Consider the following 228,923-nt stretch of genomic DNA (forward strand, 5'->3'; position numbering starts at 1 on the left):
ATAGACTTTCGCCATCTGGTACCCGGCGTGAGCAACCTGAGCGATGTCTTTTTCCTCCTGAAGCTGGCCCGCAATATTTATCTGCCAGGTGTCCGCAATACTCCCGCAGCCATTTCGCAGGGGCGGCGTTAATCCATGGATATCTCAACGCTTCTGGCACGATCGTGGCAAACTGCGACAACGGGTGACGATTCAGTTCGCTCTGCCAGGGATATCGTCGAACGCTGGTATGACAAAGGCGGTGACCTGACCCGACGGACCCGGCGATTTATGCTGCGGGAATGCCTGTGGATAGCCGCACATTACCGGGATACCGAAGCGGTACTCACCCGACAGTTCCGGCTGCTGGCCGTGTTACTGTATCTGGGCGGTTATTTTCCGAAAGGGAATGCCGGTGGCATGCTCCCGGAGAAATGTTTCATTTTACTGAACGCTCCGGAATTAAGCCCCATCCTGACAGACGATACGGCCCCTGATGTTCTGGCGGCGTCCTGCCACACCCTCTTCTACCTCAGACGGATATCTCCGTTAAGGTGTTACCGCCATACGCGCTGTCTGAGCGAACATCTGTTTCAACTAATGGAGATCTGATAAAAGCGCCAGTCTTTGTACTGGCACCTGAGGGGCTGATCGTTGACGGTGTCGGCGTCAACGATCAGGGCTAACGTCATTATTTCCCTCCGCTGAATCTGCCACCTGTGATGTCAGTAACGGTTTTATATCCCTTGCGGGTCATCTGCCCGGTAGCCTTCCGGGCGCGGAGCATATCAATGCTACCGATAAACGGAGACTGCTCTTTCACGCTGAAGCCGTGACGGTCAGTACGCACCAGATCGTACTTTTCCACGATAAAATTCACCGCGTCACACAGTGAGATACCCGCATCAATGTGCTTCTGGATCACACTGTCGTTGCCAAACGGTGTGTCGTTGAGGGTAAGGCCGTAGTGTTGCTCCAGCAGATACTCCAGTAATTTTTGCCAGATTTCGACTGATGACAGACGTGACGATGCCGCCCGTTGAGGGGACAGGGATTGTATTTGCATGGTTTGCACTCTTTGTTGGCTGGTTTGACGAAGGAAAAGCGTCCGGGATTTATGCGGTTGTTGCAGTTGTCGGGTAAATTACGATGTACAAATAGCCACAGGAACCGAGCGTATCGGCCTCACATATCAGCCCTTTTGCGTGGAGCGTAATGCAGCGCTGAATGCGGGGCGTGAGTTCGCTACTGGTCAGCATGAGCTTCATCTGTTTCATCAGTACCGGAAATGCCTGGTCCAGATGGCGTAAATCTGCGTCATTAAATGTCCCGGCAATGCTGGCGCGGTCAGCAAGGTAATGCAGGTGGTTACCCTCCTGTACCAACCGGGCACCAAAACACGGTGTGATGTTGCGTTTGAGGCCCCACCAGGGTTCCGCGATATTATGGTTGATTACACGGGTTGCTTTCTTCATGTAAGTACTCCTTAACGGTGAGTTAATTCAGGGTGACGCTGCGCAGGATCACATACGGACCGTTGCGGTCCTGTCGGCGTTCAGCAAACACGGCCAGCACACCCCGGATATCCTGCACTTCCCTGCCTTGGTAATGGCAGATATTGCCGGACCACTTTTATTTCCCGGTACAGAAGCGAAACAGCCGGGACTCAGAATGCTGGCGGTATATCGCCATTGCCTGACGTTTGCTGATGATTTTCATCGTTATTCTCTCCCTAAAGCCAGCCACGCTCGGCAAACGAGACGATGTCAATGCCTCCCACGACCAGGTGGTCCAGCAGGCAGATATCCACGAGTTTAAGTGCCTGCTTCAGATGGTCAGTGAGCAGCCGGTCGGCATTGCCGGGTTCCGCATAACCTGACGGATGATTGTGTGAAAGCACTATGGCAGCCGCGTTGTGTTTCAGTGCTGCCTTTATCACTTCACGGGGATGTACCTGTGTATGGTTGATGGTGCCGGTAAAGAGCGTTTCATGAGCAATAAGACGATGCTGGTTATCGAGGAAGAGCGCCATGAATACTTCGCGCTCCAGCGTGGCGAGCTGCAGACGAAGCCAGTCGCGGACCGCCTGGCTGGAGGTAAATGCAACGCCGGGCTCGCGTAACTGGCGTTCCAGTAAGGTCAGTGCACGTCTGATGGTGCGCTGTGTAGTGGGAGATATTTCCCCGCTGCCGGGGGGACACGTGGTGGTATTCATTTGCTTTTCCTGTCTGTTGACGTGTCGGGAGGGGATGTGTTGTACAGTTTCACGGCAACGACGAACCCGTCGTGCAGGGATTCAAACCATGACCAGATATGGAAGAGAGGGGTACCCGTCGGGAAATGCAGGAAGGGTTCGTCGGTCACAACCTCTCCGTCCTCCTCCCTGACCGTTGTTTTCCCCAGCGCATCCCACAGGGCATTAAGGCGAGACAGTTCATACGGCATGGCGGGAGGCTCAGTCGATAATGCGCATGATGGCGCTGCATTCCGGGTGATGCAGCGCATAGTCACGCAGGCGCCAGTAATGTTCCGTCATGGCGTCGCATTCCGTGCGGCATGCGTGATGACTGTAAGCGATAAGACAGACCGCAATCCCTGCAGCTTCGGCGCTCATACATGCGGCGTTGCCATTCATGGCGTTGAACAGCGACCAGAAGGCATCGTTGTCCGTTTCCGGAGCCATGAAGGCCCCGCCGTTGCTGAGAGAATAAAAACTCCAGATACCGCCGCTGTAGTCAGCGCAGAACCGGTCCATCCACGCAAAGACCTGCGGTTCAAGGGTTATCCACTGCGGGATGTTGCCAAAGTGCTGCGGCCAGAATCCCACACGCTGTTCGTCCGCTACGGGCGTGGCTGTCAGAGCAGGTGCAGAACCGTTATCGCCAGCCTGCAGAAGTCGCTGATTGTTATCGTTAATATTAATAATGTCGGTCATGTTAATTTTCCTTATGCATGGAGATGTTGAATGGAAGTGTCGGGCCGGGGGTTATTGCTGTGGCGTGTTGAGGGTGATTACCTGCCCAACAGGTCCATCATGTTTTCCGCCATCACCCAGAGCGCACGGTTTAACTTAACGTCGCCATCAATCCCGTTTACTGCGCGGGTATGGGTACGTTTACCCTGCGCGGTACGGCCACTTAGCCCGCCTTTCAGCAGGTTTTCCTGAATGCGCTGGTAAGTGGTCCACAGGTCATCGCTCTCGTCCTGCCTGCGGCGGGGTGCAAGAATTTGCGCTTCGGTTACTGGCTGGTAATCCTCCCCAAAACGATATGCCAGCGCCGCTTTAGCCAGCACATGCTGTGCGGGTGACGGGAGTTGCAGGGACTGCATGGCATCGCGTTTCTCTTCCACCCGGTCAAAGACGCAGAGAACCTCATAGGCCCCCTCAATCACCTTCCCGACAACATCCCCCCGGTGTGGCACGCGGATCTCGCCAAACGACTGTCCGCAGACGAGCGAATTGGTGCAGACACTCCGGAATATCCCCGGCAGTAACTGAAAACTTGATGCGCCATCGTGCGAATTCAGAATGATGATTTCCGGCACCTGCTGGCCGTTTATCTGACCGGCACGACGCAGGCGCAGCATATGCTTTGTATGTTCCCGTCGGCTCTGGTCGCGCACTCGTGACTGACAGGCAAAGAATGGCTGGAACCCTTCGCGTTTAAGGTTCTCCAGCAGGGTGATTGTGGGTATGTAGGTGTACTTCTCGCTTCTGGAGTCGTGCTTGTCTTCCCCGAAGACGCTGGGGACATGCTGCATCAGTTCTTCGCGGGTTAAGGGACGGTCACGGCGAATCTGGTTCACCCGACCAAAACGGCTGGCTAATCGCATGGTTGATTCCTCATCTGATTACTCTGATGGCATAAAAGCAAAAGCCCCTGCTCCGTGAGGAGGCAGGGGCTGGATGTGTTGTTCTCAATGAACGGATAGGTCGGGCGGGACTACAGCGTATCCAGAATCTTCAGTATCTGCGCCATCAGGGCGGTGATAAGTGCAGTGACCAGCAACGTGACCGCTTCCCGGGCTGTATCAATACTGCTGTCATCGTAGCCTGCCTGACGCAGGCGAATTTCAATATACTGCCGGGCCTGATGTCCGCCGCACCAGGTCAGTGTCTGGCTCAGGGCCGTCACCAGCATTTTCAGAAAGGTCATAGGGTTTGCTCCGGACTGCCTGGCGGCAGCCCTCTGGTGGAGTGAAGATTTCTTTGAGGAAACTGATACAGGAAAGTGGCTCAGTGGTAGGTGTAACGCCATCCCCCCTTATCCGTGGTGACGACGACTTCAGAAGCCACGCAGTTATTATAAAAATTCACTCTGACGGACTGCCCGTAGCGCAGGGCAGCAGGCAGAATGGTTTCCTTATTTTTTGAAGACAGGTACTTCTGGTTATCGATACGACAGTTACCGCGGTTCACGTCTATGTTTTCAACGTTGATACTGTCATCCAGGGAAGTGACCACAACAGTGACGTAGCGTGTTCCGGCAGGGTGAATATTGTTACTGGTTTCGACTTTAATCGGCGGGGCTGATGCAGCCATGACAGGGATGGAGAAGCAAAACAATACGGGCAATAAGCTCAGGTTGATTTTCATATCGGGTTCCTTGTTCTAACAGAAAGATGCGGGAGAGAATGTATGGGGGACAGTAAAGAACAGTATCTGCCGCGGTCAGAGTGACGCTTTCGAGACGCAGCCATGAGTGCCGAATTCTGGCAGGACGTTGCCTGCACCTTTTAGTGTGAACAGCGCGGGCAGGACGCCATTCCCGGTGATCTGCATCTGCTTACCGGTTCTCAGGGCATTCCAGGCCTGGGCCAGATTGTTATCCCCGCCCCGACTGTCGGACTCACTGATATCAATGGTTTCACTATCGTCAATCCGAACCTGAAGCGTTTTGCCGCTGTCCATGCTGACCTGATGTCCAGTGGTATCTGTGAAGATGATGGTGGCAGGTTGCGTGCCATCGTCCTCACAGGCCAGATAAAGCTGAGACTGGCCTTTCCCCTTGATAACAAACTCAGACACACCCTGAGCCCAGCCCCGGGTCCAGGTGGTTTGATTTCCGAAGGCCATTGCCACTGCTGGCACCAGCGCACAGGTCAGCAGTAAAGGGTGAATCATTTTTCTGTTCATTTTTAAGCACCTCTGGTTTTCATATAACGCCACCCCGAAAGGGTATGTGCATGATTTTTAATAGAAGACTGACAGCCATAAGCATCCCATTGGGATTTTATAGCTGCAAAAATGAAGGGGATAACGATGAAATTCGATCGAACCGATCGACAAAATAGATCGTGGTTCAGCAAAGATATTTACCGTAAACCTCGTCCGAGTTTATCGATGGTCGGTTTCACTTCAGGAGGGTGATATATACCTGAAAATTCATTGAAAAGGAGCTGATTGCATGCGTGGTGTTGGAGGGCGATCGCGGGTTATCGGGGGAGAGCGGCTGGCAGGATTCAGGCCATTTAACACGTGGTCAGATACGGTCATTTTGAATGACTTTTAGCACTGATTATTATATGAGTAATTAGGATTAACTTGAGAGTGGAATAATCGGTTTATTTACCCTGCGAACAGCCTAAATTAATATTTCTTTCTTCTATTGTGATTTTAATGTCATTAAGTCTTTGCTTGTCGGATTGGTAATATAACTATATAGAAGAATATTATTGCAAAGGTATTATTAGCAAGCTATTGCCATTGGGATAAGAAGTGTAATTGAGAGAGTGTTATTCTAAAGTTTCTGTTAGAGAATTATTCTTCTCATTGAGTATGATAGCACGCTGTTTGCCAGGTTCAATTGAAGGGTATTACATTCATAGTATACTCAGGCCTATACGCTCGACAGTCATACAGTGCTCCAGGTGGCCTGGTCACAAATCACCCTCGGATTACCTGCCACATACTCTCATTATTACTTAAAAGTAATTTATTACTCCAGACTTACATTTTATTGAACATAACTAACATCAGGACATCACTCATGAGTTTCAATACGCACAACCACTATCCATTGAATCGGAACCATGTTAAACGGATTCAGGATACCCTTAATAAATCACTTAATGAATATTCCCGTACATTAGTCCTGCGGGTCGATTTACGCTTACCTGAATTCAATGCCGTCTATTACAATGCCGACTCATCGCTAATTACACGGTTCATATCCTCCCTTAAGGCTCAGATTGAAGTAAATTTACTGAAAAGACAGAATGAGGGTAAACGGATTCATCCTTGTCGGATTCGTTATATCTGGACGCGTGAGTTCAGTGACTGTGGTAAGAAACACTATCATGTTGCATTACTCCTTAATCGTGAAAACTATGCGTATCCGGGTAATTACCGGCCAGTGAACGGTGAGTATTCACATAACCTAGCTTTAATGATTATGGAAGCCTGGGTACGGGCACTGGAGCTTAACCATTCGCAGTATTACTCACTGGTGGAATTTCCGGTAAATGGTTATTACCACCTCAGTAAAAACAGTGCTGATTTTACTACGCAGTACGAAGTGGTGACGAATCGTATTAATTACCTTGCTAAAGAGTACAGCAAGGACTATTCAGACGGACAGCGTAACTTTGGGTGCAGTCAAGACTGATTGCGTGTAAGTATTTTTTTACCAGTACAGCAGATGTTATGACAGAGTACCGGTGTGAAATTTGACACATTAACTCCGGTGCTCCTGTCTTCCCTTTCAATCAAGACAGAGAATTCCGTTATGACAATGCTGAATAATACTGGCCTGCTGAGCGACAAAATGGTCGATATGGTCTTTATCACTGAATTCACCGGGCTGAGTGATAAATGGTTTTATAAACTGATTTCACTGGGTGAGTTTCCTAAACCGATTAAACTGGGGCGTAGGTCACGCTGGCTTAAAAGTGAAATCGAAGCCTGGGTGCTGGAGCGTATTGCAAACTCTCGTGGTCATGAGGGTTAACATCAGCTTTATAAAATAATGTGTATTTGTCCTTAAATATAACATTTCTGTAGAGTCAGTATCGTCTGACGAATGAAAATATTTTCATTTAAGGCTTTCGATTAGACTTCACACATCCATTTCCCCTGGTTTGCTGCCACAGCCTGCGCCCTCGCATCTGCATACTTTTTAATCTAAACCTGCATTGAGTTAATAAATTAATGATTAAAAATCCGCTAAAGAAGGTGTTTTAGCGGATTTCATAAAATTAATTTACAGGTTTTTAATGAAAAATGGCCATTTTATGTACTGACACTATGCGGCGCACGGATCTTTCATATGAAGTAGCTACGCTTTCGTTTTTTAATTCGTGTTTAACCTGATATCATCAAGGTCAATGTAAAAGCTCGGGGTTACAGGCGTAGAGTCCGCTTCTATAATATTGGCAGACATCTTGTTTCCAGGCATGGGGTAAATGTCTTCATGGTTTCTCGCAACGAGCATGATTGTTCCATTAAGTGTATCCATACGGATTTTTACATCGCCCTGGCCGATTAAATGATTTAACACTGGCGTGAGTTTTTCTGTTCTGCGGAGATTATTAGGGCCTAATTGTTCAATCTCACTGAATGTGATAAAGCGGCTATTCTCGCTTTTAATGCAGCCATTTAAAATAAATCGGTATAACTTTTTAACGTCCTGAATGAAACGAAGGCGTTCTGGCGTGTAAAAGAAGATCCGGTTAATCATACTCAGGTACCAGTCGATAATTTCCGTGCAGTTTTGAATGATGTCTTCATTGATTTCGTCCGCGCATTCGTTACTCAGATGCTGGAGAATAGCGGCCAATCGTAATACGTTAGCGCTGGCTTTTGCCGCGAAATCACGAATATAATAAAACTCTCCTGTTGGTACCATTTTTAGCAATAATTGCTCCCGGTGTTTTTCCCAGAGTGTCGTTGCTGCAGGGGAGAGTCTCAGTTGTTTTCTGGTTGTAGTTTGTTCATCAATTCTGGTTTTCTTCTTATCCAGAAGGTCATTCAATAGATGGTAGAAGTTATTTATCGCAGGCCAGGTAATTTCAGTGGGAATAGTACCTTCAGCAAAGTGTTTCAGATCGTCAATTCTGGAAAACAAAAATCGCGACAGAAAACCGCTCTCTTTGAAAACGTCGCCGTGGGCTTCCATAAAACCATCAAAGATCGCCGTTTGTGTCATCAGAGAGGCGGTTAAGCAGGGCGTAAAATGACAGTCTGTTTTACCTGCACGTCGAAAATGGTAGGGGCTGCCGTCCCAGGCATTGTTTAAAAATCCTATTTTACTTTTTGGCCTGCTGCCAAAATAGGTAATGGCTTCATCAGTAATAAGCCCTGCGTCAGAATACTGGCTGAGCCCCTGAATTAAATCGGTTGCTGAGGTATCGTTATAAATAATCTGAGGAAGTACCGGAGGATGAGGTTTGATTATGTTATGTTTCTCAAGTTCCCATGATTCAGATTCACCAGAATAGTTCCTGTCAATAGCTTTGTTCAGATTCCTGACAAGTGCTTTTCGCTTACATTTCCAGATTTCAAATTTTGCATCAAATGCTGACATTTGTTTGAGGTGCTCAAGCCGCATTTTCTCGTCAAAATCATAAAAGGGTTTCATCACCCTGTTTTTGATTGTTGATTTTCCGGCCCCGGATTCAGCGATGGTAAAAAAATAAAGAGAGCAAGGCTCAGGAACACTGGTATGAGGATGAATCACTTCAATAAGGGACTGGCATGCCAGGGAAGCCGCGCTGAGGATGATATTCCCCGTCAGTTCATCCGGAATACGCGTATTACGGTGTAGTTCCTTAAGCGGCTCAGATAATACCGCAGGGAAAAGATGTTCGGGATAAAGGGGCAACGGCTGCTCATTTGCAAATTCTGAGCGCTCTGGCCGGGGAGAGCGTTTGACCCACTGAAAATCACTTTTCTTCACGTTGTCTTCCTTTTTGAATGGTAAGCGAAGCATAAAGCAAAAAATTACGAGTCGCTAAACCATTTTCAGACTGGATAACGGGGACATCATGTCTCAAGCGGGGTTTATCACGTGACAATCCTGAGCGTGGAACAACTGCATAACGCCGTTGCTCGGGGAAAGGTTACAGGGCAGGCTGGTGGGAAGAAAAGCCCCGAAGGGCTTTAGAGGGTGGTTGCCATCAGGCCGCACGTCAGTGATCGGGATTTCCTTTGCTGGTATTTCTGACCCTCACCACAAGAGGTGGAATGACCCCGGTCCGGTAGACAGTTTCTGACCTCACGGTGAGGCCTTTTCGAAGGTCTCCGGGCTGACGCCACCGAGATGACGTACACCGTCAGTTACGAGTTAACGCAATGGGATGCCAGGGCATATTGCGCACAGTGGATCACCTCACCGTATTGCGTGGCCACACAGCAACCCCATGGACCGTACTTAAGGATCATCTCTGGAATTTCGCGTTGGAGGTACGCCATGCGCGATCGCAGGTTCGCCGAAATACTGTTTGCCGGCACAATGCAGAATCCGCTTTTACCTTCAAGACCAGAAACCCGCTTTGTTCAGTCACGGACTTAACCTGTTAAAATAGCCCGGCTTGTATAAGCAGGTGGGCCTCGGTTGTACTCATGACTCCGTTGATGGGTATAATGGCCGAATATAGCTACAACTACACGCGGTCGCCCATTTTTCCCTTTAATGCTTTCAATTTCTTGCGGTCATGCGCAGGATGCGCGGTGGGAAAGTGCTTAAGATCATTTGTAATCATTAAAATGAGCTTTCTCATTATGATTGCAACAAAAAAAGGTTTATCTTGTTAGATATTATTTGCGTAACAAGAAAAAAATTAATTTTAACAAATCTCATGAACGATTATTTTAGCCTATTAACTATTTTCTTCATTTTATCCTGCTTAGTGCTTTTTGTCTGGTCAAAGGTAAACACGAAGGACTATGGGCTTTTTCTGGTTAAAAAAAAGTCGGGTAATAAAAGTACGATTTACATGAAATTATCAAAATGTCCAACTAGCGAAATGGCTGCTGCAACGCTCTTCCTAGAATTAAGGACGTTGCTCCGACAGCTTCATCAAGAAGGACGTAAATCAGTAGATTTTGAAACTCATATGATTCGTAGAAAAAATGAGAAGAAGTTCATGGCTTTTTTGAAATCAGAAAACTACCTTTGCGAGCACCTTTCTTATAGAAAAACACTATGGGTTCACTCTGCCACGATGAGAATTCTCATATTACTTAGCCATCGCAAACACGTAAGGATACATTCTGAATCAGCAAGGATAACTATAAACCTGCAATAAAAAACCGCCAACTGGCGGTTTTCTTTATGGCTAAAAACTTTCTGACGTTGACGGTTGAATTACAGGTATAAATTCTCTATGTGTTTTTTCGAGATAAGATGTTGCATCATCTCGCGTTGCCTCTAGATTAAGCTGCTTACTAAAAAAATTCAATTTCGCCCTTGCAGCATTTAAAACCTCCGCCCAAGTCAGAACCCATACTTCAACATTTAGTTCAGCATCGTCCATCGTTTTACCTTTAGGCCATCCGCGTTGGTGCGCTCTGCGCTCAGCATGCTCATCAATCGAGTTAGACACCGCAATGAACGTCCATTTTGATTTTGAATGGTCAAAACGCTCATCTGCTGAAACTGATAATGCATACTTTTCCACCTGGCCTATGACATCATAATTAATTTTTTGCGAAGGCCGCTTCAGCTCTACAACCAAATATTCAGTGTATCCCTCATAGGGCTGACGGCATTTTGCAAACATTAAATCGACTCGCCCTTGGCGCCCATCAGGTAGCAACACAGACTCGCTTGAATCTTCATCACATCTATTCCCTAAATGTTTGATATGTTTCCTTAATACCTCTTCGAGCCAATCCTCGGAACCAGCTAAAAAGAAGTCTTCACGGAAAACCCAAGCTTCTTTTTCAAGGATTTTATGTAGCTGGTCTCTCTCTAGGAGAGATTTCTTCGTTTCCCGGTCATGCAACAAATTGTCCAAACCATTGAGGAAATCAATTCGGTCAGAAACAATCCTTGAAGCGCTAATTATAGATGACAAAGTTGTCCTCTCCAGCAATGAGGCAAGTTCATCTTGCTCTTTTGCCTTCAAACCAAGAACTTCAGTGATAATTTTTTTTACTGATGACGGGTTCTGTTTGATCGCTTGCGATAACAGTAAAAAGGTAAACTTCTTGGTCTTTTTATCCGCATTTTCAAAGCTTTTTAGGTAGCTCTGGACATTCACAGCGAGGATATCGAACACTTTTCTTTCAACGACTTGCGTAGGGTCAGCTGAGCAATCATCCGTATAGGGGTAAATATCCTCAGCCTTCCATACATCGATTACTTTTGATTTCTCAGTGAAAGCCTTGTCAATGAAGTGAATTCTTGCGCGTTGAATTATTGCATCTTTAACAGCCTTAACCTCTGGAACTAATTCAACAAGGGATACTTCATTTTTGTCACTTAAAGTTTTAAATAAATCACATTTTGCATATAACGTAAAATCATACCCTGGAGCGCGTACTATATTCCCCAGCGCTTCCTTATATAAAGAGAAGCCAAGTAAATCACAATAATGTAATTCTCGTTGGACTTTCCGATTCCATTCAATAACCGTCAAAGATGCATTTGCGAATGAGCCATCAGGAAGTTGAACTCCGCCGATATCATAATCTTTTTTATCTGACCACGCATTCATTGGAGAAACACTGACCCCATTGAAAGTAATTTTTCTTCTAGGGTACTCGGTAAGAAATAACGCAAACTCCATAATTACATCATCCAGAGCTTCATCCGAGAGAAGAAGATCCGAATTTTTACTTACGTTAATTATCTCTACCTGTGTTCCACATCTAACATCTTCAACCACCAGAGGATCACTTATAGTGAAGTCATTAATCCTATTGGCGTCAGTAGAAATTGTGTATTGGTAATGGATGCCGTTTTTCTCATAGACAGTTTTCCAGTGGACTTGCTGCCCTAGAGAAAGTGATTTAAACCTGCCCCGGCCATACTGACCATGCAGGGAGCGATCGCCATCTGCTTTTGCCCGCTTCTTCCATGATTCACCGAGATTACCAAAAAAATCTGTAACTTTGTTGTGATCTATACCAGTTCCCCAATCATTGATGAGAATAGATTCAATCGAGCCAAAAGCTAAGTCTTTGTTAAGAATGACTTCAACTTTCTCAGATTTGGCATCAAAGCCATTCCATATTAGTTCGCTTAATGCCGTAACAGGCTTCGAGTGAGCTAAGCCAGTGAGAAAATCAGCACCAGCCTTAACGGTGATTCTCGACATACGTATTCCTTAACATGATGTTTTAGGAATACTGCCACAACATATCTTAATCACTAAGAAAAAACGTATTTATGGATGGGGAATTTGATCTTCATGAACAAATCCTTCGTTGAAATCACCTGCTTTCAAAATAGATACGCTCAGTCTGACTGATCGGCATTCTAGTGAAGTGGTCGACGAAAGTTGGCCACAACATGAGAGTTCTTTTAGACCCACCATACATCAGCTACTGGCACGCAGGGGCATTTATACGGGTAACCCGCCAGGCCGGCTTATCTATGCAGTTATAACAATAATGTGTTCTATTTCGTTCAATAAAGGCAATAATCCTTTTTCAGCAAGAATAATCCTTCATTAGTGCCATTATAGCATCAATCCTGTTGGTCTTTATCAGAGATCCGAAAAACCCAAGAAACGGATCTGTGGTACCTGAACAGGATATGTGGCAAAAAATATGTCAATATTTACGAAGCAAGTTCTATGACTGAGGAAGGACAATGGCTGCGGGACTTCTTAAAGAACCGACGAATATCTGGGGGTTTTTGTCACTGGGTTGGCCCTATATCGGGGCACTCTCAGTAGTTTGGTTGACACATATACTGGCCAGACGTCGCGAAATAATGGCGATTAAAGATAAAGCGAAACTTGAGCAGGAGAAAACTGACAGAGAGCAGGCAGCAGAGCTGTGTTTTATAGGTTCGCAACTAATATTTATTCTTGAATCTTTTGCTGTCAAGTGTACTGATGTAGCCATTGATAAAGGGAAAAAAAAAGAGAACGATGATCCGAGGGCTCAGGTTGTGATTATTCCAGGAACAGAGATCCCGGAAATCAGTCTGGCCGGAGTGGAAGGAAACTGGCGGGTGCTGCAGGCATGGGATATGTACCGTATCATGGAGCTTCCCGGGATGCTTCTTGATGCCCGTATACATATAGCGAATAGCTCAGAACACCTTTTCTACGGTGCTGACAGTGCTGAACTGCTTCGCATCCGGGCCCGTTATACTACCCCGCTGGGCCTGCGTGCATCTTCCCTGGCAAGACGTCTTCGCCAGCAGTGTGGTTTTCCGGAATCACCTCTTTCAGAGGGGCCACATTCGGTAACTCTAGTTCTTCTCAAAGAACGAAAGCGCCATGTAATGCAGGGGTTGTCTGAACTCACCGAGTCAGCTATTTAATACTGTTAATATTTTCCAGGAAAAGGAAGGCGCATACCGGGAAAAGTGGAACAACATCCAGCCTCAATCTGTATACACCGGAACTGTATTATCTGACCCGATAGAGTGAAAATATCCGGCTGGCGTACTCAAACACCTGTGACTGGTTTTGGTTTTCCGCTGCGGATATCACTACGTTTCTGAATCGCCACGGGTTTAATAGCCACCTCAGAGTCATTTAAAATGGCTTAAAGAGAGGAGCCCATGAGCGGTAAGCGCTATCCCGAAGAGTTTAAAATTGAAGCAGTCAAACAGGTTGTTGATCGTGGTTATTCTGTTCCCAGCGTTGCAACACGTCTCGATATCACCACCCACAGCCTTTACGCCTGGCTTCAGCAGCCGCATTCACAACGCCATCAGGTAGACCTGAGACTGACAGGACAGATTAAACAGTTCTGGCTGGAATCGGGATGCGCCTATGGTTGTCGCAAGATCCATCTGGATCTGCGGGGCAGCGGACAACAGTGCGGAGTCAACAGAGTCTGGCGACTGATGAAACGTGCCAGGATAAAGGCTCAGGTCGGATACCGGAGCACGCGGGCACGTAAAAGCCAGGCCAGTATCGTGTCACCCAACAGGCTCGAGCGACAGTTCAATCCGGATGCTCCGAATGAGCGTTGTGGAGCTTTTGCGTCTTGCCAGTGATGAAAATTGTCTGCGGCATCAGGTGTTTTGGCATACATGGCAGGGACCACTGAGCAGGAACAGCAAAGCAATAATATTACTCTGCCGGATATTCTTGAAGCGGTTCAAGATTATCTTGCTGATAACCTTGAAGACTTTGAAACTCCTGAAGCCTTTGTTACAAAAGAATTGCCACTGAAACTTTTGCAATTGCATGATCTTTTTAACCGATATTTGGAGCTGGGTGTCGAGCAGGCAGCAAAAGGGCGAAAAGGATTTGAGCGCAACCGCCACACTGGTTAGCCATCTCAATCGCTACTGCTCAGTCGCCAAATTTAAAGCCTCATGTTTGCGCTGATTGCAAGCAACTACTGTTATTAAGTGTATTAGCTTAGATTTGACCTGACACAGCTATGGCACAGAACCAAACCTAATCTGACAGGCAGCTCCGTGCCAGGAGCAGACGTTGAGGAGAAGATTATTTTGATGCGAAATATTTGCGTAATATTGTTTCTAATAGCGAAAAAACGACAGTCACTCTTTTGGGAGTAATCAACTGGTAAGGCCGATATAAATAAAATTGCCATTTCTCCTGTCGCAGTTCAGGCAGTGGGGGAACAAGTTGACCGCTTGCTAAGTACTCCCTACAGATAAAATCGCTGGATTGTACAACCGTTTTCCCGGCCAATGCAGCCTGAATCTCGGCGTATGGGTCTGTAGTATAAAACTCAATATGACGAGGGACAAAAGTATTCACTGCGTCACTCATAAACTCAAATGATTTTCCCGTCTCAGGATTAATTAAACCACTAAATGGATAACGCTGTCGAAGATCTTCTAAATCAGTTGGTGCTCCCAGGCGAGCAATGAGTTCAGGGGACGCAACCAGAATATGTTCAACTTGCCCGATATTTTTAATTATAAAGTTTGGATTAGGTTCTCGCCCTACACGTATACCTATATCGATACGATGCTCGATAGTATCAAGTTTCATCATATCTAAACGCCAGTCGATAAATAACTCAGGATATGGACGTAGTGCAGTCAAAAGTTCATACAAGATTTGTTCATGATTTGGAAATCGAAGTAATGTGATACGAACAATACCCTTCATTTCATTATCATCTTTCGCTGCCTGAAATAGCTTTTCAGAATCTTCCAGCAAGCGCTTCGCTTGGGGTAAAAATAACTCACCGAAACTGGTGAGAAAGATCGAGCGAGTATTGCGTTTGAAAAGAGGTTCACCAAGCTGTTTCTCCAACTCAGCGACTGTTCGGGTTACTACTGATGGTGAAACCGACAGCTTTATGGCTGCTTCGCGGAAGTTCAGGGTTTCAGAGGCAATGATAAAAAACTTTAGAGCATCAAGTTTGTTCATGATTGTTGTGAAAATTGCAATAATGTATTTTGATAATAGCAATTAATTTGCAACTATTCCAGTCATATAATCGAACAATCAAATAAGCAACCTCTCTTACTTTTCAGAATTCAAAAGAGTAAATTATGTCAATTCAACCAGTAGAGTTAAACAAAGCCTATCGTTTATTGCAGGTCGGGCCAACGACGATGATATCGGCTAAAAATGATGGCATTGAAAATGTCATGGCAGCGGCTTGGGTAGGATTAGTAGGCAATAACAAAGTAATGGCTTTTATAGGTCCACAGGCATTTACTCGAGGGCTTGTCGAAAAAAGTGGATATTACGTTGTCCAGATCCCAGTAGTAAATCAGATGGAAATGGTTTTATATGCGGGCGGTCACAGTTATTCTGATACACCCGAAAAAAACAATAAAATCCCACTTTTTTATCAGAAAGAGTTTGATCTGCCTTTAGTTGAAGGTTGCGCTGGCTGGCTAGTCTGTAAGGTTATACCCAATGAAGAAAATGAAAAGCAGCACAACTTGTTCATGGGGGAAATTGTCGGAGCATGGAGTGATGACCGCGTTTTCAGGAATGGGCACTGGATTTTTGATGATGCGCCTGATGAACTACGTACTGTCCATTACGTAGCTGGCGGACAGTTTTACGCCATTGGCAAAGGTACAAAATTTAATTATGGTCCGGGAAAAGACTAATCCTTACTTCTGTATAAATGTAGCCATATAAAATGGCTACATAGAGGTAAGAGCACCAAAATCAACCCACTAAAGATGTCCGCTCTTCGCTCTTAGCTGCCGTTGAGGCAAGGCATCAGGGACAACCTCGTGCCAACAGCGGACATTGATGGCACATGGTATGTTAGTTTAAGGGGGGCAGGTCAGCTCTTTAGTGGATAACAAAAAGAGATATGTTTTGCGGCCAGTCTTCGCTATTCATGAAATACTCTTCATTACCTAAGTGTCTCAACGAACCTGCCATTGTATATCCCAAATCCAAAGATTCTTTCTCTAGCTTTTCAATAGCACCAACAGACACAAACTCATTCTTAGCGAGGCCGTAAAACTTATCCAGAGAAATTATATCATATTCTATTTTGTAATCACCAACAGATATTTCCTCAGTTGTACGCTTGGTACATTCATCAATAAACTTACTATGTCCTCTTAGGTGGAACAGGATATAGTTAGTATCGCCATCACTTTCATCTATGATATGACCTAATGTATCCCCATCTATAATTGGAATAGTATTTTCGGGGAAAAACATCCCTGTGCTTTGAGAAGAAATTATTATTGTATCAACAACGATGCATATTCCATGTGGGAAAAGATGGTCTATGTCTAGGCTCGGAAATGCTTTAACAGCGAACTTATGAATCAACTTTAACCCATCATCCGTTTTCAAGAAGCTGCTTATATTCTCTATTTGTGATATGGCTTTTGTTATAAATCCCTTTACTCCTTTGGCTTTGAGATAATCTTTACCCCACACAGCAGGTAAATTGTTTTTCACTTCGCCAACAAAAACATGAAACCCGAGTGATGGCTCATAAGATATTGCTAATAAGTCGATATCTGGCAGTTTAGGATCATATTCATCTAGTTTCACATCGCTAAACAATTTGTAGTTGGCATATTGCTCGAACTTTGACCTAATCTTCTTAACTAATCCTTTACCCATTATTTCAGAGATGTTGTTCGAAAAACCATCTGGATTATTCTTAGCAAAATGCCTCAGCATGGTTGAAATACCATCTACTAGTGAAAAACAAGTAGGGTTTAGCAGATACTTATTTTCTGACGGTATGTAGTTGAATGTTGATCTTGAAGACACTGCTATATCTTGGAATATCTTTTTCACCAACACTGGATTTTCTTCGGGATATTGTTGCATAGCTTGCCCCAAAAGTTCATCTTCCTTATAGGTAAGGACTCCAGAAACGTTATTTGCTTTGGAAAAATATCGTTCGTACAACGCTAGTATTAACAAGGATTTGTAAATACCAATGAATGTAGAATACTTATATCCATCAAGCATCACATCACTATCTTCAGGTATATAAGAAAAATAAAACTTTATTTTCCAGTCCGCAATGCTCTCTATAGCAGCAAAAGCCTTTTCTACATTAGGGTTACTCAAGTCGAAATGTTTTGTACCTTGAAGGAGTTCTTCTGGATTAGCCTGTGCTTGATCGTAAGGCACGCACCGTGAGTTTAAACTAAAAGTTATAAATTCCGAAGCATGTTGCCTTAAAATTGAATCGTCATTTAAAGTAACCTTAATGTTGTTATTTTCCATACTCCACGCAACAACTTCATCATCGGCATATGAATAAAACACTGCATCTTTCAATGTATTATATGCCCTCAAGAAATTAAATGTTTTGACATAATCTGAAGGTTCGTAATTTTTTTGTGGACCATCTTTAGATTTATAACGCCCCAGTAGTAAAGGAACAAGAACTTCATTTGCAGTCCTAATTTCCTCTCCTTCAGTAAAGCGATCCTTTCTATACATAAACTCAGCAAATTCACCGAGCATGTGAAGGGTATCTGAGCTTGCACCAATATTCATCACTATGGCTTGCAATTCTAATTCAAAGATACTAACTACCAAATTTCTAACTGGGTTTTCTTTTTTCATTTTTATCTACCATTGCTATAAGGAGAGCCAGTAGGTATAGTACGGAGCGAAAGTAACATACATCGAACAAAGAAATAGTTTAAAATTGGCAACAAAGGTTTACTCATCGTTTTCTCCGTTTATAAATTCCGGTGTAAAAACCAAACCGCCATCTTACTGCATGCCTCAAATTTCTCAATCATTCATGTTGGGGAATAGTTGATAAACATGTTTCATGTGAGCCGTATGTTACGCTAACGGAAAATACATAATCCCACTACTGTTCCAGTAAACCAAGGCCTGACTTTGCCCTGCTGCACTCCCCCCAGTTTGGTACTACTGCCAAGGATACTAGAGAAATTCAAGGCTGACGTTAGTAAGTATCTTATCATATTGAGCGACTCACTTTTATAAAGCGTCGGCAAACTAACTTCCGCAGATCGCTCATAGCAGACCATCAGCTTATTTAGCTTGTCCGCTCTGTGCTAGGGGCGGACATTTGCAAACAACTAAATAAATTTCTACCTATAACTATATTGATACTGATTAGGTAATTGATAATATCAATCTTGGTCGTGCACCTTTAATAGTGTTCCCCATCCTCCATGAGGGTATCCGTCAGCGGAAAGATGATATCAAATACCTGTTCGATAACGTGCCAGTCGGCACGCGAGTGCAGTTTAGTGAGACCATCCTCTGGGCAGATGTGGATGCAAGCGCAGTAAGCGGTGCGCTGGTGCGTCGTTCCGTATGGCGGTGTCGATTACACTGGTTCGGTAAAAGCCAATCAGTTCTAAAATCAGTGGGAGCGAGAGCTGTGCAGGAGTTTGAAAAAGCGGTAAGGGAAGTTCTCGAGTATATTGAAGACCGGAAGCAAAGAACCAATTTTGTGAACCGGCTCATTGCAATCAGAAAGATGCAGGAAGATGACCTGTGCTGGTGCGGTAGCAAAAAAACAGTATCCAATTGTCACTGGAAGCGGCAGAACGCCAGACCGTTGAGCGTGGATCAACAGGTTGGCCTGCGGGTAGGGATTTTTAAACGCAACAGGGTCTGTAGTGCAACGTTCGACAGTGCCAATTGTGAGACAAAAAACATAATTGCCGCACATACAATCCAGAGAAATGGTGCACTGAAGTTGATGGCTGAAAACGGTCATGTCGGTAGCCTATATCAGCAGGTGGGAGAAGTATCAGACGTTAACGTTAAGCGCGGGGTGAAGCACATTGCCTCCGTGTTTTATGGCTTTTGCCGCAAACATGACAATGATCTTTTCGAATGCCTGGAGAAGAAGCCGGTTGCTTTAAATTCCGAATGCCTGTGGGCTTCTTCGTATCGTGCTGTGTGCCATGAACACTACCAAAAAACGGCAGCAATTGAGGGCGCGAAGGCACAGCTGAACTTTGCTGACAACGGGATGCCACTACCGTGGCAACTGATTATACAGGCAGAAATCAGGTACTCCCTGGTACAATTGGAGCTTGGCTTGACGTTTATCAACACCATCAAACAACGTTTTGAACAGATCTCTGCAGATCCGCAGGGAAAGTTGCTGGGATGGCTAGTGACTTTTAATGGCCCACCAAAGCTTGCCGTGAGCGGCACCTTTTCACCATTTTATTCTTTAGACGGGCAGCTCATTCAAGGGGGAGAAGCGACTCACCCTGTGGAGCACTTTGCTATTTCTACAGTAATGTACGAGGGAAAGGTGGCCTGGATAGTCTCCTGTCTGCCCGAGCAACGTATTGTGGCCCGTTTTCTTGAGCACTTGTTCAGTCGTAGCAATCATGAAATTATGGCGATGTTGAGCTGGGCAGTTTTTGCCTGGAACGAGAATGTCTACTTTCCGCTCAGCTGGTGGGAAGGGTTAAGTGAGATGAATAAAGAAGCGCTGCTGGAGCTAGCGCAAAAAACTAACTGCACGACTCCATATGAAAACCAGACTTTCCCTGGTTCGGTGATTAATCAGCATATTCAGAGTGTTATCCCGTTTCCATGCTGAGAAGTTATCTTCACTTGAGGAATGATTTCAAACGCACCATTACGAATCAGTGGGGAAGATTCACGAATACTAGCACATCTTTTTTATCCCTCTTTTTCAATTTAGATGTCAGCTCCGTGCCAAAAGCGGAAGTTGGGGTTGCGAGAGACTCTCTAAAGGTTGATGGTTCGTTTTGTAGGGATACTTACAACTGGATTTGCGTTGTATTAACATCTTCAGCCGTATGACTTGTTGGGTACCTGAATCTTGATAAGGAAGCAAAATGCTTGAAAACTACGTCTGCAAAATCTATGTGAGTAGAGATCCTAGTTTTAGTAAAAATCTCGAAGCAACTGCATTTGGTTTCAATAATGAGGGACAGCTAAAAGTCCTCACCGCAGCCCATGTTGTTACTGATGCTCTTGGGAAGAAATACCCCAGTAGCAATACCCAAAAACTTTACGTCATATTCCATAATCATCTCGGACCAGTGAATACTAAGCCCGTTCCTGTAGATTTCATCCTTAATAACCGTAATAACAGTAACAACTTTAAAGACAATTATCCGTTTGTAGATAGTGCTGAAATGAAGTTACCAGCTGATATCAAACAGCCTGTATCCCGGTATTTTAAAGCGCGTAATCCCGAAGTGAATATGATTACATTCGGTGTGGGATATCCACTGGATCAGACTGTACTTTCAACAGTCTTTGGCAAAATTCAAAGTATTTGTCACGAAGAATGTGAAAATCACCATAGCCAGCATGACACATCTCGCTTTGTAATTTCACATAACAACAGGCAAGGATGCTCAGGTGGACCCTATATCATATCCGACGGGGACGAGTATTATGTAATCGGTAGCCTGATTGGTGAAATGTATGGCAAAAAAAAACATTCATGTCCAACCCTGTCTGTTCAATCAGCTGCCGATTTTTAGCACTGTCTGTTTTCGAAGGGTCACCGCCACGATAGTTTTTTCGGGTAAGTGACCTGCTCCTCGTTGATTCACACGGAATGCTGTTAGAAATGTCAGCTCTTCGCTCTACGCGGGCTTTCAGACTGTTCGCTTTGTGCTGTGAGTTCAACTGATGGACGCAACACACTTATTGAACTCACAGTTCTAAGCAGACTGTCAGATTTGATTGTGTGCTGTCGGTGAAAACTGTCAGCTCAAGTCTGAGCTAATACATATTAAGGTAAGAGATCCGGAGTCAACTCTCCGGATCTCGGTAAGAAAATGCATAAAACAGATTCAAATCTACTTTATACCTCTGTATTTACGAGCATAGTTCTTATCATTTCGATTGAGTCTCTAAAAGCTTCAAAACTCAACGAACATTGCTTGCCCACCTCTCCCCGGTGAGGGTCAGAGAACTTAAGGGAACAATCCATCAACGCTACTAAAGGGGGCTTTTGTGAACACATATCAATAAGCGCTGTATCCAAAAATTCTTCGGTAAAAGCCACCTGAATGCGATATGTATCGTCGATGTCTTTTTCAGCAGGCTTCTTCTTCGGGGTCTGCCTGAACTTTTTTAGAAGAGCAATACCTTCACCTGGCGAATCACCCGCCAAAAGCTCCACAGCTTTAAAGTATCGAGCACACGAACTATGTGATCCACCGATCAACTCCTTCAACATTGCATCAAACTTAGACCGATCCTGAATACACAGAATTTTTTTAAGCAATTCAATATTGAAGAGGGTCATGTAGGCAATATCGAAGCCACCATCGGCTGAGATGATTAAACATCTCAGGGCATCCAGAATATTGCCTTTCCGATAAAAATAGGCCGCCATATCATATGCCGCACCAATATGTTCCCTGTTATGAGCTAAAGCTAACCAGTCTAAACAACCATCATCTTCTCCATCGCTCATGGAGGTGGCGATGAAATAAGTTGAAACAACGTGTCCGTTCATTGCTGCTTGGTAAAGAACTCTCCATCTTTCATCAGCTGAAGATTCAGATTTCTGACGGAGTATGTAAGGGAGGCAGCTATCATTGATAGCTTTCTTTGTGCCCTTGATCGCCTCATCCCACTCCATACCAAATTCAGTTTTGAATGATTGTTTAAGGTACTTCGTAAACGTTATATCACGCTTATCTTCAATATTCTGATACTCAGAGCGTTTGATGGCTTTGTATGCACCAATAGTCATATTATCGCTAAGGTGAATATCATCGGTATACACTTCAAATGCAGCTTCTGAAGCCTCGCTGTATCTATGATTTAACCACCCACCATACGCCAACTCATAAGTTTGCCCGTTATAGACAAACGTCGTAAAATTTGACTCTGCCATTATCTGCCTCACTTTTAGCTGTGAGTACGGTCACAGTAGCCCACCGAGGCAATCATTGCATGCTCCAGTGACATACCAGGATGCTTTTCCATGAAATCCAGAGCAATATTCAAGATAAGACGCTCTTTACCTAATGGGCCAGAACTAATCATCTTTTGTTCTTGATCTATACGTGAAAGTGCCCGGCCTTTGAGTTTACGGCTTACGGGAACAGAAAGATTGGTTTTGTCAGACATAACTGCCTCCATTGGATGGGAGGCGGAATTGAACAAGCACAGATTCGCCTCCCACAGATTAAAGTGAGATAGTGAATCCGTAACTTGCTTTCGCGGGCATACGAATAAGGCCTTTAAAAAAAATACAGTAACACGCCTAGAATAGCAAATAGTTCGCTACGTGCTTTTACTCATAGCGGAAAGAGGGCCCCCTGCTCCACTATTGTGCCCGATCTGCACCGCAGAATGTTACTGACCACCCTGTGGAACACCGGCGCACGCGTCAATGAGGCACTGGCACTGACGCGGAGTGACTTTTCGCTCACTCCCTCGTACCCGTTTGTGCAGCTGGCAGCCAGAAGCAGTACGCGGACAGGGCGGCCCGCGGCGCCGGCAGAACGCTCGCCGGCATCACCCCGCACCTGACCTGCTCCCCATAAGCTAACATATCTCAATGTTATCAATGTCCGCTCCTGGCCCATAGCTGCCTTTGTATTTGTAAGTATCCTGCTAAACTCACAGCACATAGCGGATTGTGAAGTGAAATCATTTATTCGTCTTTGACCAACCCACTTTATACACAAGAAATTTCAATGCATAAGCCATCCAGGCTATTAGAAGGCTTATGCATTATTATATTTACCTCGCAATTCCCATTCTTACCACCGTCACACTTTTTCCTAGTTCATCAATAAAATCCGCATACCACTGCAACATCTCCCTTCTCTGCTCCAGGTATTGCGCATGATTATAAGTACCGCGAATGGTGTTCTTATCCACGTGAGCAAGCTGTAACTCAATCCAGGCAGTGTTATAGCCCTGTTCGTGCAGGATAGTACTCATCGTGTGCCGAAATCCATGCCCCGTTGCCTTCCCATGATAGCCAATCCTTTTTAAAACCTGATTAATGCTCGCTTCGCTCATCGGTTTAGTGATGTCGTTACGCCCAGGGAATATCAGCTTATAACGCCCTGTGACTGCCTGAATTTCTCGTAACGCTGCTATAACCTGATCGGAGAGAGGCACCAGGTGTGGCCGCCGCATCTTCATCCTCTCTACCGGTACTTCCCACACTCGTTTATCGAAATCAAATTCTCTCCATTCCGCCATGCGAAGTTCAATGGTACGAACACCCGTTAGCATCAGAATCCGAGTTGCCAGCCGGGTTATTGGGCTGCCAGAATAAGCGGCCAGCGCCGGTAAGAAGGCCGGAAGTTCATCTGCTAACAGATGAGGGTAATGGACGGATTTAGGCGTAGTTAACGCACTTGCCAACTCTGATGCCGGGTTAGTTTCAGCGCGACCGGTGACAATAGCGTAACGAAAGACCTGGTTGCAGGCCTGGCGGATTTTACGCAGTTTATCCAGCACTCCACGTTTTTCGAGTTTACGAAGCGAACTGAGGATCTCAAGCGGCTTTATCTCTGCGATGGGACGCTTGCCAATATCAGGGAAGATATCGTTTTCAAAGGCTTCCATAATGTCTTCAGCGTAACCTTTAGACCAGTTAGGGCGTTTGTACTCATGCCATTCCAACGCGATAGCTTTGAAAGTGTTTTCTACATTAGCCTTCTGAGCCAATTTGTCAGCTTTCTTCTCTTCGCTCGGATCGCCACCTAAAGCAACAATCTTGCGAGCTTCTTCGCGTTTCATTCGGGCATCTGCCAAAGAGATGTCAGGATAAACCCCGATAGAAAGTTTTTTCTCTTTACCCAAAACACGGTACTTAAAGCGCCAGTACTTCGCTCCATTAGGCTTTACTAACAGATACAAGCCACCGCCATCGGTGAGCTTGTATTCTTTTTCTTTGGGCTTTGCAGTATCAATCTGTCGTGCATTTAGTGGCATATGGGGCCTCTAATTTCCATTGAACGAGATGAGCCCCCTCAAAGGCCCCCAGATACCGCTTGATTTGGGTATAACTGAGTTGACTTCGATAGAACTCGTGACAGAAAAATCCAGTAATTTCAGGGAGTATAAAGGAGAAAAAAAGAATTCAGTAGAGGTGTGTTGACTTGAAAATGGTACGCCCTACAGGGTTCGAACCTGTGACCTACGGCTTAGAAGGCCGTTGCTCTATCCAGCTGAGCTAAGGGCGCATTACATGGATGCTCACCGTTGAGGTGGAAACGCCTGGAATTATACGGTCAGCGCCTGGTGAGTCAATGTATTTTCCGCTGGTTGCTTGCTTAGTGAACGACGCTGCACATTTTCGCAACACCTGTCCCCTTTATGCCTGAAAAGACCTGGCCATTCTACTTATCCTGAGCGCTTCCTGGGAAAAGTCCCACATCTCTTTAAGTATTCGCGCCTATATCCCCTGCTTTATGAAGGTCAAAATATTTCCATTAACTAATGTAATGGAGCCTATACGTGACAAATAGAGCGAAACAAAAAAAAGGCCGGGATTATCAACGTAAATCAGAACCGATTATACAGAGCGATAATGACGCGCGTTGCGATAGTGGGGTGAGTAACCGCTCGCTAACTATTCCCGCGAACGAAAACAGGGCTAAACACGGTTCCCTGTCGTTTGCGCAGCAGTTATTACACGACCAGACGCGAAACGTAACATTGCCGGAATCAACGAGACAACGCTTGCCTGAGCTGCCGTTTAATTCGCAGCCTTACACCATGTCGTTTATGGACATCCCGATATTATATCGCCCTGGTTTAGCGGCTGAGCCACTAAAATTGCAGACATTTTTCACGTATGGCGGCGCACAGCACATCGTCTACCCCCCAACGATCACGCAGCTTCAATCTATCGGCACCGCGGTGTATGTGGATGATCTCACCAAAGCAACGCCAGAAGCTTTTGCTGATACAGATTGGAATACATACCGCTCGCTCGTTGATAAAACGGCAACCTGGCAGTGCCTTTATACGCCCGATATTCTCAAACCGGGCATGAACCAGGCCAGTCAATTTGCCCACATGGTCTCCATTAAATGGAGCGAAACAGCCACACAACGCGATATAGCACAACAGCCAGGCGCACAGTTTGCGCATGGATTTTTTTGGCCGACACTTTTCTGTCAGGAAAAGTGAAATACGCTTGCGAGGGAAAATGCGAACTGTCATCCGCCGGGAAAAAAATCGCCACCATAGGCCCGATCACCGAGTTTTACCCTATCGGGAATATCCGCCGCCTGTGTTTGATAAGCTGGAACATCTCACCCAGCAGCTCAGTTTCGCCCTGCCTGAATGCATCATCAGCCAGATATTGATTTCAACCGATAGCTTTCTCAGTTATGCATGGAATAGAGGCCTCTTCTCCGGAAAACGCAATGCCGTGTTTTCATCGCTGGATTTAGCACATCATCGGTTCGCAGAGCCGCATCTCTCGCATTTGATCGTGGATATGGAAAGCCTGCTCACATCACGTTTTAGCGCCCTGGAAACACTGCGACAGCTCGCTTCGCATAATCGCAAACTTTATATTTATCTCTTAGCGACAAAAAGTGACACACCACTGTTTAACTTCCTGCGCGCTGCGGGCCCCTTTCGTGTATTAAAACGGGATCTCCCCGTCACGCCATTCAGGCAGGCGCTGTTGACTCCAGCCTCGCCTGTTGATATTTCGCGGAAATTCCCGGCTGTAGAGTGGCAGATGTTCACCGCTCTGGCGCAAGGAAAAACGCTGAAACATGTCGCTCACCTACTCAATCTGCCTTACCATCGCATGGTTTATCGCCTCAACACGCAGTTGAGGCAACTTGGCTTGCCCGATCGTCAAAGTTTGCTTCATTTACTGCATCGCTTAACGATTGATGCGAATCACTATTGGGGATAATGGGCGTTGCCATCCTTCCTGCCTAAGAAATTACTTAGTCAAGTTTAGTTGCCGGGTATGTTTTTTACATAAAACCAACAATTACAACTATTCCTGGTATTGTCTCTTTTTTAAAATTCACCTGGATTCCACCCAATGCGCACGTTTTTATCCTGCGTTATAGCAACGAAATTGCGACAACAGCTATTAACATTAAGAAAACAATCAAATAATTACATTGTTTTAACCATTAAAAAAAGCGTAAAAAACCATACTTATCAAAATCAGCAAGTTATCATTCCAAATATTCAATCACCCATTATTGCTCTCAGAACTTCATATTTAGAAATAGCCTTCACCGACTCTTAACGCTTTTCTGCCAGAACTTCCCAGGTATAATTGCAGTGACTTATTAATAATTACTACATCTCTCTTCATTAGCACGTAATTGATATTCCCCACACTCGTCGGTTGCGAATGGAAATAACTTAGCGAGTAAGGATGCTATCGGTTTTCACAGGGAATTATTCTTCCTCACAGAATACTTGAAGTTACATTAATCCTTTCGACGTCTGTCGCACTTATGCAAAGGCGTGGCATTAAAAAACAATCTGAGGGAAAAAAAATGAAACCGGCTTCCGTTATCATTATGGACGAATATCCTATTGTCAGGATGTCGATAGAGGTGCTTTTAGAGAAAAACCAGAACGTGAAAGTGGTACTAAAAACGGATGATAGCCGCGCGGCGCTTGATTATATCCGAACACTCCCCGTTGACCTGGTTATTCTGGATATTGAGCTTCCTAAAACAGATGGCTTTACCTTATTGAGAAGAATCAAAGCAATACGAGAAAATGTCAATGTGCTTTTTTTGTCATCAAAGTCTGAATCATTCTATGCGGCAAGAGCCATTCGCGCTGGCGCTAACGGTTTTGTCAGTAAACGGAAAGAACTCAACGATATATATAACGCAGTAAAGATGATTCTTGCCGGGTACTCTTTCTTTCCATCAGAGACGCTGAGTTATATAAGCCAGCCGAGTAAAAGAAAAGGAGAGCAGCGGGATATGCCGCTTTCCAATAGAGAAGTAACAGTATTACGCTATCTTGCCAATGGATTATCGAACAAAGAGATTGCGGAACAACTTTTATTAAGCAACAAGACCATTAGCGCCCATAAATCGAATATTTTTTCGAAACTCGGTGTGCATACTATCGTCGAGTTGATTGATTACGCCAAATCACACGAATTGCTATAGCGATATACGCCGGGAAAGGGTTCCCGGGCGTATTTTTTATTTAAAAAAGTTAATAGTAATTAATCGCGAAAGTCGCGTCGGCATTTGCCGTGCCAGGGACAGGGTTATCTGCTAGTGCGATGTAATTTGCGTAGAACTGCAACGTCGCATTACCGTTGCTGTCCACGGCGATATCCTGGCTGGCTTTCTCCAGTGCTAGCGGTGTTCGATCTCTGTCGCGCAGCTCAATAGCAACTTTCTGTGCCATCACGCTATCTTTTAACGCTAACAGTGCCGGGTTGCTGGCGGATCGCCCCGAAAACGTGATCGACGCGCTACCCGGTGGGCACCCCGCTAGTCGCAAGCTAAAACGTACCGGAGGCGTTGTGTTACCCGCATTTTGCAACTGTTTGGTTGGCCAACGGCCTAATTGCACCGTTTTATCGCTGTCGGCCGTCTCGACGTAGCACGTGAAGTCCACCACCGTCGCGCGTAGCTGAATGTTAATTTCCCCAAGCGGCGTATCGGCAATCGCAAACGGGCTCAGCCAGCACCCAACAAGCATGACATGGCGCGGTTTGATAAACATCACGGCTCCTTAATCATAATCAACGCGCAAATAGCCCCGCGCCACAAAATCGCCCTCGGCGGGTTTGAAGCCTGTGACACTCACCGGCCACGCGCTGATAGCAACGCGCGCAGCGGCGTTGTCATCAAGCTGGAAAGGAATTTTGCTACCCAGCGTGTTGGGTGTAAGCGGGTTACCCTCATGGTCGGCGACGACAAACCCCACGTCAGGATTATCAGAAACCATGACCTGCCCACTGGCTTTTTCCGCTTCCAGACGCATAGAAAGATAGGCCTGGGCGTCAACATTGGTGCACTCTATTGCCACGGTTTTAATTTGCGGATCGACACCGTTCGGGCGGTTCCCCGGCCCGGCCTGGCTAAAGAGCGCGGCGCCAATATTATCAAACTGAAATTCAACGACCTGGCCTGCATTGAGTTTGCAACTTTGCGGCACTTCCACTTTGCCGCTGTAGCTAATGGTATAGACCGGTACCGCGAGCGCATCGGTGTCCGTACTGGTGACATACACTCTAAACATGGTTTGGCGCGGGATCGGCACCATATTAATAAACGGCCGCACCACTTTAAGTTTAAAGATAAGCTTCGAATCCATTACGCCAAAAGGCTTCTGATTGGGTACGTTAGGGTGTGTTCCCATGCGGATAAAATTCCTTGGCGGGAAAAAGATGCCGGCGTAATCATCCGTGATGCTCATCGCCCCTTCGAGATAATCATTTAACCTCATGTATTTGTAACCGCCGTCAATGGTATGTATCGGCAAATCAGAGACATAGCTTCGGTAGGTGTAATTCACTTTGGTACCAGCAGGACAGACAGCCTGGACGCCAACCCAGCCGGATTTTTCCGGCAACGTCACCACCTCTCCAACATGGTTATTCCCGCTGGTAAACAGGTTCGACAGGTCATAATAGATATCCGTCGGTATACCTTTCGCGTTCACACAAATCGTGGCCTTCGCAGACGTCGCTGCCAGTAACAACACGCCGCAAAGCAGTGCATGAAATCTGTTCATAAAATCATCCTTGTTCACAACGGGCGCGTGTAATGACCACGGCCTGTTGCAGGCTTGCTTCCGGCAAGGAGTAGCGTGCCAGGCAGCGTGACTGTGTGCCGTCTCCCCACTGCACCAGCAGTTCACCCAACAATGGCAAACCGTTCAGGTACGCCTGGCCATCCTCACCCACCATGCCAGTCACGCCACTGCCGGTTTCACGCACCACCGAACCAAACGGTACCGGGCGATCGCCGCGAATGAGCGTAATCAGTGCGCGTACGCCAATCCGGGTGTCAAAGCTGGCCCGAACCAGCGCACCCTGCGTAGGCACGACGCTACTGACGCTGTTTTGCACATCGGTGTGGTTATCCATCGTGTTGGTATCAAGTGCAATGCGGTTGTAACGATAAACGGAGGCATAAGGGACGATCGCGTAGCCTCGCCAGTCGGTTTGCACCCCGGTCTGATTTTCCACACGCACGCCCTGTGCGCCCGGCGCTTTGATAAGTACGTTGGTATCGCCAAGTGGCTGGCTAAATGTCACCCCGTCGGCGTGCGCGACCACGCCGCCGCCAAGTTGCCAGTTATATTCGTGCTGGTAGGGATCGTAGTTATAACCGAGGCCGAGCGTACCCCAACCAGCCTGCCAGTTGGCATTAGCGCTGCCGCTGTAGCCGTTTGTGCTGCTGTGCCCCTGGCTTACGATGTAACTTAGGTTGCGTCCCTCAAGCAATGTACCGCCTACCCCGCTCTGCCAGCTATTTTGCCCGTTGCTGTTACGGCTAGCGTTAAGGTTGGCATAAGTGCGATCCAGCGCGCCTCCCCGGCTGTAACGCTGCCCGCTCAGGGCGCTAAACGGCACGGAAATATTCAACGCAATAATACGATCCGTATTATTGATATCGGGTGAGCGGTTCCACGACCATGTAAGCGAGTAGCTCATCCCCCGCCAGCCGCTGGCGTAACCAACTTGATACCAACTGCTGGGCTTAATGTTGTTCCAGTAAGTTTGTTGGCTGCCGGAAATATACAACGAGCCGTAATCCCCCAGGTTTTGCGAGATATTGACCTGAAAGCGCCCTTTTCTGTTGTTATTGAGGTTGTGGTAGCTAACGAGCACCGGTTTTGGCTGACGCCGCCCCTCACTCTCGTCCTGGTCTTCATATTCATACCCCTCCATGCGGCGATAGGCGACATCGTTCAGCGTATAAAAACCACGCGTCGAATAGCGATACCCGAGCAACTGAAAATTGGTGCCGTACTGGTTGAGTGATTTGGCATATAAAAAGCGCAACGATTGCCCCTGATGTGTGCTGCCATCCGCCAGTTCACTGCGTGCCTGGGTAAAATCGAGCGATATCGCCCCCCAACCGCCAAGGTTTTTGCCAGCGCCCGCCACAAAGGCGTTATAGCGCTTTGCCAGTTGAGCTCCGCCATAGGCGGTGTAACCGCCCGCCAGGCCGCCGATCACGCTCCCCTGGACAAAAGAAGGGGAAGATTGTTGATCGTTGCCGCTGCGAAAATTCCCTGCCACGAGGTCATATTTAAAACGCCCTTCACGTTGCAGAATCGGCACCGTCGAATACGGCACCGTATAACGTTGTTGGCTGCCATCCTTCTCATCGACGGTAACGTCCAGATCGCCGCTGGACGAGGTGGGGTTCAGATCAGAAATCACAAAAGCCCCCGCCGAGACATAACTCTGATAAATAACATAACCGTTCTGGCGGATGGTTAATTTAGCGGGCGTGCGCGCAATGCCGCGTACGGTTGGCGCGTAACCTTGCAGGCTATCGGGAAACATATTGTCGGAAGAGTAAAGGCGCACCCCGCGAAAACCGAGACCATCGAAAACGTCACTGCCGGTATTACTGTCGCCCATCACTAGCTCGCTTTTCAGCGGGATAATGGAACGTTGCAACCAGCTTCCAATGGTCCTCCAGTTCCGGGTATGCGCCTTCTCGCTGCTGCTGTAACGCCAGGCCCCGTTATTTCGCAACCGCCATGCGCCATAATTCAGCCCGCTTTGTAAGCTCAAAAAACCATTATTGCTGCCGGAGCTGTGGCTCCCCGTAAAGCTATAGTTAAGCAACGCAGCAGTAATACCCTCGTCCCACTCCTCAGAAGGAATGTAACCGCGTGCGCTGTTCAGCATCGAAGCCTGCGGCAACCCGATATTCAGCCGCATTGATGAGAAATCAAAGGCAGCTTCAGCGCCCGGTATAACGGCTGTGATATCCATACAGGTTTCACCCTGTGCGGTGAGCAGCGCTGGAAAAGCGCGAATATTAACCCCCAACCGCTTGAGCAAATCGAGAGTGAAGCATGGCATCAGGCCACCGGAAGCGGGTGTCGCCCCGTTATGAGCAATATCGAAACGTAGATCCTGAGTTGCGAAAAACTCACCGTCGCGCCAGATATCCACCCGATAAACCCCCGGAGGCTGGTTACCTTTTTCAAAGCGCGACAAATCGGCAACGGCAGCGGTGTCTTCCGATAAAAACGCCGGGTTGAAGTAGTTCTCAGCACGGCTCATTGCCGGGTGCAACACCGTCAGCAGCGACAACGCCAGCCGCGAGTAAGCAGAAGGAGACGTGCGCTTATTCATAGGCATCCCTGTCATTTGTCTGTGTTATGGCAGACCAACGGTTTTCACTGGCGTCAACGCGCCGTAATCATTCACCGTCTGGAAAGTCACTCCGCCCTGAACATTCGGAGGAATAAGCAACTGGGCGCGACTTTTGGGCGCGACCATAACATTGTCCAGCCTCTGTTTGCCCATATGAACATTCACCAGAGTGATGTAGTACACGGAAGGGTTAGTGATGTTCAGGTGTTTATCGAGACGCGAAAACTGCAGTTTTGCAGGCGCATCTTCTGTTAACCCGGATAGACTTTTCGGGCGAACAAACAGCTTAATGCGAGAGAGAACAGCCAGTTGCAGCACATTTTTGTCCGTTGCATTCTCTTTATTCACCGATGGAATCGCTTTTACGCTCAGCCAGAACAGAGATTCGCGGTCGCCGGGTAACGGTTGCCCGGCGTAAATAATACGCAGCGTGTTTTCGCTCTCCGGTTCGCTAACAAAAAGCGGCGGGGTTACAACAAACGTTTTTTCTTTTTCTCCACGATTATTTTCCACCCATGAATTGACCAGAAAACGCGCTTTCCCATCGCTATTAGAAATAGAGATAGAGGTCTGTTTATCCTCGGCAGGATAAATAACCCGGGTAGCGCCAAGTGCTATTCCACCTGCGGCTTTTACTGGCAGCGCGATGGATAATAAAAGACTGACAATCCAACCTGGTTTAAAAAAAATGTTCATAGCGAAAATAACTCTTCAAAATATTCTGATGGCTACCAGAAATAAGTCAGGGGTAGACCAGGGTAAACCAGACATCGGAACGCAAGTGTCCTGGCGTAATATGCTCAGTAATCGCCCGGTAGCGCGCGGAAAAATGCAGTGTGATTTCATCGGCTACCAGCGTGGAATAAGAGAGCGGCGTACTGTTGGGTATAATTTGCCGCTGCTGTTGATCAAACAGCGCCAGCCCAATGCCCTCAGCACCCTCTCCCCCCGAGCTGTGTGCGGCAAAAACTTGCGGATCTTCCGCCGGTGTTTGCCCGGAAAACACCACGCCGACATAGCGGGAAACATCCGCATCACACGCCGTCAGACGCAGTGCAAACCCGGTGCTTATGGGGGAGAAACTGCCGGTGCCGGAAAATGCATCCATGCGCTGCGACCCCATCTGCACATGTAAATCTTCACTCTCTGGCGCAACTGCACATGCCCCATTTACCAGCGATCCTCGCAGGTGAACGCGTCCACCATCAACGATTGCCGCCCTTGCCAGCAAAGGCATCATGCACAACATGAATGCCTGCGTGAGACCTGTCCTCATCATGGGTAATTTCTCGCATTACACTATCAAGCGCCTCATCCCTGAGGCCGCGTCATCCCTGGAAGTAATGGGTTATTGGTAGTTCATGATGAACGTCGCATCCGCATTTGCCTGCCCTGGTGTCGCGGTCGCACTGGTGGCTTTGTAACGTGCGGAGAAATGCAAGGTGTTGGTGCCTTCAAGCAGACTCTGCGCGGTGGAGGGGGCACCGTTTGGGATCACGGTTTGGGAGGCAGTATCAAGGATTTCGATCCCCACCCCGCTTGCCGTTGTGCTGTTGTCACCGGAGGTGATCGCCAGCAGCGTATTATCGCCGGCATCCACCTGGCCCGAAAACGCGACGGAAGCCGTCGGGAAGATACTTGGATCGCAATCATTAAGCACAATGTTGAACGGCACCGATCCGCTGGTAGCCCCTACGCCCGTGAAGGAGGCGGTGCGATATTGCCCCAGCGTCACGGTCTGGTCGGCGGAAGCGGTGTTGACAGCGCAAGCTGCATTCACCAGCTCCCCTTCAAAATGCACATTACCGCCGCTTGCGGTGTCTGCCTGTACGGCTCCCGCCATCAGCATCAATCCTGCAGCAACAGAACTAGCCATTAATTTCATATTCATAATATTTTCCTTGAAATAAAGAGTTGCGATTCCGACATCCTGCCGAAAACCGTTTGAGACTTGATTACGCTAAATACCAGATGAATGAACCTTTTCCTGTGAAGATATAACGCATCGGGAACTGCTTATTCGCTTCCCATTTCTCCCCTGGGAAAACACCCGATATTTTTCTCTGTGGACATAACAACTAGCCACAGCACGACAATAGTGATTTCGTAAAAATAAAAATATTCACCAATACTGTCATTACACCAGGTCTGTTCTTATTAGGGCTTAGGAAAAGGCCTGGCCTTGATTTATTAAACGGATAAGAAATAGCCGTAACTGCCTGTAACCGTGGCTTAATACCGGCGTTTCTTAAGGGTGATGAATTGTTGAAATTTGGTTAACAACTGGCGACAGCGAAGCCCTTGATCTGCCGCGCTTTCAGGCGCAGCGGTGGCGAAATCCGCAAACGGTAACTGACAGCGCGCCGCGCTTCTGACAAAATAGCCGCCATCCCCTTAGTTGATATGACAGATGGAATCCTCTCTCTGATGGCAGCAAAGATTATTGATGGTAAAACGATTGCGCAGCAGGTGCGCTCTGAGGTTGCTGAAAAAGTTCGGGCGCGCATTGCGGCAGGATTTCGCGCTCCGGGCCTGGCGGTCGTACTGGTTGGCAGCAACCCGGCATCACAAATTTATGTCGGCAGCAAGCGCAAAGCCTGTGAGGAAGTGGGTTTCATCTCCCGCTCTTACGATCTCCCGGAAACCACCAGCGAAGCCGAACTGCTGGCGCTTATCGACAAACTGAACGCCGATGCCGCCATTGACGGTATTCTGGTACAGCTGCCGCTGCCTGCGGGCATCGACAATGTGAAAGTGCTGGAACGCATTGCGCCGGACAAAGATGTGGATGGTTTCCATCCGTATAACGTAGGCCGCCTGTGCCAGCGCGCGCCGCGTCTGCGCCCGTGCACGCCGCGCGGTATCGTCACGCTGCTGGAACGTTACAACATTGACACCTTCGGCCTCAACGCCGTGGTGATTGGCGCGTCTAATATCGTTGGCCGCCCGATGAGCATGGAGCTGCTGCTGGCCGGTTGCACAACCACCGTGACGCACCGTTTCACTAAAAATCTGCGCCAGCATGTGGAAAACGCCGACCTGCTGATCGTCGCCGTGGGTAAACCGGGCTTTATTCCGGGCGAGTGGATCAAGGAAGGGGCGATTGTGATTGATGTCGGTATCAACCGTCTGGAGAACGGCAAAGTCGTCGGCGATGTGATTTATGAAGAAGCCGCCGCGCGAGCAGCGTATATTACGCCGGTACCGGGTGGCGTTGGGCCGATGACGGTCGCTACCCTGATCCAGAACACGCTGCAAGCGTGTGAAGAATACCATGATGTAAAAGGCGTATAAGATGGCAACATTTTCTCTCGGTAAACACCCGCACGTTGAACTGTGCGATCTGCTGAAGCTGGAAGGCTGGAGCGAAAGCGGCGCACAGGCAAAAATCGCCATCGCCGATGGTTTTGTCAAAGTGGATGGCGCGGTCGAAACGCGCAAACGCTGCAAAATCGTCGCCGGTCAAACGGTGAGTTTTGAAGGCCAAAGCGTTACCGTAACCGCGTAATCACGCGTAGCAAGCCGGGTTTCGCATCACCGCAGCCCGGCATCTTCTTTCTCATTCCCCTTGCCATCATCACGGTTAATTACCGATCAACCTCAAAGAATCATTAATTCATCTGGCTAAATGTGAAAATTTAGTTGCAGCCCGTTACGGCTTATCTCACGATGAGTAGAACGTTCTACTAAAACGTTCTACTAACAATAACAGCGCCAAAAGAGCGCTACTTCGGGGGAAATCAGCATGGGTCTGATATCAGGGTTTGTTAAATCATTGTCTAAATTGTCGATGATTGGCCGTGCGTTAATGTTGCCAATCTCGTTGCTGCCAGCCGCAGGCTTGTTACTCGCTTTCGGCGATAAATTTCACTTACCGCTGATGATGAACGCAGGTGGCGTTATCTTCGATAACCTGCCGATGTTGTTCGCCATTGGTTCCGCAGTGGGGCTCGCCTCCGAATCAGGGATTGCAGCGCTTTCCGCAGCGGTATCGGTGTTCATTACCAATATCACTATCGGCACCATGTTAGGTATCACGCCGGAAATGGCCTCGCAGGGCGGGAAATATGCCATGGTAGTCGGTATACCGACGCTGCAAATGGGCGTTTTTGGCGGCCTGATCTGCGGCATTCTTGCCGCCTGGTGCTATAACCGCTTCCACACTTTGCAGTTGCCGGAGTTCCTTGGCTTCTTCTCCGGGAAGCGTTTTGTTGCCATCGCCACGGCGTTCTTATCTTTTGTGCTCGGCTTGCTGCTGCCGTATGTCTGGCAACATATCCAGGCGGGCATCGATGCGCTTTCCGTTATCGTCAATGGCGATAATCAGGCTGCGTCGACGTTTATCTTTGGCTTAGTGGAACGCGCGTTGATCCCGCTGGGTCTGCACCATATCTGGTATCCCTCGTTCTGGTATTCCTTTGGCGATTACACCACGCAGGCCGGCCAGGTGATCCATGGCGATCAGACTATCTGGTTCAAAATGCTGGAAGAAGGGGTGAAATCTTTTAGCAGTGATACCTACCAGAACGCCGGTAAGTTTATGCAGGGTGAGTTCCCACTGATGTTGTTTGCACTGCCTGCAGCCTGCCTTGCGATGTACCACGAAGCGCACACCCGCAATAAGAAGATCGCATTTGGTATTCTCTTCTCTGCGGCGCTGACCTGCTTCCTGACGGGTATTACCGAGCCAGTTGAATTTACCTTTATCTTCGTTGCACCGATCCTCTACGTCTTTAACGCCATCATGGCCGGTCTGGCGTATATGACAATGTACCTGCTGCACGCGCACATCGCGAAATCCTTCTCTGCCGGATTTATCGACTACTTGTCGTTCGGGATCCTGCCGTCGTTTAACGGCTATCAGACCAATTTCCTTAACGCGGTGATCGTTGGCATCCCGATGGCGCTGATTTATTACTTCACCTTCCGTTTTGTTATCCGTCGCTTCGATGTGAAAACACCGGGACGCACGGAAGTTACCGCGGTAGCAGATGATAAAACCGACAGCGAACTGGCAACCGAGATCATCACCATGCTGGGCGGCGCGCAGAATATCGACTCCGTCGGTTCCTGCATCACCCGCTTGCGCCTGGAAGTGGCGAAAAGCGAAATGGTGGATAAAGATGGCCTTAATGGGCTGGGCGCGCGCGGTGTGGTATTTGTCGGCGATAGCGGTATTCAGGTTATTTTCGGCGCGAGGGCGCAATTTATCGCCCAGACCATGTCCACAATGATCGGCAAATAATAAAATACCGGGTTGGCGCGTCCCGCACGCGCCATATCAGGCGGAAAACCGGAAAAATCAGGGAGCGAGTTTGAAGAAAGTCAGCATCATTGATGTCGCTAAACAGGCGGGCGTTTCCGTTTCCACCGTCTCACTGGTGCTGCGCCAGAAAGGGAAAATTTCGCAGGCGACAATCGGTAAAGTCCATGCCGCTATCGATGCGCTCGGCTATGTTCACAATGTTGCTGCCGCTAATCTTCGCGCCAACACCTCCAACCTGATTGGGCTTATCCTGCGCGATTTCAGCGACAGCTTCTCGATAAAAGTGATGGCCAGCATCGTGCTGGAACTGGAAAAACAGGGTTATATGGTTTTTCTTGGCCAGCCGCTCAACGATGGCGATCACCTGGAACGCTGCCTGCTGTCATTCAAACAACAAGGCGTTGCCGGGGTGATTTATCTCGCGTCCGATACGCGCAGCTCGACTCTTCCAGCCCAAATCCGCGACTGCCCGCTGCCGCTGGTGGCGGTATCGCAGTCGCTGCTCAATGAGGAGTGCAATCTGGTGATGCGCGATAACCGTCAGGCCGCCAGCCTGGCAACGCGGTATCTTATCGAACGCGGGCACCGCAACATTGCGTACATTGGCGGCATTGAAGGCGATTTAATTCGCCAGCAGCGTCTGCTGGGGTTTCGCACCACCATGACGCAGCACGGGCTGGTATTGCGCGAAGAAGCCACTCCGGCATGCAGTGATGACACCCGCGCGGCGAGCTATGCTGTGCGTCAGTTACTGGAAAAAAACAGCACCATCACCGCCCTACTTTGCCACTCGCCCGATGCCATGATTGGCTCCATTGCCGGGATCCACCAAACCGGACATACGGTGGGTAAAGATGTGTTCCTCTCTCAGCAAGTGGCGCTCGTCGGCTTTGAAGATATGCTGCACGTCAATCTCACCTCGCCTTCCTTTACTTATGTTTCGTCCGCCAGTGAAGAGACCGGACGCCAGGCCGCGGGGTTAATCATTCGGAAGCTGAAAGAGCCCGCGTTGCAAACGCAGCGCATCACCCTTTCCGGGCAGCTTATTACCCGCGAGTCTGCGTAATGTGAACACGTCGGACAGACAGCGGCGTACTGATGGACTGTAAACTGGCATCGGCTTAAAACCGACCAGCCAGATTACCTTCTGACGACAAAAGATTCAGAGAACCCCGCAGTTTACCCGCCTGGCGCTTCGGCTATAATTTCGTTTTTCTTCAGAGACCTGCGCTATGCCAACGATTGTTACACACGCTGCTGTCCCTCTTTGCCTGGGATTAGGGTTGGGCAATAAAGTGATCCCACGCGGTCTACTGCTGGCGGGGATAGGACTTGCCATGTTGCCCGATGCCGACGTGCTGGCGTTTAAATTCGGTGTCGCCTACGGCAACGCCCTCGGTCATCGCGGGTTTACCCACTCGTTGCTGTTTGCTTTTGTGGTGCCGCTGTTGGTGGCCTGGCTTGGGCGAAAATACTTCAAAGCGAGTTTGGCGCGCTGCTGGGCGTTTCTCACCGTGTCGCTGCTGTCGCACAGCTTGCTGGATTCCATCACCACCGGTGGGAAAGGTGTTGGCTGGCTGTGGCCGTGGTCGAATGAACGGTTCTTTGCGCCGTGGCAGGTGATAAAAGTCGCGCCGTTTGCGCTGTCGCGCTATACCACACCGTACGGTCACCAGGTGATCATTTCGGAGTTGCTGTGGGTGTGGCTGCCGGGTGTGATTCTGATGCTGCTGTTGTGGAAAATGCGGCGGGGATAAACATTCACCACCAGTGGTGTTGAAGGGACAACAAAAAAGCGGCCGAAGCCGCTTTTTTTCTTACTTACGACGCCAGGTCGTGCCCTGCGGGCCATCTTCCAGCACGATACCCATCTCGTTGAGACGGTCACGCGCGGCATCGGCTGCCGCCCAATCTTTTGCTTTACGCGCATCGAGGCGCTGCTGGATCAACTGCTCGATCTCAGCCACTTCGCTGTCGTCCGCCTGAGCGCCACTTTGCAGGAAGAGATCCGGATCCTGCTCCAGCAGCCCCAAAATACCCGCCAGTTCACGTAGCTTTTTCGCCGCCGCATTCGCGCCCAGTGAATCCCCGTCATGTTTCAACGTATTCACTTCACGCGCGAGGTCAAAAAGCACGGAATAGGCTTCTGGCGTGTTGAAGTCGTCATCCATGGCGTCGCAGAAGCGTTTCTGGAACAACTCACCGTTCTCGAAATAACGATGTTCTGCGTTGTTGGTATCTGTGCCACGCAGCGCATTGTACAGACGCTCCAGCGCAGAGCGCGCCTGTTTCAGGTTCTCTTCGCTGTAGTTCAACTGGCTGCGGTAGTGACCGGACATCAGGAAGTAGCGAACGGTTTCCGCGTCGTAATACTTCAGCACGTCGCGCACGGTAAAGAAGTTGCCGAGCGATTTTGACATCTTCTCGCGGTCAACCATCACCATGCCGGAGTGCATCCAGTAATTCACGTATTCGCCGTCATGCGCACAGGTTGACTGGGCGATTTCGTTTTCGTGGTGCGGGAACATCAGATCGGAGCCGCCGCCGTGGATATCGAAATGCGAACCCAGCTGTTTGCAGTTCATTGCCGAACACTCAATGTGCCAGCCGGGACGGCCTTCGCCCCACGGCGACGGCCAGCTCGGCTCGCCGGGCTTGGACATTTTCCACAGCACAAAGTCCATCGGGTTACGTTTCACTTCCGCGATTTCTACGCGCGCACCCGCTTGCAACTGATCCAGATCCTGGCGCGAAAGCTGACCGTAAGTCGGATCGGTCGGCACCGAGAACATCACATCGCCATTTTCAGCAACGTAAGCATGATCGCGTTCCAGCAGGCGCTGGGTGATTTCAATAATTTCATGAATATGGTGGGTCGCGCGCGGTTCGCTGTCCGGGCGCAGGATATTGAGCGCGTCAAAATCCTTATGCATCTCAACGATCATCCGGTCGACCAGTGCAACAAAACTTTCGCCATTCTCATTAGCGCGCTTAATGATTTTGTCGTCAATATCGGTGATATTGCGGACATATTTCAGCTTATAGCCGAGAAAGCGCAAATAGCGGGATACCACGTCAAAAGCGACAAACGTACGGCCGTGACCGATATGACAGAGATCGTAAACGGTAATACCACACACGTACATGCCGACTTCCCCGGCATGAATAGGTTTGAATTCCTCTTTTTGGCGCGTCAGTGTATTAAAGATTTTTAACATCGAAGATTCCATGTGGACGTGTGTGGAACGAAAACCGCATATATTACCCGTAATTCAAACCCGAAGCAGCACACTTTGCAAGGTGATCCAGCCTCGCGGTTATGCTATAACAAGCGACTATCTCTGACCCACTGGCGGGTCTACGCACTACACTATCAGAACAGGATGCAATAATGGTTACTTTCCACACTAATCACGGCGACATCGTAATCAAAACCTTTGATGACAAAGCGCCTGAAACAGTTAAAAACTTCCTGGACTACTGCCGTGAAGGTTTCTACAACAACACGATTTTCCACCGTGTTATCAATGGTTTTATGATTCAGGGCGGCGGTTTTGAACCGGGCATGAACCAGAAAGTCACTAAAGACCCCATCAAAAACGAAGCCAACAACGGTCTGAAAAACACCCGTGGTACGCTGGCCATGGCGCGTACTCAGGCTCCGCACTCCGCTACTGCGCAGTTCTTCATCAACGTAGCTGATAACGACTTCCTGAACTTCAGCGGCGAAAGCATGCAAGGCTGGGGTTACTGTGTGTTTGCCGAAGTGGTTGAAGGCATGGACGTTGTTGACAAGATCAAAGGCGTTTCTACCGGCCGCAGCGGCATGCACCAGGATGTGCCGAAAGAAGACGTAGTGATTGAAAGCGTGGACGTCAGCGAGTAATTGGTGGCGACACTCTTTATCGCAGATTTGCATCTGCAAACAGAAGAACCGGCGATCACCGCCGGTTTTCTGCGTTTTTTGGCCGGTACAGCGCGTGAAGCCGATGCGCTCTACATTTTGGGCGATCTGTTTGAAGCCTGGATCGGCGACGACGACCCAAACCCGCTACATCAACAGATAGCCCATGCGCTGAAAGCTGTTGTCGACAGTGGCGTTCCTTGCTATTTCATTCACGGCAACCGCGATTTCCTGCTCGGCCAACGCTTCGCGCAAGCCAGCGGTATGCAGTTATTACCTCAGGAACAAGTGCTCAATCTGTATGGCCGCAACGTGCTGATTATGCATGGCGATACGCTCTGCACCGACGATGCCGGTTACCAGGCCTTTCGCGCCAAAGTACACCAACCCTGGCTGCAAAAGTTGTTCCTCGCCCTGCCGCTCTTTATCCGCCGACGTGTTGCCGCGAAAATGCGCGCGGGCAGTAAAGCCGCCAACAGCAGCAAGTCGCTTTCGATTATGGATGTAAACCAGCACGCCGTGGTGGAAGCCATGGAAAAACACCAGGTGCAGTGGTTGATCCACGGTCATACCCATCGCCCGGCAGTGCATGAACTCACCGCCAATAACGCGCCCGCATTCCGTGCCGTTTTAGGCGCATGGCACAGCGAAGGCTCGATGGTGCGCGTCAGCGACAGCGATGTTGAACTGATTTATTTTCCTTTCTGATTACGCTGGCGATGACACGTCAAACGCGCGAAAACATCGCCACGCAACCGTTTTCCTTGCCGGTTTTACATGCTATTCTCTGTGCCCTCTTATGTAGTCTGAAGCACACCCACAGGAGTTTTGAGACGTATGTCTTCAAGCAACCAACCGGCGCGCATCGCCATTGTTATGGGCTCGAAAAGCGACTGGGCCACCATGCAATTCGCCGCAGAAATCCTCGATACCCTGAACGTTCCGCACCATGTTGAAATCGTCTCCGCACACCGCACCCCGGATAAACTGTTTAGCTTCGCCGAAAGTGCGGAACAAAACGGTTATCAGGTGATCATTGCCGGTGCCGGTGGCGCAGCGCATCTGCCGGGCATGATCGCGGCGAAAACACTGGTTCCGGTGCTGGGTGTGCCGGTACAAAGCGCTGCGTTAAGCGGTGTGGACAGCCTTTACTCTATCGTGCAGATGCCGCGTGGCATTCCAGTAGGAACGCTGGCAATTGGCAAAGCGGGTGCGGCAAACGCTGCGTTGCTGGCCGCGCAGATCCTCGCGCAACATGATGCAGTACTGCACCAACGCCTGGCTGACTGGCGTAAATCTCAGACTGATGAGGTGCTGGATAATCCCGATCCGAGAGGCGCGGCATGAAACAGGTTTGCGTATTAGGTAACGGCCAGCTTGGCCGGATGTTGCGCCAGGCCGGTGAGCCGCTCAGCATTGCGGTCTGGCCGGTTGGGCTGGATGATGCGCCAGAAGCGGTACCGTTCCAGCAGAGTGTGATTACCGCCGAAATTGAGCGCTGGCCGGAAACGGCGTTAACCCGCGAGCTGGCGCGCCACCCGGCGTTTGTTAACCGCGATGTATTTCCGATCATTGCCGACCGCCTGACGCAAAAACAGCTATTCGACAAACTCGAACTGGCTACCGCGCCGTGGCAATTGTTGGCAGATAAAAGCGAATGGCCAGCGGTGTTTTCCCGCCTGGGAGAGCTGGCAATTGTTAAGCGCCGCGTGGGTGGCTATGACGGTCGTGGGCAGTGGCGCTTACGTGCGGGTGAAACGGATCAGTTGCCGGACGACTGCTACGGCGAGTGCATTGTTGAGCAGGGCATTAATTTTTCTGGTGAAGTGTCGCTGGTTGGCGCGCGCGCGCGCGATGGCAGTACCGTGTTTTATCCACTGACGCACAACCTACATCAGGACGGCATTTTGCGTACCAGTGTGGTTTTCCCGCAGGCTAACGCTGCGCAGCAACAGCAGGCGGAAGACATGCTTTCCGCCATCATGCATGAGCTGAACTATGTCGGCGTGATGGCGATGGAGTGCTTCGTCACACCCGGCGGGCTGCTGATTAATGAACTAGCCCCGCGCGTGCATAACAGCGGCCACTGGACACAGAACGGTGCTTCTATCAGCCAGTTTGAACTGCACCTGCGCGCGGTCGTGGATCTGCCGTTGCCGCCGCCGGTAGTGAACAGCCCGTCGGTGATGATCAACCTGATTGGCAGCGATCTGAATTACGACTGGTTGAAGCTGCCGCTGGTGCATCTGCACTGGTACGACAAAGAGGTACGTCCGGGGCGCAAAGTGGGCCATTTGAACCTGAACGATGATGACACCTCGCGTCTGAGCGCCACGCTGGAAGCGCTGGTGCCGCTGCTGCCGCCCGAGTATGCGAGCGGCATTGCCTGGGCGCAGTCAAAACTGCAGTAATCTCCCGCCGGGGAATTGATCTCCCTTGTTTGGGGCGTAAAATCTGCACGCTGGTGGGGTTACCACCAGCGTTTTGCAGAAGGAAGCCCAATGAACGACACCACGGATTATCTCGCCCTCCTGCGGGATGAAACGCCTCTTATTGATGTTCGCGCGCCGGTTGAGTTCGCCAAAGGCGCAATGCCTGCCGCCCTCAATCTCCCCTTAATGAACGACCGCGAACGCATGTTAGTGGGCACCTGCTATAAACGCGAAGGCGCAGAAGCCGCACTTCGCCTCGGGCATCAACTGGTCAATGGCGAAACCCGCGAACAACGCATCGAAGCATGGCGGCAAGCTTGTGCGCAATATCCGCAGGGTTACTTTTGTTGCGCTCGCGGTGGCCAGCGTTCGCATATCGTTCAGCAATGGCTCCGTGAACGCCAGGTTGACTATCCGCTGGTGATCGGTGGTTATAAAGCGCTGCGCCAGGCGGCAATTGACGCAACACAACAATGCATGCAACGCCCGGCGCTGCTGGTGGGTGGCTGCACGGGAAGTGGCAAAACGTTGCTGGTGCGTTCACAACATAACGGCATCGACCTTGAAGGGCTCGCCCGGCATCGCGGTTCTTCGTTTGGCCGGACGCTGCAACCGCAGCGCTCACAGGCCAGCTTCGAAAACCATCTGGCAACGGCGTTACTGAAAGTGACGCCCCCGTTCTGGCTGTTGGAAGACGAAAGCGCAGCCATTGGGGCGAACCACCTGCCGGAAGTTGTCCGCGTGAGAATGGCGCAATCGCCGCTGGTGGTAGTGGAAGATCCCTTTGCACAACGGCTGGAGCGTTTGCGCGTCGACTATTTCGTACAGATGCACGCAGCGTTTATCACCCGCGATGGCGAGGAAGAAGGCTGGCGTCAGTATGCGGAATATCTGCGTCACGGGCTCTTTGCCATTCGCCGCCGTCTGGGGTTACAGCGTTATGCGGAATTGACGCGACATCTGGAGAACGCGCTGGATCAGCAGCAACGCAGCGGCAATACCGAGGGGCACTTCGCGTGGCTCGCGCCGCTGCTGGAGGAGTACTACGATCCGATGTACCGTTACCAGCTTGAAAAGCGCGCGACAGACATTCGCTTTCGCGGCACTTTCGCAGAGGTTGCGGCCTGGCTGACGGCACACAATCCTTAATGACGATCGCGCTTATCGGCGCGTTTCGCCAGCCAGTCTCCCAGTACCTGGACTATCTGCACCAGAATAATCAGCGCGATCACCGTGACTATCATGACCTGGGTTTCATACCGGTAATAGCCGTAGCGGATCGCCAGATCGCCCACGCCACCGCCACCGACAATCCCGGCCATCGCTGAATACCCAATCAGACTCACCAGCGTAATGGTCAGACCGCGCAGCAGACCCGCGCTGGCTTCCGGCAACAGCACCGTGCAGATAATGCGCAGCGGACTGGCACCAAAGGCTTCCGCCGCTTCAATAATGCCTTTATCCACCTCGCGCAAAGCGCTATCGACCAGCCGCGCATAAAAAGCAATCGCCGCCACAGAGAGCGGCACCGACGCGGCAATCGGCCCAATTGTGTTACCGAGCAAAAACTGCGTTACCGGCAACAGCAGCACCAGCAGGATCACAAACGGTACCGAGCGGATAATATTCACCAGCACCGTACTCACCAGATACACCGCGCGGTTTTGCCAGAACAGGTGCCTGTCGGTAACGAAAATCAGGAAACCGAGCGGCAAACCGCCGACAATCGCCAGCACCGTTGAGATGCTTAACATCTGGAAGGTTTCGCCAAAGGCGAGACTCAGATCGGCCATTAAATCATCCACGGATCACCTCCACCTGCGCGGTACGGTTGCGAATATAGTCCACGGCATCACTGACTGCCGCCGGGTTTTGCGTCGACGTCAGTTGCACCACCAGAATGCCCAGCGCCCGCTCACCGATGTATTCAATTTTGCCGTGCAGGATATTGACCGCGACACCAAATTTCACCGCCGCGTCAGAGAGCACCGGCTGCTCTGCGGAATCACCAATAAACAGAATCTTCAATAATTGCCCCGGCAGATGCTGTTGCAAACGCTCCGGCAAGGTCAAATTCAGCGTGTGCGCCACCAGTTGACGGGTGAAGGGATGCTGCGGATGGGCAAAAATATCGAACACGTCGCCCTCTTCCACCACTTTGCCGCCGGACATCACCGCCACGCGATCGCAGATCGATTTGATCACGTTCATCTCGTGGGTGATCAGCACAATGGTGATCCCCAACTGTTCATTGATCTGCTTGAGCAGGGCAAGAATGGTCGCGGAAGTTTCCAGATCCAGCGCCGAGGTCGGTTCATCACACAGCAATACATCCGGGTGATTAGCGATGGCGCGCGCAATACCGACCCGCTGTTTCTGCCCGCCACTTAATTGCACCGGATAGCGACTGGCTTTATCGCTTAACCCCACCAGTTGCAGGATCTCAGCCACGCGCGGGGCGATTTTACTGCGTTCCCACCCCGCTGCTTTCAGGCTGAAGGCCACATTTTGCGCCACGGTGCGGGTGTGCATCAGGTTGAAGTGCTGGAAAATCATACCGATGCGCTGACGTGCTTTGCGTAACGTAATGCCTTCCAGCGCCGAAATCGCCACACCATTGATTTTGACGCTGCCCTGGCTTGGGCGTTGCAGCGCATTCAGTGTGCGCAGCAACGTACTTTTGCCCGCGCCGCTGGTGCCAACAATGCCGAAGATCTCCCCCGGCGCAATGCGCAGCGTGACATCCTCTACCGCCCGGGTCGTGCTCGTACTGCCGCGCGCTGCGGGGAAATCCACGCACACTTTATCTATTTCAATCATGCAAACCTCAAACGACAAAAGGCAGGCCGCAGCCTGCCTGTTAAATCAGCCGGAGTGTTACTTTTTATCCGCGCTCTGCATCCAGTCTGGTTTCTGGAACGCACCGTAAACATTATTCGGATCGTCAATCACTGCGCGATAAGCAGGCGATTTCACCACCTCGACAATATCCTTCGCGAACGGTTTGTCGGCATCTTCCGTGCGCACCGCAATGATGTTTTTCAGGTTCTCATCGAGGTGCTCTTGTTTGAGCGCAGAGGAGAGTTTCAGCCCGGCGGCAATCGCAAAGTTGCCATTCACCAGCGACGCGGTAACGCCATCCAGTGTGCGCGGCAGTTGCGCAGCTTCCAGCGGTTTAAACACCAGCCCTTTCGGGTTGCTGGCAATATCGCGCTCGGAGGCTTTAGTCGGGTCGATGTTATCTTTGATGGTAATAAGGTTTAGCGATTGCAGGAAACGCAGCCCGCGCGCCAGGTTGGTTGGGTCATTGGAGAGCGTGACAATATCGCCCTTTTTCAATTCATCCAGGCTTTTAATTTTGCGTGAATAAAAACCCATGCCCGCCGTCGGCACCGTAATCAGCCTGGTTAATTTCAGGCCTTTATCGGCAGTGAATTTGTCAAAATAGAGGCTGTGCTGGAACAGGTTGGCATCAATACTGCCGTTCGCCAGCGCCATATTCGGCTGTACGTAATCGCTAAATTCACGCACCACCACTTTATAACCTTTCTCTTTTAGCGACGGCGCAATCGCCTGTTTCACCATATCGCCGTATGGCCCAGGTGCGACGCCGAAAACGATGGTGTGCGGATCGCTGCTGGCGTGAGCAAACGGTAAGCCGCAGGCCAGAAGTAATGCGCCGAAGGTCGCGCGCAAGCTGAGACGACGTCCCATAAATTCTCCCTAACGAGTTGAGCTGCTGTGTGACGCGACGTACAGTGCGGCGCGTTCCATTTTCACCTGATTGATAAAGCTGCTGAATAAGATGGCATAAACACAGCGCAGCGGTAATTGAAATAAATTCAACATGCTGTGAACTATGTCACTGAATGGCGTGGAGATCTTTACGGGGTAAGGCGATGAAGCATAACGAAAAGCCCTGCTCCCGGTGGGTTTTCTGGCCTCTCGTTATGCTTTTTATTGCTAAGCATTGCCGGATTTAAACGAAGCGTTAAACCCGGCGGATGCAGACGTCTTAGAAGTCGTAACGCAGACGAACGATGTTCATGTCGCCCAGCGATTTGTCGGTGCTGGTGGTGAATACGTGTTCGTAATCGACACGGAAACCGTAATCCAGCTGGAAGGTCACACCCAAACCGTTGTCGATACGCTGATAGTAACGACCTGTGGTGTATTTCAGACGGTCCCCCATGACGTACGGCTGTACGTATTTAAGCGCGTACTGACCAACCGGGATTTTGTAACCGGCAAAGTATTCAATACCCCACGCGTCGCCCGCGAAGTAGTCGTGAATATTTTTCTGACCGGTAGTCAGGAAGTTTTCGTACCAGCCACCGCCGAAGGAGAAGGTCCAGTTATCCGGGGTCCAGCTCAGCGCTGTGCCGTAGATATTCTGGTTGTAAGTATCGGTGCCGCCAGTGTTGACGTTACGCATGTCAGCCTGGGTGTAGTTCCACGCTGTACCCCATGTCAGGTCTTTGGCAATGTGGTAATCCACGCCCAGAGAACCGCCACCTTTACGTTTGTAACGCAGGCCATTGCCACGCAGCAGATCGTTATCAGAGAACAGGTAGGATGCATAAATGTCAGCATCACCAAAGGTGTTTTTGTATTTCAGCATCTTACGTGAACGGTAAGAACCGTCGTAATCGCCATTGACACCGTTACCGGAAGCCTGGGCTTTCATGTCGTAATCCCAGATATCGGTTTTTGCGCCAACCACATCGTAGTACACGCTGTTCTGCTGACCGAAAGTCATGGTACCCCAGGTCTTACTTTTCAGCCCGGTGTAGAGCATACGGCGAGTGGTGTTATGCGCGCCGTCTGCATAGTGGCTGTCCCAGTCGAACAGCGCCGGAATATTCACACCGAGTTCGTAGTAGTTAACCCAGCTAATATCATCGAAAAGGTAGTAATCAGTCGCGAAACGGAAACGGGTACCACCGTCGTAACCATTACGTTTGTAAGAGTGTTTATCACCGTCGCCCATCATGTTATCGAACTGCGGACGAATAGAACCGCCAACGGTGAAGTTCAGGCGGCTTAACGGATTGCCAGCCTGCGGATCTTGCTTAAGTACAGTAATTTCCGCCTGAGTTGCGAAAGACGTCAATGCCACTGCTGCGCCGATGGCTGTCGCCAGAGCGGTTGTTTTTATTTTCATGGTTTTTCCTTGATGGATAGACACCACTAGTAAGTTACTAGCGGCGAAATATTAACGTCTAAAAGCTTCTATTTGGTGGGGTTTTTTTGTTGTTTTGTGCTGGTAAACAATTGACTGGGGAACTTTTACACTTTGCAACAGACGCACACCGATAGAATTATCGGCATGCGTTTCGTTGAGCAAATATTGATAAAGTGATTAATTACTGAATTGACGGAACAGCGCTTTTCCTTTAAGCAAACGCGCACCAAGCCAACCGCCGCACAGCGAAAGCAGCAACGCGCCGCATAGCGGTAACGTTGCCCACAAACGCCAGTCCGGCTCCCATGGAAAGTCAAACACGCGGATTTGCAGCACCGCCAGCGCGGTTTCCGCGCCCATCGCCGCGACCAGCCCGGAGACTAACCCCAGCAGCGCGAATTCACACCACAATGTGTTTTGTAACAGCCGTTTACCCGCGCCTAACGTGCGGTAAACCACCAGTTCCTGGTGACGCTGACGCATACCGACTTGTACCTGCGCAAACAGCAGCAATACACCGCAAGCGGTAACCAGCACCACCATCACTTCCAGCGCCCGGCTTACCTGCTCAAGTACCTGGCCGACCTGTTTTAAAATCGCGCCAATATCCAGCAGGCTGATGGTCGGAAACTCCCGATTCAGCTGCGTTAACATGCCGTTGCCGTTCTGCCAGCGAAAGCTGGTAAGCCAACTCTGCGGCTGGCCGTCCAGCGCACCCGAGGGGAAGATAAAGAAGAAGTTTGGTCGCAGGCTCTCCCAGTCCACTTTGCGCAGACTGCTGATTGTGGCGCTGAATTCTTGCGTATCACCCATAAATGTCACGGAATCGCCCAGTTTCAGGCCTAACCGCTGCGCCAATCCCTCTTCAACAGAGACTTCTCCGACCTTCGGCGGCCAGCTTCCGGCGGTGACCGGGTTATGGTCCGGGCGTTCTTGCAGCCAGGTGAGATTGAGTTCTCGATTCAACGCCTCATCCGGATTGCCCTCCGTCGGCTGGCCGTTGATTTGCGTCATCCTCGCCCGCACGATGGGATAAAACGCCTCCGTAGCAACACGGTGCTGCGAAAGAAACGCTTTCAGCGGTGCCACTTGTTCCGGTGCAATATTGATTAAAAAGTAGTTCGGGCTTTCGGGCGGTAACTGCTGTTGCCACCTGTCCAGCAGATCGCCGCGCAGCACCAGCAGCATTGCCAACAACATAAAGGAGAGCGAAAACGCCGAAAGCTGGCTCAGCGTTGACCACGGTTGGCGCAGCAGCCGATTTACCGCAAGGCGCAGCGGCAGCGCTTTAAATGTCAGGCGTTTAAGCACATTAAGCAGCAACCAGCCCACCACGCCACATAACAAGGCCAGCACTACAGCGCCCGCCAGCACGGCCCACAGCAGCATGCTACCGCCCATCAGCCAGGCGAGCAGCAGCACGGCTATGGCGCAGATCACCGGTACGTAGAATTTCAGCGGCCAGACATTGGCCACCGCATCACGTCGCAGCACACGCAGCGGTTGCGTCGCCAGCAACAAACGATAGGGCCGCAGCCCCACCAGCAGTGAAATCACCACCATTGCGCCCACCGCCCACAGCCACGGCCACAAACTTGCAGGCGGCAGCGCGGCAGGCAGCACCGGTTTGAGCAGCACCATTAACACGCTTTCGAATGCCAGCCCGATAACGCCACCGGTCACCACTGACAGCACCAGTACCATGAGCCACTGACCGACAATCAATTTGCGTAATTGTGCACGGCCCGCGCCAAGGGTTTTCAATACCGCCACCAGATCATAGCGGCTACGGCAATAGTGCCCCATCGCCACCGCGACGGCAGCTATCGCCAGCAGCAGCGTTAATAGCGCGGATAACAACAGGAACTGCTGCGAACGCTGCAAGGATTTACCCAGCGCACCTTCATCCTGTTCCAGCCCGTACCAGCGGTGCTCCGGTTTCAACTGTGGCAGTAACCATTTTTCGTATGCATCTAACTGCGCGGGCGTGCCGCCAAATTTCACTCGCCAGCTGACGCGGCTCCCTGGCTGCACCGCGCCTGTTTTCGCCACATCGGCGATATTCATCAACAAACGCGGCGCCATCTGAAAAGGGTTAAAGCCTGAATCCGGCTCCTGCACCACTTCCCCGACGATACGCAATGTGGCATCGCCCACATCAATGGAATCACCGGTTTTTAAATTGAGCAGCGCCATTAACCGTGGAGCCAGTAACACCGTTCCCGCTTGCGGTTTTAACCCGCCCGGGCTGGTTTGCAGCTCACCATAAAGGGGGTAAATGTCATCAACGGCTTTCACATCGGCTAATTGCGGCGTGTCGCCGGCAAAGGTCATGGTGGCAAAACTGATCTGTTCACTGACTCGCAGCCCTGTTTTTCGCGCTTGATCCAGCCACGCTTGTGGTATCTCACGAGAGCTGCGCAGCGCCCTGTCTCCGGCCATGAATTCCCGGCTCTGCTGGCTAAGTCCTTTTTCCATGCGATCGCTGATGTTGCCGAGCGCGAGTACGCAAGCAACCGCCAGACTTAGCGCCATCCAGACAATCAGCAGCGACGGCGAGCGCCATTCGCGCCAGAACCAACGGGCTATCATGCATCCTCCCGCAGTTCACCATTGACCAACCGCAACCGCCGGTCACACCGCGCGGCAAGCTGTGGATCGTGCGTCACCAACAGCAGCGTAGTGCCGTATTGTTGATTCATGGAAAAGAGCAAATCGGCGATCTTGTCGCCGGTTTGCCTGTCGAGGTTGCCGGTGGGTTCATCGGCGAACAGAACTGCCGGACGGCCATTAAACGCGCGAGCCAGCGCCACGCGCTGCTGTTCCCCGCCGGAGAGTTGTGCTGGCAGATGATCCAACCGTTTACCCAGCCCCAGTTCTTCCAGTAACGCTTTCGCACTGCGGCGGCTTTTACTGCTGTTTTCGCCGCGCAGCAATGCCGGAAGCTCGACATTTTCCAGCGCATTCAGCGTGGGAATGAGCATAAATGATTGAAAAACAAAGCCGACATTTTGCGCACGCAGTTGCGCGCGCGCCTCTTCATCCATCTTATGCAGGGGTTTGCCGAGCAGGTTCACCTCGCCACTGCTACCGTCATCCAGCCCGGCGAGGATTGCTAATAAGGTGGACTTGCCGGAGCCGGATTCGCCGATCAGGGCGATGGTCTCGGCTGGTTTGACAACCAGCTCAACTCCGGTAAGGATGGAAAGCTCATGCTCCCCCTGACCGACGGACTTCTTAAGACGATGAACTTCAACAATGTTTTCCGCTGGCATTTGCCCTTCCTGTTTTTGCTTTTGTTAACCTTTCGCGCCGCGGCGGCGGACACGTTACTGATTCTTGGCGACAGTCTGAGCGCCGGATATCGCATGGCGGCGAATGCCGCGTGGCCTGCGCTGCTCAATGATAAATGGCAGCAAAAACCGACGGTCATCAATGCCAGTATTAGCGGCGACACCTCGCAGCAAGGGCTGGCGCGCCTGCCCGCACTGCTTAAAGAGCATCAACCGCGCTGGGTTCTGGTGGAGCTGGGCGGTAACGATGGTCTGCGCGGTTTCGCGCCGCAGCAAACAGAGCAAACGCTGCGCCAGGTGGTGCAGGCGGTCAAAGCCGCCAACGCGCAACCGCTGTTAATGCAAATTCGGCTGCCCGCTAACTACGGTCGCCGCTATAATGAAGCCTTTAGCGCCATTTATCCTAAGCTTGCCAAAGAGTTGGATGTCCCTCTGCTGCCATTCTTTATGGAAGAGGTCTATCTGAAACCGCAATGGATGCAGGATGATGGCATCCATCCCAATCGCGATGCGCAGCCGTTTATAGCGGACTGGATGGCAACGCGACTGGCGCCTTTAGTTAACCACGACTCCTGATTGTTCAGGCACGCCACCAGGTAAAGTTATGCAAAAAGCAGTCTTAATAACAGGATGTTCCAGCGGTATCGGGCTGGAAAGCGCACGCGAATTGAAGCGTCAGGGTTTTCGCGTGCTGGCGGCCTGCCGCAAACCGGACGATGTCGCCCGGATGGCAAGCGAAGGCTTTACCGGCATTCAGCTCGATCTTGACGACGCGCAAAGCGTGATACGCGCCGCCGCCGAAGTAATAGCGCTGACCGACAATCGCCTGTATGGGATCTTCAATAACGCCGGATACGGTGTTTATGGCCCGCTTGAAACCATCAGTCGCGAACAACTGGAACAACAGTTTTCCAGTAACTTTTTTGGCACCCACCAGCTCACCATGCTACTGCTGCCTGCGATGCTGCCACACGACGAGGGGCGCATTGTAATGACCTCCTCGGTGATGGGGCTGATCTCAACGCCAGGCCGCGGCGCTTATGCCGCCAGCAAGTATGCGCTGGAAGCCTGGGCGGACGCTTTGCGAATGGAGCTACGCCATACGGGCATCAAAGTGAGCCTGATTGAACCCGGCCCGATCCGTACGCGCTTTACCGACAATGTCAACCAGACGCAAAGCGATAAGCCCGTGGAAAATCCGGGTATCGCCGCACGTTTTACACTGGGGCCGGAAGCGGTCGTCGCCAAAGTACGCCATGCTTTTGAGAGTACCAACCCGAAATTGCGCTACCCGGTAACGCTGGTGACATGGGCGGTGACCCTGTTAAAACGCCTGCTGCCGACGCGCGTGATGGATAAAATTTTGCACGGGTGAGTTGAAGGCGCTCAGCCTGTCCCCCATGTATGACGAAACAGTGAAATAAAGAGAACTTAGTATGTCTGCACAGAATATTGTCAATATTACCGAAGTGAACCTGCAACAGGTGCTTGAGCAATCCGTTGCCACACCGGTGCTGTTCTATTTTTGGTCCGAACGCAGCCAGCACTGCCAGCAACTGACACCGGTGCTAGAGAGCCTCGCTGCACAGTACAACGGGCAATTTATCCTGGCGAAAGTCGATTGCGACGCAGAGCAAATGGTGGCATCGCAGTTTGGCTTACGCGCCATTCCAACTGTTTACCTGTTCCAGAATGGCCAACCGGTTGACGGCTTCCAGGGGCCGCAGCCGGAAGAAGCGATTCGCGCGCTGCTGGATAAAGTGCTGCCGCGTGAAGAGGAGCTGAAAGCGCAGCAGGCCATGCAACTGATGCAGGAAGGCAAGCACCTTGACGCGCTGCCGCTGTTGAAAGAGGCCAACCAGTTGGCGCCACAAAACAGCGAAATCACCCTGCTGCTGGCAGAAACGCTGATTGTGTTGAACCGCGCGGATGAAGCCGAAGCGGCGCTGAAAAGCATTCCGTTACAGGATCAGGACACCCGTTACCAGGGGCTTATCGCGCAGATTGAACTGCTGAAAAAAGCTGCGGATACGCCGGAAATCCAGCAACTGCAACAACAAGTTGCAGACAACCCGCAGGACGCGCTACTGGCTACGCAGTTGGCATTGCAACTGCACCAGGTAGGTCGCAACGAAGAAGCGCTTGAGCTGCTGTTTAGCCACCTGCGCAAAGATCTGGCTGCTGCGAATGGCGAAGCGCGCAAAATGCTGCAAGAGATCCTGGCCGCACTCGGCACCGGCGACGCGCTGGCATCGAAATACCGCCGCCAGCTCTACTCCCTGCTCTACTAACTCCCCTGCTAAATTTGGCGATCGCGCTGTTTTAATCGCTAAATCGGGCTAAGATGGCATCAAATTAAACAGGAGGTTTTTTTGATGCCAATCGTCATTCTGGTTCTTATCTTCGTCGCGCTGGTGGTGGTTATCTCCGGTGTGAAAATCGTCCCACAAGGCTTCCAGTGGACAGTGGAACGCTTTGGCCGTTTCACCCGCACGCTGCAGCCGGGTTTAAGCCTGGTGGTGCCGTTTATGGATCGTATCGGTCGTAAGATCAATATGATGGAACAGGTTCTCGACATCCCCTCGCAAGAAATTATTTCCAAAGACAACGCCAACGTCACCATTGACGCAGTGTGCTTTATTCAGGTGATCGACGCCCCGCGCGCCGCTTATGAGGTGAGCAACCTGGAACTGGCGATCATCAACCTGACCATGACCAACATCCGTACCGTACTCGGCTCAATGGAGCTGGACGAAATGCTCTCACAACGTGACAGCATCAATACGCGTCTGCTGCATATTGTGGATGAAGCCACCAATCCGTGGGGCGTGAAAGTCACCCGTATTGAAATTCGCGATGTGCGCCCACCGGCAGAATTGATTGCCTCAATGAACGCGCAGATGAAAGCGGAACGAACCAAGCGCGCTTATATTCTTGAAGCCGAAGGGATCCGCCAGGCAGAGATCCTCAAAGCCGAAGGCGAAAAACAGTCACAGATCCTGAAAGCCGAAGGCGAGCGCCAGTCGGCGTTCCTGCAGGCAGAAGCACGTGAGCGTTCAGCAGAAGCAGAAGCCCGCGCCACGCAGATGGTGTCTGAAGCGATTGCCGCCGGGGACATCCAAGCGGTGAACTACTTTGTGGCGCAACGATATACCGATGCGCTGCAACAAATTGGCTCGGCGAACAACAGCAAAGTGGTCATGATGCCGCTGGATGCCAGTAGCCTGATGGGCTCGATCGCCGGGATCGCTGAACTGGTGAAAGACAGCACCAACGAGCGTAAAAAATGATTGCCGCACTGCTGCTCGAACATACGCACCTTGCCTGGCTGGTGCTCGGCGGCCTGTTGCTGGCTGCGGAAATGCTGGGCGGTAACGGTTATCTGTTATGGAGCGGCGTCGCGGCGGTGGTCACCGGGTTGTTGGCGTGGGTTATTCCCTTCGGCTGGGAGTGGCAAGGTGTGCTGTTCGCCGTGCTGACCATGCTGGCCGCCTGGCTGTGGTGGCAATGGCTTTCGCGGCGGGTAAAACAACAAAAACCCGCCGACGCGTCGTTGAACCTCAGAGGGCAACAGCTCATCGGCCGCCGCTTCCAGCTTGATAACGCGCTGGTGAATGGGCGTGGCCATATGCGTGTAGGCGACAGTTCGTGGCCAGTCAGCGCCGACGACGATCTCGCTGCCGGAACGCGCGTTGAGGTGACTGCCGTTGAAGGGATTACCTTACGCATCAAAGCGATAAACGAATAACAACCACGCAAGGATTCAGGGAATGATAAAACGCAGCCGCCTCGCGCTGGGCTTGTGCCTCTCCTTTACCGCCAGCGCACCTGCGCTGGCATCTTCTGATATCGATAGTTGTACCTGGGGCAGCGCGGGATGTTTCATCACCAGCCCACCGGTACTGGGCATCGATACCGATACCCGCGATAACTTACTGCGCCTGGTGGATGAGCAAAAAGGATTTTTGCCGCTGCACCAGCCCGTGCCGCAAGATTTCACACGCAACCGAAACTTCTATTTCGGTATCCATCATGATGACACCACAGCATCAGCAGCAGCCACGGAACCGGCCACCGGCGATGAAACCCTGCGCCAGCAAATGAAAGCGCTGGGCATCAAACCTGACGATCAAATTCCACCTGCGCTGTTGCGCCTGATCGCCGAGGGCGGCACGACGCAGACAGCAACTGGCGAAGGCTTTGAATCCGATGAGCTGGAAAACCGCTTTGTGTCGCGCAATAACGAGACACTTTCTGGCTTTTTCGCCGCCCTGCTGGCCGAAACGGCCTTGACACCGGAACAGCGCCTGGCGCTGGCGAAAGCGCGGACGGCAGCGGATGGCCGCGGTGAAGTCATCATCAATGCGCTGAGCTTCCCGGAAGGTTCTGCCGCTCTCGGTTTCCGTACTTATTTACACGGCGCTAACGCTTTCTATGCCGGTGATTATGAGGCTGCAGCGCAGGATTTTACTTCGCTAGCCAGCAGCCCGCTGCCGTGGCTTGCCGAAACAGCCAGCTATATGTTGATGCGCACCGCGCTCAACGCCAGCAGCGCCAATGCCAACGGTGAATATGGCGATTTCGACGTCACAAAAGTGGATAAAGCCCAGGCGCAGAAAGCGCGAGATGCAGCGCTGCATTACCTGAAAAGCTGGCCGCAGGGTCGCTACGCAGAATCGGCGCAGGGTATGTTGCGCCGCATCAACTGGTATTTGCAGGACTGGAATGCGCTGGCGGCACTCTTCGAACAGGCGTTGTCGCAGACGGCCAGCGGCGATGCGTTAATCGCGCTGGTGAATGAAAGCGACAACAAACTCCTCGAATGGGGCGGTAATGATTTTATCAGCACGCCGGATGCCTCGCTGATGACGTTTATCCTGACGCTGCGCCGCCTGCGCGACAACAAATGCGATGATAAGCATCCCTGTATCGATCAAGCCTGGCTTGACAGCATCAAAGCCGATTTCGACAAAAATAAGCGTGGCGATCTGTGGAATTACCTGCGCCTGAAGCTGGCTTTCAGCAAGCAAGATTACGCCACCGTGCGCACTGGTATCACCCCGGCGCAAACGCTGGAGCCGCATAATATCCTCGCGTTTAGCGAACAAGTGCTGTACGGCGAAGCGCTGATGGCGGAAAAACAGTGGCCGGACGCCAAAGCGCACTGGCTACATCTTTTGGAGCTGAGCAAGGATGTCGAACAGCAGCAGTTGCTACAGGCCAAGCTGGCGGCAACGCTGGTGGAAAGCGACGCGCTGGCGCAGATTTTTGCGCCTGGCAGCAAGGTCACGAATCTGCGTTACCGTTCCTTAGTGCTGAAAACCAAAGCACCACGCGAGTTACTGCGCCAGCAAGCCAATAACGGCCCAAATAATGAAGAGCGCACCATCGCGCTGCACACGCTACTGACGCGCGATTTAACCGAAGGGCATTACGCCGACTGGTTACAAGACAAGAAACTGATCGCCGCAATCACACCGCCGGTCACTGGCGAAGCGTTTGACGACGTCAATCTGAGCGCATTTGGCTGGAAAGGCACCGACAAAGAGAGCGTTTACTTCTGCGCTGCGCTGGAAAAAACAGTCACCACTCTGAGCCAGAAAACGCAGGATGGCCATGCGCTGAACTGCCTGGGCGAGTTTTTCCGCATCACCCAAACCCGCGTTAACCGGGAAACCGACCAGTGGGGTAACGACGCGCTGGACGACGCAACAAAACTTAACTCTGCACCCGGCGTCGCGCACCGTCTGGCCTGGTATCAGCAGGTTATCCGCGACGCCAAAGCTGAGCCGGAAGATAAGAGCTACGCGCTGTATCGCGCCGTGATGTGTTATGCCCCCTCCGGTTATAACGATTGCGGTGGCGAAGACGTGGATAAATCCGTGCGTAAAGCATGGTTCCAGCAACTGAAAAGCCGTTATCCGGGAAGCGTATGGGCCAAAGAGCTCAAATATTACTGGTAATGGCATTGGCAGGCGCGCTGCTCTTCCCTTCGGCGTTATCCGCTCAGGGGAAGACAGCGTACTGGTTATGGTCTGGCGTGCGACCCACGCAAACGCTGCGTGATGCCGATATTGTCTACCTGCATCAGGGCGATGTCGTCACCGTTGCCGGTCAAACGGTGTTCGAGCGTAAAGGGCTGCCGGTCAACCAGCTTACGTTTCCGCGCATCTGGCTCACCGTACGTTTTACCACCCTGGACGTGCCGGATGCGCTGTTGTTACGTCTTAACCGGCTGTTAGCTCGCTGGCAAGCCGCAGGTAACCATGTCGTCGGGTTGCAGGTGGATTTCGATGCCGCGACTCATCGACTCGGCGATTACGCGCTGTTTTTGCATCGTCTACGCCAAACGCTGCCAGCAGACTACGCGCTGGGCGTCACCGGATTGCTGGACTGGGCGAAAACTGGCAGCGTGCAAACCCTTAACGCGCTGCCGGTGGATGAGTTGGTGGTACAGAGCTACCAGGGACGCAGCACCGTGGCGAATTACACCGCCTACCTACCCGCACTTTTAGCGTTACGCGTTCCATTTAAATTGGGGCTGGTGCAGAACGGCGAGCGTGATATCAGCGAAGAGCAGCAACTCGCCGCCTCCCCGTGGTATCGCGGCACGGTGACATTTATGCTCAACCCTTCGCGTGGTGACAACAACCAGAAAGGTTATCAATAATCGGGCAATCGGCGGAGTCATCGCCAGGGCATGACTCCGCCAGTGCCAGCAGCTGCACACGCATCAGTTGCAGTTCGCCAATATGTCGCTCGATCTCGGCCACTTTCTGCAACGTGCGCGCTTTGACATCAGCGCTATGACGGGCCGGGTTATTAAACAGATTCACCAGCTCGCCACACTCTTCGAGATTAAACCCCACCTGCCGCGCCTGGCGCAGCAGCGTTAACTCATTCAGGTGTTGTTGATTGTAACTGCGGTAGCCGTTTTCGCTGCGCAGCGGCGGTGTCACTAGCCCTTTCTCTTCATAGAAGCGAATCGCTTTGCTGGTTAAACCGGTTCTTTTTGCCACATCGCTGATATTCACGTTTCCCCCTTACTGCCAGAACCTGAGTTAATCACTATAAATGGCCGCCATGTAATAAAACAAATATATCCATATTGTTAATGGTTTTTTATTTACCCACCTTACCGCTTCGCTATAACATGTGGCCGGATGTTTCTAAGAATGATAAATGATTTACACACAGGAGTGGTTATGAGTGATATGGCGTTTTGCCGTGGTTGCGGAAAGGAAATACATAAAGAAGCGGTGGCTTGCCCGCAGTGCGGCGCGCCACAGAACACCGCCGGGAAGAAAAGCCGAATTTCTGCTGCGCTGTTTGCCTTCTTTTTAGGCGGATTTGGTGCGCATAAATTTTATTTAGGGAAACCAGGTCAGGGGATCCTTTATCTTCTGTTTTGCTGGACCTTTATTCCGGCGATCATCTCTTTCGTTGAATTTATTATTTATCTGTGCAACTCCGATCAGGAATTTGCCCGTAAATACGGTTGAGTTTTCCCCCTCCGGTAATAAGCAAACCCCGCCCCGTGCGGGGTTTGTTGTTTATGAAACACCGATTGCCCCTTTGTAATGATAAAACCTTGACCTTCCCCTTGATGGAAGGTTTAAGCTTCTACACAGTCACTATTGAAGCACCACAACCAAGGAGATTAAGTATGTCTCATACCATAGCGCTAGACCTGGATGGCCTCTCTTGCGGCCATTGCGTAAAACGCGTCAAAGAGAGCCTGGAAAAACGCCCGGATGTTGAACAGGCAGAAGTCACCATTGAACGTGCGGAAGTCACCGGCAGCGCCAGCGCTGACGCGTTGATCGAAACCATCAAAGAAGCCGGATACGGTGCGAGCTTAAGCCACCCAAAGGCTAAACCGCTGGCAGAGTCATCACTCCCGTCGGAAGCACTGACAGCGGCCACACCTGAGCTTCCGGCAGCCAGCGAGCTTGATGACAGCCAACAGCTGTTGATCAACGGCATGAGCTGCGCCAGTTGTGTCTCCCGGGTGCAAAAAGCCTTACAGGCCGTACCGGGCGTTACGCAGGCACGGGTCAATCTGGCGGAGCGCACCGCGCTGGTTATGGGCAGTGCCCCCGCCGCTGAATTAGTCAGCGCCGTAGAGAACGCAGGCTACGGGGCTGAAGCCATTGAAGATGACATCAAGCGCCGCGAGCGCCAGCAGGAAACCGCGCTCGCCACCATGAAACGCTTCCGCTGGCAAGCGATTGTCGCGCTGCTGGTTGGCGTGCCGATCATGGTGTGGGGCATGATCGGCGATAACATGATGGTCACCGACACCAACCGCTCCCTGTGGCTCGTTCTCGGTGTTGTCACGTTAGCGGTCATGATCGTAGCGGGCGGCCATTTTTATACCAGTGCCTGGAAAAGCCTGCGTAACGGCACGGCGACCATGGATACGCTGGTGGCACTCGGGACTGGCGCGGCCTGGCTCTACTCCATGAGCGTCAATATCTGGCCGCAGTGGTTCCCGATGGAAGCCCGGCACCTTTATTACGAAGCCAGCGCGATGATCATTGGTTTGATTAACCTCGGCCATATGCTGGAAGCCCGCGCCCGCCAGCGTTCGTCTAAAGCGCTAGAACGGTTACTTGATTTAACTCCGCCCACCGCACGCGTGGTCACCGCCGACGGCGAGAAAAGCGTGCCGCTGGCGGACGTTCAGCCGGGCATGACGCTGCGCCTGACCACCGGCGATCGTGTGCCGGTAGACGGCGAAATTAGCCAGGGTGAAGCATGGTTTGACGAAGCAATGCTCACTGGCGAACCGGTGCCGCAGGAAAAAAGCACCGGCGAGAGCATTCATGCCGGGACGGTAGTGCAGGACGGCAGCGTGCTGTTTACCGCCAGCGCCGTCGGCAGCCACACCACGCTGTCGCGCATTATTCGCATGGTGCGCCAGGCGCAAAGCAGCAAGCCGGAGATCGGCCAACTTGCCGACCGCATTTCTGCCGTGTTTGTGCCGGTCGTGGTGGCTATCGCATTGTTCAGCGGTGCTCTCTGGTACTTCTTCGGTCCTGCGCCGCAAATTGTCTATACGCTGGTCATTGCCACCACGGTGCTGATTATCGCCTGCCCTTGTGCTCTGGGGCTGGCGACGCCAATGTCGATTATCTCCGGCGTCGGTCGCGCTGCGGAGTTTGGCGTGCTGGTTCGCGATGCCGATGCGCTGCAACGCGCCAGCACGCTGGATACCATCGTGTTTGACAAAACCGGCACCCTGACGCGCGGCAAACCCGAAGTGGTGAGCGTGAAAACGCGGGATATTGACGAAGCGACGGCGCTACGCCTGGCGGCGGCCCTGGAACAAGGTTCCAGCCATCCGCTGGCGCGAGCGATTATTGAAAAAGCAGGCGCGGAGACGCTGCCAGTGGTCAGTCAGTTCCGCACACTGCGCGGGCTGGGCGTGAGCGGTGAGGTTGACGGGCGCAGCGTGTTGCTTGGCAACCAGGCGCTGCTGGCTGAACAAAACGTGGATACGAGCGCGCTTGACGATGAGCTTAATGCTCAGGCAAGCCTGGGCGCCACGCCGGTACTGCTGGCGATTGACGGGAAAGCCGTGGCGCTGCTGGCGATCCGCGATCCGCTACGCGGAGACAGCATCGAGGCGCTGCAACGCCTGCACCATGAAGGCTACCGCCTGGTGATGCTGACCGGTGATAACCCCACTACCGCTAACGCCATCGCCAAAGAGGCCGGTATCGACGAAGTGATCGCCGGCGTGCTGCCGGATGGTAAAGCCGAGGCGATTAAAAAACTGCAACAGCAGGGTCGCCAGGTGGCGATGGTCGGCGACGGGATTAACGACGCACCCGCGCTGGCGCAAGCGGACGTAGGCATCGCGATGGGCGGCGGCAGCGATGTGGCAATTGAAACCGCCGCCATCACGCTGATGCGCCACAGCCTGGTGGGCGTTGCCGATGCGCTGGCGATATCCAAAGCGACGCTGCGCAACATGAAACAGAACCTGCTCGGCGCATTTGTTTATAACTCGCTGGGTATTCCAATTGCGGCAGGTATTCTCTGGCCACTGACCGGCACCTTGCTCGACCCGGTGGTCGCAGGCGCGGCAATGGCGCTCTCGTCCATTACCGTCGTCAGCAACGCCAACCGGTTATTGCGCTTTAACCCCCAGAAGTAAACGCACCAACCCCGCCGTTTATCCGGCGGGGTTTGCACCTTCTGGCCGCGCGCGCTAGCATGAGATTTTTCACTCAGGAAGCGCGTATGAGCCTGTTTCAACGATTGAAAACATTTTTTCTTGCGCTTCGTGTGCGTCATTACCGCTGGCCCGCACTGGATGTTGATTTGCCCGGCGGCCAACATCTGCACCTGGTGGGCAGTATTCACATGGGCACGTACAACATGTCGCCGCTACCGGTGCAACTGCTGCAAAAACTGCGCAATGCCGATGCGCTAATCGTGGAAGCGGATATCGCCGGTTCGGATTCGCCGTTCGACAATCTGCCACCCGCCGAACCGCTCGAACAACGGCTTAATCCTGAACTGCTTGCCCAGCTCGACAGCACGTTGCAAACCCTGTCGCTTCGCAGAGATGAATTCGACCAGCGACCCGCCTGGCATATTGCGCTGGTGTTGCAGGCCACGCAGGCACAACGGCTGGGGCTACGCCCGGAGTACGGCATCGACTATCAGTTGTTACAGGCAGCACAGCAATATCAAGTGAAAGTGATGGAACTGGAAGGCACCAGCAGCCAGCTGGATATCTTGCGGCAGTTGCCAGACGAGGGTAAAGAGCTGTTGCAGGATACGCTGACTCACTGGCACGAGAATGCGCGCTTATTACAGGTGATGATGAGCTGGTGGCTGGAAAACCCGCCCGCTGAAGATGAACTGACACTGCCGTCAACGTTCAGCCAGCCGCTGCATGATGTTTTGATGCACCAGCGCAACCAGGCATGGTGCGAGCGTTTATTTGCGCTGCCGCCGGGGCACTACGTGGTGGCAGCAGGCGCATTGCATCTGTATGGCGAGGGGAATTTACCGGCGTTGCTGCGCGAAAGAGCGGCGCAATAGCGCAAGATGGTACTATTTTCGCGCACGCGACCAGGCGTATGCTAAGCGCCGTGAGATGACCGTGGTAAGAAGGATTATTATGACACCCGCCGTGAAGTTACTCGAAAAAAACAAGGTTCCCTTTCAGGTACACACTTACGATCACGATCCCAATGAAACCAACTTTGGTGATGAAGTGGTGCGCAAGCTGGGGCTGAATGCCGACCAGGTTTATAAAACGCTGTTGGTGGCGATCAATGGCGATATGAAACATCTTGCCGTTGCGGTAACGCCGGTTGCCGGGCAGTTAGATCTGAAAAAAGTCGCCAAAGCGCTTGGCGCGAAAAAAGTCGATATGGCCGATCCGCTGGTTGCCCAGCGCACCACCGGTTATCTGGTGGGCGGCATCAGCCCATTGGGGCAGAAAAAACGGTTGCCGACGCTTATCGATGCGCCTGCGCAAGATTATGCTTCCATTTATGTTTCCGGTGGCAAACGCGGGCTGGATATTGAACTGGCGGCGAGCGATCTGGCAAACATGCTGGACGCGAAATTTGCCGATATCGCCCGCCGCGATTGACGGATGAGGAGCTGGTTATTGCCAGCTCACCTCGCCTTTTGGTTCGTAAGCATTCACATCCAGCGGTGAGTTTTTCTGGATGTACTCTTTCAGCACTTCGGCATCAATAAAGCCAGTATTCACATAGCCTGCTTTATCATCCAGACGTGGATAACCATCACCGCCGGTTGCGTTGAAACTGAGCGTCGCCAGTCGATAGCTTTTCGCCGGATCGACCGGTTCGCCTTTGATTTTCAATGCATCCAGCTTGCCGTCTTTCGCCACAAAGCTAACATTGGCAAACTGCGGATACGCACCTGAATCCGGCTTCATCTGCGCCACCGCGGTGAGGTAATCTGTGAGCTCTTTGCCGGTCAGGTTCACATACACCAGCGTGTTGCCGAACGGCTGCACTTTCAGCACGTCTTTGTAAGTGATGTCGCCCGCCTCAATAGAATCACGCACGCCGCCGCCGCTCATCACCGCCAGATCCGCGCCGGTACGCGCCATTTGCGCCGCGAGAATGACATGCGCAAGGTTGGTTTGCACGAAACGCACTTTGCTGCGATCACCTTCCAGATGACCATTCGCGTTACCGATTTTCACCTCTAACTGCGCTTTGCCTTTGTTCTGGAACGGCGTTAACAGGGAGAGCATTTGCGGGTTTTCGGCAATTTCTGGCGTGTAGAGTACGCGCTCGCTTTTGCCGTTGTCGTAGGTGACTTTCTTCTTCAGGTTGACCGGAATCAACTGGTAACGAACCAGTTTCATCTCGCCGTTACGGAACTGGAAATCCGCGCGTCCAACATATTTACCCCACTCATGCGCCTGAACAATCCAGATGCCGTTTTGCTGATCCGGCGCGCACGGAGTGCCAGGCACGTAATCGACCTGTTTTTTATTTTCAGAAGCCATACAGACTGGATCTTGTGAGTGACCACCCACAATCATTGCCAGCGCGCCTTTCGGCAGGCTACGCGCCATCTCGACATCGCCCGGCGCATTCGAACCGTGTTCGCCGTTGTCGTAATGGCCCATATGCGTCGTCGCCAGAATCACATCCGGTTTTTCGTTTTGATTCAACTCTGAAATCACCAGCTTCGCTTCGTCAGCCGGTTTACGAAATTCGATATCGGTGAAAAACTCCGGGTTGCCGATTTTCGCCGTGTCGTCGGTGGTTAAACCGATCACGGCAATTTTCAGCCCCTGGCGATTAAACATCATCCACGGTTTAAACAGGCGCTCGCCGGTGCTTTTCTGGTAAATGTTGGCGGAAAGGAACGGGAACTTAGCCCATTTCTCCTGCTGACGCAGCACGCTTAGCGGGTTGTCGAACTCATGGTTGCCAACAGCCATCGCATCGTAGCCAATCAGGTTCATGCCGCGAAAATCGGGCTCAGCATCCTGTAAGTCCGATTCCGGCACCCCGGTGTTGATATCACCGCCGGAAAGCAACAACACGCTGCCGCCTTCGGCAGCGACCTCTTTGCGAATGCCATCAACCAGCGTTTTTTGCGCAGACAACCCATATTCGCCGTAATCACTGCGCCAGAAATGACCGTGATGATCGTTGGTATGCAGAATGGTGATGTTATAGGTCTTATCCTGCTCGTAAGCCTGTACCTGCCAGCTGGCAACACCCATTGCCGCCAGCAGCCCCAGCGTAATGCTCTTCTTTAACAATCTCATGCTTCCCTCCCTGACCCATTGATAAACTGAGAAATTACTGCGCCTGCAAATAATAGACAAATATGTATTCAGAATCGCAACTTCCTTCAAACTTTCAGCAAAGGTATGGTAGTCAGAGAATCATTACCGTGCTCTATCCTTAACCTCTTCTGACAACATACGTGGTATTTATGGCAATCAGTGAAACGTCGCAGACATCGCCTGCTGCGCGCACCTCGTTCGGTATTCTTGGCGCTATCAGCCTCTCGCATCTGCTTAACGATATGATTCAGTCACTGCTGCTGGCGATTTATCCGCTGCTGCAAGCCGATTTTTCCCTTTCATTTGTGCAGATTGGCTTTATCACGCTGACCTTCCAGGTTGCGTCCTCGCTGCTCCAGCCGGTGGTGGGCTATTTGACCGATAAACACCCGATGCCGTGGTCGCTGCCCATCGGTATGTGTTTCACCTTAAGCGGGTTGGTGCTGCTGGCACTGGCGGGGAATTTTACCACCGTGCTGATCGCTGCTGCGCTGGTGGGAACAGGTTCATCGGTTTTCCACCCGGAATCGTCTCGCGTGGCGCGCATGGCGTCAGGCGGGCGTCACGGGCTGGCGCAATCCATCTTTCAGGTCGGTGGCAACTTTGGCGCCTCGCTTGGGCCATTGCTGGCGGCTGTGATCATTGCGCCTTACGGCAAAGGCAATGTTGCCTGGTTTGTACTGGCGGCTCTGTTGGCAATTATTGTGCTGATGCAGGTAAGCCGCTGGTATGCCGCGCAGCATCGCGTTAACAAAGGCAAAAAAACCGCTTCCGTGATAAATCCGCTACCGCGCAATAAAGTGGTGCTGGCGGTTTGTGTGCTGCTGATCCTGATTTTCTCGAAATACTTCTATATGGCGAGCATTAGCAGCTATTTCACCTTTTATTTAATGCAGAAGTTTGATTTATCGGTACAAAACGCGCAGATGCATCTGTTTATCTTTCTCTTCGCCGTTGCGGCAGGTACGGTAATCGGCGGGCCATTGGGCGATAAGATTGGCAGAAAATATGTGATTTGGGGCTCTATCCTCGGCGTAGCACCTTTTACCCTTCTTTTGCCCTACGCAACGCTGTTCTGGACCGGGATTTTAACAGTGATTATTGGATTTGTGCTCGCCTCCGCCTTTTCAGCCATTCTGGTCTATGCACAGGAGCTGTTGCCCGGTCGTATCGGCATGGTTTCCGGGCTGTTTTTTGGTTTTGCCTTCGGCATGGGTGGCCTTGGCGCTGCAGTGTTAGGGCTGGTTGCCGATCATACCAGCATCGAGTTGGTCTATAAAATATGTGCTTTCCTGCCATTACTCGGGATTCTGACCATATTCCTGCCCGATAACCGCCCGCAACACTGATTTCCTCACGGCCAAAGTCGCACTTTGGCCGCTGCTTTCTCTTGCCAGCCTACGCTTGGCACCTGATTTCTGTTACGGATACCCCGCTTGCTATCTTTTTTGATCCAAATTGTCATTTTCTTCATAATTCAACAATTATTCATAAACATACTGGCTAAAATTGTCATAAACTGTAACTCAGTTACCGGTTATCACCCCTGGGATCCACGTATCAACGAAAGGAGACGGAATGCATCACGCCACACCGCTTATCACCACCATTGTCGGCGGCCTTGTGCTCGCTTTTATCTTCGGCATGCTTGCCAATAAACTGCGTATTTCGCCACTGGTGGGCTACCTGTTAGCGGGTGTATTGTCCGGGCCGTTTACGCCGGGTTTTGTCGCCGATACACAACTCGCGCCTGAGCTGGCGGAGCTGGGTGTGATTTTGTTGATGTTCGGTGTCGGGTTGCATTTCTCCCTGAAGGATCTGATGGCGGTAAAGTCCATCGCCATTCCCGGTGCGATCGCACAGATTGCTGTTGCGACGTTACTGGGCATGGCGCTTTCCGCGATGCTGGATTGGTCATTAATGACCGGTATCGTTTTTGGGCTCTGTCTCTCCACTGCCAGTACTGTGGTGCTGCTGCGCGCGCTTGAGGAACGGCAGCTTATCGACAGCCAGCGCGGGCAAATCGCTATCGGTTGGCTGATCGTGGAAGATCTGGTGATGGTGTTAACGCTGGTGTTGCTGCCCGCGGTCGCCGGAATGGCTGAGAAAGGTGATGTCGGGCTAGCGGCGCTGGCGGTGGATATGGGCATCACTATCGGCAAAGTGGTGGCTTTTATCGCCATCATGATGCTGGTTGGCCGTCGCCTGGTGCCGTGGATCATGGCGCGTAGCGCGGCGACCGGCTCACGCGAGCTGTTTACGCTTTCCGTATTGGCGCTGGCGCTGGGTATCGCCTTCGGCGCGGTTGAGCTGTTTGATGTTTCGTTTGCGTTGGGCGCGTTCTTCGCCGGGATGGTACTGAACGAATCCGAGCTCAGCCACCGGGCGGCGCACGATACGCTGCCGCTGCGTGATGCGTTTGCGGTGCTGTTCTTCGTCTCTGTCGGTATGTTGTTCGATCCGCTGGTTCTTATTGCGCAGCCGCTGGCGGTACTCGGTACGCTGGCGATCATTATCTTTGGTAAATCGGCGGCAGCGTATCTGCTGGTGCGCATGTTTGGTCACTCGCCGCGCACCGCGCTGACCATTGCCGCAAGCCTTGCGCAGATCGGTGAGTTCGCCTTTATTCTGGCGGGCCTGGGCATGTCGCTGAACCTGCTGCCGCAGGCCGGGCAAAATCTGGTACTGGCGGGTGCTATCCTGTCGATTATGCTCAACCCGGTACTGTTTACCCTGCTGGAAAAATACCTCGACAAAACCGAGACGCTGGAAGAGCAAACGCTGGAAGAGGCTATCGAAGAAGAGAAACAGATCCCGGTGGATATTTGCAACCACGCGCTGTTGGTAGGTTTTGGCCGCGTCGGCAGCCTGCTGGGTGAAAAACTGATGGCACAAGGCATTCCGCTGGTGGTGATTGAAACCTCACGGACTCGCGTGGATGAACTGCGTGAGCGCGGTATTCGCGCGGTGCTGGGCAATGCGGCCAACGAGGAGATCATGAGCCTGGCGCATCTCGATTGCGCCCGCTGGCTGCTGCTGACCATTCCGAACGGTTACGAAGCCGGGGAGATTGTCGCCACCGCGCGTGAGAAGTGCCCGCATATTGAAATTATTGCCCGCGCGCACTACGACGATGAAGTGGATTACATCACTGAACGCGGTGCTAATCAGGTAGTGATGGGCGAACGCGAAATCGCCAACACTATGCTGAGATTGCTGGAAAAACCGCCGGTTGAAGAAGCGGTAACGGGTTAAGCAAGAAAAGGCCGGAAAGCTTACGCTACTCCGGCCAGTGTCTCATCAGCTTGTCTGTCCGGCATCGTCGGGCAATCACATCACCGTTCCCAGTACGCCTCTTCGAGGCTATCTTCACGCTCTGGCAAGCCACGCGTCAAACGCGGTGAGTGCTGGTTCAGCACCTGGTAACTCACGCGGTTGGCGTATTTGCACACCTGCGCCAGCGAAGAGTACGTCAACCAGGTGAATTTGTGTTTGCTCGAGTTCGGCACGTTGGTGCGGTGATAGTTGTTGGCGGTGATGTCATGCAGTAACGCCGCCAGCGCGCCATCGCCCGCCCCGTTGGTATTCATAATTTTTTCCGGCCCGCCCATATACGGCGCAATGTGCGAGTAAATGCGCAGCGGATGTTCACAATCTTTGTGGCGCAGCGCTCGGCTGAACTCATACTGGTTGAATTCAGCAATTGCGCCCGGCAGTAATGGATGCTGTGTTTTGCGCTTCGCTTCATCTTCGGTGAAACCGGCCATATACAACCCAACCGGGCCAGCGGTGCATAACACCAGATCGACCCAATCCAGCGCTTTATCGGCCGCCAGCAGCGGATCGCTTTCACCGGTCAACGCCAGACCTTCCTCTTCATTCATCGCCAGTATCGACACATTCTCTTTGAGGAAATCGCGCCACCACTGCGGGTTATCGGCAATCACATATTTGGTACCCAGCGTCAGCACCACCGGCACATTATGCTTTTTGGCATACGTCACCGCCTGCATAGTTGCTTCCGGCATTGGCTCGCCGGGATTACAGCGTACCAGGTAAGAAGAAAGCACCAGCGCGGACGCGCCGGCAATAACCGCTTCCGGAATACTCTCCGGGCGTAGCTGGTTCATATGGCCTGGACTGATAGCGAAGGTGCGCTCACCACTGTCGCTAATCAGCGTGAAGCAACGGCCAATCGCGCCATCCACGCCTTGCAGGTAGTTGAGATCGGTACGACTGGAAGTGTTGCACAGGTAACGGTAGGCATAGCTGCCGATTTTCACGTTGTCGCACATAACGCCGAGCAGCACCGAACGATCGTCCGCCAGCACCGAGTAGTTGTGCATGGTGTTGCCAATGGTGCCACCCGCGAACTGGTGAGTGATCAAATCGTTACTGACCAGTTCCTGATAGAGCGCTTCCGCAACATCGTCGGCGATCACCAGCGAATGACCCGCACTCAGGCCATAACGGGCAATAAACGCATCATCCACTTTCGCCTCGATATCCACCAGCGTCTGGTCGATACCGACCACCCAACAGGTACCGGATTCGCTCTCGGGCTGAATTTGCTGTAACAGTGGATCGCGGGCATTAACGGGGAAATAGTGTTTGGATTTACGTTTACCGGGAAATTTCATGATTGTAATAAGCGCTATACATTCGGGCTGAGAATGTTAACACACTCTCAGCCCGCGCTGCGATCAGCGATATTTGGCCGTCAGATTGACCATCATCTCGATATGTTCAGGGGAATCGTTAAGCGCCGGAATGTACTCATATTTTTCGCCACCGGCCTCAAGGAAGAATTCGCGGTTTTGCACGGCGATCTCTTCCAGCGTTTCCAGGCAGTCGGCTGCAAAGCCCGGCGACATCACCTGAATGTGCTTGACACCTTTCTCGCCGAGCATCTTCAGCGTTTCATCGGTGTAAGGCGTCAACCACGGTTCGCGACCAAAGCGTGACTGGAACGTCATCATCACCTTTTCCGGTGGTAAATCGAGCGCGGAAACCAGCTCGCGCGTGGTATCGCGACAGCGCTGCGGGTAATCGTCCCCTTCTGCCGCATAACGCTGGGGAATGCCGTGATAAGAGAGCAGCAGTAAATCCGGCTCGCCGTGCTGCGCAAACGAGGCACGCACGCTGTTGGCGAGCGCAGCGATGTAGTCCGCATCATCGGCGTAGTCGCGAATAAAGGAGACGCCCGGAATATGGCGCTTTTTCGCCAGAATGCGCGCCAGCTCGTCCCACACGGCTGCAACCGTGGAACAGGAGTATTGCGGGTAGAGCGACAGCACCACAATATGCTCAACCTCCTGTGCCAGCAGTTCATCGACGGCACTTTCCAGCGACGGCGAGCCGTAACTCATACCGAGTACCACCGGCACATCCGGCAAGCGCGCCGCCAGAGCCCGCTGCTGCCTGCGGCTGTAAACCATCAGCGGTGAGCCTTCTTCCATCCAGACCGATTGATAGAGTTTGGCGACACGGGGAGAGCGAATGGGCAGGATCACACCACGCAGTAGCGGCCACCACAGCAAGCGCGGCGTATCGACAACGCGTTTGTCACTTAAAAATTGCCGCAGATAGCGTTTTACTGCTTCGGGAGTAGGAGCATCGGGAGTGCCCAGATTGGCAAGCAGGATGCCGGTTTTCGCCTGACTCATTCACGCCTCTTAACCTTTTGAATGGTTGGTAATTGTAGCGTAAAAGCGGTTAAACGGAACCCATTGCTGTGATAGGTAAGATGAGAAAAATTCTCACCCGGAGACTCCGGGTGAGCGAGCGCGATTAGCCGAGGATTTTTTCCAGCTCTGCGCGCACATCGGCAACGGCTTTGGTGCCGTCGACTTTAGCGTATTGGGTATTACCCGCCTGCGCTTCTTTCTGGTAGTAGCCGATCAGCGGCGCGGTCATCTGGTGGTATTCCACCAGGCGCTTACGCACGGTCTCTTCCTGATCGTCTTTACGCGTGGTCAGCTCTTCACCGGTCACGTCGTCTTTGCCTTCCACTTTCGGCGGGTTGAATTTGATGTGGTAAACGCGACCGGAAGCAGCGTGTACGCGGCGGCCAATAATGCGATCGACGATCAGCTCGTCCGGCACGGCGAATTCAAGAACGAAATCAACCTTGATACCGGCTTCTTTCATCGCGTCCGCTTGCGGAATGGTGCGCGGGAAACCGTCCAGCAGAAAACCGTTACGGCAATCTTCCTGGGCAATACGCTCTTTCACCAACGCGATAACCAGCTCGTCAGTGACCAGCTTGCCCGCGTCCATGATGTCTTTTGCCTGTTTGCCCAGTTCGCTGCCGGATTTTACAGCGGCGCGCAGCATGTCACCGGTAGAGATTTGCGGAATACCGTATTTCTCCATGATGAACTGAGCCTGAGTTCCTTTACCCGCGCCCGGAGCGCCAAGCAGAATAATACGCATTGCGAAAATCCCCTCAAATGTTGGTTCAATTTTTCAAAAAGCGCTAAAAGATACCACCAGAACGACCCGCGCTCAAGGAAGCGGGATCGGCTGAAACGGTTAATGATACGTTTTCTTAGGGTGCGCGAGAGGTAGAGAGGAAAGTACCCGGTAACATCGGCAAGACGGGAATGCGGGAGTACAAAGATAAAAAAGGGAGGCCAGATGCCTCCCTGTGTTTGCTTATGAAACCAGCAACTGGTTCATTCGGCGGATAAACTGGTTCGGATCTTCCAGCGTACCGCGTTCGGCAAACAACGCCTGATCCAGCAACAATTCAACCCATTCGTTAAACTGGGTGTCGTCCTGCGTATCAGCCGCGCGTTTCACCAGTGCGTGATCCGGGTTGAGCTCGAAAATGTATTTTACTTCCGGCGCATTCTGACCCGCAGCGGCGAACAGTTTTGCCATTTGGGTACTCATCTCATCGGCATCGGTCACCACCACGGCAGGCGTATCGGTCAGACGATGGGTCAAACGCACTTCTTTCACGCGCTCACCGAGCAGAGATTTCACGCGCTCAACGAACGGTTCCAGCGCTTTTTCGGCTTCTTTTGTGCTTTCATCCACTTCGTCTGCCAGCTTGTCCAGCGAGGCGTCGGCCTTGGCAACTGACTGGAACGGCTTACCGTCGAACTCGGTCAGGTAGCTCATCATCCACTCGTCGATGCGATCGGAAAGCAGCAGCACTTCGATGCCTTTCTTACGCAGCAACTCCAGATGCGGGCTGCTCTTCGCCGCGGCGTAGCTGTCGGCGGTAATGAAGTAGATTTTTTCCTGCCCTTCTTTCATGCGCGACACATACTCTTCCAGCGACACAGTTTGTGCGGAGGAGTCGTTGTGCGTGGAGGCAAAGCGCAGCAGTTTGGCGATCGTTTCCAGGTTCGCGTGGTCTTCGCCCGCGCCCTCTTTCAGCACCAGTCCAAACTGTTGCCAGAAGGTCTGGTATTTTTCTGCGTCATCTTTCGCCAGTTTTTCCAGCATTTGCAGCACGCGTTTGGTCAGCGCGGTGCGCAGGCTGCGCGTAACGCTGCTGTCCTGCAGGATTTCACGCGAAACGTTGAGCGGCAGGTCATTAGAATCCACCAGACCACGCACAAAGCGCAGATAGTTCGGCATGAACTGTTCGGCTTCATCCATGATAAACACGCGCTGAACGTAGAGTTTCAGGCCGTGTTTATGATCGCGGTTCCACATATCCCACGGCGCCTGTGACGGAATGTAAAGCAGGCTGGTGTACTCCTGTTTACCTTCCACACGGTTGTGGCTCCAAATCAGCGGATCGGTAAAATCGTGGGAGATATGTTTGTAGAATTCGTTGTATTCGTCGTCTTTGATTTCCGCTTTGTTACGCGTCCACAGCGCCTGCGCTTTGTTGATCTTCTCCCAGGAAACGACGGTTTCACCGTCTTTCTCTTCCTGTTTTTCGATCTCTACCGGCAGGGCGATATGGTCGGAATATTTGCTGATGATCGAGCGTACACGCCAGTCGTTGAGGAAATCGTCTTCCCCTTCACGCAGGTGCAACGTGATTTCGGTGCCGCGATCGGCTTTGGTGATATCGGCAACGGTGTATTCACCCGCACCTTCTGATTCCCAGAACACGCCGTTTTCAGCGCTTTCGCCCGCCGCGCGAGTGCGTACTGTCACTTTATCGGCAACGATAAACGCCGAATAGAAACCAACACCGAACTGACCAATCAACTGGCTGTCTTTCGCCTGATCGGAGCCCATCGACTCCAGAAATGCCTTGGTGCCCGATTTTGCAATCGTCCCCAGATGGTCAATCACTTCATCCCGCGTCATACCAATGCCGTTATCGGCAATGGTCAGCGTACGGTTCTCTTTATCAAAGGAGACGCGCACATGCAGATCGCCATCGCCTTCGTACAGTTCCGGTTTGGACAGCGCGCGGAAACGCAGTTTGTCCGCCGCATCCGAGGCGTTGGAGATAAGCTCACGCAGGAAAATTTCTTTGTTTGAATAAAGAGAGTGGATCATCAAGTGCAGAAGCTGTTTCACTTCAGACTGAAAACCGCGAGTTTCTTGTCCTTTCATTGGGAAAACCTCAACAATGCCATTTACAAGGTAAAAATACGTTGAGGGAGAAGTGGGGATATTGGCGGGAATTTTCAAGCGGAGGCAAAAATTTCTGCCTCCGTTTGGTTAAAAACGAATCTTGTGACGGCCGGCCAGCGAGTGCGACAACGTCGTCCCGTCAACCATTTCCAGCTCGCCGCCCACCGGCACGCCGTGGGCGATACGGCTGGCTTCCACACCATACTGCGCACAAAGTTCAGCAATATAGTTGGCGGTCGCCTCCCCTTCCACCGTCGGATTGGTGGCGAGGATCACTTCCTGGATTTTTTCGGACTCCAGACGCTGCTCCAGCCGGTCAAGGCCAATGTCGTCCGGGCCAATACCGTCGAGCGGTGACAGATGCCCCATCAGCACAAAGTAGCGACCAGAGAATTGCCCGGTCTGCTCAATGGCGTAGATATCTGCCGGGCTTTCCACCACGCAGATTTGACCGTTTTCATGGCGTCGTGGGTTGCTGCAAATGTTGCAGACCTCCTGCTCGGTGAAAGTGCGGCAATCGGCACAGTGGCCGATTTCCGACATCGCCCGAGTGAGCGCCTGTGCCAGCCGCATGCCGCCGCTGCGATCGCGCTGCAACAGCGTAAACGCCATGCGCTGAGCCGACTTCGGGCCAACGCCCGGCAGGCAGCGCAGTGCTTCCATAAGCTGCGTTAACAGCGGGCTGGTCTGCATCAGAACGGCATCTTAAAGCCTGGCGGCAGAGACATCCCGGAAGAGACGGACGCCATTTTCTCTTTCTGCGTTTCGTCAATGCGGCGAGCAGCATCGTTAAAAGCAGCGGCAACCAGATCTTCCAGCATCTCTTTGTCGTCTTCCAGCAGGCTCGGATCGATCTCCACGCGACGGCAGTTATGCGCACCGTTGATGGTCACTTTCACCAGACCTGCGCCCGATTCGCCGGTCACTTCCAGCTGCGCGATCTCTTCCTGCATTTTCTGCATTTTTTCTTGCATCTGCTGGGCCTGTTTCATCAGGTTACCCAGACCGCCTTTTCCAAACATAGGCTTCTCTCTTTAGCTGTGGTGACTGACCAGAGTGATAAGTCACATTCAGGGTTGAAAACGGGTAGCCGCAGCTGCCCGTCAAAGGGGGCGAATACTCTCTTCGTCCAGGTCCGCATCGAAAAAACGTTGCAGCGTCTGGATGTTGTTATCCGCAATGATCGACTCGCGCGCCTGCGCAAGTTTTTCCTCATAGATTGCCTGACGCCACTCCAGCGGCGTACGCACTGCCGGATTATCATCTTCAATGATAGTCAGTTCAACCGCCGCGCCATGTAATTCACTCAGCGCCTCGCCCAGTGTTTTCAACGCACCCTGCGAATTAAGATGGCGCTGCGAGCTGCGCAAATGCAGGCATACCCGTTCGCCGTCCTGCTCTTTCCAGGCGTTCAGCGCCACTTGCTCGACCAGTTTCGGTAATTTGAGCAGGCTGACTTCTTTTGCCCATGCGTCACGTTCGACCGCTTCTTCCGCCAGCTTTTTCGCCAGTTCTGGCGTTTTTTCATGCTCCAGCGCTTTTTTCAACGCTTTTGGCGTGGCGACAACTTCTTTTACCGTTTCCACGACCGTTGTCGCTTTCCAGCGGTAGGCTTCTTTTTTGGCCGGAGCCTGTTCGAGCGCCGACGGTGCCGGGCGCGATTGTACACGCTCGGTGACCGAAGCCAGTCGTTCCAGCGCGGCATTACTCACCGGCCGCGCGCGGGTTGCGGCTGCCGGTTCACTCTTTTTTGCTTTGTCTGCTCCCTGTGCGCGTTGCAGTTGCCTGCGCGCCGCCAGTACCTGACTGGTCGCCTCAGGCATCGGCGCATCTGGCGGCGGCACCTGTGAAGGCATTTGCTCTGCTGGCGCAACCTGCTGTGGCGAGACAACCGCCGTGGGCGCTACGGGAGCAAAAGATTGTTGTGGCACTTCCGGCGCGGCCAGCGGCATCCGCGGGTGGAAAGCCAGTGCGCGCAGCAGCGTCATCTCGACGCCCATACGCCTGTCTGGCGCAAACGGCAGCTCTTTGCGGCCAATCAGCAGCGTCTGGTAATAGAGCTGTACATCAGCGGGCGACACCGTGCGAGCCAGTTCGCGCAGACGGTGTTCGACCGGTGCCATATCGCTGCCAAGTGCCGCAGGTGTAAGCTGAACCATCGCGATGCGGTGCAGTAACGTTTGCATTTCCAGCAGCAACGCATCCCACTCGACGCCACGCGAGGCGGCATCGTTCACCAGCGCCATAGCGCGCTCACCGTTAGCGGCGACAACCGCTTCAACCAGCGACAGCGCCTGGTCGTCATTCAGCGTGCCGAGCATTGAACTGACCACGTCGGCGGAAAGCTGACCGTTGCCGCTGGCTATCGCCTGATCGGTCAGACTCAACGCATCACGCAGGCTGCCGTCGGCGGCGCGCGCCAACAGTTGCAGCGCGCGAGGTTCGTGTTCGATCTTCTCGTCATCGAGAATATGTTCGAGCTGGTTACGGATCTGGTCAACATCCAGCGCTTTAAGATGGAACTGCAAGCAACGGGAGAGAATGGTTACCGGCAGTTTTTGCGGGTCGGTGGTCGCCAGCAGAAATTTGACATGCTCGGGCGGTTCTTCCAGCGTCTTTAACAGCGCGTTAAAGCTATGACGCGAGAGCATATGCACTTCATCGATGAGATAAACTTTGAAACGCCCGCGCGCTGGTGCGTACTGCACGTTATCCAGCAGATCGCGCGTGTCTTCTACTTTGGTACGCGAGGCGGCGTCAATTTCGATCAAATCAACAAAGCGGCCCTGCTCGATTTCACGGCAGTTATCACAGACACCGCACGGTGTGGCGGTGATGCCGGTTTCGCAGTTAAGCCCCTTCGCCAGCAAGCGGGCAATAGAGGTTTTTCCGACACCACGGGTGCCAGAAAACAGATACGCATGATGGATGCGTCCTGAGGATAAGCCGTTCGCCAGTGCGGTCAGCACATGCTCCTGGCCGACGACGTCAGCAAAAGTTTGTGGTCGCCATTTTCGGGCTAAGACCTGATAACTCATTGGCAGGCTCTGAAACGCTGGAAGGTGGATTTACGAAGGGATAATGCTAACACAGCCAGGCTGTGAATACACTCCATCCCTCAGGCGCGAGGAATGGAGGTTATTGGCATAAACAGCGCGATTAATGCCCCGGGAACGGCACCAGGCTATAGCTGGTAATGCCCTGTTTTTGCAGGCGCTGCTCGCCGCCGAGATCGAACAAATTAATGATAAATGCGGCATCGGTCACTTCGCCACCCAGACGACGAATCAGTTTAACCGTCGCCTCAATGGTGCCGCCCGTTGCCAGCAAATCGTCTACTACCAGCACTTTATCGCCGGGCTGGATCGCATCAACGTGGATCTCTAACTGATCGGTGCCGTACTCCAGCTCATAGCTTTCGGCGATGGTTTCGCGCGGCAATTTACGCGGTTTGCGCACCGGTACAAAACCAACGCCCAGACCGAGCGCAACCGGCGCGCCAAACAGGAAGCCGCGCGCTTCGGTACCGACAACTTTGGTGATCCCGGCATTTTTATAACGCTCAACCAACAGTTCAATGCTGAGAGCGTAGGCTTTCGGGTCTTCCAGCAAACTGGTGACATCACGGAACAGGATGCCCGGCTTCGGGTAATCCTGAATGCTTTTGATGCTGTTTTTAAGAAATTCAAGCTGCTGCGCAGTCGCTGTCATGGATTTTTGCCTGATAGAAACGGTATTACTCACGGTGACGCGCATTGAAGGTTTGATGTAACCACTGATTAACATTTAATCAGCCGCACCCGTGCTCGAAAACGCTCGAATTTACTGGCAGTCCGCCACAATTGCAACTGCCTTCGCTGCGCTTTATGGTTTTTGTTGCTTTGCATCAATCACCGGGATGCGCCACATAAAGAAAAGCAGACAAGCCAGAATGACCAGCAACAGAATACGTACCCACAGCCTATTCACGAAATATAATGAAATGGCGAACGTAACAAGAATGACCGCAATCGCGCGCGGCTTCGCGCCCGGCGGCATTGCGCGGTACTGTTGCCAGTGGCGCAGGTAGCCGCCAAACCAGGAGCGGTAAAGCAACCACTGGTGAAAACGCGGCGAAGAGCGGGCGAAACACCATGCCGCCAGCAATATAAAAGGGGTGGTTGGGAGCAGCGGCAACACCACGCCGAGCGTACCAAGGGCTACCGCCAACCAGCCTATGATGATTAGAATAGTGCGTTGCATAATGCGAATCGTTATCAGGATGAGCGGCTAATGTAGCATAGTCAGGGTGATTTACAGGGGGAAGACGCGTGAAAAGCGACGTGCTTTTGCAGAGGCTGGAACAACAACTCGCGACATTACGCCAGCAGGTCGCACCGCTGGCGCAACACGCCACGGTTAGCGCCCGTTTTGACCGGCATCTTTTTCAAACCCGCAGCACGCGGATGCAATCTTATCTTGATGAAAGTACAGCGAATATGTCGGCGCTACGCCACGCAGTTGAACATGATCGGTTAGAACAAGTGGTCTGGCTGGCGGAACATTTGACCGCGCAAATTGCGGCGTTGACGCGTGAAAGCGCCGTCTGGTCGCTACGCGAGTGGGATCACGCTTCGCCGGGCATCGCGCGCTGGCAGCGCAGGCGCTTGCAGCATCAGGATTACGAGCGCCGCCTGCTGGCGATGAAGCAAGAACGTGAACAGCGTTTGCGCTCAGTGGCTACGCTGGTTGAACAGCAACAGTTGCATAAGGAAGTCGACGCCTTTGCCGACAGGCTGGCTCGCTGCCGCCATGCGCTGGAGAAGATCGAAGGCGTGCTGACGCGCTTAACCCGTTAACCCAGGAGAGAGAATGTCACTGGAAAATGCCCCCGATGAGGTCAAGCTGGCGGTGGATTTAATTATGTTGCTAGAGCAGCATGATATTGCGCCTGAGCTGGTACTCAAGGCGCTGGAGATTGTTAAAAAAGATTTTGAGAACAAACGTCTGGCTTCCCCTCTCCCGTAAGAGAGGGGAACGCGTTTATTGCGCGACCGATGGCGTCGGATCGTCACCTTTTAGCTCACGTTTCACTTCGGTCAGCTCATCACCTTTATCATTTCGCAGGTGCACTTCCAGCTGATTGAAGGCGATATCAATATCATTCTCGCGACACAGTTTATCGATGGTGCGGTTAAGCTCATCCACCGTATAGCTGCGATCGCGCAGTTCACGCACATACAGACGCAGCTCGTGATCCAGCGTACTGGCGCCAAAAGTGGTGAAGAAGACGGACGGCTCAGGATCGTGCATCACTTTTGGATGATCCATCGCCGCTTTCAGCAGCACTTTTTTCACCTTGTCGAGGTCCGAACCATACGCCACGCCAATGCGGATCACCACGCGAGTGATGGTATCGGACAATGACCAGTTAATCAGACGCTCGGTGACGAACGCTTTGTTCGGGATGATGACCTCTTTGCGGTCAAAGTCGGTAATGGTCGTCGCACGGATACGGATTTTGCTGACCGTACCGGAGAAAGTACCAATCGTTACCGTATCGCCTATGCGCACCGGGCGTTCAAACAGAATAATCAACCCGGAAACAAAGTTACCGAAAATTTCTTGTAAGCCGAACCCCAGACCCACTGATAAGGCGGCTGCCAGCCATTGCAGTTTATCCCACGACACGCCAAGCGAACCGAACACGGTCAAGGCGCCAACGGCAATGATGATGTAGTTGAGAATGGTGGTGACGGCATACGACGAACCCTGGCGCATATTCAGCCGCGAGAGGATCAACACTTCCAGCAAGCCCGGCAAGTTTCGAATCAGCGCCCATGCCACCACAAAGACAATCACGGCAAACAGCAGGCTGCCAAGCGTCACGCTTTTCGACACCGCCGCACCGGCTTCAGTGCCGTTGTAATGCCACAAGGTGATGCTATCGAGGTAGGCGAACACGGTTATTAAATCAGACCAAATTGCCCAGAACACCACGCCAAACAGCGCCACCATGACCAACATGGTGATACGCAAGGTTTGTTGGTTGACCTGCTCCAGCGCAATGCTCGGTTCTTCTTGTGGTTCAGCCCCTTCCGCGCCCTCTTTCACCATATTCTGCCGACGCGCCAGCGCACGGCGATATGCAATACGACGCGCCGCCACGCTTAAGCCACGCAGCACCGTTTGGTAAAGCAGGTTCCAGATAATGACCAGATAAACCGTTTCAATCCAGCGCCCGGAGAGGCGCAGCGTGGTGTAGAAATAACCTGTCGCCGTCAGCACCATTAAGGCAATCGGCACAATCGCCAGCACGGTGACCGTCACCAAACGCATGCTGTGCGACTCTTTATCACGCCAGCTTTCGCGGAACATCGGCCACACCAACGCCGTAATCACCAACAGGTTAATCAGAATGACAAATTGTCCAATCACATCATCCATCAGATGTAACGGGGAGAGTTCCGATACCACTGACCAGAAGTGTAGCGGCAATAACGCCAGGCTGATGCGGACAATCTGCCGACGCCAGTGGCTGGTAAGCTGCGCGGGCATATTAAAGTGGCTGACCGCGACGCCGTCTTTTTCCAGCACTTTCCAGCACAGGCCAAATACCAGCCAGAACAGCGCCAGTTTTTTACTGAATGCCCACAGCAGCTCGCTAATATTTAGCTGCATCGTGAGCAGAATCAGGCCGACCGCCAGGATCAGCAAACAGACCGGCAAGGCACGAATGAGATCGATAAGAATCGCTTTCGGCGTATGCAGTTGGCTATCGCCACGCAGTTGCCCAACCTGAGCGGCAAGTTTTGCCTGGTAGCTTTTCAACCAGCGTAAACGCCAGCGAATCAGCCCGGCAATCAGCAATAGAGGCAAACCGGCCAGGAAAGCAATGGCCACCGCTGGCCAGGCTTTTTCCCAGTTAACGGTAATTTTGGTGCCTTTAATCTGGTCGCGCAGCGCCTGCGGGAAGGATTTGATCCAGTCCCAGTCCATCGGCTTGTTGCTGTTCACCCAGAAGATTTGCTGGGTCAGGATCTCCTGCAAGCTTTTCGACACGCTCATCAACTGCTGCTGATTCACCTGCAAATTGATGGCCATCATCAGTTGGTTACCAAGCTGCTTATTCAACTGATCGAGCAGTTCGCGGCGCATATCCACGACTTGCAACAGTGCATCATGGACTTCGTCGTTCACCTCAGTCTGGTGACCCTCTTCCAGCCTGGCGACAAAGTTATCGCTCTGGAACAGGGCATCGCGCTGCTGATTGATGTCGAACTGTTCAAGACGCAGATCCGCAATACGGTTGGTCATATCTTCCAGTTCATCCGCCGACGGTAAGACCTGCTGCTGTTGGTAGAGAATACGCGACAACAGCAAGCTGCCTTTCAATACGGAAATCTGTTCTTTTATATTGCGCTCAGACTGCAACGCGCGATCGAGCCAGTTTTTCACCTTGATATTTTGCTGCACCAACGCGTTACCGCTCTCTGTGGCGGCAATCAGTTTCTGGCTCAGTTGATGGTTAATATCCAGCTCTTGTTTTACCAGCGGGTTTGCCTGGATGCGCGCCGTTTCGTCTGGCGTAATGGCTTCTTGTGCGGTTTTTTCGGTCAGCGTCAGGCGCTTGCTGTTTACCGCTTCCTGCAATAACTGGAGCTGGTGTTCAAGGCGGTTACTGTTTGCAGTGACGTAATCGCGCTGCTTTTGCAACGTATCTTGCAATACCGTGTTGCCTTCCAGGCTTTTGCGCAGCTGTTCGATCTGCGCATTGAGCAATGCCTGCTGTGCCTGCAACAGGTTTTGCTGCGAAGGACGCAGCGCGCCCTCGCCCGCCACAGTACCGTTCAGACGGTTGCGAATTTGCTGCAGCTGTTGCGAGGCGGAGTACATAGAATTCTGTACACGCTCCGGCTGCGTCTGTAATGATACCAGTTGGCTGTTGTAATTGGATAAATCGTTTTGCGCGGTTTGCAGATCTTCCAGCAATTGTGAAACGCGGGATTCCAGCTGGCGCAGGGAGAGCGAGGCCAGCGTTTTACGCGTCTCGTCGTCGTTGTCTTTATCGTTAAGCGCGTTGAGCGCATCCGTTGCCTGGCGCAATTTGTCCGGCGCTTGTGCAACTTTTTGTTTGAGCAGCGCGGTTTCTTGCTTGACCCGGTCAATTTTGTCGAGCGTGTCCAGCGTCTCCGTTAAATCCTGGATAACCAGTTTATCCTGCGCGGAGTGCGTTTTTTGCTTATTCAGCGCGTCGAGTTGGCTTTGCACATCGGTGCGGGAAGGCAAATCGTTGGTTGTCTGCGCCCGGGCGACGTTACTCGCAAGGCAAATAAAGACAAGAAACAATGCGGCGGCAAAAGCGGCGAACGTATTTCGCATGCGATAGTTGTGCAACATAATTTGAGCGATCGTTTTCTGTTCGGAAAGGCGGCCGGAATAGCCACGCGCGCAAGAATATCACGCTGTTATGCAACAACCTAGCGAAGTGAGAAGCCTCCAGGAGAAATCCTGGCGGCTTGCAATATTATGCCTTGAACGCGTGCTGCTCAGCTCGCAGCGTCGGGCAGAGCTGGCACATCTCCAGCAGGATAGTGACGTAATCACGCGCTTCTTTTTTGAGATCAAAAGATTGCGGAGCAAAGAGCCAGTTTTCCATAATGCCTGAAACATAGGCACGTATAAGCACTGCGACGCGGCGGGTCAATAAATTGTCCGGCAGCAATTTTGCCTGCATACATTCGTGAAGTGTAAGCTCGATTCGATCATAACTTTCGAGGCACAAATTCCGCTGCGCTTCTTGCACAATTGCCATTTCACCGACAAACTCACATTTGTGAAAAATGATCTCCATCATTAAGCGACGCCGTTCTTCAACAACTGTTGCTTCAAGGATATAAACCAATATTTCTCTTAATACCGAGAGTGGATCGTCAGGGAATTTTGCCCGATACTCAATCTCAAGATCGCCAATACTGGACTCTGATAGCTTCCATATTTCACTAAACAAATCCGACTTGTTTTTGAAGTGCCAGTAAATCGCGCCGCGAGTCACGCCTGCCGCCTGCGCAATTTCAGCCAGTGAAGTTGCAGAAACGCCCTGCTGGGAAAACAGCCGCATGGCAACATCAAGAATATGCTGACGGGTCTCCAGTGCCTGTTGTTTGGTTTTTCGTGCCATATGTTGGTGAATTTACAGGAGTCAGATTTACATACATTTGTGAATGTTTGTACCATAGCACGACCATAATATAAACGCAGCAATGGGTTTTTGGGCCATTGATCCATTGATCAATTTGAAATCGGACACTCGAGGTTTACTTATGAACAAAAACAGAGGGTTAACGCCTCTGGCGGTCGTTCTGATGCTTTCGGGCAGCTTAGCGCTTACAGGATGTGACGAAAAACCTGCACAAAAGGGAGCGGGCCAGATGCCAGAAGTTGGCGTCGTAACGGTCAAAACTGAACCTCTGCAAATCACCACAGAGCTGCCGGGCCGAACCAGTGCGTACCGCATTGCGGAAGTCCGCCCGCAGGTTAGCGGCATTATTTTAAAACGCAACTTCACGGAAGGCAGTGACGTTGAAGCAGGTGTCTCGCTCTATCAGATTGATCCGGCAACTTATCAAGCTGCTTACGACAGCGCGAAAGGTGACCTTGCGAAGGCGCAAGCTGCTGCGAATATCGCGCAGATGACCGTGAATCGGTATAAAAAACTGTTGGGTACCAAGTACATCAGCCAACAGGATTACGACACTGCGCAAGCGGATGCACAGCAGGCTAATGCGACGGTTATCGCCGCAAAGGCAGCGGTTGAAAGCGCGCGCATCAATCTGGCTTACACCAAAGTGACCTCGCCGATTAGCGGCCGTACCGGTACGTCAACCGTAACGGAAGGCGCATTAGTACAGAGCGGGCAAACGACTGCGCTGACTACCGTGCAGCAGCTTGACCCGATCTACGTTGATGTGACCCAGTCGAGCAATGACTTCCTGCGCCTGAAACAAGAGATGGCAAGTGGTTCTCTGAAACAGGAAAACGGCAAAGCGAAAGTGCAGTTAGTCACCAATGACGGCATTCAGTATTCGCAGGCCGGTACGCTGGAGTTCTCCGGTGTGACCGTCGACCAGACCACCGGTTCTATCACGCTGCGTGCGGTGTTCCCGAACCCTGACCACACCCTACTGCCCGGCATGTTTGTACGCGCCAAGCTTGAAGAAGGTGTGAACCCGAACGCGCTGCTGGTTCCGCAACAAGGCGTTGCCCGTACGCCGCGCGGCGATGCAACAGTGATGGTTGTGGGCGAAGGCGACAAAGTTGAAATCCGTAATATCACTGCGACCCAGGCCATTGGCGACAAATGGCTGGTAACGGATGGCCTGAAAACCGGCGATCGTGTGATCATCACGGGTTTACAAAAAGTCAAACCGGGCGCGCAGGTGAAAGCGCAGGAAGTGACTTCTGACAATAAAGAGCAAGCCCAGGCCGGCGGCCAGTCAGAAAAACCGAAGTCTTAACTTAAACAGGAGCCGTTAAGACATGGCTAAGTTTTTTATCGATCGCCCCATATTTGCGTGGGTTATCGCGATTATCATCATGCTGGCAGGGGCGCTTTCGATCCTCAAATTGCCGGTAGCGCAGTATCCGACGATCGCGCCACCTGCAATTCAGATCACGGCTTCCTACCCAGGTGCTGATGCGAAAACGGTGCAGGACACCGTAACGCAGGTTATCGAACAGAACATGAACGGTATCGATAACCTGCTCTATATGTCCTCTGCCAGTGATTCCTCTGGTACGGTGCAGATCACTATCACCTTCGATTCCGGTACTGATGCGGACATCGCGCAGGTTCAGGTGCAGAACAAACTGCAACTGGCGATGCCGTTGTTACCGCAAGAAGTACAGCAGCAGGGTGTTAGCGTTGAGAAATCATCCAGTAGCTTCCTGATGGTTCTCGGTATGATCAGTACCGATGGTTCAATGACGCAGGAAGATATTGCCGACTACGTGGGCGCGACCATTAAAGATCCGGTCAGCCGTACTGCGGGCGTGGGTGATGTTCAGCTGTTCGGTGCGCAGTATGCGATGCGTATCTGGATGGACCCAAACAAACTCAATAACTTCCAGCTGACGCCGGTTGACGTGATTGCGGCCATTAAAGCGCAGAACGCCCAGGTAGCAGCCGGTCAGTTAGGCGGTACACCGCCGGTGAAAGGACAGCAGTTGAACGCTTCCATCATCGCGCAGACTCGTCTGACGTCGACCGAAGAGTTTGGCAAAATCCTGCTGAAAGTGAACAGCGATGGCTCGCAGGTTCGTCTGCGCGATGTCGCGAAGATCGAGCTGGGCGGTGAAAGCTATGACGTTATCGCCCGCTATAACGGTCAACCGGCAGCAGGTCTGGGGATTAAACTGGCGACCGGCGCGAACGCACTGGATACCGCCGAGGCAGTACGCGGCACGATCGCCAAACTGGAACCGTTCTTCCCGCACGGCCTGAAAGTGGTTTACCCGTACGACACGACCCCGTTCGTTAAGATTTCTATTAACGAAGTGGTGAAAACGCTGGTTGAAGCGATCGTGCTGGTGTTCCTGGTGATGTATCTGTTCCTACAGAACTTCCGCGCAACGCTTATCCCAACCATTGCGGTGCCGGTGGTACTGCTCGGTACTTTCGCCATACTCGCCGCGTTTGGCTACTCGATAAACACCCTCACCATGTTTGGTATGGTACTGGCGATAGGTCTGCTCGTGGACGATGCCATCGTGGTGGTGGAAAACGTCGAGCGTGTGATGATGGAAGAAGGCTTGCCGCCGAAAGAGGCGACACGCCGCTCGATGGGGCAGATTCAAGGCGCACTGGTTGGTATCGCACTGGTTCTGTCAGCCGTATTTATCCCGATGGCCTTCTTCGGCGGCTCTACCGGCGCTATCTATCGCCAGTTCTCGATCACTATCGTTTCTGCGATGGTGCTCTCCGTACTGGTGGCGTTGATCCTGACGCCAGCACTGTGCGCCACGATGCTGAAACCGGTCGCAAAAGGCGACCACGGCGAAGGCAAAAAAGGCTTCTTCGGCTGGTTCAACCGCATGTTCGAAAAGAGCACGCACCATTACACCGATAGCGTGGGCAATATCCTGCGCAGCACCGGTCGTTATTTGCTGCTCTATATCATTATCGTTGCGGGCATGGCGGTGCTGTTTGTGCGTCTGCCAAGTTCGTTCCTGCCGGATGAAGACCAGGGTGTGTTTCTGACCATGGCTCAGTTGCCTGCGGGTGCGACACAAGAACGTACGCAGAAAGTGCTGGATGAAGTGACGAAGTATTATCTGGAAAACGAGAAAGACAACGTTAATTCCGTCTTTACCGTTAACGGTTTCGGCTTCTCCGGTCGCGGTCAGAACACCGGTCTGGCATTCATTTCGCTGAAAAACTGGGATGAACGTCCAGGTGAAGCGAACAAGGTTCCTGCGATTGCAGGCCGTGCCAGCGCGCACTTTGCGTCGATTAAAGATGCGATGGTCTTCGCCTTTAACCTGCCAGCAATTGTCGAGCTGGGTACGGCTACTGGCTTCGACTTCCAGTTGATCGACCAGGCCAACCTCGGTCATGAGAAGTTAACGCAGGCGCGTAACCAGCTGTTTGGTGAAATCGCGCAGCACCCGGATCTGCTGGTCGGCGTGCGTCCTAACGGGCTTGAAGATACACCGCAATTCAAGATCGATATCGATCAGGAAAAAGCGCAGGCGCTGGGTGTGTCGATTAGCGATATCAACACCACGCTGGGAGCAGCATGGGGCGGTAGCTACGTTAACGACTTCATCGACCGTGGTCGCGTGAAGAAAGTGTACGTGATGTCGCAGGCAAAATACCGCATGCTGCCAAGCGACATCGGTAACTGGTATGTCCGTGCGACCGATGGTCAGATGGTGCCATTCTCAGCCTTCTCCACCACACACTGGGAATATGGCTCACCGCGTCTGGAACGTTACAACGGTTTGCCGTCAATGGAACTTCTTGGCCAGGCAGCTCCGGGGAAAAGTACCGGTGAAGCGATGGCAATGATGGAAGAACTGGCCAGCAAGTTGCCTACCGGCATCGGCTATGACTGGACGGGGATGTCCTACCAGGAACGTCTCTCCGGTAACCAGGCACCAGCGCTATACGCCATTTCGCTGATTGTGGTCTTCCTCTGTCTGGCAGCACTCTATGAGAGCTGGTCGATTCCGTTCTCGGTCATGCTGGTGGTTCCGCTGGGGGTTGTTGGTGCATTGTTGGCGGCGAGCTTCCGTGGCCTGACCAATGACGTGTACTTCCAGGTAGGCCTGCTGACAACCATTGGCTTGTCGGCGAAGAACGCGATACTTATCGTCGAATTCGCCAAGGATCTCATGGATAAAGAGGGCAAAGGGCTGATAGAAGCGACGCTTGAAGCGGTACGTATGCGTTTGCGCCCGATTCTGATGACGTCTCTGGCGTTTATCCTCGGGGTACTGCCGTTGGTTATCAGCTCCGGTGCAGGTTCCGGCGCGCAAAACGCCGTAGGTACCGGCGTAATGGGCGGGATGATCACCGCAACCGTACTGGCTATCTTCTTCGTTCCGGTGTTCTTTGTGGTGGTCCGCCGCCGCTTTAGCCGCCGCGAAGATATAGAACACAGCCACAAGGTTGAGCAGCAGTAAGTTTCTCAGTTTCTATATTAGAAAAGGCCGCGCTTAGCGGCCTTTTTCACATCAACTCTTCCGTCCATAAACGGTCATTAAAAGCATTTATTGTCTGTTTGTTTATTTTATGCTGCGAATATAAGGCATATAATTACTGTGTATTTGCAATACAAGTTTGATGGCCAGGTAATACTCTTAATTAGTGGGTACAATCAGTTTAAGTCAGAAAAATCCTGGTATAAAAATATTCCTATTTGAGGAATAATCTCAATAGCGCTAACTTAATGAATCGTAAGGATGCGCGAACAATAAAGCGCATAAACGCAACATTTTATCTCCATTGAGTTGATTGCTATTTCGTCCATTTTGGACTGGAAAACATATTATTTGTAATTTTTCATGATGGCACCATGAAATCCTTTTCAGACTAGCTTATAGTTATATCAACATCATAAAGCAGCCTGTGTCTCTGGTCAGAGCAGAAGTTTCCCATCCTGAAACAGCCTTTGGTTAGTAAAAAAATTACCACTCAGAAGGGGATGCGTTATGGACGAATACTCGCCGAAAAGGCATGATATCGCGCAGCTCAAATTTCTCTGCGAAACGTTGTACCATGACTGTCTCGCTAATCTTGAAGAGAGCCATCATGGGTGGGTTAACGATCCTACCTCGGCAATCAATTTGCAGTTAAACGAGCTGATAGAACACATAGCCACTTTCGCACTTAATTATAAAATTAAGTACAATGAAGATAATAAGCTGATTGAACTGATAGACGAATACCTTGACGATACGTTTATGTTGTTCAGTAGCTATGGCATAAATACACACGACTTACAGAAATGGCGTAAAACAGGTAACAAATTGTTCCGCAGTTTCGTCAATGTAAGCAAGGCTAATCCTGTTAGCCACTCTTGTTAGTTTTTCAACACTAAGGTGAAGGTATGTCCGAAAAACCATTAACAAAAATTGATTATTTGATGCGCTTAAGACGCTGTCAGACAATTGATACCCTTGAACGTGTAATTGAAAAAAATAAATACGAACTTCCCGACGAGGAACTCGCGGTGTTTTATTCAGCAGCGGATCATCGTCTGGCAGAACTGACCATGAATAAGCTTTATGACAAAATCCCCTCCTCCGTGTGGAAATTTGTGCGTTAATTCTCCTGAATGTTTATCGAAGGTTTTCTTTATCGCGACATGGCGTTCAACCTTGGTGACAGGTGTATCCGCTCCCAATGAATGATGAAAAACAAAAAATGACAGCCGGTTTGCCCTACCGTCCGTCTGATGAAACCTTGCGTTCCGACCGCCTGCGCGCCCGGCAATTGCTTCATCGCTATAACCATTCACGCCCGGATGAAAAAGCTGAACGTAAAGTCATCCTCAAAGAACTTCTTGGCCAAAGTGAAGAGGCTTATATCGAACCCAGTTTCCGCTGCGACTATGGGTACAATATTTTCCTCGGTAAGGCGTTTTACGCTAATTTTGATTGCGTGATGCTTGATGTCTGCCCTATTCATATCGGCGACAATTGCATGCTGGCGCCCGGCGTACATATCTACACGGCAACACATCCAGTTGATGCCGCTGAACGCATAAGCGGCATTGAATATGGAAAATCCGTCACCATTGGTCACAATGTGTGGATTGGCGGGCGAGCGGTGATTAATCCTGGCGTCACTATCGGGGATAATGCCGTCATTGCTTCCGGTGCGGTTGTCGTAAAAGATGTACCGCCCAATGTGGTCGTCGGTGGTAACCCGGCGCAAATCATCAAGACATTGCCCACCGCCGCGCTGTAACTGTTATCGTTTTTTGTGATGAAACTGTTACTTTTTTCATACATAGTGGCAACTTAAAATAGGTTGTCCACCTGCAAAACAGTATCAACAAAGGCGTAAGATGACAGAGATACAGCGGCTGCTCACCGAAACGATTGAAGAGATAAATCAGCGCGAGAAACGAGATAACCGGCCGCGCTTCAGCATCAGTTTTATTCGCAATCACCCCGGCTTGTTTATCGGTATGTATCTGGCCTGGCTTGCTACGCTCGCCGTGATGCTGCAATCCGAAACCCTTTCCGGTTCGGTATGGTTGCTGGTTGTGCTGTTCGTCGTGCTGAACGGTTTTTTCTTTTTCGATGTTTACCCTCGCTACAACTACGACGATATCGATGTTCTCGATTTTCGCGTCTGTTATAACGGCGAGTGGTACAACACCCGTTTTGTGCCTGATGGTTTGATTGAAGCTATTCTTCATTCGCCGAAAGTGGATGACGAACACAAAGCGCAGCTACAGAAAATGGTTGAGCGTAAAGGCGAACTCTCTTTTTACGATGTCTTCACCCTTACCCGCCCTGCTGGCGCACAATCAGCCGGTTAAGCGCACTCACCGCCGCCGGAAACCGCGCGGCGGAGGTATTACCGTAACCCAGAACCAGCCCACTTGATGCCGTGTTTTGCTCAAGCCAGAAACGGCTTAATGCATGCGGCGCAAGTTGCAGTTTGTGCGCTTCGCGGACAAGAGCTTGATCGTCAATCCCCGGAATCGACAACGCTAAATGCAGCCCACCGCCACCGCCATAAATATGATGATCAACCCGCATTTCACGGTGTAACGCCTCCAGCAAATGTGCCTGTCGCTTGCGGTAGAGACGCCGCATCGCCGCCAAATGACGCGTGTAGTGTCCCTCTTCAATAAAACGCGCCAGCGTCAGTTGCTCTGCCCGGTGACCTCCGCGCAATAAACTGCCGATAACCGGCACAGCAGCCTGCGCCAACGCGGGCGGCATGACCATGAAACCAATACGCAGCGAGGGAAACAGTGTCTTGCTGAACGTACCGATATAAACCACCGGCGGATGAGCCACCATGCCGAGCATTGCCGGAATAGGCTCGCCGGGATAACGGAACTCGCTGTCGTAATCGTCCTCGATAATCCAGCTCCCCGTGCGGCTGGCATAATCCAGCAGCGCCAGCCGCCGGGTTGCACTCATCACCTGGCCTAAGGGATATTGATGCGACGGCGAGGTGTAAATAATGCGCGGCGTGGCCGCCGTAACATCCAGCCTCATTCCTTCATTATCGACACTGATTCCTGTGACATTTAACCCTGCCGATAAAAACGCGCTTTTTGCCCCGCCATAACCGGGCTCCTCGACCCACGCTTCATCACCGGCATCGCACAACAAACGCACACACAACATCAGTGCTTCCTGCGCACCTTCAGTGATGACAATCTGTTCAGCATCACAATGAATACCGCGGGAAATCGCCAGATGACGCGCAATCGCCATGCGCAGGCGCAGTTCGCCGGCAGACGCGCCATAACTCAGCAACGTGTTGCCCTCATCACGCCATACCCGCTCCGTAAGCCGCCGCCAGATAGCCAGCGGAAAATAGTTAGCGGCGGGAATGCCGGGAGTGAATGCCAGTGCGGGTGAATAACGCTGAACACCACCAGGCAGTTGTTGTACGCCGCGAGCCAGTCTGACCGATGGCGGCGTCAGCGGTGAGCGTTCAACATTTGCCAGTGTGGCGACACGCGTTCCTTGCCGGTCGCGCAATACATATCCTTCCACAGCCAGTTGCTCAAGCGCCGTGTTAACGGTATTGCGCGAAAGCACCAACGCCTGAGCCAACACGCGCGAACCCGGCAACAGGCTACCCGATTTTAACCTGCCATTCAGTATCGCATCACGCAGCGCCATATAAACCGTCCGCTGCAGCGTCGCCCCCGCGCGCGCCGCTAGCGGCTGGCGCAGTAGCGCATATAACTCATCGTCCGGAATGTTCATTTTCCGCTCTCAATCGTGGCCCCATAAGACTATAGCGGTATGGCTCTTTTTAGGGAACCAGCACCGCGCTACGCTGGCAGCACATCAAAAGGAGCCACAATGAACGCAATCAACGAGTATCAACAACCGATCGGCGCAGCTCTGCCGGATTGGCAACCGCGCCCTTTCCCGGAGCGCGTGGCGCTAAAAGGCGATTATTGTCGTCTCGAACCCTTGCAGCCAGGCCACGCCACCGCGCTATTTCAGGCGCATCGACGTGCGGGCGACAACCGTAGTTGGACATGGTTGTTACGAGAACCCGAGCAGGATGAATCCGCCTTTGGCGCGTGGATCGCCAGCGTATGCGCCCTGCGCGATCCGCTTCATTTTGCCGTTATCGATAAGCAAACCGATTTGCCGGTTGGCAGTTTATCGTTAATGCGCATTGATGAAAAAAACGGTGTGGTGGAAGTAGGAAGCGTGCACTTTTCGCCGCTGCTAAGCCGAACCCCGGCATCGACAGAAGCACATTGGTTATTGATGCGCTATGTCTTCGATACGCTTGGCTATCGCCGCTATGAATGGAAATGCAACAGCCTGAATGAACCTTCGCGCCAGGCCGCGCTGCGCTTAGGTTTTCAGTTTGAAGGCCGCTTTCGTCAGGCGCTGGTGAGTAAAGGCCATAACCGCGATACAGACTGGTTTTCAATTATTGACAGTGAATGGCCAACCGTGGATAGCGCGCTACAACGCTGGCTTGCCGCCGATAATTTCACGGCTGACGGCAAGCAGCGTTACTCCCTGGCATCGCTTCGCGCTTAACGTTTTTTCTTTTTACCCTGTACAGCTTTGAAGCGCGGGTTAGATTTACAAATCACGTACAAACGCCCCTTGCGCTTAACAATTTGGCAGTCGGGGTGGCGTTGTTTCGCGCTACGTAGTGAATTCAGTACCTGCATCATTTACTCCTTTTTATCGGCAAAAAAGCGGCCATAGCGCTGCTGGAAACGCGCCGCGCTGCCTTCGTTCGCAATCACTTTCTGTTTACCGGTGTAATACGGGTGCGAAGCCGAAGAAACGTCAATCGTGACATACGGATACGTCACGCCTTCCAGCTCAATTTCGCGCTCCGTTTTAATGGTCGAGCCCACTTTGAAATACTCATTGATGCTGGTGTCATGGAATACGACAGTACGGTAATGGGGATGGATATCGGGTCTCATCATTCACTCTTTTGTTTTGTTATAACATAACAAAAGTCTATCGGAGTTATTTCCCCATTTCAAGCGTTCCGCGTTATGCGTTTTTTGCAAAAGCACATGATCCTGCTCGGTCATAAATTAGAAAAGAACGTTATTGGTTGAAGTGTTTGTCGTAAGGCAAGCTGTGACGACACCCAAACGTGAGGAAAAGAAAATGCGCTGTTGTTGTCCCCGAACCCTAAGCCTGAACCGACACCTTTTTACCGCCCTCGGAGAACACAATGAACGCAACCACACTGCCTATTCTCGATCTCGACCGTTATACACACGGCGCTGAGCGCGATACTTTTCTTGCCGACCTGCGCCATGCTGCACGCGATATCGGCTTCTTTTATCTTATTAACCACGGCGTCGATGACGCGCTACAGCAGGCTGTCCAGCGCGAAGCCCGGCAATTTTTCGCCCTTTCTGATGAGCAAAAACAGCAAGTGGCGATGATCCACTCTCCGCATTTTCGCGGCTACAACCGCGCCGCATCGGAAATCACTCGCGGTCAGCCTGACTGGCGTGAACAGTTTGATATTGGCGCGGAACGCCCGGTCTTGCAGCTCAGTGAAAACGACCCGCGCTGGCGACGGTTACAAGGCCCGAACTTGTGGCCTGCGGTGCAGCCGACGCTAAAACCCGCCCTGCTTAACTGGCAACGGGCGATGACCGACATGGCGATGACCTTGCTGCGAGCATTTGCCGAAGCGCTGCAACTGCCGGCCAACGCTTTTGATGCGCTGTATGGCAACAAGCCCAACGAACACATCAAATTGATCCGCTATCCCGGTCAGCAAAAGACGCAGAGCTCACAGGGCGTCGGTGCGCATAAAGACTCGGGTTTCCTCAGTTTCCTGCTGCAAGACGAGCAAAAAGGGTTGCAGGTCGAAGTGGAACCCGGCCGCTGGATCGATGCGTTACCGCTGAAGGGCAGCTTTGTCGTCAATATTGGTGAGTTGCTGGAACTGGCGACAAATGGTTATTTGCGTGCCACCGTTCACCGCGTGGTATCGCCCCCGGCCGGCCAACAACGCCTCTCAATTGCTTTCTTCCTCGGTGCGCAACTAGATGCCGTCGTCCCGCTTTACACGCTACCTGCAGAACTGGCGCAAGAAGCACACGGGCCAGAGAGCGACCCACAAAATCCACTGCTGCGCGACGTGGGGTGGAATTACCTGAAAGGGCGTCTGCGCTCCCACCCGGATGTGGCAGAACGCTATTACCGCGATGTGCTGCGCGAACGCACAGAACAACTGATCGTCTAATAACAACACAGGAACACACATCATGAAACATGCCGCTTTTACTCTGGCAGGGGTTGCACTGTCTCTTTCACTGGCCTGGTCTTCCGCCCAGGCTGCCGCTCTGCGCGTTGCTGCCGACCCGGTGCCACATGCAGAAATTCTTAACTACATCAAAAAGATCGATCCAAAACTGGATCTGCAAGTCGTGGAGCTGACCAGCGGTGCTAACGCCAACGAATTGCTGGCGAATGGCGACGTCGATGCGAACTATTTCCAGCATGTTCCCTACCTGAAGGATCAGGAAAAAGCGCTGGGTAAAACCTTTGCCGTCGCCGCGACGGTTCATATCGAACCTCTCGGCATTTACTCGCACAAATATAAAGATTTCAAATCGCTGCCCAACAACGCCACCGTAGCCGTTCCAAACAACGCGACTAACCTGAGCCGCGCGCTGTTCCTGCTGCAAGCTCAGGGGCTAATAAAGCTCAACAGTAAGTTCACCGACCCGGCAACTACGCAGGCAACACCGAAAGATATTGCCGACAACCCAAAACATCTGAAGATCCTCGAGATCGAATCACCGCAGATCCCGCGTTCGCTTGATGATGTCGATCTGGCAGTCATTAACGGTAACTACGCGCTGGAAGCCGGGTTAACCCCGGCGAAAGATGCGCTCGGCCTGGAGAGCGCGAACCACAACCCGTATGCCAATATTCTGGTTACCAATCCACAGCTGGCTAATGATCCGCGTATCAAAGAACTGGCGAAAGATCTCACCTCGCCGCAGGTGGCGGAGTTTATCCGTAAGCAATATAACGGCTCGGTGATCCCGGTCGCGCCGCAGTCATGATAAACATTGAAGGGCTGAGTAAAATCTATGCCGGAACAGGCCGACCGGCGTTGAAAGAGGTCTCGCTGAGCGTACCGAAGGGGGCGATTTACGGCATCCTTGGGCGCAGTGGCGCGGGCAAAAGCACGCTGATTCGCTGTCTTAACTTGCTGGAGCGGCCCACGGCGGGCCGCATTATTGTCAACGGCAACGACATCACGCAGTTAGACAAAGCGGCATTGCGCGAGCATCGTCTACGCACCGGCATGATTTTCCAGCACTTCAATTTACTGCATGCACGCACAGTGGCCGACAACATTGCCGTGCCGCTGGAAATCGCCGGTGTCGCAAAAACGCAGCGCCAGGTGCGGGTCGAAGAGCTACTCTGGCTGGTCGGCTTGAGCGAAAAAGCCCAGGCCTTTCCCTCACAACTTTCTGGTGGGCAAAAACAGCGCGTCGGTATCGCCCGCGCACTGGCGACGAGGCCGGATGTGCTGTTGTGCGATGAAGCCACCAGCGCGCTGGATCCACAAACCACCGCCTCCGTGCTCGAACTGCTGGCAGATATCAACCAAAAACTGAACCTCACCATTGTGCTAATCACTCACGAGCTGGAGGTGGTGAAAACCCTGTGCGATCACGCCGCGTTGCTGGAAAACGGCGAGCTTATTGAGAGTGGAAAAATCGCCGATTTACTGGTCGCGCCGTGGTCAAAACTCCGCCAGGCGCTATTGCACGACCCAAAAGCCGAACAGGCGTTTCTCGCCCGCCATGGTTTTAATGGGAGACCGTTATGCGTGGTCGCATGAGCTGGGACGATCTCTGGCCACTGCTGCTTAATGGCACACTGGAGACGATTTACATGGTTGGGCTGGCGGCATTTTTTACTGTGTTTATCGGTTTGCCCGTCGGCGTGCTGTTATTTGTCTCCCGCGGCAACGGGCTGGCGCCAATGCCAAAACTGAATGCCTTGCTGGGTGCAGTGATCAACTTTGGCCGCTCGCTGCCTTTTATCGTCCTGTTGATTGCGCTGATCCCCTTTACCCGCGCGCTGATTGGTACCACGCTTGGCAGCACCGCCGCCGTGGTGCCGGTCACCATCGGCGCATTTCCCTTCTTCGCGCGTTTAACGGAAAACGCGCTTGATGAAGTGGATTACGGGCGCATAGAAGCCATTCTCTCGATGGGCGGCAATCTGTGGCATGTGATTGCGAAAGCACTGCTGCCGGAGGCATTACCCACGCTGCTGGCCAGCATCACGCTTACTATCGTTATGCTGATCGGTTTCTCGTCGATGGCCGGTGTGATTGGCGGCGGCGGTCTTGGCGACTTGGCGATCCGTTATGGTTATCAACGGTTTAACGATCAGGTCATGGTCGGTACGGTGGTGATTCTGGTGGCGCTGGTTCAGGGGGTACAAATGGCGGGCGACAGGCTGGTGCGCCGCCTGGCGCACCGACGATAAAGTTACTCTTGCGCCTCCCTGCCCACCAGCAAAGTGGTCAGCACAAACGACAGAACAAGCGCAATCACCACGCCCGAAACCGCAAAGATAAAGTACGGGCCAATATAGGCTGGCAGACTGAAAATGCTCGACAAAATGTAGCCATATAGCCGCACATCGAAGAAGGCGATGAACGCAGAAGCCAGCGAGCTTGCGACGGTGGCGGCGATAAACGCTTTTTTGTAGCGCGTCAGTACGCCAAACAACGCCGGTTCTGTAATCCCCAGCAGCGCGGAGATGGCCGCCGACAGCGTAACGGTTTTATCCTGTCGGTTTTTACTCAATCGCCAGATAGCAAATGTCGCCCCGGCAATCGCCATGTTTGCCATAAACATCATCGGCATCAGCATGTCATAGCCGCGCTCGCTAAAGTTCTGTAAGGCAATCGGCGTCATTGCATGGTGCATCCCGGTGAGGATCGCGACCGGGCGAATCGCGCCGACAATCAGCCCGGCAAAGCTCGCCGAAACGCCAAACAGCCCTTCAATAAACCACGCCAGCGCTTTGCCCAGGTAAATGCCAATCGGGCCAATCACCACCAGCGCCGCCAGTGCGCCGAGAAACAGCGTCAATGTTGGGGTAAAGACTGTTTTCAGTACATCCGGCATGATGCTATCGACCCAGCGATGAATGTAACTCAGCGCGAGGATCGAGAAGATAACCGGGATGACGCTGGCCGAGTAGTTAAACACCGACACCGGTAGCGCATTAAGCAACCAGAACGCGCTTACCGCGCCATCCTGATGCGCGGCCAGCGCTTTTGCCGCCTCAATCAGCGACGGATACATCAGACAAGCCGCAACCGCCGCCGCGAGATATTCATTGGTCTTGAATATTTTCGCCGCCGAAACCGCGAGGAAAAACGGCAGAAAATAGAAAACGCCGCTGGCGATAAGGTCGATAACCATTACCGTATCGCTTTTCGCCGACACCATTTTCAGCGCAATCAACCCGGCCAGCAGCCCTTTGATCATCCCCGCGCCAGCAATGGCGGGCACAATCGGCCCAAACACACCTGATACCGTATCCATAAACATCGACACCAGGCTTTTGCGCGCTTTCCCCTGCCCTGCCGCCTGCTCTGGCGCGTTGCCCAGCATAGCCAGCAGTTGCTCATACCAGCTATTTACTTTTGGACCAATGACAATCTGGAACTGGTCGCTTTGCAGTTGCGCCCCCAGCACGCCCGGCAGTTTTTTGATTTCATTCTGATCCACTTTGTCGTCGTCAATCAGGTCAAAACGTAAGCGTGTCATGCAGTGCCAGACGTTGTTGATATTATCCCGTCCGCCCACCAGGCGAATAATATTACCGATGGCTTCTTGCGTCCCCATAAAAACTCCTGCCGGATGTGTTGTCGTTTTAATCATTGCTACAAATGGTAGAGAAAGCCAAATCCTAAAACAAACCAATAAAATATGAATCACGTCACAATTAAGAATCAACAAGCCATAAAAACACAACAAATCTTAAATTGGTTCGGTTTTTAATTAAAAATAAAACCAATAACTGACCAAAAATTTATTACATAAAACAGTTTACCTTTCGCCAAAATTAGGGCGAAGATAATAGCCCTCACTCGCTTATCTCATGTTGTAAAGGAGTTTCCGTGACGCCCACGCTTATCCAGAATATCGAATGCTTTATCACCCGCCCCGATCGCCACAACCTGGTGGTAGTACGGGTGACAACCGATAAAGGCATCACGGGGCATGGTTGCGCCACGTTCCAGCAACGCCCGCTGGCGGTGAAAACGCTGGTCGATGAATATCTGCAACCCCTGTTGATTGGCCGCGACGCCAACCATATTGAAGATCTCTGGCAGATGATGAATGTCAACGCTTACTGGCGTAACGGCCCTGTCATGAACAATGCCATTTCAGGCGTTGATATGGCGCTGTGGGATATCAAAGGGCAACTGGCGGGTATGCCGCTGTACCAATTGCTTGGTGGGAAATCACGTGATGCTATCGCCGCCTACAGCCATGCCAGTGGCGAAACGCTGGAAGAATTATTTACTGCGGTCGATAAGCTGGCAGCTCAGGGCTACCGGCATATTCGCTGCCAGCTCGGTTTTTACGGCGGTACGCCTGCGCAACTGCATACGCCGGAAAACCCCACGACGGGCGCCTATTTTGATCAGCAAGACTATATGGTCAACACCGTCGCGATGTTTAAAGCACTGCGGGAAAAATATGGTTATCGCTTGCAGATCCTGCACGATGTTCACGAACGATTATTCCCGCAGCAAGCGGTGCAGTTAGCAAAGCAGCTTGAGCCTTATCAGCCTTATTTTATTGAAGATATTCTGCCGCCTGCCCAGAGTGCGTGGCTGGACCAGGTGCGCCAGCACAGCAGCGCACCGCTGGCGATGGGCGAACTGTTTAACAACCCGGCGGAGTGGCACGAGTTGATTGTGAATCGCCGTATCGACTTTATCCGCTGCCATATTTCGCAGATTGGTGGCATCACGCCGGCATTAAAACTGGCTATCCTGTGTCAGGCATTCGGTGTGCGTCTGGCCTGGCATGGGCCAGGCGATATGACCCCCATTGGTGTGGCGGTGAATACGCATCTCAATATTCATCTGCATAATGCGGCGATCCAGGAGTATATCCCTCGCTCCGCCAGTACTGATGCGGTTTTCCCCGGCGCACCGGAAGTGAAAGACGGGTTCGTTTATGCGCCGGAAAAACCGGGCATTGGCGTACATTTTGATGAGCAACAAGCGCTGGCACATCCGGGGATCTATCGCCCGCATGAGTGGACGCAAAGCCGCCTTGCCGACGGCGCCATCCACACGCCGTAACTGTTAGCCGCCACCCTGGCGGAAGGTGAGGTTTTCGCGGTTATGCGGGATCACATATGTGCAGGTGTAGTTGATATCAATAATGTCGCTTATCTCATACACCTGCCCGCCTTCGAGGATCCCGCGGTTACTGATGTGCATTGCCGGGCTGCCCTTTTTACAGCCCAACAGCGCTGCCTGTTCGCGGCTGACGCTCACCGCCCGGTAGGTGGTCAGCAGATGTGAAATCCGGTAGCCCTTCCCCAGCACATACTGCTGGATCGAACGTTCAATGACCTGTTGGTTGAGGTCGGCAAATCCTTCCACCGGCATGCGGGAAATCTCAATTTGTACCGCTTGTTCATCGACAAATCGCAAGCGGCAAAACTGCCAGATAAAGCTCTCCTCGCTCAGGCCAAAAACTTGCTGTTCATCGCGATCCGGGCGCTTTTTATGCAGGCTAATCATGCGGAAACGAATCTGATCAAAACGCTTTTCGGTGATGGAGTTGTAAACCAGCGGATTGTTGCGTGCCTGCTCGTTAATCCAGATGCCAGAACCTTGCACAATATTGACCACCCCAATACTCGCGAGTTTTTCCAATGCCTGTCGAATGGTGAAACGCGAGACGCCATATTCCTGAGCCAGTTGTCGTTCAGGCGGGAGTTTGCGCGGGCCAGGCGCGCTGATTTGATAAATTTTGCTTAGCAAATCCTGGGTCACAAACTCTTTTTTCTTCATCCTTTCTTTCCTGAAAGAAAACAATCGCTGTCGCGTGTTATAACATCAGCGGTTAAAAGATACTCCTCGTTTATCAGTATCAAAGAAGGATTTTTGATCATGACCAACCGACGACTGATGAGTCTTGCGACAGTTGCTCTGGTGCTCGCCATTTTCCTGCCGGTGAGCCTGAGTATCTGGATGAGTCACCGCCAGGCTGAAGAAAACTTTATGAATGATCTGGACACTTACTCTGAACTGGCCGAAATGCGAACCCAACGCGTCATCAACCAGAGTAAAGCCGCGCTTCGGGAGCTGGATGCCTACGATGGCGCACCCTGTACGCCAGAACACTTACTGGCGATGCGGCGTATTTCGTATGCGTGGCGCTATGTACGAGAAGCGCTGTATATGGATGGGCTGCAACCACTCTGCTCATCACTGCAAGCCGACAGCCATATTCCGCCCTTTCCCGTCCCCGAAAAGATCACCTCCGATGGCTTTCGCGCCTGGCTGACCCGCCATAACGATCTGGGTCTGGCGCAATATATGGTCGCGATCGGCAGTGCGCATTATGTGGTGATGGTCGATCCGAAGTCGTTTATTGATATTTTGTCGCATGGTACATCCCCCGTTTATATCGCGCTTATTAATACCAAAACACACCAACGTATTGCCGGAAGTCCCCGACTTACTGCAGATATATTGGCGCAAATAAATCAGGCTGGCCCAACGCGTATTATGGCCAATGGCGCGGTTTATCGGGTTCAGCGCAATGCTGATATGGGGCTGGCAATTGTCACCTGGATGGCAATTGCGCCACTGGAGAAAAACTGGCACCGGTTATTGATGATTTGGTTGCCCCTCGGTTTGTTGATCAGTCTGCTGCTCGCTGTGGTGATGTTAAGGCTCCTGCGCCGTTTGCACTCACCACGCGCGCAGTTGCAGGATGCCATTCACGGACGCGAAATTACCGTTTTTTTTCAACCGATTGTTGAGATTGATAACGGAAAGATGGTCGGCGCTGAGGCGCTGGCACGCTGGCGGCAGAAAGATGGCAGTTACCTTGCGCCGGATATTTTTATTCCATTGGCAGTGCACAGCGGCCTGATGCCACAGCTGACAAAACTGGTGGTCGAAACGGTGTTTTCCACCCTAGGATCCTGGTTGCATCAACACCCGGATCAGCATATTTCGATTAACCTTGAGCCTGCGGATCTGCTTGATCCCGCGCTGCCGGATCTGCTGGCGCGTCTGATCGCCCAGTGGCAACTCTCTCCTTCACAAATCGCCCTTGAGCTCACCGAACGCGGCTTCGCCGATCCGGCGGTGAGCGGACCAGCAATCAGTGCGCTACGCGCCGCCGGGCATGCGATTTACATTGATGACTTTGGCACCGGCTATTGCAGCCTGAGTTACCTGCAAAATCTGGATGTCGACATCATCAAAATAGACAAATCATTTGTCGATGCGCTGGAGTACAAAGCCGTGACGCCGCACATCATCGATATGGCGAAAGCGCTCAGGCTGGCGATGGTGGCGGAAGGCATTGAAACCGAAGGCCAACTCCAGTGGCTAAAGAAATACGGCGTGGAGTTCGGCCAGGGCTGGCTCTACAGCAAAGCACTGCCGCCCGACGCGTTTATTCAGTGGGCGGAAAATAACCTGCGCGCCGCCTAGTTTTGCTACTGTTAAAAGTGGTTTAACACGCGGAGGAAGCATGATGAAAAAGCAATCCTGGCCGCTGCATGATGTCCGGCACTGGCTGGAACCTGGCCCGGTGGTACTGCTCAGCAGCCACTGGCAAGGGCAAAACAATATCATGACGTTGGGCTGGCACACGATTCTGGAGTTTTCGCCGTCGCTGGTTGGTTGCATGATTTCAGCGGGAAACGCCAGTTTTGCACGCATTCGCCAAAGCGGTGAGTGTGTGATTAATCTGCCGGAAGCCAGCATGATTGATACTGTGTCACGTATCGGTAACTGTACCGGCGATGACGTCGACAAGTTCGCGGAATTTGGCCTGACAGCAGAAAAGAGCGACAAGGTCAGCGCACCGTCGATAAAAGAGTGTTTCGGGCAGTTCGAGTGTCGCCTCTACGATGACGCGATGGTGGAGAACTATAACTTCTTTATTTTTGAAGTGGTTGCTGCGCGGGTTAACCCCCAGCCGGAGTGGCCGCAAACCCTGCACTATGTCGGTGGGGGCGTATTCCGTACAGATGGCGATGTGCTGGAGCGCAAGGCACTGTTTACCAAAGTTTCCTGAGCGGCCATTTATTCGTCAAGAATGGGAACGAAGCCCCCGTAAATCATGCGCTTGCCATCAAAGGGCATCTCGTTGCCCAGCTCGCGCATCCGCGGGTCAGCCATGATTTTTTGATTCGCAGCGTCACGTATCTCTTTTGACGGGTATTCAATCCAGCTGAAGACGACCTCTTCGTGGTCTTCAGCTTTCACTGCCATGCGAAAATCGGTGAAATTCCCGTCGGGAACATCGTCCGCCCAGCATTCGACAATTCGCGTGGCGCCAAACTCTTTAAACAGCGCGACAGATTTTGCCGCCAACTGGCGGTAGGCTTCCTTTTGATCCGCCGGTACGGCAACCACAAAACCATCAACATACTTCATGAGTTGACCTCCGAAGTGGCCGTGCGGCAGGACAGCCCCGCCGCATCCGGCCCGATAAGTTTAGTCTTGCCGCCAGCAAAAGGCGTAACGCACCTTGTCTGTATCGAGAATAAACTCCGCCGACACACTTGGGCTCCAGGAGTCATCGCCGCCAACGCCCATATGGAACGCATCGACATGCAACCAGCAACCGGCTTCTTCACGCAGTAAATGGTGATGTGTGGTTTCGCGCAGTTGCTTATCGCTATATCGCCCCAGCGAGAAGTGGAAATCGCCGTCCAGTCGATGCGCGCCGTAACGCAACATGCGCGTATCGCAACGCAGGCCATTCTCGCCGGGGAAAATATAGGGCGTATGCAGCGCGGCAAGCGGCAATGTCCACAATCCCTGGCGCGCTGCCAGTTTACGGTCGGGGTAGTTTTCATGCGGCCCTAAGCCTAACCAGCTTGCCTGCGCATGGTGTTCTGCGAGCTGGCAAACCAGACCAACACGCGCCGGTGGCGGAATATCGGTTGCCACCTGCACCTCCACATCACCGTGCAATACACCGTGGCTATCAATGCGCCAGCGCTTGTGGCTGATAAAAGCCGTTTTCCCCGCCCCCACCCAACAATGGCCTGTATGGATAACGACTTCCGCCGCCCCCTCTTCCGCCTCGCAATAGAGCAACTGCGCGTGCAGTTCATACATGCTAGCCGCTTTCCAGCGCTCCACCCAGGCGTTAGGATCAATACGCGTCACCTCGCTGATGCCGATATCGTTATCCAGCGGCGCGCGGGCAAAACAGTCCGTGAGCGGCGTTAACAGTGTCGGTTGCTCGTCGCGCCACCACTGCACCAGATCGCCGCTTTGGCGACTGAACTGCCAGCGCTGACGACCGGCGCTGATCAAGTAATCTTGCGCGCTCTCCCGCAATGCCGGTCGCACACCTTTAACCTCGCGCGGCGCACTATATAGCGGCGCGGGTAAACGCCACTGATCCCATGCACAAAGGTGCTCCGCTGCCGACCAGCGTGTTGCCGCCCGCTGGTAAACCTCGACATTCAGCCACACTTCACCGGGTACTGCGCGCAGTTCAGGCAGCATAAGCTCAATCTTCTGTTTTCCTTGCGGTGCGATATCCAGCGACGCTTCACCCTGCGCCAGCACATTGCCATCACGCTCTACGCGCCAGCGCAGAAACTCATTATCGGTGGCGCGGAACAGGTATTCGCTCTCCACCTCAATGACTAACGGTTGCGTGCTCAGCAGGCTGAACTGGAAAAATTGCTGAGCGCGCTGCGCTTCGTACAGCGCCGGATGTGGCGTTCTATCCGGGAAAACCAGCCCATTCATACAAAACTGCCGGTCATTTGGCGTATCGCCAAAATCGCCGCCATAAGCCCAAAATGTCTGCCCGTTCTCGTCCGTTTTCGTTAGCGCCTGGTCGACCCAGTCCCAGACAAAACCGCCCTGTAAGCGCGGTGCAGCGCGAAAGGCCTGCCAGTATTTGGCAAAGCCGCCAAAGCTATTGCCCATGGCGTGGGCGTATTCACACAAAATCAGCGGGCGGGTTTCATCCGGCAAACCGATCCACTTTTTGATCGACCACTTCGGCACCGCCGGGAACGGCTGATCTTGATCAACGCGCGCATACATCGGGCAGACAATATCGGTCGCGGCAGTGTTTGCCCCGCCACCTTCATACTGCACCGGGCGTGTCGGATCGGTGGTTTTCAGCCAGCGGTACAATGCATCGTGGTTCGCGCCATGCCCTGATTCATTTCCCAGCGACCAGATGATGATCGATGGATGGTTACGATCGCGCTGCACCATGCGCGTTACACGCTCGCTCATCGCCGGCAGCCAGAGCGGATCATCAGCGAGGCGGCTCATCGGCACCATACCGTGGGTTTCGATATTGGCTTCATCCACCACGTATAAACCGTACTCATCGCACAGCTGATACCACAGCGGATGGTTAGGATAGTGAGAGCAGCGCACCGCATTAAAGTTATGTTGTTTCATTAGTTCAATGTCGCGACGCATGGTGGCTTCATCTATCGCCTGCCCGTTTTCCGGGTGGTGCTCGTGGCGATTAACGCCACGGATCAGCAACGGTTTACCATTGAGTTTCAGCAAGCCGTTGCTGATTTCAACCTGGCGGAATCCGACATTACAGGCTTCCACTTCCAGTACATTTTCCTGCGCATCGAGCAGTGTTAGCGTCAGGCGATAAAGATGCGGCGTCTCGGCGCTCCACAACAACGGGGAAGCCACCGGCAACGTGACGCTCAGCCGCTCCGCCCAGCCTCCGCGCTCATCAACCACTGCGCTGCCCGGCGTTTGTTGCGCTTCGGCGATTTTTTCTTCCCCTCGCCATAACGTGAAAGCGACGCGACAATCGGTAAAGTCACCTTCAAGCTGGGCGTAAACCTGCAACTGTGCGTGAGTCAATTGCGCATTTAACTGCGTAATATGGTGAAAATCGGCAATCCGCGTGGCCGGTTTCTGTAGCAAAGCGACATCGCGGAAAATGCCGCTCATCCGCCACATATCCTGATCTTCCAGGTAACTGCCATCGCACCAGCGCAACACCATCACCGCCAGCCGGTTCTCTCCGGCCTTAAGAACGTGGCTCAAATCAAACTCAGCAGGCAGGCGGCTGTCCTGCGAGTAGCCGATCCATTGCCCGTTACACCACAGATAAAAAGCCGAGTTCACGCCATCAAAAACAATACGGGTTTGCCCGTGCGCCAGTTCTGATTCACTCATCTCAAATGTGAGCGAGTAACAACCCGTCGGATTATCTTGCGGCACAAACGGCGGATTTACCGGAATCGGATAAGTCACATTGGTATAAATCGGCGTATCGAAACCTTGCATTTGCCAGTTTGAGGGGACAGGCATTGCAACCGCGTCAGCACAATCCTCTTCGATCCAGCGTGCCGGTACCGCTTCTGGCGCAGCGAAAAAACTGAATTGCCATTGACCATTGAGTAAGCGACGTGCGGGCGATAGTGCGTTGTCGCGCGCAGAAGTTTCGTCGCGCCAGCTGCGCATCGGCGCATGCGCAGGTAAACGGCGCCAGTGCGTGAGAATCGGATTTTCCCAGTCGCGGCGGGAGAGTATTGAATTTAACGCGGAAGTGGACATAAAAACCTCATTTTGCGAAGCGCTCACAATTAAAGGTACAATGGCGCATTTTTCACCACAGGTAAAGCTGGTACCAGGATCAAAGCGAAGGGGATCACAAAAGTATTAACGGCGATCCAGCATAGCCACCTGCTGCGCCAGTTCGCTTAAGCGCCTGGCAAGAACTTCACCGCTCAGTTTCTGTTGCCGTGCAGGCGCGGTGGAGTGGCGTTCGATGAGCATTACCGGCAACCGCGTTTGACCCGTGACATCGGCCTGAGCTGACGGGCTGAGTAGCCAGTCTACGCTTCGCTCCCCGGCCTCTTTAAACGTCTGGCGAATCGTGGTGAGCGGCGGGGAAAACCAGGCGCTGTCGGCGGTATCGTCATAACCCACCACCGAGATCTGCGCTGGCACGGCAATCCCTTTCTCGACGCAGGCGCGGATAACGCCAAGCGCCATCTGATCGTTTGCCACCAGTACCGCGTCGGGTAACTGCGTGCCAGCGAGCAAGCTATGTGCTTTTTCATAGCCGGAAGCCGCGCTCCAGTCACCATGCGCGCTGGCACAAGGCGTAAGCCCCGCCTGCTGGAGTGCCACCAGCCAACCGGTAAAGCGAGTACGCGCGGAAACCGAGGTCTGCGGCCCGCCGAGCAACGCAATCTGGCGGTGTCCCTGCGCCAACAGGTGTTCTACGCCAAGTCTCGCACCTTGCATGGCATCAAACACCAGGCTGTTCACCGCGGCCGTCTCGCCAACATCCAGGAACAACACGGGCGTAGGAGCCGCCTGCGCCGCGAGTTGCTGCGCCAGCGCATCGTCAAGCGGCACGTTGATCAACACGCCTTCAACGCGCTGCGCCAGAAGCTCCTGTAAGGCTGCGACGCAACTGGCTGCATCGTGCTGCTCCAGCATCGAGATGATCACGCTGGCAGCGGCCTGCCCGGCGCGAGATTTTACCGCCGACGCGATTTGCGATGGCGCATGCAAAGCCAGATCGGTCGTCAACAAACCGAGCGTTTTCGTGCGTTTACCCGCCAGTTGCTGGGCACCGCGATTGGGGATGTAATGCAGCGCCGCCATCGCAGCAAGCACTTTCTCACGCGTCCTTGTGGAAACATGCGCCGCATCGTTAATCACGCGCGAAACAGTCTGGTAAGAGACGCCCGCATGGCTGGCGACATCATAAAGAGTGATGGTTTTCATAGTGCTTCCCGGCTGCAAACAATTTCCCAGTATACCCGGTTTACAAGTCAGTGCCTGTGAGCGCTTCGGAGAAAATACCAGACGGGGCTAAATACAGTTGGAAGGATATTGTGCGGGAAAAGAAATAGCGACGAGCCACAAAAGGCTCGTCGGAAACATCATCCGTAATGTGCATTTGAGATGGTTACGTATTTTTATTATGAAACCACCATCACATTTTTTAATGCAATTAAAATGACAGTTTCATGACAAATACATTACTGCTGACGCGGAATTGGGAAGCCTTTTATCGAAATAATAAAGCTGTGCCCTTCTTTTTTAATTTTCGCTCCGGCATCGCACCAATCTGATGCGATGCGAAAAAACTCATCACTTCCGATATTCCAGTCCAGACGAACTTGTTTGACAAAACCTGAGCGCAACATCTCACAGGCTTCGCCATAGTTGCTGGCGGTTGATAGCAGTTGTTGGTTCATTTTTTCTTCTTCAGAAGTTTGCGTAACGCTTTAATTTCTTTAGGAGTTAACGGGGTAGAACTCTCTTCTTCGGTATGCTGGTTATCAATGTCGTCTTCCGATACTCCCGCCTCTTCCGCAGCCTGAAAAGCCAGCAGCAACAGTTTTTCTGTCGCAGTGCCCAGGTTTTCACTATTTACTTCTGCGTAATGACGAAGTTTCTCTTTTAGCGCTTCATCAATTTTGACGTTTAATACAGCACTGGCCATGATTATCCCTTCTCGTGTGAATAAACATGCTAATTAATACACGAAGTTATGGAACTGATCCACAAATATATTTCAGAATTATAACAACTTAAAAAACCCCAAGATTAATCTGCCTAAGAATTATGACAAAAAGATTAAATTAATATTTCAGAAAAATGACAAAAATAAACCAGCGCAAATAAATATATCGCCAATAAAATTTAAATATCCTGCCAGCCTCATTAGGCTGACAGGTTTCAGCGATGAAGGTTATTCCATTCGTCGCGGGTTATCTCCCAGAGCTCGGTGTCCAGTTCTCCGGCCACATATTGCCCCTTCTGGCGGCGAACCAGCCGCATTCCACTACGTTCAGATATTTTTTTCGAACGCGCATTCACCACGGCTTTCGGTGCGCGCAGCACATCGCGATCGAGCACATTGAACCAGTAATCATTCACCACATGGCAAGCTTCCGTCATATAACCCTGCCCTTGCCACTCCGGTGCCAGCCAAAAACCTCGGTTATTGTCTGGCGTATTCATTAAGCAAATAACACCCATCAACTCGGCCGGGTCTGCTTTGCGACGCAGCGTCCAAAACCAGCCTTCTCCTGCACGGTTTGCCACCAGCGCGACGTTATCAACATAGTGCTGCGCAGCACCTTCCGGGTAGGGCCAGGGCACACTGGCTATCAGGTAGCGCACAATTTCCCAACGCGGGAAAATACGCTGAATTTGCGTAGCATCTTCCGATGCCAGCGGCTTGAGAAGAAGTCTTGCGGTTTCGAGCTCGGGTGTTGTCATTGACTATCACGCCTTTTCAACGCCAACGGATGTTGTTACACCAGAATCCTCTACCCGTTTGATAAAGTAAACCGCCCGTTTAACACCAAAATTGAGGGGGAAAATGGGCTGCGTATTGCATTCAATACGCATTTATAGCGCTGGCTCACTTTGTGGCTCAGGCTTTAGCGTCGGTTTCTGACGAAACCATGGCAGGCAAAGCTGGATCAATGGTCCAATCGCCAGCGCATAAACCACCGTCCCCACGCCAACGGTTCCCCCCAGCAGCCAGCCAATGAACAGCACAGAAACTTCAATTGCCGTGCGGATAGTACGCACCGGCCAGCCGGTGCGAGCATGGATACCGGTCATTAACCCATCGCGCGGCCCGGCACCAAATCCCGCGCCAATATACATTCCGGTTGCGATGGCATTAACCACCACGGCGCAACCCAGCAAAGTGCCACGAGCCACCAGTGAATCCAGCACCGGCATCAGCGACAGCGCGGCATCGGCGGCCAGGCCTAATACAATGACATTACTTATTGTTCCCAATCCAGGACGCTGGCGTAGCGGGATCCACAACAGCAGCACCAGCGCCCCGGTCACGATCATCACGGTACCAATATCCAGTGATAGCAGTTTCATTACTCCCAAGTGAAAAACGTTCCACGGATCTGCCCCCAAATCCGCTCGCACAAACATGGCGGTAGAAACGCCGTACAGAACCAGACCTATATAAAGTTGAATTAATCGACGCAGCATTGTTTATCTCCGGTAGTTCAGACTTTCATCTTTACTGGAAATGGCCTTATTATTAATGTCCAGTTTTAAAATAGTGGACTGTATATGTCATCACGCCGCCTGGGTAGTCACTCTTTACACCGTCTGTTAGGTCACTGGCAACAACCCGCTTCGCGCACGCCGTTATGGCGACAACTTGCCGACGCGCTGCGCCTGCTGATCCTTGATGGCAGACTGGCAATCGAGACTCGCCTTCCTGGCGAACGTGAACTGGCCTCTACGCTTGAGATCAGCCGCACAACGGTTGCCAGCGCACTGGCACACCTGCGCGATGAAGGCTATCTGGAGAGCCGCCACGGCAGTGGCTCGCGCGTGATCCTGCCCGATAGCCGGGCGATACCGACACTCAGCACGGCGGGGACGGCGCTCGATCTCTCCACTGCCGCACTCAGTGCTGGCCCGGAAATCCATCAGGCCTATACCCACGCACTGGCAGCTATTCCGCCCTATCTTTCACGCACAGGCTACGGGCAATTAGGCGTACAGGCGCTGCGCGAAGCGATTGCCGCACGATATACCGCTCACGGTTTGCCCACGCATGCTGATGAAGTGATGGTAGTTAATGGCGCACTCAGCGGGCTGGCGCTGGTTCTGCGCATGCTGACCGGCCCCGGCGATCGCGTGGTGGTCGATCACCCGACATATCCGCTGGCGATTGCTGCCATTCAGGGAGCGTCGTGCAGACCGATTGGCGTTTCCTTGCCGCAAGCGGGCTGGGACATCGATGGGTTCGCCGCGACGCTGGCGCAGACTGCGCCACGGCTGGCTTACCTAATGCCTGATTACCACAATCCGACCGGCCGCTGTATGGATATCGCCACGCGCCAGGCCATCGTCAGCGTTGCCGCGCAAGCGCGCACAACACTGGTGGTCGACGAAACGATGGTTGATTTGTGGTATGAATCGCCCCCACCGCCACCGCTGGCAGCATTTGATAACAGTAGCATGGTGATAACGCTCGGTTCGGCGGGGAAAACGTTCTGGGGTGGGCTGCGTTTAGGGTGGATCCGCGCCTCATCGCGAACCATTGCCACGCTGGTGCAGACGCGCGATACACTGGAGCTCGGCTCGCCGCTACTGGAACAACTGGCCACGCTATGGTTGATAGAGAATGCGGAAACTTTCCTGCCCGCGCGTCGTGACATGCTCAAAGCACGACGCGATGGCTGTGCGGCGTTGCTGCGGGAACATTTCCCCGACTGGCATTTCTCGCTGCCGGAAGGCGGCCTCTCTTTCTGGATAGAGCTGCCCCATATGCTGGCAATACAGTTTGCCGCACGCGCGGAAACGATGGGTATCCACCTCGGCGCTGGCCCACGTTTCGGGCTGACAGGGGCGTTTGAGCGCTATTTGCGCATCCCTTTCGCACTGGATTCCAGTGAGCTGGAAAATGCACTATTACGACTTAAACCCTTATGGCTGGCGCTTCGCGAAACGGAAGCGCCATTAAAACGTAGCGTGGTATAACACTCAGCCCGCAGGCGGCGTAAGCGGCTTTATCGACTTGCTGTTAACCCAGCCAGTGGTGCTTTTTCCCGCCTCGCTCATAAACTGGATCTGCGTCCAGCCTTGCCCGGTTTTCAGAACACCAACAACATCATCTTTAACAATCCACGCCTTACGCCGCGTGCTGGCGTCCGGTGTGCTGCTGAGATAAACCCGATCATCAACCACTTCGGCGAGAGAAATCCACTGCGTCGACTGGGTTTTACTCAACGCAATCCCCTCGTTGATTTGCGGCACCATCACATTCATACAGCCGTCATGGCTTTGCCCGTTCGCAATCTTCAAAGTCACGCCGTCCGCCGTGGCAGAAAGATGTCCCGGCAGCACATCAGAAGACCAGCTGGATATTTCCGCTTCCCCGTTCGGAGACACGTTACCCGCCAACGCAAACGCGCAGTTTCGCGTCACACCAACGCCCATTGTTTCAGAGTAGTAACCGGTCACCTCACCGGACGGAGATACCGCCAGTTGCAGCTCTTCATAAACCCCCGACTGCAACGTGGCGGCAAAAGGTGCCGTCGATACCGATAACGTCAATGCCAATACGATGTTGCGCATACTCCCTGCCCTTTTATCAGAATTATTTTTGCGGCTACAGCGTACCGTTTCTGCATAAAAACATCACCCGCGAACCCACGCTTTTCCCCCACCAAAAAAGGTAAAAAAGACTAAGGTAGAAAGACCCGTTTGTTTGGCCTTGATGAGGAAAGTGATGTCGGAAAAATTAATGGCGCAGTGTCACTGCGGCGCGGTGGCGTTTTCTGTGCAGCTTTCGGACGGTTTTAATACCGTGCGGCGCTGTAATTGTTCTTTTTGCCGAATGCGCGGCGCAGTTGCCGTGTCGGCGCCACTTTCAGGCATAGAGGTTTTTAAAGGCAAGGATAAATTGACCGAGTATCGCTTTAACACCGGCACCGCCGTGCACTACTTTTGCTCGGTTTGCGGTATCTATACATTTCACCAGCGGCGCTCTAACCCGGATCAATACGGCGTGAATGTGGCCTGCATTGAAGGAGTCTCGCCCTTCGATTTTGCGCAAATTCCGGTTTCAGAAGGTGTTAATCACCCTTCGGATAGCGGTAAAAATGGCATTGCGGGGTATCTGCGCTATTCGCGCGAGTGAATAAAATATGGGGGAGCAGAATTGGGTGGGGGCCCTGCCAGCTACATCCCGGCACACACGTCATCTGCCCTGGCTGCTTCCTTCCGGACCTGACCTGGTGAACAGAGTAGCGTTGCGGGAGAACCAACAGAGCCCCCATTGAGAGCGTTGTTAACCAACGCGCTGGCGCATTATCCCTATCCGGGATGGCAATTGCAAGCCGCGCCGGGACGGATGCTGGTTTCTTGCACAATCGCCTCTTCACAGCACACGATTCGCTGTTTATGCTGCCCCTTCTTCCTTCAGGACATCACAATGGATACACAGGACTCTTTCCCGCAACGGGTATGGCAAATCGTTGCCGCCATACCCGAAGGCTATGTCACGACCTATGGCGATGTGGCGAAACTCGCAGGTGTACCGCGCGCGGCGCGCCAGGTGGGCGGCGTGCTGAAACGCTTACCGGAAGGGAGCACGCTACCGTGGCATCGGGTGGTGAATCGTCATGGCTGCATTTCACTGACCGGGCCGGATTTACAGCGTCAGCGTCAGGCGCTACTGGCGGAAGGCGTGGTGGTATCGGGAAGTGGGCAAATCGATTTACAGCACTATCGCTGGATTTATTAAGGCTCCTCCCGGCCGGGAGGAGCACAGTCATATTAGTACTGCGTCGGCGCAGGTGTGGCTTCAGACGGGTTTACCTGAGTCGGAGAAGTGGAAGGCACCGTGGTTGCCGCCCCGCCACTTTGTTGCAGCGGCACAGCGGTTTGCTGTACCGGCACCAACGTCAGGTCAACTTTCGTACCACCCTGGTTGATAACCGGCTTAACCGTATCGGTAATAAAGACGATTTTGTCGTCAATGGTAATCGCCGCGCTCAGCAGGATGCGGGCATTTGGCTGAATATCCGCCGGGTTAAATGGCAGCACAAAGCTAAACGGTGACTGTTTACCTTCAGTACGGACGGCTTTCTGCGCCAGCACTTTCGACGGCGCATCTGCCTGCGAGGCATCAGAAACCGTCACGGTGAGTACCGCGTTTGGCGGCAGCGCCACTTTCTGACGGATCCAAACCGTACCCGAAACATTCGGTTGCGTGATCGCCGGTTTATTTGTTGCCGCAGGTGCATTTGGGTTAGGTGCAGGTGTCGGAATATCGCCGCCCTTTTGGGCGCAGGCAGACAGCGCGACCGCGACTGCTAAACCACTTAACATGTGCACGAGTTTCATTGATTTCTCCTTATCTTCAATGCACCGGCAGGCGTTTCGCCCGCCAGGATGTGTGGTCAAACCATCGTAACCTGAACAAGTGTGGCACACGTGCGAGATATATTCCTGCAAACCGCCCTCTATTCAGATTATTGAACCCATCGGACCAGCAATTTTTCCAGGTTATACTATTCGGATAATTCGCTCCGTCAGCCGTTATTAATTTGAGGAAATCTATGAGTCAGGCGTTATCTAATCTGCTGGCATTACTGAACCTGGAAAAAATTGAAGAGGGCTTGTTTCGCGGGCAGAGCGAAGATCTAGGCTTACGCCAGGTTTTTGGCGGCCAGGTCGTAGGCCAGGCGTTGTATGCCGCCAAAGAAACCGTTCCGACCGAGCGCCTGGTGCATTCGTTCCACAGTTACTTTTTACGTCCGGGCGATAGCGAAAAACCGATTGTTTATGACGTAGAAGTGCTGCGTGATGGCAACAGTTTCAGCGCCCGACGCGTCGCGGCCATTCAGAACGGCAAACCGATTTTCTACATGACCGCGTCGTTCCAGGCACCGGAAACCGGCTATGAACATCAAAAAACCATGCCGCAAGCACCGTCACCGGATTCGCTGAAATCCGAAACAGATATCGCCCGCGCGCTTGCCCATTTATTGCCACCGCAGGCCAAAGATAAGTTTCTCAGTGATAAGCCACTGGAGATCCGCCCGGTTGAGTTTCATAACCCACTGAAAGGCCACGTTGCCGATCCCACCCGCCAGGTATGGATCCGCGCAAACGGCACGGTGCCGGACGATTTTCGCGTGCACCAATATCTGCTTGGATATGCCTCGGACTTTAACTTCCTGCCGGTTGCGCTTCAGCCGCACGGCGTGGGCTTTCTTGAGCGCGGTATGCAGGTTGCCACTATTGACCACTCCATGTGGTTCCATCGCCCGTTTAATATGAACGAATGGTTGCTCTACAGTGTGGAAAGCACTTCAGCATCAAGCGCACGCGGTTTCGTGCGCGGCGAGTTCTACACGCAAGAGGGTGTGCTGGTGGCGTCCAGCGTGCAGGAAGGCGTAATGCGCAATCGCAACTAACGCGCTTTAGAAAAGAAAAGCCTCCGTTACGGAGGCTTTTTTATGCTCAGGAGATAACTCAACGTAATCAGGCGTTATAGGCGTTTTCGCCGTGGCTGTTCACATCCAGCCCTTCACGCTCTTGCTCTTCCGGTACGCGCAGGCCTACCGTCATGTCCGCCAGTTTGTAACCGATATAGGCTACAACGCCAGACCACACGATAGTGATGGCAACGCTTTCCAGCTGTACCAGCAACTGATGGCCCATGGTCACACCTTCAGCGTAACCCACACCGCCCAGTGATGTAGAAGCAAAGACACCGGTGAGGATACAGCCAACGATGCCGCAGACACCGTGCACACCGAAGACATCACACGGGTCATCGACGCGCAGCATACGTTTCAGTGCCGTAACACCCCACAGCCCAGCCAGACCGGCAATCAGACCGACAATCAGCGCACCGCCGACACCCACATAACCACAGGCCGGAGTGATGCCAACCAGGCCTGCAATCGCGCCAGAACACGCCCCCAGCAGAGACGGCTTGCCGCGCATTGCCCACTCGCCAAATACCCAAGCCAGGATAGCGGCCGCAGTAGCAACGACAGTGTTTACGAAAGCCAGCGCAGCAATTTCATTCGCTGAGCTTGCAGAGCCGGCGTTGAAGCCAAACCAGCCAACATACAGGATAGCGGTGCCAGTGAAGACCATCGGCAGGTTATGCGGTTTGAACGCTTCTTTGCCAAAACCGACACGTTTGCCAATCAGGTAAGCACCCACCAGGCCTGCAATGGCGGCGTTAATATGTACAACTGTACCGCCCGCGAAATCCAGCGCGCCGTGCGTTGCCAGCAGACCACCGCCCCAGACCATGTGCGCAATCGGCACATAAGAGAGCGTCAGCCACACCACCACGAAAATCAGCACCGCAGAGAAGCGGATACGCTCAGCCAGCGCACCAACAATCAGGCCCACAGTGATACAGGCGAAAGAGCCCTGGAACGCTACGTGGATGTACTGATAAATGCTGCCCATCACAGCTTTCAGTTCGATGTTTTTCAACATCACCCAGTTGAAATTCCCGAAGAAGCCGTTGCCCTCACCAAAGGCCAGCGAGTAGCCATACACCACCCAAAGGATGCACACCAGAGCGAACGTGACGGCAACCTGCGTCAACATCGACAGCACGTTTTTACCGCGGATCAAACCGCCGTAGAACAGCGCAATGCCCGGAATGCTCATAAACAGCACCAGCGCGGTGCAAATCATCATAAAGCCGTTGTCGGCTTTATCCGCCACAGCGGGAGCCGCCGCCATCGCCAGACCTGGTAGCACCGCCAGCGAAGCAAGAGCTGTTTTTAATGTTGTGTTTTTCATTGTTCCGATCCCCATCACTGTGTGTCAGGTATTACAGTGCCGCTTCGTCGGCTTCGCCGGTACGAATACGAATGACGCGTTGCAGCTCGGCAACGAAGATTTTGCCGTCGCCAATTTTTCCGGTGTAGGCCGCTTTGCTGATCACATCGATCACTTCATCGAGTTGATCGTCAGCGATCGCCACATCAATTTTCACTTTTGGCAGGAAATTGACGCTATATTCCGCACCGCGGTACAGCTCAGCGTGACCCTTTTGACGGCCAAAGCCTTTCACTTCAGTTACGGTCAACCCTTGAATACCAATAGAAGAAAGTGCTTCGCGCACGTCTTCAAGTTTGAATGGCTTAATCACCACGGTAACCAGCTTCATAGATCCCCCTCCAGTCGAATTCGATAATGGCCGCAGCTAACACGCAATAGACATTGCAATCGTTGTGCCAGGAATGAAAACAAGGAAGATTTCAGGTTGTTAGTGCGCCCGGACGGGCAGAGCAAGAAAGGTAAAAAAGTATGCTTGTGATTCGGCAGGTTAAGCGCAAAGAAAAACGCACCATGACAGTGCACGGTGCGTTACTTTTTTGCACCAACAAAGATTCCGTGAAGGCGCGTGCTTAATTTTGGTGCATCAGGCGATAAGCGACTCTTCGCGTGCGCTGGCGGCCAGCTCTTCACCAGCAAGCTGTAACTGATACATCTGCCAGTAACGGCCTTTCGCTTCAAGCAGTTGCTGATGCGTGCCGCGCTCAACAGCCTGCCCGCGATGCAGCACCAGAATCGTTTCTGCCTCAACAATGGTTGATAAACGGTGTGCGATCACCACCAGCGTCGTATGCTCACGCACTGCCGCCAGCGCGTGCTGAATCGCCTGTTCGGTGCCGGAATCGATGTTCGCTGTCGCCTCATCCAGAATCAGGATCTGCGGCGTCTCAACCAAAACGCGCGCCAGCGCCAGCAGCTGTTTTTGACCCACCGAGAGATTATTGCCCTGCTCACCCAACCGGGTGTAAATGCCGTCGCTCATTGTGCGTGCCAGGTCAGCCAGTTGCACGGTTTCCAGCGCTTTCCACACCTGCGCTTCGCTGATATCGCGCCCCAGCGTCACGTTGGCATAGAAGCTATCCGCCAGCACCACTGGATCTTGTTGCACCATCGCCACGCCTTTACGCAGCGGCGCGTGCCCTAACGCAGAAAGAGGTCGCCCATCGAGACGGATCTCCCCTTTCGTTAGCGGGTAATACCCCATTAACAGGCTGGCCAGCGTACTTTTACCGCTGCCCGTATGTCCCACCAGCGCGACAAAACTGCGCGGTTCAACGTGCAAGGAGATATCCTGCAGCACCAGTTGATCGTCGCGATAAGCAAAAGAGAGATTGTCGATGTCGATAGCCCCGCTTTGTAGCGGCGCGTCATCGTAACCGTAAGTCTGGCGCGGTCGGTCCATCAACTCGAACACGCGCTCACCGGCGACCACTGCCTGCTGCAACATCGACTGCTGCGTTGTCAGCTCAATCAACGGCTCGTTGAGACGACCGAGATAACTGATAAAGGCGTACAGCACACCGACTTCGACCGTGCCAACGGAAGAAAAGCCGAACAGCATCAGCAAGCCGCACAGCACCATCGCGGAGAAAAGGCTCAGCAGAGGACGCAGTAAAAAACCGTCCAGCCGCAGGGTTTGCATACGGGCGATATAGTGTGAACGGCTGGATTCGCTCATGCGTTCTCCAAAACGCGCCTGCTGCCGGAACTGCTGAATAACGCTCATTCCGTTGATGATTTCGTTGAAACCATCGTTGATATCCGCCAGGTAAGCACGCATGCGCCGCACAATGGGTGTGCTGTAACGCTGGTATATCAGCATCACAATCAATACTGCCGGGAAAATCGCCATTGCCACCAGCGCCATGCGCCAGTCGAGGCTGAACATCGCCACCAGCATCGCACCAATCAACGCCGCGCTGCGCAACACTGTTGCCACCACCGTGACGTAGAGATCGCGGATCACTTCGGTATCGTTGGTCACGCGCGAAATAATCTGCCCGACGGGCTGGGTATCAAACGCGCTGAGCGGCTGGCGCAGGGCGGCATCCATCACATCGGTACGCAACTGTTGCACTACGCCAACCGCCGCCTGGTTAAACAGCAACGCTTGCGCATAGTGCAGCAGCGCCGCCAGCAGTTGCAGGCCGAGATAAACCGCTGCCATCCCGGCAATCACGCCGAGCGGCAGAGAGTTTTTCGCCACCATATTATCGATAAAGTAGCTGATCAGCGCCGGGCCGGAGACTTCGGCAATCGCCGCGACCCACAGCATCAGCACCGCTCTAGCCAACGGTTTGCGCCACGGCGAACCGTACTTCAGTAAGCGTTTGAGTGTTGGCCACTGTTTGGTGAAATTACGCATCAACCGCCTCCTGCGGAACATCATTCAGCGCCGCCTCCAGTTGCTGATAACGATACATATCGCGATACCAGCCCGGCTGGCGCGCCAGTTGCTCGTGCTGGCCGCGTTGTGCGATGTGTCCATGCTGCATGACAATAATCTCACTGGCTTCGGTCAGTGCCGACAGGCGATGCGCGCTGATAATAACGGTGCGTCCTTCGCCCCACTGGCGCAGATTATGCAAAATCTGATGTTCAGTACGCCCATCCACGGCGGAGAGTGCATCATCAAGAATTAAAATCTCCGCGTTCAGCAGCAACGCGCGGGCAATAGAAATTCGCTGCTTTTGCCCGCCGGAGAGCATCACGCCGCGCTCACCCACTTCGGTGTCATACCCCTGCGGCAGGCGCAGAATATCGTCGTGCACGCTGGCAAGTTTCGCGACATGCTCGATCTCCTCTTGCGTCGCGCCAGGTTTACCCAACGCAATATTGCTGCCTACGGTATCGGAGAAGAGGAACGGCGTCTGGTTGACCACCGCCAGGCGGCTGCGCCAGGCGTCGAGCTGAAGGCGCGTTAACGGGATATCGTGAAAACGGATATCGCCCTGCTGAACGTCAAAATGGCGCTGAATTAAAGACAGAAGCGTGGTTTTCCCGGCGCCTGTCGGGCCGCAAATGCCCAACATCTGGCCTGGCGTCAGCGTCACAGCCACGTTATTGAGCACCGCGCTTTCAGTCTGCGGGTAACGAAATTCACGGATCGCGATATTCAGATTGCCGCGCCCTTCCGGCACCGGTTCGGGACCGTCATCCACAACCGGCGCTTCTGCCAGCATATCGCGGATACGACTGTAAGCAGCGCTGCCGCGCTCGACGATATTAAACATCCACGCCAGCGCCAACATCGGCCAAATCATCAGCCCCAGATACATGGCGAAGCTGGTCAACTGGCCGAGCGTTAAGGAACCGTGCACCACCATCCAACTGCCGCCGCCAATCGCCAGCATATTTGCCATCCCAATAGCGATATAAATAGTGGGATCAAACCGGGCATCAACGCGGGCCACGCGCATGTTTTTCGCACCGGTGTCGGCTGCCTCACGGCTGAACAGCGCCGACTGGCGATCCTCCAGGCCAAACGCTTTGATCATGCGAATGCTGGTCATGCTCTCCTGAGTTCGATCGTTTAACGCAGAAAATGCCGCCTGCGCCAGCTTAAAGCGCTGGTGCAACTGATCGCCGTAACGCTTGATAACCAGCGCCATGATCGGCATCGGTAACAGCGACAGCAGCGTGAGCTGCCAGCTGATTTGCGTTGACATCACGACCAGCACCACGCAGCCCATCACCAGCGAATCCACCAGCGTCAGCACCCCTTCACCCGCGGCAAAAACCACGCGATCGACATCGTTGGTCGCACGCGCCATCAAATCACCGGTGCGGTGACGGAGATAAAATTCCGGGTGTTGTCGGCTCAACTGACGGTAAAAGTCTTCACGCAGTTCAACGGCCAGTTGGAAGGATGCGCCAAACAGCCAGACGCGCCAGACGTAGCGCAGCAAGTAGGTGACGATCGCAACAGCAACCAAAACACCCACCCACATCCACACTTGTTGCGTCGTGAAGTGCTGTTCGGTAACGCCATCCACCACGATCCCCACCACTTTGGGCGGGATAAGCTGCAAGATAGCAATAATAATAAGTAAGGCGACAGCCCCGAGATAGCGTTGCCATTCCCGGCGAAAGTACCAGCCTAACTGAGCAAATAATCGCACGCGGTTACATCCTGAACGTGATTTTCCGGCAGTGAATTACTGCCGCGAGGGTTATTCAATGGGTAAAGCCGTGGTGTATTTTATCTGTTCCATGGCGAAGCTAGAAGTGACATCTGACAGGCCCGGAACGCTGTTCACAAGCTTCTTGTAAAAGTCATCATAGCGTTTCATATCTGCCACCTGCACACGCAGAAGATAGTCGTATTCTCCCGCCATGCGCCAGAAACCGAGCACTTCCGGCATCTGCGTGACTTCGCTAACGAAACGGCAGTACCAGTCGCTGCTGTGATGTTGGGTTTTGATCAGTACAAATGCCGTCAAATTTAACCCCAGTTTTTCGGCATCCAGCACCGCCACCCGACCGAGTAAAATGCCGTCATCTTCCAGCCGCTTCAGACGTTTCCAGCACGGTGTGGTGGTCAGATTAACGGCATCTGCCAGCGCCTGCAAAGAGAGCGAACAATCCTGTTGCAGCAGCGAAAGCAGCTTACGGTCAATTTTATCTAACATTACCCACCTCAGGAGAATATTTTTCTCTAAACAGTCTAATACAAAGGTGAAATGACAACCCTTTTTTCTTTCTCTTTCGCTAGACTGGGCACAAAATGACAAACGGATAATCACCATGAATAGCAATTGGGTTAAATACGCTATTAACGAAATCAATGCGGACGCACAGCGCTCGGCAGATACCCATTTGATCCGTCTGACGTTGCCGGGTTTTGCAGGCATCAACCTCTATTTAAAAGATGAAAGCACCCACCCGACCGGCAGCCTGAAGCACCGTCTGGCGCGCTCGTTGTTTCTTTACGGTTTATGCAACGGCTGGATCAAAGAGGGCACCACGATTATTGAGGCCTCTTCCGGTTCTACCGCGGTTTCAGAAGCGTGGTTCGCACGGCTTTTAGGTTTACCGTTTATCGCCGTAATGCCGCACTGTACGGCGAAACGCAAGATTGAGCAGATTGAGTTCTACGGCGGTCGCTGCCACTTTGTCGATAGCGCCTGCGAGATTTACGCCGAGTCCGAACGGCTGGCAAAAGAGTTGAACGGTCACTATATGGATCAGTTCACTTTTGCCGAGCGCGCAACCGACTGGCGCGGCAATAACAATATTGCCGACAGTATTTTCCGTCAGATGAAAAACGAACCGCACCCGCAACCCGATTATATTGTGATGAGCGCGGGCACCGGCGGGACTTCCGCCACCATAGGCCGCTATATTCGCAGCCAGGGTTATGGCACCCAGTTGATGGTGGTCGATCCTGAAAATTCAGTGTTCCTCGACTATTGGCAACATCGTGACGCCAGCCTGCGAAGCTCGGTGGGCAGTAAAATCGAAGGCATTGGCCGCCCGCGTGTAGAACCGTCATTCATTGCCGACGTGGTAGATGAGATGCTGCGTGTGCCGGATGCGGCAAGTATTGCCACCGCACAATGGCTGGAAACGCAACTGGGGCGCAAAGTGGGCGCATCCACCGGCACCAATATGTGGGGTGCGTTGCAGCTTGCCGCGCGGATGCGCGAAGAAGGCCGCAGCGGATCTATCGTGACGCTGTTGTGCGACAGCGGTGAACGCTATCTGGACACCTACTACAATCCGCAATGGGTAGCGGCGAACTTTGGTGATATTGAGCAATGGAGAGCCGAAATCACCCGCCTTACGGCATAAAAAAAGCCAGGCAGTAGCGCCTGGCTTGCTGGAAAGATCTTTTCATTCGGGGGAATAAGGAAGATTGGGTGTGTCCAGCCAGTGTGTCAAAAAGTGTGATACCGCCTGATCCCGGCAGTGTCCAATCACCGGTAAATGGGGCAGCGCCGCACGCAGTTGCGGCATGGCGTTGCCCATGATCATTCCTTTTCCGACGCTTTCGAGCATCTCTCTGTCATTCATCGCATCGCCAAATGCCATGCAATCCTGCAACGAATAACCCAACGTCGTGCTGAGGACCGCCAGCGCCGAGCCTTTATTGCATCCCACCGGCAGGATTTCCAGGCAATCCATCGCCGAGAAACACAAGTGCGCACGTGCGCCCAGCGCCTCATTTAGCTGAATGCGCAAACGGCAGAGATCGTCGTGATCGCCAACAAAGCAGATCTTGCTAACGTCATGCGCGGACAGACGTTTTAGATCGGTGAGCTGGTAGGTAAATCCGCTGGAAAGGTGCGCCTGCAACGTCTCTGGCAGCGCTTTGTCGGTCAACCAACCCGAATCATTGAAAACGTGGACAGAGGCATCGGTCTCCCAGCGGCTGTGCAGCACCAGATCGGCCACTTCCGGGTTGAGATCCTGGCGATATAACACCTCACCTTCACGAGAGTGGATCCGCGTACCATTGCCGGTAATTAAAAAGGCATCCATCGCGATAGCACTGAGAATGCGGCGCATCTCCAGCGCGTGCCGCCCGGTCGCGAAAGTCAGTGTCACCTCCCGCTCATGTAAGCGCCGGAGTGTAGCTAACGTTCGATCGCCCAAACGATGGTCGGGCATTAACAAGGTGCCATCCATGTCAAAAGCGGCCAGACGTGCCATGATTTTTCTCCGCTTGCTGTGTGTTATGGTGAAGTTCAGTGTTGCGTTCCAGTATTGCGTGAGATATACGGAAGTAATAGTGAATAGATGAAAATTATTGTTCCGGGTTTATGCGACAACTGAATCGGCTTAATCAATACCAGCGCCTGTGGCAAACATCCGCCGGTGAGGCGCAATCCGTCAGCATTGGTGAACTGGCAACGCGCTGTTTTTGCAGCGAGAGGCATATGCGCACGCTGCTGCGCCAGATGCAGGAAGCGGGTTGGTTAAACTGGCAGTCGCAATCCGGGCGCAGCAAGCGCGGTGAGCTTCATTTTCTCGCCACGCCTGAATCTCTGCGTAGCGAAATGCTGGAGTTCGCGTTAAACGCCGGGCAACAGCAGAACGCGCTGGCATTGGCGCAGCTCGATCCTGCCGATCTTCGCGCATTGCTCAATCCCTTTCTGGGTGGCTTATGGCAAAACGAAACGCCGACGCTGCGCATTCCCTATTATCGCCCGCTGGATCCGCTGGTACCGGGATTTCTTCCCGGCCGCGCGGAGCAGCATTTAGTTGGGCAGATTTTTAGCGGTTTAACGCGTTTTGTGACGCGTAGTTTCCAGCCGCAGGGCGATTTGGCACATCACTGGGATGTCAGTCCCGATGGGCTATGCTGGCGTTTTTATCTGCACGCAACGTTGCACTGGCATAACGGCGACGCCGTGACGGCTGAACAATTACTGGCGCAGTTGCACATGCTGCTGACGTTGCCCGCCTTGCAAAAACTGTTTGCCAGCGTCGAGCGTATCGAGATAACACATCCCTGGTGTTTGACCTTCAAGCTACATAAGCCAGATTATTGGCTGGCACACAGGCTTGCCAGCTATGGTAGCCGCCTGGCGCACCCGCAGCATCCAATGCTGGGTACCGGGCCTTTTCGGCTGGTGTCATTCAGCCGGGAACTGGTTCGCCTGGAAAGCCATGACTATTACCACCAGGGGCACCCGCTGCTTAAAGCGGTGGAATTCTGGATAACCCCACAGCTTTTTGAACAAGGTCTGGGCACCAGTTGCCGACACCCGGTGCAGATTGCTATTGGCGAGGCTGATGAATTGCAGCACTTACAGCCAGTGAGCAATAGTATCAGCCTGGGGTTCTGCTACCTTACTTTACGCCCGGGCGCACGGTTAAATGACGCACAGTTACGCCGCCTGGTGCAGATTATTCATCACTCTTCGCTGCTGCAAACGCTGCCGCTGGATGAAAATCTTATCACTCCAAGCCGGGAGCTATTACCAGGCTGGCAAATGCCTGACTGGCCCACCGAACTGGCACCGCTTCCGGACAAACTCACGCTGGTTTATCACTTACCCGTGGAGTTACACACCATGGCGGAACAGTTGAAGCAGCATCTGCAAACGCTTGGCTGTGAGTTGACGGTAATTTTCCATGACGGCAAGAATTGGGAAGGCTGTACTCAGCTCGCCAGCGCCGATTTAATGATGGGAGACAGGCTGATCGGCGAAGCGCCAGAATGCACGCTGGAACAGTGGCTGCGCTGCGATCCGCTGTGGCCAAACCTGCTGAGCGCTCAACAATTTTCGCATCTGCAAGCCACACTGGATGCGGTTCAACGCCAGCCCGACGAACAGCAGCGCAACCGCGCGCTGCAGGATGTTTTTTATCAGTTGATGGACAAGGCCATTCTCACCCCACTGTTTAATTATCAGTATCGCATTAGTGCACCGCCGGGCGTGGAAGGCATCCACTTAAATACCCGCGGCTGGTTTGATTTTGCAGAAGCCTGGCTCCCTGCCCCATCGCTGTGAAGAAGCTGGTCGCTGCCAGCCGCTCGCGCTACCATAGCGCTTTATTTGTCATTGTCAGGAAGAATTATGAAACGTGCCGTTGTCGTGTTTAGTGGCGGACAAGACTCCACAACCTGCCTGGTTCAGGCGTTGCAGCACTACGAAGAAGTGCATTGCGTGACCTTCGATTACGGCCAGCGTCATCGCGCTGAAATTGATGTGGCACGAGAACTGGCGCTGACGCTGGGTGCTCGCGCACACAAAGTGCTGGATGTAACGTTGCTGAATGAACTGGCGGTGAGTAGTCTGACGCGCGACAGCATCCCTGTTCCGGATTATGAACCCGACGCGACCGGCATTCCGAACACCTTCGTGCCTGGGCGTAATATTCTGTTTCTGACGCTGGCCGCAGTGTATGCCTATCAGGTGCAGGCGGAAGCGGTGATCACCGGCGTATGCGAAACGGATTTTTCCGGTTATCCCGACTGCCGCGATGAGTTCGTTAAGGCGCTGAATCATGCGGTCAACCTGGGCCTGGCAAAAGAGATTCGTTTCGAAACGCCGCTGATGTGGATTGATAAAGCCGAGACTTGGGCGCTCGCGGATTACTGGGGCAAGCTGGATCTGGTGCGCAGCGAGACGCTGACCTGCTATAACGGCATCAAAGGCGATGGCTGCGGGCATTGCGCGGCCTGTAACCTGCGCGCCAATGGTTTACAGCACTACCTTGCGGATAAATCTGCCGTGATGGCGGCAATGAAACAGAAAACCGGGCTCAAGTAAGCACGATGCACGGCCCGGGGAGCGTGAGCGCCACCGGGCTTTGGCCTGATGGCGGGATTGCTGTATTCGAACGACGAAACGACGCGAAATTGATGAATTAATCGCCTTCGCGGATCATCTTCTCCAGCCTTTCTCTCAGTTCACCTTCCAGCGCCAGCGCTTTTTGCGTTTTGAGATCGATACAGACGAACGTCACCAGCGCGTCAGCAACCATTTGCCCCTCAGGGTTCAATGTCACCGCCTGGCTCAGCACACCGCTTTTGCCATTAATCTGCTGCACATGGCTGGTCACCGTAAGCACATCGCCCAATACGGCCGGGCGGCGATAGTTGATATTGATATTGACCACCACGAAAGCGATGTTGTTGGCGGTCATCCATTTAAAGCTCTCGTTGTTTTCCAGCCCATCCCAGCGCGCCTCTTCAAGGAACTCAAGATAGCGGGCATTATTCACATGTTGGTAGACATCAAGATGAAAACCACGAACTTTGATTTGCGTCTGCATAGCGCTTCAACCTTTACCGTTTATAGTTATAGAGACAGAGGTCATACTGGTATGACCTCTTTATTCTGGCAAAGATTAGCGACTACGCAAGCGGCTTACAGTTTCAGGTTCGACAGATTACGCTCAACCAGCGTCCCTCCTATGCCTGGCACTTGCTTAAGATCGTCTACAGATTTAAACGGGCCATACTCTTCCCGATAGCTGACAATCGCCTGCGCTTTCTTGATTCCAACGCCATTCATGACCCGCGACAACTCTTCTGCCGTTGCGCTATTGATACTCACCCGGGTACCACCTTCATCATCCGCGCTTTTCGCCGCATCCTGCGCTTTGGTTTGCGCTGACGTGGTGGCATCACTTTTACTTTGCACTGCGGGTGGCTTAGCCGCAGCTGAAGGTGCTGCCAGAGCACTGTGGCTCAGCGTCGCGCAAGCGAAGGAAAGCGAAATTAAGAGTGCTTTGATTCCATGTTTCATTGTGTTTCTCCTTTGTTTTCAACGCCAGGCAACAATAACCACAACAATGAACGCAGACAAAACACAAATATCGAAAATGGAAAAGGCCGTGAAAGCGGCCTTTAAGGTTTGCAGAGTATTACTCTTTTTTTGCGAAGCGCATCGTGCCTTTTTATTGCTGTGGCTCAGCGACGATGTCACCCAGTTTGATCTTGGCTTCTTTACGCAGATTGCTCATCAACGCTTCAAACGCGATTTGCGCGTTGTTCTGCGTGATGCCCTGCACCATTGCTTTCTTCTGCGCATCCGGCATTGTACCTGCTTTCACTTCGTCCAGCGCCATGATAACGACATTGCCTTGCTGATCGTTGGCGGTACCGAAGGAGGGTTTATCTTTTGCTGGTAGCGGCAGATTGAATGCCGCCTGGCTCACCGGATCCTGGCCAGTACGTGCCAGCGTTTTCGCCTCGCCAAAGCTCAGGCCAGCCGCTTTCAGCGCATCATCACCTTTACCGGCTTTCAGCTCGCCCAGCAGCTTATCCGCATCAAGTTTTGCTTGTTGCTCCGCTTTGTTGTGCTTCACGATATCGCTGACCTGAGTTTTTACTTCGTCCAGCGGCTTGATCGCTTCGGCTTTGTGATCGGAAATACGCAGCACAAATGCGCGGTCGCCATCAACAGTGATGATGTCTGAGTTGCTGCCTGGCGTACCGTTCTGCCCGACCAGACCGCCATTGAAAATGGCATCGCTTACCGGTTTGAAATTCAGCTCTTCCGGCAGGTTATCGCGACCGAACCAGCCTGTCTGTACTGCTTTGGCACCAGCAGCCTGCTCAGCACCCGCCAGCGATTCGTTATCGTTGCTCGCTGCTTCGCTCACTTTCTGCTGCAGCGCGTACCATGCATCCAGCGCTTTTTCCTGTTTCACTTTCGCTGCCAGTTCGTCACGCACATCGTTCAACGGTTTCACCTGCGCAGGCTGGATATCATCCAGACGTGCAACCAAGTAACCCACAGACGATTTAATGACGCCAGACAGCTGGCCTTTATCTTTCAGACCGGCGTTCTTCAACTCTTCCGGCGTGGTAGCGTCTTCAAGCCAGCCCATATCACCGCCGTTACGGGCAGAGATGATATCTGCAGATTTCGCTTTTGCCAGGGTCGCAAAGTCGGCGCCTTTTTTCAGCTCATCCAGCACCGCTTTCGCTTCGTCTTCTGTTTTGGTCTGGATAATGCTGTAGCGATTACGCTGCGGCTGAGTGAACTGATCCTGATGCTGATCGTAATAAGCCTGGATTTGCTCGTCGGTGACGTTTTCCTGCATTGATGCAGCATCCAGCTTGATATAGCTTACGCGGAACTGCTCCGGCGATATAAAGCGGCTCTTGTTCTGATCGTAGTAGCTGGAAACTTCTTCATCGCTCGCGGTCTGCTTAGCCGCCAGCGCGTTGACATCAATCACCGCCTGGCGCACAACACGCTGTTGAGCGACCAGCGCAGCCAGCTCGTCAGTCTCACCTTTGAGCATGAAATCAGTACCGGCAACGGCGTTAATCAATTGCTGAGAGGTTAACTGGTTGCGCAGCGCCTGAGCATATTGATCAGTGCTCATCCCCATCTGGTTTACGATGGCGCTGAAGCGATTGTTATCGAATTTACCGTTAGCCTGAAATGCCTGAGTGGAGAAAATCGCTTTTTTCACCTGATCATCGCTAATACCGAGACCCAGATTTTTTGCGTACTGATCCAGTAAGGCTTCATCAATTAAGCGGTTGAGCACTTGCTGACGCACAGATTTCATGTAGTTTTCGTTAGCCGCCAGCTCAGAGAACTGATCGCCCAGCTGCTGCGCCATACGATTGCGCTCGCTATTCACCGCATTTTCAAACTGTGAACGGCCGATTTCCTGGCCATTAACCTTTGCGGCGTAATTATTGTTACCGCCAATCAGGTAGTTACCTACGCCAGTCAAAATGAATGACACGATAATCAAACCCAGAATGATCTTGAGCACGACGTGATTTGCCGCCGCGCGTAAATTGTCCATCATGGTGTAACAACACTCCGCTGTAGGTGACTGTAGATCTCAGGCAGCTCAAGTTGCCCGCTGCGTGTAAACGCGTATTTTGACAAGAAAACGGGGTAATTGTTAGCCCGCATTGTGTATTAACTCGCAGAAAGTGCGTTTGCACAAACAAAAAAGGCACATCTCGCGATGCGCCCTTGTAGTTTGCCGCTATCCCTTCAAAGGGAAGGCGATCAGTTTACTGCGTCTTTCAGTGCTTTGCCTGCGCGGAAACCAGGAACTTTAGCCGCAGCAATGGTGATTTCTTTGCCGGTCTGAGGGTTGCGGCCTGTACGGGCAGCACGCTCTTTAACTACAAAAGAGCCAAACCCTACCAGCGCTACGTCGTCCCCGGATTTCAAAGAATCAGTAACGGCAGCAATAAAAGCATCTAACACACGTCCAGCCGCAGCTTTAGAGATGTCAGCATCTGCGGCAATCTTGTCTACCAGTTGAGATTTATTCACTCTACTCTTCCTCTCTTTATAATTTATATCGCACCTGAATCCTTCACAGCGCGACCGCGCAGCAGTTATATCAGGCCTGTCATGCCCTTACAACACCAGTTGATGATGACACACCCAACCAGCAATCTAAATTAGCTATACAAAAAAAGGCTGGCAAGTCCGAAATCACTCACCAGCCTTGTTTTTATCAACGCACTTTGCGCAAGGTCACTATTTTGCCGTTACAACCTGCATACCAAAGGGTTCATTTTGCAGCGCAAGGCCAAGAACTTCTTCGATACGCTTAACCGGATGGATATCCAGATCGGCTACAACATTGTCCGGAATCTCTTCCAGATCGCGTTTGTTTTCGTAAGGAATCAGAACAGTCTTAATGCCCCCACGATGTGCCGCCAGCAGTTTTTCCTTCAGACCGCCAATCGGCAGAACCTGGCCGCGCAGGGTAATTTCCCCTGTCATCGCCACATCTGCACGAACCGGATTACCGGTCAGACAAGAAACCAGCGCGGTGCACATCGCAATACCAGCGCTCGGGCCATCTTTCGGCGTGGCGCCTTCCGGTACGTGAACGTGAATATCGCGTTTCTCATAGAAATCGCCGTTGATACCGAGTTTTTCCGCACGGGCACGCACAACCGTCAGCGCCGCCTGGATAGACTCCTGCATCACTTCCCCCAGAGAACCGGTGTAAGTCAGCTTGCCTTTGCCTGGTACACAGGCGGTTTCAATGGTCAGCAAGTCACCGCCCACTTCCGTCCATGCCAGCCCGGTGACCTGACCCACACGGTTTTCATCGTCCGCACGGCCATAATCAAAGCGCTGTACACCAAGGTAGTCATGCAGGTTTTCACCGTTGATTTCGATATGCTTCAGAGACGGATCCAGCAGCAGCTGTTTCACCGCTTTCCGGCACAGTTTCGAAATCTCACGCTCCAGACCACGCACACCCGCTTCACGCGTGTAGTAACGGATGATGCCGACAATAGCACTGTCATCAACCGTTAACTCGGTAGGTTTCAGTGCATTACGTTCAATTTGTTTGGTCAGCAGATGACGCTTGGCAATGTTCAGTTTTTCGTCTTCGGTGTAACCAGAAAGACGGATCACTTCCATACGATCCAACAGCGGCGCTGGAATATTCATGGAGTTGGATGTGGCGACGAACATGACGTCGCTGAGGTCGTAATCCACTTCCAGATAGTGATCGCTAAATGCCACGTTCTGTTCCGGATCCAGGACCTCCAGCAGTGCTGACGCAGGATCGCCGCGCATATCGGACGACATTTTGTCGATCTCATCGAGCAGGAACAGCGGGTTTTTAACGCCCACTTTCGCCATCTTCTGAATCAGTTTGCCCGGCATAGAACCGATGTAAGTACGGCGGTGACCGCGGATTTCCGCTTCATCGCGCACACCACCCAGCGCCATACGAATGTATTTGCGCCCGGTCGCCTTCGCAATGGACTGGCCCAAAGAGGTTTTACCTACCCCTGGCGGTCCCACCAGGCACAGAATCGGGCCTTTCAGTTTGTTCATACGGCTTTGAACCGCAAGATACTCAAGGATACGGTCTTTGACACGCTCGAGGCCGTAGTGGTCGGTATCAAGGATTTCCTGCGCCTGGCGCAGATCTTTTTTGACCTTGCTACGCGCGTTCCACGGTACCTGCACCATCCATTCGATATAGCCGCGCACCACGGTTGCTTCCGCAGACATCGGCGACATCATTTTCAGCTTTTGCAGTTCAGATTCGGCTTTCTCTTTCGCCTCTTTCGGCATTTTCGAGGCGTCGATTTTACGCTTCAGCGCTTCGTTTTCGTCCGGCGCGTCATCCATTTCGCCCAGCTCTTTCTGAATGGCTTTCATCTGTTCATTCAGATAGTACTCGCGCTGGGATTTCTCCATCTGCTTTTTCACGCGATTGCGGATGCGTTTTTCAACCTGCAGCAGATCGATTTCAGACTCCATCATCGCCATCAGATATTCCAGACGTTCGTTGACGTCGGACATCTCAAGCACAGACTGCTTATCCGCCAGTTTCAGCGGCATGTGCGCAGCGATGGTGTCAGCCAGACGCGCAGGATCGTCGATGCTATTGAGCGACGTCAGCACTTCTGGCGGGATTTTTTTGTTGAGCTTGATATAGCCTTCAAACTGGCTGATCGCCGTGCGCACCAGCACTTCCTGCTCGCGCTCATCGATAGCCGGCGAGTCAAGGTATTCTGCTTTCGCTGAGAAGTGCTCACCATCGTCGGCAAGCGTGGTAATGCGCGCGCGCTGAAGCCCCTCGACCAGCACTTTTACCGTGCCATCGGGCAGTTTCAACATTTGCAAAATAGACGCCACGGTCCCGACGGTGAAAAGATCGTTTACACCCGGCTCATCCGTTGAGGCTTCCTTCTGTGCAACCAGCATGATTTTTTTATCATGGTCCATGGCCGCTTCCAGACAACGGATAGATTTTTCCCGTCCCACAAATAACGGAATGACCATGTGCGGATAAACCACCACATCGCGCAACGGCAATACGGGGATTTCAATGCGTTCAGAACGCTCAGGATTCATAGAGCTCTCTCTTAGTTTAAAGTCCGCCAGGTAATCAGGTGACGTGACTGTGCAACACGCACCATTAACATGTAAAGCAGTATATGGGGATGTTTCCCACACATTCAACGCTGTGTTTACGGAAAAATAAAAGGGGAGATAAAATCCCCCCTTTTCGATTAACTGATTGTAAGATTTGGTTAATTATTCGCCAGACGCCTGCTGGGCTTCCGGCTTGCCATAAATCAGCAAAGGTTTGGTTTGCTCCGCGATTACCGACTCATCAATTACCACTTTCTCAACATCTTCGAGTGACGGCAGATCATACATGGTGTCCAGCAAAGCGGCTTCAACGATAGAACGCAGACCACGCGCACCGGTTTTACGCACCATTGCTTTCTTAGCAATAGCGTCAAGCGCTTCGTCACGGAATTCGAGATCCACGCCTTCCAGGTTAAACAGCGCCTGATACTGCTTAGTCAGTGCGTTTTTAGGCTCTTTCAGAATCTGAATCAGCGCTTCTTCGCTCAACTCGCTCAACGTTGCCACTACCGGCAGACGCCCGATGAATTCAGGAATCAGACCGAATTTGATCAAATCTTCCGGTTCAACCTGCGCCAGCAGTTCGCCTTCGTTGGCTTTTTCAGCTTTTCCTTTCACTGTTGCGCCAAAACCAATGCCGGAGCCTGTTTCAACACGGTGAGAAATCACCTTATCTAGCCCTGCGAATGCACCACCACAGATAAACAGGATTTTAGAGGTATCGACCTGTAAAAACTCCTGCTGCGGGTGCTTACGTCCACCCTGCGGCGGAACAGCAGCCACGGTGCCTTCGATCAGCTTCAGCAGCGCCTGCTGTACACCTTCACCGGAAACGTCACGGGTAATCGACGGGTTATCAGACTTACGCGAAATCTTGTCAATTTCGTCAATGTAGACAATCCCGCGCTGCGCTTTCTGCACGTCGTAGTCACACTTCTGCAGCAGTTTCTGGATGATGTTTTCTACGTCTTCACCCACGTAACCTGCTTCGGTCAACGTCGTGGCATCGGCCATAGTGAACGGGACATCCAACAGACGCGCCAGCGTTTCTGCCAGCAACGTTTTACCAGAACCAGTCGGCCCGATAAGCAGGATGTTACTTTTACCCAGTTCAACGCCGTTGCTGGTGTCGCCATTACGCAGACGTTTGTAGTGGTTATATACCGCGACTGCCAGCACTTTTTTCGCCTGCTCCTGACCGATTACATAATCATCAAGATGGTGGCGAATTTCATGCGGAGTCGGCAGCGCGCTACGCTCGCGATGCGGCGCAACTTCTTTAATCTCTTCGCGAATAATGTCGTTACACAGATCCACACATTCGTCGCAGATATACACGGATGGCCCGGCGATCAGCTTACGCACTTCATGCTGGCTTTTGCCGCAAAAAGAGCAGTACAACAGTTTGCCCGAACCATCTTTGCGTTTATCTGTCATGAGTCAAAACCTCTTATCTGTTCTTTGTGCCGCACATGACGACGCATATGCCATTCCAGGCGCAAAACGTTACTCAAGCGTGTGCCGCTTGTACCCAATAGTATAGCGGCACCTGGAGCCTGAGCTTAGTTACGATGGGTTAAAATTGAATCAACCAGCCCGTATTCAACCGCCTCTTGCGCAGCAAGGAAGCGGTCACGTTCAGTATCGCGTTCAATTTGTTCTAAAGATTGACCCGTATGATGCGCCATAAGTTCATTCATGCGCCCTTTCACTTTCAGAATCTCACGCGCGTGAATTTCAATATCCGTCGCCTGGCCCTGATAGCCGCCCAGCGGCTGGTGAATCATCACACGTGAATTTGGCAGGCAGAAACGCTTGCCCTTTGCACCCGCCGTCAGCAGGAATGCGCCCATTGACGCAGCCTGGCCCATACAAATCGTGCTGACGTCCGGCTTAATAAATTGCATGGTGTCATAAATTGACATCCCTGCGGTAATTACCCCGCCAGGCGAGTTAATGTACAGGTAAATGTCTTTTTCCGGGTTTTCCGCTTCCAGAAACAGCATTTGCGCCACAATCAGGTTCGCCATGTGGTCTTCAACCTGACCAGTCAGAAAAATTACGCGTTCCTTGAGAAGACGGGAGTAGATATCGAAAGAGCGCTCACCGCGTGAGGTCTGTTCAATAACCATTGGCACCAGAGCCATATGGGGTGCAAAGTTGTCTCGTTCGCCGCTGTATGACATTTCCGTCTCCTGGATAAAAAATTAACAAACCTGCTGTACTGATTGTACTTGAGTGAGTGGGGTCTGACTACGACGCCTCACGGACGGATTATCAGCCAGAGTCTTTACTGTCGCTATTCCCTTAGTGGGGATGACATTACCTGATTTCAAGCATAACAATCTTTTGCTGTTACGCTAACACTGAAACGCCCTTTTAGCACAGATCTGATAGTCCTGATGCGATAAAAAAAGCCCGTCACCAGCAAGCAGGTGACGGGCTTATTACTTTTAGCTATCGCAGAAGTCGATTAAGCCTGTTGGTTCATCAGTTCGTTAAAGGAAGTGGCTTTCTCAGTCACTTTCGCTTTTTCCAGAACCGCTTCAACCGCTTGTTCTTCCAGCGCAACATTACGCATGTTTTCCATCAGCTCTTTGTTTTTGCTGTAGAATTCGATCACTTCTTTCGGATCTTCATACGCAGATGCCATCTCTTCGATCAGGCCTTTAACGCGCTCTTCGTCAGCTTTCAGCTCGTGGGTACGAATGACTTCTCCCAGCAGCAGGCCAACAACAACACGGCGTTTAGCCTGCTCTTCGAACAACTCGCGCGGCAGTTCCAGAGCTTGTTTCTCGTTGCCACCGAAACGCTGTGCAGCCTGACGGCGCAGAACGTCGATTTCGCTGTCGATCAGTGCAGCCGGAACGTCAATTTCGTTCGCTTTCACCAAGCCTTCAATCGCCTGAGATTTAACACGGTTACGCACCGCGCCTTTCAGCTCGCGATCCATGTTTTTGCGTACTTCAGCGCGCAGACCCGCAACGGAGCCATCTTCAACGCCAAAGCGTTTGATGAACTCTTCGGTCAGTTCCGGCAGCTCACGCTCTTCAACTTTTTTCAGGTTAATGACGAATTTCGCCGCTTTACCTTTCAGGTTTTCTGCGTGGTACTCTTCCGGGAAGGTCACGTCGATGGTGAACTCTTCGCCCGATTTGTGGCCTTTAATACCGTCTTCAAAGCCCGGGATCATACGACCCTGACCCATTGCCAGTACGAAATCAGTGGCTTTACCGCCTTCGAATTCTTCGCCATCAACGGAACCGGCGAAATCAACGGTCACGCGATCTTCAGCGTCAACAGCACCATCTTTGTCTTTCCAGGTCGCCTGCTGCTTACGCAGAGTTTCCAGCATGGTGTCCACGTCAGCATCGGTCACTTCAACAACCGGTTTTTCAACTTCGATGGTATCCAGCGCTTTCAGCTCAACTTCCGGATACACTTCGAACTCTACAGAGTAGGTGAAGTCTTCGCCCAGTTTGTATTCGCCCGGAACATAGTTCGGTGCGCCAGCTGGGTTGATTTTTTCCTGAATGATCGCATCGATAAAGTTGCGGCTCATCAGATCGCCCAGTACGTCCTGGCGAACAGAAGCGCCATAACGCTGAGCAACAACGGTCATCGGTACTTTACCCTTACGGAAGCCGTCAATACGCACTTTCTTCGCTACGTTGACCAGCTCGCTCTTCACAGCGGTCTCGATGCTGTCAGCAGCGATTGTAATCGTTACACGGCGCCCAAGGCCCTGAGTGGTTTCAACTGAAACTTGCATCTTGTTACCTCAAAAAATCACAGTGCTCGGTCAACTCTACTCTGCGAAGCAAACCGTTTCGCTTGCAGAACCGGGATGTTCTCTCAAATCAGATATACATTCCCTGTCGTCAGAATCATCCCGAAGACATTCCGAAAAATAAGACGCAGCATTATAGCGGCATCACAGATATGAGTCGAGAACGGGAATGTCGCAATGGTGCGTCATTTTTCACACTTCTGAAGCAATTTCGCTCAAAAAACTGCGTTTCTCGCTCAAAATTCAGACAAAACAAAACGGCCCGTAGGCCGTTTTTACATAATCTGCATGCAACATACTGGAAAAGTTTGGGCAGTTGCAACCAGGTTTTCTACGCGATGCTTCCGGCACCGCGACAGGCTGGCGAGGTCAACAGGGTATCCTGCAAACCTTCCCACTCCTTAAGTGTGTAAGTATGCAAAGCCAGTGCATGAATCGTCGAAGACAGCTCATCTGCCAACGTGCCGTAGATCATGCGATGACGGTTAAGAAAACGCTCTCCAGTAAAGCGGTCGCTTACCAGTACAACTTTGAAGTGACTTTCAGAACCTGCGGGGACATTGTGACGATAACTCTCGTCAACAACCTCGAGAATGAGGGGCTCAAACGCCGCCTTCAACTTTGCTTCTATTTGTTCACGCATCATCATGATATTACACCTCCGACAACGCTGAGATGCCAGCCATCTCTTTAAATGTTAGCCGCTTTTACCGTCTCTATAACAATAAAACAACAAAAATTAGCGTTCGTCCTATTTTTCCGCGCAAGGGGATGAACTCTACTGAAAGCAGCTTTTTTTGCGTGGCATCACCCATAAAAAGGTTTTTGACGACAAAAAAGCACAAGACGATGAATTTCCATGCATTGAGGACTTCCTCTTAACAGCGGCAATGTTATGATGGCGAGAATTTTCCCCCAGAAGCTTAGATCCTTGAGAGCCTGAACATGTTTAAAAAACTACTCTTTCCGTTGGTCGCTTTATTTATGCTGGCCGGGTGCGCAACCCCGCCGACAACGCTTGATGTCACCCCAAAAATTACTCTGCCGCAGCAGGATCCTAGCTTGATGGGTGTCACCGTGAGTATCAACGGTGCCGATCAGCGCCCGGATCAAGCGCTGGCCAAAGTAACGCGCGATAACCAGCTTGTCACACTGACAGCATCACGCGACTTGCGTTTCCTGCTGCAAGAAGTGCTGGAAAAACAGATGACCGCGCGCGGTTACATGATTGGGCCGAACGGTGCGGTAAACCTGCAGATTATTGTTAACCAGCTGTATGCCGATGTCTCTCAGGGCAACGTCCGCTACAACATCGCGACCAAAGCGGATATCGCGATCATCGCGACTGCCGCGAATGGCAACAAGATGACCAAAAACTACCGTGCAAGCTATAACGTCGAAGGCGCGTTCCAGGCCAGCAACGACAAGATTGCCGGTGCGGTTAACAGCGTGTTGACTGATACCATTGCTGACATGTCTCAGGACACCAGCATTCACGACTTTATCAAGCAAAACGCCCGTTAATTTTTTCTGGCCCGGTTTTCCGGGCCAGTTTTTAACTCATGTCCAGTCACTACTTACGCATATTCACCCAGCCGAAATCAGCCATCCTGCTGATTCTGGGTTTCGCTTCCGGTTTGCCTCTTGCCCTGACCAGCGGCACACTTCAGGCATGGATGACCGTTGAAAACATCGATTTAAAAACCATCGGTTTCTTTTCTCTGGTCGGCCAGGCTTACGTCTTTAAATTTCTGTGGTCACCAGTGATGGATCGCTACACACCGCCTTTACTCGGGCGTCGTCGCGGCTGGCTGCTCCTTACGCAAATTCTGTTGCTGGTGTCGATTGCCGCAATGGGTTTCCTCGATCCAGCCAACCATTTACGCTGGATGGCGGCGCTGGCTGTGCTTATCGCCTTCTGCTCTGCGTCTCAGGATATTGTCTTCGACGCATGGAAAACGGATGTGTTGCCGCTTGAAGAGCGCGGCGCAGGTGCGGCAATAAGCGTGCTGGGCTATCGGCTTGGAATGTTGGTTTCCGGGGGACTGGCATTATGGCTGGCGGATCGCTGGCTCGGCTGGCAAGGGATGTACGGGTTAATGGCCGTGCTACTGGTCCCGTGCATTATCGCTACCCTGCTCGCACCGGAGCCAGAGGATGTGATTCCGGTGCCGAAAACGCTGGAACGCGCCGTTGTCGAGCCGCTGCGTGATTTCTTCGGGCGCAACAACGCCTGGCTTATCCTTCTATTAATAGTGCTGTACAAACTGGGCGATGCGTTCGCCATGAGCCTGACAACAACATTTCTCATCCGCGGCGTTGGTTTTGACGCCGGAGAAGTCGGCGTAGTGAACAAAACCCTGGGGCTTATCGCCACGATTATCGGCGCGTTATTTGGTGGCGTACTGATGCAACGGTTATCCCTGTTCCGTGCGCTGTTCATTTTTGGCGTACTACAGGCCATTTCCAATGCCGGTTACTGGCTGCTATCGATTACGGCGAAAAGCATTTTTACGATGGGTTCAGCCGTCTTTTTAGAAAACCTGTGTGGCGGCATGGGGACTGCGGCGTTTGTTGCGCTATTAATGACGCTCTGCAACAAATCCTTCTCCGCAACGCAGTTTGCTTTGCTCTCGGCGCTGTCGGCAGTTGGACGCGTCTATGTCGGCCCGCTGGCTGGCTGGTTTGTTGAAAGTTACAGTTGGTCGACGTTCTATCTCTTTTCGATTGTGGCCGCGCTTCCCGGTCTGGTATTGCTGGTATTGTGCAAAAAAACGCTGGCATTTACGCAACAGAGTGAACGTTTTCTCTGCAGAACGGAATACGCTGCGGCGTACCGGCTGGCACTGCGCATACTGAGCGCCGGTTGCGTACTGGTAGGGTGCTGGTTGCTGGTGCTAATGATTAACGTTACAGGATTTGCCGACTGGTCTTTCGGCACAACGCTTCTGGAATGGGGCGCGCTGTTAGCGATTATCGGCATTGTGTTTGGCGGTGTGTTGGATCTACTGGCGCTACGTAAAACAGAGTTACTATGACGTGATAAACAAGCGCCTGCGGGTGCTTGTTTTTGTCTTCGAAAGCCTCAAAACGTTAAAAAAAAGTAAAGAGACAAAAAAATCTCTGGAGAATATATTTACTGGCTATTTCCCTATTAAAATCAGAGAATCAAAAAATAAAAACGGCCCAAAACAATTCACCTCAGTTATTATTATGCTCAATAAATAAACACCACATCTTTTAAGCAAATCACCTAATTCAAACTGAACAAATAAAAAATCTTAATTGTTTTGTGCCTTATAAATTAAAGGCTACTCTTTAACGATTCAGCACGGTTATTAATTGTTGGGTTTCAAGTTCGTTCCAATAATGTTCAATATTTGCTGGATATTTGTTAAATAAATGTATATTTAACTGATTGGTTATACCAATTTACCCCCAACACTGATTGTGATGTAATTTTTCCGTTATAATCTCACTCTCTGGCAGTGCGAATCGCTTTTTTTACAGATTGTTGCATCCGATGTGACATAAACGGCAAAAGCCAGTAACACCTTACTGACACAGAGCCAATCATGTTTACAGTAACGTAACCTTTCCGTAAAATGCCCGCACACTTTAAGCGCCACCAGATCCCGTGGAATTGAGGTCGTTAAATGAGACTCAGGAAATACAATAAAAGTTTGGGATGGTTGTCATTAATCGCTGGTACTGTTTTACTCAGTGGCTGCGATTCTGCACTTCTTGACCCCAAAGGACAGATTGGACTGGAGCAACGTTCGCTGATACTGACGGCTTTTGGCCTGATGTTGATTGTCGTTATTCCCGCCATCTTGATGGCCGTTGGTTTCGCCTGGAAGTATCGTGCGAGCAATAAAGATGCGAAGTATAGCCCTAACTGGTCACACTCCAATAAAGTGGAAGCTGTGGTCTGGACGGTGCCAATTCTGATCATCCTGTTCCTTGCCGTATTGACATGGAAAACCACCCACGCGCTTGAACCAAGCAAACCATTAGCCCATGACGAACAACCGATCACCATTGAAGTTGTTTCTATGGACTGGAAATGGTTCTTCATCTATCCGGAGCAAGGCATTGCTACCGTGAACGAAATCGCCTTCCCGGCTAACGTTCCGGTTCAGTTCAAAGTCACCTCCAACTCCGTGATGAACTCGTTCTTTATCCCGAAACTGGGTAGCCAGATTTATGCGATGGCCGGTATGCAGACCAACTTGCATCTGATCGCCAACGAAGCTGGCACCTACGATGGTATCTCCGCAAGCTACAGCGGCCCGGGCTTCTCGGGTATGAAGTTTAAAGCAATTGCTACGCCGGACCGTGCCGCATTCGACCAGTGGGTCGCAAAAGCGAAACAAGCTTCGAATACCCTGCCGGATATGGCCGCGTATGACAAACTTGCTGCGCCAAGCGAATACAACAAGGTTGAATACTTCTCCAGCGTGAAACCCGATTTGTTTAAAGACGTTATCAACAAATTTATGGGCCACGGCATGAGCATGGACATGAACCAACCGAAGGGCGAGCATAGCGAGCACAAAGGTATGGAAGGCATGGACATGAGCCACGCGGAAACCTCTCACTAAGGGGTCGAGGAAGAAACGATGTTCGGAAAATTGACACTGGATGCAGTCCCCTACCATGAACCCATTATTGTGGTTACGGTGGCTGCGATTATCATCGGTGGCCTGGCATTACTGGCCCTGATTACTTACTTCGGTAAGTGGAACTACTTGTGGAAAGAGTGGCTGACTTCGGTTGACCACAAAAAACTCGGCATCATGTACTGCATCGTCGGTATCGTGATGCTGATTCGTGGCTTTGCTGACGCCATTATGATGCGTAGCCAGCAAGCACTCGCCTCGGCGGGTGAAGCAGGCTTCCTGCCACCGCACCACTACGACCAGATCTTCACTGCCCACGGCGTGATCATGATCTTCTTCGTAGCGATGCCGCTGGTTATCGGTCTGATGAACGTGGTAATCCCACTGCAGATCGGCGCTCGTGATGTGGCGTTCCCGTTCCTGAACAACCTGAGCTTCTGGTTCACGGTTGTCGGTGTGATCCTGGTTAACCTGTCTCTCGGCGTGGGTGAATTCGCGCAGACTGGCTGGCTGGCTTATCCGCCGCTATCGGGAATCGAGTACAGCCCTGGCGTAGGTGTCGATTACTGGATCTGGGCACTTCAGCTCTCCGGTATCGGTACGACGCTGACCGGTATCAACTTCTTCGTGACCATTCTGAAGATGCGTGCGCCGGGCATGACCATGTTCAAGATGCCAGTATTTACCTGGGCATCACTGTGCGCCAACGTGCTGATTATCGCGTCGTTCCCGATCCTGACTGTCACCGTCGCGTTGCTGACCCTGGACCGCTATCTGGGTACCCATTTCTTCACCAACGAAATGGGCGGCAACATGATGATGTACATCAACTTGATCTGGGCCTGGGGCCATCCGGAAGTGTACATCCTGGTTCTGCCGGTGTTCGGTGTGTTCTCGGAAGTCGCCGCGACCTTCTCGCGTAAACGCCTGTTCGGTTACACCTCGCTGGTTTGGGCGACTGTGTGTATTACCGTGCTGTCGTTTATCGTTTGGTTGCACCACTTCTTCACCATGGGTGCAGGCGCGAACGTTAACGCCTTCTTCGGTATCGCCACCATGATTATCGCCATCCCAACCGGGGTGAAGATCTTCAACTGGCTGTTCACCATGTACCAGGGCCGTATCGTGTTCCATTCAGCAATGATGTGGACCATCGGCTTTATCGTGACCTTCTCTGTGGGCGGTATGACCGGCGTACTGCTGGCGGTACCGGGCGCTGACTTTGTGCTGCACAACAGTCTGTTCCTGATTGCTCACTTCCATAACGTCATCATCGGCGGTGTGGTATTTGGTTGCTTTGCTGGTATCACTTACTGGTGGCCGAAAGCGTTTGGTTTCACCCTGAATGAAACCTGGGGTAAACGCGCCTTCTGGTTCTGGATTATCGGCTTCTTCGTGGCATTTATGCCGCTGTATGTGCTGGGCTTTATGGGTATGACCCGTCGTCTGAGCCAGCAGATCGATCCGCAGTTCCACACCATGCTGGTGGTTGCCGCTTGCGGCGCTGCGCTGATTGCCTGCGGTATTCTGTGTCAGCTGATTCAGTACTACGTCTCTATCCGCGACCGTCACCTCAATCGTGATCTGACCGGTGACCCGTGGGGTGGCCGTACGCTGGAGTGGGCAACCTCTTCTCCGCCGCCGTTCTACAACTTCGCTTTAGTGCCACACGTTCATGAACGTGATGCATTCTGGGAAATGAAAGAAAAAGGCGAAGCGTACAAGCAGCCCGAGCATTATGAAGAAATTCATATGCCGAAAAACAGCGCTGCGGGCATTGTTATTGCCGCTTTCGCAACGGTGTTTGGCTTTGCCATGATCTGGCACATCTGGTGGATGGCGATCGTCGGTTTCGCCGGCATCGTAATTAGCTGGATTGTGAAGAGCTTTGACGAGGACGTGGATTACTACGTACCGGTTGCAGAAGTCGAAAAACTGGAAAATCAGCATTTCGATGAGATCAAAAAGGCAGGGCTGAAAAATGGCAACTGATACTCTGACGACTGCGAACGCCCACGCGCACGAACATGGGCACCATGATTCAGGACCGACGAAAGTCTTCGGTTTCTGGATCTACCTGATGAGCGACTGCATTCTGTTCTCGATCCTGTTCGCGACCTATGCCGTGTTAGTGAATAACACGGCGGGTGGCCCGTCGGGTAAAGACATCTTTGAACTGCCGTTCGTTCTGGTGGAAACCGCCCTGCTGCTGTTCAGCTCCATCACCTATGGCATGGCGGCGATCGCCATGTATAAGAACAACAAAAGCCAGGTCGTTTCCTGGCTGGCGTTGACCTGGCTGTTCGGCGCAGGCTTCATCGGGATGGAACTCTATGAATTCCATCACCTGATCGTTGAAGGTATGGGGCCGGATCGCAGTGGCTTCCTGTCAGCGTTCTTTGCGCTGGTTGGCACCCACGGTCTGCACGTGACCTCGGGTCTGATCTGGATGGCAGTGCTGATGTTCCAGATTTCCCGCCGCGGCCTGACCAGTACAAACCGTACACGTATCCTGTGCCTGAGCCTGTTCTGGCACTTCCTGGACGTGGTATGGATTTGTGTATTCTCAGTCGTTTATCTGATGGGGGCGATGTAATGAGTCATTCAACCGATCATGGCGCTTCCCACGGTAGCGTAAAAACCTACATGACAGGTTTTATCCTGTCGATCATCCTGACGGTGATCCCGTTCTGGATGGTGATGAGCGGTACTGCGTCCCACGTTGCGATTCTTGGCACTGTGCTGGTGACAGCGGTGGTACAGATTCTGGTGCATCTGGTGTGCTTCCTGCATATGAACACCAAATCTGATGAGGGCTGGAACCTGACGGCCTTCGTCTTTACTGTGCTGATCATCGCGATCGTGGTGGTAGGTTCCATCTGGATTATGTGGAACCTCAACTACAACATGATGGTTCGATAAGAGCGGCGAAGTATGTTTAAGCAATACCTGCAAGTCACGAAACCGGGCATTATTTTTGGCAACTTGATCTCCGTGATCGGGGGATTCCTGCTGGCCTCTAAAGGCCACATCGATTATCCCCTGTTCATCTACACGCTGATTGGTGTGTCGCTGGTCGTCGCCTCTGGTTGTGTATTTAACAACTACATCGACCGTGACATCGATAAAAAGATGGAACGGACGAAAAACAGGGTGCTGGTCAGAGGGCTGATCTCGCCAAAAGTGTCGCTGGTTTACGCCGCCTTGTTGGGTATTGCTGGCTTCATGCTGCTGTGGTTTGGTGCCAACCCGCTGGCCTGCTGGCTCGGGGTAATGGGGTTTGTTGTGTATGTGGGCGTCTACAGCCTGTATATGAAACGCCACTCCGTTTACGGTACGCTGATTGGTTCACTCTCCGGCGCTGCGCCACCGGTGATTGGCTACTGCGCCGTCACCAACGAGTTCGACAGCGGCGCGGCGATTCTGCTGGCGATTTTCAGCCTGTGGCAGATGCCTCATTCGTATGCCATCGCGATTTTCCGTTTTAAGGATTATCAGGCAGCGAACATCCCGGTGCTGCCGGTGGTGAAAGGCATTTCCGTGGCGAAAAACCATATCACGCTCTATATCCTGGCGTTCGCTATCGCCACTTTGATGCTGTCGCTTGGCGGCTACGCCGGTTACAAATACCTGGTGGTTGCCGCCGCGGTAAGTCTCTGGTGGTTAGGCATGGCGCTGCGTGGATATAAAGTTGAGGATGACAGGGTGTGGGCGCGCAAACTGTTCGTCTTCTCCATTGTCGCTATCACCTCGCTCAGCGTGATGATGTCGGTCGATTTTATGGTGCCGGATTCCCATAATCTGTTGACCTACGTCTGGTGATCCAAACCGCCATTCTAAAGGGTGCTACGGCACCCTTTTTTCATGCCCAAACTCCACGATTTACAGGTAATATTTGTTAATTAACCTGTTATTTACCCCGCCCTGCCCCCGCACTACACTATGTCCGGTTTTCAAATTGAGGTGGTAATGAACGATTATAAAATGACACCAGGCGAGTTGCGCGCCACCTGGGGTTTAGGGACTGTATTCTCACTGCGCATGCTTGGCATGTTTATGGTCCTGCCCGTTCTGACCACTTACGGTATGGCGCTGCAGGGTGCCAGTGAAGCACTGATCGGTCTGGCGATTGGTATTTATGGCCTCGCACAGGCCGTGTTTCAAATTCCCTTTGGCTTGCTTTCTGACCGTATCGGCCGCAAGCCTCTTATCGTCGGTGGGTTAGCGATTTTTGTCGCCGGTAGCGTGATTGCCGCGCTTTCCGATTCTATCTGGGGCATTATTCTTGGCCGCGCGTTGCAAGGCTCCGGCGCCATCGCCGCCGCCGTCATGGCGCTTCTCTCCGATCTCACCCGCGAACAGAACCGCACCAAAGCGATGGCCTTTATCGGTGTCAGCTTTGGCGTCACCTTCGCTATTGCCATGGTGCTCGGCCCGATTATCACGCACCAGTTGGGTTTACATGCGCTGTTCTGGATGATTGCCGGGCTGGCAACTGTCGGCATTGCGTTAACCGTGTGGGTCGTGCCAGACAGCCAGCGACACGTGCGTAACCGCGAATCCGGCATGGTGAAAGACTGTTTCCAGATGGTGATGGTCAACCCGAAACTGCTGAAGCTCAACTTTGGCATTATGTGCCTGCATATCCTGCTGATGTCGACATTCGTGGCCCTGCCTGGGCAACTTGAAGCCGCCGGTTTCCTCGCGCCGAATCACTGGAAAATCTACCTTGTCACCATGCTTATCTCTTTCGTTTCTGTGGTGCCGTTTATTATCTACGCCGAAGTGAAACGCCGCATGAAGCGCGTTTTCGTGTTCTGCGTGGCGCTGCTGCTGATTGCTGAAATCGTGTTGTGGGGCGCGGGGCCGCATTTCTGGGAAATCGTCATTGGCGTACAGATCTTTTTCCTCGCCTTTAACCTGATGGAAGCGTTATTGCCGTCGTTAATCAGCAAAGAAGCACCTGCGGGTTATAAAGGCACGGCGATGGGCATTTACTCCACCAGCCAGTTTATCGGCGTGGCAATTGGCGGTGCGCTCGGCGGCTGGGTAGATGGCCTGTTTGACTCGCAAACAGTCTTTCTTGCCGGCGCATTGCTGGCGATGGTTTGGCTGCTTGTCGCGGGCACCATGCAGGAACCGCCCTATGTCAGCAGTTTACGCATCGCGATCCCGGAAAATGTCACCATCAATGAAGCGCTGCAGCAGCGTTTACTGGCAAAAGAAGGCGTGAGTGAAGTGTTGGTGGTTGCTGAGGAGCGCAGCGCTTACGTCAAAATCGACAGTAAAGTGACCAACCGTTTTGACGTCGAACAAGCGATAGCAGGTTAAGTTCGCGATTCTGCTCTCTCCCTACCAGGGAGAGAGCGCACGCATTAATCGCGGAAGTTTTTGAACTGGAACGGCTGACCAAGATTACCGCCGCGCACCAGCGCCATGACGGACTGCAAGTCATCACGGGATTTCCCGGTCACACGAATCTCTTCGCCCTGAATCTGCGCCTGCACTTTCAGCTTGCTGTCTTTAATCAGCTTGATGATTTTTTTCGCCGTTGCCGCATCAATGCCCTGTTTCAGCTTTGCTTCCACAAACCAGGTCTTGCCGCTGTGAACAAACTCTTCCGGTACGTCCAGAGACGCCCCTTCAATGCCGCGTTTCAGCAATTTAGCGCGTAAAATATCCAGCAGTTGGTTAACCTGGAAATCGGATTCGCTCAAAACCTTAATGGTCTGTTTCTCTTCGTTCAGTTCAAACGTGGCTTCAACGTTGCGAAAATCAAAACGAGTCCCTACTTCACGGGTCGCATTCTCAACGCCGTTTTGCACTTCACGCATTTCAACTTCGGAAACGATATCGAAAGATGGCATCTTTTCTTCTCCCTCTGCATTTGTTGCGTTGCATAATACCCGCAACGAGGCATAACTCAACTTGTAATACGGGAAGCTTAGCCGACAGCGCTATAATGGTGAAAGCAACACCTGGCGACGTTGCAGGTGAGGAGGATAAATGAGAATTACCGTACTCGGATGCGGTGCTTTAGGGCAAGTGTGGTTAACCGCGTTGTGTAAAAAGGGACATGAAGTACAGGGTTGGTTGCGCTTTCCACAGCCATTTTGCAGTGTGAATGTCGTTGATGAAGACGGCTCAATATTTAACGAATCCCTGACGGCCAACGATCCTGAATTCCTGGCGCGTAGCGATTTATTGCTGGTGACGTTAAAAGCGTGGCAAGTTTCCGACGCGGTGAAAGGGCTGGCGGCAACACTCTCGCCTTCCACACCCGTATTGCTGCTGCACAACGGCATGGGCACCGTCGAAGAGCTGAAAGCGCTGGCGAATCCTTTACTGATTGGTACCACGACTCACGCTGCGCGCCGCGATGGCAACGTTATTGTGCATGTTGCCAGCGGCACCACGCACATTGGCCCGGCGCGGCAACAAGATGGCGAGTTCAGCTATCTGGCCGACATCCTGCAAGATGTGCTGCCGGACGTTGCCTGGCATAACACGATTCGTCCGGCGCTGTGGCGTAAGCTGGCAGTGAATTGCGTCATCAACCCGTTAACCGCGCTGCATGACTGTAAAAATGGCGATCTGCGTGCTTTCCCGGAGGAGATCCAAAAGGTCACGCATGAGGTTGCAGCCGTGATTGAACGCGAAGGCCACCATATCTCTGCCGATGATTTGCTGAGCTACGTGAATCAGATTATTGAAAACACGGCAGAAAATATCTCATCTATGCTGCAAGACGTACGCGCGATGCGCCATACCGAGTGCGATTATATTACGGGTTACCTGCTCAGACGCGCCCGCGCGCACGGTATCGCAGTGCCGGAAAACGCCCGTCTGTATGAAATGATTAAACGTAAGGAGAGTGAGTATGAGCGCATCAGCTCTGATATGTCTCGCCCTTGGTAGTGAAGAGACCGAAGCCGTCACCACTATCGATCTGCTGGTTCGTGGCGGAATTGCCGTCACTACCGCTAGTGTCGCTAGCGATGGCAACCTGGTCATTACCTGCTCACGCGGCGTAAAACTGCTGGCGGATGCGCCGTTAGTTGAAGTAGCAGATGGCGATTACGACGTGATTGTGCTGCCCGGCGGCCTGAAAGGGGCGGAATATTTTCGCGATAGTCCGTTACTGGTGGAAACGGTGCGCCAGTTTCACCTCTCGGGTCGTATTGTTGCTGCAATTTGCGCGGCGGCGGGCACCGTGCTGGTGCCGCATGAGATTTTCCCGCTGGGCAACATGACCGGCTTTCCCGGTCTGAAAGAGACCATTCCCGCCGAACAGTGGCAGGATAAACGCGTCGTGTGGGATCCGCGCGTCAATCTACTCACCAGCCAGGGGCCAGGCACCGCCATCGATTTTGGTCTGAAGATTATTGACCTGCTGGTGGGGCGAGAAAAAGCGCACGAAGTAGCGTCACAGCTGGTGATGGCTGCCGGAATTTATAACTACTACGAAGCCTGAATAAACATCCGCCTTCCAGAGAAGGCGGCATTGATCCTGCCTTTGAAGAGCGCGTCCCCCACCTTAAAAATACGTATCTACCCGTCCGGTAAGATTGAAATCCAAAGATAATATGGCGCGCTCGCTCAACGTGTCTGCGTGTCGTGGTTTTCCGTTAGCAATAAAAAAGCCCGGTGGCGCTTACGCGTACCGGGCCTTCAGTGTGAACAACATCGCTGACAAGAGACAGAGCTCGCCCGCATTTTTTACGGGCGGTAAACCTTCACATTGGCAAAGCCCTGCTCGCGCAAATAGAGCGCCTGCAGACGGCTCATCACACCGCGCTCGCACCACAGCAACCAGTTTTTGCTCTGATCGAGGTCGCCAAACTTCGTACTCAGTTTATAGAACGGCAGCGAAACCACGTCGATCCCTTCCAGCTTCAGCGGCTTATCATCCTGTTCATCAATAGAGCGGATATCCAGGATCACATCGTTCGGGCCAAAACCGGTTACCGTTTCGACTTCAACAACCGTTTCCTGCGTCTGCTGGGCAATTTCACGGATATCGATATTGCTCGCTTCAGCGACCACTTTTTCAAGGATGGAGAAGTCGAAATGCTCTTCCTCCGCTTCGATCTTCGCTTTTACCGCTTTGACAGTTGGGCTTTTCGAGATCACACCGCAATATTCCGGCATGGTACGGGCAAAATCTTCAGTACCGATTTCACGCGCGAGATCGATGATGTGCTCTTTGTCGTAAGAGATCAGCGGGCGCAGAACTAGCGTGTCAGAAACGTTGTCAATCAAACGCAGGTTAGTCAGCGTCTGGCTGGAAACTTGACCCAGCGCTTCACCGGTCACCAGCGCTTGCACGCCATAGCGCTCAGCCACTTTTGATGCTGCACGCACCATCATGCGTTTCAACACCACGCCCATCTGGCCGTCATCCACTTTTTCGAGGATCTCACCCACTACTGGCTCAAAGTTGATCGCTACAAAACGTACGCGGTGGGAACTACCGAAGCGGTTCCACAGATAATGCGCCACCTGGCGAACGCCAATTTCATGCGCCGCCCCGCCCAGATTAAAGAAGCAGTAGTGTACGCGGCAACCGCGGCGCATCAGCATATAGCTGGAAACGCCGGAGTCGAAACCGCCGGAGATGAGCGACAGCACATCTTCCTGGGTGCCGATCGGGAAACCGCCGATGCCTTCATAGCGGCCTTTCACCAACAGCAGGCGATCATCTTCGATCTCCAGATTCACCGTCACATCCGGGTGAGTCAGTTTGACACGCGCAGATTCAACATGCTGGTTCAGACCACCGCCAACATAACGTTCAACTTCAATCGAGCTAAACTCATGCTTGCCGCGGCGTTTAACGCGCACGCAGAAGGTTTTACCCTCAATCTGCTCGCGGTACTGCACCAGCGCTTTCTCAAAAATGTCGTGCAGCGAGGTGAAAGGTACATCTTCCACTTCGAGAATATGGTGGATGCCCGGAATACGGGTCAGCGCGTCGCGAATAGCCAGGCGCTGATTTTCATCTTTGGCGCGCACTTCGATATGATCCCAGTGGCGGACAACGGCGAGGGTCTCGTCGTACTGCTTCAGAACGTTACGAATGTTCCCGGTCAAAATTTTAATAAAGCGCAAACGCACAGATTGGCTTTTGATGGTGATTTCCGGGAACAATTTAATGATAAACTTCATGGCGGCAATGGTTCGTTGGCAAGCCCGGCTGGGCCTGTAGAGGAAAATAATACAGCAGCCCATACCCGCGGCTGCATCCAGGCGCGGAAGTATACCACCATCGCAATAAAGCTGCGCACATTGCATTACCATTGCGCGTTATTTGCTAAGCGCCGCGACTTCGCTACCATAGCTAAGTTGAGCCAGAACAATAGAAGAGTCAGACATTCACTATGCCAAAGAAAAACGACGCACCGGCCAGTTTTGAAACAGCGCTAAGCGAACTGGAACAGATTGTCACTCGTCTTGAAAGCGGCGATCTTCCGCTTGAAGAGGCGCTCAATGAATTCGAACGCGGCGTGCAGCTGGCGCGCCAGGGGCAGGTAAAACTCCAGCAAGCAGAACAGCGCGTGCAGATCCTGCTCTCCGACTCACAAGAGGCTCCACTCACGCCTTTTGCCCCGGACGCTGAATAAATGGGTTTCGATCAACAGCTACAGGCCTGTGTTTCTCAGGCCAATGACGCGCTGCGCCGATTTATCGCGCCCCTGCCCTTTCAGAACACTCCTCTGGTTGAGGCCATTTCCTATGGCGCATTATTAGGCGGTAAACGCCTGCGCCCTTTTTTGGTTTACGCCACGGGGACCATGTTTGGCGTTAGCCAGCAAACGCTGGATGCACCCGCAGCAGCCGTGGAGTGTATTCACGCTTACTCGTTGATCCACGACGATCTGCCGGCCATGGATGATGACGATCTCCGTCGGGGTTTACCGACATGCCATATTAAGTTTGGTGAAGCCAGCGCCATCCTCGCGGGTGATGCGTTACAAACTCTGGCTTTCTCCATTCTTGCGGATGCACCAATGGTAGACGTCGATGCGCGTGACCGTCTGGCAATGGTTTCGGAACTGGCTCACGCCAGCGGCGTTGCCGGAATGTGCGGCGGCCAGGCGCTGGATCTCGCAGCAGAAGGCAAGCGGGTTTCGCTGGCTGAGCTTGAGCAGATCCACCGCCACAAAACCGGAGCGCTGATTCGCGCAGCAGTCCGAATGGGCGCGCTAAGCGCAGGTGATAAGGGCCGCGAAGCCCTGCCGCTGCTTGATCGCTACGCGGAATGCATTGGTCTGGCGTTCCAGGTTCAGGATGACATTCTGGATGTTGTCGGCGATACTGCGACGCTTGGCAAACGCCAGGGCGCTGACCAGCAACTGGGGAAAAGCACCTATCCTGCACTACTGGGCCTTGAGCAAGCCCGGACAAAAGCCCGCGACCTGATTGACGACGCCCGGCAAGCTTTAAGCCTGCTTGCGGCACAGTCGCTGGATACGACGGCACTGGAAGCACTGGCAAATTACATAATCCAGCGTGATAAATAACGAAAACACCACGATGAGTCTCTGATGAGTTTTGATATAGCCAAATACCCGACGCTGGCGCTGGTTGATACCACGCAAGAGTTGCGCCTGCTGCCGAAAGAGAGTCTGCCGAAGTTATGCGACGAATTGCGCCGCTACCTTCTCGACAGCGTGAGCCGCTCCAGCGGGCACTTCGCCTCCGGGCTTGGCACGGTTGAATTGACCGTCGCGCTACATTACGTCTACAACACGCCGTTTGATCAGCTGATCTGGGACGTGGGCCACCAGGCGTATCCGCATAAAATTCTGACCGGACGCCGTGACAAAATCGGCACCATCCGGCAGAAAAACGGGCTGCACCCTTTTCCCTGGCGCGGCGAAAGCGAATACGACGTGCTGAGTGTCGGCCATTCATCGACCTCAATTAGTGCTGGCATTGGCGTTGCCGTCGCGGCGGCGAAAGAGGGCAAACAGCGCCGCACCGTCTGTGTGATTGGTGATGGTGCGATCACCGCAGGCATGGCGTTTGAAGCCATGAACCACGCGGGTGATATTCGCCCGGATATGCTGGTGGTATTAAACGACAACGAAATGTCGATTTCTGAAAATGTCGGCGCGCTGAATAATCACCTGGCGCAGTTGCTCTCCGGCAAGCTCTACTCCACGCTGCGCGAAGGCGGCAAGAAAGTGCTTTCTGGCGTACCGCCGATTAAAGAGCTGATTAAACGCACCGAAGAGCACATCAAAGGTATGGTGGTGCCGGGTACGCTGTTTGAAGAGCTGGGCTTTAACTATATCGGTCCGGTAGACGGTCACGATGTGCTGGGTTTGGTGCAGACGCTACGTAATATGCGCGATCTGAAAGGCCCGCAGTTCCTGCATATCATGACCAAAAAAGGGCGCGGTTATGAACCAGCCGAAAAAGATCCGATCACCTTCCACGCGGTACCGAAATTCGATCCGACCAGCGGAACGCTGCCAAAAAGCAGCGGCGGCATGCCGAGCTATTCGAAGATTTTCGGCGACTGGCTGTGCGAAACCGCCGCCAAAGACAGCAAGTTGATGGCGATCACGCCAGCGATGCGTGAAGGTTCCGGGATGGTCGAGTTCTCGCGCAAATACCCGGATCAATACTTTGATGTGGCGATTGCCGAACAGCATGCGGTGACGTTTGCCGCCGGGCTGGCGATTGGCGGCTACAAGCCGGTGGTGGCGATTTACTCAACGTTCCTGCAACGCGCCTACGATCAGGTTATTCATGATGTGGCGATCCAGAAGCTACCGGTACTGTTCGCTATCGACCGCGCCGGGATCGTTGGCGCAGACGGTCAAACCCACCAGGGCGCGTTTGATATCTCTTATCTGCGCTGCATCCCGGGAATGGTGGTGATGACACCGAGCGACGAGAACGAATGTCGCCAAATGCTGTTTACCGGCTACCACTACGCAGACGGGCCAAGCGCGGTACGTTACCCGCGCGGTAATGCCGTTGGTGTGCCGCTACAACCGCTGGAAAAAATGCCCATTGGTAAAGGTGTGGTGAAACGCCATGGCGAAAAAGTGGCGATCCTTAACTTTGGTACGCTGTTGCCGGAGGCGGAAAAAGCCGCCGAAGCGCTAAACGCCACGCTTATCGATATGCGTTTTGCCAAACCGCTGGATGACGCGCTGATTCTGGAAACCGCCGCGCGCCATGAATCACTGGTTACGCTGGAAGAAAACGCCATTATCGGTGGCGCAGGTAGCGGCGTGAATGAGGTGCTGATGGCTAACCGCAAACCAGTACCGGTGCTGAATCTTGGACTGCCGGATTTCTTTATCCCGCAAGGCACGCAGGATGAAGCCCGCGCTGAACTGGGGCTGGACGCCGCCGGTATTGAATCCCAGATCAGAAACTGGCTTGCCTGACCCTTCCCCATCCGCTCCTGCTATGCTTAAACGTACGTTTTGACAAGCAGGAGTGGAACCATGCAATACAACACATTAGGAAAAACAGACCTGAAGGTTTCCCGCCTTTGTCTGGGCTGCATGACGTTTGGCGAACCGGATCGCGGTAAACACGCCTGGACATTGCCTGAAGAGAGCAGCCGCCCCATCATCAAACGCGCACTGGAAGGTGGTATCAACTTTTTCGATACCGCAAATAGCTACTCGGACGGCAGCAGCGAAGAGATTGTTGGCCGGGCGCTGCGCGATTTCGCCCGCCGCGATGAAGTAGTGGTGGCGACCAAAGTCTATCACCAGGTTGGCGATCTGCCCGAAGGCCTGTCACGCGCGCAAATTTTGCGTTCTATTGATGACAGCCTGCGGCGTCTTGGCATGGAATATGTGGATTTACTGCAAATCCATCGCTGGGATTACACCACCCCCATCGAAGAGACGCTGGAAGCGCTGGACGAGGTAGTAAAAGCCGGTAAGGCGCGCTATATCGGCGCATCGTCAATGCACGCCCGTCAATTTGCCCAAGCGTTAACGTTACAGGAGCAAAACGGCTGGGCGCGTTTTGTCACCATGCAAGATCACTACAATCTTATCTACCGCGAGGAAGAGCGCGAAATGCTACCGCTGTGCTACAAAGAGGGCGTGGCGATTATTCCGTGGAGCCCGCTGGCGCGCGGTCGTTTAACACGTCCGTGGGGTGAAACCACTGCGCGTCTGGTGTCGGATGAATTCGGCAAAACGCTGTACAGCGAAACGGATGAGAACGATGCGCAGATCGCCGAACGGCTGGCGGGTATAGCGGAAGATGTAGGAGCCTCACGCGCGCAGGTCGCACTGGCGTGGCTGCTGAGTAAACCCGGTGTTGCCGCACCGATTATCGGTACATCGCGTGAAGAACAGTTGGATGACTTGCTGGGCGCGGTGGATTTAACGCTGAAGCCAGAGCAAATAGCCGAGCTGGAGACGCCGTATCAACCGCATCCGCTGGTTGGCTTTAAGTAAACGCGAAAGCGCCCTCTCCCGCTGGGAGAGGGAGAGGTTCAGATAAGCCCGATAGGCCAGTGATGGCCTATCAAATAGAGCAGCCCGGCGGCAATGATCCCGGCGACAATATCATCCACCATTATCCCCATTCCGCCGTGCACATTGCGATCAAACCAGCGGATCGGCCACGGCTTCCACATGTCCAGAATACGGAATAGCACAAATCCCACGGCGACCCACTGCCAGTCATTGGTCGGTAGCGCCATCAGCGTAATCCACATGCCGATGAACTCATCCCAGACAATACTGCCGTGATCGTGCACCCCCATGTCTTTTGCCGTCTGGTGGCAGAGGTAAACGCCAAGCGAGATCCCAAGCATCACTAGCAGCGAGTAAAGCTGCCAGGGCAAAAAGGTCATTGCCCACCAGAAAGGAATCGACGCCAGCGATCCCATAGTTCCCGGAACGATTGGGCTTAAACCGCTGCCAAAACCGGTAGCCAGCAAATGCCAGGGGTTGCGTAAGTTAAGACGGCTTTTAGCCACATCTTTAGTGCGCGGCAAAGTGGTCATATCCTTTCCAGTCAAGCGTCACGGCTTTGCCGTCGCGGGTGAAATGCAGCCCTTCAATATCCGCACTGATCTGCCCGATACAGGTAAAAGGCGCACCCAACTGACCAATCGCGACATCCAGCGCACCGCGGTTCAGCTCCGGCACGGTAAAGCATAATTCGTAATCTTCCCCGCCAGAAAGCGCCCAGCGTAGCGCCTGATCCGGTGTGACATGGCGGCGAATGGCGTCGGAAAACGGCAATGCATTCAGATCGATACGCGCACCGCAACTGCTGGCTTTCAGCACATGTGCCAGGTCAGAAATCAGGCCATCGGAGAGATCAATTGCAGAACTTGCGAGGTTACGCAGCGCCTGCCCCTGCAATACGCGCGGCGTTGGGCGCAGGTGGCGCTTAAGCAAATATTGCGCATCAGCGCTATCGTCAACGACTAAACGCTGTTGCAAAATCGCCAGACCGGCAGCGCTGTCGCCCGGCGTACCGGTGACATAGATCCAGTCACCTGGCTTCGCGCCAGAACGTTTCATTGCCCGCCCAACCGGCACATAACCATGAATGCCAATCGTCATCGACAGCGGGCCACGCGTGGTGTCGCCGCCGATCAGTTGCATATCGTAGTAATTGAGCTGTTCAAACAGGCTGTCGCTAAATGCTTGCAGCCAGTCTTCATTCGCCTCGGGTAGCGTCAAGGCCAGCGTTAACCACGCCGGATCGGCCCCCATCGCCGCCAAATCGCTGAGATTAGATGCTATCGCTTTGTACGCCAGATCGGCCGGATCGATATCCAGCAGAAAATGGTTGCCCGCCACCAGCGTATCGACGCTGATCGCCAACGTCTGTTTTTCGGGAACATTGAGTAGCGCGCAGTCGTCGCCAATGCCAGTTTCTACATCGCGACGGGAATTTCGTACGCGGTCAAAATAACGGGCAATCAGGGAAAATTCGCCGCATGCCATACGTTATACCTCTGTAGAAAAAAGAAAAAGCCGGAACCGACGTGCAAAGTGCAGCGCCAGCTTCCGGCTTGCGGATCACTTCTTGTGGGGGCGGATCGCAGGTGCGGCTTTATCCAGCACGCCGTTAACAAACTTGTGGCTGTCTTCAGCGCCGAAGGTTTTTGCCAGTTCGATCGCCTCGTTGATCGCCACTTTGTATGGCACATCATCACGTTTGGACAATTCGAACAGTGCGATACGCAATACCGCTTTCTCGACCTGGCCCAGCTCTTCGAGCAAACGAGACAGGTAAGGCTTCATTAAGCCATCGAGATATGCGCTATTAGTCGCCACCCCGGTCAACAGTTCACGGAAGTACAGAATATCAACGTCTTTAACGTCTTGCTCTGCCAGGAACTGGTATTCAACATCAGCGATGTCGTTCTGGGACAACTGCCAGGAGTAGAGCGCCTGGACGGCACACTCACGGGCGCGGCGACGAGCAGCAGGTTTCACGGAATTCCCCTTACAAAATTCAGGCCTTGATGGCTTTCAATACATTAATCATTTCAAGCGCGGTCAGTGCGGCTTCCGCACCTTTATTACCGGCTTTGGTGCCAGCACGTTCGATGGCTTGTTCAATACTCTCAGTGGTTAGCACACCGAAAGCTACCGGGATCTCGCTGTCCTGGGCCACATGCGCCAGACCATTGCTTGCGCCGCCGGCAACATATTCGAAGTGCGCAGTACCACCGCGAATCACGGTGCCAAGTGCAATCACCGCGTCATATTTGCCGGTTTTCGCCAGCGCACCAGCCGCCAGCGGCAGCTCATAAGCACCAGGCACCCACACAACGGTGATGTTGTTATCTTTCACCTGACCGATGCGTTTCAGCGCATCAATCGCGCCTTCCAGCAGGCTGTCGTTGATGAAGTTGTTGAAACGCGCAATGGTGATAGCGACGCGAGCGTCCGGAGCAGCAACGTTGGCTTCAATAATGTTCATACACTTCCTTCACAGGTTCAGTTCGGACCCCGCAGGGGGGCGGATTTTAGCATAATATTTTACGCGCTGCTTCCCTTTTACAGCAGGCATCACGCATGAGTGAGATGCAGGCAGACATCCGGGCCAACCTGACGTATCTCGTTGAATTTAAAGTGAGGTGCGTCCGCAAGGGCGGATAACCCCGGCAGCACGCACAGACCGCGCGCATCACTGCCTAACAGTGTAGGTGCCAGGTAGACAATCAGTTCGTCCACCAGGCCAGCCTGCAATAACGCGCCGGCAAGGTGCGCGCCCGCTTCGACCCATACACTGTTGATCTGCTGTTTGCCGAGCAGCATCATCAGCATGACCAGATCGGCGTGGCCGTTGTGTTCCGGTACGATAATTTCACGCACATTTTCAGGCCATTGGCGTTCATCGGCTCGCGTGCGGGCAAACCAGGTTTCTCCCGCCAGGCCGACCAACTGATGCTGCGGTGTCACCCGGTTCTGGCTGTCGATGACAATACGTACCGGTTGACGCAAATTTTCCTGCGGGTAAAGCGCCTGAGTATCAGCGTTTAACTCTGCCCAGCGCACGGTCAGCGCTGGATCGTCCGCCAGCACCGTTTCACTACTGGTCAGGATCGCGTGGCTCTGCGCGCGTAGCAACTGTACATCGCGGCGCGCCTGCGGTGAGGTGATCCACTGACTTTCGCCGCTGGCCATCGCGGTACTGCCATCAAGCGACGCGCCCAGTTTAAGCTGAACGTAAGGGAACCCGGTGCGCATACGTTTGAGAAAGCCTTTATTCAACGCTTCAGCTTCACTCATCATTAACCCGTGGCTGACTTCAATACCTTCTTGCTGCAAGCGATACAAACCGCGTCCGGCCACCTGCGGGTTAGGATCCTGCATCGCGGCGACCACGCGCGCAACACCAGCATTAATCAGCGCTTCGCAACATGGCGGCGTACGCCCGTGATGGCTGCAAGGTTCCAGCGTGACATACACCGTCGCACCACGAGCCCGTTCGCCCGCCATGCGCAACGCATGTACTTCCGCGTGCGGTTCGCCAGCACGGTAATGAAAACCTTCGCCGACAATGTTGCCGTCATTGACAATTACGCAGCCGACACGCGGGTTCGGGTGAGTGGTAAAACGCCCACGCTGCGCCAGTTTCAGCGCTCGCGCCATGTACATTTCGTCAAGCATGATTAGTCCTGTAGACGGGCGATCTCTTCGCCAAATTCGCGAATATCTTCAAAGCTACGGTAGACGGAGGCAAAGCGGACATAGGCCACTTTATCGAGCTTTTTCAGCTGCTCCATCACCAAATTGCCAATCATCTTACTCGGCACTTCCCGTTCGCCAGTTGCGCGAAGTTGCGATTTAATGTGATTTAACGCCATTTCTACGTCGTCCGCGCTGACCGGGCGCTTTTCCAGCGCTTTTAACATGCCACGACGCAGCTTCTCTTCATTGAACGGTTCACGCACATCATTACTTTTCACGACGCGCGGCATCACAAGCTCCGCCACTTCAAAGGTGGTGAAACGCTCATTGCAGACCAGGCACTGCCGGCGACGGCGAACGGATGAACCTTCACCCACCAGGCGAGAATCGATAACTTTGGTATCCACGGCGAAACAGAATGGGCAATGCATACGGCGTCCTGACGTTAGAGTTAACTGAAATCTATTTTACCCTGAACTGGCATGACAACAAAGGCAGACCGTTTTTGAGACAATGGATCGATGGCAACGAGGCCGTTGCGATCTACCATTACAGAGAAGATCCTATCCAAGGAAACAGACACAATGACAAGACGTTACCTAAGAACCCTGTTACTGGGAAGCCTTTTTGCCCTCAGTGCCTGCGCCCAGCAAAGCGAAGTTCGCCAGCTCCATCAAAGTGTCAGCACGCTAAATAATGAAATGAGCAAGCTGAACAAAGAGACGGTGAAAATCACCCAGCAGAACACCCTGAATGCCAAATCCGGCAGCGGCGTTTACCTGCTGCCAGGTGCCAACACGCCCGCCCGGTTGAATAGCCAAATCGGTATGCTGCGGATGTCGTTGCAAAATATCGCGCCGAATGCGGCGGGAACCCGCGTTGTGTTGCGGATCCAGGGCGAATCCAACGATCCGTTACCGGCGTTCAGTGGAACCGTTGAGTGGGGTCAGATCCAGGGCACCACCGAGAACTACCAGGAAGTGAATGTACAAAACCAGCTGATTAACGCACCGGCCAGCACGCTGGCACCGAGTGACGTTGATATTCCGCTGCAACTTAACGGCATCACACCGGAGCAGTTAGGCTTTGTCCGCATTCACGATATCCAGCCCACCAATTTGCCGTAACCCCAGGGGCGACGCTGTCGCCCTTTCTTACTCTCTGTCATGCATTTTCTTCTTTTTTGTCATCTCTTCATCACATTCACCAATTTGCAATATCGATAAATGCCAGTACAATCGCCGTCGTTTATTGCACGCAAACGTGAACGCAATCGATTACGCGTGTGTCAATAATGTGAAACAACACATATTTTTGTGAACGCGGATACTTATAATAGGCGCGCAGAAATATGAAACATTTAGAAACTCCATGCGTGCTTTCTTTCACTCCCGTCTGGGATCTCAATCAGTGGCGTAATGATGAAAAAAACAATTCTCGCAGCCGGTGCTGCTCTGGCGCTTTCCGCTTCTTTTACTGCTAACGCAGCGGATAACAGCAAACCTGAATACGTTTCCGACTGGTGGCACCAGAGCGTAAACGTGGTGGGCAGCTACCACACCCGTTTCGGACCTGTTCCGCGTAACGATACTTATCTGGAATATGAAGCGTTCGCCAAGAAAGATTGGTTTGATTTCTACGGCTACCTGGATGCGCCGGTCTTCTTCGGTGGTAACACCGGTGCGAAGGGGATCTGGAACCACGGTTCGCCGCTGTTTATGGAAATCGAGCCGCGTTTCTCTATTGATAAACTGACCGGCAGCGATCTGAGCTTTGGTCCGTTCAAAGAGTGGTATTTCGCCAACAACTACATTTACGACATGGGTCGCAACGCTTCCGGCCGCCAGAGCACCTGGTACATGGGTCTGGGTACCGATATCGACACCGGTCTGCCGATGAGCCTCTCCCTGAACGTCTATGCGAAATACCAGTGGCAGAACTACGATGCGCCAAACCAGAACGAGTGGGATGGCTACCGTTTCAAAGTGAAATATTTCGTGCCGATCACCAGCCTGTGGGGCGGTCAGCTGAACTATATCGGTTTTACCAACTTTGACTGGGGTTCAAAACTGGGCGACAGCCGCTACTACGTTAACGGCGAACAGTTCCGCACCAACAACTCGATTGCCTCCAGCCATATCCTCTCGCTGGGCTACGATCACTGGCACTACTCTGTGGTTGCGCGTTACTGGCACAATGGCGGTCAGTTAAAAGATGATGCAGCCATGGGCGATACCTATGTGCGTTCTACCGGTTGGGGTGGTTACCTGGTTGTTGGTTACAACTTCTAATCCCACTGCATTGCATAAAAGCCGACCCGATGGTCGGCTTTTTTATTGCCAGCGCGCTTTCTGCAGGTTAACAAATGCCTGCATCGATCTGTCCGCGCGTTCCGTAAATGTCTTGCCAGTAAAAGTGACCGACGTGCAGCGATCGAGACGGAAACAACGATAGTCATCACGTAACGTACACCACGACACCAATACCCAAACACTTCCCATAAACGACAACCCTAACGGATGGATCACCCGCTCCGAGGCTATTCCTTTGTCGTCTTCATAATGCAGATGCAGCTCCTGATGCAGTCGCATCGCCTGGTGCATAACATCAAACCAGACGCGTACCTGCGGGTATTTATCAAAATTGGGTGAAACGATGCGGTTGCGTTCAGCCGTAATGCGTTTGTCGTAAGGCAGCACAGACAAAAGTTTTTCCTGCGCCGAACCAGCAGCTTGTGCCAGCGTATCGCCGCTCCAGGTTTGCAACATGCCGATAGCGGCAATTAGTGCTTCAACCTCAAGGCCGGTAAACATTAACGGCGGCAAATCGAAACCGGGCAGTAAACGATAACCGCTGCCTGCTTCGCCCTGGATCGGTACGCCAGAGAGCGACAAATCGCGAATGTCGCGATAGATGGTGCGTTCAGAAACCTCCAGCCGCTCGGCCAGTAGCGCCGCCGTCACGCGACGTCGGGTACGCAGAACCTGAACTATCTGAAACAATCGATCAGCACGACGGCTCATAACTTATCCGGATGAAGAAAAGCCCGCGCATTCAGCACGGACATCAGTGGTTCAGGCGGGTTGATGCAATCCAACCCGGTTACCCTCACTGTCAATAATCAAGGCAATAGTACCGATGCCCTGCGGCAATACTTCCGGGCCAAAGCAACATTCACCGCCCTTTTCATGCACGCGCTCCAGCGCAGCCGCAAGGTTTGCTGTCGCCAGGTAAACCACTGTACCACCGCTTGCCGGCTGGAACATTGGCCCTTTTACCAGCGCACCGCCGGTGGCGGGTTTTACATGCGGAAAAACCGCCATCTCGATACCGGCTACGGTCTCATGGCGAAACTGCCCACCTAATACATGCTCATAAAACGCCACGGCGCGATCCAGTTGCTGTACTGGTAATTCAAACCAATTCACTAATGTATTCATGCTCTGTTCCTCTGCGTTAAAAAATCAACACAGCGAGTCTGCCAGAGGGCTCCTGACAGCATATTGTCAGTAGGGATCGTCTTACTATTTTCCGTTCCATCGTGATAATTATCCGAAAAACATAATTAACCAAAACATTAATAAGCAAGCTATGTATTAAAAGCAAAATGATATCTATAGAATCCGCCCCCTGCCGTAACGGGTAGCCGACACCAAACAGGAACTTCACGCTAAGGAACAGGGAACGATGTGGGCAGTTGAAATGCAGGCCGTCAGTAAAAGTTATTTATTAGGACAGGTTCGTGTTGAGGCATTAAAAGAAGTGACGCTCAACATTGCACCAAAACGGTTTACCGTATTATCCGGTCAGTCTGGCAGTGGCAAAACGACACTCCTGAACTTAATCGGCGGTATCGATACTCCCGATAGTGGCCGTCTGGTTATTGCCGATCGCGAAATGAACAGCCTTAATGACGACCAATGCAGCGCTTTTCGCGCCCGTAATCTTGGATTTATCTTCCAGAACTTCAATCTTATCCCGGTGCTGACCGCACGCGAAAACGTCGAAATTCCGCTTCTGGCGCAGCATCGAACTGCGGCCTGGCGCAAGCAGGCGGTCAACGACATGCTTGAGAGCGTCGGCCTTGGCGATAAAGCCGATTCATTGCCGAACCAGCTCTCTGGCGGGCAGCGTCAACGCGTCGCCATCGCCCGGGCGCTCATTCACCGCCCAACGTTGGTGGTGGCCGACGAACCCACCGCGAACCTCGACAGCAAAACAGGCAAATCAATTTTACAGCTGTTACGGCGTTTGCAGCAGGAGCATGCCGTTACGGTGGTGTTCTCTTCCCACGATCCGCAGGTGATTGCCGAGGCCGATGACCTGTATGTCGTACACGATGGCTGTGTGAGTGGCCCGAGCACCCGATAAGGAGAGAACATGCTGAGACTAAAAACGCTGAAACACGCACTGCGCAACCTGCTGCGCAACCGTCGTCGTACCTTATCAACGCTCTGCGCAATCGTGGTTGGCGCCGTCGGAATTCTGCTGTTTGGCGGTTATAACCACTCCATCAAATACAGTTTGCAAACGACATTTGTTCGTAGCACCGGTCATCTGCAAATTCAGCATCGGGATTATTTACTGCACGGTACGGGAAACCCGGCGGAATACAGCATCCGTCATTACCAGAAAGTGATGGATATCATCACCCGCGATCCGGTACTGCAACCGATGCTCACCGTCAGCACGCCAGTGCTCATGCTGACAGGCATCGCCGGGCATTATGCTGTCGGTACGTCACGTCCGGCACTTATTTACGGCAGTGAAGCCGCAGGAAAAGTGCAACTGAACAAATGGGACGAATACCACCTCGGTGATTTCCTGCAAAACCGCCACATATACTCTGGTGCCGCAGCAGATTCGGCATTTATTGGCGGCGGTCTGGCGCGTTTGCTGCAATTGTGCGCCCTCGCAAAAAACCAGCCTTGCAGTCCTCCGCCAGCCAAAGAGAACCACGCAGCCGATCTTCCCGGCGATCTTCTGCAACTGTCGCAGCAAGCGCGACAGGCGCACGCTACGGACAGTGACAATTACATCGAGCTTCTGGCAGCTTCCGGCAACGGCGCGCCGAACATAGTACGCGTAAAAGTGGAAGGTATTCAGCCGCAACCCGCTCGCGAGCTGGATGATAGCTTTGTTGGCATCCATCTGCGCCAGGCGCAACAGCTGCTATTTGGTCAGGAAACGCCAGGCGCGACGGCTATCATTCTGCAACTGCACAGCACCTCGCAGATGGCGGCGGCGCGAGCGCGTCTCCAGCAGCTTTTTGCCAGCGAACTCGCGGATTATCCGCTGACAGTATACGACTTCACCGAGCTACAGCCGTTGTATAAACAGGTACTGAAAATGTTCGACAATATGCTCAATTTCATGCTGGTTCTCATCCTCGCCATTGCGCTATTCACCGTCAGTAACACCATGGGGATGGCGGTAATGGAGCGCACAGTGGAGATTGGCACGTTGCGCGCTGTCGGGCAGAAACGGCGTGATATCCAGCGCTTGTTTCTCAGTGAAGGCTCGCTACTGGGTGTGTTCGGCTCGACTATCGGGGTAATCGTCTCTTTATTGCTGGCATATCTGATCAATCACGCCGGACTTACCTGGCAGCCTCCCGGCGTGACAGTGCCAATCAGGATCCATATCAGCGTGTGGGGAGAGTGGGCAATGGTTAGCAGTGTGGTCGGCGTGCTGTTGCTGATAACCGTCATCTCATCATGGTGGCCTGCGCGACGCGCGGCAAATGTCTCTATCGTCGAGGCGCTACGCCATATTTGACCCCTGCCCTTCATCCATTGACAAGGAAGAACATAATGCAATTGCAAAAGAAAACCCTGGCACCGTTGTGCCTGGTATGGCTCTTGTTGGCCGCCATGCCGGCAAGTGCCGCACTTGATGCGCAACACATCCTGAAAAAAAGCGACGAGGTACGTAACCCGGATCGATCCTTTAGCCTGGTCACAACGCTTATCAGTTATAAAAACGGCAAGCAGAACGACATCAGCAAACTGGTGCTCTACTCGCGCGCATCGCCCAATGGCGGTCAATTCCGCAGCCTGCTGCGCTTTATCAGTCCGCAACGCGATGCGGGTAAATTGACACTGAAAAGCGGCCGCGATCTCTGGCTTTATGACCCAGCAAGCCAGGCCAGCGTGCCGATCTCTCCGCAACAGCGCCTGTTGGGACAAGCGTCTAACGGCGATGTCGTAACGGCAAACTGGGCCGAAGATTACAAGGCAAGCCTGGTGGCAGAAGAGCAGATCCAGGACGGCGAAAAACAAATGCGCGACTGCTACCACTTGCATTTGGTCGCAACCAATCCGGACGCGCCCTACCCTTCGATGGATCTTTGGGTCGACAAAAACGATTTCAAAAGCCGTAAAGCGGAGTTTTACGCCGTTAATGGCAATCTGCTGAAAACAACCTGGTATCGTCGCTACGAACCCGCGCTGGGCGGTGTGCGCCCCACCGAGGCGGTGATCATTGATGGCGTCAACGCCCAGCTTGTCACCGTTCTGCGCCAGCAGAATTTTGCCTGGCGGGATGTCCCGGAAGCGTGGCTACAGCGCGATTATCTGGCGCACTTTAAGGATACGGATCAATGAAGGCCTCGCGCACGCGCTTAGGCTGGCTCATCGCACTCGGCGTGCTGTGCAACGCCTCCGCCAGCGCACAGCAGGATAGCACCCTGGCGGCGCTTGAACTGGCGGACAAAACTGAGTTTACCGCTGTGGAGAACAAGGCGCTGAGTGCACTGCTCGAAATTGCCACTAACCTGAACGAAAACAGCGATAAAGAACAACGCATGTCGCTGGATATGCGTTGGGACAAAACCCTGTTACGTAACTGGCGGGTTGTACTTTCGAACCGCTTCGACAGCCGCTTCTCTCACCACCTGAGCCAAAATCGTAATATCAATACATTGCGTGAAGCCTGGCTGAGCTACGCGCTGACATCTCAGTCCTCCATCGATGTCGGGCGTGTTAACACCCGTTATGGCGTTGCGCTGGGCTACAACCCTACTGACTTTCTTGGTCGCGGTACTGTGCGTTCAGCCATATCGGCCGATCCGGAGTCTCTGCGCAGCAACCGCCTGGGCAATGCCATGATCCGTTTGCAGAAATTTTGGGACAAAGCGGCTGCAACTGTGATCTGGTCGCCCAAAATCAGTGCCAGCCGACGGCAGAACAGCGCCAGTCTTGACTGGAATGCCAGTAATCCGCGTGAACGGGTTTTACTGGCGGGAAGCTATCGTTTTGCCGAAAACCTTAATCCGCAGTTGTTGCTGCTACAGGAAGAACACCGCTCGCCCCAGTTGGGCGTAAATCTTTCGCGAGTGCTGTCGCGCTCCGCACTGGTCTATGCGGAATGGGCGGGAGGACGCCAGCCCTTCAGTTGGCAGGAAGCACTGCCTGAAAATCAGTGGGATATGGCGTGGCGTAACCGTGCAGTAGTGGGTTTGACCTGGACCGGCGAGAACCATTTGACCCTGCGCCTGGAGGGTCACTATAACGGCAGTGCCGACAGCAAAAGAGCCATCTCTGCACTTCGCGCCGCTCCCCCTTATATTGCCGCGCAGATTGCCACCTCTCCCGCAGACAGCACAGCGCAGCAAGCGCAAGACGGGCTGACACCACGCCGCGGTGCACTATTGCAGGCGTACTGGAAAGACATCGCCGACCAGTATGATTTCAACCTCATTTGGCAGCGGGATTTGCAGCGCCAGAAAAATATGGGATTTGTGGAGCTAAGGCGTCACCTGAATTCGGTGGATATCGCCCTTCAGTGGCAAAAAATCTACCGCCCTGAGGTGAAAAAGACCTATAGCGTGCGCCCAGACAGGCGCTGGCAACTCTCCGTAGATTACTATTTTTAAACCGTGTGATATTGCCGGGGCATCATCAATCCCCTACCCGCAATAGCGATGCGAATAACCTGACTCACTATCGCAACAGGCGTTGAACGGGAATCCATCTGTTTTGGGAATATAACGAACAATCCTGAAAATAATTCTGGCATTTTATCTATCAAATCTTACAAACCGGGCTTAAATATAATGGTCATTTTTCTTACTGGTCAGATAGAAAACAGGAATAGAACATCGTATCTTCTCTATCCCGCTTACATTCCTCAGGCAGGTTTAGGAGGTTAATCTATGTCCATTAATATTTTAATTGTGGATGAGCATGCAATTATACGTCGGGGAATGACCTCGATGATTAACTCACTAAAAAATAGCAATCTTAATACCGATAAACTTGATATCGACGTTATTGGTGATACCAACGAGCAAACAGAGCTTCTTGATATTCTCGCCAGTAAAAAAGTTGATCTTCTCTTTCTGGGTTATGGTCTGCATACCATTAAAACAGGTAACCCAGTATCGGAGCTGGATGGCGTAGCGCTGGTAAAATGGATTTCAAGCCGTTACCCCACAACAAAAACCATTGTTTTATCTCCCTATAACAATACGAATCTTATTCGTATTGCACTGGAGGCAGGTGCGAAAGGCTATATAAGCCGCAACACCAGCGAACGTACGCTCTGGCGTGCCATTACTACCGTGCTGATGGACGAAGTCTATATTGAACGAGGATTAATGGATTCACTTTTCCGCCGCGATGCGCTGACGCCACAGGAATTATCAACGCGCGAAAGTGAGGTTTTACGCTTATTATGCCGTGGGCTTTCGTTAACAACGATTTCCAAACGTATGAATATTAGTATTAAAACTGTCAGCGCACATAAGCTCCGTGCTATGGGAAAACTAAATGTGCGAACTGATTGCCAGCTTTACTGTTTATTATTTCAGACACGGATGTTTGACATTGCAATGTAAATTGCTGTCCCGCATTTAATTTATTATCCGTCAAACGAAAAGGCCTCTGTTCTTCCTGCTCAGGCCTTTATGCCAAATATACAAGCAAAGGCTCCGGAATTATCAACGGCTATTTTATCCATTTATTGATAACCTCCTGGCTGCAAGGTTTGAACAAACAACCATCCATTCCTGCCGCGATACACTGTTGAACAACCTCGGCTTGCGCAATGGCGGTGAACCCCAGCAGGGTTGCACGCGTATCTCCTGAACGCAGTTCTTCCGCGCGAATCAGCTTTGCAAGGGTAAAACCATCCATCACTGGCATGTTGCAGTCGATCAAAATGTAATCGTAGTTGCGGCTCATCAGCCAAAGGGTTAGCGCTTCTTCTCCATTCGTTGCTTCGCTGACCTGATGACCAAGAAATTCAAGTTGATGACGTAACAACATAAGGTTTGGCGGGTAATCATCAACAATGAGCACCCGTCTTACGCCGGAAGATAAGCGTTTTGCTGGCACAGCCGACTCATGTTCAGCAGCATTGACAGATACCGCGGGCAGGCGCAAACGCACATGGACAGCGGTGCCTTCGCCAGGGGTACTTTCCAGCGTTAATTCACCTTTCATTAGTTCACACAGGGTACGGCAAATAAACAGCCCCAGCCCGGAGCCAAGCCGTGATGCGTCTTTATCGGAATCCAGTTGCGTGAAAGGGTTAAAAAGTCTTTTTTGGTCTTCGGGCGTAATTCCGATACCTGTATCTTTGACGGTCAGCGAAACCGCTATCATTCCCTCCACAGCCGGTTCATGTTTTAGAATGACGTCTATCGAACCTTCGCGAGTAAATTTAACCGCATTACTTAACAGGTTAGAAAGGATCTGCTTGTAACGATGAGGGTCAATTTTTAACAGACACCGATCACCCCCTTCTACATGCATATTAATAGTTAGCTGTTTTTGATCGGTCGCCTCTTTGAATAACAGCGCAACAGAGCGTGTCAAAGCAATCAGCTCCTCTTTTCGCGGTGCGATTGCCATACGGCCCGATTCAATCCGTGAAATATCCAGAATATCCCCCACAACAGCGAGTAAATTTTTTGCCGCGTCGTGTGCGACTTCCAGCATCGGCTGTGGCTGTTGTGCCAGCACATTTTGCTTTATTTGTAGTTCGAGAATGCCAAGAATCGCGTTTAACGGCGTGCGGATTTCATGGCTCATCACCGACAGAAAATTCGTCTTCGCCCGATTTGCCGCTACGGCTTCATCCCTCGCTTCATTCAATTGCTGAATGAATTCCTGCCGCTCAGTCATGTCTATCCAGCCACTTAAAACACCATTGTTTCTGCCATCGCTCCCATGAAAAGGAATGATCCAGTAAAAAACGGTGCGTGATTGGGCCGAGTGGTTAAACGTCAGCAACCTGTCACGCATGAGCGGGACACCTGTGGTAATCACCCGTTGATAGTCACGATGAAACTCACGGATCATAAATTCCGGCAAAGGCAAAACATCGACGGTTTTCCCATACACCTCTTCGTGCGTGACGTTCATCTCTTCCAGATAGCGGATATTACAACTGACAAGTTCCCCACGTAGATTACGCACCGCGACCGGCCAGGGTACGGAAAACATCATATTGCTCATGCAGGAGAGTTGCTCTTTAAGCCGCTGTTGCATACGTATGCGCTGATTCACCTGTCGTCTGAGCGAAATGATCCACAACATCGAAATGATAACAATCGCCGACATCACCAAGCTAATGACCTTGATATGACGGCGCCCTCCCTGCCAAAACACGCTCTTTTGCGCAGCAACTCCAGCATTATTCACCGGAAACGTATTCACGGCTGCAGATCCGAGAGGATGGATGACTTGCGCTACTTGCTTTTCTTCTGCTCCGCTGCCAGAAAAATCGGCTACATAAAAAGCGATATTTGCCGGATGAGCATTAACTGCCAGGCAGCAAGTGAAAAGTAGCCATAATAAAAAAATGCACCATTTAATACAGCGTAAAATAAAAGAACACATTCGCTTTTCCTGGTTCCAATTTCTGGCCGATGCAGTATAAAAAACCTATTAATAATCCAACCCGAGCGCACCCAGAGTAAATCAACCTAACAAACAAACCAGTTGGTTATAATTTTTAAACATTAGCGAAATAAAACGCTGGCGCATTTTCGAAATATTTCCTTGATTTATCGTCCCCTCATCAATCAGCTGAGGCAACCGCTCCATCACAATGCAGCAGCGTATCGCCCGGCACATTCCCAAAAGATACCAGGAAGATTTCATTCGGTGGGCAAGATTGGCAATCTGAGTAAGAGTTCCAGTACGTGCGGTAATTTCAAGTTGTTGAATATCAGCAGCCAACGTTTGCAAAAGTTTAGGAACCATGGCATCAATTATTGGCTGCTGATTATTCGCCAGCCGATGTAATTCACACAACTGCGCTTGTGGCATTTCCCTCGACTGTAAAAAGCGACGTAAATGCTCTGCAGATAAAGGAAGAGACAAAATATAATCGAAACCCTTCAGGCGCAGCGTTGATTCCGTTTCTGCCTGTTCATCATCTATGCAGGCCACTAATAACGAAGGTAATGTTAATTCTCCTGCCAACTCCGCAATGAGTAACGTCTCAACTAAATCAACACCTGGATTTGCACTCTCACTCAAATCGACCAGTAGCGCATGCCAGGGGTGACGGGAAAGAGTATCCTGCGCATCGTTTATATCCACAGTGGCGAGATTCAAATCACTGTAGCGTAGCTGTTGTGCGAGGGTGCGCTGCTGTTCGGCACTGTACGTCGCAAGTAGTGTCTGCATTCCATGCATAACAAACTCCATGTCGTTAACTTGTTAATCCAATTTGCTGTAGGTATTGATAGAGCTCGTACTCGGAGGTGACACCCAATTTACGCATGGCGCTTTTTTTCTGTGCGCTGACGGTTTGTTTCGTCCTACTAAGCCGGGTGCTGATATCGTTCACCGTCATACCGCGCAGTAACAAGCGCAGCACCTCATTTTCTTTTGGTGTCAGCTTCACCTCAAGTTGCGCTGCAGCGTCCACTTGCGGCGTAGTCGTTTTCGGGGAAATAGCAGGCGAGGTGAGCGCTTGCAATGTCTGTAACAGCTTTGTCGACAAACTGGCTTTATTTAATACCGTGTGCACTCCGAGACGCAGTAATGAATGCTGAATACCGGGATTATTGATCATAGAAACAACAATAATCAGCAAATCTGGCCAGCGTCTTTTTAATAATTGAATGAGCGCCAGGCCATCGTTGTATCGCTCTCCGGGCATGCTGAGATCGGTGATCAGAATATCAGTTGCGTGCTGCTCCAACTTTGCCACGACTTCATCGGCGGTCATGGCTTCATCAATAATGAGGTACTGCGCGGAAAGTGGTGCGAGTAACGTTCGCATCCCCATTAAATAAATAGGGTGATCATCTGCAATCAACACTTTTTTAGGTTTCAACACACTGACAAATCTCTGGTCACAGCCATATCATTACGAATTCATGCACTTTAACAAAAAAGAATGGCGATGCGGAATGAATATTCAATAAAGGGAAGCTGTTCCCATTTTATAGAAAAGAAAAGATGAAATTGATATCTCTAATAAATAAGCACGCTTTTATTATAAACAGGAAAAATACTACAGATAAAAAAACCGCAGCATATGGCTGCGGTTTGTTCTGTACAAACGATTCCTTATGGCAGAATAGACGGCTGATCCGCCCCTTCTTTTTCCACTTTCTGCTGCAGTAAATGCTCGCGCTTCATCCCCATTTTCAGCGCCAGAGCAGACGCTACATAGATAGAAGAAGCTGTACCGATGGAAACCCCGATAAGCATGGTCAGCGAGAAGCCCTTCAGCATTGCGCCGCCGAAAAGATACAGCATCAGGATCACAACTAACGTGGTCCCGGACGTGATCAACGTACGGTGCAGTGTTTGCGTCAGAGAAATGTTAAAGATCTCGTATGGCGTACCGCGGCGGATCTTACGGAAATTCTCACGAATACGGTCAGATACCACGATGCTGTCGTTAAGCGAGTAACCAATTACTGACATCAACGATGCCACGATGGTCAAGTCAATCTCAATCTGGAACAGCGAGAGTACGCCCATCGTGATGATAACGTCGTGCGCCAGCGCGATAACCACGCCCGCAGCCAGACGCCACTCGAAGCGGAAACCGACATAAACCAGAATACTGATCAACGCGACCAGCAACGCCATCCCACCGGTCTGCGCCAGATCAGCGCCCACGCTCGGACCGACAAACTCAATACGTTTCACGGCTGCATTCTGGCTGGTCGCTTCGTTAATCACGCTAACGACTTTACTTCCCAGCACCTGGCCACCGGTTTCGCCCTTAGCGGGCGGCATACGTACCATGATGTCGCGGCTGCTACCGAAGTTTTGCAGCAGCGGCTCCTGGAAGCCCGCTTTCTCCAGCGCGTCACGCATCAAATCCATATCCGCCGGTTTTTCCAGCGAGATTTCGATAACCGTACCACCGGTAAAATCCAGGCCCCAGTTAAAGCCACGAACACCCATCACAACGATGGAGAGGATCAGCAGCGCGCCGGAAATGATAAAAGCCCAGTTGTCCCAGCGCATAAAGTCCCAGACTTTACGGCCGTGGTTCAATTGTTCAACAGTATAATCCTGTGCCACAACGCACTCCTCAGATAGACAGCTTGTTAATGCGTTTGCCGCCGTACAACAAGTTGACGATGGCACGGGTACCGACAATGGCGGTGAACATTGAGGTCGCCACACCAATACCAGTGGTGATCGCAAACCCTTTAATTGAACCAGTACCTACTGCGTAAAGAATAAGCACTTTGATCAACGTGGTGATGTTCGCATCGAAAATGGACGAAAACGCGCCCTGATAACCTTCGTGAATCGCCTGCTGCACCGAACGGCCATTGCTCAGCTCTTCTTTAATACGTTCGTTTATCAGAACGTTGGCGTCCACCGCGACCGCAAGGGTAAGCACGATCCCGGCAATCCCCGGCATCGTCAGCGTTGCACCAGGCAACAGCGACATAATGCCGACAATTAACACCAGGTTGGCAACCAGCGCAGACGTGGCGATCAGACCAAACTTCTTATAGAAGAAGATCATGAAGATAATGGAAACCACCAGACCTGCCAGGCAGGCTTCCAGACCCTGCGTGATGTTCTGCGAACCGAGCGTTGGGCCGATGGTACGTTCTTCAACAATCTGGATCGGCGCAATCAGTGCACCAGCGCGCAGCAGCAGCGACAATTGACGCGCTTCGGTCGGGTTGCTGATACCGGTAATACGGAAACTGTTACCGAGGCGAGACTGGATGTTGGCGATGTTAATCACCTCTTCCTGTTTCACCAGCACCGCACGTCCGTTGGCATCTTTTTTACCGCTGTCTTTGTACTCCACAAACAAGGTCGCCATCGGTTTACCGATATTGTCCTTGGTGAAGTTAGACATGATGTTACCACCTGCGCTATCCAGTGAAATGTTCACCTGCGGTTGGTTGTACTCATCCTGGCTGGAAGTGGAGTCGGTGATATGGTCACCGGTCAGGATCACGCGTTTGTACAGCACAACGGGCTGGCCTTCACGCGTCTGTTTCACTTCGGAGTCACCAGGTACGCGGCCAGAAGCGGCGGCGGAAGCATCCACGCTGCTGTTAACGAGGCGGAATTCCAGCGTCGCAGTGGCGCCCAGAATCTCTTTCGCACGTGCCGTATCCTGGATACCCGGCAGCTCAACCACGATACGATCAGCGCCCTGGCGCTGCACCAGCGGCTCAGCCACACCCAGTTGGTTTACACGGTTACGCAAGATATTGATGTTCTGCTGAACAGCATATTCGCGGGCTTCGCTCAGACGAGCATCGCTCATCACAGCGCGCAGCACGTTGTCGCCCTGATTGGAGATAACGAGATCGCGGTGGCGGGCTGTCAGGTAAGTATTCGCCTGATCGCGCGTCGCGCTATCGCGAAACTGAATGCTTAGGCCATAGTTATCTTCCTTACGCACGGTGGTGTAAGGAATGCCCTTGTCGCGCAGATCGCTGCGCAGGCTGTCCATGTTCTGTTCCTGCAACTTGCTCAACGCCGTCTGCATATCCACTTCCATCAGGAAGTGCACACCGCCGCGCAGATCAAGACCGAGTTTCATCGGTTCAGCTTTAATGGCGGTCAACCAGCGTGGTGTTGCCGGAGCAAGGTTAAGCGCGACAATGTACTGATCGCCTAACGAACTGACCAGCACTTCGCGGGCGCGCAGCTGCGCATCAGTAGAATCGAAGCGAGCAAGAATTGCGCCCTCTTCCAGTGCCACAGACTTCGCGTTGATTTTTTCTTTTTGTAGATCGTTCTGGACCTGGATCAGCGTTTGCTCACTGGCGGCGACGCCGCGCGCGCCAGTGATCTGAACAGCCGGATCCTCACCATACAGGTTGGGAAGTGCGTAAAGCAGGCCGACGATAATGACGACGACCAGCATAATGTACTTCCACAAAGGATAACGGTTTAACACGGCAGTTCCCTTTGGGAAAACAATAGATTACAGCGCCTTCATCGTGCCTTTCGGCAGAACGGCAGCTACGAAGTCACGTTTGATTACCACTTCGGTGGTGTCGTTCAGCGCGATAGCAATGTAGCCAGTGTCTGCTACTTTGGTTACGCGGCCAATCAGACCACCATTGGTCAGCACTTCATCACCTTTAGCGATGGAGTCCATCAGCTTTTTATGCTCTTTCGTGCGTTTTTGCTGCGGGCGCAGAATCATGAAGTAAAAAATCAGACCGAACACCACCAGCATCGGAATCAAAGTCCACTGGCTTTGGGCTGCCGGTGCGCCTGCTGCTGCTACCGCATCAGAAATAAAAAAGCTCATTCAAATTCCCTCATTATTAAATTAATCAACGTTCAAAGGTGGTACAGACCGCCCCTGACGCTGGTAAAAATCCGCGACGAAGCTCTCTAATTTACCCTCTTCGATAGCCTTGCGTAAACCAGCCATTAAACGCTGATAATACCGCAGGTTATGAATGGTATTGAGACGCGCGCCCAATATTTCGTTGCAACGGTCAAGATGATGCAAGTAAGCAAGAGAATAATTGCGACAGGTATAGCAATCACACTCGCTATCAAGCGGGCCGGTATCGCTTTTATATTTCGCGTTACGGATTTTCACCACGCCATTGGTCACAAACAGATGACCGTTACGGGCGTTGCGCGTCGGCATTACGCAGTCAAACATATCAATGCCGCGTCGCACGCCTTCAACCAGATCTTCTGGTTTACCGACGCCCATCAGGTATCGTGGTTTGTCTGCGGGGATTTGCGGGCAGACATGCTCCAGAATGCGGTGCATATCTTCTTTCGGCTCGCCCACAGCCAGACCGCCGACAGCGTAGCCATCAAAGCCAATCTCTACCAGACCTTTGACCGAGATATCGCGTAAATCTTCGTAAACGCTGCCCTGAATAATACCGAACAACGCATTTTTGTTACCCAGCCCATCAAAACGCTCACGGCTGCGTTTCGCCCAGCGCAGAGACATCTCCATGGAGCGTTTCGCGTAATCCCAGTCCGCCGGATATGGCGTACATTCGTCGAAGATCATCACGATATCGGAACCGAGATCGTACTGAATCTCCATCGATTTTTCCGGATCGAGGAAAATAGGATCGCCGTTGATCGGGTTACGGAAGTGCACACCCGCTTCGGTGATCTTGCGGATGTCGCCAAGGCTGAACACCTGGAAACCGCCGGAATCGGTAAGGATTGGGCCTTTCCACTGCATGAAATCGTGCAGATCGCCGTGCAACTTCATGATCTCCTGACCCGGACGCAGCCACAGGTGGAAAGTGTTGCCGAGGATAATCTGCGCGCCAGTGGCTTCAACTTCTTCCGGCGTCATCCCTTTTACGGTGCCGTAAGTGCCCACAGGCATAAACGCTGGCGTTTCAACCACGCCGCGATCAAACACCAGACGACCGCGGCGGGCGCGTCCGTCAGTGGTATCCAGTTCAAATTTCATTTCTTCTCCAGCCAGAAAGACAGTCTGACGTTTAAAACCAGCACCGCGGACCTATTCCCCGACGCGTTCAAAAATGGCTTGCGGATTGTACGTGATAAACATCGCATCCCCGTAACTAAAAAAGCGATATTTCTCTGCAACTGCGGCGTGGTACGCATTCATGGTGTGTTTGTACCCGGCGAAAGCAGAAACCAGCATGATCAGCGTCGATTCCGGCAGGTGGAAGTTCGTGACCAGCGCATCAATTACCCGGTACTGATAACCCGGGTAAATGAAAATCTGCGTATCGCCGAAGAACGGCTCAATCAGATCTTTTTTTGCTGCCTGCGCGGCGCTTTCCAGCGAACGAACAGACGTGGTTCCCACGGCGACAACCCGGTTGCCACGCGCTTTTGCCACCAGCACCGCGTCAACAACCTCCTGCGGCACTTCAGCATATTCGGAATGCATAATATGGTCTTCAATGCTGTCAACGCGCACCGGCTGGAAAGTTCCCGCCCCCACATGCAGCGTCACAAACGCCATCTCGATGCCTTTATTACGCAAACGCTCGAGTAGCGGTTCATCAAAATGCAGCCCTGCCGTCGGCGCGGCAACCGCGCCAGGCTTCTGGCTGTACACGGTCTGATAGAGCTCGCGGTCCGCCTCTTCATCAGGGCGGTCAATATAGGGCGGCAGCGGCATATGGCCGATAGCATTGAGGATATCCAGCACCGGGCGTTCGTCGTGAAACGCCACTTCGAACAACGCATCGTGGCGCGCCATCATCGTCGCCTGAATATCTTCCGCATCGCCGAGCAGCAGTTCCGTGCCCGGCTTCGGCGCTTTGGATGCGCGAATATGTGCCAGAATACGTTTATCGTCGAGCATACGCTCAACCAGCACTTCAATCTTGCCGCCGCTGGCTTTACGGCCAAACAGGCGCGCCGGAATTACGCGGGTGTTATTGAACACCAGCAGATCGCCGGGGTTGAGCTTGTCGAGTAAATCGGTGAAAGTACCGTGCGTCAGCGTGCCTGTTGGGCCATCCAGCGACAGTAAGCGGCAACTGCTGCGCTCAGGCTGCGGATAGTGGGCAATCAGGGATTCGGGCAATTCAAAGGAAAAATCGGCAACGCGCATGACACTAACTCGATACATATTTAAGAGGCGGGTAGTCTAGTGCCCACGCCCCTTCGCTGCAACCGTTAGCCGCTTTTGGACAAACAATAAGCATGAATTTTTTAGCGCACCTGCACTTAGCCCATCTTGCCGACAGTTCGCTACCCGGCAACCTGCTGGCGGATTTTGTTCGCGGCAACCCGCAAGACCTCTACCCGGTGGAGATCGTTGATGGGATCCATATGCATCGCCGTATCGACGTCATGACCGACAACCTGCCGGAAGTCAAAACCGCCCGCGAGTGGTTCCGCCCGCAAACCCGGCGAGTCGCGCCGATCACGCTGGATGTGATGTGGGATCATTTTCTCTCCCGACACTGGGCGCAAATTTCTCCGGATTTCCCGCTGGGTGATTTTGTTCACTATGCCCGTGCGCAGGTCGCTACAATCCTGCCCGACTCTCCGCCGCGATTTATTAATTTGAACAATTACCTTTGGTCAGAGCGCTGGCTGGAGCGCTACCGCGAGATGGCCTTTATTCAGAATGTGCTCAACGGGATGGCGAACCGTCGCCCGCGCCTGGATGCACTGCGCGACTCCTGGCAGGATCTGGACGCCAACTACGCCGCGCTGGAGGCTCAATTCTGGGAATTCTATCCGCGTATGATGGCGCAGGCCAAAGAGCAACAGCTTTAATTCTTGCACTGAGGGTGCATTGCGCTATTTTTAGAAAGCGTTATTGTTGAAGCAATCGATAGATAAAACCTATACCAGCGATTGTCAGTGGCGCTTTGAGCTGCATTACCCCTCTCCCTATACTGGCCCGCGTTGCGTTCTATTAACCTTGTAAATTACAGGAGTACATATGGTACTGGTTACTCGTCAGGCACCGGATTTTACTGCCGCAGCCGTTCTGGGCAGCGGTGAAATTGTTGAAAACTTCAACTTCAAACAGCACACCAACGGTAAAGCGACCGTACTGTTCTTCTGGCCGATGGACTTCACCTTCGTTTGCCCGTCTGAACTGATCGCTTTCGACAAACGTTACGAAGAGTTCAAAAACCGCGGTGTGGAAGTGGTTGGCGTCTCTTTTGACTCCGAGTTTGTTCACAACGCATGGCGTAACACGCCGGTTGAGAAAGGCGGCATCGGCGCGGTGAAATACGCAATGGTCGCTGACATCAAACGTGAAATTCAGCAGGCTTACGGTATCGAGCATCCGGATGCGGGCGTTGCCCTGCGTGGTTCTTTCCTGATCGACAAAAACGGCATCGTGCGCCACCAGGTCGTCAATGACCTGCCGCTGGGCCGTAACATCGATGAAATGCTGCGCATGGTTGACGCGCTGCAGTTCCACGAAGAGCACGGCGAAGTGTGCCCGGCTCAGTGGGAAAAAGGTAAAGAAGGGATGAACGCCTCTCCGGACGGCGTAGCAAAATACCTGAGCGAAAACGTCTCCAGCCTGTAATTGGCTGCGTTGATAAAGGCCCGCAATGCGGGCCTTTTTTATGGCTAGCTGAAAAAACACATCCGGTGAGCGCTGCTATTCCGGGGCTCTGATTCTGCCTGATTGTCTTTGCATGTAAATCCGACAAAACAGGCCGTTGCTGCTTTTAAGGTTTCGACAGACTTCCAAGGGCGAAAGCAATGCCGCCTCCTGTAAAGGCAGATCGTTATTCACGTGTCTTCACTTCACGCCAGATGCGCAGCGCCATCCATACTAGCACCACAACGCCCAACAGTAAGACGCCCCACACCAGCAAGGTTTTCCACGTCTGCTGGCGTTCTGCCGGTGATGTCGCCGTCAACCGCTCCTCGCCGCCAAGCGCCACACGATCCTGCACCTGCACTTCCGGTATCGCCGTAAGATCGAGCTGTTTACGCAGCGCTTCCGGGATCAATCCTTCCATCGTCACCGCAGCAGGCTCCGCCACCCGATTCCCCCACGCCAGCATAAACGGCCCCTTGCCCTGCGCATTAAAGACCAGCGATTGTCGGTCGCGGCTGCCGATTACCTGCGGCAATGCTTCAGGTAGACGGGCATCGAGCGTGGTGATGCGCACCGCCTGCACGGCCTCACCTGGCAGGCTGAGCGGTGCGGAAACACGCCCATTAAGCGCCCACAGCACCGTTTTACTTAACGGTTTCCACTCATCGTTGGCGCTGCTGCGCCAGTCAATCGCCACCGGCAATACGCCCTCTTCAGCAAGCCTTACCGACAGCGCGCTTAATGGCTGCGGTTGCGCCCATTGGTACTGCGCTTCGGTCGCGGAAACCCGCTGTTCGTGAGCTGCCATATCCACCTGTTCCAGCGGCGTTGGCTCGCTGCCAGGCCGTGCAGTGACCTGCGTAATCGTCACTGGCAGGCTCGGGGTATCAAACACCATCAGCAAATAACGTACACCATCGGCAGGCATCGGTTGATCGAGGTTAATTTGATCGAGCTTCAGCCGTTCGCTGCCGCTCGCCAGCTCCATCACTGGAGCGTCGTTCAGCAACGTGGTCCAGGTGCGCATATCACGACTGAAAAAGAGCGTCACTTTGCCGCGCCAGTTTTTTACTGGCTCCGACCAGGCCAGTTTCAGTTGCGCGAGCGTGAAGCTTTCCGGCATATTTTCCGGCAACGCCAGTAAATAGCTCTGCCCGACAACTTCGTCAGGCTCGCCTTCAATACGAATATCGACGCCGGACGAGGAGTGCAAACGCACCACATTTTGCCCTTCTGTGCCGGTGTCAACCGGCGACGAATCCAGCGGAAACACTCGCAGCGCGATGGGCTCTGGCGCATGCGCTGCGGCACGCTGCGTTTCCAGCGTAAACGGCACACGTTCGCCATCGTGGTTAAACACCCGGACATCACGCAGATCTGGCCAGGCGCTCTGCGCGTAGGTATCCAGAGGTAGATCCACGCGGTACCAGGATGCCGGTTGCGGCAGATCGAGCGTCGCGCCAAACGCGTAATCCTGCGGTGAATCCGTAACAGCCTCACTGCTTATCGCTGCGCTTGCCGTTGTCATCAGTGCGGCCAGTAGTAATCCATGCCACTTTTTCATTGTTCTTCTCCCTTGTCCTCGTCCCGCATAGCCTTTGGCGGCAGGGGTGAAAAATAACCCACAATCAGTACCAGAACCGCCACACCAATAAAGGCGATCGCTCGCGAAAGCCCACCGCCGCCAGCGCTGTCGACCAGCATCAATTTAAGCAGCACCACGCCCAGCAACACACCGCCGCACAACCACTGCTGGCGTGCATGCTGGCGTGTGGCGCGGATCATCACCACCAGCGCAATCAACATCCAGAACAGCGCAAAACTGGTCTGAATCAATCGCGACTGCCACAGACTTTCACTCTCCCAGGCCACCTCTCCGTAGTAGGCCAGCAGACGCAGCAACGCACCGTTTAACCACCAGAAACCAAGCGCCGCCAGCACCCACGGGCGCACACGCCAGATTTGCGGTGCCACCGCCGGGTAGTGCGCTTCGGCAAAACGGCTGTACAGCCAGACGCCGAGCAGCGCAAACGCCGCGCCCTCTTCCAGCGGGTTAATAACCGGCAGATACGTCATGCCCATCACGACCCCATCGCTCAGATTGGCATACACCAGCAAACAGAGCAGCACAGGAACCAGCGGCAATAATCCCAGCGCGCCATACAGCACAGGCCAGGTGCGCCACGGCCAGAACTGGCGGCGAATGGCCGCCAGTGCCAACGCAATCACCACACCACCCGCCGCCATTGGCAACCCGGCCTGCCAGGGTTCATTCCCCCACGCCAGCCCATCGACGAACCACCACAGCTCAGTGCCTGCAGCCAACAGCAGCATCCACAACAACGCGATATGCAGCCCTTGCGACAAACGCGCAGGCGTCGTCTCTTTCTCGCGATAAAGCAGCAGAAACGCGGCAGGTAGCGCGACACACCAGGCCAGATTCGACCAGCCTGCCGCCAGCAGATGCCCCTGGCTCATAATCTGCCAGGCCAGCATGACTGCCATTCCAGGCCATAACAGCCAGCGGGCGTACCCCAGTTCCGGCCACGACCAGCGCAAGCTGCCCGCACGCCATAACCATACGGAAAGCGCCAGCAGCGCCAGTACGCCAAACCCGTTGTCAACCGAGGCTGGCATCGCAGCCTGAGACGCACCGCCGAGCGCAACCACCCAAAACGCGATACCGCCCACCAGCAGTAACCAGCTTCCCTCTTGCCGCAGGCCACGCCACAGCCAGGAGGCCGCCAGCCAGCAACCGCTTAGCACGGCAAAGATCAGCAATGTCGACACGGCATTAATGCCGTCCGCCGCCGCCCATAGCGCGCTGCATAGCGCCAGCAGCAGTAATGCGCTGCCGCTGTAACTCATACGACGCAGATTTTGCTGCACGCCAAGCCACAAAATACCCAGCCCTTCCAGCGCCCAGGCCATCGCCGTCCAGCGCGCCGACAACGCCAGCGGAATGGCGAGCGTGGCAAACGCGCCGCCGAGCGCCAGCGCCGCCAGTACCAGCGGTTTTGCGGTCGCAGGGAAACGTTTGAGCGCCAGCATCGCCAGCACCAGGTAGAAAAGACCAAAGCCCAGCGCACTAAATGCCGGCCCATAATGCCAGTGTTCGGTGATGGCGTACTGCATACCAAAGCCCGCCAGCGGCGGCGCAAAGAGTAAAACACCATCAATAATGCGCTCGCCCCGGTGCTGTGCGCGCAGAGAAAGCGCCACGCTCAGTACGCCGAAGATGAGGATGTTAGCTATCAGAAACAGCTGGCAACTGAGGTAGAATTGCGGGCGATAGTTATCCATGCCCCACAGCCCGGCGACACCGAAAGTGAAGACCATGCCGAGCAGGTTCAATTCGCGCCAGTGCTGCCAAATACTGATGGCGAGGATCCCTACCGAAAGCAGCAAGTAAAACGAGAACAGCGCAACATGGCTGCCACCGCCGGTAGAGAGCAGGATCGGCGCGAGATAGCCGCCAAGGCTTGCCAGCAATGCCAGGCTCAGCGCTTTTTGCAGCACTGCCAAACCCACGCTCGCCGCACAGATAACGATTAATAGCCCAAAGGCCAGCGTCATCGGCAGCATCTGCCATAAACGGAACGCACCAAAGACGGTGAGATAGAGCGCACCAACCGCGCCGCCTTGCAATATCAGCGCAAAGACCGTCTGTTTATGCCGCAGCCGCCAGCCAAGCCCGAGCAGCACAATCGCCACCAGCGCGACGGCGGTCAGACGCAGTTCCAGCGGGAACAACGCATATTCCACGGTGTAGCGCAGCAGAAAGGAGAGGCCGATAAACAGCAGGATAACGCCCAGTTTTGCCAGCGGGTTACCCTGCATAAACCAGCGCACCAGCGACGTCACCATTCCCCACGATGCGGTTTCCGGCGTTTTTGTCGTTACGACAGGTTCGTCAAAAGCAGGCGAGGAGATAACCGGTGCGGGAGTTTCAGCTTTGCGTCCCCACGGGTTTTCCGCTGGCGCGGGCGGTTCGACTTGACGCCCCCACGGGTTTTCCACCGGCGCGGCAGGTTGAGTGATTTCAACAGGTTCGGTGGATTGCAGGACTTCAGTCGCCACCACCGGTGTCTGTTCGCGGCTTTCCGGCGTCGCCGAAAACTGCCGTTCCAGTATGCTCAGCCGCTGACGCAGTTGTTGCAGTTCATTCTGGGTGGCAATGCTGCGCCGCCAGGCAGTGATAGCCACAATGGGCACCACCACCAGTGCCAGAAACAGCACCACCACGCCAAAGAGTAAAAGACCATCCATGTACTATCGCCTTCGCTAAAGGGGAGACGTAATGCCGCCCCTCTTCGCGTGGCGATTCAGGCGGCGGACCAGACAGATGCACTAATGGCTGAAAGCGTCAGCACATCATCCTGTAGCGTACCTGTACCTTCCTTAAGCCGCCAGTTTTTCCCCCGTAACAGCGGTGAATCCTCCAGCACCACTTCACAGGCTTCGCCCCGGTTAATCGCGACTAAAACCCGTTGTTGACGGTAAACACGCAAAAATACCAGCACATTGTCGTGCGCATAAATCACCAGACAACCACCGTAGCGCAACGCTTGCGAACGCGAACGCAGCTTCGCCATGCGCTGATAAAGCGCCAGCAGCTTGCCATCCTGGCGCTTTTTGTCCCACGGGAACGGCTTGCGGCAAAACGGATCGTTAGCGCCATCCAGCCCCACTTCGTCGCCGTAATAAATGCACGGTGTACCCGGCCAGCTAAACAGCCAGACCACCGCCAATGGTAAGCGCGCAATGTCGTTGCCGAGCACCGTTTTAAAGCGCGGCGTATCGTGACTATCGAGCTGGTTAAACATACGCAATTGCTGCTGGTGCGACAGCCCGGCGCGGTAGTTATCCATCCATACCGCACAGGTTTGCGCATCTATTTTTTGCGGATCATAAGAGAGATCGGTCTTTGCCAGAAAAGCCCACACCGGCAGGGTAAAACCGCGGTAGTTCATGGCCGCGTCTTCGGCATCCGCCTGCAGCCACTGGCGCGCATCGCCAAAATGTTCGCCAACAATATACGCTTCTGGCTGGGTAGCTTTCGCGGCCTGCGTAATGCCCGTGACATGGCGCAAATTGTTACGCGCCCCGCCATCTTCGCCCAGCATATGCACCACATCCAGCCGCCAGCCGTCCATGTGCCACGGCGCTTTCAGCCAGTGGCGCACCACGCTCTCTTCACCCTGATAAATTTCATCAACTAACGTAGGTGACTGGTAATCAAGCTTCGGCAGGCTCGCATACCCCAGCCAGTCACGAGCGTGGCCGTTCTCATCAAAGCTGAACCAGCTACGCCAGCGCGAATCCGGGTTGTGACACGCGCCGCCCGTTGCACGGTTGTGTCGGTCGAACCAGGCGTGGGAATCGCCGGTGTGGTTAAAGACGCCATCCAGAATCAGCTTCATGCCCGCGTCGCGCGTGTTGTGCCTCAGGCGCAGCAACGCCTCATCGCCGCCGAACTGTGGGTCAACATGGCGATAATCTTCGGTGTCATATTTATGTACGCTGGGAGCAACAAACACCGGGTTAAGGTACAGCGCGGTGACGCCGAGCTTTTTCAGGTACGGCAGTTTCTCGCTGATGCCGTCAAGATCACCGCCATAGAAGGTTGAACCGCCCGCGTCCCCGGTCAGCGGATCGTCCCAGTCTCGCATAACGATCGGCTGCCCTGCTGCATGGTGATGATAGATTTTGTCTTGATCTGCGCCGCGCGGCAGACTGCGGGCAAAACGATCCGGGAAAATTTGGTAGAACACCTGGTCCGCCACCCACTGCGGCCCGCAGTCCGGCGCATCAATGGCGAACTGCTCAAGCCGGGCGGGCGGAAAGTGGCTAAAGCCCTGCGGCGTAAACCAGAGTTGGCGGTTTTCCCATAGCAGCTTAAAGCTATAGCGACGACGCGGCTGCCCGCTCGCCACATCGATCGCCGCCCGCCAGACAGTTACACCATCGGCTGTCGGTTTGCGCCCGCGATGCATCACCACAGGCGTCTCTTCGTTATCGATTTCAACCCGCAGCATCACCCGCTCCGGCAGCGAGGTTCCGGTTAGCCAAAGGCTAATAACTAATTGATCCTGTTTCTGTTTCACAAACGGCGCGACGGGCAAATGCCATGCATTCAACATCAAAAAATCCCCTTTGCTCAAAATGACGCCACTCTTCCACAGCGATTCTCGCCCTGCCTCCTTCTTTCCGCTTTTTTCCGGGGGTGAGAGAGAGGGCGCAGATGTGATCTGGCGAGATATTCACCAGGCATATGCGTGAGTTTTTCCACGCCCGCTTCGTGCTAATGCCCGAAGCCGCAGGCAAACGCGCTTTTTTATACTGATAAAAACTATAGATGAATAAAGGGCTTAGTATGAGCAGCAAACCCGAGATCCTCGTCATCAGCGAAATACCGCAGGCAATGATCGACACCCTCGAACGCCATTTCGTGGTGCATCCTTACTGGCAACCCAATACACAGGCTCTAATGCGCGAACGCGCCCCTGCCATCCGTGGCGCGCTGACGCGGGCGGCGAAAGGCATCAGCACTGCGCTGATAGAGCAGCTTCCGGCGCTGGAAGTGATCAGCGGTTTCGGTGTCGGCGTGGATGCTACCGATCTCAACACCTGCCGCCAACGCAGGATCAAAGTCAGCAACACGCCTAACGTGCTTAACGAATGCGTGGCCGATACCGGGCTGGCGCTCATGCTGGCGGTCACGCGGAAAATCTGTGAAGCCGACCGGTTTGCCCGTGCGGGCGAGTGGGAACATAGTGCCTTTCCCGGCGCATGGAAGATGAGTGGCAAGCGCTGCGGAATTGTTGGCATGGGCAATATTGGGCATGACGTCGCCCAACGTGCGGCGGCATTCAATATGCCGATTCATTATTTCAGCCCACGGGAAGCGCGCAACCGCCACTGGCAACGCCATGATTCACTTCTCTCGCTGGCGGAAGCGGTTGATTTTCTGGTGCTCACATTACCCGGTGGTGCAAAAACGCAGCACATTATCAACCGTGAAGTGCTGGAAGCGCTGGGGCCGGAGGGCATTCTGGTGAACATTGCTCGCGGCAGCGTTGTCGATACCGGGGCGTTAATCGCCGTGCTACAGGAAGGGAAATTACGCGGCGCCGGGCTGGACGTATTTGAAGAAGAACCGCATATTCCACCAGCGCTGCGCAGCCTGCAAAACGTGGTGTTATTGCCGCATATCGCCAGTAATACCGCCGAAACGCGCCAGGCAATGGCGGATCTGACCATCAATAATCTGCTGAGCTACTTTACACAAGGGAAACTGCTGACGCCGGTGGTGTAAGCCAGTCGCCATTGATGAATGCCGGACAAGCATAACGCTTATCCGGCACGACTATCAGGCTTTACGGCGTTTAAACATCCAGCCAATCAGCAGCAGCACAATCCACGCAAAACCGACGTACAGCGAGATGCGGGTATCCGGGTGCCAGCCAATCAGCGCAATAATAAACACGAGGAAAATCAGCCCAACGACAGTGGTTGCCACCCCGCCTGGTACTTTGAATTTCAGCGCTTTTACTTCATCAGCAGAGAGACGGCGGCGAAAACCAATCTGCGAGAGCAGGATCATGATCCACACCCACACCGTGGCGAAGGTCGCCAGCGAGGCAATCACCAGGAAGACATTTTCCGGCATGATGTAGTTCAGATAGACCGCCAGTAACAGCGCGACTGTCATCACCATGACCGTTACCCACGGAATGCCGCGACGCGAGGTTTTAGCGAACATTTTCGGCGCACTGCCCTGCTCGGCCATACCGTGCAACATACGCCCGACACCAAATACATCGCTGTTGATGGCGGAAAGCGAGGCCGTCAGTACCACAAAGTTAAGAATACTGGCAGCAAAGGTGATGCCCATATGCTGGAAAGTCAGTACAAACGGGCTGCCGTCTGTCCCCACCTGATTCCACGGGTAAATGGACATAATCACGAACAGCGTACCGACGTAGAACACCAGTATGCGTAGCGGCACTGAATTAATGGCGCGCGGGATCGACTTTTCCGGGTCTTTCGCTTCACCGGCGGTGATGCCAATGATTTCAATACCACCATAGGCGAACATCACCATTTGCAGCGCCATCACCGTGCCAAGCCAGCCATTGCTGAAGAAGCCACCGTGGCTCCACAAGTTGCTAATACCGGTTGGTTCGCCTCCGTTGCCAATTCCCCAGATGATGATGCCGAAACCGGCGACAATCATGATGATGATAGTGGCGACTTTAAAGAACGAGAACCAGAACTCCAGTTCGCCGAACACTTTCACACTCATCAGGTTGATGGCGCAGATAATCAGCACCACGCTCAGCACCCAAATCCAGTGCGGCACCGTTGGGAACCAGACGCCCATATAAATGCCAAAAGCAGTCACATCGGCAATGGCGACAATCAGGATTTCAAAACAGTACGTCCAGCCGGTGATATAACCGGCCAGCGGGCCGAGGTTTTCCTGCGCGTAGCGAGAGAAGGAGCTGGCGGAAGGGTTATGCACGGACATTTCGCCCAGCGCACGCATAATAATATACGCGGCGACACCGCCAATAATGTAAGCCAGCAGCACGCTTGGCCCGGCCATTTTGATGGCATCAGCGGAGCCGTAAAACAGCCCGGTGCCAATCGCTGAACCCAGCGCCATAAAGCGAATGTGGCGGGTGCTTAGCCCACGCTTCAGCTTATTAGTACTTTCCATCGTTTCCACTGCCATTATTCAACACAAAAATAAAAAACCACGGAGCGCGTACCCCGTGGTTAAACAAACCGTATTTGCTGCTGTTAATGCGCGCTGGAAGCCACTTGTCGTCCTGCGGCGCGATCCCAGATTGCAGCCAGAATCACCATCACCAGACTTGGCATCAACCAGGCCAGCCCCTGCTCCGCTAGCGGCAAGCGCTGTGTCCAGGCAGGAAGGTGTTCAGCAAACGCGGAGGCTTTCACGCCGTCAAGGATACCAAAAAGCAGGCTGATAAACATGGCCGGTGCGATAACGCGCGTTGAATTGTTCCAGAAGGAGCGGGTAAAACTCAGCACCACCAGTACGATACATGGCGGGTAGATCATCGTCAGCACCGGAATCGAAATCTGAATCAGGTGGCTCAACCCGAGGTTGGACACCGCCATCGAGAAGATACCCAGAATAAACACCAGTGCACGGTAAGAGAGCGGCAGATACTGCGCGAAAAACTCGGCACAGGCGCAGGTCAGGCCAACCGCCGTCACCAGGCAGGCGATGAAAATCAATGCCGCCAGCAGGAAGCTGCCCGCACCACCAAAGGTGTGCTGAACGTAAGAATGCAGAATGGCGGCACCGTTGGCAGACTGATCAACCAGCGAAGAGCTGTCTGAACCCAGGCGGAACAGCGCCAGATAAAGCAGCGTCAGACCCACGCCAGCCATCAGGCCAGCCCAAACGGTGTAACGGGTCAGCAGGCGCGCTTCGGTCACACCGCGTGAGCGCGCTGCGTTGACAATCACAATGCCAAAGACCATTGCGCCCAGTGTATCCATCGTCAGGTAGCCGTTGACGAAACCGTTGGAGAAAGAGGCGTTCTGGTAAGCGTCCAGCGCGTGGCTGATGGAGCCCGCCGGCCAGACAATCGCGGCGATCGAGAGGATAGTCAGCGCGATGATTTTCAACGGAGCAAGGAAATTACCCACAGTATCAAGCAGTTTGCCCGGATAGAGCGATACCAGGATCACCAGCGCGAAATACACCACGCTGTAAATCAGCAGCGGCATCGCGCCTTCGCCGGTCAGCGGCGCAATCCCGACTTCAAACGACACGGTTGCCGTACGCGGCGTCGCAAACAGTGGCCCAACCGCCAGGTAGCAAACCGTCGCCAGCAGAACACCCGCCACTTTACCAATCGGCGTGCTCAGACTATCGACGCCACCGCCCACTTTCGCCAGTGCTACAACGGTTAGCACGGGCAAACCAACGGCAGTAATCAGAAAGCCAAACGCCGCCGTCCAGACGTGTTCACCCGCCTGTAAGCCGACCATCGGAGGAAAAATGATGTTACCTGCGCCTACGAAGAGGGCAAAGGTCATAAAGCCCAGAGCAACAATGTCTCGTGGTTTTAAGTGATGGGTCATAAGTTTTACTGCCTGTGGATGTGGTGTCGTAAAGTGATGAATTATTGGCCTTTCCCGACCGAACAATAAAACGCCAATTGCGCGAAAAATCAGCGGGAAATGCTTTATGTACACCGTGGCGAAGAATAGTTTTTCGATTTACCACGTAAACACAGTCGGTCTGACAATGTATGGGGCGCAATTTAAACGCTTATAACGTTTAAAGGCAAGGTGGGATCGTAAAACCAGATGGTTATGCTGCATTGTAAAAAACAAGCAGTCAGATACTCCATTTATAAGAAAAACACATGGCTGATCATGCGAACAAAAAAGCAGCAGACGTACAAAATATGTTTCAGTTGAGGTAGACGGTGCGGGAAAGCGGCCTGTTTTCGCAGGCCGCTGGAAAGATATGCTGACAGAGCCTTCAGGAAGCGGCTTTTTTGGCAACCAGACGTTCCGGCACGACAAAGCTAAAGCGGGTGCCCTTGCCCGGTTCGCTGACGATATCAAGGCGGCTGTCGTGGTGATTTACCGCGTGTTTGACAATCGCCAACCCAAGACCGCTGCCGCCAGTTTGCCGCGAGCGGGCTTTATCCACCCGGTAGAAACGTTCGGTCAGACGCGGAATATGTTCTGCGGCAATGCCCGGTCCGTTATCTTCCACGCTAAATTCCGCTCCCTGCGGTACATGCTGCCAGCGCACAATAACGTGCGTGCCCGGTGGCGTGTGGTTGACGGCGTTATACACCAGATTAGAGATTGCGCTGCGCAGTTGCTCTTCGTTGCCCAGCACTTTAAGCGCGTTATCCACTTCAAAACTGAAAGTGTGCTTTTGCTGACTAAGGGTTTGCGCTTCCCGTTCGACGACCCGCAGCATCATAGGTACATCAATGGTTTCGTTAGGCGGCAGCGTCGGCGCGGCTTCAATTTTCGACAGCGTGAGTAACTGGCGCACCAACCCTTCCATCCGCGAAGTTTGTTCACGCATAGTGTGCAGCGCTTTTTCGCGCGGAGCCCCTTCCAGCGTTTGCTCCTGCATCATTTCCAGATAGCCTTGCAGCACCGTTAATGGCGTGCGCAGCTCATGGCTGACGTTGGCAAAAAAGTTACGCCGCGCGCCTTCCAACTGGTGCATTTGCGTCACGTCGCGCGCCACCATCAGCAGTTGTTGCTCGCTGTAGGGCATGACGCGGATCTCAAGATGCCGCCCATTATTGAGCACTAAGTGCAGAGGCCGACCAAACTCTTGATTCCTGATGTATTTCGTAAATTCAGGGTAGCGCAGTAAGTTAAGGATATTCTGGCCGTTGTCATCCGGCCAGCGCAGCCCCAGCATCTGCTGGGCGAGGCCGTTACACCAGAAAATCGCCCCGTCTTCGGTGGTGAGGATCACCGCATCCGGCAGCGATTCCGCACCGCTGCGAAAGCGTTTGATCAAATTTCCGAGTTCACGGCGGCGCTTTTTGTTACGCATCTGCATCTGGTGTAGCCCGTAAAGTAGCGGCTCCCAGCTTCCCGTTCCCGGCGGCGGGGTCATGCTTTTATCAACCCATAGCCACCAGGAAAGGCGCAGTAAATTCCAGAAATGCCAGATCAGCAGGCCGGTTACCGCAGCGAATAAAAACCAGGGCAGGTAACCGAAAATCGCGCCGAGAATAAAGGCGGGGATACAACAAAGGAGGAGCTCCAGCACCAGCCTTTTCCATGACAGCCGTTCCAGCACGCGTCACACTCCTGTCAAATTTCAGAAACGGGTCGAAAAACGATATCCCGTGCCGCGCACTGTTTGCACCATACGATCGTGGCCGCTGTGTTCCAGCGCTTTGCGCAGACGGCGAATATGCACGTCCACGGTTCTGTCTTCAACGTAAACGTTGGTTCCCCATACGTGGTTCAGCAGCTGTTCGCGGCTGTAAACACGTTCCGGGTGAGTCATAAAAAAGTGTAAGAGTTTAAACTCTGTCGGTCCCATATCCAGCGGATTTTCACCCGTCATCACACGGTGTGAGGAAGGATCGAGGCTCAGCCCCTGCATTTCTATCACCTCTTCCACCGCCATCGGTGAAATACGGCGCATCACAGCTTTGATACGCGCCACCAGCTCTTTCGGTGAAAATGGCTTGGTAATGTAATCGTCCGCCCCCGTTTCCAGACCACGAACGCGATCCTCTTCCTCCCCGCGCGCGGTCAGCATCATCACCGGAATATCACGGGTCATCGCTTCGCGTTTAAGATGTTTAATAAACTGAATGCCAGAACCGCCAGGCAGCATCCAGTCCAGTAAAACCAGGTCGGGCCAGGGTTCGTTAAGTTGGTTCACCGCGCTGTCATAATCTTCAGCTTCCACCGGTTGAAAACCATTTTGCTCGAGCACGAAGCACACCATTTCACGGATCGGTGCTTCATCTTCTACGACCAGAATTCGTCTCGCCATAATTCGCCCTGTTTTAATTAAGTCGTCAGTATAGATAGCGGCGCCATTATGCGTCAGTTTTATGACAGATTTATGAATAAGATGACCGCAATATGACCCGTGCGGTGGCTGTGTGACAACGCAAATTTGCGTTCGGTTATGTCCCTCATCTGCTTAATGTTTATAATCTGCTTTACGCTTTTTCGCCACGGAACCGCTATGCGCATCATTCACACTTCAGACTGGCATCTGGGTCAAAACTTCTACAGTAAAAACCGCGCCGCCGAACATGACGCTTTTCTCGACTGGCTGCTCGCCGCCGCCGAAACGCATCAGGTTGATGCCATTATTGTCGCAGGCGATATTTTCGATACCGGTTCCCCGCCAAGCTATGCGCGCGAGCTCTATAACCGCTTTGTGGTTAAACTCCAGCAAACGGGCTGCCAGCTTATTGTGCTGGCGGGTAATCACGATTCCGTGGCCACGCTGAATGAATCGAAAGCGATCCTCGCTTACCTGAAAACCACGGTAATCGCCAGTGCAGGCGAGAAGCCGTTCTTGCTAAATTGCCGCGATGGCGAACCCGGTGCAGTATTTTGCCCGGTGCCATTTCTACGCCCACGCGACATTACCGTTAGCCAGGCGGGGCTTTCCGGGCAACAAAAACAGCAACATTTGCTGGCGGCGATCACCGATTACTATCAACAGCAGTTTACCGAGGCCTGTGAACTGCGCGGTGACAAGCCGCTGCCCATTATTGCCAGCGGTCATTTAACCACTGTTGGTGCCAGCAAAAGTGACGCGGTGCGTGATATTTATATCGGCACGTTAGACGCATTCCCTGCACAGAATTTTCCCCGCATGGATTACATCGCGCTCGGCCACATTCATCGGGCGCAGAAGATTGGCGGCCAGGAGCATATCCGCTACTGCGGCTCGCCCATTGCGTTGAGTTTTGATGAAACCGGGAAAAGCAAAAGCGTCAATCTGGTGACATTCTCCGGGGGTAAACTCGCCGAAGTCACGACGCTGGAGGTTCCAGCAACGCAGGCATTAGCCGTGATCAAAGGCGATTTTGCTGACATCTGCCGCCAGTTAGAGCAGTGGCGAGACGCGCCCGCTGAGCACCCTGTATGGCTGGATATCGAAATCGAAAGCCATGAATATCTGACGGACATGCAGCGCAAAATCCAGCAATTGACGGAAGATTTGCCGGTAGAAGTGCTGCTGGTGCGCCGCAGCCGCGAACAACGCGAACGAATTCTCTCCGGCGAGTTACGCGAAACCTTAAACGAATTAAAAGTGGAAGAGGTTTTTGCCCGTCGCCTTGCGCTGGCAGAACTCGACGATACACAAAGTGCGCGTTTGCACACGCTTTTCAGCGAAGCACGCCAGGCGCTGGATGAGGAGAATGAGGCATGAAAATCCTGAGCCTGCGGCTGAAAAACCTGAACTCGCTCAAAGGCGAGTGGAAAATAGACTTCACCGAAGAGCCGTTCGCCAGCAATGGCCTTTTCGCCATTACCGGTGCGACCGGTGCGGGGAAAACCACCCTGCTCGACGCCATCTGCCTGGCGCTGTATCACGAAACACCGCGTCTTAGCACCCTTTCGCAATCGCAAAACGATTTAATGACCCGCGATACCGCCGACTGCCTGGCTGAAGTGGAGTTTGAAGTGAAAGGCGTCGCCTATCGCGCCTTCTGGAGCCAGAGCCGCGCCCGTGGGCTGCCGGATGGCAACCTGCAAGCCCCGCGCGTTGAACTCGCGGTCTGCGCCGACGGCAAAATACTTGCCGATAAAGTGAAAGATAAACTTGATCTTACTGCCTCGCTAACCGGGCTGGATTATGGCCGTTTCACCCGCTCCATGCTGCTGTCGCAGGGGCAGTTTGCCGCGTTCCTCAATGCGAAACCGCGCGAACGTGCCGAGCTGCTGGAAGAGCTGACCGGCACCGAGATTTATGGGCAGATTTCCGCCATGGTGTTTGAAAAACACAAAGCGGCGAAAACCCGGCTGGAGAAGTTGCAGGCACAGGCCGAAGGCGTAGTGCTACTTAATGATGAGCAGCGCCAGCAGCTTGCGCAAAGTTTGCAGGCACTCACTGACGAAGAGCAACTTTTACTGGCGGGTCAGCGCGACATACAGGCGCAGGCAAACTGGCTGAACCGCGATGCGGAGCTACGTGCCGCACGCGGACGCGCACAGGCCGCGCTGGTACAGGCACAGCAGGCGCTGGCCGGTGCCCAGCCGCAGTTAGCGGCGCTGGAACGCGCGCAACCGGCGCTGCAATTGCGCCCGCTGTGGGATCGGCTTGAGGAGCAGCGTAAAGCGCTGCTCCGCACTCGAACACAGAGCGAAGAAGTAAATACTCGCTTACATGCCAGCCTGTTACAGCGCGCACGCATTCGCTTTAGCGCCCAACAGCAGCATGCAACATTGCAGGAAACGCAAAAAACGCTGGAAAGTTGGCTTGTTGAAAATGCCCGTTTTCAGCGCTGGCAAAGCGAATTAACCGGCTGGCGCGTGTTGTTCAACCAGCTGGAAGAGGAGAAAAAACAGTGGCTCGGACTGCAACAGCGCGTGCAGACGCACGAGACGAAACTGCGCACCTTGCCTGCGTCAACGCTGGAGATGAGCGAGGAAGATACCGCGGCGGCAATGGCGCTGTGCGCGCAAAACCGCCCGCTTCGTCAGCAGCTTACCGCTCTGCATGCCCGTTTTGCTCCGCTACGCAAGCAGCTGGCACAGCGCCAGCAGAGCTTGCTGGATTTACGCGCCGAGCAGGAAAAAATCAGCGTTGAGCTGGCGCGCAAACGCGAACTGTATAAAGAGAAAAACCAGCTACTGACGGAAGTCACGACCATTTGCGAGCTGGAAAATCGGATCAAAGATCTGGAAAGCGAGCGTGCGCGCCTGCAACCCGGTCACCCTTGCCCGCTGTGTGGCGCAACCGAACATCCGGCAGTTGCGCATTATCAAACTCTTGAGCCAGGCGTCAATCAGGCGCGACGCAGCGCGCTGGATCTCGAAGTCCGCCAGGTCAAAGAGGATGGCGTCGCGCTTGGCGAGCGGCTGAAAGGGTTGGCTGAACGCTACGAAAAAGATGAGCGCGAAGTTAAAAACCTGCAACAAGAGGAGCAAAGCTGGTTGCAGGAGTGGGCGAAAGCCTGCGCTGCGCTGAGCGTCACGCTGGAGCCGCATCGTGAACTCACCAGTTGGCAAAGTGCGCAGGATGCGTATGAACATCAGCTCTACTTGCTAAACCAGCGCCAGACATTGCAGTTGCAAATCCGCGAACTTTATCAACAAAGCGAGCAATATCAACAAGCCGTGGTTGGCCGCCGTGAAAAGCTGGCGACCACTCTGCAACATCTGGATCTGGCGCTGCCGCCGGAAGGCGAAGAGGAGCCGTGGCTGGCGGCGCGCGCGCAGGAAGCCGAGCAGTGGCAACACCAGCAGCAACAGCTCAGTGCGATGCACGAAAAAATGACGCAACTTACGCCGATCCTCGACACACTACCGGAAAGCGACATACCCAGCGACGGGCAGACAGTGGCGCTGGAAGGCTGGCGAAAAGTACACGATGCGTGTCTTGCGCTGGAAAGCCAGTGGCAAACCTTACATCAGCAACTGGCGCAAGAGGAGCAAACGGCAGGCGCGCTGGAGCAACAATTTACCGATGCGCTGGGAAAAAGCGTTTTCGCCGATCATCAGGCATTTCTTGACGCCCTACTCACCGAGCCTGAACGCCATCGCCTTGAGCAGTTACGCCAGAAGCTCGACAGCGAATGTCAGCAGAAACAGGCATTAGCGAATAGCGCTGAACAGGCATTGAGTGCGCATCAGGCGCAACCGCCTGCTGCGCTTGCCCCGAATGCCACGCTGGAGAGTATCAGCCTGACGCTGGAAAGCGTTTCGCGGCAACTTCGGGAAAATACCACCCGCCAGGGTGAATTCCGTCAACAGTTGAAGCAGGACGAAGATAACCGCAAGCGCCAGCAAAATGTGCTGCAGGAGATGGCGCATGCCAGCGTGCTGTATGACGACTGGGGACACCTGAATGCGCTTATCGGCTCCAAAGAGGGAGATAAATTCCGCAAATTCGCCCAGGGATTAACACTCGATAACCTCGTCTGGCTGGCGAACAACCAGCTTAATCGCCTGCACGGCCGTTATTTGCTGAAACGTAAAGAGAGCGACGCCCTGGAACTGGAAGTGGTCGACACCTGGCAGGCGGACGCGGTACGTGATACGCGCACCCTTTCCGGCGGCGAGAGTTTCCTGGTCAGCCTTGCACTGGCGCTGGCGCTCTCCGATCTGGTGAGTCATAAAACCCGCATTGATTCACTGTTCCTCGATGAAGGCTTCGGCACGCTGGACAGTGAAACGCTGGATACTGCGCTGGATGCCCTTGACGCGCTGAACGCCAGCGGCAAAACCATCGGCGTGATTAGCCATGTCGAAGCGATGAAAGAGCGCATTCCGGTGCAGATCAAAGTGAAGAAAATTAATGGGCTGGGCTACAGCAAACTCGACGGGAAATTCGCGGTGAATTAAAAAAGAGGGCGCGTTCAACCGCGCCCTCGGTGTTTATTCGCCCTGTGGCCACAGCCACGCCGCGCCGCGCACGCCGCTGGAATCGCCGTGCAGCGCTTTGCGGATCGGCGTTTCGCACTCACCGCCAAACACCCAGTTGCGCAGCAGAACCGGTACGGTCTGGTAAAGCCGCTCGACGTTACTCATGCCGCCGCCCAGCACGATCACATCCGGGTCAAGAATGTTCACCACATGCGCCAGCGATTTCGCCAGCCGCAGCTCGTACCGGCTAATCGCCAGTTCCGCCACCGCATCCTGTTCGTCGACCAGACGCATGATCTCATTGCCTTTGAGTGCCTTACCGCTAAGCCGCTGGTAATCCGTGGCAAAGCCGGTGCCTGAAATAAAGGTTTCAATACAGCCCTGCTTGCCGCAATAACAGGGGACTTCGGTGCGATAGCGCAGCTCGTCCTCATCCATCCACGGCAACGGATTGTGCCCCCACTCACCGGCGGTGCCGTTGCCGCCGATGTGCGCGCGCCCGTTAAGCGCCACACCGGAACCGCAGCCGGTGCCGATAATCACCGCGAACACCGTTTGCGCCCCAGCTGCCGCGCCGTCCACCGCCTCGGATACCGCCAGGCAGTTGGCGTCGTTTGCCAGCCGCACTTCGCGATTCAGCCGCTGGCTCAAATCCTTATCGAACGGTTTACCGTTCAACCAGGTTGAGTTAGCGTTTTTCACCACACCCGTGTAAGGCGAAATCGAACCGGGAATGCCCATGCCCACCGTGCCGCGCTGCCTGGTCTCTTTTTCCGTGAGATCCACCAGCGAGGCGATTAGCTCAATGGTCTGCCAATAGTCACGCGGCGTGGCCTGGCGGTGGCGAAACAACTCTTCGCCTTGTTCGCCCAGCGCGATGATTTCTGTTTTTGTACCACCTAAGTCGATACCGATACGCACATCAAACTCCTCATAGTGGACCACGCATTAGCAATGCAACGGCGGCGACAATTCGCTATCATGCCCGCTGCATTTAACGACAAGGCCGTGGAAAAAATCATGCTGTGGTTCAAAAATTTAATGGTATACCGTCTCAGCCGCGATGTGGCGCTGCGTGCGGAAGAGATGGAAAAACAGCTTGCCCCACTATCGTTTACTCCATGCGGTAGTCAGGATATGGCGAAAACCGGATGGGTTCCACCGATGGGTTCACACAGCGACGCGCTGACCCATAGCAACAACGGTCAGATTATTATCTGCGCGCGTAAAGAAGAAAAAATTCTGCCAACGCCGGTGGTTAAACAGGCGCTGGAAGCGAAAATTTCCCGTCTTGAAGCCGAGCAGGGTCGCAAGCTTAAGAAAACAGAAAAAGATTCGCTGAAAGACGAAGTGCTGCACTCCTTGCTGCCACGTGCGTTCAGCCGTTTCAGCCAGACCATGATGTGGATCGACACCGTGAATGGTCTGATTATGGTCGATTGTGCCAGCGCCAAAAAAGCGGAAGACACGCTGGCGTTGCTGCGTAAAAGTCTCGGCTCGCTGCCGGTAGTGCCGCTGGCGATGGAAAATCCTATCGAACTGACGCTGACCGAATGGGTGCGTTCCGGTACGGTGGCGCAGGGTTTCCAGTTGCTGGACGAAGCAGAGCTGAAAGCGATGCTGGAAGATGGCGGTGTGATCCGTGCGAAAAAGCAGGATCTGGTGAGCGATGAAATCGCCGTACACATTGAAGCGGGCAAAGTCGTCACCAAGCTGGCGCTCGACTGGCAGCAGCGTATTCAGTTCCTGATGTGCGATGACGGTTCCGTGAAGCGGCTGAAATTCTGCGATGAGCTGCGCGATCAGAATGAAGATATCGACCGCGAAGATTTTGCCCAGCGTTTCGATGCCGATTTTATTCTGATGACCGGCGAGCTGGCGGCATTGATTCAAAACCTGGTGGAAGGCTTAGGCGGCGAAGCGCAACGCTAGCTTTTTCCCCATAGACAAACGCCCGGATTTTCCGGGCGTTTTGCATTACAGGTAACGGCAGAGGTAAGAACTCGGTTCTGCAACCTGTAAATGAAATTCGCTATGGCCAGGTACGTTGAACACTTCACCCGCGGCGTAAGCTTTCCATTCGGTTTCGCCTGGCAGCAGCACATTCAGCGCGCCGCTTACCACCGTCATCTCTTCCGGCTGCGCGGTGCTGAAAGTGTATTCCCCTTCAGCCATGACGCCAACGCTGGCACGGCCAGTGCTGCTGCTGGTAAAACCAATGGATTTCACTTTACCGGAAAAGTATTCGTTACTTTGAAGCATGAACTGGCCCTTATAAACAAAATGTATGGAAAAACACTATAGAGGGCGGGCTTTGCTTCTGTCACGAGAAATTCACACGCTTGCAGGCCTACACCAGCAGTTCAGATGCCAGCCTCGCGGCCAGCACATTCGATAATAAAACGGGTACATCCAGCGCTTTTTGCAGTAAATCGCGATGATATTGATGGAAACCAAGACAATCGAGCATGAGTACATCCGCACCGCGCTCAATAAGTTCTTTGCCCGCGTCAATTAATTCCTGTTCTGTCGCCAGGTAAGGATGAGCCAGCACGTAATAAGGTTCCTTTTCCAGCACGTGCCATTTTTTCTTTTGCTGCGCCATCAATTCGGGGATCGGCACCATCACGCCCACCTGGTGCCCGTCAACAATGGAAGCAACCAGCGGCGGAATAATGCGCTGTGGCTCAATCAAAATAGCCTTACGCGCGACAAAACCGCGGATGTCAGCCGTGCTCATCAACAAAATGACATCGTAACCCTGGTTATCCAGCACTTCGATAACGCCTTGCAGATCGCGCTCCACTTTCTCCCGGGAAACCATCCCAAGGCTGTCATCGCTTAATCGTGTGGGAATGGCGTGCTCCCCGGCGTCAACGGCGTATTCACGGCGTACCTCGTCCGGATCCATTTTTCCCAGCAGGCTGAGATGGGTAATCTGCTCTTCTGAAACATGCTCCGCGAGGAGCGGAAAAATCTCTTTTACCGGAACCACACCAATGGTGAGGATCGCCAGGGACGCACTCATTTTACTTACCGCCTTTCATCACTGCTTGTTCTTATTCGCTCTCAATCACGCCGTTTTGACTGCTGTTGTGTAAAGAGAACATGCCACTCCCGTGCTCATATAAATTCCAGTAACAATGAAATAGTAATCGCTGGTTGTTATTCAGCCAGTTTAAAAATGTGACGTAGTTCCGTTTTTGTAATGTTCAGGAAATCATCCAGCCTGAAAGATCCGGTTTAACTTTTGTCCGGATCTTCATAACGCAGTTTGGCGTCCAGAGCTTCCTGCTCGGTGGGGTGTTCGCTAATTAAGGTATCCGGTTTCGGATGGTCGGCGCGCAGTTCATACCAGGTAACGGTCGGGCTGTTCGCGCCTTTTTCAACGGCGACAATGCGGGCTTCACGCGGGTATGGCGGTTTGGTCGGCATAGCTCTTCCTCATTTTGCGGGTCGAGCAATAAGTATAGACAAACGTTTCGCTAACTGGCGCGCGCCAGTTGCAATGCCGCTTCAATATCAGACACCACCTTATCCGGCGACTGCGCCGCATCTACCACATAATGCGCAGCCTCACGGTACAGCGCATCGCGCTGCGCCAGCACTTCACTGACTTCTTCACTGATGGGCTTGCCGGTTAATGTCGGGCGTTGCCCCTCTTCTGGAAACGCCTGCAGCCGCTCAGCCAGCACATCTACCGGCGCGCAGAGATAAACCACCACGCCGTGTTCGCGCATAAAACGGCGGTTGTATTCGCTAAGAATAATCCCGCCGCCGGTCGCCACCACGCGTGATGGCGCACAAACCGCTTCCAGCGCGGCTGTTTCCCGTGCGCGAAAACCGTCCCACCCTTCTTGTTCAACAATCGCAGCGATGGTCTGTTGGGCATTTTCCTGCAACCAGTAATCGGTATCGATAAACTGGCATCCCTGCGCCAGCGCCAGCGTTCGACCTACCGTCGATTTACCGCAACCACGTGCGCCGATAAGAAAAATGGGGAGCGTCATGAGCAGGTGTTCCCTCCGGGTCCCGCGCAGTGCAGGACGGAAAATAAGACAGCGATGATATCACCAAACTAGTACGAAATTCATCGTAAAATTAACGTTACAGTTCTATGGCTGCCGCAGTAAAAACTTCAAGTAAAGCCAGACTGAATCTGGGTTTCATCTGTAAAGATTCTATGGCAGTACGTGTCGCGGCAACCTTACTGAATGTAACACAGGCTGGCAAGCCCGCAAGGCGGCAAACAGTATCACATCATGCTGGAATGCGCAGAATTTACTCGCACTGGCGACGCTTGTCGGCCAGCAGCCATTTATCCAACTCGGCGGCAAATTGCTGGCGATCCCGCTGTGACAGGCTATCCGGGCCACCGGTCTGAATACCGCTGGCGCGCAGGGTATCCATAAAATCACGCATCGTCAGCCTTTCACGGATAGTCGCCTCGCTGTAGCGTTCGCCGCGCGGGTTTAGCGCCGCCGCGCCTTTTGCCAGCACTTCTGCCGCCAGCGGAATATCCGCCGTGATAACCAAATCACCGGCCTCGCACAACCGGACAATTTCATTATCAGCGACGTCAAAACCAGCGGGCACCCTGATGGAACGGATCACCCGTGACGGCGGCACGCGCAGGTTTTGGTTCGCCACCAGCGTTAACGGCGTCTGTGTACGCTCGGCAGCACGAAATAAAATCTCTTTGATTACGTTCGGACAAGCGTCCGCATCAACCCAAATCGCCATCGTTGCTCCTTTCTGTTTGCGGCGCATTGTCGCTTTAATTTCCTGTCGGGGAAAGGAGAGATCCTTTCGCCCTCACCGCCAATCCACGTTAAGCTATATCGCACAAACATTTACAAGCAGAGAGACGGATGTGATGGAAAAAAAAATCGGTTTTATCGGCTGCGGAAACATGGGCAAAGCGATTGTTGGCGGCTTGATTGCCAGCGGCCAGGTGCTGCCGGGGCAAATCTGGGTTTATACCCCGTCGCCGGATAAAGTGGCCGCCCTGCATGACCAGTTTGGCGTAAATCCAGCACAAAGCGCGCAGGAAGTGGCGCAGATTGCCGATATCGTCTTTGGCGCAGTCAAACCGAACATTATGGTGAAAGTCCTTAACGATATCTCCTCCAGCCTGAACAAAGAGACGCTGGTTGTCTCCATCGCCGCAGGCGTTACGCTTGATCAGTTAGCTCGCGCACTCGGTCACGACCGCAAAATCGTCCGCGCCATGCCCAACACACCGTCGCTGGTGAACGCCGGTATGACCTCTGTGACACCTAACGCTCTGGTCACGCCGGAAGATACCGCCGATGTGCTAAATATCTTCCGCTGCTTTGGTGAAGCAGAAGTGATTGCCGAACCGATGATCCACCCGGTGGTTGGCGTCAGCGGCTCCGCACCGGCGTATGTGTTCATGTTTATCGAAGCGATGGCCGATGCCGCTGTGCTGGGCGGGATGCCGCGCGCGCAAGCCTACAAATTCGCCGCGCAGGCGGTGATGGGTTCCGCGAAAATGGTGCTGGAAACCGGTAAGCATCCCGGTGAGCTAAAAGATATGGTCTGCTCGCCTGGCGGCACCACCATTGAGGCGGTCAAAGTGCTGGAAGAGAAAGGTTTCCGCTCGGCGGTTATCGAAGCTATTGCCGCTTGTATGGCGAAGTCCGACAAACTCAGCAGCTAAAGCCGTGCGCCACGCGCAACCGCGTGGCGCAATTTCTCAGGCCAGTATTTCGCTGGCCGCTCGCATACTGATAGGCTGCTGCATTTTGAGCAATAATCCCGCCGTTTCACTGTATTCCCCGCAGCTCAGCACCGCTTTCAGCACACCTTCTTCGCCGTAGAGCACGGCAAAGCGTTTGTTATCAAACGATCCCAACATTTTCATGCTGTCCCACTCGCGGGTATAACCAAGGTATTCAAAGCGGTTACCGAAGTGAGTGGTCCAGAAAAAGGGCACGCGATCAAAGGCGTGTTGTTCACCCAGCATATTCAGCGCAGCGAGCCGTCCCTGCTGCTGTGCAACACGCCAGTGTTCAATACGCCGGCGCCCTTCCGGGGCCGGGTAGCTGGCGATATCGCCTACCGCCCAGACATCCGTTGCCGCGCTCAACGTTTCATCCACCGTCAGGCTGCCATCTTTTTCATGGGGCAGATCGCGCGCCATGTCGGTTACTGGCTTCACGCCCGTGGCAAACACCACCACATGTGCTGGCACTGAACGGCCATCTTTTAACGTCACGCTCTGCACATGGCCGTTGCCCTCCAGCGCAGCCGGTTCGCCGGTAACAAACTTCACGCCATTCTGTTTATGCAGGTTCATAAAATACTGCCCTATCTCCTCACCGAACTGCGGTACAAAAGGCAGCGCATGACGTGATAATACCGTCACGTCGATATCCTGATTACGCAGTGCTGCCGCCAGCTCCATGGCGATAAAGCTATTACCGATCACCACCAGTTGCTGTTCCTGTTCCACTTCATTAAGCAGACGTTCGGCCTGGTGGATACCACGCAGCACATGTACGCCCGCCAGGTGGTTGCCGGGAATATCCGGCCACACCGGTTGGCCGCCAGTCGCCATCAGCAGTTTGTCGAAGGAAATCTGCCGACCACTGGCAAGCGTAAGCTGATGAGCGTGGCTATCCAGATCCGTCACCTCTTCACGCAGGATTTCGACACCAGGCTGGCTGTAAAAGGCGTTATCCAGCAGGTGGGGGACTTCACTGATTTTCATTTTCCCCGCCGGAACGAATTTGCTCAATGCGGTGCGATCGTAGGGCGCATTATCTTCTTTATCGATCAATACCAGGTGGCCGTTAAATCCGGCGTCACGCAACGTGATCGCCGCCGCGCTTCCTGCCGCGCCAGTACCCAGAATCACCGCCGTTTGCGGGCGTTCACCACGAATAAGCGCGTGGCTGGCAGGTGAAAGTGGGCGCGGGTTAACCAGCACCCGATTCTGCTCAAGGCTCACCGGATATTGCTTAAGGTTTTGCAGTGCCAGCGGTTCGCGCCATTCGCCATTGGTGATATCAAACGCCGCTTTATGCCACGGACAGACCAGCTTGCCATCGCACACGGCGCCCTTCTCCAGCGGCCCGCCTGCATGCGGGCATTTACTCTGAAAGGCCCGGACTTTTGCCCCGGTGCGGATAAGGATCATGGATGTACCCGCAACGTCCACTTTCACCGGTTGGCTTTCCGGCAAGGCATTCAGTTCAGTAACATATTGATAGTTCATCACTTTGCTCCCGTGTCAGTGTTGCAAAAACGGGCGTAACGCCAGACAGCGCACAACCACGAGGAAAAGGAGAAATAAAAAGCTCACCAAGTAAGCCTGGCAGAGATTAGCGGGTGGGCAATAAGGTGGGGAGATTTCAGAATGATGGGTGAGCGAAACACAACGCTCACCCGATGCGTTATTGCGGTTTTTTCAGGCAACCGCTCATAAATTTACTGCGATCTTCGCCTTTCAGGGATTGTTGCGTCGCCTGGGCGTTACATTCACGCATGCGCTGTTGCTGCGGCGTCAGGCTTTTTTGTCCGGGCTCAGTTTTGGTGTTTTTCAGGCAGTCACTCATGTATTTCTTACGGGCGTCTCCCGCCAGGGTTTGCGCCGTCGCCTGTTGATTACAGAGGGTCATACGTTGTTGTTGCGGGGTCAGTGTTTTTTCGGCGGCGCCAAGCGCCGTAACGAACAGCAGGCCAAAGACGAGGGTAACCAGTAATGTTATTTTCATAGCACCATCCTTCTCTTAATGTGCCTTTTAAGAATGGTACTAATTGGTGAAAAAACCACCCGGCAGCAAAGATTTACCGCCGGGAGGCTGTTACTTCAGATTCAGCGCTGCTTTCATGGTGTAGAACAGATCGGTCTGATCCGTCAGCCCCACCACGTTGCCCGCATGCGGGCCATAAGCCGCAATGCGTACCTGCGTTCCGGTATGTTCCATCGATTCCTCTTCCGAGTTGCCGTAAGTGATCGCCATTACCGCGCCGTCTTTAGTGTTCAGCGCCTGACTCAGCCCCGGCGCTTTCGTATCTGCCGGAATGATCTGGCTGGCATGGGCGTGGTCCGCTGTCACGATCACCAGCGTATTGCCATCTTTCCTGGCAAATTCCAGCGCTTTCTGCACGGCTTCGTCGAGATCGACCGTTTCACCGATCTGCCCGCACGGATTCGCCGCGTGATCCTGTTTATCGATCGACGCGCCTTCCACTTGCAGGAAGAAGCCCTTCTTGTTTTTGCTCAGCAAATCAATGGCTTTTTCCGTCATCGCCGCCAGTGTTGGTACGCTGTCGGTGCGCTTCGCGTTTGGCGTACAGGTCACGGCAGGTTGATCAAGATTGCCGTGCAGCGAGGCTTTCGGCCCTTCCCAACGCACCGGCATGTTGCCATCGGAGAACAGCCCCAGCAGCGGTTTGTCCTGGTTCGCTTCAGTGATAGCCGCCAGCGTAGAAGCATCGCCAACCAACTGGTAACCGCGCGCCTGCGCCTGTTCGCGCAGCGTTTTCCCTTTCCACTCACCGGCGGTAGCGGCTTCGCTGAAGGTTTTCGCGCCGCCGCCCAGCGTCACATCCGCGCGAGCATTCAGCAGTTGTTCAGTAATGGAACCTTTGCCGCCTTTCTCCAGCGCGTTGAGCGCACACTTCTCACTGGTTACCGTCGGGCCGTAGCAGCGACGTGAGATAACGTGAGAAACCAGCGCGGCGGGCGTAGCATCTTGCAGTTCTGCGGTAGAAACGTTGCCCGTCGCCAGACCGGCGGCTTTGGCCATTTCCAGAATGGTGGTGTGATCTTTGTCGTGAATGTCGACGCCAAGCGCGCCGTTATAAGTTTTAACACCGGTGCTCCACGCCGTGGCCGATGCAGCGGAGTCGGTTACGTAGTCAGGTTTGCCGGTTTTTTTGTCCAGCGAATAGTGCGTGTACTGGCCGGTCAGCGGCAAGGCGTCAATACCTTTAAAGAAGCCGCCTGCCCCTTCGGCATAATTTCGCGCGGCGGTAATTTCGGAATCCCCCATGCCATCGCCAATCAGCAAAATAATATTTTTGGCGGGTTTATCAATGAGGGAATCACGCAGAGCAGCCGTTTGGTCGCCACTTAAACGGCGCGCTCCGCCAGGGGCGGAAATATCACCTTGAGCGGCCCGATTATCAAGAACAAGCGTCGAGGTGGTTTCCGCATAAATAGCAGGGGTAAACATCAGAGGTAATAATGCAAGGAATAATGCGCTCTGTTTCACTTTAATATTCTCCATGTACAAATACTTAAAGAAAATAAAACAGAGCGACTATAGGTAGCGCAGATGACAGTGAGATGACAGTTCAGGCAGCGCGTCAGGGGTTTAACTGCGCGGGTGCCTTAAAAGCTTTTTTACGTACTGTTGCAGCAACTCCGCATCCTGATGGGTGACATGCGTTCCCGGCCGGGCTTCTTCCAGTGCCCCTTCGATACTCTGGATTAACGCCTGTTGTTCAGCCGTCGCCATTTGGCGCAGCAGTGCGGTTACGACGATTTCCAGCGCTTCGACCTGAGCAACCAATTCTTTCGACTCTTCTTCTTTTTCTGCAAGCTTGACCAATAACTCTGCAATGAGATTTTTCATAGCGCTTATTCCTTACGAGATTGCGAAGAAGTTAGCATTGAGTTTTGTTGTTGCAAAGTGGATACATGTATTATTTTTGCGGATTTTCTCACAACACTTAATAGTCATTTTAAAAGCAGGGTTAACGAAACGTTTCTCCCGTACCTAAGACAAATCATTTTAATGACTTAGCGATAAATAAACCAAAAGCGGTCAGTGTGTTTGCATAAGGGAATATTATAGTAAGGCCGGAACAGGCGTATATAATCCCGACCCCACCGTGTTAACGTTTGACCCGACGAAATGCCAGCAGTAATTGCCAAAGATTAATAAATACCACCACGGCCGTCGCAGCAAATACCCAACGGAAACCCGCCATCGCGGATACGGTGGCCCCCATCAGCGGACCGGCAACATTTCCCAGATACATAAACGATTGGTTGTAACCGAAAATACGCCCGGTGACCTGATCGCTGGAGTATTTCAGCAACAACGTCTGCACGGCGGGCAACATGGCGCCATCTGCGAAGCCCAACATAAAGCGCAAGATCCCAAGCTGGAGCGGCGACGTGACAAACGACATGGCGAAAAACAGCACCACGGCCACTGCCATCGTCGCCATTAAAATGCGCGAGGTACCAATGCGATCCCCCAATTTACCGAGGCGCGGTGCGGAAATCAGCGCCGATACACCGGGCACAGCGGCGATAAGTCCGCTGAGAAAAGCAATGTTGGTGGTATCCGGCGACAGCGATTGAATGAACAGCGCCAGGATCGGGCCGATAGAGCCATTGCAGAGTTGAATGACCATGGTGGTGATAAACAAACTGATGACCAGCGCCGGGTACGGCAAGGTAGAGAACACCGCTTTGCCGCTCAGGCGATCGCCCTTTTTCACCGTCGGCCTGACGCCCTCTTTAATTAAAAACAGCGTGACCAGGAAACTCACGATCAGCAATATCGCCGTAATGAGGAACACCATGCGCAGCCCTACATGATCAGCGAGAAAACCGCCCATCAGCGGCCCGCCAATCACACCGCTTATCTGCGCCGTGGAGAGTGTACTTAGCGCCCAACCGCTCCGTTCACGCGGCACCTGCGAGGCCACCAGCGCCATCGCATTGGGAATATAGCCAGACGTCAGCCCCATCACCCCGCGCAGAATCAGCAATTGCCACACATTGGTGGCAAACGCCTGCAGCAGAATAGCGATCGCCATCCCCAGCGAGGCGCGCAACAACATCAGTTTGCGCCCTTTCCGGTCCGCCAGGCTGCCCCACATGGGCGAAACAATCGCCGAAACCAGAAAGGTGATACTGAAGGTTAAGCCTGACCACATCGACAGCGCTTCATGAGAAGTCACGCCCAGTTGCGCAACATATAACGGCAAGAACGGCAGAATTTGGCTGATGGCGAGACCGGTGAAAAAACAACCGAACCAGACCGAGATAAGATTGACCTTCCAGGATTCCATAAGTACGCGTAATTATTGAGATTTTGACAAACAGCGCACAGGTTAACAAGAATGCGCCAGCGATGAGTCACCAGAGATGCGGTTACGGCAACTTTGGTGTTTTATCTGTCAGTATCCGCCCAACGCCGAAGACCCGGCAGAAAACCCCTGTTTTTTAGGCGGTTTATACTTAGCGGCAAAGGCCAAACCCGCGCATGCCAAGATGAAAATGGTTGGCGTGGGCGGCGTTGTACTCCGGCCCAAGGCCGTTACCGTAATAGCCGCAACTGGCGCTCAGCATTGCCCGCAACCACGGCTGTGTCCGCGCCTGCCGCCAGCCCTTCAGCACCGTCACGGACTGACCATTCGCCAGTCGAAAACCGCTGAGATCCAGCGCTTCTGCGCTGGCGTGCTCGCTACGCCTGGCATCAGCGCGGTTGTAGATATTGCGACACGCATAGCTGCCAAGATGATCGATACGCGTAAGCTGACTGCCCATAAAGCGCTCGGTCAGCGGTCGCGCCTGTTGTTCAACAAACAGCGCGGAACTGAGCGCCAGCGGGCAACTTGCCAGAAAACTGCTGCTCAGTTTAACCGCCCCGAAATCGCGCACCCGCACAACATTGGTTAACGGACAATCTCCGGTGCTATCGGCAACCGGAGCAGAGGAGATTAACCGCTGCTGATTCGCCTGCGACAATAATTCCGAACATGCTTGCGGTGGCAAACGGCGCAGTTTGAACTGCGTAATGCGCCCGGGAGGATCGCTAAGCTGTAATGGCGCAAACGGGTTGTAGTAAGACGGCAATGCGCGGTAGCCAACCAAAATCACCGCCAGAAGAATACACAAAACGATCAGGCCTTTCCCGCTCACGTCACCCCCTTCTGGTTTCCAGAAAACATTATGGCAGAAGGCCGCGAATCGTGCGTTTTGACGTGCTATGGTATGTGCTTTGTGAATTCAGTGTGAGTGAACGGAGAAATGGCAAAACTGCGGGTAGGGGTCGTCTTCGGCGGCAAATCAGCGGAACATGAAGTGTCGTTACAGTCGGCGAAAAATATCGTCGACGCCATGGATAAATCACGCTTTGACGTGGTGCTGCTGGGGATCGACAAACAGGGGCAGTGGCATGTCAGCGATGCGAATAATTACCTGCTAAACGCCAGCGATCCGGCGCGTATCGCCTTAAACCCCTCGGCGAATAGCGTGGCGCTGGTGCCGGGGATCCAACAGCAACAACTGATCCAGGCGGAAAACAGCGCGCCGTTGCCGAATGTCGATGTGATCTTCCCAATAGTTCACGGCACGCTGGGCGAAGATGGTTCATTGCAGGGCATGCTGCGTCTGGCGAATTTGCCGTTTGTCGGCTCCGACGTACTCGCTTCTGCAGCCTGCATGGATAAAGACGTCACCAAGCGCCTGTTGCGCGATGCCGGGCTTTCCATCGCCCCGTTTATCACGCTAACCCGCGCCAATCGCGCGCAGCTTAGCTTTAGCGATGTGCAAACCCAACTCGGTTTGCCGCTGTTTGTTAAACCCGCCAACCAGGGTTCCTCCGTTGGCGTCAGCAAAGTGACGAATGAAGCGCAGTATCACGATGCGGTAAACCTGGCGTTCGAATTCGATAAAAAAGTGATTGTTGAAACGGGCATCAAAGGTCGCGAGATCGAATGCGCCGTGCTGGGCAATGACTCACCGCAGGCCAGCACCTGTGGTGAAATCGTACTTAACAGCGAGTTTTACGCCTACGACACCAAATACATCGATGAAAACGGGGCGCAGGTCGTCGTGCCGGCCGACATTGATCCGGCAATCAACGATAAAATTCGCGGCATTGCCGTGCAGGCTTATCAGACGTTGGGCTGTGAAGGAATGGCGCGCGTGGATGTTTTTCTGACACCAGAAAACGAGGTGATCATCAACGAGATCAACACGCTGCCAGGGTTTACCAATATCAGCATGTATCCGAAACTGTGGCAGGCGAGCGGTATCGGTTATAGCGATTTAATCACGCGCTTGATTGAGCTGGCCGTTGCGCGCCATCAGGCTAATAGCGCGCTGAAAATTACCGTTAACAGCTAATCACTGCGGTTTATCCGCCGTCTCCTCATTTTCCGGACGGCGGCGGATAATCAAACCAGCCAGCCAGAAACCAATCACCCAGGTAATCAGCCCCACCGCATAGGTTTGCCAGCCTTTGGCTTCAAACCCCAACAGCCCGACCACCCCATTCAGAATAAATATCAACCCAATCGCAAACGCATAATAGTGCCAGTCACGGCGGATTTTTACAGGCAGCTTCATGACAACTCCGGCAGTCAAAACGGCATCATCGCACAACTGCCGCTTACCGTCTGTGGCGTATGCGGAAATTCTGAAATGTTACCAAAGTAATTAAAACGTTACAGAAATGTGAGCACCAACAAAAATCATCTAACTGGAATCATTCCCGGGGCGAAATTATCACCATTCTGATGTTGACAAAGCGGTACAACTGCCAAAATTACCGTCAGTTCAGGCCACGCGCCAACTAAATCGAGCGTTAAAAGTAAAGAGTACCGGAGGTCTAATGGCTGACTTTACTATGTCAAAACCCTTTAAGGGCGCAAAACAACGTGACACCTCCAGACCGGGTAATATTGCTTATGCCATATTCGTACTACTCTGCTTCTGGGCGGGTGCGCAGCTGCTGAACCTGCTGGTGCATGCACCGGGCGTGTTCGAGCATCTGATGCAAGTGCAGAATACCACCCGCCCGCACGTAGAAATGGGAATGGGCGTAGGCACAATTTTCGGTCTTGTGCCTTTCCTCGCGGGAAGCGCCCTGCTTGGCGTCATCTTCCTTATCTTACGCTGGCGACACCACCATTCGCGCTAGTTCTGCGCCATGCAGGCGGCCCGACGATCGTCGACGCGCTTCGCAAACCATGCTGTTGTCAGGTTGCGCGTGATCTTCGGGCTTTCCAGTTTGATCCCCGGCAGGACTTCTCGTGGCAATGTTTTGCCACTTTTCTTCTCTGCCAGCCGATAAACTTCACGATAAAGTTTGGTCTCTTCCAGTCTGTCGCTGTCTCCGCGCTCCAGCTGTCGACGGATATCACGATCGCTCATGCCAAGTGAAGCGCCCAGTTTACGTACGGCTAATTCCGTAGTGCCCGCATCGCTGCTGCCGTACAAAATCAGGTCGCCATCGAGCGCCAGTTTCACGCCGGTCGCTTTGCTGATGGCGTTCTGAAATGCCGCGTTGCGGCTGGCATACAATCCGGCGTTAAAATCGGCGAAACGGTAAAGCGGTGCCGTGTAGCTGGCTGGGTAGTTGAGCAGATGATACGTGCCAAACCATAACCCACCGCGGCGGCTGAAAACCTCCTGACGCACGGTGCCTTCCATTTTCCACGGATAACCGTCGGTATGTTGCTCGGCAAAGGCGACGCTAATCTGCATCGGCCCACCGGTGCGCACCGGGTTAAGCGAACCAAACAGCTTCTGCCCCATCGGCACCATACCAATGAAGTCATCAAAAATAGCGCTAAGCTCTTTTTCCGTGCGCACTTTGTCCAACCGTTCGCTGTAGCTTTTACCGTTCGGCGACGGGATTTTCAGCGCGGTATGCACCAGCATCGTTGGAATGTGCATCCGCTCGGCGCGCTTATCGATCTCTTTCCAGGCGATTTTATTCAGCCCCGGCACCACCGGATCAGACTGGTAATTGGACTCCTGCTGCGCCACAGCTAACACCGAACAGATATTCTCCAGCGTCGGCGACAGCTTCTGGCTGCTAAAGGTCGTCGCCAGATCCTGCGCCCAGCCTTCGCGATCTTTCACGCTGGCGGGAATCGTTCGCCGCACTACGCTTGCGACATCCATCGGCTTGTTCTGCTGTTGCTCCAGCGTTTTTTCTTTTTCAGCTTCGGCTTCTTTTTGCGAAAGCGTGCCCTGCGTACTACACCCGGCGAGCACTAACGCTGCCAGCAACCAGCCAAAACGGGGGACGTAAACCATAACGTTCCTTGTGTTAACCAAAAGTATGGGGCACAGGCTGGATCTCTTGCCCATCCAGTTCACGCTCAAAACTGCGTAAACGTTTATAGATAGACATCAGCTCCACCAGCGTCGTCCAGGAAGAGATCAAATACTGGAACGAACTGCGCACCTGCTCAAACACGTTAGTTATCTGGCGCATCAGACCGAAAGTGATAGCCCCGGCGGCAATCGTCGGGAACAGCACAATCAGGCCAACCACCACATCAACCTGCATGTACAGGATACGGGCGATATTGAAATACATATAGTGGAAATAGAGCCGGAAATAGTTACGCCGCACCGCAGCGAAGAGCTCCGCGATGGTATGCGGCCTGGCGCGACCGGCATCATCTTCGCCATACACCAGCTCTTTACGGTAGGCCGCTTCCACGCGCTGGTTTTTAAACTCCAGCCCAGGCAGCTTGATGCCCACAAACGCCAGCAGCACGGTGCCAAGCAATGCCCAGCTCACGGCAGCAATCACCAGCCCATAAGCGATATGCCCCACTACCGGTATCTCCTGCACATGCGGCGATAGCGCCACCAGCACGGGCAAAAAGGCAATCAGCGTCATGATGGCGTTAATAAAACTGGTGCCCATATCTTCGAGCGTCGAGGCGAAACGCATGGTGTCTTCCTGCACACGCTGGGCTGCACCTTCGATATGCCGCAGATGTTCCCAGTGCGCCATATAATATTCGTTCATCGCCGTGCGCCAGCGGAACACATAATGGCTGACGAAAAAGTTGTTGAGTACCGCCACCGTTACGGCAATCAGGGCGATCCACAAAAACACGCCAATCTCGCTGTACAACTGGCTAATGCTGACTTTGTTCGGCGCACTGAGCGCGGTCTGGATAAGATCGTAAAAGGGCTGATACCAGGCGTTAATGGCGACATTCACTTCGACCAAAAACCAGGTGACAAAGATAATTAATGCGGTGCCGAGAATCGACCAGCGCTGCCAGCGATGCGGCGAGAGGATAAACCAGAACAGCGCAAAAACGCCGACACAAAGCAGATAGTAGGCATAAAACAGCAAGTAGCCGGGGCTCCAGAAACGCGCCGCGCTAATCGGCACATCCGCAGACGCGCCAGTAAGGCGCATCAACCACGCTTCACCGCCGGCCTGCCAGAAAACAACGGTAATGGCGGTCCAGATGAATACCGACAAAAAGAACAACGCCGGTTTCGGAAAGAAGGACTTAAACATAATGCTCTCCTGCTCACTTCTTATTATTTACGACACATGCTGTGCATCACTGTTTGTAAGCCCCTAAAAGGGCAGCGACAAAAAAGCGCCGCGAAGTGCGGCGCCGTCTGGTTAAATCTGACCTAAGGTTAACGGCTTAGTTCGTTTGCCATTCGTGAAGAATTGTTTCGACGGGTTTCACTAACACCGGGTTGCCCGGCACCGTTAACGTACGCCACACCTCGTTATAGTGGTCGATCAAAACCGAGGCCTGCGCCGCCGGGCGATTCGCCGTGGTGTGCGCATCTTGCGCGACCGTAATGGCGTAACCACGGCTGGCCCCGTTTTTCAGCGTGGTATCCACACAGTAATCCGTGGCGCACCCGCACATCACAAAGGCGCGAATGTCATGATCGTGCAGCACGCTTTCGAGAGTGGTGTGATAAAACGCATCGCAGGCGGTTTTGGTGACATACAACGCGTTCGCCGGTTGCGTCAATTCCGGCAGAATAGCAAACCCGTCACTGCCCTCTTCCAGCCCACCGGCTTCGGCGTGTTGAATAAAAATCACCGTATCCGCAGCCGCTATCAGTTGGTTAATGCGCGCCACACATTGCTCACGCTGAATACGCTCCGTTGCAAACACCCCGTTTTGCATATCCACCACCATCACTACCCGTTGACTTGCCATTGCCTGACTCCTGAGTGCGGGAAAGGAAGAGGTTATCACAGGCGCCTTGCACCAAAGTCATAGGGAAAAAATTTCATATTTACCCATCGTTACGTATTAGGGCGAAATAATACGCTTATTGGTGCTTTGCATCGAAACGCCAGGTAGTATAAATACCCTCTATCGTTCCCATTCTTATATGGATCCCCTTCGTTGAAACGTTGTCTGCTTTTCTCCGCGTTGCTCTGCACGCTGAGTATGACCAGCGCCCGTGCGGCGCAACAATCTCCCGATCCGGTATTTGCCTCTGACATTGTCGATCGTTACGCCAATCACATCTATTACGGTAGCGGTGCGACCGGGATGGCGATGGTCGTTATCGACGGTAACCAGCGCGTGTTCAGAAGCTTTGGTGAAACCCGTCCGGGCAATAATGTGCGCCCGCAACTGGATTCCGTTATCCGTATTGCGTCGCTCTCCAAGCTGATGACCAGCGAAATGCTGGTGAAACTGCTCGATCAGGGCCGGGTGCATCTCGACGATCCATTAAGCAAATATGCGCCACCGGGAACACGCGTGCCGACCTACGAGGGTACGCCGATCAGGTTGGTTAACCTCGCGACACACACCAGCGCGCTGCCGCGTGAGCAGCCTGGCGGCGCGGCGCACCGTTCGGTATTTGTCTGGCCAACGCGCGAGCAGCGCTGGAGCTGGCTTTCCACTGCGAAGCTAAAAACCGCGCCGGGCGCGCAGGCGTCTTACTCCAACCTGGCATTTGACCTGCTGGCCGATGCGCTTTCTCAGGCGGCCGGGAAACCCTATCCGCAGTTGTTTGAAGAGCAAATAACCCGCCCGTTGGGGATGAAAGACACCACCTTCACCCCGTCGCCGGATCAGTGCAAGCGACTGATGGTGGCGGAAAAAGGGGCCAGCCCGTGCGATAACACACTTGCGGCAATTGGCAGCGGCGGCGTTTACTCCACGCCAGGCGATATGATGCGCTGGATGCAGCAGTTCCTCTCTTCCGATTTCTACACCCGCAACAGCCAGGCCGATCGTATGCAAACGCTGATCTACCCGCGAAATCAGCTCACCAAAGTGATTGGCATGGACGTGCCCGGCAAAGCCGACGCGCTCGGCCTCGGCTGGGTCTATATGGCACCGAAAGATGGCCACCCGGGGATCATCCAGAAAACCGGCGGCGGCGGCGGTTTTATCACCTATATGGCAATGGTGCCGCAGCATAACGTTGGCGTATTTGTGGTAATGACCCGTTCACCGCTGACGCGCTTTACCAGCATGAGCGACGGCGCGAACGACCTGGTCAGCGAACTGAGCAACAATAAACCGCTGGTGGTTCCGGCTTCCTGATGCGGACAAAGGCAGGCGGGTTGCCGTCTGCCTTCCCCTTTTAACAGCGATTTTGGTAAAACAGCTCGCCGCCTTTTCGGCTACAATGCCGCCATCTGTTCCACAAACATCAGGCATATCATGACCGATTTAATTACTCGCCCTCGCCGCCTGCGCAAATCGCCTGCGCTGCGCGCCATGTTTGAAGAGACAACACTGAGCAAAAACGACCTGGTGTTGCCGATCTTTGTTGAAGAAGAGCTCGACGATTACAAAGCCATCACCGCCATGCCTGGCGTGATGCGCATTCCGGAAAAGTATCTGGCGCGCGAAATCGAACGCATCGCCAACGCCGGGATCCGCTCAGTGATGACCTTTGGTATTTCGCACCACACCGATGACACCGGCAGCGATACCTGGCAGGAAAACGGCCTGGTGGCGCGGATGTCACGCATCTGCAAAGAGACAGTGCCGGAAATGGTGGTAATGTCCGACACCTGTTTTTGTGAATACACCTCGCACGGCCACTGCGGTGTGCTGTGCGATCACGGCGTGGATAACGACGCCACGCTGGTAAACCTCGGTAAACAAGCGGTGATTGCCGCCGCGGCAGGCGCAGACTTCATTGCGCCATCGGCAGCGATGGACGGCCAGGTGCAGGCGATTCGCCGTGCGCTGGATGCGGCGGGCTTTACCGATACCGCGATCATGTCCTATTCGACTAAGTTCGCCTCGTCCTTCTACGGCCCGTTCCGCGAAGCAGCGGGCACGGCGCTGAAAGGCGATCGTAAAACCTACCAGATGCACCCGATGAACCGCCGTGAAGCGATTCGCGAGTCGCTTATCGATCAGGCCGAAGGCGCAGACTGCCTGATGGTGAAACCGGCCGGCGCTTATCTTGATATCCTGCGTGATATCCGTGAGCGCACCGAGCTGCCGCTGGGTGCTTATCAGGTGAGCGGCGAATACGCGATGATCAAGTTTGCCGCTCAGGCAGGCGCGATTGATGAAGACAAAGTGGTGCTGGAAAGCCTTGGCGCGATTAAACGCGCAGGCGCGGATTTAATTTTCAGTTATTTCGCCCTCGATCTCGCCGAACGCGGCATCCTCTGAACGAAGCGGGCCTGGCCCGCTTTTTTTGCCTTTGCTCCTGATTATCCTCCCGTCTTTAAAGTGTCATTTATTCATTGTAATGAAATGTAAGCGTCATCTTCGCCCTTTACTGTCATCGGCAAGACGGGAGGAGAAACCACCATGTTTAGTCTCGACAATGTATTAGAGGATCTCTGGCCACAGGCCAGGCCAGCACCCTGGCAAAAAAATCTGCTCAGACGCCTGCTCTATGAGCAAGAGTTTCAGCAGTTCGCCGCACAGCACCCACACCTGAAAGGGCTGGATATGGTGGAACAAGTACTCGAACACTTACAGATCCGCTGCACTATTCCCGCTCACTGCCTTGAACAAATCCCTGAACATGGCCCACTGGTCATCATTTCCAACCACCCGACAGGCACGCTCGACGGGATGGCGCTGATGTACGCTGTTTCCCGCGTCCGCCGCGATGTAAAAGTGGTCACCAACCGCATGCTATCGCATCTCGAACCGCTCAGTTCGCTGTTTATTCCGGTAGATAATATGGGTGGTCGTACACGTAAATCTTCATTGCAGCAGATGGAAAACCACCTGCAAGGCGGCGGCGTGTTGATCTTCTTCCCGGCCGGGGAAGTTTCGCGCATGACGCGCAAAGGCATTCGCGACAAAAGCTGGCATGCCGGGTTTATTAAACTGGCCAGCAAATTCCGCACCCCGCTGCTGCCAATGTGGATTGAGGCGCGCAACAGCGCTCTGTTCTACGCCAGCGCCATGGTGTCTGAAACCCTGCCCTTTTTACTGCTAATGCAGCAGATGTTTCGCCGGCGCGACAGCGCGCTGCCGATCAAAATCGGTGAACGTATTCCCTGGGACAGCTGGCACACGCCGCAACTCGCGCCGCGCGAGCTGGCCAATAAGTGTCGCAAGCATGTCCTGCGTCTTGGCAAGGGATTGCCCGGCCCCTTCAAAACCGAGTGTGCCATCGCACGTCCGGAAGAGCGCATTACGCTGCGCCGGGAGCTTAACAACGCCGAGTGCCTCGGTCGCACCGCTGATGGCAAGGTCATCTATCTGTGGCAACGTAAAGGGCAGGAAGATGCGCCGCTGCTGCGTGAGCTTGGGCGGCTGCGTGAAATCGCCTTCCGTGCGGTGGGAGAAGGCAGCGGTAAACGTCGTGATACGGATAAATATGACGACGATTACCTGCATCTGATCTTGTGGGATGACGCAGATCTGGAAATTGTCGGCGCTTACCGTTTTATGCCGACAGCCCAGCAAATAGAGATGCGCGGCGTAGAAGGGCTATATAGCCACAGCCTGTTCCATTACGACGATCGCATGGCGGATGTGCTGCGCCACGGCATTGAACTGGGGCGCAGCTTTATTCAGCCGCGCTATTGGGGTCGTCGCGGGCTGGATTATCTGTGGTCAGGTATTGGCGCTTATCTGGCGCGATACCCCCAGTATCGCTACCTGTTTGGCCCGGTCTCTATTTCCGGTGGCATGCCGCCTGCGGCGCGCGATCTGCTGGTGGCGTTCTACCGCCTGTGGTTCCCGGCCACCTGGCCGCTGGCGTCATCGCGCCGCCCGTGGCCTGCCAGCATGCCGGAAGTGCTGGCGCAGTTTACCGGCGACGACTACACCGAAGATCTTACGCGGCTAAAATCGCTACTGGGGAACCTGGGTTGCGGCATTCCACCGCTATATAAACAATATTCCGAAGTGTGTGAGCCAGGCGGCGTGCAATTTATTGATTTCGGCTGCGACCCGGATTTCAACAACTGCGTGGATGGCCTGGTGCTGGTGGATTTAACGCACCTGAAAGCAAGCCGCTACGAGCGCTATATTGCTGCGCATCTGCCGCAGCCGGAAACAGAAACGGCATAACGTAAACCTGCACAAAACAGTAAAGCCGTCGCGTTACGCGTGACGGCTTTTTTACGCATCCTGTCAGCCATGCACCAGCCGCAACTGTGCTCGTCGGCTATTTAAACGAGGGTTGTCGGTAAAAATGACATATAAAATGGGGCGCCAGGCCATTACATCCTCCTTAGTTAAATATCATCCTGGGTTTGGCTGAAGATTATTGCGTCAAACTAAAGTGCCAGACAATTCAGGTCAACCCATTATTCCGGATTAGATTTAACATCAGGCTATTACGATAATGATATGTGTTGCGCCTCACAAAAAATAAAATAAATGACGCTGTAAAATCAATATGTTAAGTTATTGTGAAATGCGCAAATTAAATAAAAACACAGTCACTTTAATTAAAGCCTGATATGACAAAAAAGGGTTAAGAATAGTCGGATTTAAATTTCCAGTTGTTCCCTATAACATTTCCAGAAACCGGGCTAGTGCCTTTTTTTATTAACCTGTTGGCAATTAATTTCACCTTAATCAGCACATTCGCCACTTTCACCATTGCAGGGCAGCCTGCACCAGAATCCGATCTGCCACGGTGCAAGCCAGACATTTTCTCAAAGTCATAACCATGTAAATAATTAATTAATAAAAGAATATATCTTTTGGCACCGCCTTTGCACATTCACTGCTAACTGTATTCAATGGCGAGGCAGTAAAAGCATGAGCACACAAACAACATTAAAAAGAACACTGGGCAGCTTCCGTCTTTGGGGCATTGCCGTCGGGCTGGTGATTTCAGGGGAGTATTTTGGCTGGAGCTATGGCTGGTCACAGGCCGGTACGCTCGGCTTTTTGATTGTCGCACTGTTAATTGCCGCAATGTATTGCGCCTTTATCTTTAGTTTTACCGAGCTGACCACCGCCATTCCTCATGCCGGTGGCCCTTTCGCTTACGCGTACCGGGCTTTTGGGCCGACGGGGGGGTTTATTGCCGGTTTTGCCACCTTAATAGAATTCGTTTTCGCGCCTCCGGCTATTGCGATGGCGATTGGCGCGTATCTGAACGTGCAGTACCCGTCGCTGGATGCGAAATGGGTGGCCTGCGGCGCGTACCTCATCTTTATGGCACTGAACATTCTCGGTGTCGGCATTGCCGCCACGTTTGAGCTGATTGTCACCCTGCTGGCGATTTTCGAACTGCTGGTGTTTATGGGCGTGGTGGCACCGGGCTTCTCGTGGGGCAACTTTACCGCCAACGGCTGGGCAGGCGCAGAGAGCTTCAGTAGCCTGGCGCTGCCGGGAATGTTCGCCGCGATCCCCTTCGCCATCTGGTTCTTTCTCGCCATTGAAGGCGCGTCCATGGCGGCGGAAGAAGCGAAAGATCCGAAACGCACCATTCCTCGCGCACTTGGCGGCGGCATTTTGACCCTCACCGTGCTGGCGGTTGGCGTGATGATTTTTGCCGGTGGCGTGGGCGACTGGCGCACGCTGTCGAACATTAACGACCCGCTGCCGCAGGCGATGAAAGTGGTGGTCGGTAACAGCAGCGGCTGGCTGCATATGTTGGTGTGGCTTGGTTTGTTTGGCCTGGTGGCGTCGTTCCACGGCATCATTATGGGTTACTCACGTCAGATCTATTCACTGGCGCGCGCGGGTTACCTCCCTGCAAGCCTGGCGAACCTCAACCGCAAAACCCGCACTCCACATCTGGCGATCCTCGCCGGTGGCGTGGTCGGCATTGCGGCGATTTTCTCCGACTCGCTGGTCACCATCAGCGGCATGCCGCTCACTGCCTGTATTGTGACGATGTCCGTTTTCGGGGCTATCGTTATGTATATCACCTCAATGGTCGCGCTGTTTAAGCTGCGCAGCAGCGAACCGGAACTTGAGCGCCCGTTTAAAGCGCCGCTTTTCCCGTACGCGCCCGCGTTTGCACTGGGCATGGCGGTGCTCTGCCTGGTGGCGATGGTCTGGTACAACACGCTGCTGGCACTGATCTTCGCGCTGATGATGCTGGGCGGCTATATGTGGTTTCGTAAAACGGCGCACGCGCGTGAACGTGCCGAGATGGATCCGCAACTGCGGGCGCTCTCCTGAGGAGACGGAATGTATAAAACCACGCTGGCTCACCGTACTTATCAGTTCGACAGCCTGAAAACATTGATGGCAAAAGCCTCCCCGGCGCGATCCGGGGATGTGCTGGCCGGGGTGGCGGCGCAGACAGCGGAAGAGCGGATGGCGGCGAAAATCGCCCTGGCAGATGTGCCGCTGCGCGAGATCCTCGCCTCGCCGCTTATCCCGTATGAAGACGATGAAGTAACGCGCTTAATTATCGATACCCACGATAGCCGCGCGTTTACCCTGATTGCCCATCTGACGGTGGGCGAATTCCGCGACTGGCTACTGGCCGACAGCACCGATACCGCCACGCTTAGCCACGTTGCACCGGCGATCACGCCGGAAATGGCCGCTGCTGTCAGTAAGCTGATGCGTAACCAGGATTTGATCCTCACCGCCAGCAAATGCAGCGTGATCACCCGTTTTCGCAACACCATTGGTTTGCCCGGCCATCTCAGCGTGCGTTTGCAGCCCAATCACCCGACCGATGATCTGAAAGGCATTGCCGCCAGTATGCTGGATGGCCTGCTGTATGGCGCGGGCGATGCGGTGGTGGGCATCAACCCGGCCAGCGACAGCCTGCCGGTGCTGCAAAAGCTCAACCACATGATGGCAGACATCATTGATCGCTTTGCCATTCCTACCCAGTCCTGCGTGCTGACCCATGTCACCAATACCATTCAGCTCATTGAACGCGGCGCCCCGGTTGATCTGGTGTTCCAGTCGGTGGCGGGAACGGAAGCCGCTAACAGCGGTTTTGGTATCAATCTGGCGCTATTGCAGGAGGCGCATGAGGCGGCGCTGAGCCTGAAGCGCGGCACGCTGGGCAACAACGTGATGTATTTTGAAACCGGCCAGGGCAGTTGTCTCTCCGCCAATGCGCATCACGGTGTCGATCAGCAAACCTGCGAAGCGCGTGCCTACGCGGTGGCCCGGCATTTCAACCCATTGCTGGTGAACACCGTCGTGGGCTTTATCGGCCCGGAATACCTCTACGACGGTAAGCAGATCATCCGCGCCGGGCTGGAGGATCACTTCTGCGGCAAACTGATGGGGCTGCCGATTGGCTGCGACGTCTGCTACACCAACCACGCGGAAGCGGATCAGGACGATATGGACACGCTGCTGACGCTGCTGTGCACCGCCGGGCTGACTTTTCTGATTGGCGTACCGGGCGCGGATGACATCATGCTCAATTACCAGAGCACATCATTCCACGATGCGCTCTATGCCCGCCGTCTGCTGGGGCTGAAACATGCGCCGGAGTTCGCCGAGTGGCTAACGAAGATGCAGATTATCGATACCCACGGCCAATTGCGCCTGACGGGTGCAAACCACCCGCTGCTGACCGTTATGCCACAAGGAGCGCACGCATGAATGGACCCGATGCCTGGACGCTGCTGCGTGAGTTTACCGATGCCCGCATTGCGCTGGGGCGTAGCGGCGCGAGCTTGCCCACGCGGGAGGTGCTCAATTTTGGCCTCGCGCACGCCCAGGCGCGTGATGCCATCCACCAGCCCTTTGACAGTGAAAGCCTGGCGCAACAATTACATGCGCTGGGTTTAAAAACGCTGGATGCACACAGTGCCGCTGCCGACCGGCATATCTACCTGAATCGCCCGGATTTGGGGCGCAGGCTCAGTGATGAGAGCCGCGAAACGCTTGCCGCTCATCGCCCACCCGCGCACGATCTGCTACTGGTGATTGGCGATGGGCTCTCTTCCCACGCCGTTCACCGCCAGTCAATCGGGCTTATCACCGCCCTGCTACCCTATCTGGAAACGCTGGGCATTTCCCTCGGCCCCATCGTGCTCGCGCACCAGTCGCGCGTGGCGCTTGGTGATGACATTGGCGAAACGCTGGGCAGTAAAGCGGTGGCGATACTGATTGGCGAGCGTCCGGGGTTGTCCTCGCCGGATAGCCTCGGCGTCTACCTCACCTGGAAGCCAGAGCGCCAGCGCATCGAATCCGAACGCAACTGCATCTCTAATATTCGCCCGGAAGGGCTGAATTACGAGGCCGCTGCGTTTAAGCTCGCCTGGCTACTGGAACAGGCATTTCTGCGCCGTCTCACCGGCGTGCGGCTGAAAGACGAAAGTGACAACCCGGCGCTGCACGGGCGCGTGACACCCCGCATTACGAGCTGATCTCAGTACAGAGCGCTGGCGCGGCGAAGCGCTCTTTCTCCCCCCATCATCTACACTCTTTACGTTATTTACGGCGAACCCGTGGAGGGCGTATGGAGAAAAAAAGTAACGCTGACACAGAGCGAACATGGCCCGTGGAAGACAATCCCTTCTGGTTGCATGTTGAAATGCAGGTGCAAAAATGGGGGGCGATAGCGCTTATCGCCATTGTGATTGCCGGGCTGTGCGGGCTCTTTTCACAAGGCTGGCTAAGCAAAAAAACGGCGACCAGCGCCGATCAACGTCTCACCGTGGAGTACGACCGCTTTGGTCGGCTGCAAAGCGATCTGGATATGCAGATAACCGCCAATGCCACAGCCGACAACCGTATCACTTTCACCTTAGGCGGCGATTTCATGCACGATTTTGAGATCCGCACCCTGCAACCACAACCGCTAAACATGTACAGCCGCAGCGGCGAGCTGGTACTGGAATATGCGCGTCCTGCCGCCGATAAACCGCTGACCGTGTGGCTGGGGCTGACACCGCTCGGCGTCGGTAACAGCACGCAGCGAATTTCAGTGAATAACGCAACCCCGGTCACCCTGACGCAGTTTATCTGGCCCTGAGGAGAACGCGATGGACATGGTATTACGCGCAATAGCTATCTATCTGGTGTTGATGGTGGTGTTCAAAATCGCTGGACGCCGGGCGCTGCTCCAGATGACCTCTTTTGATCTGATTTTACTGCTGATCATCAGTGAGGCCACGCAACAAGCACTGCTCGGCAATGACTTCTCCGTGACCGGCGCGGCGCTAACCATTATCACGCTGGTGGTGGTGGATATCTTATTTGGCACGCTGAAGAAGTATGTCAAAGGAGCGGAAAACCTGATTGACGGTACGCCGGTGGTGTTAGTGGAGAACGGCCAAATGCTGGAAAACAAAATGCGCGAAGCCGATATCACGCGCGACGACATTATGTTGTCAGCGCGGAACAATCAGGGCATTGCCGATCTGGCAGAGATTAAATTCGCCATTCTTGAGCGCAACGGCCATATCTCGATTGTTCCCAAAAATTCATCATGACTTTTCGCTCGCTATACTTTGCTTACCGGGTCACAACCAACTTAACGAAAAATAGCCTATGAATGAAGATGTTACCTTAACGAACAACATGAATGCCCTGCTCTGTCTGCCCATTCCTATGCTGGCAGCACAACTGGGCGAACTGCTTATGCAAAAACAACTGCGCGTCACGACGGCGGAATCCTGTACCGGCGGGCAAATTGCAACAGCGCTGTGCGCCGCAGGTGATACGCCAGCGTTTTTTGGCTGCGGGTTTGTCTCGTTTACCGATGAAGCGAAAAGTACCTTGTTGCAGGTTAAACGTGAAACGTTGGCGCGCTGGACGGCGGTGAGCGAGCAGACGGCCAGCGAGATGGTACAAGGCGCCTGCGCGGTTAGCCATGAACCGGTCGGGATTGCGGTCACCGGTTATGCCGGCCCGGATGGCGGCGAAGATGGTACGCCTGCCGGAACCGTGTGGTTTGCCTGGGCGCTGCCTGGGCAAGCGCCGATCACGGCATTACGCCATTTTGCCGGGGATTGCGAAAGCGTGATTGAGCAGTCGGTGAAATATGCAATAGCAACGTTAATAACACTCTTAAACCGCTAACCTTTTCCCCGTCGCGCGTCGTTATACCGCGCTGGCCCATTTCACGATCATCATGATGTTTATCTTAAATAATCAGGCCCCAACGGCCTGATTATCAGCATGATGCCAGGACGCCCAAGCCGCGGCAAAATTCACACTTTTCTGTGATGCGCTACGCTTGGTTTATCAATAAAAATCTGCGCGAGGAGCCGCCCATGACCGACACGCACACCCTTTTTCCCCGCCGCCAGCCGCATCCTGAACCGCAAGACCCGCATCTTTTCAACTGGGCGAAAAACACGGTTCTGGCCTGCAAAAATACCGTTATCGGCGTAGAAAATGAAGCACAGCTGCAGCAGGTTATTGCCGCCGCTGCCGGGCGAGTGCGGGTGATGGGCAGTTGCATGTCGCCAGGACGTATGCTGAAACTTAGCCAGCCGGACGATACGCTGATTGATATCTCTGCGCTGCGCGGCGTGCTGGCGGTGGATGACGACAGCGTGACATTTGGCGCCGGAACACTGTTGCACGAAATGTTTGAAATACTCACCGTCATGAACCGCATGCTGCACGCGTCGCCGGGGGTGATTGACGCGCAAACGCTGGCTGGAGCGATTTCAACGGGAACCCACGGCCAAGGCATGCAGCAAAGCTCGCTGGCAGATGAAGCGCTATGCATCCGGCTGGTAGACGCCGCCGGGCAGATCCACGAAATTGACCGCAAACAACCGGCGTTTGCCGCCGCGCAACTGGCGCTCGGCACGTTGGGGGCGATTACCGCCGTCACCCTCCGCACGCGCCCGGCTACCCTTTATACCTGCTTTAAAAACGCCAGCAGCGCCGCGAATCTTGCGCAAGATTTGGTTAGCTGGAACCAGCAATGGGCTTTCAGCAAAACGTGGTGGTTCCCGGATGAAAACAAAGTTCATACCTGGAACGCGCGCGAATCCACCGCCGATGAAATGGCGCTATGGCGCGATAATCATGGTGACCTGGTAGAGCGGGAAGAGACTGACACGCAGATGAACGACACGGTGGAGAAAACGCTGGAACAGATGCATGACGACACCAATATCGTTGATGAAAATGGTAAGCCGTTTCGCACCGTCACACGCTTTAAGGACTTTTCAGATGTGATTGGCGATATCTATCAGGTGTTCTGCCGGGGTATCGCTACGCCGCAAATCAATATTGAAATTGGCATTCCGCTGGCGCGCGCCCCGGCGGTCATTGCCCGCATCAAGGCCTGGCATCAGCAATCGCACCCACATATGCACTACCCGATAATTTTGCGCTGCACCGGGCCTTCCGGCGCGTGGCTAAGCCCGGCCTGGCAGCAAGCGACCTGTTTTTTTGGCTTTGTGGTGTATTACGCCGAAGACGGCTCGCTCTCTGAAGAGGGGCTGGCGTTTCTGCGCGCCGCCGAACAGTTGCTGGCAGAAGAAGGCGGGAAGCCGCACTGGGGAAAATACTTCGACCCAACGTTATACGACTGGCCAACGCTCTACCCGCAATGGACGGCGTTTCAGGCCGTACGCCAGCGCTTTGACCCGCAGGGCAAATTCCTCAATACCTTTATGACGGAGTTACTGTCATGAGTGCCGCATTCGCCTGGGTAACCCTCCTGACGCAGCCGGATTATCTGCCGGGCGTAGAAACGCTGCACCATTCGCTGCGCGCCAGCGGTTCGCCGTGGCCGCTGGTGGTAATGGTGACAGCGGCTATTGACGACAACACGCGCCAGCATTTGAACGCACAAGGCTGCAAAGTGTGGGAAGTGCCGGTTATCGGCCCCGATCCCACGCTTGATGACAGCTATGCGAACGCCCGTTTCGCCGATGTGTGGAGCAAACTGGCGGTGTGGACGCTCAGTGAATACCAGCGGGTGGCATTTCTCGATGCCGATATGCTGGTGATTCAAAATATGGATCACATCTTTGAACTGCCGCTGGCCGAAGGCACCATTGCCGCCTGCCATGCCTGCCGCTGCAACCCTAACCATATCGAAAGCTACCCGGCAAGCTGGCGGCCGGAAAACTGCTATTACAGCTGGTGTACGGACGCGCAAATGTATGCCAACCCACCGGCGTCGCTGGATAACTACCTGAACGGCGGTTTTCTGCTGCTCACGCCCGATAACTCCCTTTATCAGCAGATGATGGCGACGCTGGCTGAGAAAGCCGATATTTCGGATTATGTTTTCGCTGAGCAGGATTTTCTTAATGAAGTGTTCCGCGACCGCTGGCTACCGCTGCATTATGGCTATAACGCCTTAAAAACCCTGCCGCTTCAGCACCCACAAATATGGGATTTAGCGCGGGTGAAAAACCTCCACTACATTATCGATAAACCCTGGGAAAAACAGCCCGAGCCGGGTGACAACGGGTACGAGCTGGATCGATTGTGGTGGAAATATGCGTAACTGCCGGTGAGCGCGCAATTACCGGAACGCAAACATGCCGTCGCCTTTGTGTTTACCGCTCCGGCCAATGATGTTCTTGCGCGGCAGCCAGCAGCCAGTCGCGAAAGGCGTGGCAAAGCGGTTCTAACAGCGCCGACTTATCGTAGATCAGCAGCATCCCGCCGCTATTCTCCAGCGGGTGCAGGATGCCTTCACTCCCGGCCTGCACCGTGCGGCGAAAAGCAAAATCGATCCCTTCCGTTTTCAAATCAACGTCCCGCGAAGCGGTATTGATAAGCACCTCGGCATACGGGTGGTAACGTTCAAAGCCGCCAAGCCTTGGTAGCAACCAGTGCATAGCAAAATCCGTTGAGCAACTGACGCTCACGCGGTGTTGCGCCCCCGCGTCAATTAACCGGTGTGTTGCTTGTGAAATCTGATGAAAAGCAGGCTGAATGGCCCGCAAATAGATTTTCCCTTCCGGCGTCAGCGTGAGTATGCGCGAGCCGCGCATAAACAGCCGCACATTCACCCAGGCTTCAAGTTTGGCAATTTGCTGGCTCACTGCGCTGGCGCTGATAGATAACGCCGCGGCCGCCGCTTTCATACTCCCGTGTTGTGCGACAGCATTAAAACAGATGAGCGCCTGCAAAGGCGGTAAGGTCATTGCCGATCTCCGCATCAGTTAAGTCACACTAAACTTTAGCAAAAATACGGCTTCATCAGCCAACAGTGGCGTTTATCAGATAGAGAGAAAAACCTGCGGCGTATTCACGCCCGGATGCTGACTCACCTCAACCTCGGCACCGTACCACTGCGCGATAAGCGGCGTCTGAATCACCTGTTCCGGCGTGCCTTGCGCCACCAGTTTTCCCTGATGTAATAGCAAGATCCTGTCCGCCCACAGCGCAGCAAGGTTGAGATCGTGAAGCACCGCGCAGACGTGCAGTTTGCCGCTAAACGTCAGCCGTTTTAGCAAGCGCAGCACCTGCTGCTGGTGGTAGAGATCGAGCGCCGAAGTCGGTTCATCAAGAAACAACCACCCTTCCGGGCCGTCATGATGCCACAACTGCGCGAGGCAGCGCGCCAGTTGTACTCGCTGCTGTTCGCCGCCGGACAAGGTGACATAACGCCGCCCAAGCAGCGCGTCACAGCCGGTCAGCGTCACCACCTGCTGCACAATTTCGCGTTCGCGCACTTGATGTTGCCCCCAGGGCGCACGCCCCATCGCGATAATAGCGTCCACCGGCCAGTCAAAACCGAGAGTGGTCTGTTGCAACATGACCGCCCGGCGGCGCGAAAGCGCTTGCGCCGTCCACGCCTTTAACGGTTTGCCTTCCAGATAGCACTCCCCTGCCGCCGGCAGAAAACCGGTCAACAGGCGCAGCAACGTCGATTTCCCCGCGCCGTTCGGGCCAATCAGCGCCACCCTTTCGCCGCTGGTCAGCGTCAGGGAAACATCGTCAATCAGTCGCCGGGAACCGGCGTTGAGCCGCAGATGCGCGGCAGTTAAGCACATATTCATGACTCCGCCTTAGGCTGGCGGAAAATCAGCCATAAAAACCACGGTGCGCCGAGCATGCTGGTCAGCAGGCCAACCGGCATTTCGGCGGGCGCAACAACGGTGCGCGCCACAGTATCGGCAGCCAGCAACAACATTGCCCCGGCCAGCAAGGAGCCGGGCACCAGCGCACGGTGATCCGGCCCCAGCCACATACGCATTAAATGCGGCACCACCAGGCCAACAAAGCTGATAATGCCGCTCACCGCAACCGCCGTCGCCACCAGCAGCGCACTGCACACCAGTAATACGCGCTGGAGCCGCGGTACATTGATGCCCAGATAGTGCGCCTCTTCATCGCCCAGTTGCAGCAGATTAAGTGCGCTGGCCACGCGCCACACCACCAGCGATGCGGGCAGGATCAGACTGGCGGCGACCGATAATGTCGACCATTCGATCTGCCCAAGGCTGCCCATTCCCCACTGCGAAAGCTGGCGCAATTGTGCGTCGTTGCTGATCCACGAAAGGACGCCAACGCCCGCACCACAAAGTGCATTAATGGCAATCCCCACCAGCAGCAGCCGGGATAACGCGGCATCTCCCGCTTTACTGAGCAGATAAATCACCATCATTACCGCCAGGCTGCCGATAAACGCCGCCAGCATCGGCGTATACAGCGCCACCAGCGGCGAAACGGTAATTGGCAGCACCAGCCAACAGGCGACCGTTAACGACGCGCCACCGCTGATGCCCAGTAATCCGGGGTCGGCAAGCGGGTTGCGAAACAGCCCCTGCATTACGCAACCGGAAAGCGCCAGCGCCGCGCCAACCAGCTGCGCCAGCAGCACGCGCGGCAAACGCACCGTCAGCCAGATTTGGCGCAGCGCATCGTCACCAGCCAGCCATACACTTGCGAGCGGCAGTTGCATCGCACCCTGTGTGCTTGCCAGCCCCATCAACCCAAGCAGCAGCAACATAAGCCCCCAGAGCGTGCGGGAAATGCGGCGGTTCATCAGGGCAGTTGCTCCGCTTTTTTACGCAGCGCAAGCAGCGCCTGCGGGGTGCGCAAGCCAAAACCCAGCAGTGCGACATCATCGACCAGCAACACCTGTTTATTGCGCCCGGCGGGTGTTTGTGCCAGACCTGGCAGCCGCCACAGATTCTGTTCACCGCCCATCGCTTTTACGCCGTCGGCGGAAATGACCACCAGATCCGGCTGGCTGGCAATCACCCCTTCTTGCGACATCGCACGGTAGTGGTCAAAACCTTGCATCGCATTTTGTAACCCCGCCTCACGTAAAGCGCCGTCGGCGGCGGTTTTCTGCCCGGCCACCATCGTCCCCATACCGCCGTGACTGAGGATAAACAGCACGCGTTTGTTCAGCGGCTGTTTCGGCAGTGCGGCAATCTCGCCCGCCAGCCTTTTACGCAGCCGCGCCCCTTCATCGTTTTTTCCGATGGCATCCGCAATGACCGCAATTTTTTGATCAATCGCCGCCAGTGAATAGCCACCCGGCACCGAAACCACCCTGACGTGGTTGTCCTGCACTTTTTGCAACACCAGTGAAGGTTGCGCCTGGTCACTGGCCAGCACCAGCGTTGGACGCAGTGAAAGAATGCCTTCGGTATTGAGCTGACGGACATAACCGACATCCGGCAGCTTTTGCGCGTCGGCGGGCCAGGTGCTGGTGCTGTCGCGCCCAACCAACTGCGCTTGCACATTCAACCCGTAGACAATTTCAGTGACATCGCCGCCCAGGGAGACAATTTTTTGCCCGGCGGCACTCGCCATCAGCGGCAGCACCGCTAGCAGGATCAGCAGTTTTTTCATGCAGCTTTTCCCGGGTTGGTTAACGCATCAATTTGGGTGCGCCAATGGCTTTGCTCCGGTTGACCTTCGCTACGCTGTCCGTAAAGCTGAGCGATTTGCGTGCCATCTTTGGCAAACAGCTCAAGGCTGGTGACATGGCCGTCGGCGGTGGGTTTACGTGTTACCCAGCTTTCGGCGATCGCTGTATCACGCAGATGCAGAGTGAAATTTTCATTGAAGATGTTGGTCCAGCTTTTCATCGGCGTCAGTTTTTCCAACGCGCCAGTAAAGATCTGCACACAACCACGGTTGCCGACGAAGATCATGATTTCGTTCCCCTGCTGTAGCACCGTTTCCAGCAGGTTTGGTAGCGCGTCATTACCGACCTGACAGGCAAGATCGTCGCCCACCAGCCGAAACGCCTGCTGCCGCGAGAGGTTGTACTTTTTCAGCAAGCCAAAGAATTGATGCACATCCGTCATGGCGCGCCATTCGCTATCCAGCGCTGCGCCATCAGCGTGTTCCGCGTGTTGTTCGCAGGCGGCTTCAGTGAGTGTTAACGGCAGGTTCTCCGGCGCGGTAAATCGGGCGATGATCCCGTTCCAGACGTCAATGTCGGTGCGTTCTGTCAGATAGACCTTCAGTATCGCATCGCCTTGCCGATCAAAAAATTGAATGCTCTGACGCTCACCGCGCGGGCTTTGTTCCCGCAAATGAAAGGCGCTGGCCCACTGGCTGATAAACAAGCGCAGATCGAGGGCGCGGGGGTTAAGCACCAGCCCGGCACGCTCGCTGATATGCAGGTTGGTGAAACGGCCAATCTGCTCATGAACAGCGTATTCGTTGCGACAAATGCATTTGGTGTCGCCGACCGCTTCCAGCGCGGCGAGGATGTCGCGCATTTCCCCTTGCAAGCGCACGGCGTCGTGGCCGACACGGGCGTAGGTTAATTCGGCTTCGCTTATCGCCATTTCTGTCGCGATGTCGCGGGCGTATTTCGCCGGTTGTTGCGCTTTAATGGCCTGATAGTGCTGCCAGATTGCGGTGAAATCGTGTGGTGTTGCAGGCATATTTTTAACGTCCTTAACTGTTTTAACCCCCGGCAGCGATACCGGGGAGGGAAATGACGGGCTGATTCACAGAGAAATCATTCGTGCTGCGTCGCGGCGGTAAAGCTGTAGCTCTGGCGCTGACAATTGGGCAACGTGAAATGGCATCGCCTTAGAAATCAACATTGACGCCCAGTTGCCATGTCCGCCCCGGCATTACCGCCAGCGCCTTGTCATACGCATTCTGGTTGGTGGTCTCTTCCTGCGTGCGGCTATTCAGGTAATCCCAATATTTACGATCGGTGATGTTGTAAACGCCGCCGTTAATTTTGACGTTTTTCGCCACTTGCCAGTACGCCGTCCAGTCGAGCAGCCCATAGCCCGGCACACGCATATATTCCGAGCTCGAATCGCCCCCCAGAGCTCCGCCGGTGTTGGTGTAGGACTGGCGGTTAGTCGCAGTGGCTTGCTTACCTTTGACGAAGGTTGCAGTCAGCGCCGTACCGTAGCGTTTCGCCGGATCATCCCAGGCGACGCCGACAATCGCTTTCATTGGCGCGACGCTGTCGAGATCGATGTATTTGTCGCCCAGATAGCGCGATTTCGCCTTCCCTTCGCTATAACCATACGCCAGCGTGGCGCTCAGGCCATTGACCTGCTCAAACCAGGTGCCGAAGTTGAATTTCGCGCTGATTTCACCGCCGTAAATAAAGGCTTTATCGCGGTTTTCCGCCTGATAGGTGGTGTAGATGTTAGACGGCACGTTGGTGAATTTATCCGGGTTGCCGGAACGGGTGTAACGGGTATAGGCAATAAAGTTTTTATAACTGTTGTAGAACAGCGCTGTGCGTAGCGTTACGCCCTCAGTCACGTCGCCCTTCATTCCCCACTCGAAGTTATCGCTGGTTTCGGTGTCCAAATCCGTGTTACCGATAAGCGCATATTGCCCGCGCCCCGCATAGCTGGAACCCAGGTTCCAGGAGCCATACAGCTGGCTGGCGTTGGGGAACTGCGCCCCGCGTTTGTATTGCAGGTACGTCATCAGACGCGGCGTGATGTCGTACTGGAAAGTCAGCGACGGCAGCAGTTGGGTGTCGGAATTTTTACCGTACAGGGACGACACGTCGGATTCATTCAGCACGCTGCTGTTGGCGGTCAGGCTGGCGAGGTTATCCGGTTTTGTCGACTGATGAACCACGCGCAAGCCGGGAATAATGGCGAAGTGGTGACCATCGGCATCGAAATTGATCTGATCCTGTAGGAATGCGCCTAACGTATAGCTGCGGCTGTCGGCTTCCGGTTGCATGATCTCGCTAAAAGCACTCGGCACCGGCGACTGGTTAAACGGACGCTCGGTTTTACTGGTGCTGGCGTTAAAACCGGCGCTCAGATCGTGACGTCCAACGGTCTTCGCCAGCGCATTCTGAATGCCCCAGGTATCTGTGTCGTAGTTGGAGTAGACCGTTTCCATGGTCGCCGTGACGCTGTCCGGCATGTAGGTGCGGTCATGCGCTTCGGTGTGCTGGTAATAGATTTTGCTGGACATGCTGTCCAGCCAGTTGTTCATGGGCGTCCAGTCATCTTTCAGGCTCACGCCCCAGCGACGTGTCTGGCTGGTTTGCAGAGCGTCGCCAAGAATGGCGCTACCGGCGTTGTTCCACGCATCGTAGTGGGTGTGGTTGGTTTTGTGGTAGTAATCCAGCGTGCCGGTGAACTTGTGTACATCGTTCGGCTGCCAGATACCGGAGGCCATCATCGCATCCGAATGCCAGTTCGCCGGGTAGGCATCAACCGTACCGCTGTTGTTGCGGGTTTGCTGGCCGTCGCGACGGCTGTAGACCACGATGCCACGCAGGGTTTCGTCGCCTGCGGCTCCCGTCACGCCGTTGTGCCAGCTGCGATCCGCAGAGTCATAATCGCTCTGGTAACCAAAGTAGGTCTCTTTGCCTGGGCGCAGATAATCGTCTGCCGATTTCGGGCGGAAGGAGACGTTACCGCCAATGGACGTGTTGGCTTGCTCGGTGCTGGTCGCGCCGGACTGGATATCAACGCTACCGTACATATACGGGTCGATATAATCGCGGCCAATGCCAAAGGTATTAAGGCCTGCGCGGCTTACGTAGCTGCGCCCGGTGGCGTCCGGCTGCGGGATGCCGTCGACATCGATTCCGACGCGGTTACTTTCCAGCCCGCGAATATTGTAGCCAGTGTAGCCCCCGCGATCGAAACCGCTTTTACCGTTGCCGGAACCGCCGCTTGCGCCAGTAGCGCTGATGAGCGGTTCATAACGCATAATCGAGCCAAAGTCTTTCGCACCTTTGTTTTGCAGATCTTGCGCGCTGACGGAATGGGTGCTGCCGGCTTTTAATGCCAGTGCTGGCGCCGTGACGAGCATCTCCTCAGCGTTATCTTGCTGAGCATCCGTGGAAGCTGTCGATGAGGTGCCGTTATCTACCGCAAATGCGGAGGTTTGATACAACGCTGCGAGTAATGAAGTGACCAGCACGCGCTTGTTAAAGCGCAG

218 protein-coding genes, 1 tRNA gene, 1 other RNA gene, 3 pseudogenes and 1 other annotated feature (2 of these 224 running past the window's edge) are annotated in these 228,923 nt (G+C 53.2%); of the genes and pseudogenes, 101 read left to right on the forward strand and 122 right to left on the reverse strand.

Translation table 11 applies throughout. The annotated features are described in order from the left end of the window. Together ACFX4O_RS03570 and ACFX4O_RS03575 are read left to right on the forward strand one after the other, a co-directional pair. On the forward strand, positions 1 to 132 hold the final stretch of the coding sequence (locus ACFX4O_RS03570; RefSeq protein WP_380207321.1) for a glycosyltransferase. It extends 858 nt beyond the left edge of the window; the window shows 132 of its 990 coding nt (coding positions 859-990); its start codon lies off the left edge, out of view; the stop codon is at positions 130 to 132. Between the two features lie 3 nt (positions 133 to 135). Continuing rightward, a complete protein-coding gene (locus ACFX4O_RS03575) occupies positions 136 to 591 on the forward strand; it encodes a hypothetical protein (RefSeq protein WP_380207323.1) in 456 nt (151 codons plus the stop codon). Between the two features lie 79 nt (positions 592 to 670). On the opposite strand, the gene ACFX4O_RS03580 is transcribed toward ACFX4O_RS03575, so the two are convergent. From ACFX4O_RS03580 to ACFX4O_RS03630, 11 genes and pseudogenes are all read right to left on the reverse strand, one after another. Then, positions 671 to 1,045, reverse strand: a complete 375-nt coding sequence (locus ACFX4O_RS03580; RefSeq protein WP_380207325.1) for a TA system toxin CbtA family protein — start codon at positions 1,043 to 1,045, stop codon at positions 671 to 673. Between the two features lie 49 nt (positions 1,046 to 1,094). Further along, positions 1,095 to 1,454, reverse strand: coding sequence for a type IV toxin-antitoxin system YeeU family antitoxin (locus tag ACFX4O_RS03585; RefSeq protein ID WP_380207327.1), 360 nt, complete (start codon positions 1,452 to 1,454; stop codon positions 1,095 to 1,097). 22 nt (positions 1,455 to 1,476) lie between these two features. Further along, positions 1,477 to 1,698 (reverse strand): annotated as a pseudogene (locus tag ACFX4O_RS03590) (DUF987 domain-containing protein). A 13-nt stretch (positions 1,699 to 1,711) separates the two neighbouring features. Then, complete coding sequence (radC, locus tag ACFX4O_RS03595; protein WP_380207329.1) at positions 1,712 to 2,194, reverse strand: DNA repair protein RadC; 483 nt, start codon at positions 2,192 to 2,194, stop codon at positions 1,712 to 1,714. Next, positions 2,191 to 2,424 (reverse strand): hypothetical protein, encoded by a 234-nt coding sequence (locus ACFX4O_RS03600; protein ID WP_380207331.1) that lies wholly within the window; start codon positions 2,422 to 2,424, stop codon positions 2,191 to 2,193. Before ACFX4O_RS03600 ends, radC begins: the two co-directional genes overlap by 4 nt. A gap of 10 nt (positions 2,425 to 2,434) precedes the next feature. After that, positions 2,435 to 2,914, reverse strand: a complete 480-nt coding sequence (locus tag ACFX4O_RS03605; RefSeq protein ID WP_380207332.1) for an antirestriction protein — start codon at positions 2,912 to 2,914, stop codon at positions 2,435 to 2,437. Between the two features lie 77 nt (positions 2,915 to 2,991). Continuing rightward, positions 2,992 to 3,813 (reverse strand): DUF932 domain-containing protein, encoded by an 822-nt coding sequence (locus tag ACFX4O_RS03610; protein ID WP_380207333.1) that lies wholly within the window; start codon positions 3,811 to 3,813, stop codon positions 2,992 to 2,994. Positions 3,814 to 3,923: 110 nt separating this feature from the next. Beyond that, positions 3,924 to 4,136 carry a hypothetical protein gene (locus tag ACFX4O_RS03615; protein WP_380207334.1) on the reverse strand — a complete coding sequence of 71 codons (213 nt, stop codon included), beginning with the start codon at positions 4,134 to 4,136 and terminating at the stop codon, positions 3,924 to 3,926. A gap of 80 nt (positions 4,137 to 4,216) precedes the next feature. Continuing rightward, positions 4,217 to 4,576, reverse strand: coding sequence for a hypothetical protein (locus tag ACFX4O_RS03620; protein ID WP_380207335.1), 360 nt, complete (start codon positions 4,574 to 4,576; stop codon positions 4,217 to 4,219). Between the two features lie 75 nt (positions 4,577 to 4,651). Beyond that, positions 4,652 to 5,116: a hypothetical protein gene (locus tag ACFX4O_RS03625; protein WP_380207336.1), complete on the reverse strand. Its 465-nt coding sequence runs from the start codon at positions 5,114 to 5,116 to the stop codon at positions 4,652 to 4,654. Positions 5,117 to 5,118: 2 nt separating this feature from the next. Continuing rightward, positions 5,119 to 5,289, reverse strand: a complete 171-nt coding sequence (locus ACFX4O_RS03630; protein ID WP_380207337.1) for a hypothetical protein — start codon at positions 5,287 to 5,289, stop codon at positions 5,119 to 5,121. 680 nt (positions 5,290 to 5,969) lie between these two features. On the opposite strand from ACFX4O_RS03630, the gene ACFX4O_RS03635 reads away from it, so the two are divergent. After that, a complete protein-coding gene (locus ACFX4O_RS03635) occupies positions 5,970 to 6,587 on the forward strand; it encodes an inovirus Gp2 family protein (protein ID WP_380207338.1) in 618 nt (205 codons plus the stop codon). Between the two features lie 126 nt (positions 6,588 to 6,713). Continuing rightward, positions 6,714 to 6,929, forward strand: a complete 216-nt coding sequence (locus ACFX4O_RS03640; protein ID WP_380207632.1) for a helix-turn-helix transcriptional regulator — start codon at positions 6,714 to 6,716, stop codon at positions 6,927 to 6,929. Positions 6,930 to 7,271: 342 nt separating this feature from the next. On the opposite strand, the gene ACFX4O_RS03645 is transcribed toward ACFX4O_RS03640, so the two are convergent. Next, positions 7,272 to 8,876: a YfjI family protein gene (locus ACFX4O_RS03645; protein WP_380207339.1), complete on the reverse strand. Its 1,605-nt coding sequence runs from the start codon at positions 8,874 to 8,876 to the stop codon at positions 7,272 to 7,274. A gap of 1,381 nt (positions 8,877 to 10,257) precedes the next feature. Next, positions 10,258 to 12,243: an ATP-binding protein gene (locus tag ACFX4O_RS03650; RefSeq protein ID WP_380207341.1), complete on the reverse strand. Its 1,986-nt coding sequence runs from the start codon at positions 12,241 to 12,243 to the stop codon at positions 10,258 to 10,260. A 497-nt stretch (positions 12,244 to 12,740) separates the two neighbouring features. Here ACFX4O_RS03650 and ACFX4O_RS03655 point away from each other — a divergent pair, with 497 nt between their 5' ends. The 3 genes and pseudogenes from ACFX4O_RS03655 (at position 12,741) to ACFX4O_RS03665 (ending at position 14,387) form a co-directional block, all read left to right on the forward strand. Next, positions 12,741 to 13,421 carry a hypothetical protein gene (locus tag ACFX4O_RS03655; RefSeq protein WP_380207343.1) on the forward strand — a complete coding sequence of 227 codons (681 nt, stop codon included), beginning with the start codon at positions 12,741 to 12,743 and terminating at the stop codon, positions 13,419 to 13,421. A 243-nt stretch (positions 13,422 to 13,664) separates the two neighbouring features. Then, positions 13,665 to 14,075, forward strand: a pseudogene (locus ACFX4O_RS03660) (IS3 family transposase); the annotation flags it as partial. Between the two features lie 66 nt (positions 14,076 to 14,141). Beyond that, the gene (locus ACFX4O_RS03665) at positions 14,142 to 14,387 is read left to right on the forward strand and encodes a hypothetical protein (protein WP_380207345.1); all 246 of its coding nucleotides are present in this window, start codon (positions 14,142 to 14,144) and stop codon (positions 14,385 to 14,387) included. Positions 14,388 to 14,562: 175 nt separating this feature from the next. Here the strand turns inward: ACFX4O_RS03665 and ACFX4O_RS03670 are convergent, their stop codons facing one another. Beyond that, on the reverse strand, positions 14,563 to 15,462 hold the full coding sequence (locus ACFX4O_RS03670) for a LysR family transcriptional regulator (RefSeq protein WP_136194802.1): 900 nt from the start codon (positions 15,460 to 15,462) through the stop codon (positions 14,563 to 14,565). 125 nt (positions 15,463 to 15,587) lie between these two features. Here ACFX4O_RS03670 and ACFX4O_RS03675 point away from each other — a divergent pair, with 125 nt between their 5' ends. Further along, positions 15,588 to 16,160: a flavin reductase family protein gene (locus tag ACFX4O_RS03675; protein ID WP_380207348.1), complete on the forward strand. Its 573-nt coding sequence runs from the start codon at positions 15,588 to 15,590 to the stop codon at positions 16,158 to 16,160. 190 nt (positions 16,161 to 16,350) lie between these two features. Here ACFX4O_RS03675 and ACFX4O_RS03680 read toward each other — a convergent pair whose 3' ends face one another. Beyond that, positions 16,351 to 18,108 carry a hypothetical protein gene (locus ACFX4O_RS03680; protein WP_380207350.1) on the reverse strand — a complete coding sequence of 586 codons (1,758 nt, stop codon included), beginning with the start codon at positions 18,106 to 18,108 and terminating at the stop codon, positions 16,351 to 16,353. A 796-nt stretch (positions 18,109 to 18,904) separates the two neighbouring features. Between ACFX4O_RS03680 and ACFX4O_RS03685 the strand changes: the two genes are divergently transcribed. Next, positions 18,905 to 20,089: a hypothetical protein gene (locus ACFX4O_RS03685; RefSeq protein ID WP_380207352.1), complete on the forward strand. Its 1,185-nt coding sequence runs from the start codon at positions 18,905 to 18,907 to the stop codon at positions 20,087 to 20,089. Positions 20,090 to 20,351: 262 nt separating this feature from the next. Continuing rightward, the gene (locus ACFX4O_RS03690) at positions 20,352 to 21,008 is read left to right on the forward strand and encodes a trypsin-like serine protease (protein ID WP_380207354.1); all 657 of its coding nucleotides are present in this window, start codon (positions 20,352 to 20,354) and stop codon (positions 21,006 to 21,008) included. A gap of 326 nt (positions 21,009 to 21,334) precedes the next feature. Here ACFX4O_RS03690 and ACFX4O_RS03695 read toward each other — a convergent pair whose 3' ends face one another. Both ACFX4O_RS03695 and ACFX4O_RS03700 read right to left on the reverse strand, forming a co-directional pair. Beyond that, positions 21,335 to 22,378 carry a hypothetical protein gene (locus tag ACFX4O_RS03695; RefSeq protein ID WP_380207356.1) on the reverse strand — a complete coding sequence of 348 codons (1,044 nt, stop codon included), beginning with the start codon at positions 22,376 to 22,378 and terminating at the stop codon, positions 21,335 to 21,337. A 14-nt stretch (positions 22,379 to 22,392) separates the two neighbouring features. Further along, positions 22,393 to 22,614 (reverse strand): hypothetical protein, encoded by a 222-nt coding sequence (locus ACFX4O_RS03700; protein WP_380207358.1) that lies wholly within the window; start codon positions 22,612 to 22,614, stop codon positions 22,393 to 22,395. Positions 22,615 to 22,818: 204 nt separating this feature from the next. On the opposite strand from ACFX4O_RS03700, the pseudogene ACFX4O_RS03705 reads away from it, so the two are divergent. Continuing rightward, positions 22,819 to 23,015 (forward strand): annotated as a pseudogene (locus tag ACFX4O_RS03705) (phage integrase family protein); the annotation flags it as partial. Between the two features lie 217 nt (positions 23,016 to 23,232). On the opposite strand, the gene ACFX4O_RS03710 reads toward ACFX4O_RS03705, so the two are convergent. Beyond that, positions 23,233 to 24,441, reverse strand: coding sequence for a tyrosine-type recombinase/integrase (locus ACFX4O_RS03710; RefSeq protein WP_380207360.1), 1,209 nt, complete (start codon positions 24,439 to 24,441; stop codon positions 23,233 to 23,235). A gap of 174 nt (positions 24,442 to 24,615) precedes the next feature. Beyond that, a tRNA-Arg gene (locus tag ACFX4O_RS03715) sits at positions 24,616 to 24,692 on the reverse strand. A gap of 274 nt (positions 24,693 to 24,966) precedes the next feature. On the opposite strand from ACFX4O_RS03715, the gene ACFX4O_RS03720 reads away from it, so the two are divergent. The 3 genes from ACFX4O_RS03720 (at position 24,967) to fimZ (ending at position 27,626) form a co-directional block, all read left to right on the forward strand. After that, positions 24,967 to 25,644, forward strand: a complete 678-nt coding sequence (locus ACFX4O_RS03720; RefSeq protein WP_131406107.1) for a hypothetical protein — start codon at positions 24,967 to 24,969, stop codon at positions 25,642 to 25,644. Between the two features lie 19 nt (positions 25,645 to 25,663). After that, entirely contained in the window at positions 25,664 to 26,389 is a 726-nt protein-coding gene (locus tag ACFX4O_RS03725; RefSeq protein ID WP_235855183.1) for a DNA-binding response regulator, read from the forward strand. 604 nt (positions 26,390 to 26,993) lie between these two features. Next, positions 26,994 to 27,626, forward strand: coding sequence for a fimbria biosynthesis transcriptional regulator FimZ (gene fimZ / locus ACFX4O_RS03730; protein ID WP_131406106.1), 633 nt, complete (start codon positions 26,994 to 26,996; stop codon positions 27,624 to 27,626). Positions 27,627 to 27,675: 49 nt separating this feature from the next. Here fimZ and sfmF read toward each other — a convergent pair whose 3' ends face one another. The 6 genes from sfmF to fimA all read right to left on the reverse strand — a co-directional run bounded on the left by sfmF (position 27,676) and on the right by fimA (position 33,710). Beyond that, positions 27,676 to 28,194, reverse strand: coding sequence for a fimbria assembly protein (sfmF, locus tag ACFX4O_RS03735; protein WP_380207363.1), 519 nt, complete (start codon positions 28,192 to 28,194; stop codon positions 27,676 to 27,678). Positions 28,195 to 28,203: 9 nt separating this feature from the next. Beyond that, positions 28,204 to 29,208, reverse strand: a complete 1,005-nt coding sequence (fimH, locus tag ACFX4O_RS03740) for a type 1 fimbria D-mannose specific adhesin FimH (RefSeq protein ID WP_380207365.1) — start codon at positions 29,206 to 29,208, stop codon at positions 28,204 to 28,206. A 4-nt stretch (positions 29,209 to 29,212) separates the two neighbouring features. After that, on the reverse strand, positions 29,213 to 31,798 hold the full coding sequence (locus ACFX4O_RS03745) for a fimbrial biogenesis usher protein (protein ID WP_380207367.1): 2,586 nt from the start codon (positions 31,796 to 31,798) through the stop codon (positions 29,213 to 29,215). A 24-nt stretch (positions 31,799 to 31,822) separates the two neighbouring features. Next, on the reverse strand, positions 31,823 to 32,515 hold the full coding sequence (fimC, locus tag ACFX4O_RS03750; protein ID WP_131406102.1) for a type 1 fimbria chaperone FimC: 693 nt from the start codon (positions 32,513 to 32,515) through the stop codon (positions 31,823 to 31,825). A gap of 46 nt (positions 32,516 to 32,561) precedes the next feature. Next, a complete protein-coding gene (gene fimI, locus ACFX4O_RS03755; protein WP_380207370.1) occupies positions 32,562 to 33,098 on the reverse strand; it encodes a type 1 fimbrial protein subunit FimI in 537 nt (178 codons plus the stop codon). A gap of 69 nt (positions 33,099 to 33,167) precedes the next feature. Further along, positions 33,168 to 33,710 (reverse strand): type 1 fimbrial major subunit FimA, encoded by a 543-nt coding sequence (gene fimA / locus ACFX4O_RS03760; protein ID WP_131406100.1) that lies wholly within the window; start codon positions 33,708 to 33,710, stop codon positions 33,168 to 33,170. 536 nt (positions 33,711 to 34,246) lie between these two features. Between fimA and folD the strand changes: the two genes are divergently transcribed. The 5 genes from folD (at position 34,247) to ACFX4O_RS03785 (ending at position 38,842) form a co-directional block, all read left to right on the forward strand. Beyond that, complete coding sequence (folD, locus tag ACFX4O_RS03765) at positions 34,247 to 35,113, forward strand: bifunctional methylenetetrahydrofolate dehydrogenase/methenyltetrahydrofolate cyclohydrolase FolD (RefSeq protein ID WP_131406099.1); 867 nt, start codon at positions 34,247 to 34,249, stop codon at positions 35,111 to 35,113. Between the two features lies 1 nt (position 35,114). After that, positions 35,115 to 35,327 (forward strand): ribosome-associated protein YbcJ, encoded by a 213-nt coding sequence (ybcJ, locus tag ACFX4O_RS03770; protein ID WP_017455715.1) that lies wholly within the window; start codon positions 35,115 to 35,117, stop codon positions 35,325 to 35,327. 237 nt (positions 35,328 to 35,564) lie between these two features. After that, on the forward strand, positions 35,565 to 37,064 hold the full coding sequence (locus ACFX4O_RS03775) for a PTS transporter subunit EIIC (RefSeq protein ID WP_131406098.1): 1,500 nt from the start codon (positions 35,565 to 35,567) through the stop codon (positions 37,062 to 37,064). 70 nt (positions 37,065 to 37,134) lie between these two features. After that, positions 37,135 to 38,151, forward strand: a complete 1,017-nt coding sequence (malI, locus tag ACFX4O_RS03780; protein WP_380207373.1) for a Mal regulon transcriptional regulator MalI — start codon at positions 37,135 to 37,137, stop codon at positions 38,149 to 38,151. A gap of 166 nt (positions 38,152 to 38,317) precedes the next feature. After that, positions 38,318 to 38,842 carry a metal-dependent hydrolase gene (locus tag ACFX4O_RS03785; protein ID WP_380207375.1) on the forward strand — a complete coding sequence of 175 codons (525 nt, stop codon included), beginning with the start codon at positions 38,318 to 38,320 and terminating at the stop codon, positions 38,840 to 38,842. Positions 38,843 to 38,902: 60 nt separating this feature from the next. Here ACFX4O_RS03785 and cysS read toward each other — a convergent pair whose 3' ends face one another. Further along, positions 38,903 to 40,303, reverse strand: a complete 1,401-nt coding sequence (cysS, locus tag ACFX4O_RS03790; RefSeq protein WP_380207377.1) for a cysteine--tRNA ligase — start codon at positions 40,301 to 40,303, stop codon at positions 38,903 to 38,905. 173 nt (positions 40,304 to 40,476) lie between these two features. Here cysS and ppiB point away from each other — a divergent pair, with 173 nt between their 5' ends. From ppiB to mnmH, 5 genes are all read left to right on the forward strand, one after another. Further along, positions 40,477 to 40,971, forward strand: coding sequence for a peptidylprolyl isomerase B (ppiB, locus tag ACFX4O_RS03795; protein WP_020456843.1), 495 nt, complete (start codon positions 40,477 to 40,479; stop codon positions 40,969 to 40,971). Positions 40,972 to 40,974: 3 nt separating this feature from the next. After that, the gene (lpxH, locus tag ACFX4O_RS03800; RefSeq protein WP_380207380.1) at positions 40,975 to 41,697 is read left to right on the forward strand and encodes a UDP-2,3-diacylglucosamine diphosphatase; all 723 of its coding nucleotides are present in this window, start codon (positions 40,975 to 40,977) and stop codon (positions 41,695 to 41,697) included. A gap of 129 nt (positions 41,698 to 41,826) precedes the next feature. Further along, the gene (gene purE / locus ACFX4O_RS03805; protein WP_380207382.1) at positions 41,827 to 42,336 is read left to right on the forward strand and encodes a 5-(carboxyamino)imidazole ribonucleotide mutase; all 510 of its coding nucleotides are present in this window, start codon (positions 41,827 to 41,829) and stop codon (positions 42,334 to 42,336) included. Continuing rightward, a complete protein-coding gene (purK, locus tag ACFX4O_RS03810) occupies positions 42,333 to 43,400 on the forward strand; it encodes a 5-(carboxyamino)imidazole ribonucleotide synthase (RefSeq protein ID WP_380207384.1) in 1,068 nt (355 codons plus the stop codon). Before purE ends, purK begins: the two co-directional genes overlap by 4 nt. A 90-nt stretch (positions 43,401 to 43,490) precedes the next feature. Further along, positions 43,491 to 44,570 carry a tRNA 2-selenouridine(34) synthase MnmH gene (mnmH, locus tag ACFX4O_RS03815; RefSeq protein WP_380207386.1) on the forward strand — a complete coding sequence of 360 codons (1,080 nt, stop codon included), beginning with the start codon at positions 43,491 to 43,493 and terminating at the stop codon, positions 44,568 to 44,570. Here the strand turns inward: mnmH and ACFX4O_RS03820 are convergent. From ACFX4O_RS03820 to ybbA, 6 genes are all read right to left on the reverse strand, one after another. Then, positions 44,567 to 45,226 (reverse strand): methionine ABC transporter permease, encoded by a 660-nt coding sequence (locus ACFX4O_RS03820; RefSeq protein WP_020456837.1) that lies wholly within the window; start codon positions 45,224 to 45,226, stop codon positions 44,567 to 44,569. The two genes, mnmH and ACFX4O_RS03820, sit on opposite strands and share 4 nt — an antisense overlap. Further along, a complete protein-coding gene (gene sfbB / locus ACFX4O_RS03825; RefSeq protein ID WP_380207389.1) occupies positions 45,219 to 46,241 on the reverse strand; it encodes a virulence-associated ABC transporter ATP-binding protein SfbB in 1,023 nt (340 codons plus the stop codon). Before sfbB ends, ACFX4O_RS03820 begins: the two co-directional genes overlap by 8 nt. Positions 46,242 to 46,298: 57 nt before the next feature. Then, positions 46,299 to 47,135, reverse strand: a complete 837-nt coding sequence (locus ACFX4O_RS03830) for a MetQ/NlpA family ABC transporter substrate-binding protein (protein ID WP_131406089.1) — start codon at positions 47,133 to 47,135, stop codon at positions 46,299 to 46,301. 301 nt (positions 47,136 to 47,436) lie between these two features. Continuing rightward, positions 47,437 to 48,585: a porin gene (locus ACFX4O_RS03835; RefSeq protein ID WP_380207391.1), complete on the reverse strand. Its 1,149-nt coding sequence runs from the start codon at positions 48,583 to 48,585 to the stop codon at positions 47,437 to 47,439. A gap of 198 nt (positions 48,586 to 48,783) precedes the next feature. Further along, a complete protein-coding gene (ybbP, locus tag ACFX4O_RS03840; protein ID WP_380207393.1) occupies positions 48,784 to 51,198 on the reverse strand; it encodes a putative ABC transporter permease subunit YbbP in 2,415 nt (804 codons plus the stop codon). Next, on the reverse strand, positions 51,195 to 51,881 hold the full coding sequence (gene ybbA / locus ACFX4O_RS03845) for a putative ABC transporter ATP-binding protein YbbA (RefSeq protein WP_380207395.1): 687 nt from the start codon (positions 51,879 to 51,881) through the stop codon (positions 51,195 to 51,197). The genes ybbP and ybbA overlap by 4 nt, the downstream gene beginning before the upstream one ends. On the opposite strand from ybbA, the gene tesA reads away from it, so the two are divergent. The 7 genes from tesA to ACFX4O_RS03880 all read left to right on the forward strand — a co-directional run bounded on the left by tesA (position 51,852) and on the right by ACFX4O_RS03880 (position 58,569). After that, positions 51,852 to 52,475 (forward strand): multifunctional acyl-CoA thioesterase I/protease I/lysophospholipase L1, encoded by a 624-nt coding sequence (gene tesA / locus ACFX4O_RS03850; protein WP_020456831.1) that lies wholly within the window; start codon positions 51,852 to 51,854, stop codon positions 52,473 to 52,475. The two genes, ybbA and tesA, sit on opposite strands and share 30 nt — an antisense overlap. Before the next feature lie 28 nt (positions 52,476 to 52,503). Then, positions 52,504 to 53,274, forward strand: coding sequence for an SDR family oxidoreductase (locus ACFX4O_RS03855; RefSeq protein WP_380207397.1), 771 nt, complete (start codon positions 52,504 to 52,506; stop codon positions 53,272 to 53,274). Between the two features lie 61 nt (positions 53,275 to 53,335). Next, positions 53,336 to 54,190, forward strand: coding sequence for a co-chaperone YbbN (locus ACFX4O_RS03860; RefSeq protein ID WP_380207399.1), 855 nt, complete (start codon positions 53,336 to 53,338; stop codon positions 54,188 to 54,190). Positions 54,191 to 54,274: 84 nt separating this feature from the next. Beyond that, complete coding sequence (locus ACFX4O_RS03865) at positions 54,275 to 55,189, forward strand: SPFH domain-containing protein (protein ID WP_131406083.1); 915 nt, start codon at positions 54,275 to 54,277, stop codon at positions 55,187 to 55,189. Beyond that, positions 55,186 to 55,647 carry an NfeD family protein gene (locus ACFX4O_RS03870; protein WP_380207402.1) on the forward strand — a complete coding sequence of 154 codons (462 nt, stop codon included), beginning with the start codon at positions 55,186 to 55,188 and terminating at the stop codon, positions 55,645 to 55,647. Before ACFX4O_RS03865 ends, ACFX4O_RS03870 begins: the two co-directional genes overlap by 4 nt. 22 nt (positions 55,648 to 55,669) lie before the next feature. Next, the gene (locus tag ACFX4O_RS03875) at positions 55,670 to 57,862 is read left to right on the forward strand and encodes a hypothetical protein (RefSeq protein ID WP_380207404.1); all 2,193 of its coding nucleotides are present in this window, start codon (positions 55,670 to 55,672) and stop codon (positions 57,860 to 57,862) included. Continuing rightward, positions 57,832 to 58,569 carry a DUF3142 domain-containing protein gene (locus ACFX4O_RS03880; protein WP_380207406.1) on the forward strand — a complete coding sequence of 246 codons (738 nt, stop codon included), beginning with the start codon at positions 57,832 to 57,834 and terminating at the stop codon, positions 58,567 to 58,569. Before ACFX4O_RS03875 ends, ACFX4O_RS03880 begins: the two co-directional genes overlap by 31 nt. Here the strand turns inward: ACFX4O_RS03880 and cueR are convergent. Further along, positions 58,526 to 58,933: a Cu(I)-responsive transcriptional regulator gene (gene cueR / locus ACFX4O_RS03885; protein WP_131406080.1), complete on the reverse strand. Its 408-nt coding sequence runs from the start codon at positions 58,931 to 58,933 to the stop codon at positions 58,526 to 58,528. The genes ACFX4O_RS03880 and cueR overlap by 44 nt on opposite strands. A gap of 171 nt (positions 58,934 to 59,104) precedes the next feature. Between cueR and ACFX4O_RS03890 the strand changes: the two genes are divergently transcribed. From ACFX4O_RS03890 to ybaK, 4 genes are all read left to right on the forward strand, one after another. Further along, positions 59,105 to 59,401 carry a TM2 domain-containing protein gene (locus ACFX4O_RS03890; RefSeq protein ID WP_131406079.1) on the forward strand — a complete coding sequence of 99 codons (297 nt, stop codon included), beginning with the start codon at positions 59,105 to 59,107 and terminating at the stop codon, positions 59,399 to 59,401. Between the two features lie 164 nt (positions 59,402 to 59,565). Further along, complete coding sequence (gene copA / locus ACFX4O_RS03895) at positions 59,566 to 62,064, forward strand: copper-exporting P-type ATPase CopA (protein WP_380207408.1); 2,499 nt, start codon at positions 59,566 to 59,568, stop codon at positions 62,062 to 62,064. Positions 62,065 to 62,150: 86 nt separating this feature from the next. Next, positions 62,151 to 62,960 (forward strand): TraB/GumN family protein, encoded by an 810-nt coding sequence (locus ACFX4O_RS03900; protein WP_380207410.1) that lies wholly within the window; start codon positions 62,151 to 62,153, stop codon positions 62,958 to 62,960. Between the two features lie 79 nt (positions 62,961 to 63,039). Continuing rightward, complete coding sequence (gene ybaK / locus ACFX4O_RS03905) at positions 63,040 to 63,519, forward strand: Cys-tRNA(Pro)/Cys-tRNA(Cys) deacylase YbaK (RefSeq protein WP_380207412.1); 480 nt, start codon at positions 63,040 to 63,042, stop codon at positions 63,517 to 63,519. 15 nt (positions 63,520 to 63,534) lie between these two features. Here ybaK and ushA read toward each other — a convergent pair whose 3' ends face one another. Further along, the gene (ushA, locus tag ACFX4O_RS03910; RefSeq protein ID WP_380207414.1) at positions 63,535 to 65,187 is read right to left on the reverse strand and encodes a bifunctional UDP-sugar hydrolase/5'-nucleotidase UshA; all 1,653 of its coding nucleotides are present in this window, start codon (positions 65,185 to 65,187) and stop codon (positions 63,535 to 63,537) included. Positions 65,188 to 65,357: 170 nt separating this feature from the next. Between ushA and ACFX4O_RS03915 the strand changes: the two genes are divergently transcribed. Beyond that, complete coding sequence (locus ACFX4O_RS03915; protein WP_380207416.1) at positions 65,358 to 66,557, forward strand: MFS transporter; 1,200 nt, start codon at positions 65,358 to 65,360, stop codon at positions 66,555 to 66,557. Between the two features lie 229 nt (positions 66,558 to 66,786). Beyond that, positions 66,787 to 68,463: a YbaL family putative K(+) efflux transporter gene (gene ybaL, locus ACFX4O_RS03920; RefSeq protein WP_131406073.1), complete on the forward strand. Its 1,677-nt coding sequence runs from the start codon at positions 66,787 to 66,789 to the stop codon at positions 68,461 to 68,463. An 80-nt stretch (positions 68,464 to 68,543) separates the two neighbouring features. Here ybaL and ACFX4O_RS03925 read toward each other — a convergent pair whose 3' ends face one another. From ACFX4O_RS03925 to ACFX4O_RS03965, 9 genes are all read right to left on the reverse strand, one after another. Beyond that, a complete protein-coding gene (locus tag ACFX4O_RS03925; RefSeq protein WP_380207419.1) occupies positions 68,544 to 69,848 on the reverse strand; it encodes an inosine/guanosine kinase in 1,305 nt (434 codons plus the stop codon). 63 nt (positions 69,849 to 69,911) lie between these two features. Continuing rightward, the gene (gene hemH / locus ACFX4O_RS03930; RefSeq protein ID WP_380207421.1) at positions 69,912 to 70,874 is read right to left on the reverse strand and encodes a ferrochelatase; all 963 of its coding nucleotides are present in this window, start codon (positions 70,872 to 70,874) and stop codon (positions 69,912 to 69,914) included. 124 nt (positions 70,875 to 70,998) lie between these two features. Then, a complete protein-coding gene (gene adk, locus ACFX4O_RS03935; protein ID WP_131406070.1) occupies positions 70,999 to 71,643 on the reverse strand; it encodes an adenylate kinase in 645 nt (214 codons plus the stop codon). 222 nt (positions 71,644 to 71,865) lie between these two features. After that, positions 71,866 to 73,740: a molecular chaperone HtpG gene (gene htpG, locus ACFX4O_RS03940; RefSeq protein ID WP_380207423.1), complete on the reverse strand. Its 1,875-nt coding sequence runs from the start codon at positions 73,738 to 73,740 to the stop codon at positions 71,866 to 71,868. 108 nt (positions 73,741 to 73,848) lie between these two features. Further along, complete coding sequence (gene recR / locus ACFX4O_RS03945) at positions 73,849 to 74,454, reverse strand: recombination mediator RecR (protein ID WP_380207425.1); 606 nt, start codon at positions 74,452 to 74,454, stop codon at positions 73,849 to 73,851. Further along, positions 74,454 to 74,783: a YbaB/EbfC family nucleoid-associated protein gene (locus tag ACFX4O_RS03950; protein WP_007373594.1), complete on the reverse strand. Its 330-nt coding sequence runs from the start codon at positions 74,781 to 74,783 to the stop codon at positions 74,454 to 74,456. The genes recR and ACFX4O_RS03950 overlap by 1 nt, the downstream gene beginning before the upstream one ends. A gap of 81 nt (positions 74,784 to 74,864) precedes the next feature. Continuing rightward, entirely contained in the window at positions 74,865 to 76,799 is a 1,935-nt protein-coding gene (gene dnaX, locus ACFX4O_RS03955; RefSeq protein WP_380207427.1) for a DNA polymerase III subunit gamma/tau, read from the reverse strand. Next, positions 75,468 to 75,532: a sequence feature (DnaX frameshifting element), on the reverse strand. (Overlaps the previous gene by 65 nt.) Positions 76,800 to 76,920: 121 nt before the next feature. After that, positions 76,921 to 77,472 carry an adenine phosphoribosyltransferase gene (gene apt / locus ACFX4O_RS03960; protein WP_017459999.1) on the reverse strand — a complete coding sequence of 184 codons (552 nt, stop codon included), beginning with the start codon at positions 77,470 to 77,472 and terminating at the stop codon, positions 76,921 to 76,923. 153 nt (positions 77,473 to 77,625) lie between these two features. Further along, a complete protein-coding gene (locus tag ACFX4O_RS03965; protein WP_380207430.1) occupies positions 77,626 to 78,003 on the reverse strand; it encodes a DUF454 family protein in 378 nt (125 codons plus the stop codon). A 68-nt stretch (positions 78,004 to 78,071) separates the two neighbouring features. Here ACFX4O_RS03965 and priC point away from each other — a divergent pair, with 68 nt between their 5' ends. Next, positions 78,072 to 78,599 carry a primosomal replication protein N'' gene (gene priC / locus ACFX4O_RS03970; RefSeq protein WP_131406066.1) on the forward strand — a complete coding sequence of 176 codons (528 nt, stop codon included), beginning with the start codon at positions 78,072 to 78,074 and terminating at the stop codon, positions 78,597 to 78,599. Positions 78,600 to 78,612: 13 nt separating this feature from the next. Next, on the forward strand, positions 78,613 to 78,768 hold the full coding sequence (rsmS, locus tag ACFX4O_RS03975) for a pleiotropic regulatory protein RsmS (protein ID WP_131406065.1): 156 nt from the start codon (positions 78,613 to 78,615) through the stop codon (positions 78,766 to 78,768). Between the two features lie 15 nt (positions 78,769 to 78,783). Here rsmS and mscK read toward each other — a convergent pair whose 3' ends face one another. Further along, positions 78,784 to 82,122: a mechanosensitive channel MscK gene (mscK, locus tag ACFX4O_RS03980; RefSeq protein WP_380207433.1), complete on the reverse strand. Its 3,339-nt coding sequence runs from the start codon at positions 82,120 to 82,122 to the stop codon at positions 78,784 to 78,786. A gap of 145 nt (positions 82,123 to 82,267) precedes the next feature. After that, on the reverse strand, positions 82,268 to 82,921 hold the full coding sequence (acrR, locus tag ACFX4O_RS03985; RefSeq protein ID WP_380207435.1) for a multidrug efflux transporter transcriptional repressor AcrR: 654 nt from the start codon (positions 82,919 to 82,921) through the stop codon (positions 82,268 to 82,270). Between the two features lie 142 nt (positions 82,922 to 83,063). Between acrR and acrA the strand changes: the two genes are divergently transcribed. From acrA to ACFX4O_RS04015, 6 genes are all read left to right on the forward strand, one after another. Next, the gene (acrA, locus tag ACFX4O_RS03990; protein WP_131406062.1) at positions 83,064 to 84,257 is read left to right on the forward strand and encodes a multidrug efflux RND transporter periplasmic adaptor subunit AcrA; all 1,194 of its coding nucleotides are present in this window, start codon (positions 83,064 to 83,066) and stop codon (positions 84,255 to 84,257) included. A gap of 22 nt (positions 84,258 to 84,279) precedes the next feature. Continuing rightward, on the forward strand, positions 84,280 to 87,426 hold the full coding sequence (gene acrB, locus ACFX4O_RS03995; protein ID WP_131406061.1) for a multidrug efflux RND transporter permease subunit AcrB: 3,147 nt from the start codon (positions 84,280 to 84,282) through the stop codon (positions 87,424 to 87,426). 528 nt (positions 87,427 to 87,954) lie between these two features. Beyond that, positions 87,955 to 88,329 (forward strand): Hha toxicity modulator TomB, encoded by a 375-nt coding sequence (gene tomB / locus ACFX4O_RS04000; RefSeq protein WP_131406060.1) that lies wholly within the window; start codon positions 87,955 to 87,957, stop codon positions 88,327 to 88,329. A 23-nt stretch (positions 88,330 to 88,352) separates the two neighbouring features. After that, the gene (locus ACFX4O_RS04005; RefSeq protein ID WP_017459990.1) at positions 88,353 to 88,571 is read left to right on the forward strand and encodes an HHA domain-containing protein; all 219 of its coding nucleotides are present in this window, start codon (positions 88,353 to 88,355) and stop codon (positions 88,569 to 88,571) included. Between the two features lie 77 nt (positions 88,572 to 88,648). Further along, entirely contained in the window at positions 88,649 to 89,215 is a 567-nt protein-coding gene (gene maa / locus ACFX4O_RS04010; RefSeq protein WP_380207439.1) for a maltose O-acetyltransferase, read from the forward strand. 100 nt (positions 89,216 to 89,315) lie between these two features. Continuing rightward, complete coding sequence (locus ACFX4O_RS04015; RefSeq protein WP_131406057.1) at positions 89,316 to 89,795, forward strand: YlaC family protein; 480 nt, start codon at positions 89,316 to 89,318, stop codon at positions 89,793 to 89,795. Here the strand turns inward: ACFX4O_RS04015 and ACFX4O_RS04020 are convergent. After that, positions 89,761 to 91,209, reverse strand: a complete 1,449-nt coding sequence (locus ACFX4O_RS04020; RefSeq protein ID WP_380207441.1) for a PLP-dependent aminotransferase family protein — start codon at positions 91,207 to 91,209, stop codon at positions 89,761 to 89,763. The two genes, ACFX4O_RS04015 and ACFX4O_RS04020, sit on opposite strands and share 35 nt — an antisense overlap. A 99-nt stretch (positions 91,210 to 91,308) precedes the next feature. Between ACFX4O_RS04020 and ACFX4O_RS04025 the strand changes: the two genes are divergently transcribed. Then, complete coding sequence (locus ACFX4O_RS04025; protein WP_380207443.1) at positions 91,309 to 92,010, forward strand: GNAT family N-acetyltransferase; 702 nt, start codon at positions 91,309 to 91,311, stop codon at positions 92,008 to 92,010. On the opposite strand, the gene ykgO is transcribed toward ACFX4O_RS04025, so the two are convergent. Together ykgO and ACFX4O_RS04035 are read right to left on the reverse strand one after the other, a co-directional pair. Continuing rightward, on the reverse strand, positions 92,007 to 92,147 hold the full coding sequence (gene ykgO, locus ACFX4O_RS04030; RefSeq protein WP_088236752.1) for a type B 50S ribosomal protein L36: 141 nt from the start codon (positions 92,145 to 92,147) through the stop codon (positions 92,007 to 92,009). The two genes, ACFX4O_RS04025 and ykgO, sit on opposite strands and share 4 nt — an antisense overlap. Before the next feature lie 3 nt (positions 92,148 to 92,150). After that, positions 92,151 to 92,411 (reverse strand): type B 50S ribosomal protein L31, encoded by a 261-nt coding sequence (locus tag ACFX4O_RS04035; protein ID WP_131406397.1) that lies wholly within the window; start codon positions 92,409 to 92,411, stop codon positions 92,151 to 92,153. A 260-nt stretch (positions 92,412 to 92,671) separates the two neighbouring features. Between ACFX4O_RS04035 and ACFX4O_RS04040 the strand changes: the two genes are divergently transcribed. From ACFX4O_RS04040 to ACFX4O_RS04055, 4 genes are read left to right on the forward strand one after another with little or no spacing between them, the layout of a single operon-like run. Further along, positions 92,672 to 93,700 (forward strand): isopenicillin N synthase family dioxygenase, encoded by a 1,029-nt coding sequence (locus tag ACFX4O_RS04040; protein ID WP_380207445.1) that lies wholly within the window; start codon positions 92,672 to 92,674, stop codon positions 93,698 to 93,700. Positions 93,701 to 93,722: 22 nt separating this feature from the next. Next, entirely contained in the window at positions 93,723 to 94,529 is an 807-nt protein-coding gene (locus tag ACFX4O_RS04045; protein WP_380207447.1) for a MetQ/NlpA family ABC transporter substrate-binding protein, read from the forward strand. Further along, on the forward strand, positions 94,526 to 95,317 hold the full coding sequence (locus ACFX4O_RS04050) for a methionine ABC transporter ATP-binding protein (RefSeq protein WP_380207449.1): 792 nt from the start codon (positions 94,526 to 94,528) through the stop codon (positions 95,315 to 95,317). Before ACFX4O_RS04045 ends, ACFX4O_RS04050 begins: the two co-directional genes overlap by 4 nt. Beyond that, positions 95,314 to 95,973, forward strand: coding sequence for a methionine ABC transporter permease (locus ACFX4O_RS04055; RefSeq protein ID WP_380207633.1), 660 nt, complete (start codon positions 95,314 to 95,316; stop codon positions 95,971 to 95,973). The genes ACFX4O_RS04050 and ACFX4O_RS04055 overlap by 4 nt, the downstream gene beginning before the upstream one ends. 2 nt (positions 95,974 to 95,975) lie before the next feature. Here the strand turns inward: ACFX4O_RS04055 and ACFX4O_RS04060 are convergent, their stop codons facing one another. Beyond that, on the reverse strand, positions 95,976 to 97,346 hold the full coding sequence (locus ACFX4O_RS04060) for a PTS transporter subunit EIIC (RefSeq protein WP_380207451.1): 1,371 nt from the start codon (positions 97,344 to 97,346) through the stop codon (positions 95,976 to 95,978). 275 nt (positions 97,347 to 97,621) lie between these two features. Between ACFX4O_RS04060 and ACFX4O_RS04065 the strand changes: the two genes are divergently transcribed. Continuing rightward, positions 97,622 to 98,821 (forward strand): enolase C-terminal domain-like protein, encoded by a 1,200-nt coding sequence (locus ACFX4O_RS04065; protein ID WP_380207453.1) that lies wholly within the window; start codon positions 97,622 to 97,624, stop codon positions 98,819 to 98,821. A gap of 3 nt (positions 98,822 to 98,824) precedes the next feature. Here the strand turns inward: ACFX4O_RS04065 and ACFX4O_RS04070 are convergent, their stop codons facing one another. Next, positions 98,825 to 99,541 (reverse strand): GntR family transcriptional regulator, encoded by a 717-nt coding sequence (locus ACFX4O_RS04070; RefSeq protein WP_380207455.1) that lies wholly within the window; start codon positions 99,539 to 99,541, stop codon positions 98,825 to 98,827. Between the two features lie 99 nt (positions 99,542 to 99,640). On the opposite strand from ACFX4O_RS04070, the gene ACFX4O_RS04075 reads away from it, so the two are divergent. Together ACFX4O_RS04075 and ACFX4O_RS04080 are read left to right on the forward strand one after the other, a co-directional pair. After that, positions 99,641 to 101,200, forward strand: coding sequence for an EAL domain-containing protein (locus tag ACFX4O_RS04075; RefSeq protein WP_380207457.1), 1,560 nt, complete (start codon positions 99,641 to 99,643; stop codon positions 101,198 to 101,200). A 43-nt stretch (positions 101,201 to 101,243) separates the two neighbouring features. Further along, positions 101,244 to 101,789: a flavin reductase family protein gene (locus ACFX4O_RS04080; RefSeq protein ID WP_380207634.1), complete on the forward strand. Its 546-nt coding sequence runs from the start codon at positions 101,244 to 101,246 to the stop codon at positions 101,787 to 101,789. Positions 101,790 to 101,797: 8 nt separating this feature from the next. Here ACFX4O_RS04080 and ACFX4O_RS04085 read toward each other — a convergent pair whose 3' ends face one another. From ACFX4O_RS04085 to ACFX4O_RS04115, 7 genes are all read right to left on the reverse strand, one after another. Beyond that, entirely contained in the window at positions 101,798 to 102,151 is a 354-nt protein-coding gene (locus tag ACFX4O_RS04085; protein ID WP_131406047.1) for a DUF1428 domain-containing protein, read from the reverse strand. Between the two features lie 60 nt (positions 102,152 to 102,211). Continuing rightward, positions 102,212 to 105,286, reverse strand: a complete 3,075-nt coding sequence (locus ACFX4O_RS04090; RefSeq protein WP_380207459.1) for a beta-galactosidase — start codon at positions 105,284 to 105,286, stop codon at positions 102,212 to 102,214. A gap of 105 nt (positions 105,287 to 105,391) precedes the next feature. Beyond that, complete coding sequence (locus ACFX4O_RS04095) at positions 105,392 to 106,471, reverse strand: LacI family DNA-binding transcriptional regulator (protein ID WP_380207461.1); 1,080 nt, start codon at positions 106,469 to 106,471, stop codon at positions 105,392 to 105,394. A gap of 257 nt (positions 106,472 to 106,728) precedes the next feature. After that, positions 106,729 to 106,947: a hypothetical protein gene (locus ACFX4O_RS04100; RefSeq protein ID WP_131406044.1), complete on the reverse strand. Its 219-nt coding sequence runs from the start codon at positions 106,945 to 106,947 to the stop codon at positions 106,729 to 106,731. Further along, the gene (locus ACFX4O_RS04105) at positions 106,944 to 107,195 is read right to left on the reverse strand and encodes a hypothetical protein (protein WP_017459970.1); all 252 of its coding nucleotides are present in this window, start codon (positions 107,193 to 107,195) and stop codon (positions 106,944 to 106,946) included. Before ACFX4O_RS04105 ends, ACFX4O_RS04100 begins: the two co-directional genes overlap by 4 nt. Before the next feature lie 236 nt (positions 107,196 to 107,431). Beyond that, positions 107,432 to 107,977, reverse strand: coding sequence for a GNAT family N-acetyltransferase (locus tag ACFX4O_RS04110; RefSeq protein WP_380207463.1), 546 nt, complete (start codon positions 107,975 to 107,977; stop codon positions 107,432 to 107,434). Between the two features lie 132 nt (positions 107,978 to 108,109). Further along, on the reverse strand, positions 108,110 to 108,721 hold the full coding sequence (locus ACFX4O_RS04115; protein WP_380207465.1) for a YitT family protein: 612 nt from the start codon (positions 108,719 to 108,721) through the stop codon (positions 108,110 to 108,112). An 84-nt stretch (positions 108,722 to 108,805) separates the two neighbouring features. Here ACFX4O_RS04115 and ACFX4O_RS04120 point away from each other — a divergent pair, with 84 nt between their 5' ends. Beyond that, complete coding sequence (locus ACFX4O_RS04120; RefSeq protein WP_380207467.1) at positions 108,806 to 110,227, forward strand: PLP-dependent aminotransferase family protein; 1,422 nt, start codon at positions 108,806 to 108,808, stop codon at positions 110,225 to 110,227. Between the two features lie 3 nt (positions 110,228 to 110,230). Here the strand turns inward: ACFX4O_RS04120 and ACFX4O_RS04125 are convergent, their stop codons facing one another. Further along, positions 110,231 to 110,824, reverse strand: a complete 594-nt coding sequence (locus ACFX4O_RS04125; RefSeq protein ID WP_380207469.1) for a hypothetical protein — start codon at positions 110,822 to 110,824, stop codon at positions 110,231 to 110,233. Between the two features lie 151 nt (positions 110,825 to 110,975). Here ACFX4O_RS04125 and ACFX4O_RS04130 point away from each other — a divergent pair, with 151 nt between their 5' ends. Next, positions 110,976 to 111,389: a GFA family protein gene (locus ACFX4O_RS04130; RefSeq protein ID WP_380207471.1), complete on the forward strand. Its 414-nt coding sequence runs from the start codon at positions 110,976 to 110,978 to the stop codon at positions 111,387 to 111,389. Between the two features lie 32 nt (positions 111,390 to 111,421). Here ACFX4O_RS04130 and ffs read toward each other — a convergent pair. Then, an RNA gene (gene ffs, locus ACFX4O_RS04135) (signal recognition particle sRNA small type) lies at positions 111,422 to 111,518 on the reverse strand. A gap of 165 nt (positions 111,519 to 111,683) precedes the next feature. Here ffs and ACFX4O_RS04140 point away from each other — a divergent pair. After that, on the forward strand, positions 111,684 to 111,995 hold the full coding sequence (locus ACFX4O_RS04140) for an MGMT family protein (RefSeq protein WP_380207473.1): 312 nt from the start codon (positions 111,684 to 111,686) through the stop codon (positions 111,993 to 111,995). 32 nt (positions 111,996 to 112,027) lie between these two features. On the opposite strand, the gene ACFX4O_RS04145 is transcribed toward ACFX4O_RS04140, so the two are convergent. Continuing rightward, the gene (locus ACFX4O_RS04145; RefSeq protein WP_200552965.1) at positions 112,028 to 112,597 is read right to left on the reverse strand and encodes a YbaY family lipoprotein; all 570 of its coding nucleotides are present in this window, start codon (positions 112,595 to 112,597) and stop codon (positions 112,028 to 112,030) included. Positions 112,598 to 112,812: 215 nt separating this feature from the next. Between ACFX4O_RS04145 and tesB the strand changes: the two genes are divergently transcribed. After that, a complete protein-coding gene (gene tesB / locus ACFX4O_RS04150) occupies positions 112,813 to 113,673 on the forward strand; it encodes an acyl-CoA thioesterase II (protein WP_131406036.1) in 861 nt (286 codons plus the stop codon). 67 nt (positions 113,674 to 113,740) lie between these two features. On the opposite strand, the gene amtB is transcribed toward tesB, so the two are convergent. From amtB to ACFX4O_RS04175, 5 genes are all read right to left on the reverse strand, one after another. Then, positions 113,741 to 115,030, reverse strand: a complete 1,290-nt coding sequence (amtB, locus tag ACFX4O_RS04155) for an ammonium transporter AmtB (RefSeq protein WP_131410127.1) — start codon at positions 115,028 to 115,030, stop codon at positions 113,741 to 113,743. Between the two features lie 31 nt (positions 115,031 to 115,061). Next, the gene (gene glnK / locus ACFX4O_RS04160) at positions 115,062 to 115,400 is read right to left on the reverse strand and encodes a P-II family nitrogen regulator (protein ID WP_002891893.1); all 339 of its coding nucleotides are present in this window, start codon (positions 115,398 to 115,400) and stop codon (positions 115,062 to 115,064) included. A gap of 255 nt (positions 115,401 to 115,655) precedes the next feature. Beyond that, positions 115,656 to 117,434 carry a SmdB family multidrug efflux ABC transporter permease/ATP-binding protein gene (locus tag ACFX4O_RS04165; RefSeq protein ID WP_380207476.1) on the reverse strand — a complete coding sequence of 593 codons (1,779 nt, stop codon included), beginning with the start codon at positions 117,432 to 117,434 and terminating at the stop codon, positions 115,656 to 115,658. Next, the gene (locus ACFX4O_RS04170) at positions 117,427 to 119,190 is read right to left on the reverse strand and encodes a SmdA family multidrug ABC transporter permease/ATP-binding protein (protein WP_380207478.1); all 1,764 of its coding nucleotides are present in this window, start codon (positions 119,188 to 119,190) and stop codon (positions 117,427 to 117,429) included. Before ACFX4O_RS04170 ends, ACFX4O_RS04165 begins: the two co-directional genes overlap by 8 nt. A 51-nt stretch (positions 119,191 to 119,241) precedes the next feature. Beyond that, a complete protein-coding gene (locus ACFX4O_RS04175) occupies positions 119,242 to 119,700 on the reverse strand; it encodes an Lrp/AsnC family transcriptional regulator (protein WP_045509214.1) in 459 nt (152 codons plus the stop codon). Positions 119,701 to 119,815: 115 nt separating this feature from the next. Here ACFX4O_RS04175 and ACFX4O_RS04180 point away from each other — a divergent pair, with 115 nt between their 5' ends. Next, entirely contained in the window at positions 119,816 to 120,862 is a 1,047-nt protein-coding gene (locus ACFX4O_RS04180; RefSeq protein WP_380207480.1) for a PLP-dependent cysteine synthase family protein, read from the forward strand. Between the two features lie 42 nt (positions 120,863 to 120,904). Here ACFX4O_RS04180 and cof read toward each other — a convergent pair whose 3' ends face one another. Continuing rightward, a complete protein-coding gene (cof, locus tag ACFX4O_RS04185) occupies positions 120,905 to 121,723 on the reverse strand; it encodes an HMP-PP phosphatase (protein WP_380207482.1) in 819 nt (272 codons plus the stop codon). A 110-nt stretch (positions 121,724 to 121,833) separates the two neighbouring features. Here cof and ACFX4O_RS04190 point away from each other — a divergent pair, with 110 nt between their 5' ends. Beyond that, on the forward strand, positions 121,834 to 123,531 hold the full coding sequence (locus ACFX4O_RS04190) for an SgrR family transcriptional regulator (RefSeq protein WP_380207484.1): 1,698 nt from the start codon (positions 121,834 to 121,836) through the stop codon (positions 123,529 to 123,531). 66 nt (positions 123,532 to 123,597) lie between these two features. Continuing rightward, positions 123,598 to 124,293, forward strand: a complete 696-nt coding sequence (gene queC, locus ACFX4O_RS04195) for a 7-cyano-7-deazaguanine synthase QueC (protein WP_131410115.1) — start codon at positions 123,598 to 123,600, stop codon at positions 124,291 to 124,293. A gap of 97 nt (positions 124,294 to 124,390) precedes the next feature. Here queC and ACFX4O_RS04200 read toward each other — a convergent pair whose 3' ends face one another. The 9 genes from ACFX4O_RS04200 to bolA form a co-directional block, all read right to left on the reverse strand. Beyond that, on the reverse strand, positions 124,391 to 124,798 hold the full coding sequence (locus tag ACFX4O_RS04200) for a YbgC/FadM family acyl-CoA thioesterase (RefSeq protein WP_020456774.1): 408 nt from the start codon (positions 124,796 to 124,798) through the stop codon (positions 124,391 to 124,393). Between the two features lie 95 nt (positions 124,799 to 124,893). Further along, positions 124,894 to 125,274, reverse strand: coding sequence for a helix-hairpin-helix domain-containing protein (locus ACFX4O_RS04205; protein WP_380207487.1), 381 nt, complete (start codon positions 125,272 to 125,274; stop codon positions 124,894 to 124,896). A 151-nt stretch (positions 125,275 to 125,425) separates the two neighbouring features. Then, positions 125,426 to 127,303, reverse strand: a complete 1,878-nt coding sequence (ppiD, locus tag ACFX4O_RS04210) for a peptidylprolyl isomerase (protein ID WP_380207489.1) — start codon at positions 127,301 to 127,303, stop codon at positions 125,426 to 125,428. Positions 127,304 to 127,512: 209 nt separating this feature from the next. Next, positions 127,513 to 127,785, reverse strand: coding sequence for a nucleoid-associated protein HU-beta (gene hupB, locus ACFX4O_RS04215; protein ID WP_017458889.1), 273 nt, complete (start codon positions 127,783 to 127,785; stop codon positions 127,513 to 127,515). A 210-nt stretch (positions 127,786 to 127,995) separates the two neighbouring features. Next, positions 127,996 to 130,350 (reverse strand): endopeptidase La, encoded by a 2,355-nt coding sequence (lon, locus tag ACFX4O_RS04220; protein WP_131410109.1) that lies wholly within the window; start codon positions 130,348 to 130,350, stop codon positions 127,996 to 127,998. Between the two features lie 183 nt (positions 130,351 to 130,533). After that, a complete protein-coding gene (gene clpX, locus ACFX4O_RS04225) occupies positions 130,534 to 131,808 on the reverse strand; it encodes an ATP-dependent protease ATP-binding subunit ClpX (RefSeq protein WP_131410107.1) in 1,275 nt (424 codons plus the stop codon). A gap of 125 nt (positions 131,809 to 131,933) precedes the next feature. Next, positions 131,934 to 132,557, reverse strand: coding sequence for an ATP-dependent Clp endopeptidase proteolytic subunit ClpP (clpP, locus tag ACFX4O_RS04230; protein WP_017458886.1), 624 nt, complete (start codon positions 132,555 to 132,557; stop codon positions 131,934 to 131,936). A gap of 287 nt (positions 132,558 to 132,844) precedes the next feature. Further along, on the reverse strand, positions 132,845 to 134,143 hold the full coding sequence (gene tig, locus ACFX4O_RS04235; protein ID WP_380207493.1) for a trigger factor: 1,299 nt from the start codon (positions 134,141 to 134,143) through the stop codon (positions 132,845 to 132,847). A 349-nt stretch (positions 134,144 to 134,492) separates the two neighbouring features. Next, positions 134,493 to 134,810, reverse strand: a complete 318-nt coding sequence (gene bolA, locus ACFX4O_RS04240; protein WP_131410103.1) for a transcriptional regulator BolA — start codon at positions 134,808 to 134,810, stop codon at positions 134,493 to 134,495. A gap of 296 nt (positions 134,811 to 135,106) precedes the next feature. On the opposite strand from bolA, the gene ACFX4O_RS04245 reads away from it, so the two are divergent. The 8 genes from ACFX4O_RS04245 (at position 135,107) to ACFX4O_RS04280 (ending at position 144,114) form a co-directional block, all read left to right on the forward strand. Further along, a complete protein-coding gene (locus ACFX4O_RS04245) occupies positions 135,107 to 135,685 on the forward strand; it encodes a lipoprotein (RefSeq protein ID WP_131410101.1) in 579 nt (192 codons plus the stop codon). Positions 135,686 to 135,723: 38 nt separating this feature from the next. Next, positions 135,724 to 137,199 carry a muropeptide MFS transporter AmpG gene (ampG, locus tag ACFX4O_RS04250; protein WP_380207496.1) on the forward strand — a complete coding sequence of 492 codons (1,476 nt, stop codon included), beginning with the start codon at positions 135,724 to 135,726 and terminating at the stop codon, positions 137,197 to 137,199. A 618-nt stretch (positions 137,200 to 137,817) separates the two neighbouring features. Continuing rightward, on the forward strand, positions 137,818 to 138,765 hold the full coding sequence (gene cyoA, locus ACFX4O_RS04255; protein WP_131410097.1) for a cytochrome o ubiquinol oxidase subunit II: 948 nt from the start codon (positions 137,818 to 137,820) through the stop codon (positions 138,763 to 138,765). An 18-nt stretch (positions 138,766 to 138,783) separates the two neighbouring features. Then, positions 138,784 to 140,775 carry a cytochrome o ubiquinol oxidase subunit I gene (gene cyoB, locus ACFX4O_RS04260; RefSeq protein ID WP_380207498.1) on the forward strand — a complete coding sequence of 664 codons (1,992 nt, stop codon included), beginning with the start codon at positions 138,784 to 138,786 and terminating at the stop codon, positions 140,773 to 140,775. Beyond that, entirely contained in the window at positions 140,765 to 141,379 is a 615-nt protein-coding gene (locus tag ACFX4O_RS04265) for a cytochrome o ubiquinol oxidase subunit III (protein ID WP_017458877.1), read from the forward strand. The genes cyoB and ACFX4O_RS04265 overlap by 11 nt, the downstream gene beginning before the upstream one ends. Beyond that, positions 141,379 to 141,705 carry a cytochrome o ubiquinol oxidase subunit IV gene (locus ACFX4O_RS04270; protein WP_131410093.1) on the forward strand — a complete coding sequence of 109 codons (327 nt, stop codon included), beginning with the start codon at positions 141,379 to 141,381 and terminating at the stop codon, positions 141,703 to 141,705. The genes ACFX4O_RS04265 and ACFX4O_RS04270 overlap by 1 nt, the downstream gene beginning before the upstream one ends. A 12-nt stretch (positions 141,706 to 141,717) precedes the next feature. After that, entirely contained in the window at positions 141,718 to 142,605 is an 888-nt protein-coding gene (cyoE, locus tag ACFX4O_RS04275) for a heme o synthase (protein ID WP_200552981.1), read from the forward strand. A gap of 147 nt (positions 142,606 to 142,752) precedes the next feature. Beyond that, positions 142,753 to 144,114 carry an MFS transporter gene (locus ACFX4O_RS04280; protein ID WP_131410091.1) on the forward strand — a complete coding sequence of 454 codons (1,362 nt, stop codon included), beginning with the start codon at positions 142,753 to 142,755 and terminating at the stop codon, positions 144,112 to 144,114. A 44-nt stretch (positions 144,115 to 144,158) separates the two neighbouring features. Here the strand turns inward: ACFX4O_RS04280 and ACFX4O_RS04285 are convergent, their stop codons facing one another. After that, on the reverse strand, positions 144,159 to 144,650 hold the full coding sequence (locus tag ACFX4O_RS04285; RefSeq protein WP_020456765.1) for a YajQ family cyclic di-GMP-binding protein: 492 nt from the start codon (positions 144,648 to 144,650) through the stop codon (positions 144,159 to 144,161). 139 nt (positions 144,651 to 144,789) lie between these two features. Here ACFX4O_RS04285 and panE point away from each other — a divergent pair, with 139 nt between their 5' ends. Together panE and yajL are read left to right on the forward strand one after the other, a co-directional pair. Further along, positions 144,790 to 145,701, forward strand: a complete 912-nt coding sequence (gene panE, locus ACFX4O_RS04290; protein WP_131410089.1) for a 2-dehydropantoate 2-reductase — start codon at positions 144,790 to 144,792, stop codon at positions 145,699 to 145,701. Then, on the forward strand, positions 145,664 to 146,257 hold the full coding sequence (gene yajL / locus ACFX4O_RS04295) for a protein deglycase YajL (RefSeq protein ID WP_380207502.1): 594 nt from the start codon (positions 145,664 to 145,666) through the stop codon (positions 146,255 to 146,257). The genes panE and yajL overlap by 38 nt, the downstream gene beginning before the upstream one ends. 245 nt (positions 146,258 to 146,502) lie before the next feature. Here yajL and thiI read toward each other — a convergent pair whose 3' ends face one another. Then, a complete protein-coding gene (thiI, locus tag ACFX4O_RS04300; protein ID WP_131410085.1) occupies positions 146,503 to 147,951 on the reverse strand; it encodes a tRNA uracil 4-sulfurtransferase ThiI in 1,449 nt (482 codons plus the stop codon). 212 nt (positions 147,952 to 148,163) lie between these two features. Between thiI and xseB the strand changes: the two genes are divergently transcribed. The 4 genes from xseB to ACFX4O_RS04320 are packed head-to-tail and all read left to right on the forward strand — an operon-like array spanning position 148,164 to position 152,228. After that, positions 148,164 to 148,406, forward strand: coding sequence for an exodeoxyribonuclease VII small subunit (gene xseB, locus ACFX4O_RS04305; protein WP_017458869.1), 243 nt, complete (start codon positions 148,164 to 148,166; stop codon positions 148,404 to 148,406). Then, a complete protein-coding gene (ispA, locus tag ACFX4O_RS04310; protein WP_380207505.1) occupies positions 148,407 to 149,306 on the forward strand; it encodes a (2E,6E)-farnesyl diphosphate synthase in 900 nt (299 codons plus the stop codon). 24 nt (positions 149,307 to 149,330) lie between these two features. After that, positions 149,331 to 151,193, forward strand: a complete 1,863-nt coding sequence (gene dxs, locus ACFX4O_RS04315) for a 1-deoxy-D-xylulose-5-phosphate synthase (RefSeq protein ID WP_380207507.1) — start codon at positions 149,331 to 149,333, stop codon at positions 151,191 to 151,193. A 60-nt stretch (positions 151,194 to 151,253) separates the two neighbouring features. Then, positions 151,254 to 152,228: an aldo/keto reductase gene (locus ACFX4O_RS04320; protein WP_380207509.1), complete on the forward strand. Its 975-nt coding sequence runs from the start codon at positions 151,254 to 151,256 to the stop codon at positions 152,226 to 152,228. Between the two features lie 38 nt (positions 152,229 to 152,266). Here the strand turns inward: ACFX4O_RS04320 and pgpA are convergent, their stop codons facing one another. The 6 genes from pgpA to nrdR all read right to left on the reverse strand — a co-directional run bounded on the left by pgpA (position 152,267) and on the right by nrdR (position 156,367). After that, a complete protein-coding gene (pgpA, locus tag ACFX4O_RS04325) occupies positions 152,267 to 152,782 on the reverse strand; it encodes a phosphatidylglycerophosphatase A (protein WP_131410077.1) in 516 nt (171 codons plus the stop codon). After that, positions 152,760 to 153,737, reverse strand: coding sequence for a thiamine-phosphate kinase (thiL, locus tag ACFX4O_RS04330; RefSeq protein WP_131410075.1), 978 nt, complete (start codon positions 153,735 to 153,737; stop codon positions 152,760 to 152,762). The genes pgpA and thiL overlap by 23 nt, the downstream gene beginning before the upstream one ends. Positions 153,738 to 153,812: 75 nt before the next feature. Continuing rightward, a complete protein-coding gene (gene nusB, locus ACFX4O_RS04335) occupies positions 153,813 to 154,232 on the reverse strand; it encodes a transcription antitermination factor NusB (protein ID WP_131410073.1) in 420 nt (139 codons plus the stop codon). A 19-nt stretch (positions 154,233 to 154,251) separates the two neighbouring features. Next, positions 154,252 to 154,722 (reverse strand): 6,7-dimethyl-8-ribityllumazine synthase, encoded by a 471-nt coding sequence (ribE, locus tag ACFX4O_RS04340; protein ID WP_065369181.1) that lies wholly within the window; start codon positions 154,720 to 154,722, stop codon positions 154,252 to 154,254. Positions 154,723 to 154,811: 89 nt separating this feature from the next. Beyond that, the gene (gene ribD, locus ACFX4O_RS04345) at positions 154,812 to 155,915 is read right to left on the reverse strand and encodes a bifunctional diaminohydroxyphosphoribosylaminopyrimidine deaminase/5-amino-6-(5-phosphoribosylamino)uracil reductase RibD (RefSeq protein WP_380207512.1); all 1,104 of its coding nucleotides are present in this window, start codon (positions 155,913 to 155,915) and stop codon (positions 154,812 to 154,814) included. A 2-nt stretch (positions 155,916 to 155,917) separates the two neighbouring features. Then, the gene (gene nrdR, locus ACFX4O_RS04350) at positions 155,918 to 156,367 is read right to left on the reverse strand and encodes a transcriptional regulator NrdR (protein ID WP_017458860.1); all 450 of its coding nucleotides are present in this window, start codon (positions 156,365 to 156,367) and stop codon (positions 155,918 to 155,920) included. Between the two features lie 153 nt (positions 156,368 to 156,520). Between nrdR and ACFX4O_RS04355 the strand changes: the two genes are divergently transcribed. Further along, a complete protein-coding gene (locus tag ACFX4O_RS04355; RefSeq protein ID WP_131410070.1) occupies positions 156,521 to 157,063 on the forward strand; it encodes a DUF3251 domain-containing protein in 543 nt (180 codons plus the stop codon). Positions 157,064 to 157,357: 294 nt separating this feature from the next. Then, the gene (locus tag ACFX4O_RS04360) at positions 157,358 to 158,227 is read left to right on the forward strand and encodes a nucleoside-specific channel-forming protein Tsx (protein WP_380207635.1); all 870 of its coding nucleotides are present in this window, start codon (positions 157,358 to 157,360) and stop codon (positions 158,225 to 158,227) included. A 42-nt stretch (positions 158,228 to 158,269) separates the two neighbouring features. On the opposite strand, the gene ACFX4O_RS04365 is transcribed toward ACFX4O_RS04360, so the two are convergent. Then, a complete protein-coding gene (locus tag ACFX4O_RS04365; RefSeq protein WP_380207515.1) occupies positions 158,270 to 158,959 on the reverse strand; it encodes a helix-turn-helix transcriptional regulator in 690 nt (229 codons plus the stop codon). A 51-nt stretch (positions 158,960 to 159,010) separates the two neighbouring features. After that, on the reverse strand, positions 159,011 to 159,376 hold the full coding sequence (locus ACFX4O_RS04370; RefSeq protein WP_380207517.1) for a VOC family protein: 366 nt from the start codon (positions 159,374 to 159,376) through the stop codon (positions 159,011 to 159,013). 247 nt (positions 159,377 to 159,623) lie between these two features. Here ACFX4O_RS04370 and ACFX4O_RS04375 point away from each other — a divergent pair, with 247 nt between their 5' ends. From ACFX4O_RS04375 to ACFX4O_RS04395, 5 genes are all read left to right on the forward strand, one after another. Continuing rightward, a complete protein-coding gene (locus tag ACFX4O_RS04375) occupies positions 159,624 to 160,307 on the forward strand; it encodes an ABC transporter ATP-binding protein (RefSeq protein ID WP_131410062.1) in 684 nt (227 codons plus the stop codon). 9 nt (positions 160,308 to 160,316) lie between these two features. Next, entirely contained in the window at positions 160,317 to 161,714 is a 1,398-nt protein-coding gene (locus ACFX4O_RS04380) for an ABC transporter permease (protein ID WP_380207519.1), read from the forward strand. Between the two features lie 35 nt (positions 161,715 to 161,749). Beyond that, on the forward strand, positions 161,750 to 162,541 hold the full coding sequence (locus tag ACFX4O_RS04385) for an outer membrane lipoprotein-sorting protein (RefSeq protein ID WP_380207520.1): 792 nt from the start codon (positions 161,750 to 161,752) through the stop codon (positions 162,539 to 162,541). Next, on the forward strand, positions 162,538 to 163,812 hold the full coding sequence (locus tag ACFX4O_RS04390) for a hypothetical protein (protein ID WP_380207521.1): 1,275 nt from the start codon (positions 162,538 to 162,540) through the stop codon (positions 163,810 to 163,812). Before ACFX4O_RS04385 ends, ACFX4O_RS04390 begins: the two co-directional genes overlap by 4 nt. A gap of 279 nt (positions 163,813 to 164,091) precedes the next feature. Further along, positions 164,092 to 164,775 (forward strand): response regulator transcription factor, encoded by a 684-nt coding sequence (locus ACFX4O_RS04395; protein WP_017458851.1) that lies wholly within the window; start codon positions 164,092 to 164,094, stop codon positions 164,773 to 164,775. 109 nt (positions 164,776 to 164,884) lie between these two features. On the opposite strand, the gene ACFX4O_RS04400 is transcribed toward ACFX4O_RS04395, so the two are convergent. The 8 genes from ACFX4O_RS04400 to queA all read right to left on the reverse strand — a co-directional run bounded on the left by ACFX4O_RS04400 (position 164,885) and on the right by queA (position 173,930). Then, a complete protein-coding gene (locus ACFX4O_RS04400) occupies positions 164,885 to 166,783 on the reverse strand; it encodes an ATP-binding protein (protein ID WP_380207522.1) in 1,899 nt (632 codons plus the stop codon). 81 nt (positions 166,784 to 166,864) lie between these two features. After that, positions 166,865 to 167,587, reverse strand: coding sequence for an Hpt domain-containing protein (locus ACFX4O_RS04405; protein WP_380207523.1), 723 nt, complete (start codon positions 167,585 to 167,587; stop codon positions 166,865 to 166,867). Between the two features lie 16 nt (positions 167,588 to 167,603). After that, complete coding sequence (locus ACFX4O_RS04410) at positions 167,604 to 168,236, reverse strand: response regulator (protein ID WP_380207524.1); 633 nt, start codon at positions 168,234 to 168,236, stop codon at positions 167,604 to 167,606. 233 nt (positions 168,237 to 168,469) lie between these two features. Next, positions 168,470 to 169,441, reverse strand: coding sequence for a protein translocase subunit SecF (gene secF, locus ACFX4O_RS04415; RefSeq protein WP_131410047.1), 972 nt, complete (start codon positions 169,439 to 169,441; stop codon positions 168,470 to 168,472). A 10-nt stretch (positions 169,442 to 169,451) separates the two neighbouring features. Next, positions 169,452 to 171,299, reverse strand: a complete 1,848-nt coding sequence (gene secD / locus ACFX4O_RS04420; RefSeq protein ID WP_380207525.1) for a protein translocase subunit SecD — start codon at positions 171,297 to 171,299, stop codon at positions 169,452 to 169,454. A gap of 27 nt (positions 171,300 to 171,326) precedes the next feature. Continuing rightward, a complete protein-coding gene (gene yajC, locus ACFX4O_RS04425; protein WP_020456740.1) occupies positions 171,327 to 171,659 on the reverse strand; it encodes a preprotein translocase subunit YajC in 333 nt (110 codons plus the stop codon). A gap of 21 nt (positions 171,660 to 171,680) precedes the next feature. Further along, positions 171,681 to 172,808 carry a tRNA guanosine(34) transglycosylase Tgt gene (gene tgt, locus ACFX4O_RS04430; protein ID WP_020456739.1) on the reverse strand — a complete coding sequence of 376 codons (1,128 nt, stop codon included), beginning with the start codon at positions 172,806 to 172,808 and terminating at the stop codon, positions 171,681 to 171,683. Positions 172,809 to 172,859: 51 nt separating this feature from the next. Next, positions 172,860 to 173,930 (reverse strand): tRNA preQ1(34) S-adenosylmethionine ribosyltransferase-isomerase QueA, encoded by a 1,071-nt coding sequence (gene queA / locus ACFX4O_RS04435; protein WP_380207526.1) that lies wholly within the window; start codon positions 173,928 to 173,930, stop codon positions 172,860 to 172,862. 92 nt (positions 173,931 to 174,022) lie between these two features. On the opposite strand from queA, the gene acpH reads away from it, so the two are divergent. Together acpH and ACFX4O_RS04445 are read left to right on the forward strand one after the other, a co-directional pair. Continuing rightward, complete coding sequence (acpH, locus tag ACFX4O_RS04440) at positions 174,023 to 174,604, forward strand: ACP phosphodiesterase (protein ID WP_380207527.1); 582 nt, start codon at positions 174,023 to 174,025, stop codon at positions 174,602 to 174,604. A gap of 169 nt (positions 174,605 to 174,773) precedes the next feature. Next, entirely contained in the window at positions 174,774 to 175,376 is a 603-nt protein-coding gene (locus tag ACFX4O_RS04445) for a peroxiredoxin C (protein ID WP_131410039.1), read from the forward strand. Between the two features lie 205 nt (positions 175,377 to 175,581). On the opposite strand, the gene ACFX4O_RS04450 is transcribed toward ACFX4O_RS04445, so the two are convergent. Genes ACFX4O_RS04450 through malZ form a run of 3 tightly spaced genes read right to left on the reverse strand, consistent with a single transcriptional unit; the run spans position 175,582 to position 181,540 of the window. Next, on the reverse strand, positions 175,582 to 176,961 hold the full coding sequence (locus ACFX4O_RS04450; RefSeq protein WP_380207528.1) for a DUF3999 family protein: 1,380 nt from the start codon (positions 176,959 to 176,961) through the stop codon (positions 175,582 to 175,584). Further along, positions 176,958 to 179,666 (reverse strand): DUF2339 domain-containing protein, encoded by a 2,709-nt coding sequence (locus ACFX4O_RS04455; protein ID WP_380207529.1) that lies wholly within the window; start codon positions 179,664 to 179,666, stop codon positions 176,958 to 176,960. The genes ACFX4O_RS04450 and ACFX4O_RS04455 overlap by 4 nt, the downstream gene beginning before the upstream one ends. A gap of 56 nt (positions 179,667 to 179,722) precedes the next feature. Next, positions 179,723 to 181,540: a maltodextrin glucosidase gene (gene malZ / locus ACFX4O_RS04460; RefSeq protein WP_380207530.1), complete on the reverse strand. Its 1,818-nt coding sequence runs from the start codon at positions 181,538 to 181,540 to the stop codon at positions 179,723 to 179,725. Between the two features lie 233 nt (positions 181,541 to 181,773). Here malZ and ACFX4O_RS04465 point away from each other — a divergent pair, with 233 nt between their 5' ends. Then, on the forward strand, positions 181,774 to 182,715 hold the full coding sequence (locus tag ACFX4O_RS04465; protein WP_380207531.1) for a 2-hydroxyacid dehydrogenase: 942 nt from the start codon (positions 181,774 to 181,776) through the stop codon (positions 182,713 to 182,715). A gap of 54 nt (positions 182,716 to 182,769) precedes the next feature. Here the strand turns inward: ACFX4O_RS04465 and proY are convergent, their stop codons facing one another. The 4 genes from proY to phoB all read right to left on the reverse strand — a co-directional run bounded on the left by proY (position 182,770) and on the right by phoB (position 187,941). Continuing rightward, positions 182,770 to 184,122, reverse strand: a complete 1,353-nt coding sequence (gene proY / locus ACFX4O_RS04470) for a proline-specific permease ProY (protein ID WP_380207532.1) — start codon at positions 184,120 to 184,122, stop codon at positions 182,770 to 182,772. An 83-nt stretch (positions 184,123 to 184,205) separates the two neighbouring features. Then, positions 184,206 to 185,525 carry a branched-chain amino acid transporter carrier protein BrnQ gene (gene brnQ, locus ACFX4O_RS04475; RefSeq protein ID WP_380207533.1) on the reverse strand — a complete coding sequence of 440 codons (1,320 nt, stop codon included), beginning with the start codon at positions 185,523 to 185,525 and terminating at the stop codon, positions 184,206 to 184,208. Positions 185,526 to 185,931: 406 nt separating this feature from the next. Then, the gene (gene phoR, locus ACFX4O_RS04480; RefSeq protein ID WP_131410025.1) at positions 185,932 to 187,230 is read right to left on the reverse strand and encodes a phosphate regulon sensor histidine kinase PhoR; all 1,299 of its coding nucleotides are present in this window, start codon (positions 187,228 to 187,230) and stop codon (positions 185,932 to 185,934) included. 21 nt (positions 187,231 to 187,251) lie between these two features. Beyond that, entirely contained in the window at positions 187,252 to 187,941 is a 690-nt protein-coding gene (gene phoB, locus ACFX4O_RS04485; RefSeq protein WP_007373472.1) for a phosphate response regulator transcription factor PhoB, read from the reverse strand. A gap of 198 nt (positions 187,942 to 188,139) precedes the next feature. Here phoB and sbcD point away from each other — a divergent pair, with 198 nt between their 5' ends. Both sbcD and sbcC read left to right on the forward strand, forming a co-directional pair. Further along, on the forward strand, positions 188,140 to 189,342 hold the full coding sequence (gene sbcD, locus ACFX4O_RS04490; protein ID WP_380207534.1) for an exonuclease subunit SbcD: 1,203 nt from the start codon (positions 188,140 to 188,142) through the stop codon (positions 189,340 to 189,342). After that, complete coding sequence (gene sbcC / locus ACFX4O_RS04495; RefSeq protein WP_380207535.1) at positions 189,339 to 192,479, forward strand: exonuclease subunit SbcC; 3,141 nt, start codon at positions 189,339 to 189,341, stop codon at positions 192,477 to 192,479. Before sbcD ends, sbcC begins: the two co-directional genes overlap by 4 nt. Positions 192,480 to 192,512: 33 nt before the next feature. On the opposite strand, the gene mak is transcribed toward sbcC, so the two are convergent. Then, positions 192,513 to 193,421, reverse strand: a complete 909-nt coding sequence (gene mak, locus ACFX4O_RS04500) for a fructokinase (RefSeq protein ID WP_380207536.1) — start codon at positions 193,419 to 193,421, stop codon at positions 192,513 to 192,515. A gap of 99 nt (positions 193,422 to 193,520) precedes the next feature. Between mak and rdgC the strand changes: the two genes are divergently transcribed. Next, positions 193,521 to 194,432, forward strand: coding sequence for a recombination-associated protein RdgC (gene rdgC / locus ACFX4O_RS04505; protein WP_044489799.1), 912 nt, complete (start codon positions 193,521 to 193,523; stop codon positions 194,430 to 194,432). 45 nt (positions 194,433 to 194,477) lie between these two features. Here the strand turns inward: rdgC and ppnP are convergent, their stop codons facing one another. The 5 genes from ppnP to ACFX4O_RS04530 form a co-directional block, all read right to left on the reverse strand. Beyond that, positions 194,478 to 194,762, reverse strand: coding sequence for a pyrimidine/purine nucleoside phosphorylase (ppnP, locus tag ACFX4O_RS04510; RefSeq protein WP_017458829.1), 285 nt, complete (start codon positions 194,760 to 194,762; stop codon positions 194,478 to 194,480). Positions 194,763 to 194,850: 88 nt separating this feature from the next. Then, positions 194,851 to 195,528 (reverse strand): AroM family protein, encoded by a 678-nt coding sequence (locus tag ACFX4O_RS04515; protein ID WP_380207537.1) that lies wholly within the window; start codon positions 195,526 to 195,528, stop codon positions 194,851 to 194,853. A 215-nt stretch (positions 195,529 to 195,743) separates the two neighbouring features. Beyond that, positions 195,744 to 195,935, reverse strand: a complete 192-nt coding sequence (gene yaiA / locus ACFX4O_RS04520) for a protein YaiA (protein WP_380207538.1) — start codon at positions 195,933 to 195,935, stop codon at positions 195,744 to 195,746. 50 nt (positions 195,936 to 195,985) lie between these two features. Then, the gene (gene aroL / locus ACFX4O_RS04525) at positions 195,986 to 196,510 is read right to left on the reverse strand and encodes a shikimate kinase AroL (RefSeq protein ID WP_131410011.1); all 525 of its coding nucleotides are present in this window, start codon (positions 196,508 to 196,510) and stop codon (positions 195,986 to 195,988) included. Positions 196,511 to 196,781: 271 nt separating this feature from the next. Next, complete coding sequence (locus tag ACFX4O_RS04530; RefSeq protein WP_380207539.1) at positions 196,782 to 197,243, reverse strand: YaiI/YqxD family protein; 462 nt, start codon at positions 197,241 to 197,243, stop codon at positions 196,782 to 196,784. Between the two features lie 133 nt (positions 197,244 to 197,376). Between ACFX4O_RS04530 and proC the strand changes: the two genes are divergently transcribed. Then, positions 197,377 to 198,183, forward strand: a complete 807-nt coding sequence (gene proC / locus ACFX4O_RS04535) for a pyrroline-5-carboxylate reductase (RefSeq protein ID WP_131410139.1) — start codon at positions 197,377 to 197,379, stop codon at positions 198,181 to 198,183. 36 nt (positions 198,184 to 198,219) lie between these two features. Here proC and ACFX4O_RS04540 read toward each other — a convergent pair whose 3' ends face one another. From ACFX4O_RS04540 to ACFX4O_RS04565, 6 genes are all read right to left on the reverse strand, one after another. Further along, positions 198,220 to 199,743 carry an FAD-dependent oxidoreductase gene (locus tag ACFX4O_RS04540; RefSeq protein ID WP_380207540.1) on the reverse strand — a complete coding sequence of 508 codons (1,524 nt, stop codon included), beginning with the start codon at positions 199,741 to 199,743 and terminating at the stop codon, positions 198,220 to 198,222. A gap of 178 nt (positions 199,744 to 199,921) precedes the next feature. Beyond that, positions 199,922 to 200,242, reverse strand: coding sequence for a phosphate starvation-inducible protein PsiF (gene psiF, locus ACFX4O_RS04545; protein WP_131410005.1), 321 nt, complete (start codon positions 200,240 to 200,242; stop codon positions 199,922 to 199,924). Between the two features lie 90 nt (positions 200,243 to 200,332). Then, on the reverse strand, positions 200,333 to 201,763 hold the full coding sequence (gene phoA, locus ACFX4O_RS04550; RefSeq protein WP_380207541.1) for an alkaline phosphatase: 1,431 nt from the start codon (positions 201,761 to 201,763) through the stop codon (positions 200,333 to 200,335). Positions 201,764 to 201,850: 87 nt separating this feature from the next. Next, on the reverse strand, positions 201,851 to 202,111 hold the full coding sequence (iraP, locus tag ACFX4O_RS04555; protein WP_380207542.1) for an anti-adapter protein IraP: 261 nt from the start codon (positions 202,109 to 202,111) through the stop codon (positions 201,851 to 201,853). Between the two features lie 262 nt (positions 202,112 to 202,373). Next, positions 202,374 to 203,564, reverse strand: a complete 1,191-nt coding sequence (locus ACFX4O_RS04560; protein ID WP_380207543.1) for a multidrug efflux MFS transporter — start codon at positions 203,562 to 203,564, stop codon at positions 202,374 to 202,376. 169 nt (positions 203,565 to 203,733) lie between these two features. Beyond that, complete coding sequence (locus ACFX4O_RS04565) at positions 203,734 to 204,417, reverse strand: extensin family protein (protein ID WP_380207544.1); 684 nt, start codon at positions 204,415 to 204,417, stop codon at positions 203,734 to 203,736. Positions 204,418 to 204,525: 108 nt separating this feature from the next. On the opposite strand from ACFX4O_RS04565, the gene ddlA reads away from it, so the two are divergent. Beyond that, positions 204,526 to 205,626, forward strand: a complete 1,101-nt coding sequence (gene ddlA, locus ACFX4O_RS04570) for a D-alanine--D-alanine ligase (protein ID WP_380207545.1) — start codon at positions 204,526 to 204,528, stop codon at positions 205,624 to 205,626. Here ddlA and ACFX4O_RS04575 read toward each other — a convergent pair whose 3' ends face one another. Continuing rightward, positions 205,627 to 205,848: a DUF2754 domain-containing protein gene (locus ACFX4O_RS04575; protein ID WP_380207546.1), complete on the reverse strand. Its 222-nt coding sequence runs from the start codon at positions 205,846 to 205,848 to the stop codon at positions 205,627 to 205,629. A gap of 265 nt (positions 205,849 to 206,113) precedes the next feature. On the opposite strand from ACFX4O_RS04575, the gene ACFX4O_RS04580 reads away from it, so the two are divergent. Then, positions 206,114 to 206,422 (forward strand): DUF2755 family protein, encoded by a 309-nt coding sequence (locus ACFX4O_RS04580; protein ID WP_131409996.1) that lies wholly within the window; start codon positions 206,114 to 206,116, stop codon positions 206,420 to 206,422. Here ACFX4O_RS04580 and ACFX4O_RS04585 read toward each other — a convergent pair. From ACFX4O_RS04585 to ACFX4O_RS04595, 3 genes are all read right to left on the reverse strand, one after another. After that, positions 206,419 to 207,546 (reverse strand): DUF1615 domain-containing protein, encoded by a 1,128-nt coding sequence (locus ACFX4O_RS04585; protein ID WP_380207547.1) that lies wholly within the window; start codon positions 207,544 to 207,546, stop codon positions 206,419 to 206,421. The genes ACFX4O_RS04580 and ACFX4O_RS04585 overlap by 4 nt on opposite strands. Positions 207,547 to 207,559: 13 nt before the next feature. Continuing rightward, complete coding sequence (sbmA, locus tag ACFX4O_RS04590) at positions 207,560 to 208,780, reverse strand: peptide antibiotic transporter SbmA (RefSeq protein ID WP_380207548.1); 1,221 nt, start codon at positions 208,778 to 208,780, stop codon at positions 207,560 to 207,562. Positions 208,781 to 208,916: 136 nt separating this feature from the next. Next, positions 208,917 to 209,450, reverse strand: coding sequence for an isochorismatase family protein (locus tag ACFX4O_RS04595; RefSeq protein ID WP_380207549.1), 534 nt, complete (start codon positions 209,448 to 209,450; stop codon positions 208,917 to 208,919). 192 nt (positions 209,451 to 209,642) lie between these two features. On the opposite strand from ACFX4O_RS04595, the gene ampH reads away from it, so the two are divergent. The 11 genes from ampH (at position 209,643) to ACFX4O_RS04650 (ending at position 222,060) form a co-directional block, all read left to right on the forward strand. Beyond that, complete coding sequence (gene ampH / locus ACFX4O_RS04600) at positions 209,643 to 210,800, forward strand: D-alanyl-D-alanine-carboxypeptidase/endopeptidase AmpH (RefSeq protein ID WP_380207550.1); 1,158 nt, start codon at positions 209,643 to 209,645, stop codon at positions 210,798 to 210,800. A 120-nt stretch (positions 210,801 to 210,920) separates the two neighbouring features. Further along, positions 210,921 to 211,892 (forward strand): porphobilinogen synthase, encoded by a 972-nt coding sequence (hemB, locus tag ACFX4O_RS04605; RefSeq protein WP_131409986.1) that lies wholly within the window; start codon positions 210,921 to 210,923, stop codon positions 211,890 to 211,892. Positions 211,893 to 212,033: 141 nt separating this feature from the next. Next, positions 212,034 to 213,758 carry a lysophospholipid acyltransferase family protein gene (locus ACFX4O_RS04610; protein WP_131409984.1) on the forward strand — a complete coding sequence of 575 codons (1,725 nt, stop codon included), beginning with the start codon at positions 212,034 to 212,036 and terminating at the stop codon, positions 213,756 to 213,758. Between the two features lie 699 nt (positions 213,759 to 214,457). Then, the gene (gene eat / locus ACFX4O_RS04615) at positions 214,458 to 215,834 is read left to right on the forward strand and encodes an ethanolamine permease (RefSeq protein ID WP_380207551.1); all 1,377 of its coding nucleotides are present in this window, start codon (positions 214,458 to 214,460) and stop codon (positions 215,832 to 215,834) included. Positions 215,835 to 215,843: 9 nt separating this feature from the next. Beyond that, positions 215,844 to 217,232: an ethanolamine ammonia-lyase subunit EutB gene (locus ACFX4O_RS04620; protein WP_380207552.1), complete on the forward strand. Its 1,389-nt coding sequence runs from the start codon at positions 215,844 to 215,846 to the stop codon at positions 217,230 to 217,232. Next, the gene (gene eutC, locus ACFX4O_RS04625; RefSeq protein ID WP_380207553.1) at positions 217,229 to 218,002 is read left to right on the forward strand and encodes an ethanolamine ammonia-lyase subunit EutC; all 774 of its coding nucleotides are present in this window, start codon (positions 217,229 to 217,231) and stop codon (positions 218,000 to 218,002) included. Before ACFX4O_RS04620 ends, eutC begins: the two co-directional genes overlap by 4 nt. 92 nt (positions 218,003 to 218,094) lie before the next feature. After that, positions 218,095 to 218,610 carry a hypothetical protein gene (locus ACFX4O_RS04630; RefSeq protein WP_131409974.1) on the forward strand — a complete coding sequence of 172 codons (516 nt, stop codon included), beginning with the start codon at positions 218,095 to 218,097 and terminating at the stop codon, positions 218,608 to 218,610. 10 nt (positions 218,611 to 218,620) lie between these two features. Next, a complete protein-coding gene (locus tag ACFX4O_RS04635; protein WP_131409972.1) occupies positions 218,621 to 219,070 on the forward strand; it encodes a DUF421 domain-containing protein in 450 nt (149 codons plus the stop codon). 58 nt (positions 219,071 to 219,128) lie between these two features. Continuing rightward, a complete protein-coding gene (locus ACFX4O_RS04640) occupies positions 219,129 to 219,659 on the forward strand; it encodes a 2-oxo-tetronate isomerase (protein ID WP_380207554.1) in 531 nt (176 codons plus the stop codon). A 194-nt stretch (positions 219,660 to 219,853) separates the two neighbouring features. After that, on the forward strand, positions 219,854 to 221,236 hold the full coding sequence (locus ACFX4O_RS04645) for a D-arabinono-1,4-lactone oxidase (protein ID WP_380207555.1): 1,383 nt from the start codon (positions 219,854 to 219,856) through the stop codon (positions 221,234 to 221,236). After that, entirely contained in the window at positions 221,233 to 222,060 is an 828-nt protein-coding gene (locus ACFX4O_RS04650; RefSeq protein WP_380207556.1) for a glycosyltransferase family 8 protein, read from the forward strand. Before ACFX4O_RS04645 ends, ACFX4O_RS04650 begins: the two co-directional genes overlap by 4 nt. Positions 222,061 to 222,112: 52 nt before the next feature. Here ACFX4O_RS04650 and ACFX4O_RS04655 read toward each other — a convergent pair whose 3' ends face one another. The 6 genes from ACFX4O_RS04655 to ACFX4O_RS04680 form a co-directional block, all read right to left on the reverse strand. Then, positions 222,113 to 222,706: a LysR family transcriptional regulator gene (locus ACFX4O_RS04655; RefSeq protein WP_131409964.1), complete on the reverse strand. Its 594-nt coding sequence runs from the start codon at positions 222,704 to 222,706 to the stop codon at positions 222,113 to 222,115. Between the two features lie 75 nt (positions 222,707 to 222,781). Next, positions 222,782 to 223,564: a heme ABC transporter ATP-binding protein gene (locus ACFX4O_RS04660; protein WP_380207557.1), complete on the reverse strand. Its 783-nt coding sequence runs from the start codon at positions 223,562 to 223,564 to the stop codon at positions 222,782 to 222,784. After that, on the reverse strand, positions 223,561 to 224,553 hold the full coding sequence (locus ACFX4O_RS04665) for a FecCD family ABC transporter permease (RefSeq protein ID WP_380207558.1): 993 nt from the start codon (positions 224,551 to 224,553) through the stop codon (positions 223,561 to 223,563). The genes ACFX4O_RS04660 and ACFX4O_RS04665 overlap by 4 nt, the downstream gene beginning before the upstream one ends. Further along, on the reverse strand, positions 224,553 to 225,371 hold the full coding sequence (locus ACFX4O_RS04670; protein ID WP_380207559.1) for a hemin ABC transporter substrate-binding protein: 819 nt from the start codon (positions 225,369 to 225,371) through the stop codon (positions 224,553 to 224,555). Before ACFX4O_RS04670 ends, ACFX4O_RS04665 begins: the two co-directional genes overlap by 1 nt. Further along, complete coding sequence (locus ACFX4O_RS04675; protein ID WP_380207560.1) at positions 225,368 to 226,420, reverse strand: hemin-degrading factor; 1,053 nt, start codon at positions 226,418 to 226,420, stop codon at positions 225,368 to 225,370. Before ACFX4O_RS04675 ends, ACFX4O_RS04670 begins: the two co-directional genes overlap by 4 nt. A 151-nt stretch (positions 226,421 to 226,571) precedes the next feature. Continuing rightward, positions 226,572 to 228,923 carry the 3' portion of a TonB-dependent receptor domain-containing protein gene (locus tag ACFX4O_RS04680; RefSeq protein ID WP_380207561.1) on the reverse strand. 24 nt of this gene lie beyond the right edge of the window, so only the last 2,352 of its 2,376 coding nucleotides appear in the window; its start codon lies off the right edge, out of view — the gene reads right to left on this strand; its stop codon occupies positions 226,572 to 226,574.

The sequence above is a fragment of the Kosakonia sp. YIM B13571 genome (assembly GCF_042788095.1).
Taxonomy (GTDB): Bacteria; Pseudomonadota; Gammaproteobacteria; order Enterobacterales; family Enterobacteriaceae; genus Kosakonia; species Kosakonia quasisacchari.

Bases quoted from the DNA above. Each gene is read 5' to 3' on its own strand.
- hemB (WP_131409986.1), top strand. From the start codon at position 210,921: ATGACCGATTTAATTACTCGCCCTCGCCGCCTGCGCAAATCGCCTGCG.
- ybcJ (WP_017455715.1), top strand. From the start codon at position 35,115: ATGGCAACATTTTCTCTCGGTAAACACCCGCACGTTGAACTGTGCGAT.
- cyoB (WP_380207498.1), top strand. From the start codon at position 138,784: ATGTTCGGAAAATTGACACTGGATGCAGTCCCCTACCATGAACCCATT.
- proY (WP_380207532.1), bottom strand. From the start codon at position 184,122: ATGGAAAGTACTAATAAGCTGAAGCGTGGGCTAAGCACCCGCCACATT.
- ampG (WP_380207496.1), top strand. From the start codon at position 135,724: ATGTCCAGTCACTACTTACGCATATTCACCCAGCCGAAATCAGCCATC.
- fimA (WP_131406100.1), bottom strand. From the start codon at position 33,710: ATGAATATGAAATTAATGGCTAGTTCTGTTGCTGCAGGATTGATGCTG.
- ACFX4O_RS04145 (WP_200552965.1), bottom strand. From the start codon at position 112,597: ATGAAACTCGTGCACATGTTAAGTGGTTTAGCAGTCGCGGTCGCGCTG.
- ACFX4O_RS04095 (WP_380207461.1), bottom strand. From the start codon at position 106,471: ATGAAAACCATCACTCTTTATGATGTCGCCAGCCATGCGGGCGTCTCT.
- ACFX4O_RS03875 (WP_380207404.1), top strand. From the start codon at position 55,670: ATGATAAAACGCAGCCGCCTCGCGCTGGGCTTGTGCCTCTCCTTTACC.
- fimI (WP_380207370.1), bottom strand. From the start codon at position 33,098: ATGATGAGGACAGGTCTCACGCAGGCATTCATGTTGTGCATGATGCCT.
- amtB (WP_131410127.1), bottom strand. From the start codon at position 115,030: ATGAAAAACACAACATTAAAAACAGCTCTTGCTTCGCTGGCGGTGCTA.
- ACFX4O_RS04670 (WP_380207559.1), bottom strand. From the start codon at position 225,371: ATGAAAAAACTGCTGATCCTGCTAGCGGTGCTGCCGCTGATGGCGAGT.
- ACFX4O_RS04575 (WP_380207546.1), bottom strand. From the start codon at position 205,848: ATGAAGCTGCCTGTAAAAATCCGCCGTGACTGGCACTATTATGCGTTT.
- ykgO (WP_088236752.1), bottom strand. From the start codon at position 92,147: ATGCAGGTACTGAATTCACTACGTAGCGCGAAACAACGCCACCCCGAC.
- ACFX4O_RS04585 (WP_380207547.1), bottom strand. From the start codon at position 207,546: ATGGTTTACGTCCCCCGTTTTGGCTGGTTGCTGGCAGCGTTAGTGCTC.
- sfmF (WP_380207363.1), bottom strand. From the start codon at position 28,194: ATGTTTATCAAACCGCGCCATGTCATGCTTGTTGGGTGCTGGCTGAGC.
- ACFX4O_RS04270 (WP_131410093.1), top strand. From the start codon at position 141,379: ATGAGTCATTCAACCGATCATGGCGCTTCCCACGGTAGCGTAAAAACC.
- ACFX4O_RS04620 (WP_380207552.1), top strand. From the start codon at position 215,844: ATGTATAAAACCACGCTGGCTCACCGTACTTATCAGTTCGACAGCCTG.
- ACFX4O_RS04450 (WP_380207528.1), bottom strand. From the start codon at position 176,961: ATGAAAAAGTGGCATGGATTACTACTGGCCGCACTGATGACAACGGCA.
- eutC (WP_380207553.1), top strand. From the start codon at position 217,229: ATGAATGGACCCGATGCCTGGACGCTGCTGCGTGAGTTTACCGATGCC.
- tomB (WP_131406060.1), top strand. From the start codon at position 87,955: ATGGACGAATACTCGCCGAAAAGGCATGATATCGCGCAGCTCAAATTT.
- ACFX4O_RS04650 (WP_380207556.1), top strand. From the start codon at position 221,233: ATGAGTGCCGCATTCGCCTGGGTAACCCTCCTGACGCAGCCGGATTAT.
- ACFX4O_RS04395 (WP_017458851.1), top strand. From the start codon at position 164,092: ATGTCCATTAATATTTTAATTGTGGATGAGCATGCAATTATACGTCGG.
- panE (WP_131410089.1), top strand. From the start codon at position 144,790: ATGAGAATTACCGTACTCGGATGCGGTGCTTTAGGGCAAGTGTGGTTA.
- ACFX4O_RS04405 (WP_380207523.1), bottom strand. From the start codon at position 167,587: ATGCATGGAATGCAGACACTACTTGCGACGTACAGTGCCGAACAGCAG.
- ybbA (WP_380207395.1), bottom strand. From the start codon at position 51,881: ATGCCAGCGGAAAACATTGTTGAAGTTCATCGTCTTAAGAAGTCCGTC.
- ACFX4O_RS04360 (WP_380207635.1), top strand. From the start codon at position 157,358: ATGAAAAAAACAATTCTCGCAGCCGGTGCTGCTCTGGCGCTTTCCGCT.
- ACFX4O_RS03870 (WP_380207402.1), top strand. From the start codon at position 55,186: ATGATTGCCGCACTGCTGCTCGAACATACGCACCTTGCCTGGCTGGTG.
- fimZ (WP_131406106.1), top strand. From the start codon at position 26,994: ATGAAACCGGCTTCCGTTATCATTATGGACGAATATCCTATTGTCAGG.
- ACFX4O_RS04015 (WP_131406057.1), top strand. From the start codon at position 89,316: ATGACAGAGATACAGCGGCTGCTCACCGAAACGATTGAAGAGATAAAT.
- nrdR (WP_017458860.1), bottom strand. From the start codon at position 156,367: ATGCATTGCCCATTCTGTTTCGCCGTGGATACCAAAGTTATCGATTCT.
- ACFX4O_RS04285 (WP_020456765.1), bottom strand. From the start codon at position 144,650: ATGCCATCTTTCGATATCGTTTCCGAAGTTGAAATGCGTGAAGTGCAA.
- ppnP (WP_017458829.1), bottom strand. From the start codon at position 194,762: ATGCTTCAAAGTAACGAATACTTTTCCGGTAAAGTGAAATCCATTGGT.
- ACFX4O_RS04200 (WP_020456774.1), bottom strand. From the start codon at position 124,798: ATGCAGACGCAAATCAAAGTTCGTGGTTTTCATCTTGATGTCTACCAA.
- ACFX4O_RS04110 (WP_380207463.1), bottom strand. From the start codon at position 107,977: ATGACAACACCCGAGCTCGAAACCGCAAGACTTCTTCTCAAGCCGCTG.
- ACFX4O_RS04385 (WP_380207520.1), top strand. From the start codon at position 161,750: ATGCAATTGCAAAAGAAAACCCTGGCACCGTTGTGCCTGGTATGGCTC.
- recR (WP_380207425.1), bottom strand. From the start codon at position 74,454: ATGCAGACCAGCCCGCTGTTAACGCAGCTTATGGAAGCACTGCGCTGC.
- ybbP (WP_380207393.1), bottom strand. From the start codon at position 51,198: ATGATAGCCCGTTGGTTCTGGCGCGAATGGCGCTCGCCGTCGCTGCTG.
- ACFX4O_RS03670 (WP_136194802.1), bottom strand. From the start codon at position 15,462: ATGAACAAACTTGATGCTCTAAAGTTTTTTATCATTGCCTCTGAAACC.
- ACFX4O_RS04120 (WP_380207467.1), top strand. From the start codon at position 108,806: ATGTCATCACGCCGCCTGGGTAGTCACTCTTTACACCGTCTGTTAGGT.
- ACFX4O_RS03965 (WP_380207430.1), bottom strand. From the start codon at position 78,003: ATGCAACGCACTATTCTAATCATCATAGGCTGGTTGGCGGTAGCCCTT.
- htpG (WP_380207423.1), bottom strand. From the start codon at position 73,740: ATGAAAGGACAAGAAACTCGCGGTTTTCAGTCTGAAGTGAAACAGCTT.
- ACFX4O_RS04165 (WP_380207476.1), bottom strand. From the start codon at position 117,434: ATGCGTAATTTCACCAAACAGTGGCCAACACTCAAACGCTTACTGAAG.
- ACFX4O_RS03835 (WP_380207391.1), bottom strand. From the start codon at position 48,585: ATGAAAATAAAAACAACCGCTCTGGCGACAGCCATCGGCGCAGCAGTG.
- yajL (WP_380207502.1), top strand. From the start codon at position 145,664: ATGAGCGCATCAGCTCTGATATGTCTCGCCCTTGGTAGTGAAGAGACC.
- ACFX4O_RS04245 (WP_131410101.1), top strand. From the start codon at position 135,107: ATGTTTAAAAAACTACTCTTTCCGTTGGTCGCTTTATTTATGCTGGCC.
- psiF (WP_131410005.1), bottom strand. From the start codon at position 200,242: ATGAAAATAACATTACTGGTTACCCTCGTCTTTGGCCTGCTGTTCGTT.
- ACFX4O_RS04445 (WP_131410039.1), top strand. From the start codon at position 174,774: ATGGTACTGGTTACTCGTCAGGCACCGGATTTTACTGCCGCAGCCGTT.
- ACFX4O_RS03665 (WP_380207345.1), top strand. From the start codon at position 14,142: ATGGCAGGGACCACTGAGCAGGAACAGCAAAGCAATAATATTACTCTG.
- ybaK (WP_380207412.1), top strand. From the start codon at position 63,040: ATGACACCCGCCGTGAAGTTACTCGAAAAAAACAAGGTTCCCTTTCAG.
- eat (WP_380207551.1), top strand. From the start codon at position 214,458: ATGAGCACACAAACAACATTAAAAAGAACACTGGGCAGCTTCCGTCTT.
- ACFX4O_RS03700 (WP_380207358.1), bottom strand. From the start codon at position 22,614: ATGTCTGACAAAACCAATCTTTCTGTTCCCGTAAGCCGTAAACTCAAA.
- thiL (WP_131410075.1), bottom strand. From the start codon at position 153,737: ATGGCATGCGGCGAATTTTCCCTGATTGCCCGTTATTTTGACCGCGTA.
- ddlA (WP_380207545.1), top strand. From the start codon at position 204,526: ATGGCAAAACTGCGGGTAGGGGTCGTCTTCGGCGGCAAATCAGCGGAA.
- ACFX4O_RS03785 (WP_380207375.1), top strand. From the start codon at position 38,318: ATGCCAACGATTGTTACACACGCTGCTGTCCCTCTTTGCCTGGGATTA.
- acrR (WP_380207435.1), bottom strand. From the start codon at position 82,921: ATGGCACGAAAAACCAAACAACAGGCACTGGAGACCCGTCAGCATATT.
- glnK (WP_002891893.1), bottom strand. From the start codon at position 115,400: ATGAAGCTGGTTACCGTGGTGATTAAGCCATTCAAACTTGAAGACGTG.
- rdgC (WP_044489799.1), top strand. From the start codon at position 193,521: ATGCTGTGGTTCAAAAATTTAATGGTATACCGTCTCAGCCGCGATGTG.
- ACFX4O_RS04635 (WP_131409972.1), top strand. From the start codon at position 218,621: ATGGACATGGTATTACGCGCAATAGCTATCTATCTGGTGTTGATGGTG.
- ribE (WP_065369181.1), bottom strand. From the start codon at position 154,722: ATGAACATTATTGAAGCCAACGTTGCTGCTCCGGACGCTCGCGTCGCT.
- ACFX4O_RS03900 (WP_380207410.1), top strand. From the start codon at position 62,151: ATGAGCCTGTTTCAACGATTGAAAACATTTTTTCTTGCGCTTCGTGTG.
- ACFX4O_RS03600 (WP_380207331.1), bottom strand. From the start codon at position 2,424: ATGCCGTATGAACTGTCTCGCCTTAATGCCCTGTGGGATGCGCTGGGG.
- iraP (WP_380207542.1), bottom strand. From the start codon at position 202,111: ATGAAAAATCTCATTGCAGAGTTATTGGTCAAGCTTGCAGAAAAAGAA.
- acrA (WP_131406062.1), top strand. From the start codon at position 83,064: ATGAACAAAAACAGAGGGTTAACGCCTCTGGCGGTCGTTCTGATGCTT.
- ACFX4O_RS04140 (WP_380207473.1), top strand. From the start codon at position 111,684: ATGGATACACAGGACTCTTTCCCGCAACGGGTATGGCAAATCGTTGCC.
- sfbB (WP_380207389.1), bottom strand. From the start codon at position 46,241: ATGATTGAAATAGATAAAGTGTGCGTGGATTTCCCCGCAGCGCGCGGC.
- ACFX4O_RS04355 (WP_131410070.1), top strand. From the start codon at position 156,521: ATGACAAGACGTTACCTAAGAACCCTGTTACTGGGAAGCCTTTTTGCC.
- ACFX4O_RS03880 (WP_380207406.1), top strand. From the start codon at position 57,832: ATGGGCCAAAGAGCTCAAATATTACTGGTAATGGCATTGGCAGGCGCG.
- ACFX4O_RS03650 (WP_380207341.1), bottom strand. From the start codon at position 12,243: ATGTCGAGAATCACCGTTAAGGCTGGTGCTGATTTTCTCACTGGCTTA.
- ACFX4O_RS03710 (WP_380207360.1), bottom strand. From the start codon at position 24,441: ATGCCACTAAATGCACGACAGATTGATACTGCAAAGCCCAAAGAAAAA.
- maa (WP_380207439.1), top strand. From the start codon at position 88,649: ATGAATGATGAAAAACAAAAAATGACAGCCGGTTTGCCCTACCGTCCG.
- clpP (WP_017458886.1), bottom strand. From the start codon at position 132,557: ATGTCATACAGCGGCGAACGAGACAACTTTGCACCCCATATGGCTCTG.
- folD (WP_131406099.1), top strand. From the start codon at position 34,247: ATGGCAGCAAAGATTATTGATGGTAAAACGATTGCGCAGCAGGTGCGC.
- ACFX4O_RS04100 (WP_131406044.1), bottom strand. From the start codon at position 106,947: ATGAACCAACAACTGCTATCAACCGCCAGCAACTATGGCGAAGCCTGT.
- ACFX4O_RS04455 (WP_380207529.1), bottom strand. From the start codon at position 179,666: ATGGATGGTCTTTTACTCTTTGGCGTGGTGGTGCTGTTTCTGGCACTG.
- ACFX4O_RS04515 (WP_380207537.1), bottom strand. From the start codon at position 195,528: ATGAGTGCGTCCCTGGCGATCCTCACCATTGGTGTGGTTCCGGTAAAA.
- ACFX4O_RS04190 (WP_380207484.1), top strand. From the start codon at position 121,834: ATGCGACAACTGAATCGGCTTAATCAATACCAGCGCCTGTGGCAAACA.
- fimC (WP_131406102.1), bottom strand. From the start codon at position 32,515: ATGAACATTTTTTTTAAACCAGGTTGGATTGTCAGTCTTTTATTATCC.
- tesA (WP_020456831.1), top strand. From the start codon at position 51,852: ATGAACTTCAACAATGTTTTCCGCTGGCATTTGCCCTTCCTGTTTTTG.
- fimH (WP_380207365.1), bottom strand. From the start codon at position 29,208: ATGAACAGATTTCATGCACTGCTTTGCGGCGTGTTGTTACTGGCAGCG.
- ppiD (WP_380207489.1), bottom strand. From the start codon at position 127,303: ATGATGGACAATTTACGCGCGGCGGCAAATCACGTCGTGCTCAAGATC.
- dnaX (WP_380207427.1), bottom strand. From the start codon at position 76,799: ATGAGTTATCAGGTCTTAGCCCGAAAATGGCGACCACAAACTTTTGCT.
- ACFX4O_RS03890 (WP_131406079.1), top strand. From the start codon at position 59,105: ATGAGTGATATGGCGTTTTGCCGTGGTTGCGGAAAGGAAATACATAAA.
- ACFX4O_RS04630 (WP_131409974.1), top strand. From the start codon at position 218,095: ATGGAGAAAAAAAGTAACGCTGACACAGAGCGAACATGGCCCGTGGAA.
- ACFX4O_RS03915 (WP_380207416.1), top strand. From the start codon at position 65,358: ATGGCAATCAGTGAAACGTCGCAGACATCGCCTGCTGCGCGCACCTCG.
- adk (WP_131406070.1), bottom strand. From the start codon at position 71,643: ATGCGTATTATTCTGCTTGGCGCTCCGGGCGCGGGTAAAGGAACTCAG.
- aroL (WP_131410011.1), bottom strand. From the start codon at position 196,510: ATGACGCTCCCCATTTTTCTTATCGGCGCACGTGGTTGCGGTAAATCG.
- ACFX4O_RS03620 (WP_380207335.1), bottom strand. From the start codon at position 4,576: ATGAAAATCAACCTGAGCTTATTGCCCGTATTGTTTTGCTTCTCCATC.
- thiI (WP_131410085.1), bottom strand. From the start codon at position 147,951: ATGAAGTTTATCATTAAATTGTTCCCGGAAATCACCATCAAAAGCCAA.
- acrB (WP_131406061.1), top strand. From the start codon at position 84,280: ATGGCTAAGTTTTTTATCGATCGCCCCATATTTGCGTGGGTTATCGCG.
- cyoA (WP_131410097.1), top strand. From the start codon at position 137,818: ATGAGACTCAGGAAATACAATAAAAGTTTGGGATGGTTGTCATTAATC.
- ACFX4O_RS03585 (WP_380207327.1), bottom strand. From the start codon at position 1,454: ATGAAGAAAGCAACCCGTGTAATCAACCATAATATCGCGGAACCCTGG.
- ACFX4O_RS04050 (WP_380207449.1), top strand. From the start codon at position 94,526: ATGATAAACATTGAAGGGCTGAGTAAAATCTATGCCGGAACAGGCCGA.
- ACFX4O_RS03775 (WP_131406098.1), top strand. From the start codon at position 35,565: ATGGGTCTGATATCAGGGTTTGTTAAATCATTGTCTAAATTGTCGATG.
- ACFX4O_RS04020 (WP_380207441.1), bottom strand. From the start codon at position 91,209: ATGAACATTCCGGACGATGAGTTATATGCGCTACTGCGCCAGCCGCTA.
- ACFX4O_RS04045 (WP_380207447.1), top strand. From the start codon at position 93,723: ATGAAACATGCCGCTTTTACTCTGGCAGGGGTTGCACTGTCTCTTTCA.
- ACFX4O_RS03725 (WP_235855183.1), top strand. From the start codon at position 25,664: ATGCGAACTGTCATCCGCCGGGAAAAAAATCGCCACCATAGGCCCGAT.
- apt (WP_017459999.1), bottom strand. From the start codon at position 77,472: ATGACAGCGACTGCGCAGCAGCTTGAATTTCTTAAAAACAGCATCAAA.
- ACFX4O_RS03640 (WP_380207632.1), top strand. From the start codon at position 6,714: ATGCTGAATAATACTGGCCTGCTGAGCGACAAAATGGTCGATATGGTC.
- ACFX4O_RS03830 (WP_131406089.1), bottom strand. From the start codon at position 47,135: ATGGGACGTCGTCTCAGCTTGCGCGCGACCTTCGGCGCATTACTTCTG.
- ACFX4O_RS03675 (WP_380207348.1), top strand. From the start codon at position 15,588: ATGTCAATTCAACCAGTAGAGTTAAACAAAGCCTATCGTTTATTGCAG.
- ACFX4O_RS04380 (WP_380207519.1), top strand. From the start codon at position 160,317: ATGCTGAGACTAAAAACGCTGAAACACGCACTGCGCAACCTGCTGCGC.
- ACFX4O_RS04025 (WP_380207443.1), top strand. From the start codon at position 91,309: ATGAACGCAATCAACGAGTATCAACAACCGATCGGCGCAGCTCTGCCG.
- mnmH (WP_380207386.1), top strand. From the start codon at position 43,491: ATGAACGACACCACGGATTATCTCGCCCTCCTGCGGGATGAAACGCCT.
- purE (WP_380207382.1), top strand. From the start codon at position 41,827: ATGTCTTCAAGCAACCAACCGGCGCGCATCGCCATTGTTATGGGCTCG.
- ushA (WP_380207414.1), bottom strand. From the start codon at position 65,187: ATGAGATTGTTAAAGAAGAGCATTACGCTGGGGCTGCTGGCGGCAATG.
- ACFX4O_RS04580 (WP_131409996.1), top strand. From the start codon at position 206,114: ATGGCTGACTTTACTATGTCAAAACCCTTTAAGGGCGCAAAACAACGT.
- ACFX4O_RS04205 (WP_380207487.1), bottom strand. From the start codon at position 125,274: ATGAAACATGGAATCAAAGCACTCTTAATTTCGCTTTCCTTCGCTTGC.
- ACFX4O_RS04125 (WP_380207469.1), bottom strand. From the start codon at position 110,824: ATGCGCAACATCGTATTGGCATTGACGTTATCGGTATCGACGGCACCT.
- brnQ (WP_380207533.1), bottom strand. From the start codon at position 185,525: ATGACCCATCACTTAAAACCACGAGACATTGTTGCTCTGGGCTTTATG.
- phoB (WP_007373472.1), bottom strand. From the start codon at position 187,941: ATGGCGAGACGAATTCTGGTCGTAGAAGATGAAGCACCGATCCGTGAA.
- ACFX4O_RS03610 (WP_380207333.1), bottom strand. From the start codon at position 3,813: ATGCGATTAGCCAGCCGTTTTGGTCGGGTGAACCAGATTCGCCGTGAC.
- ACFX4O_RS03580 (WP_380207325.1), bottom strand. From the start codon at position 1,045: ATGCAAATACAATCCCTGTCCCCTCAACGGGCGGCATCGTCACGTCTG.
- ACFX4O_RS04320 (WP_380207509.1), top strand. From the start codon at position 151,254: ATGCAATACAACACATTAGGAAAAACAGACCTGAAGGTTTCCCGCCTT.
- ACFX4O_RS03615 (WP_380207334.1), bottom strand. From the start codon at position 4,136: ATGACCTTTCTGAAAATGCTGGTGACGGCCCTGAGCCAGACACTGACC.
- ACFX4O_RS04660 (WP_380207557.1), bottom strand. From the start codon at position 223,564: ATGAATATGTGCTTAACTGCCGCGCATCTGCGGCTCAACGCCGGTTCC.
- cyoE (WP_200552981.1), top strand. From the start codon at position 141,718: ATGTTTAAGCAATACCTGCAAGTCACGAAACCGGGCATTATTTTTGGC.
- ACFX4O_RS04370 (WP_380207517.1), bottom strand. From the start codon at position 159,376: ATGAATACATTAGTGAATTGGTTTGAATTACCAGTACAGCAACTGGAT.
- bolA (WP_131410103.1), bottom strand. From the start codon at position 134,810: ATGATGATGCGTGAACAAATAGAAGCAAAGTTGAAGGCGGCGTTTGAG.
- ACFX4O_RS03605 (WP_380207332.1), bottom strand. From the start codon at position 2,914: ATGACCGACATTATTAATATTAACGATAACAATCAGCGACTTCTGCAG.
- rsmS (WP_131406065.1), top strand. From the start codon at position 78,613: ATGTCACTGGAAAATGCCCCCGATGAGGTCAAGCTGGCGGTGGATTTA.
- ACFX4O_RS04090 (WP_380207459.1), bottom strand. From the start codon at position 105,286: ATGTCCACTTCCGCGTTAAATTCAATACTCTCCCGCCGCGACTGGGAA.
- radC (WP_380207329.1), bottom strand. From the start codon at position 2,194: ATGAATACCACCACGTGTCCCCCCGGCAGCGGGGAAATATCTCCCACT.
- phoA (WP_380207541.1), bottom strand. From the start codon at position 201,763: ATGGAGAATATTAAAGTGAAACAGAGCGCATTATTCCTTGCATTATTA.
- ACFX4O_RS04365 (WP_380207515.1), bottom strand. From the start codon at position 158,959: ATGAGCCGTCGTGCTGATCGATTGTTTCAGATAGTTCAGGTTCTGCGT.
- lon (WP_131410109.1), bottom strand. From the start codon at position 130,350: ATGAATCCTGAGCGTTCTGAACGCATTGAAATCCCCGTATTGCCGTTG.
- queA (WP_380207526.1), bottom strand. From the start codon at position 173,930: ATGCGCGTTGCCGATTTTTCCTTTGAATTGCCCGAATCCCTGATTGCC.
- ispA (WP_380207505.1), top strand. From the start codon at position 148,407: ATGGGTTTCGATCAACAGCTACAGGCCTGTGTTTCTCAGGCCAATGAC.
- cysS (WP_380207377.1), bottom strand. From the start codon at position 40,303: ATGTTAAAAATCTTTAATACACTGACGCGCCAAAAAGAGGAATTCAAA.
- hemH (WP_380207421.1), bottom strand. From the start codon at position 70,874: ATGAGTCAGGCGAAAACCGGCATCCTGCTTGCCAATCTGGGCACTCCC.
- ACFX4O_RS03635 (WP_380207338.1), top strand. From the start codon at position 5,970: ATGAGTTTCAATACGCACAACCACTATCCATTGAATCGGAACCATGTT.
- ACFX4O_RS04265 (WP_017458877.1), top strand. From the start codon at position 140,765: ATGGCAACTGATACTCTGACGACTGCGAACGCCCACGCGCACGAACAT.
- ACFX4O_RS04645 (WP_380207555.1), top strand. From the start codon at position 219,854: ATGACCGACACGCACACCCTTTTTCCCCGCCGCCAGCCGCATCCTGAA.
- ACFX4O_RS03680 (WP_380207350.1), bottom strand. From the start codon at position 18,108: ATGAAAAAAGAAAACCCAGTTAGAAATTTGGTAGTTAGTATCTTTGAA.
- ppiB (WP_020456843.1), top strand. From the start codon at position 40,477: ATGGTTACTTTCCACACTAATCACGGCGACATCGTAATCAAAACCTTT.
- ybaL (WP_131406073.1), top strand. From the start codon at position 66,787: ATGCATCACGCCACACCGCTTATCACCACCATTGTCGGCGGCCTTGTG.
- ACFX4O_RS03865 (WP_131406083.1), top strand. From the start codon at position 54,275: ATGCCAATCGTCATTCTGGTTCTTATCTTCGTCGCGCTGGTGGTGGTT.
- ACFX4O_RS04105 (WP_017459970.1), bottom strand. From the start codon at position 107,195: ATGGCCAGTGCTGTATTAAACGTCAAAATTGATGAAGCGCTAAAAGAG.
- ACFX4O_RS04560 (WP_380207543.1), bottom strand. From the start codon at position 203,564: ATGGAATCCTGGAAGGTCAATCTTATCTCGGTCTGGTTCGGTTGTTTT.
- ACFX4O_RS04280 (WP_131410091.1), top strand. From the start codon at position 142,753: ATGAACGATTATAAAATGACACCAGGCGAGTTGCGCGCCACCTGGGGT.
- ACFX4O_RS04675 (WP_380207560.1), bottom strand. From the start codon at position 226,420: ATGCCTGCAACACCACACGATTTCACCGCAATCTGGCAGCACTATCAG.
- ACFX4O_RS04375 (WP_131410062.1), top strand. From the start codon at position 159,624: ATGTGGGCAGTTGAAATGCAGGCCGTCAGTAAAAGTTATTTATTAGGA.
- xseB (WP_017458869.1), top strand. From the start codon at position 148,164: ATGCCAAAGAAAAACGACGCACCGGCCAGTTTTGAAACAGCGCTAAGC.
- ACFX4O_RS04080 (WP_380207634.1), top strand. From the start codon at position 101,244: ATGAAAAAGCAATCCTGGCCGCTGCATGATGTCCGGCACTGGCTGGAA.
- pgpA (WP_131410077.1), bottom strand. From the start codon at position 152,782: ATGACCACTTTGCCGCGCACTAAAGATGTGGCTAAAAGCCGTCTTAAC.
- ACFX4O_RS04640 (WP_380207554.1), top strand. From the start codon at position 219,129: ATGAATGAAGATGTTACCTTAACGAACAACATGAATGCCCTGCTCTGT.
- ACFX4O_RS04610 (WP_131409984.1), top strand. From the start codon at position 212,034: ATGTTTAGTCTCGACAATGTATTAGAGGATCTCTGGCCACAGGCCAGG.
- clpX (WP_131410107.1), bottom strand. From the start codon at position 131,808: ATGACAGATAAACGCAAAGATGGTTCGGGCAAACTGTTGTACTGCTCT.
- ACFX4O_RS04005 (WP_017459990.1), top strand. From the start codon at position 88,353: ATGTCCGAAAAACCATTAACAAAAATTGATTATTTGATGCGCTTAAGA.
- queC (WP_131410115.1), top strand. From the start codon at position 123,598: ATGAAACGTGCCGTTGTCGTGTTTAGTGGCGGACAAGACTCCACAACC.
- copA (WP_380207408.1), top strand. From the start codon at position 59,566: ATGTCTCATACCATAGCGCTAGACCTGGATGGCCTCTCTTGCGGCCAT.
- ACFX4O_RS04465 (WP_380207531.1), top strand. From the start codon at position 181,774: ATGAGCAGCAAACCCGAGATCCTCGTCATCAGCGAAATACCGCAGGCA.
- ACFX4O_RS04070 (WP_380207455.1), bottom strand. From the start codon at position 99,541: ATGAAGAAAAAAGAGTTTGTGACCCAGGATTTGCTAAGCAAAATTTAT.
- ACFX4O_RS03745 (WP_380207367.1), bottom strand. From the start codon at position 31,798: ATGAATAAGCGCACGTCTCCTTCTGCTTACTCGCGGCTGGCGTTGTCG.
- ACFX4O_RS04175 (WP_045509214.1), bottom strand. From the start codon at position 119,700: ATGTTAGATAAAATTGACCGTAAGCTGCTTTCGCTGCTGCAACAGGAT.
- ACFX4O_RS03860 (WP_380207399.1), top strand. From the start codon at position 53,336: ATGTCTGCACAGAATATTGTCAATATTACCGAAGTGAACCTGCAACAG.
- ACFX4O_RS04035 (WP_131406397.1), bottom strand. From the start codon at position 92,411: ATGAGACCCGATATCCATCCCCATTACCGTACTGTCGTATTCCATGAC.
- purK (WP_380207384.1), top strand. From the start codon at position 42,333: ATGAAACAGGTTTGCGTATTAGGTAACGGCCAGCTTGGCCGGATGTTG.
- mscK (WP_380207433.1), bottom strand. From the start codon at position 82,122: ATGCGAAATACGTTCGCCGCTTTTGCCGCCGCATTGTTTCTTGTCTTT.
- cof (WP_380207482.1), bottom strand. From the start codon at position 121,723: ATGGCACGTCTGGCCGCTTTTGACATGGATGGCACCTTGTTAATGCCC.
- acpH (WP_380207527.1), top strand. From the start codon at position 174,023: ATGAATTTTTTAGCGCACCTGCACTTAGCCCATCTTGCCGACAGTTCG.
- tig (WP_380207493.1), bottom strand. From the start codon at position 134,143: ATGCAAGTTTCAGTTGAAACCACTCAGGGCCTTGGGCGCCGTGTAACG.
- ACFX4O_RS04400 (WP_380207522.1), bottom strand. From the start codon at position 166,783: ATGTGTTCTTTTATTTTACGCTGTATTAAATGGTGCATTTTTTTATTA.
- ACFX4O_RS04075 (WP_380207457.1), top strand. From the start codon at position 99,641: ATGACCAACCGACGACTGATGAGTCTTGCGACAGTTGCTCTGGTGCTC.
- ACFX4O_RS04665 (WP_380207558.1), bottom strand. From the start codon at position 224,553: ATGAACCGCCGCATTTCCCGCACGCTCTGGGGGCTTATGTTGCTGCTG.
- sbmA (WP_380207548.1), bottom strand. From the start codon at position 208,780: ATGTTTAAGTCCTTCTTTCCGAAACCGGCGTTGTTCTTTTTGTCGGTA.
- ACFX4O_RS04390 (WP_380207521.1), top strand. From the start codon at position 162,538: ATGAAGGCCTCGCGCACGCGCTTAGGCTGGCTCATCGCACTCGGCGTG.
- ACFX4O_RS03690 (WP_380207354.1), top strand. From the start codon at position 20,352: ATGCTTGAAAACTACGTCTGCAAAATCTATGTGAGTAGAGATCCTAGT.
- ACFX4O_RS04540 (WP_380207540.1), bottom strand. From the start codon at position 199,743: ATGAACTATCAATATGTTACTGAACTGAATGCCTTGCCGGAAAGCCAA.
- ACFX4O_RS03855 (WP_380207397.1), top strand. From the start codon at position 52,504: ATGCAAAAAGCAGTCTTAATAACAGGATGTTCCAGCGGTATCGGGCTG.
- yaiA (WP_380207538.1), bottom strand. From the start codon at position 195,935: ATGCCGACCAAACCGCCATACCCGCGTGAAGCCCGCATTGTCGCCGTT.
- ACFX4O_RS04060 (WP_380207451.1), bottom strand. From the start codon at position 97,346: ATGGGGACGCAAGAAGCCATCGGTAATATTATTCGCCTGGTGGGCGGA.
- ACFX4O_RS03925 (WP_380207419.1), bottom strand. From the start codon at position 69,848: ATGAAATTTCCCGGTAAACGTAAATCCAAACACTATTTCCCCGTTAAT.
- ACFX4O_RS04085 (WP_131406047.1), bottom strand. From the start codon at position 102,151: ATGAAGTATGTTGATGGTTTTGTGGTTGCCGTACCGGCGGATCAAAAG.
- ACFX4O_RS04040 (WP_380207445.1), top strand. From the start codon at position 92,672: ATGAACGCAACCACACTGCCTATTCTCGATCTCGACCGTTATACACAC.
- malZ (WP_380207530.1), bottom strand. From the start codon at position 181,540: ATGTTGAATGCATGGCATTTGCCCGTCGCGCCGTTTGTGAAACAGAAA.
- proC (WP_131410139.1), top strand. From the start codon at position 197,377: ATGGAAAAAAAAATCGGTTTTATCGGCTGCGGAAACATGGGCAAAGCG.
- ACFX4O_RS04055 (WP_380207633.1), top strand. From the start codon at position 95,314: ATGAGCTGGGACGATCTCTGGCCACTGCTGCTTAATGGCACACTGGAG.
- ACFX4O_RS03695 (WP_380207356.1), bottom strand. From the start codon at position 22,378: ATGGCAGAGTCAAATTTTACGACGTTTGTCTATAACGGGCAAACTTAT.
- tgt (WP_020456739.1), bottom strand. From the start codon at position 172,808: ATGAAATTTGAACTGGATACCACTGACGGACGCGCCCGCCGCGGTCGT.
- sbcD (WP_380207534.1), top strand. From the start codon at position 188,140: ATGCGCATCATTCACACTTCAGACTGGCATCTGGGTCAAAACTTCTAC.
- sbcC (WP_380207535.1), top strand. From the start codon at position 189,339: ATGAAAATCCTGAGCCTGCGGCTGAAAAACCTGAACTCGCTCAAAGGC.
- ACFX4O_RS04115 (WP_380207465.1), bottom strand. From the start codon at position 108,721: ATGCTGCGTCGATTAATTCAACTTTATATAGGTCTGGTTCTGTACGGC.
- ACFX4O_RS03655 (WP_380207343.1), top strand. From the start codon at position 12,741: ATGGCTGCGGGACTTCTTAAAGAACCGACGAATATCTGGGGGTTTTTG.
- ACFX4O_RS04595 (WP_380207549.1), bottom strand. From the start codon at position 209,450: ATGGCAAGTCAACGGGTAGTGATGGTGGTGGATATGCAAAACGGGGTG.
- ACFX4O_RS03950 (WP_007373594.1), bottom strand. From the start codon at position 74,783: ATGTTTGGAAAAGGCGGTCTGGGTAACCTGATGAAACAGGCCCAGCAG.
- ACFX4O_RS04655 (WP_131409964.1), bottom strand. From the start codon at position 222,706: ATGACCTTACCGCCTTTGCAGGCGCTCATCTGTTTTAATGCTGTCGCA.
- dxs (WP_380207507.1), top strand. From the start codon at position 149,331: ATGAGTTTTGATATAGCCAAATACCCGACGCTGGCGCTGGTTGATACC.
- ACFX4O_RS04180 (WP_380207480.1), top strand. From the start codon at position 119,816: ATGAATAGCAATTGGGTTAAATACGCTATTAACGAAATCAATGCGGAC.
- tesB (WP_131406036.1), top strand. From the start codon at position 112,813: ATGAGTCAGGCGTTATCTAATCTGCTGGCATTACTGAACCTGGAAAAA.
- yajC (WP_020456740.1), bottom strand. From the start codon at position 171,659: ATGAGCTTTTTTATTTCTGATGCGGTAGCAGCAGCAGGCGCACCGGCA.
- ACFX4O_RS04530 (WP_380207539.1), bottom strand. From the start codon at position 197,243: ATGGCGATTTGGGTTGATGCGGACGCTTGTCCGAACGTAATCAAAGAG.
- ribD (WP_380207512.1), bottom strand. From the start codon at position 155,915: ATGCTTGACGAAATGTACATGGCGCGAGCGCTGAAACTGGCGCAGCGT.
- ACFX4O_RS03625 (WP_380207336.1), bottom strand. From the start codon at position 5,116: ATGAACAGAAAAATGATTCACCCTTTACTGCTGACCTGTGCGCTGGTG.
- ACFX4O_RS03575 (WP_380207323.1), top strand. From the start codon at position 136: ATGGATATCTCAACGCTTCTGGCACGATCGTGGCAAACTGCGACAACG.